Below are 195,198 nucleotides of genomic sequence, written 5' to 3' on the forward strand. Positions count from 1 at the left end.
GCCCGACCCTTGAGCTTCAGACCCCAGCCAACCGACTCAACGAGCTACTACTCGCCGCGTGAACCCCGGCGTTGCTCCCACCACTTGACATTGCCTGTGATTTGAGAGGCACTTTCCTCCTTCCACCGTTCAGCAGCCTGTCCGACAGCACATTCCAGCGACCTGGCGCCCCGCCGAGCGGACCATGGCCGGCGTAACCTGCGCCGCGCGGGCGCCGTTCCACGGGACAATGGGTGCATGGACTGGCAGAGCACCTCCGAGGACACCGTGCCATCGGCGCGCGTGACGGAGGCGGATACCCGGCTGCTGCGCGCACGTCCACCCGTCACCGGCGCGTGGCGCGACGGCGACCCGGCCGGACACCGCAAGTTCGCGGCATCCGGACCCTTCCAGACCGAAAGCGGCGTGGAGCTTCCCAGCATCCGCATCGCCTACGAGACCTGGGGCGAGCTCAACGCGGCGCGTGACAACGCGATCCTCGTGCTGCACGCCCTCACCGGTGACAGCCACCTGCGTGGCGAAGCCGGCGCCGGCCATCCGACCGCCGGTTGGTGGCAGGAGATCGTCGGCCCAGGTGCCGCTATCGACACCGATCGCTGGTTCGTGATCGCACCGAACATGCTCGGCGGCTGCCAGGGCACCACGGGCCCCGCCAGCGTCGCCCCGGACGGATACGAATGGGCCTCCCGCTTCCCGTACGTCACGGTGCGCGACCAGGTCGCAGCCCAGGTGCGCCTCGCCGATGCCGTGGGCATCGACCGCTGGGCGGGGGTCATCGGCGGATCGATGGGCGGGATGCACGCGCTGGAGTGGGCCGTCACGCACCCCGAACGCGTCGAGCGCCTCGCCGTGCTCTCGTCTCCCCCGGTCAACACCGCGGATCAGATCGCTCTGAACTCGGTGCAGCTCGAGGCGATCCGCATCGACCCTCGTTTCCAGGGCGGCGAGTACTACGACCTCAGCGACGGCGAGGGGCCCCACCGCGGTCTCGCGCTCGCGCGTCGCATGGCTCTGCTCAACTACCGCAGCCCGATCGAGCTCAACCAGCGCTTCCAGCGCTCCTGGCAGTCCGACGTCTCACCTCTCGGCCACGGCGGGCGCTTCGCCGTCGAGTCATACCTCGACTTCCACGGCAACAAATTCACCCGTCGCTTCGACGCGAACAGTTACCTCACACTCGTGGAGGCCATGAACTCGCACGATGTCGGCCGTGATCGCGGCGGCGTCGAAGAAGCACTGCGCACCGTCACCGCGACGACGCTCGTGCTCGGGATCGACACCGACCGGTTGTTCCCCGTCGACGGGCAGCACCGCATCGCACACGGCATCCCGAACACACTCGACGGGCCAGAGGCGGTCGTGCTGACCAGCGATTTCGGGCACGATGGCTTCCTCATCGAGACCGAAGCCGTCGGTGCGCACCTGCGGCGGCTGCTCGAGGCGTGAGTCAGTCGCGCTGGTAATTCCAGGGAAGCGCAGCCGTCGCCAGCCGGTGGTGTCCTTCGCCGCCCTCGGGATGCTCGGCGTCACCGCCCCACACGAGCACCCCACCCGCGATGATGTGCGTCGCGTAGAGCTCGGGGACGGATGCCGCGGCAAGAGCATCCGCAGCGCTCGTCGCCTGGACGAACGCCTGCAGTGTCACCCACGTCGGCGGGAACAGTCTCAGGTTGTCCGCCGCGTGCAGTTGGAGCGCCTTTGAGGGTGTCAACCATCGCGCTTCGACCACCTCATCCACTGCGAGAGTCAGGTCGCCGGACGGAGCCGGCGCGAGGAAGAACCATGTGCGCACTCTCTTGGGCGCCTCGGCCGGCGGCACCCAGCACGAGAGCGTGACAAGGTCCGCTGGCCGGATGCCGACCTCTTCCTCGCACTCACGCATGGCTGCGAGCGCGGCGATCTCCTGCTCATCAGAGCCGTCGAGCGCGAGCGCGGCGTCGGCGTCGTCCACCACACCGCCGGGGAACACCCATCCCCCGGCGAACGATCCGTGATCGGGGCGGCGGATGAGCAGCGTCTCGAACCCGCCCGCCTGCCGGTCGCGCAGCAGCACGACGGTTCCGCCCACGGGCATCATCGCATCCATGCCCTCACCCTACGTGGCACGCGGCCGGGCGCGGGGCGGCGACGGCGCCGACCACTCCAGCGACGAGCGCTCAGAGGGCGACGGCGACCCGCTCGACGCGGAGGGCGAAGGCGGTGATCGCCAGCCCGATAACCGCGAGCACCGCACCGACCCACGCGGGCGCGGTGAAACCCCAGCCGACAGCGATCACGGCGCCGCCGAGGAACGCACCGAGGCTGTTGCCGATGTTGAGCGCCGAGTGGTTCATCGCCGCAGCGATGGACTGGTTGTCTCCGGCGACGTCCATCAGCCTCGTCTGGATCGCCGGGCTCAGCACGGACGAGACCAACCCGACCGCGAACGCCAGCGCAGCGAGCAGCACGATCTGGAAGGACAGCAGCGCCAGCATCCCGAGCACGACCGCAAGGCCGGCCATTCCGAGGAGCAGGGTCAGCCGAAGGTCGCGGTCTGCCAGGTACCCGCCCAGCAGATTGCCGACCGTCATCCCGAGCCCGACGATCACGAGCACGATCGGCACCGCCCACTCGGGAGAGCCTGCGACCTCGGTGACGAGCGGGGCGACGTAACTGTACACCGCGAAGAATCCGCCGAAGCCGATCGCGCCGATACCGAGCGTGAGCCAGACCTGACCGACACGGAACACGCCGAGTTCCGACCGCAGGGTGCGGCCCGCATCCCCCGGATGCTTCGGCACGAACTTCGCGATGCAGACGGTGGCCAGAGCGAACACCACGGTGACCACCATGAATGCGCTACGCCACCCCCACTGCTGCCCGAGATAGGTGCCCAGCGGCACGCCGACCACGTTCGCGATGGTGAGGCCGGTGAGGATGAACGCGACGCCCTTGGCGCGCTTGCCCGGTCCGAGCACATCGGCCGCGACGAGCGCGCCGATGCCGAAGTACGCGCCGTGCGGGAGCCCGGCGAGCAGCCGTGAGGCGCCGACGAGTCCGAAGCTCGGCAGCACGACAGTGAGCGCGTTGAACACGGTCAATGCCAGCGCGAGCCCGATCATGACGCGGTGCCGTGGGAATCGAGCGACCAGGCCGGCGATCGTGGGCGCACCGATCACGACGCCGAGCGCGTAGAGCGAGATGAGCACGCCGGACTGTGCGATGGCGCCCTCGCGACTGGTCTGCCAGAGGTCGGGCAGCAGATCCTGTGCGATCTGCGGCAACAGGCCCATCATGACGAACTCGGTCATGCCGATTCCGAATGAGCCGATGGCGAGGGAGAGGAGCGCCCACTTCGCCGCACCCCTCGAATTCTTCGAGGGATTCACCTGTCCATGCTACTGGTCGGCAGACTCCTCGATCGCAGCCTCGAGTCGATCGATCTTCGCGTCGAGCTCACCGCTGTAGCCGGGGCGGATGTCGGCCTTCAGCACCAGCGAGACGCGGGAGCCGAACGGCATCACCGCTTCGGTGGCGCGCTTGACGACATCCATGACGGTGTCCCAGTCCGGGCCCTCGATCTCGGTGAACATGCTGGTCGTGCGGTGCGGCAGCCCGGATTCGCGGACGACCTTGACCGCGGCGGCGACCGCGTCGTGCACGAAGCCGTCGGTGTTCCCTGAGCCGCCTGGGGCGACGGAGAAGGCGATGAGCATGGGGTTTCCTCTCGTTGAACGGTCAGATTCGGGTTCGGGAACGGGAGGTGCGACGCGCGGTCGGCACCCTCACCAACGCGCGCACCCCGACGACGAGCAGGGCGATCAGCAGCAGATTGCGTGCGGTGAGCAGTAGCACGGGTACAAGCTCCGCGCGCAGAAGCCCGTCGTACGTCAACGGGTAGATCAGGCACGTCAGCGCGCACAGTACAAGCACCACGCCCGCCGGCAGTGCGGACCTCGTGCGGTCGAAGATGATCCAGAGGATCACCGGGGCGATCAGCCAGGTCTGGAACTGCGGCGAGCCGACCTTGTTCGTCACGATGAGCACGGCGACGAGCGTGAGAGCGAGCGGCGGGAAGAGCCGCGGAAACGACGCTCCGCGTGTCGCCTTGACCGCTCCGATCACGAACACGGCCGCGACGGTCACCGCCATGATGGGCGTCAGCAGAACGGCAAGGACATCCACGCCTGGCGCCCCGACCTGGAACGTGAGGATCTCGAAGCTGTAGTCGACGGATGCTGCGCCGAAATGCGCCAGCCACATGAACGGCGTCGCTGCGACGGATTCGATCTGCACCCCACGCCCGGTCTGCTGCGTGAGGAACCCGAGAAGATGCTGGTCTGCACCGAGCAGGAAGAGCAGAAGCACGATCGCCGCGCATGCGCCGACGGCTGCCAGGAGGATCCGGATGCGCCCCCGCGCGGCGACCATCGCGGCCAGCACGAGCGCGCCTGGCCAGATCTTGATCCATGCCGCGACCGTGAGCAGCGCCGTCGCGACGACAGGGCGCTTGATCAGCCAGAGCCCGCCGATCACCGCGAGCGCCACCGTCACGGCGTCGATCCGGTAGATGCCGATCGGTCCGAGCAGCAGCAGCGCCGCGGTCCAGAACCATCCGGCCGAACGCCGCGAGGCTGTACCGCTGCGCCCGACGAGTACGCCGAAGGCGACAGCATCCACTGCCGTCACCAGCACCGCCCAGCCGATCAGATATGCGCCCGAGGTGCCGACGAACCCGACCAGCGGCCACGCCAGCAGCTTCGCGAGCAGCATGGGCAGCAGCGCCAGCTGCGGGTACACCCACGGCTCCGTGATCCCCACGATCGCACCGCCTGACACCGCCGCGGTCGACCATGGCTCGTAGACGAGCACCACATCGCCCATCGGCTGGGTCGGATACACCCACCCCAGCCACGCGACCAGCACATGGACGGCGAGGAATGCGGCCCACAGGAGCGTCGTACGCGGCCTCACGACAGCAGGTCTTCGATGGCTGCCGGTAGCGCTTCGGCGACATCGAGCGCGACGATCGGATGGCCGTGAGCGCCCGTGGCCGATCCGGACGCGAGCGTTGCGGCGTGCCCGTGCAGCCATGCCGCCGCTGCCGCGGCCTCTGCCACCGAGGCGTCCGGCGCGGCCGCGAGGAGTGCGCCGATCACACCGGCGAGCACGTCACCGGCGCCGGCCGTCGCCAGCCAGGCGGGCGCGCACGCGACCGAGAGCACGCGGGCGCCGTCGGATGCCGCGACCAGGGTCGTCGACCCCTTCAGCAGGACAGTACGACCGAGGACGTGCGCTGTCTCGGCGACATCGACGACGCGATCACCGGTGCCATCCGGCGGCAGGTTCAGCAGTTCCCGCAGCCGCGCGAACTCACCGGCGTGCGGGGTGACGACGAGAGGCGCCGAGGCCGTCAGCGCGAGATCGAGCGCTCCTGCATCGACCACGACCGGGGCTGGACCGTTCAGGATGTCGCGCAGTGCCCGCTCCTCGTCCGGTGAACGGTCGCCGGCATCCGTGCCGGAGCCGATGACCCAGGCACCCACACGGGTGCGTCCGATGTCTGCTGCGGCGACCGTCTCGGGACGACGGGCGATCACGGCATCGGCAGCGCGCCCCTCGCCGACGAAGCGGACGTACCCGGCACCCGCGCGCCAGGCCGCTTCCACACCCAGCACGGCTGCACCCGGGTACGCGTTCGAACCGGTGCGCAGCGCGACGACACCGCGCGAGTACTTGTCATCGCCCTGACCAGGAATCCGCAGCAGACGCGCGGCGTCGGCGCTGGACCATTCGCGGACGTCGACCATGCTTCCACGCTAGCGCGCCTCGTGCTCGCCAGCGGCACTACGGTCGAAGAGTGAGTCACCTCTTCTCCCCTCTCAGCATCCGCTCCGTCACTTTCCCGAATCGCCTGTGGGTATCCCCCATGTGCATGTACAGCGCCGTCGACGGCGTCGTGCAGGAGTGGCACCACACGCACCTGACCCAGTTCGCCTCTGGAGGCGCCGGCCTCGTCGTCGCCGAGGCGACCAGCGTCGTCCCCGAGGGGCGCATCTCGCCGCGTGACACCGGCATCTGGAACGATGGGCAGCGCGACGCCTGGGCGCCGATCGTCGATGCGATCCACCACCGCGGTGGGCTCGCCGGCATCCAGCTCGCACACGCCGGACGCAAGGCGTCGACCTGGTGGCCGTGGGCCGAGCAGCGCGGGTCGGTGTCCGCAGCAGAGGGCGGCTGGACGAGCACGGCTCCGTCCGCAGTGGCGTTCGAAGGATTCGCGACGCCGGCCGCGCTGGACGGCGACGGCATCGAGCGGGTCGTCGACGGATTCCGTACCGCGGCGCGGCGTGCGCTGGATGCCGGGTTCGACGTCCTCGAGGTGCACGGCGCCCACGGCTACCTGCTGCACCAATTCCTCTCGCCGCTGTCGAACCAGCGCACGGACGAGTACGGCGGTTCGCTCGACAATCGCGCACGACTGCTGTTGCGCGTCGTGGATGCGGTGCGCGAGGCCGCGGGCGACGCGGTGCCGCTGTTCGTGCGGATATCCGCCACCGACCACGCCGAGGGCGGCTTCACTGCGGACGAAGCGGCAGTGGCCGCCGGCTGGGCGATCGAGCACGGGGCCGACCTCATCGACGTCTCCAGCGGCGGACTCGTCGCGCATCAGCGGATCGACGTGCACCCTGGCTACCAGGTGCCGCTGGCCGAGACTGTCCGCCAGGGCGGGCGGATCCCGGTCTCGGCCGTCGGACTCATCACCGCGGCGGAGCAGGCGGAGCGCGTACTCGCCGACGGCGCGGCCGACGCCATCTTCGCCGGTCGGGAATGGCTGCGCGACCCGCACTTCGGTCTGCGGGCCGCGCACGAGCTCGACGACACGGTCACATGGCAGCCGCAGTACCTGCGGGCGCGCTGGCGCTGAGCGCTCGGCGCGGGTCGCTACCTGCCGTGCACACGGCGGGTGGCGTCCTGCACCTCTCCGACGAGCTCCTCCAGGATGTCCTCGAGGAACAGCACCGCGGTGGTCTCGCCCTCCGCGTTGCGGACCTTCGCCAGGTGGCGCCCGGCGCGACGCATGACCGCGAGGGCGTCCTCCAGATCGGTGTCCTCCTGCACCGGCACCATGTGGTGGATGCGCTTGGACGGGATGGGCACCGCAGTCGTAGTCGCGGCATCCGCCCCCTCCGAGACCCGGAGGATGTCCTTGAGATGCACATATCCCACGGGTGCACGCCCCTGGTCGACGATCACGTATCGGGAGAATCCGTAGCGGGCGACCGCACGCTCGATGTCATCCGGAGTCGACGTCTCCGGCAGTGTGACCAGGTCGCCGAGCAGCACTGCGACGTCGCGCGCCTTCTTGTCGGTGAACTCGACCGCCTTCGAAACCGTGCCTGACGCGTCCGTGAGCACGCCTTCGCGACGCGATTGACTGACGATCGTGGCGACCTCATCGATCGTGAAGGTCGATGCCGCTTCGTTCTTGGGCTCCACGCGGAACAGGCGCAGCACACCGTTGGCGGCGGTGTTGAGCACCCAGATCACCGGGTGGAAGACCTTCGAGATCCACACCAACGGCGGCGCGAGGATCAGCACGGCACGGTCGGGCAGCGAGAACGCGAGGTTCTTCGGCACCATCTCGCCGAAGACCACGTGCAGGTACGACACGATCAGCAGCGCGCCGACGAACGCCACGACGTCGACGACGGCATCCGTCCAGCCGAAGGCGTACATCGGGATTCCGAGCAGGTGGTGGATCGTGGGCTCGGAGACGTTCAGGATCAGCAGCGAGGAGATCGTGATGCCGAGCTGCGATGTCGCGAGCATGAGGGTCGCGTGCTCCATGGCGTAGAGCGCGGTCTTCGCGGAGCGCGAGCCCCGTTCTGCGCGCGGTTCGATCTGCGAGCGGCGGGCCGAGATCACCGCGAACTCGGCGCCGACGAAGAAGGCGTTCGCGACGAGCAGGATCACGAGCCAGACGATTCCCATCCAGTCGCTCATCGCGTCACCTCCTCACTTGCGACGTCGACCGGCACCGGCGTGTACCGGATGCGGTCGACACGGCGGCCGTCCATGCGGACGACCTGCAGTACACCCGAGTCAAGGGTGACCTCGTCACCGTTGGCCGGCACGCGTTCCAGAACGCTCATGACATAACCGCCCACGGTGTCGTACACGTCTCCCTCCGGCACGAGCACGCCCGTGCGACTTCGCAGTTCATCCGGACGCAGCTCGCCGGGGAAGGTGATGGAGTCTCGGCCGCGGACGACGCCGGCGCGACTGCGATCGTGCTCGTCCGACACCTCGCCGACGATCTCCTCCACAAGATCCTCGAGCGTGACGATTCCGGCGGTTCCGCCGTACTCGTCGACGACGATCGCGAGCTGGTAGCCCTTCGCACGGAGCTCGGAGATCAGCACGTCGAGGTGGACGGTCTCCGGTACCCGCAGCGGCTCGGTCGCCAGCGCGCCGACGGGAACCTCGGTGCGACGCTCGCGTGGCACGGAGACTGCAGCCTTCAGGTGCACGACACCCGTGATGTCGTCGAGGTCGTCGTCGTAGACGGGAAAGCGACTGTGGCCGGTGCGGCGAGCGAGCTGGATGACATCCTCGGCTGAGTCGCCGGCTGCGATGGCGTGCATGCTCGGCCGGGGCGTCATCACATCGTCGGCGGAGAGCCGCGAGAACGTGAGAGTGCGATCGAGCAGGCTGGCGGTGTCCGCTTCGAGCACACCGGCGCTGGCGGATCGGCGCACGAGCGAGGAGAGCTCCTCAGCCGTGCGCGCGCCGGACAGTTCCTCCTTGGGCTCGACTCCCATCGAGCGCAGGATGCCGTTGGCGCTGCCGTTGAGCAGCACGATGGCGGGCTTGAAGACCGTCGTGAACGCCACCTGGAACGGCACGACGAGCTTCGCCGTAGCCCGAGGCAGCGCGAGGGCGAAGTTCTTCGGCACCAGTTCGCCGAGGATCATCGAGAGCACCGTCGCGATGAACATGGCGACCACTGTCGCGATGGGGTGAACCGCGCCTTCGGCGATCCCCCATCCGGTCAGTACCGGGCTCAGCAGGTTCGACAGCGCCGGTTCCATCGTGTAACCGGTCAGCAACGTGGTCAGCGTGATGCCGAGCTGCGCGGACGACAGGTGCGTCGAGGTGTGCCGCAGTGCACCGATCGTGATGGCGAGCCGTGATTCGCCTCTGGCCTGACGAGCCTCGAGTTCGGCGCGATCCAGATTCACGAGTGCGAACTCGCTCGCGACGAACAGTCCCGTTCCCACCGTGAGCAGAAGCCCCACGCCCAGCATGACGTAGTCCATCAGCAGTTCCCCTCCTCAAGAAGCAGGGGCCGGCAGTGGGGCGATGTACTACAACTGGGAGGGTCGTCCATGGTGCATCGATTCTACAGATTCTCGACGGTGTCGAAGCTGTGTCCCCGACTGTTCCTGACGGCGCAGCATCAGCTTCCGCGGCTACCAGCTGACCGGCAGGGCCTTGCCCTCTTCGTAGCCGGCGGCGGACTGGCGTCCGACCAGTGCGCGGTCGTGGAATTGCGGCACCGTCGCCGCGCCCGCGTACGTGAACGAGGACCGAACGCCCGACGTGATCATGTCGAGCAGGTCCTCCAGCCCCGGCCGCAGAGGGTCGAGGTAGATCTTCGACGACGAGATGCCCTCGGCGAACAGTTCCTTGCGCGCACGCTCGTACGCATCGAGCCGCCCGAACCGCGCCTGCACGGCCTTGGTCGACGCCATGCCCCACGACTCCTTGTAGATGCGACCGTCGGCGTCGGTCTGCAGCTGGCCAGGGGCCTCGATCGTTCCGGCGAACCAGGAGCCGATCATGACGGATGCCGCGCCGGCGGCGAGCGCGAGCGCGACGTCGCGCGGGTAGCGCACTCCCCCGTCCGCCCAGACGTGGGCGCCCAGTTCGTGCGCGGCCTGCGCCGTCTCGAGCACCGCGGAGAACTGCGGACGTCCGACCGCCGTCATCATGCGCGTGGTGCACATGGCGCCCGGCCCCACCCCGACTTTGAGGATCGACGCTCCGGCATCCACGAGGTCATTCGCGCCGTCGGCGGTGACGATGTTGCCCGCGACCAGCGGGATGCCGAGGTTCAGAGCCGCGACGGTCGCGAGTGCGCGCAGCATCCCCTCCTGGTGGCCGTGCGCTGTGTCGAGAACGAGCACATCGACGCCGGCGGCGGCGAGCGCCTTGGCCTTGGCCGCCACGTCGCCGTTGATTCCGATCGCGGCGCCCACCGCCAGCCGCCCGTCCGCATCGACCGCCGGTGTGTACAGCGTCGAGCGCAGCGCGCTGCGTGCGCTCAGCGTGCCGATCAGGTGGCCGTGCCGCTGGATCGTGACGAGTTCGGCGCCCGTCGCGGTGATGACGTCGAAGGCGGCGCGTCCGCTCGTGACGTCGTCGGCGTCCAGCGCCGGGGTGCCCACGTGCACGAGATCTCCCAGCTGCGCATCCGGAAGGGCCGTCGCGAGCCTGGTGGCCGGCAGGATGCCGCGCACTGCCGATGCCTCGACCACTGAGCCTGCGACGCCCTCGGCGACCACGATGCCGTGACCCGCCGTGGCGGGCATCAGATGGAGCGCTTCGGCGACGGTGGCCGAGGGCGGAAGCACGAGCGGCGTGTCCCATGCGACCGGTTGACGCTTCACATCGCGGATGGCGGCATCCAGATCCTGCAGCGGCATGTCCTGCGGGAGGATCCCCAGACCGCCGCGCCGGGCGAGCACTGCGGCGAGCCTTGGGCCAGTGACCGAGTTCATGTTCGACGCCACCAGCGGGATCGTCGCCGGCGTGCCGTCGCGCGGCGTCAGATCGACCTCGAGCCTGCTGGTGATGTCGGAGCGACGTGGCACCAGGAAGACGTCCGAATAGGTGAGATCCACGGCTGGTTGCTCGCTGACGAACTTCATACCCCCACGGTAGCTTCACCACGGCCGGATCGGGCAGCCGCACTCGCGTATCCGTGCACGAGAACACGTTAGGCTAGACGGTAGAGCGCGCTGACCCGGGGGCCTCCCGTTTCGCGCGTGGACAAAAGCTTCAGCGATGAAAGAGGGCGATAGCGCGTGGCGAACCAGGTGGCCGGCGTCGGGAGTTCAGACGACGGAGATTTCGGAGCCAACTCGTGGCTCGTCGACGAACTCTACGAACAGTTCAAGATCGATCGCAACTCCGTCGACAAAGAGTGGTGGCCGATCCTGGAGACCTACAAGCCGGATGCTTCGTCCTCGCCGGCCGCGTCGGCATCCGCACCGCCCTCCGGGGCTGCGTCCGCCGCAGCCGCCGAGCACCCGGTGACCGCGCCGATCCCGGTGATCGGCTCGCAGCCCGTCGCCCGCACCACGGCGAAGCCCGCTGCCCCGGCGCCGATCCCCGCCCAGGCCCCGAAGCCGGAGGCCAAGGCGGCCGAGGAATCGGCCGATGAGGACAAGGCCACTCCGCTTCGCGGAATGTCGAAGACCCTCGCGGCGAACATGGACCAGTCGCTGACGGTTCCGACCGCGACCAGCGTCCGCACCATCCCGGCGAAGCTGATGATCGACAACCGCATCGTCATCAACAACCACATGTCGCGCTCGCGCGGCGGCAAGATCAGCTTCACGCACCTCATCGGCTGGGCTCTGATCCAGACGCTGAAGGAGTTCCCGAGCCAGAACGTGTTCTACGCCGAGATCGACGGCAAGCCCTCCGTCGTCGCGCCGGCTCATGTGAACCTCGGCATCGCGATCGATCTGCCCAAGCCCGATGGCACCCGTGCCCTGATGGTGCCGAGCATCAAGCGCGCTGACACGCTGACCTTCACCGAGTACCTGTCCGCCTACGAAGACCTCGTCACCAGGGCGCGCGCCAACAAGCTGACCGCCGGTGACTTCGCCGGCACCACGGTGTCACTGACCAACCCCGGCGGCATCGGCACCGTGCACTCCGTGCCGCGGCTCATGAAGGGCCAGGGCTGCATCATCGGCGCCGGCGCCCTCGAGTACCCCGCCGAGTTCCAGGGCGCGAGCGGGAGGACGCTCGCCGAACTCGGCATCGGCAAGACCATCACCCTCACCAGCACCTACGACCACCGCGTCATCCAGGGTGCCGGCTCCGGCGAGTTCCTCAAGAAGGCGCATGAGCTGCTTCTCGGCGAACGCGGATTCTACGACGACATCTTCGCGGCGCTGCGCATCCCGTACGCGCCGATCCGCTGGAACGCCGACATCGCAGTCGACCTCGCCGAACGCGTCGACAAGCAGTCCCGCGTGCAGGAGCTGATCAACTCCTACCGCGTCCGCGGTCACCTGATGGCCGACATCGATCCGCTGCAGTACGTGCAGCGCTCGCACCACGACCTCGAGATCGAGAGCCACGGCCTCACCTTCTGGGATCTCGACCGGGAGTTCGTCACCGGCGGCTTCGGCGGCAGGCGCGTCATGAAGCTGCGCGACATCCTCGGTGTGCTGCGCGACTCGTACTGCCGCACACTCGGCATCGAGTACATGCACATCCAGGACCCTGAGCAGCGTCGCTGGTTCCATGAGCAGGTCGAGGTCAAATACCAGAAGCCCGGCCATGACGAGCAGCTGCGCGTGCTCCGCAAGCTCAACGAGGCCGAGGCGTTCGAGACGTTCCTGCAGACCAAGTTCGTCGGCCAGAAGCGCTTCTCGCTCGAGGGCGGCGAATCGCTGATCCCGCTGCTCGACGAGATCCTCCAGGGCGCCGCCGCAGGCGGACTCGAGGGCGCCGCGATCGGAATGGCCCACCGCGGTCGGCTGAACGTGCTCACCAACATCGCCGGCAAGACCTACGGACAGGTGTTCCGCGAGTTCGAGGGTCTTCAGGCCACCGGCAACAAGCGCGGCTCCGGCGACGTGAAGTACCACCTCGGAACCCAGGGCACGTTCATCGCCGACGACAAGTCCGAGCTGCCGGTCTACCTCGCGGCCAACCCCTCGCACCTGGAGACCGTCGACGGCGTGCTCGAGGGCATCGTGCGCGCCAAGCAGGACCGCAAGCCCATCGGCACGTTCTCCTGGCTGCCGATCCTCGTGCACGGCGACGCGGCCTTCGCCGGCCAGGGCGTCGTCGTCGAGACGCTGCAGATGGCGCAGCTGCGCGGTTACCGCACCGGTGGCACCATCCACGTCGTCGTCAACAACCAGGTCGGCTTCACCACGACGCCGACGGATGCGCGCACCTCGGTGTACGCGACCGACGTCGCCAAGACGACCCAGGCACCGATCTTCCACGTCAACGGCGATGACCCCGAATCGGTCATCCACGTCGCGCAGCTCGCCTTCGAATACCGTGAGCGCTTCCACCGCGACGTCGTGATCGACCTCGTCTGCTACCGCCGTCGCGGCCACAACGAGGGTGATGACCCCTCGATGACGCAGCCGCTCATGACCGACCTCATCCAGGAGAAGCGCTCGGTGCGCAAGCTCTACACCGAGGCCCTGGTCGGCCGCGGTGACATCACCGAAGAAGAGTACGACCAGGCCAAGGACGACTTCCAGCGCCGTCTCGAGGTCGCATTCGCCGAGACGCATGCGGCGGAGACCGGCGCGACGCCGATCGCTCCGGATCTCGTCCCCGTCGACGAGATCACCGGCGAGCCGGATGTGACCGGTGTCTCCACGGAGGTCGTGAATCTCATCGGAGAGGCGTTCGCCAACAAGCCGGAGGGCTTCACCGTGCACCCGAAGATCCAGCAGCTGCTGGACAAGCGGGTCGAGATGACGCGCAGCGGCAACATCGACTGGGGCTTCGGCGAACTGCTCGCGTTCGGCTCCCTGCTCGTCGAGGGCACCCCGGTGCGCCTCGCGGGTCAGGACTCCAGGCGCGGTACCTTCGTGCAGCGTCACGCCGTCATGCACGACCGCGCGAACGGCCAGGAGTGGCTGCCCCTTGCGAACCTCTCCGAGAACCAGGGGCGCTTCTTCGTCTACGACTCCCTGCTGAGCGAGTACGCCGCGATGGCATACGAGTACGGCTACTCCGTCGAGGCGCCGGAAGCACTGGTGCTGTGGGAGGCGCAGTTCGGCGACTTCGCGAACACCGCGCAGGCCGTCATCGACGAGTACATCTCGTCCGCTGAGCAGAAGTGGGGCCAGCAGTCCAGCGTCACGCTGCTGCTGCCGCACGGCTACGAGGGCCAGGGACCGGATCACTCGTCAGCACGCATCGAACGCTTCCTGCAGCTGTGCGCGCAGGACAACATGACCGTCGCCCGTCCGTCGACGCCCGCCTCGCACTTCCACCTGCTGCGGCGCCAGGCCTACGCCCGTCCTCGACGCCCGCTGATCGTGTTCACGCCGAAGGCGATGCTGCGTCTTCGCGGTGCGACCAGCAAGGTCGAGGACTTCACCCAGGGACGCTTCGAGCCGGTGATCGACGATCACCGCGAACTGAACCGCGAGAGCGTGAAGCGCGTGCTCGTGCACTCGGGCAAGGTGCACTGGGATCTTCGCAGCGAACTCGACAAGAACCCCAACCCCGAGATCGCCCTGGTCCGCCTCGAGCAGCTGTACCCGACGCCGATCGACGAGCTGAAGGCGATCACCGAGACGTACCCGAACGCCGAACTGGTGTGGGTTCAGGAAGAGCCGGAGAACCAGGGAGCGTGGCCGTTCCTCGCTCTCGCGTTCGACGCGGTGCGGGAGCGCGGTTTCCGCGTCGTCTCGCGTGCGGCCTCGGCATCGCCTGCGGCCGGTTCGTCCAAGGTGCACGCCACCGAGCAGGCAGACCTGCTCAAGCGCGCTCTCAGCCTCTGACCCGGAGGCCCGCTGCTCAGTACCAGATGCCGAGCAGCGGGACCTCTGCGGCGCGGAATGCGTCGTCGACGGATGCCGCGACCTCGGCGGTGACGTTCAGCCGGCCTGCGGCGCGCAACTGCACTGCGCTCACTCCCCCGGCATACAGGGCCGACAGCGTCGCCACGTCGAGGACCACGTCCGCCGCGGCATCCTCCACGGGGGTCACCGTCGCTGATCCGCCGTCGGCGGTGAGCCGCCAGGAACCGTCCGCGAAGCCGAGCGAGTCGGCCACGCGGAGCACCAGGTCGATCGGCGCGCGGTATGTGCGCGCGGAGAGCGCTGCGGGAACATCGAGGATGCGCAGCCAGCCGTGATCGTGCACGACGACATCCACACCGCGGCGGTCGGTGACGAGCCACGGCAGCGGATCATCGATCGGGCGGAGGTCGACGCGCACCTTGTCGACAAGGTCGTGCTGCAGCGCGAAGCCCCAGAGCGCGGTGAGCGCGTCCGATGTGACTGCAGCGAGGTGGAAGATCACCATCTCGAACCGGAATGCGCCGGGGATCTCGGCGAGTTTGTATGCCATCACACCCCGCACCGCCCCGCTCTCGTCGAGATAGCGGATGCCGCGCACCGCCGCCGCATCCGGGTGCTCCGGTGTGAGCCCCGCCACTCGTTCCCACCGCAGCTTCCAGCCGGCGATCTGCCCTGAGCGCTGTGTGCGTGCGACCTCGTGCATCGCCGACAGATGATCCCTCAGCGTCTCCTTGTCGATGTACTCGACTCGGCCGGGGAGCGCGGTCGCGGCCCATCCGGCGCGACGGGTGTCGACGGTGATACGGGCGACGGGGACGGCGGGCGCGAAACCGTAACGGCCGTAGATGGTGGCCTCGGATGCGGTGAGACCGGCGATAGGGGTGCCGGCGGAAGCCGCGGCTCGCAACTCCCCCTCCAGCAGCGCGCGTGCGATGCCGCGCCGGCGGTGCGTGCCGGAGACCGTCACGGAGCTGATCGCCCACATGTCGACCTCGCCGCCGGGGACTGTGAGCGGTGTGATCCAGGAGTTCACCGTCGCCACAGGCAGAGTGCTCTCCTCGGCGCCGCCCTCGAACACGCCGATGTTGCGCCGGTCCTTCAGCGCGGCGGTCGTCGACGCGACCGCCTCCGCGGTCGGCTCGGAGTCGAGGAAACCGCGTGCGTCGGCGCGGAAGAACGCCTCGGCCTCGGCCTGCGACGACATGTCGATGATCCGGTACGTGAGGCGCTGGCCTGCCAGCCGCTCGACGGACGTGGGGTCGGCTGGGATGCTGCGCGCGTCGGTCATCCCTCCACCCTAAAGGCAGCAGCCGCCGACGTCAGAGCGTCGGCTCAGTGCGCAGCGACCTGAGCAGCGCGCAGCTTGGCGAGCACCAGATCGCGCAGCTCCTCCGGAGCCGTCTCCTTGCACGCACGTGCCACGACCTCTGTGAGGGTGCTCGCGACGAGAGCCTCACCCTGGCAGGACGGGCAGTTCTCGATGTGCTCGCGGATCTGGGTGTGCTCGGTCTTGCACACTTCGTTGCGGAGGTACTCCTCCAGATCCTGACGGGCTTTGTCGCAACCGCAGTCGCTCATTTCTTGCTCCTCGTACCAGCCGCGGCGATTCCTCGCTCAGCGGCATAATCGGACAGCAACTCGCGCAGCATTCGCCTGCCACGGTGCAGGCGGCTCATCACGGTGCCGATGGGGGTCTTCATGATGTCGGCGATCTCCTGGTACGCGAATCCCTCCACGTCAGCCAGGTAGACCGCAAGTCGGAAGTCCTCCGGGACCTCCTGCAGGGCATCCTTCACGACGGATGCCGGCATGCGGTCGATCGCCTCGGCCTCAGCCGAGCGGCTGTGCGTCGCCGTGGTCGATTCCGCACCGCCCATCTGCCAGTCCTCGAGTTCGTCGATCGTGCCCTGGAACGGCTCGCGCTGCTTCTTTCGATAGATGTTGATGTAGGTGTTCGTGAGAATTCGGTACAGCCAGGCCTTCAGATTGGTGCCCTGGGTGAAAGAGGCCCACGATGCGAAAGCCTTCACGAAGGTCTCCTGCACGAGGTCAGCAGCATCGGCGGGGTTGCGCGTCATGCGCATAGCCGCCGCATACAGCTGATCCATGAAGGGGATCGCCTGTTCCTCGAACTCGCGCCGAGCGTCGCCGACCGTGTCGGCGGGTGCCATGTCATCCATCACGGGCCAGTCTAGGCCGGTGATGTCTGTGATCCCGCTTTCCAGCGTTGCGAGCATTCGTACTCCTTCTCGGCGCGTGCCCCGCCGTTCACTAAGGTGGAACCGATGAGCGACACTCGGTATTCCACCTCCCCTGCCAGGGGCGCCTACAGTGCGCCCGTAGCCGCCGGTGCTGTGCACTCGACGCTGACCATTCCCGGGTCGAAGTCGCTCACCAACCGCGAACTGATCATCGCCGCGATCGCAGACGGCCCCGGTCGGCTGACCGCGCCGCTGCACTCGGACGATTCTCGGCGCATGGTCGACGCGCTGCGCTCGCTGGGCGTCAGCATCGAGGAGATAGACGGTGAAGGCGAGTTCGGGCCTGATCTGCTCGTGACCCCAGGGCATCTGCGCGGCGGCGGCACGGTCGACTGCGGGCAGGCGGGCACGGTCATGCGCTTCATCGCGCCGATCGCCGGCCTCGCCGCCGAGGACGTCCATCTCACCGCGCATGAGACCGCGCTGCATCGCCCCATGGGCGCGATGATCACCGCACTTCGTGATCTCGGTGTCGACATCGATGACGAGGGCACTTGGTCTCTCCCGTTCACCATTCGCGGTCATGGCCGCATCCGCGGGGGGCGGATCGAGATCGACGCCTCCGCATCGAGTCAGTTCGTCTCCGGTCTGCTGCTGGCCGCTCCGCGATTCGATGTCGGCCTTCACCTCGTGCACACCGGCGAGCACCTGCCGAGTCTTCCGCACATCGACATGACCATCGAGTCGCTGAGTCGCCGCGGCATCCGAATCGAGCGACCCGCCGCCGGGGAATGGCTCGTCGAGGCCGGCGTCCCGCGGGCGAAGGAGATCGCGATCGAGCCCGATCTCTCCAATGCGGCCCCGTTCCTCGCCGCGGCGATGGTGACCGGCGGTGAGGTCTCGGTCACGGGCTGGCCGCTGCACTCGACTCAGCCCGGTGCGCTGCTGCCCGACATCCTGCAGGCGATGGGTGCGCACGTCGGCCGCCACAGCGGCACGATGACCGTGCGTGCCGGCGACGGCATCCGCGGGCTCGATCTCGACCTCTCAGCGGCCAGCGAGCTGTCCCCCACCATCGTCGGACTCGCCGCGTTCGCGGACAGTCCGACGACGATCCGCGGGATCGGTCACATCCGCATGCACGAGACCGACCGCATCGCGGCACTGATCGGCAATCTCACCGCACTCGGCGGCGAGGTGGAGGAACTGTCGGATGGTATGCGGATCATCCCGCGTCCGCTGCACGGCGGAACCTGGTCCTCTCACCACGACCACCGCATCGCGACCACCGGCGCTCTGGTCGGACTGCGCGTACCCGACGTCAGGATCGACGACATCGGCACGACGGCGAAGACCCTCCCGGAGTTCACGCAACTCTGGGAACGGATGCTGGGGGGCGCCTCCGCGTGAGCTGGCTCGACCCTGACGATGACCTCGACGGTGACTTCGAGGACTTCGACGAGAGCAGCATCCGGATGCGTCCCAACCCCAAGGCGAACCGTCCGCGCACGAAACGTCGCCCTGCCCACGAGGATGCGCAGATCGGCCGGGTGCTCGGTGTCGATCGTGGCCGCTACAGCGTGATGATCGACGAGGGCGCCGTGGATGAGCTCACGATCACGACCACGCGGGCGCGAGAGCTCCGCCGCATGCCCATCGTCACCGGCGATCAGGCCCGCGTTGTGGGTGACACTTCTGGCGATGAGGGCACCCTGGCGCGCATCGTCGGGATCGTCGAACGTTCGTCGCTGCTGCGACGCAGCGCGGACGACACCGACCAGGTGGAGCGCGTGATCGTCGCCAACGCCGATCAGATGCTCATCGTCGTCGCCGCCGCCGATCCTGAGCCGCGTGCACGACTGGTCGACAGATACCTGGTGGCGGCCCTGGATGCCGGCGTCCGTCCGCTCCTCGTCGTCACCAAGACCGACCTCGCCGACCCGGCGCAGTTCCTGTCGCACTTCGACGGACTCGACCTGCGTGTGTTCACGAGTGCGCAGGAGAAGATGCCGACCGATGAGATCGGCGCGGCGCTGATCGGGCACTCGACCGTGTTCGTCGGACACTCGGGCGTCGGCAAGTCGACGCTCGTGAACGCGCTCGTGCCGTCGGCAGGACGGGCGACCGGACATGTGAACCAGGTCACAGGGCGAGGCCGTCACACCTCCTCTTCGACCGTCTCGCTGCGCTACGTGAGCGCCGAGGGCACCGGATGGGTGATCGACACGCCGGGTGTGCGCTCGTTCGGGCTGGGGCACGTCGACACGGCGAACATCCTCGCCTCGTTCACCGAACTCGCCGAGATCGCCGAGAGATGCCCCCGCGGATGCACGCACCTCAGCGATGCCCCCGACTGCGCGTTGATCGAGGCGGCCGAGCGCGGCGAACTGAGTCCGGCCACCCTTTCGCGTCTGGATTCGCTGCAGCGCCTGCTGCAGACGTTCGCCGACAAGGCGGAGGCCAATCCGGGCTCACCCGGTCGATAGGCTGGAGAGCGTGACGAATCTGCGCCTCGAACCCGGTACCGCCGCCCCCGACTTCTCGCTGTCCGACCAGGACGGCAGCGAGGTCGCACTCTCCGACCTCCGCGGTCAGAAGACGATCCTCTACTTCTATCCGGCGGCGATGACACCCGGATGCACGACCCAGGCATGCGACTTCAGAGACAGCATCGCGTCCCTGCAGGGCGCCGGCTACCGCGTCGTCGGCATCTCGCGCGACGAGCCGTCGAAGCTGGCGGAGTTCCGCGATCGCGACGGCCTCACCTTCACGCTGCTGAGCGACCCCGACCATGCCGTGCACTCCGCCTACGGCGTGTGGGGCGAGAAGATGAACTACGGCAAGGTCATCGAGGGCGTGATCCGCTCGACCTTCGTGCTCGACGAGGACGGCACGATCGCGCAGGCGCTCTACAACGTCAAGGCCACCGGCCACGTGGCACGTCTGAGGAAGATGCTGGGCATCGACGCCTGAGCGTCAGTCCTCAGCCGGTTCTTGCATCGAGCCGACGCTCTCGCTGCGCGCGCTCGCGATGAGCAGCAGGAATCCGATGGTCCCCGGCAACCCGACCCCGAGCACGAACGCCCACAGCACCGGCTGAACGGTCAGCGACGCCAGTGCGAGCGCCACGGCGAGCACCTGGAGCACGACGCCGCCGGAACGGGCCCAGGTGCGTCCTCGGCGCGTGCCGAGCGCGAACGCGAACAGGGCGGCGGCGCCGATCAGGGTGAGCACGATGAGCGCGATCGCTGTGGGAAGCGATGCGGCCTCTCCGGCTCCGAGGCCGACGAGCTCGATCAGGGCGACGACGGTGAGCGCCACTCCCTCGAGCGCGAGCAGAGCCGCTGCGACGGTGGCCAGACGGGGTGAACGCAAGATGTCTCCTGAGAAATCAGATCTGTAGGCACAAAATCCTTGATTTCGCGCCCGTGCTGTAACACAATGTTAACAGTCATGTGCTCCCACAGCGGCGTGGGGCGAGCAACCGCTCGCGTCACTACGGTCGACGACACCCCGATTTCGCCGCCCATCACCGAGCCATCGCCCTGCGACCGCTCACGAGAATCCACACCGAGGAGCCCCCATGGACTGGCGCGACAAAGCCGCCTGCCTGACTGTCGACCCTGAGCTGTTCTTCCCCGTGGGGAACACCGGTCCGGCCGTCGATCAGATCGAGAAGGCGAAGACCGTCTGCGCCACCTGCACGGTGACCGAGGTCTGCCTGCAGTACGCACTGGAGACCAGCCAGGACTCCGGCGTATGGGGCGGCCTCTCCGAAGACGAGCGCCGCGCCCTCAAGCGTCGCGCAGCGCGCGCGCGCCGCGCTTCCTGAGCTTGTGCGTCCCCGACGGCCCGGGTTTCGACTCGGGCCGCTTCGCGGGCCTCGCTCAACCTTGAGTCGAGTCGCGTCAGATCCGCTTCGCGGACGAGACCCGACTCAACTCAATGCTTCAACCAGCGCATCGGGATGTCGATCAGCACATCCGTGCCCTCGCCGTCGGCGCCGCGCCACTCGATGCTGCCGCCCAGCTCTCCCTGGATGAGCGTGCGGATGATCTGCGTGCCGAGGCCCTGACCGATCCGCCCCTCCGGGAGGCCGTGGCCGGTGTCGTGAACCGACACGTGCAGCTTCTCGTCGGTGCGCACTGCGTCGATCGTCACCATGCCCTCCTTACCGGCCAGGCCGTGCTCGACGGCGTTCGTGACGACCTCCGTGAGCGCCAGCGCGAGAGGCGTGGCGTACTCGCTGGGCAGGACGCCGAAATGACCGGTCGACATCGTGCGCGCACGCGTGTTGGGCGCGGCGGCGACCTCGGCGACGAGCTTGAGCACCCGGTGGAAGACCTCATCGAAGTCGACGGTCTGCGTCAGCCCCTGCGCCAGCGTGTCGTGCACGACGGCGATGGCATCCACCCGCCTCATCGCCTGCGTGAGCGCATCACGCGCTTCATCCGAATGCGTGCGGCGTGCCTGGATGCGCAGCAGCGAGGCCACGGTCTGCAGATTGTTCTTGACGCGGTGATGGATCTCGCGGATCGTCGCGTCCTTGGTGATCAGCTCCTGCTCCTGGTGGCGCAGCTCACTCACATCACGGCACAGGATGATCGCGCCCACGCGGGTGCCGTGGTCCTTGAGCGGGATGGCACGCAGGGAGACGGTGACGCCGCGCGCCTCGATATCGGTGCGCCATGGCGCACGTCCGGTGACGACGACGGGAAGAGACTCATCGACCTGTCTGGTCGAGGGCAGGATGCGCGTGGTCACCTCGGCGAGCGACTCCCCCTCGAGCTCGTCGTCGAAGCCCATGCGGTTGAATGCCGAGAGCGCGTTGGGGCTCGCGAACGTCGTGATCCCGTCGACATCGAGGCGGATGAGGCCGTCCGACGCGCGGGGAGCGCCGCGCCGCGGCGACGTGGGAGCGGCTGGGTCGGGGAACTCGCTGGACGAGATCATGCGGAACAGATCGTTCGCGCATTCGTCGAACGTGATCTGCTGCCGTGACGGGGTGCGGGTCTCGCCCAGATTGCTGTGGCGTGTGAGCACGCCGATCACAGGAGCTGGATTGCCGTCCTTGCCGCGCTCGCGAACGATCGGCACGGCGCGAAGCCTCGTCGGTGTCTCCTCGAACCAGTCGGGTGAAGAGGAATCGACGATCTGGCCGGAGTCGAAAGCACCCCGCACCTGCGTGCGCCACTGCTGTCGGACTCCCTCCCCGACGATGTCGCGGTAGAACAGCGTCGCGGCTCCGCTCGGACGTGCGTGGGCGACGGCGACGAAGGAACCGTCGTTCGTCGCGACCCAGATCACGATGTCGGCGGAGGCGAGGTCGGCGAGCAGCTGCCCGTCGCTCGCGAGTCTGTGCAGCCATTCGACATCATTGTCGTTCAAGCAGCCCTGGGCATGGACGAGATCACTGAGGGTGGACACCACACAAGCCTAATGGCGCGCGCCCGGACGCTCAGATCACGGGGACAGGCAGTTCAGAGCACGGCGAACGATGTGGCGCGCCAGCGGCGGTCAAGACCTTCCAGCCGGATCGCCACAGCCCTCGTGCGCCCTGGTCCCGCAACGACGACGACGGCCTCCACCACCCCGTCGGCGGGCACGGTCTCTCGGATGGAGAGCACTTCGAACACGGGCCGGACAGGAGGGACTCCGCGTGCGCTGCGAGCCCGTGCGGAGAGGTTCGCCCTGGCACCGAGCTTTCGGAACGCCTCTTCACTGAACCATCGTGCGAGCTGATCGATCTCACGTACGCCGGCGAAGACCTCGAGCACGCCCTGAGTGAGACTCCGCAGCAGCTGCGTGGGATTCGGCAGATCTGCTGCCGGAGTCGGCTGCGGGGCGAAGTACTCGTGAAGCGTCATCGTATTCACTTTCGGTTTCGATGCGTGCCAGTAGACCACGTCCCGCAGTCCTCGCGCCAGACCCGAAGCCCAAGTTGTGGATAACTCCCGCGGCATCCGCATGCTCTCCCCTACGCTCGTTCGCGTGCACTGGGATCGTCTGTTCGAAGACCTCGAAGGTCAGCTCGCCGCCGAATGGGAGGCCGAGCGCGCTGTGCTCGATGCGGAGTCGGAGCGGCTGCGCATCGCGAGACTCGGGCTGCGCGCACGCCTGCGCAGATTCGAGCACGATGCTGCGCTGGTCGGTCTGCGACTTGTCGACGGCGAGCGTCGATCCGTGCGCGTGCGCGTCGTCGGGGCGGATTGGATCGCCGCACAGCCTCCCGAGGGCGGTGGCGCCCTGATCGTGCCGCTCTCGGCGCTCACCGGTGTCGAGAGCACGCATGGTGCGCTGCTGGCGACGCTGGAGGACGCCGTGCTTCCGACCGATGAGCTGCGGGTGCGGATGACGCTGGGTTTCCTGATGCGAGACCTCGCGCGACGGCGCACGCCGTTGCACGTCGCGTTGCGCGACGGCGAACGTCTGCATGGCACCGTGGACCGCGCGGGCGCCGATCATCTCGATCTCGCCGTCCACGACGCCGGCCAGGCGCGACGCGCCGACGCCGTGCGGGCGTTCCGCATCGTCCCGTTCGACGCGGTGGTGTCGGCGCGAATGGACGGCGCGGTGCTCTGAAGGCGGTGCACTGATTCTGAAGGCGGTGCACTGTCTCTGACGTCGGCGCGGTGTCGCGCCGAAGCGGCGCCGGTCAGCGCGTGGGGCGCTGCGTGCCCCAGACCTCTGGGAAACTCGCCGCATCTGCCTGACGCCACAGCGCCATGCGCCGTGCCTCTTCGGTCTGCTCCGCCAGGTACTCGGCGATGCTGTCCTCTGCCACCCGCCAGCGCGCGGGCGCGCCCAGCTGCGCGCCGCGCAGCGTGCCGCTGATCACGAGTGCGACGACCTCATCGACGTCGATCGCGAGGAGCTCGGCGACCTGCGCGGGCGCGAGGAAGCGAGGAGCTGATGCGGGCGAATCGGCCATGACCTCATTGTCGCGCTTCCTGGACGCTTATATGCCCACGTGACCGCCCTGTGGATAACTTTCGACTCGAGTCGGGCGATTCTGTGACGATGTGTGCATGACGACCCAACCACGCGCACGGCGTGCCTTCTGGGGTGACATCCGTTTCCTGATCGGCATCGCCCTGGTGATCCTCTCCGTCGCCGGTGTCTGGCTGATCGTGTCATCGGCACGCCAGACGACGCCGGTGCTGCAGGCGGATCGGACGATCGCGCAGGGCGAGGCTCTCGTATCCGACGACTTCCGCGTCGTGGAGGTGAGCCTCGGCACCGTCGTCGACGGATACCTCGCGCCTCAGGATCTCGAGCCGGGCATGATCGCGGCCCGAACTCTCGCGGCCGGGGAACTGCTGCCGGTGACCGCTGCCTCCGATGCCCAGTCCGGCCGCACGACGAGCATCGTCATCGAAAGCAGCGTCGGCATACCCGAGAGCGTCGTGGTCGGAACACCGGTCGAGCTCTGGTACGCACCGCTGGTGGCGGAGTCCGACGAGTTCGACGCTCCGCGCATTCTCGTCGCCGACGTCGTGGTCGCCTCGATTCCCGACACCGACGGCATGCTCGCACAGCGCACCGCGATGCTCGAGATCGTGATCGATCGATCCGATGTGGCCGACGTCCTCGCTGCGATCACCGGCGGTGGCGCGCTGTCCGTGGTGCCGCTGGGGTACGCCTCGTGACCTCGGTGCTGATCGCTCTCGACGAGCCGAAGGCAACAGCGATCGGCGCGGATCTCGAACGCGACGGCATCCGGGTCATCGGCATCCTTCCGCCTGCCGAGCTCACTGTCTCGCTGCTGAGCGAGTCGGATGCCGTGATCCTCCCCGCCACGCGATCAGCGCTGACCAGTGAGCTGGTGCAGGCCTGCGATCGGAGCGGGGTGCGCATCATCACTCTGGGAACGGGCGACTCGCGACTGCTCGGCCGCTACGGGCTTCCCGAGGCTCTTCCCGAGGATGCCGACGCGTGGCAGATCGCAGACGCCCTCGCCGACGAGACCCCGATCACCACGACGCCTCAGACGCCGTCGAACCGGCGAGTGATCGCTGTCTGGGGGCCGCACGGCGCACCGGGACGCTCCACCGTCGCGATCCAGTTGGCCGTGGAGATGATGCGATCCGGCGGGTCCTGTGCGCTCGTCGACGCGGATACGGTCGCACCGTCACTCGCCCTGCTGCTCGGACTCGGCGACGATGCACCGGGGATCGCAGCAGCCTGCCGACGCGCGGAACTCGGCGGCCTCGATGCCGCAGAGCTCGCTCGCCTCGCCACGCGAGTCGAGACGAGTGCAGGGGGCCTGGAGGTCCTCGGCGGACTCAATCGTCCCTCCCGCTGGCCGGAACTCGCTGCCGGACGGCTGCGGACGACCCTTCAGGTGTGCCGGGAGTGGGCGGACGTCACGATCGTCGACGTCTCGGCTGCCTTCGACGCCGACGAGGAGATCACCGACGATCTCGCCGGCCCGAGGCGCAATGCCGCCACCACGACCGTGCTGCGCGAAGCGGACGTCGTGGTGGCCGTCACTGCGGCCGACCCGCTTTCGGTGTCGCGGTTCCTTCGCGATCATGCCGAGCTGCGCAGACTCATCGGCCCGACCGCTCACGTCGCCGTCGTCGCGAATCAGGTGCGCCCCGGTCCGCTGGGGATCGACGCCCGTGGTCAGATCCGAGGCGCGCTGGAAAGGTTCGCCGGCATCACCGACGTCTCCTTCCTGCCCCTCGATCAGCGCGCGGCGGACGCCGCCCTGCTGCATGCGCGGCCGATGGCGGACATCACTCCGCGCTCCGCGCTGGTGGCAGCGATAAGGCGTCTCGTCGAGACGCTCGAGCCGGTCCGGCCGACCGGCTCGAAGGTCACTGCCGGTAGTCGGCGAGGAAGTTCCCGAGTCGCTCGATGGCTTCGCCCAGAACGCGGGGCTCTGGCAGCGTCACCACTCGGAAGTGGTCGGGAGTTGGCCAGTTGAACCCGGTCCCCTGCACGAGGAGGATGTGTTCGGCGACGAGCAGGTCGTAGACGAACTTGCTGTCGTCGCGGATCTCGTGCACGTTCGGGTCCAGCCGCGGGAAGGCGTACAGCGCACCGAGCGGCTTCACGCATGAGACCCCGGGGATCGATTCCAGACCCTCCCACGCGACGTCGCGCTGTTCATGCAGCCGGCCGCTGGATGAGATCAGAGCGTCGATGGACTGCACTCCGCTGAGCGCGGCCTGCACCGCGTGCTGCGCGGGGACATTCGGGCAGAGGCGGGTCGATGCGAGCAGCGTGATGCCCTCGAGGAAGCCCTTGGCGTGGTCCTGCGGCCCTGTGATGACCATCCAGCCGGAACGGAATCCCGCCACCCGGTACGTCTTGGACAGGCCGTTGAACGTCAGGCACAGCAGGTCGGGGGCGAGCGTGGCGGTGGGGATGTGCACGGCATCGTCGAACAGGATCCGGTCGTAGATCTCATCCGAGAGGATCAGCAGCTCGTGCTCTCGGGCGATCTGAACGAGGCCCTCGAGCACCGCTCGCGAATACACGGCGCCGGTCGGGTTGTTGGGGTTGATGATGACGATCGCCTTCGTGGCGGGCGTGACCTTGGAACGGATGTCTTCCAGATCCGGTTCCCAGCCGCTGAGCTCGTCGCAGATGTAGTGCACCGGCGTTCCGCCGGCGAGGCTCGTCATCGCGGTCCACAGCGGGTAGTCCGGGGCGGGGATCAGCACTTCGTCGCCCTGGTCGAGGAGCGCCTGCATCGTCATCGTGATGAGCTCGGAGACGCCGTTGCCGAGATAGACGTCGTCGGGACCGAACGACGGGAAGCCCTCGATCTGCTCGTACCGGCCCACCACGGCGCGACGTGCGGAGATGATGCCGCGGCTGTCGCTGTAGCCGTGCGCGGTCGGCAGCGCCGCGAGCATGTCATGCACGATCTGATGCGGCGCCTCGAATCCGAAGATCGCCGGATTGCCCGTGTTGAGCTTGAGGACGGTATGGCCCTCGGCCTCCAGCCGCGCCGCCTCTACGAGCGCTTTGCCGCGGATCTCGTACAGGACGTTCTTGAGCTTCGACGACTGGTCGAAGTGACGGGGAGGGGTCATTGCGAAAGCCTACCGGCTCTGGCCGGATGCTCAGCGCCGCTCAGGGCGCTGAGCTCAGCCGTCGATCACTTCTTCTTCTTGCCCTGCGCACGTCGCTGCTCGCGGTTGCCTGGGGCGGATGCCGGAGCATCCGTCCGCTGACCGAAAGCACCGCGCGCGCCCTGCGCGGGTGCGGCCGGCGCTTCGCCCTCGGATGCCGCGGCTGCGGCGGCGGCCTGCCGAAGGCGGTCCGTCGCCGACTGCTGCACCTGACCACGATCGTTGCGGACTTCCACTTCACCCGCGTCGTTGGGCGCGGAGTACTCCAGTCGCTGCTCTCCGCCGTCGGTCGCGAGACCCTTCGCCTCGACCTCTGTGGCGTCGGAGTCGCCGGCGCGGCGCACCTCGACCTCGAGGTTGTAGAGGTAGCCGACCGACTCCTCCTTGATCTGGCCCATCATCGACTGGAACATCGCGAATCCCTCGCGCTGGTACTCGATCAGCGGGTCGCGCTGCGCCATCGCCCGCAGGCCGATGCCGTCCTTGAGGTAGTCCATCTCGTAGAGATGATCGCGCCAGCGACGATCGAGCACCTGCAGAACGACTCGGCGTTCCAGCTCGCGTGTGGCGGCCTCTCCGAGCGTGCTCTCACGCGTCTCGTATGCGATCTTGGCGTCCGAGAGCAGTTCGCGGGTGAGTCCCTCAGCATCGATGCCGCCCTTGCGGCCGCTGGCCTCTGCAACGACCTCATCGATCGTGACGCTGACGGGGTACAGCGTCTTCAGCTCGGCCCACAGAGCGTCGAAGTCCCAGCTCTCGTTGTGGCCGGAGCCGGTGTGATCGGTGACGACGCCGGTGATGGCATCCTCGACGAAGTGCTGCACCCGGCCGGCGATGTCGTCGCCCTGCAGGATGTGGCGGCGGTCGGCGTAGATCGCCTCGCGCTGACGGTTGAGGACGTCGTCGTACTTGAGGACGTTCTTGCGCATCTCGGCGTTGCGCGACTCCACCTGCGACTGCGCGCTGCGGATGGCGCGGGAGACGAGTCCGGATTCGATCGGAACGTCATCGGGGAAATTGGTTCGCGCGAGGATCGCCTCGGCCGCACCCGACTGGAACAGCCGCATGAGGTCGTCGGTGAGGCTGAGGTAGAACCGGCTCTCGCCTGGGTCGCCCTGACGCCCGGAGCGTCCGCGCAACTGGTTGTCGATGCGCCGCGATTCGTGACGCTCGGTGCCGAGCACGTAGAGGCCGCCGGCGTCGGTGACCTTGGTGCTCTCCTCGGCGACGACACCCTTCATCGACTCGTATGTCTCGTCCCAGGCGGCTTCGTACTCCTCCGGAGTCTCCGCCGGGTCGAGGCCCTTGCTCTTGAGTTCCTGCACGGCGAGGAACTCGGCGTTGCCGCCGAGCATGATGTCGGTGCCGCGACCGGCCATGTTGGTGGCGACCGTGACGGCGCCGAGTCGGCCCGCCCGCGCGACGATCTCCGCTTCCCGTGCGTGGTTCTTCGCGTTCAGGACCTCGTGCTTGATGCCCTTCTTCGCCAGCAGCCGGGAGAGGTACTCGCTCTTCTCGACGCTGACAGTGCCGACCAGCACGGGCTGACCGGTCTCGTGGCGCTCGACGATGTCCTCCACGACCTGCGCGAACTTCGCCGTCTCGTTCTTGTAGACGAGATCGGCGTTGTCCTTGCGGATCATCGGGCGGTTCGTGGGGATCTGCACGACGCCGAGCTTGTACGTCGACATGAACTCCGCAGCCTCGGTCTCGGCCGTACCGGTCATGCCGGCGAGCTTGTCGTACAGGCGGAAGTAGTTCTGCAGTGTGATGGTCGCGAGAGTCTGGTTCTCGGCCTTGACCGGCACCGACTCCTTCGCCTCGATCGCCTGGTGGATGCCCTCGTTGTAGCGACGACCCACCAGGATGCGACCGGTGTGCTCGTCGACGATCATGACCTCGTCGTTCATCACGACGTAGTCGGTGTTCTTCTTGAACAGGGCGAGCGCCTTGATCGAGTTGTTCAGGAACGAGATGAGCGGTGTGTTCGCCGACTCGTAGAGGTTCTCGATGCCGAGGTAGTCCTCGACTTTCTCGATGCCGGGTTCGAGCACACCGATCGTCCGCTTCTTCTCGTCGACCTCGTAGTCCTCGCCGGGCTCCAGTGTGCGAGCGATCTTGGCGAATTCGGTGAACCAGCGGTTCGCCTCGCCGGAGGACGGGCCGGAGATGATGAGCGGCGTGCGCGCCTCGTCGATCAGGATCGAGTCGACCTCGTCGACGATCGCGAAGAAGTGCTCGCGCTGCACGAGATCTTCCTTGCGCCACGCCATGTTGTCGCGCAGGTAGTCGAAGCCGAACTCGTTGTTCGTTCCATAGGTGATGTCGGCGGCGTACTGCTCGCGTCGCACAGCGGGCGTCTGCCCCGAGACGATGATGCCGGTCTTCATGCCGAGAGCGCGGAACACGCGCCCCATGAGTTCGGCCTGGTAGGAGGCGAGGAAGTCGTTGACCGTGATGATGTGAACGCCCTTGCCGGCGATCGCATTCAGATAGGCCGGGAACGTCGCGACGAGCGTCTTTCCCTCACCGGTCTTCATCTCGGCGATGTTGCCCATGTGCAGGGCCGCGCCACCCATCAGCTGCACGTCGTACGCGCGCATGCCGAGCGTGCGCTTGGCGGCTTCGCGGACGGCGGCGAAGGCCTCCGGCATCAACTGATCGAGGGTCTCGCCCTTCTCGAACCGCTCCCGCAACTGGGTGGTCTCGTTCGAGAGCTCCTCATCCGTGAGTTTCTCGAAGTCCTCCTCCAGCGCGCCGACGGCCTTCACGACCTGATTCAGGCGTCGAAGGATGCGACCCTCGCCCGCGCGCAGCAGCTTCTCAAGAGGATTCGCCACTTAAGTCATCTCCCTTTTGTGGGTCAGAACCCCGGCCACCCAGATCGGGCTTCAGTACCGGGCATACCTCGCCATGTTACCGGCCGGTGACCTTTGCATCGTCTGGATGAGCCATTCCGGCGACATTGCCGCGTATGTATATATTGAGAAATCACTTCCGGAGGTCATATGTCGGTACGTCAGAGCCTGCTCGCCATCCTCGATCAGGGTCCCTGCTACGGCTATCAGCTGCGCAGCGAGTTCGATCGCCGCACCGGCTCGACGTGGCCGCTGAATGTCGGCCAGATCTACAACACCCTCGAACGCCTCGAGCGTGACGGCCTGGTCGAGCGCGGCGACGCCGACGAGAAGGGCCACGTGTACTGGCAGATCACGGATGCGGGATCCGCCGAGGTCGCATCGTGGCTCTCGTCCCCCGTCGTGCGCGGCAGTGCGACGCGAGACGAGCTCGCGATCAAGCTCGCGGTCGCTGCGACACTGCCCGGCGTCGACGTCGCAGCCGTCATCCAGGCGCAGCGGAGGGCGTCGCTGGAGCAGATGCAGTCCCTGCAGCGCGCGCAGTACACGGGCGCCGACCCTCACGGGCCACAGCAGCTCGCCTGGTCGCTCGTCGTGGATTCGATGATCTTCGCGGCCGAGGCCGAGGTGCGCTGGCTCGACCACACCGAACAACGGCTCACGCGGCACTCGCGCCATACCATGGGTCTCGAGCTCGCGACCGAGCATCCCAAGAAGGGGCGCCCGACGCTGTCACGGCGCGATGCCCCGGTCGCGACTGCGGAGAGGTGACGCCGGGTGGTCGGCCGATGCACAGCCCACGCATCGTGAACGGAAAGTAGGATCGATCCATGGCCGGATTCTGGGGTAAGCGCAAGCGCGAAGAAGAGGCTGCGCAAGCAGCACAGGACGCCGATCTCGCTCGCAAGGCGGAACAGGCGCTGGTCGCCGCGGACGAGCGCATCCGCACCGCCGGCGACGAGCTCGCCTTCGCCGAGGCGGAGCTGGGACTGTCGCTCACGAAGGATCTGACGGCAGCGCTGGATGCAGTGCGCACGCACCTGCGCGAGGCATTCCAGTTGCATCAGCTCAACCACGACGAGATCCCCGACACTGATGAGGAACTCCGAACGCGCGACGCGCGGATCGTGCAGTTGTGCGAGTGGGCCGAGGACCTGCTGGATGAGAAGACCTCAGCGTTGGCCGAGTCCATCGCGAAGGTGCGCCGCGCGCCGCAGGTGCGTGAGAAGGTGCGCTCGGACGCGGAGAGGCTTTCCGCACGCCTCCCGCAGGCCCGCGAGATCGTCGAACGTCTCGCAACGCGGTACGCGGACAGTGCGCTGAACCAGATCCACAACAGCGCTGACGAGGCCGAGCAGCTCATCGCCTTCGCCACGCACGGCGCCGACGTCGCAGAACGACGTCGCGCCGCGAAGCAGAATGAAGAGGCGAACCTCGCCTTGGAGACCGCGACCGAGGCCATCCGCCGTGTCGGCGCTCTGCTCGACGCGGTCGAGGACTTCGAGATCGAGGCGCTGCGTGCAGAATCCACCCTCGCCGAGGTCGTCGCCGATTCGCGCGGCGACATCATCGCCGCACGCAATGCGCCCAAGGTCCCCGCCGTCACCGAAGCGACCACTGAACTCGAGAAGGCCCTGGAGTCACTGGCGCCATCCGGATCGCGCAACGACCCGTTCGCCGAGTTGACACGGCTGCGAACGGCCAACACCGCACTCGACGATGCGATCGCCAAGGCGCAGTACCGCATCCAGAATCCGCTGCCGAGCATCGCCCAGGTGCAGCACTCCCTCGACGACGCCGATCGTCAGCTCGGCGTCGCACGCGGACTCATCTCCGGGCATCGCGGCTGGATCGGCGCGGATGCACGCACCCGCTTCGCGGAGGCGGAGCGGCTGCGCATCGACATCCCAGAACTCATGGCCGACGAAGACACGCGCGAGCAGGCACTCTCCGGCGCCCGTCGCGTCGCTCAGCTGGCAGCCGAGGCCCTGCAGCTCGCGCAACGCGACATCGACTCCGCCAGGCCGCAGCAGCAACAGCAGGACTGGGGTGGCGGCTGGGGAGGCGGACGCCGCGGCGGAGGCGGCGACGTCATGGGCGGCATCATGGGCGGCCTCGTCATCGGCAGCATCCTGGACGGCATCTTCGACTGACCGGCGGGTGGAGTGCGGCTTCGACTCGCTTCGCTCGCTCAACCCGTTTCGTCTCGCTGCGCTCGCTCAACGACCCGCGGAGTCGCTCGCTCAACGACCCGCGGAGTCGCTCGCTCAACGACCCGCGGAGTCGCTCGCTCAACGACCCGCGGAGGCGCTCGCTCAACGACCCGCGGAGGCGCTCGCTCAACGACCCGCGGAGTCGCTCGCTCAACGACCCGCGGAGTCGCTCGCTCAACGACCCGCGGAACAGACACGGAAATGGCCCGGCACCTCACGGTGCCGGGCCATTTCATGTCTCAGGAAGCGAGCGCCTCGCTGGGCGGAGCCTGGGCGGTCAGTGAGATCACTCCGTAATCCCAGCCCTTGCGCCGGTAGACCACGCTCGGGTGATCGGTGCGGACGTCGACGAACAGGAAGAAGTCGTGTCCGACGAGTTCCATGCGATCCACGGCCTCTTCGACCGTCATCCATTCCGCGTCGAAGTTCTTCGTGCGGATGACGACAGGCGAGTACGCTTCCTCATCATCATTCTGAATAGGAATGGCGCCCGTGGCGACGGCGTGCAGCACGTCGGCTGATGCGGGCTCGACATCGATCCCTTCGAGCGCGCCGCTGCCCTTCTCGAAGTGGGCCCCGCGAGGATGCTGGCGCCCGTCGACGCGCTTCTCCTTGGCGCGCCGCAACTGCTCCGACATCTTGTCGACAGCGAGATCGAGGGCCACGAACTTGTCGCCGTCGACGGCTTCCGCCCGAACGACCGGTCCCTTGCCGACCAGCGTGAGCTCCACGGTCTCGTCCGGAACACGCCCGCCTCGATAGGCGCGATGCGTGACTTTCACATCCAGGCGTTGCGCCTTCGCTGCGAGCGGCTGAACGCGGGCGATCTTCTCCTCGACAACGGTCCGGAAGCGATCGGTGATACCCACCCCGACGCCAACGATGCTTGTTTCCATTGCTGCCTCCTTGTCCCGGTCCTCCCGGCCAAGGGCGGACCGTGGTCGCCTTGTGACCCCCTACCGTAGTCCGCGCAGAGGTGGATGTCACCAATCATTCACGATGCGTTTGCCTGGAATCCGCTATGCCGCGGTGTCGCAGCGAGCGCGACCGCCCCGCGCACGCGGAATCCCGCCGTTGTCAGAGCGCGTGCGGCCTCGTCGAGAGTGGCGCCGGTGGTCACGACATCGTCGATCACGAGGACTTCGCGCGCATCCCGGGCGTGTCGCGCGCGCATGCTCCCTGACACGTTTCGCCCCCGCTCGAGCGCACCGAGTCCGCGCTGGTCCGCTGTCGAGCGGACGCTGGCGAGAAGCCGGCTCGACGCGAAGCCGGCGCGGCGGATCAGCAGCTCGGGCACCCGATACCCACGGCGGCGGAAGGCGGCCGTCGACGTCGGGACGGGCACCAGCAACGGCCGCTCCGCGCCGTAGGCCCCATCCGCGATGGCCGCTTCCAGGGCCGTGCCCAGTGCCGTTCCCAACGGTCGCGAAAGCAGAGTCTCGCCCTCTTCCTTCAGACGTCGGATGCACCGCGCCGTCACTGCGCGATACACGAGCGCTGCGGTGACCGGCAGTCCACCTGGCGTCTTCTGGCGCATCGGCGCTGCGACCAGCGCTCGCCCGCATTCGTCGCAGAGCAGGGTGCCGAGCAGATCGCAGCCAGCGCAGCATCCGGACAGCGCGAAGGCTGCGAGCTCATCGACGAGCGAGGACCACGACTCTGCGAACGGCATGCGAGCGACACTGACAGGCTCTGTCGCTGCACGCTCGGCGCAGATCCGCGATCGGTGAGGAACGTCGCCGGACGCGGATCTGTGCAGGGGCTATTGCCCGGTGTGCGTACCGAGCACCAGGACGTCTGACAGCCCCGTCTGCCACGTCGTCCCGCGCTGTGCGAACAGCACTCCACCGGCGTCGAGAATGCGCACGGCGGATGATGTGCTCCCGCCGGAGATCGAGATCGATGTGTCCGGTGCTGCGGCGAACAGCCCGGTGCCACCGACGGCCTGCGTCAGTACCACCCGGTTTCCGTCCGAATCCATCAGCACGCTGAGGTCGTCGGCGCCGACCCAACTCACGCCGAGCGCCTGCCCGTCCAGTCGCGCCACCGTGTGCACCGGTCCGAGCTCGGTCGGCACACGATCCTGATCCCTGATGATGGCCGCGACGACCAACCAGCGCTGCCCACCGATGGTGGCGACCGCTGCGAGGCGCACCCCGTCCGGGCCCACCCGCAGGTGGGAGATCGATGAGGCGTCGGGGAACGCGTTCGCGATCTCGAGCGGCACCACGTCGGACTGCCACGCGGTGAGCGCGCGCGGATCCGATGCCGGCACGGTCCACGTGTAGCCGTACGGATCCATCGTCGGCTCGATGAGCCCCGCTCTGGTGTCCAGTTGGTCGACGCGCCCGTCGGCCACGGTGTAGACGCCGCCGTTCTTCAACTGCACGGCCGCCCTGGCATCATCGGCTGCGATCTCGACCGAGGCGACGGATGCGGCGATCTCGACAAGCTCCTGGGAGATACCCGGATATGGCGCGATCTCATCGCCGAGGTAGAGACCGAACTCCGACTCGGTGAGCACGACGGTTCCGGTCTCCGTGCGCGGGGACTCGATCGTCGCGCGGCCGGCGTTCAGATCTCGCCCGTTGACCGTCATCCGAACCTCGGTGACGCCGGCGGATCGCAGCGTCTCCTCCAGCTGCGTGCGCATTCGTGACAGCGCGGTGGGATCCAACGACAATGCAGCGGGAGTCAATTCGACCGTGGCGACCTTGTCGGTGTCGACCGGAACCGAGTCGCGAGCGAGCGCCACATCGCTCGGGAACGCGCTGCGCACCGCGGGTGCCAGCCACGCGCTGGGAGCGCCGGAGAGCAACGCCTGCGTCAGAGTCGTGGCGATCTGCCCACGACGCGGGTACCAGCGGATGTCCGGCAGGAGGTAGGTCCAGCTCTGATCGAAGAAGTGCAGTGCATAGCTGCGGTACACCTGAGGGAACGCCTCGGCGTCGAGGATGATGCCGTCGGAGGCCACAGTGATCCGCCACTCCCCCTCGTCGTTCTTCGCGACCTCGAACGACACGAGAGAGGTGTCTCCCGACAGCTCGGTGTAAGCGCCGAACTCATCGACGCGCGCCGTCTGATCCAGCAGCACGCGGACATCGCCCTCCTGCGCTCCGTCGCCGACACCGGGGACATCGGCAGTGAACTCCCGCGCGGCCGCCCCTGAGTCGATCGTGACACCCGCACCCGGACGCCAGGTCTCGGCGAGATCCGGGCTCAGGAACTCGCGGGCGGTCTTCCATCCGTCCGCGGGTGTGAGCGCGGCATCCAGGAAGCCCTCCACGATCTCGTCGGGACTCGCGCCCTCCAGCGGACCGGCGGCGATCTGGCTGATGTCCGGCGGCAGATCGACGTCGCCCAGGGCGAGACCGGACTTCACCTCCCCCGTCGTCGGCAGTCCGGCGCATGCGGACAGAAGTACGGCGAAGACGGCCAGCACAGCGATCGGGAATGCTCGGCGCCTGCGTTTCATGGAGTGTCCTCCTCCGCGTTCGACATGGAATCGGTGAAGTAGAGCTCACGCAGTTCGGTGAGCTGCATCGGCTGCGTGGCGTGGCTGACTTCCGAGAGCACTTCCTCGGGCTCGAGCGAGACCGGTGAAGCGCCGGTCAGATCTCCCGGCTGACGCGGCAGCGTGAGCACGAAGTTGGTGCCGACGGCGAGTTCCGACCAGACGGCGAGCGTGCCGCCGTGCAACTTCGCATCGCCCAACGCGATCGAGAGGCCGAGGCCGGTGCCGCCGATCGTACGCTGACGTGACGGGTCGGCCCGCCAGAACCTGTCGAACACGCGCTGCGCGTCCTCCGGATCCATCCCCAGCCCGAAGTCGCGCACGCCCACTGCGACAGCGTGCTGATTGCTGTCCACCGTGACGACGATCGGGCGCCCCTCACCATGCTCGATCGCGTTGCCGACGAGGTTGCGCAGCACCCGTCGTACCCGGCGCGGGTCCATGTCGACCGGTGTGTAGCCGCCCGGCGCGACCAGACGCAGTTCTGAGCCGCGGCCCTGCGCGAGCGGCAGCATCTGCTCGATGATGTCTTCCGCAAGACTCGCGAGGCTCGTCGCCTCCAGCTCCAGCTGCACCGATCCCGCATCGTACCGGCTGATCTCCAGCAGGTCGGCGAGCAGGGTCTCGAAGCGCTGCACCTGGGTGTGCAGCAGTTCGGCCGTGCGGTTGGTCGTGGGGTCGAACTGGTCGCGCTGATCGTTGAGCATGTCGGCGGCGAGCCTGATGGTGGTGAGCGGCGTGCGCAGCTCGTGCGATACGTCCGAGACGAACCGCTGCTGCACGAGAGAGAGCTCGCCGAGTTCCTTGATCTGGGCCTCGATGCTGTCGGCCATGGCATTGAACGACCGCGCGAGCGTGGCGAGTTCGTCCTCGCCGTGCACGGGCAGCCGTACCTCCAGATCTCCCGAGGCGAGTCTCGCGCTGGTCTCGGCGGCCTCGATGATGGGCTTCGAGACGGTGCGCAGCACGGCCCAGGAGATGCCGATGATGATCGCGATGAGGATGAGGCCGGCCACCCACAGCGTGCTCTGCACGAACTGCAGAGTCTGCTGCGAGTCGGCGAGGTCGTACGCGATATATACCTCGAACGCACCCACCTCCGGCACGATCAGCTGCTGTCCGACGACGATCCCCGGAGCGGTCGATCCGTCCTCCATCGGAAGCGACACCGACTGCCACGCCTGGCGATCCGGGAAGGACACCACGCGCTCGCGCAGCCCGGGACTCAGCAGGTCGGCGCTCAACCCGGTCGTGAAGCCTCGCACGCCGGTGCCGACCGGAGGCTCGTCGATCGCGAAGGCCGCGATCAGCGACGAGGAGGACGCCCGAGGGATCTCGTCGCGCACATCGCCCCACAGCGCACGCAGAGCGGATGCGTCATCGGTCACCTCCGCGGAATCGAGTGTCTTCTGGCCGGAGCCCACCGCGCTCAGGGCATCGCTGAGCACCTCGTCGCGTCGAGACTCGAACAGATTGTTCTGGATGACGAGAGCCATCGTGAGGCTCGTCACGAAGATCGCGAAGGAAGTGAGCAGCAGGGTGATGGAGATGATGCGGAATCGCAGCGAGCGGCGCCACGCCGTCGCGATCGTCTCCGGCCAGCCCCGCCAGTCGCGCCACAGCGCGACCGTGGTCCCAGTCGCGCTCGTCGCGGTCACCCCGGTCTCCTAGCTGACGCTACCGGCCCGGTAGCCCACACCACGGACCGTCATGACGATCTTGGGCAGATCTGGGTCGAGTTCGACCTTCGCCCTCAGCCGCTGCACGTGCACATTCACCAGGCGGGTGTCGGCCTTGTAGTGGTAGCCCCAGACCTGCTCGAGCAGCATCTCGCGGGAGAACACCTGCTGCGGCTTGGACGCCAGAGCGACCAGCAGCTGGAACTCGAGGGGCGTCAACGGAATCGGCATCGTGCCACGGCGCACCTCGTGCGCGTCGACGTCGACGACGAGGTCGCCGATGCGCAGCACCTCACTGGTCGCTGCGGTCACCGGGCGCAATCGGGTACGGATGCGGGCGACGAGCTCTTTCGGGTTGAAGGGCTTGACCATGTAATCGTCCGCGCCGACTTCGAGCCCGCGAACGACGTCTGCTGTGTCGCTGCGTGCGGTCAGCATGATGATCGGGATGCCGGATTCGGCGCGGATCTGCGTGCAGATCTCGATCCCGTCCATTCCGGGCAGCATCAGGTCGAGCAGCACGAGGTCGGGGCGCTGGGTGCGCCACTCTTCCACGGCCTTCGCACCGTCAGCGCAGAACACCGGCTCGAAGCCTTCGGTGCGCAACACGATTCCGATCATCTCGGCGAGCGCGGTGTCATCGTCGACCACGAGGATCCGTGAGGTCATCTGATCCCAGCCTCATCTTTCTACGCATGTGCGCGGCGCCCGCGGGTCAGGGTGGAGCGCAGCACTTCTCAGACTACTTCATGACAACGTTTCGATCACGGTAGCGCCCCTGGCGTTCCGCTGGGGGAGGCCGGGGTATGACACGATGGTTTCGCACCGTCGGAGGGAGCGCCGTGAGCGCACAGGGTTGGACAGCTGGACCGAGTTGGACGCCTGCCATCAAACCTGGGCTCATCCCGCTGCATCCGCTCACTTTCGGCGTTCTGCTCGGAAAGCCCTTCGCCACGCTGCGTCACAACCCGAAGGTGCTGTTCGGCTTCGCGATCGTCATTCAGCTCGTCGTCGCGGTCGTCACCGCAGTGGTCGTCGGCGCCGTCGTGTTCGCGACATTCCTGCGGATGGAATCGCTCTCCCCCAGTTCGCCCGATTTCTTCCCCGTGATGTGGGGTGCGATCGCGATCAACGCACTGGTCGTGCTGGCGATGAGTCTTGTGAGCCTCGCGTTCACGGCGATCATGCAGGGGGTCGTGGCGGCGAACGTCGGCCACGCAGCCCTGGGCGAGAAGCCGTCGCTCGGCAGGCTGTGGCGCCAGATGCGACCGGCGTTCTGGCGCCTGGTGGGCTGGAGCGTCCTGCAGTCGCTGGCCGCACTCGTGCTCCTCGCAGTGATCGGCGGCATCATCGCCGTCGGTGTCATGGCCGGCGTGGGCGGCTCCGCGGAGGGCGTCGGGCTCACCGTCGTGATCGGCATCCTGCTCGTGCTCGCGATGATCCCGCTGTGGGTGTGGCTGAGCACGAAGGTGCTGCTCGTGCCGTCGATCCTCGTGCTGGAGCGCGCCGGGATCCGTGCCGCGATCGTGCGATCGTGGCGGCTGACCCGAGGGCGGTTCTGGACCGCGTTCGGCGTGATCCTCCTCGTGAACCTGATCATGGGCGTCGCGGTCAGCGTCGTGAGCTTGCCGCTGTCGCTGCTGGGTTCGCTGTTCGGCACCGTGATCGCACCGACCGGCCCCAACGACACCTCCGGCATCGCGCTCTACCTCATCACCGCGCTCGCGCCGCAGCTGCTGATCTACGTGCTTCAGGCGGTCACCGTGGTCGTGCAGTGCGCCGCAGGCGTCTTCATCTACCTGGACTGCAGGATGCGATACGAAGGCCTCGACCACAGCCTCATCAGCTATCTGGAGCGACGCGACCTCGGCGCGAGCGAAGACGAGCTCGGCGACCCGTTCGCTGTCGACCCCGCTCGCGCCGTGAGCAGCACTCCGCCGCCCAAGCCGGTGCCCGCCTATCAGTCGGCGCCGGTCGGCTGGGGGCAGTATCCGCCGCAGCCGTACCAGGGGCCTCAGCCGCAGCAGCCTTATCCCGCCCAGCAGCCATATCCCGCCCAGCCGACCGGCGCCGACTGATAGGCGGGCACGAACTCCCCCGCGCCCGCTCAGCCGATCCCGCCGCAGACCGAGAGCCCGTGGGCGCCGCCCGGATCAGGTGGCGCGTGATCCGACTCGACATCGACCCGTACGTGCCGGACGGCGATGACGCACGACGCTGGGCCGAGCAGGAGCTTCAGGATCCGCGCTACGCCGACGCCAAGCCGACGTGGTTCGACTACCTCGCCGAGGACGTCGCGGAGTTCATCAGCGGCCTGTTCTCGCCCGACACGGGCCAGCAGGTGGGAAATGTGGCATTGATCATCGTGACGGTGGTCATCGTTGCCGCGCTCATCACCGTGCTGATCCTCTGGGGGCGGCCACGCGGTTCACGCCGGGTGAGGCGGCCCGCGACCGATCTGCTCGGCGAACGCGATCGTCGCACGGCAGCGCAGCTGCGGGCGGATGCTGCGCGCAGCGCACGCGAGGGCGATTGGGACGCCGCGACCGTGCTGCGCTTCCGCGCCCTCGCCCGTGCGCTGCTCGAACGCGACATCATCGATCCTGCTCCCGGTGCGACCGCGCAGGCGATCGCCCGCGAAGCCGCGGTCGCGTTCGATGCACAGCGCGTCGAACTGACTGCGGCGGCGAGCGCCTTCGACGATGTGCGCTACCTGCGCAGACCGGCATCCGAGCAGAGCTACCGTGCCCTCGCCGAGACCGATGACCGGCTGGCGTCGCTGCACCCTGTGCTCTCCGGCTCCCCCCTCTCCAACCCCGACGCGCTCGAGGGGGCGCAGGCTTGACGATGACAGCAGATCCGGTCGCCGGCGAAGCGGAGCATGCGCCCAGCACGGCGGTGCGTGAAAAGGGACGTCTGCGCTCTGCGCTCGGATGGGTGGCCATCGCCGCTCTCGTCGTCGTGTTCGCGCTCTTCATCGGGAGCATCACCATCAGCGCGCCCGACTCACGAGGAGCCCTCGACCCGGAGAGCGCAGACGAGTCCGGTGCCCTCGCGCTGGCCGAACTGCTGCGCGATCAGGACGTGGACATCACGATCGCGCGCACCCGCTCCGAGGCTGCGGCCGCTCTCGATGCCGACGGCACGCTCGTCATGGCCGACCCGTTCGCGCTGTCCGATCAGGCGGTCGAAGACCTCGTCGCGCCGGCCGATCGAACGGTCATCCTCTCCAGCGCGAGCCGTCTGCTTCGGATCTTCGAGCTGGGCGAGAACGCGCCCGCGACCTCAGACGCCGACGTGACCGCGCGGTGCGACCTGCCGGAGCTCGCCCAGGTCGGCGCCGTGCGCCCCGACCGCTTCTTCACCCCCGCAGACGGCGTCACCGGGTGCTACACGGACTCCGCCGGCGCAGCGGCACTGCTCGTCGATGACAGTGGCGACCGCCGTGTCGCACTGATCGAGGGCAGCGCGTTGTTCGGCAACGAGCACCTCGCCGAGAACGGGAACGCCGCCCTCGGGCTCGCCCTGCTCGGGCAGAGCGAGCACGTCGTCTGGTACGTCCCCTCGTTCGAGGACAGTGACATCGAGGCGCAGAGCGTGGACACCCTCGCCGCGCTCACTCCGCAGTGGGTGACACCGGCGATCCTCCTGCTCCTGCTCGCGGGCATCGTCGCAGGAATCGCCCGAGGTCAGCGGTTCGGCCCCCTCGTCGCGGAGACGCTGCCGGTGACCGTCCGGGCATCCGAGACCATGCACGGTCGTGCGCGTCTCACCGCGAAGGCCGCTGACGCCGCACATGCAGCGCGGGCGCTGCGGGATGGATCGCTGCGCCGCCTCGCCGCACGACTCGGGCTGACGGCACGGTCGACGCCGTCAGAGGTCGCGGATGCCGCAAGCGACCGGCTGCGTATCCCGCGCGGCTCGCTGCACCAGCTCCTCGCCGGTGAGCTGCCCTCGAACGACTCCGAACTGATCGACACCGCACGGCGGCTCGCCGAACTCGAAACGGCGGTCTCCACCGCCGTGCACGTGGAAAGGAACACACCGTGACCGACCCCTCCCCTGCCACCACAGCGCCTGACGAGGCTGAGCTGCGCGCAGCGATGCACCGCGTGCGCGCCGAGGTCGACAAGGCCGTCATCGGGCAGGCCGGCACGATCACCGGACTGCTGGTCTGCCTGCTCTCCCGCGGACATGTGCTCCTGGAGGGCGTGCCAGGGGTTGCGAAGACGCTGGTCGTGCGCTCGTTCGCTCGGGCGCTGGGCCTCGACACCAAGCGCGTGCAGTTCACCCCCGACCTCATGCCCGGCGACGTGACCGGCTCGCTCGTGTACGACGCGCGCACCGGGGAGTTCGAATTCCGCCAGGGCCCCGTGTTCACCAACATCCTGCTGGCCGATGAGATCAACCGCACCCCGCCGAAGACGCAGGCCGCCCTGCTCGAGGCGATGGAGGAGCGGCAGGTCTCAGCCGACGGAGTCAGCCGCGACCTGCCCGATCCCTTCCTCGTGGCTGCGACGCAGAACCCCATCGAGCACGAGGGCACCTACTCCCTGCCGGAGGCGCAGCTCGACCGATTCCTCATGAAGCTCGTGGTGGGCATGCCGGAGCGAGACGCAGAGGTGACGGTGCTGCGACTGCACGCTGGTGGCTTCTCGCCCCGCGAGCTCACCGGTGTGGATGCGGTCGTGACGGCGGACGAGATCCGCGCGGCGCAGGACGCGGCATCCGGGGTCGAGGTGACCGACGAGGTGCTGGGCTATGTCGTCGACCTCGCCCGCGCCACTCGCCAGTCCCCTTCGGTACTGCTCGGCGCGAGTCCGCGTGCCTCCACCGGTCTGCTCGCCGCTGCGAAGGCGTGGGCGTGGCTGAACGGCTCCAGCGCCGTCACCCCCGACCATGTGCAGACCATGCTCGTACCCGTCTGGCGCCACCGCCTGCAGCTGCGGCCGGATGCCGAGATGGAAGGCGTGTCGGCGGATGCCGTGCTCGCCAGCGTGATCCAGCAGACGCGGGTGCCGATCTAAGGTGTTCGTCTCCATCCGACTCGCCGTCGCCGTAGGGCTCGGTGTCATCCCCCTCGTCGCATTCAGCGCGGCGGGGGTGCCGGTGTGGGCTGTGCTGTCCGGGTGGCTGCTGCTGTGCGGCATCCTGCTCGTCGTCGACGTCGTGTCTGCGGCATCCGCACACGCGGTGACGGTGACCAGGCGCGTGCCGGCGCGTGCCCGGATGGGCGAGCCGGTGACGGCGAGCGTCGCGCTCCACAACCACGGAGCACGAACCATGAACGCGCTGTTGCGCGACGCGTGGCAGCCGACAGCCGGTGCGGATCCTGCGCGACTGCGTGTGAGGATCCCAGCGGGCGAGCGACGCAGGGTGGAGGTTCCGCTGCTCCCCCGCCGCCGCGGCGAACTGGTCAGTGAGTTCGTGTTCATCCGCTCCCGCGGACCGCTCGGACTCGGCGGCCGTCAGGCACGGCACGAGGTACGAGGCGCCACCAGGGTGCTTCCCGCGTTCTCCTCCCGCAAGCACCTGCCATCGCGGCTCGCGCGGCTGCGGGAGCTCGACGGCAACACGAGCATCCAGGTGCGGGGCCAGGGCACCGAGTTCGACTCACTGCGCGAATACGTGCGCGGCGACGACGTGCGTTCGATCGACTGGCGGGCGACTGCGAGGGCAGGCACGACCATGCTGCGCACGTGGCGCCCGGAGCGCGACCGTCACGTGGTGATCCTGATCGACACGGGCCGGACCGCCGCGGCCCGCGTCGGCGACGGCACGCGACTGGATGCTGCGCTGGAGGCATCCCTCCTGCTCGCCGCCCTCGCGATGAGGGCAGGCGATCACGTGCACCTGCTGCTGTACGACCGTGTCGTGCGCGGCCGGGTCACCGGCATCGATGGAGCAGGGCTCCTGCCCGCCATGACGGATGCGATGGCGCCGGTGCATGCCCGACTGGTCGACACCGACTGGGCAGGCGCGTTCGCCGCGATCCGCACTCTCACGACGCGGCCGTCTCTGGTGGTCGTCCTCACCGCACAGGATGCCGCGGAGTCTGCTCGTGGATTCCTCGGCGCCTTCCCCGACCCGTCACGGGCGACGACCGTGCTGGTCGGATCCGTGACGGACGATGCGGTCGGGGAGCTGGCGAAGCAGCGCGGATCGCGTGAGGAGATCTACCTCGCCGCGGCCGCCGAGCGCACCCTGCGCGACGCCGAGAACGTCGCGGACGCCATCCGCCGTGCGGGCGGAGAGGCGATCGCCGCAGACCCGGAGTCGCTGCCTCCGAAGATCGCCGACCGTTACCTGGAGCTCAAGGCCGCCGGTCGCCTCTGATCCGGGGTGGGTCAGCGCCCCGGCATCCACCGCTCACTCGCCCGCGGGAGGTGGTTGTTCGTGCCGCCTCACAGCCCGAGAAGCGACACGAAGCGACACCTCCGAACGGGTGTCGTGCGCCTAACGTGAATGATTCTTTATTGCTAACGATTCAGAACAATGCCAGACTGGACGCATGGAGATGACGACGGCAGCACCCGAGCGCCTGCGGGCCGCCGGGCTGCGCGTCACGGTTCAGCGCGTCGCGGTCCTCGATGCACTGACTGCACGTCCGCACGCATCCGCCGAGACGGTGTACTCCCGGCTTCGGGGCGATCTCAGCGGCGTCGCGCTGCCGACCGTCCACGGCATCCTGAACGACCTCACCGGTGCAGGGATCGTCCGCCGGGTGAGCCTTCCGGATGCGGCGAGCGCGCTTTACGAGGTGCAGGACGACTTCGACAACCACCACCACCTGCAGTGCGTGGAGTGCGGCCGTGTCGAAGACGTCGCCTGCGCCGTGGGCGAAGCGCCGTGCCTGCACCCCTCCCATGACCACGGGATGCGAATCCTCGAAGCCTCAGTGACCTACCGAGCCATCTGCTCCGATTGCGAAAGGAAGAAGTGAATGACTGACAAGACTTTCACCACCACCCAGACCGGCACACCGGTAGCCAGCGACGCACACTCGCTGACCTCCGGTGCTGACGGCATCACCGCGCTGCACGACCGCTACCTGGTCGAGAAGCTCGCCTCGTTCAACCGCGAGCGCGTGCCGGAGCGCAACCCGCACGCCAAGGGCGGCGGAGCGTTCGGCGAGTTCGTCGTCACGGAAGACGTCTCGCAGTACACCCGTGCCGCGGCCTTCCAGCCCGGCGCCAAGAGCGAGACGCTGATCCGCTTCTCGTCCGTCGCCGGCGAGCAGGGTTCGCCCGACACGTGGCGCGACGTGCGCGGCTTCTCGCTGCGCTTCTACACGACCGAGGGCAACCTCGACATCGTCGGCAACAACACCCCGACGTTCTTCCTCCGCGACGGCATGAAGTTCCCCGACTTCATCCACTCGCAGAAGCGCCTGACCGGCTCGGCTCTGCGCGACGCCGACATGCAGTGGGACTTCTGGACCCTCTCGCCCGAGTCGGCCCACCAGGTCAGCTACGTCATGGGAGACCGCGGCCTGCCGCGTTCGTGGCGCCACATGAACGGCTACGGCTCGCACACGTACCAGTGGGTCAACGCCGCGGGCGAGCGCTTCTGGGTGCAGTACCACTTCCTCACGCAGCAGGGCGTCGAGCCGATGTTCGCCGACGAGGCAGAGCGCATCGCCGGTCAGGACGCCGACTACTATCGTCGCGACCTGTACGAGGCCATCGAGCGCGGTGAGAATCCCTCGTGGGATGTCTACGTGCAGGTCATGCCGTATGAAGAGGCCAAGACGTACCGCTTCAACCCGTTCGACCTCACCAAGATCTGGTCGAAGAAGGACTACCCCCGTATCAAGGTGGGTACGTTCACCCTGAACCGCAACCCGCGCAACTTCTTCGCCGAGATCGAGCAGGCCGCGTTCTCTCCAGGCAACCAGGTGCCGGGGACCGGCATCTCGCCCGACAAGATGCTCATGGCCCGGGTGTTCTCGTACCCCGACGCGCAGCGCCACCGCATCGGCACCAACTACAACCAGCTGCCGGTCAATCAGCCGCACGCCGCTGAGGTGAGCAACTACATGCATGAGGGCAACATGCAGTATCACTTCAACTCCGCAGAGCACCGGGTGTACACCCCGAACTCCTACGGTGCAGCCGGTGGCCCCGAGGCCGACCCGCAGCGCGGTGTGGAGGCGAGCTGGGAGTCGGACGGCGCTCTGATCCGCACCGCAGCGACCCTGCACTCGGAGGACGACGACTTCGGTCAGGCGCGCACGCTGATCACCGAGGTCTTCAACGACGAGGAGCGTCAGCGCTTCATCGAGACGCTCGCCGGGCAGTACCAGGCCCTCACTGTTCCCGCCATCCAGGAGCGCTTCTTCTGGTATTGGGGCCAGGTCGACCAGGAGACCGCCGACAAGGTGCGCGAACTCGCTCAGAGCACCGCAGACGCTTCGGCTGACCCGGTGGGCGTCGGCGAGTAGCACACACCATTGCGAGGGGTCGGATGCTTCGGCATCCGGCCCTTCGTCGTCTCCGGGCAATGCATCCGCTGTGAGAACGCTGGGTGCACTCCGGCGCGCCTCCCTCACCGCCACCGCGTCCGCGTGGAAGATGTGCCGTGAATTCGGTCAACTTCGACTCGAACCGATGAGAGGGAATCCCATGAGTGAATCACTCGCCGAAGCCGCGCCTCCGACACCGTCGGTGGGCGCCCGACTCACTGCCGAGGCGCTCGGCACCTTCCTGCTGGTGTTCGGCGGCGTCGGCACAGCGCTGTTCGCCTCCAACCACTTCACCGACCCCGGATCGGGCTCGGCCGTCTACGTGGCCGTTGCGTTCGCGTTCGGCCTCACGGTCGTCGTGGGCGTCTACGCCTTCGGCCCGATCTCCGGTGGGCATTTCAACCCGGCAGTCAGCCTCGGCCTCGCCGCCGCCGGCCGCCTTCCCTGGCGGGATGTCCCCGGCTACGTCATCGCCCAGATCGTCGGCGGACTCATCGCGAGCACCGCGCTCGTGCTGATCGGCCTGTTCGGTCCGGACGGCTGGCTGACCACCGCACAGGATGCCGGCTTCGCCAGCAACGGCTGGGGCGAGTACTCCCCCGGCGGGTTCGGGATGTGGGGCGCGATCATCATCGAGGTGATCCTGACCGCGATCTTCCTGTTCGTGATCCTCGGCACGACGCACAAGCTGCGCCCGACCCCGTTCGCCGGTCTCGCGATCGGTCTCACGCTCACGCTGATCCACCTCATCAGCATCCCGGTCGACAACACCTCGGTGAACCCGGCCCGCTCGATCGCTGCGGCAGTCTACGGCGGAGTCGGCCCGTTGTCGCAGTTGTGGGTCTTCCTGGTGTTCCCGATCGTGGGCGCAATGATCGCGGGCTTCGCGTACAAGACGCTGCTCGACGGCACGAAGAAGTTCTGACCGCCGAATCCGCAACGACGCACGAAGAAGATCCCGCCTCCGGTTCATCCGGGGGCGGGATCTTTCCGTCAGCCGGCGACGAGCTGCGGCGTTCCCGCCTCGTACTCGAGCAGATCGCCGCGTTCACCGCGGCGGTGGGCACGTCCGCCGACGAGCAGCATGTAGACGAGGAACACTGCGAGCGCGGCAGCGCCGATGCCGATCTTGATCGGCCAGGGCAGCGACCAGCCAGTGATGAAGCCTTCGACGAGCCCCGACAGGAACAGCGCGAACACGAGGCCGATCGCCACTGTCGCGAGAGCTCTTCCCTCCTGGGCGAGTGCGGTCGCGCGGCTGCGCCGCCCGGGTGCCACCCATGCCCAGAACAGGTGCAGGCCGCCGGCGGCCGCGACGAAGATGCTCGTCATCTCGAGCATCCCGTGCGGAAGGATGTAGAGCACCATCACGTCGAGGCGGTCATGCACTGCCATGACGGCCGCTGAGACGCCGAGTCCGAACGCGTTCTGCGCGAGCGCGTAGATCGGCCAGATCCCGGTGACGCCGAAGAGCACGCATTGCACGGCGATCCACGCGTTGTTCGTCCACACCATCCCGGCGAACACGGCGGCCGGGTTCTCGGTGTAGTACTCGGTGAAGCTCTCTTCGGCGTACTGCTCGAGGAAGTCCGCTGGTCCGAGTGCGGCGACGAGCGCGGGGTCGCTCGAGATCCAGGCTGCGACTCCCACGGTGATCGCGATGAATGCGAGCGCGATCACGAGAGTCGTCCATCGCAGTCGATAGAGGGCGGCCGGCAGTTGATCGGTGAAGAACCGCGCCGTCTGTGTGAGGATGCTGTCGGACGCACCCGTCAGTCGCAGCCGCGCCTTCGCGAGGATCGACGACACGTAGGCGCCCTGCGGAGTGTCCCCCACCGAGGTCTTCAGCTCGGCGAGGTCTGCCGATGCTGCGCGATACCGCACGATGAGCTCGTCCACGCCCTCGCCGTCGAGTCGCTGGCGGCTGAGTTCGTCCAGCCGCTCCCACTCGGTACGGCGGGCATCGCTGAGAGCATCGGCATCCACCTGATTTACTGTACTCATGTCCATGCCGATCGACACCGCCGACGAGGTGCTCTCCGGCGAAGCCGTCGCCATCGACGTGCAGCCGCTCAGCTTCTTCATGCGCGCCCTCGGCGCTCTGATCGACATGATCGTCAGCTGGATACTGTTCCTGCTGTTCCTCTGGCTGCGCACGTGGCTGCTGGGCAGCGGAATCGTCGATGCATCGATCGACGGCATCCTGAACGTGACGGCGATCGTCGTGTGCTTCGTGGTCGTGCCGATCGTGGTCGAACTCGCGACACGCGGGCGAAGCCTCGGGCGTCTGGCCGTCGGCGGTCGCATCGTGCGCCTGGACGGCGGTGCGGCCGGGTTCCGGCATGCATTCATCCGGGCCCTGGTCGGCGTGCTGGAGATCTACATGACGTTCGGCGCGATCGCGATCCTGGCCGGTGCGTTCACGGCCCGATCGCAGCGGCTCGGCGATCTGGTCGCCGGCGCGTACAGCCAGCGCGTGCGTACCCCGCAGCTCGTCGCGCTCGCTCCGGTGATGCCCCAGGCACTGGCCGACTGGGCGCAGATCGCCGATGTCGCGCGGATGCCGGATCGCCTGGCACGGCGCGTCTCGCAGTTCCTGCAGCACGCGGAGCGGATGTCACCGCCCGCCCGCGCCCGCATCGCCCAGGAGCTCGTGACGGAGACGGCCCGCTACGTGTCGCCGCAGCCGGTCGCCCACCCGGAGCAGCTTCTGATCGCCATCACGGTGCTTCGCCGGGAACGGGAGCGTCGAGCGCTCGCGATCGCCGACGCCAGGGCCGAGAAGCTCACCGGACGCCACGTCGGCGTCTGAGGCCCTTCGACAGGCTCAGGGATCGGCAGGCTCAGGCCCTTCGACAGGCTCAGGGATCGACAGGCTCAGGCCCTTCGACAGGCTCAGGGATCGGCAGGCTCAGGGAGCAGGCTCAGGCGCGCATCGCCTCGTGACGCACGACGATCCACCCGGTCGGCACGGACACCCGCTCCGCATGCTGGGAACACAGGTCATGCGCGTTGGGGTGGTTCGTGCCACCCAGCGGACCGAGCGCGGCCATCTGGTCGCCGTAATCGTAGGTGAGCGTCGCCACCGCCTCACGGGCGCAGGTGACCTTCGAGCAGAGCCGTCCGTCCATCTGTGCCAGCGTAGAACGCTCCGCAGTCTCCGCGCGGATGCCGCGCGGGACACCTTAGACTTTCGTCATGCCCCGTCGCCGGTCCGATCGCACCAGTGCCGCGCCCCGTCGTGGGGCGCGCCACGGCCGTCATGGGCGCCTCGGACGCAGTGAGGTCGTGCGTCCGCCACTGCCGCCGCTGGAGGGTCGCGTGGACCGGTTCGACGTCACGATCGGCACCGCGGTGGAGTTCCTGCGCGGCACGTGGCCCGAGCTGCAGGAAGTGCGCTTCGAGATCGGCGCGCTGCCGCTCACTGCCGACACGACAGGTATCCCCCGCTGGCACCTCGATCGTGAGGGGCGCCGGATCGTGCTGTTCCGCATCCCGATAGAGCGGCTGCTTCCACCAGGACATGACGACGCCATGCACCGCCGGATCGCGATCGAGAGCGCGGTCTTCCGTGCCGCCGCAGAGTACGTCGGCAAGGATCCGTGGGAGTTCGGCCCCGATCAGGGATAGACGGTGACGGGGTCGGCGGCGGCGGCCCCCGACCAGATCGGCCAGCCCGCGATCTGGTTCGTGCCCGCCATGGTGATCGCGGCGTGCACTGGAGCGTCCATCGTCAGCGAGTACGTGCTGCCCTGGGAGAGATCGATGGCAGCGGTGCCGCCGGCGGGAACGGCGATCTCCTGTGCAGCGCCGCCTGCGGTGGGTGCGAGAGTGGCCGAGACGGCTGAGTCACCGGAATTGACCAGGTGGATTTGCGGGCGCGGGCCGTTCGGCACGGCGATGAGCACCTCGCTGGAAAGCTGAGGGGCCGGTGTCATCCATGCGAAGTCGGCACCAGCGCCGATGCCGCTGACCTGACGGACGGCTCCGACCACCGGCACTTCGGCCGTGACGTCGACGGTGTACATGCCGGTCTCCAGCCCGTCGAGGTTCACTTCCGCCGGGATCCCCGCATCCAGGGGGACGGAGAGTTGCCGCACGACCTCATCGTCTGATCGGACGGTGATGCTCGCCTCTCCGCTTTGATCGGTCGCCATCAGCCTGAGCAGCGAGACAGGGTAGTCGGCGTTCTCGACCAGCACCTGAACACCCGCGAACGTGAGGTCGGTGCGCGGAGACCCCGCCGTGTCCTGCAGGTCGATTCCGGATGGGTCGAGCGTGCGGATGAGTGAGGACTGCAGCACCGCACGCAGCGGCGCGCCGGCGGCGGTGACTCGAACGACGGGCTGCTGCAGTCCCGCAGCGACGGACGCCAGTGGTACAGCGAGCTGAGTACCGGCAGGCACGAGCGTCGTGGTCGACGACTGCTCGCTTCCGAACACCGTGATCGTCGCCGTGGCGGTGACGTCACCGGGGTTGGACAGGATGATGAGGTCGCTCGTTCCGGTCTCGACGGTGCCGCCGACCAGCCACGACTCCGTGCTCGGCTCGCGGCATGCGCTGCCGGCCAGACCGGAGAGGTCGTCGGCTGCCAGCGAGATCGACTCCGCCGCCCCGATCAGCGCGGCAGAGCCCTGATCGGGGCTGCCGACGATCTTGCTCGGGCCGGTCGCCGGACCGCTGAAATCGGCGGTGGACAGATCGACGGCTGCGAGCTCGGAGCTCTCACTCGTGCCGACGCTGTCGCGTGTCAGCGCGAAGTCGCCTGCGGAAGACATCTGTCCGGCATTCTGCGTGTTGCGGCCGATCGCGCGGAAGTCGCCGGTGCACACGAGCGTCGAGTCTCCTGCGGTCGGCGTCACGGACACCTGAGCGGGTTCGTTCACCACGCCGGGCCACGGCAGAGCGACGGCGGCCGTCACGCCCACCACGCAGCCGACTGCGACGGCCGCTCCGACGAGCAGCCTGGCGCCCGTGGCGACGACACGGATCGCACGGTTCTGGGTCATCGCTCCTCCTCCCGGTCGGTGCTGTGTTCAGCTTCGACGCCCTGCTCCGGATCGGATTCCTCGAGCGCATCCTCAGCGGTCTCATCGTCTGCATCAGCGGTGTCGGCGGGGGCATCGGCAGTGTCGGCGTCTGCATCAGCGGTGTCGACGATGTCGTCTTCGCCGTGCGGATCGCGCTGATCCGGATGCTCTTCGTGCGCCTGATCGTCGTGGCGCCTGGGAAGCACGATCGGCTCTTCGGGCGATCGTCCGACGATGCGCGACTGCGCGCGCGCGGCGCGCCTGGAGGAGCGAGTGGGGATCGCGAGCAGGAGCGCCGCGAACAGGACGATCAGCTGCAGCGTCGTGACGGCGGTGGCCGTGCCTTCCTGCACGTTGCTGAGGGCTGCCCGCTCAGCGGGCGTGGCCTCGAGGCGCCAGAGCACGCCCTTCTCCGTCTCCCCGACCTTCACGAACCCGGCGCGCTGGTCGAGGGCGGTGATCGCTGCCACTCGGAAGGCGCGGGCGGCATCCGACTCATCGGTGTCGACCTGATCGAGAAGGACGAAGTGGATGCCATGAGCGCCGAGTTCGGACGGCGCGTCGAAGGTGCGCGTCGAGAGCAGATCCACCGACAGCGCGCTGATGTCCGTCCCCGGCGGCCTGGTGGCGGTGCTGAGCATCGTCGTCTGCGCCCCGAGCGTCTCACTCGCGCCCCACACGACCTCAGCCGCCAGTCCGCCGTCGTTCTGCGGAACGAGGACGAGAGTCGCGATATCGCGGTCACCCTTCGCCTCGGCCGCGACAAAGGCAGGAAGAGTGCTCTCCGGCCCTTCGGTGAGCACGGTGCGGTCGGTGTGCAGAGCGGTGAGGGCAGGCACCGCGCACAGCGCGAGCGCGAGGCCCGCGACGGTGACCGCGGACACGCGCAACTTGGGCAGTGTCACGGCGGTGTCGAGCGTGACCAGTGCCGCGCCGACGACGCCGGCCCAGGCGAGGCTCAAGCCGGTGCCTGGCCAGATCTCGACGGGCACGCCGTTCGCGAAGCTGACGACCACGCCGACTGCGACGAATGCCGTCGCGAGACCCGTCATCGCGACGGCCAGAAGGGTGATGCCCGCACCCCACCGAGGCGCGATCGCCGCGGCCAGAGCAAGCAGCGCGATCGGAACGATGAGCAGCGGCGCCCAGACGGCGACTGCCGGGTCGATCACTTCGGTCCAGCCGGCCAGATCGGAAGTGGGGAATCCTGTCGCCAGCAGCAATCGTCCTGCGCTGTCGCCTGCGACCTGCGGGCCGGCCCACGCCATCCCCGGATCGGCGAAGACCGCCCAGAGGTCGCCGTACCGAACCTGCCAGATCACCAGCGGCGCGAACAGCACCGCAGTGGGGGCCAGCATCCAGAGCAGACGGACCGCACCGTGGAACCAACCGCGGGTCAGCACGATCACGAGGGCCGTGGCCCAGAGCAGGCCGAGGGCCGGGGCGAGCACCGGCGCGCATGCGAGGACGGCGGCGAGAATGATGGATGCCGCACCGGCTGCACCCCATGAACGATGCGCGACGACTGCGGCGTGGAAGAGCCACGGCAGCAGCAGATGCAGCAGAACAGCAGCCGGTCGGCCTTCGACCAGGGCGGTGAGGAAGGTAGGCGCGAGCGCCCATGCGACGCCGCCGAAGATGCGCAGGCCGCCGCGGTCGGTGATCCGCGTCGCCGCGAACCAGCCCCCGAGCACGGCGAGAGGAAGGGCGAGCAGCCAGAGCAGCACGACCGAGAATGAAGGAGCGCCGGCCCACAGCGTACCGAGCACGGCGATGACTCCGGAGAAGGGATCTGCCGGGCCGACGACTCCGATGCCGAGGCCGTGCTGACCCCATGCCGCGTCTTCCCATAGCGCCGCTACGGTGTTGCGCAGGGGCAGCAGGGCTCCCCCGCCGATCGCCGGCCACGCCAGCAGCGTGAAGAACGATGCGACGCCGACGACGAGAGCACCGAGCACCGCCCAGGCACCGCCGCCCGAGAAGAAGTTCAGTTCGCTGAGCGCGCCGCCCTCGCTGCCATGGCCGTCGTCGAGGCGGCGATTCAGCTGCGCGCGCGTCATGCGCAGCGGGGCGATGCTCGACCAGGTCGCGGTGCGGGAGGAGCGGATGCCCTTCCGTGAATGCGCGACGGCGCCGACACGCACCATCGCCATGATGGCCGCGCCCCACTCGGGGAAGACCGATGCCGGACGTTTGCCGATCAGATGCACGATGGTGCGCCACAGCGCCAGAGGCAGCAGCGAGAGCCAGTGCAACGGGACCGCTGCCGCCGGAGCGTAGGAGAGGCGGCGGTGCAGCTGTGCGAGCCGCGTGACGTAGGCGCGTTGCGCTGCGTTGCGCGGAAGGGCTGCAGGCCCGTCCGGGTGCACGGACACGCGCGCGCCCGGTGCCAGCACGACGCGGGCGCCCGAGAGCCGTGCACGCACGCCGAGGTCGAGCCCCTCGTCCGCACCGGCAAGGGCGGGGTCGGGCCGAAGCCGATCACGTGCCTCGCTGCGGATCAGGATGCCGCGGACATCCGAGCCGAGCGCGTCTTCACCCCTGTCGTGCTGACCCTGGTCGAGCTCGCCTGCTGCCAGTTCGACCGAGCGACCCAGCGTGGTCATGGTGACACCGAGCGATACGAGCTCGCGTTCGTTGTCGACGTTCACGAGCTTGGGCGCCGCGAACGCCGCGGACGGCGAGCGCTCCAGTGCCCCCGCGAGTTGTGCGAGGGCCTGCGGGTGGGGTGCGGTGTCGTGGGCGAGCAGCCATACCGCGGCGCCTTCGGCCACGCGCGGCCTGGCGAGTTCCACTGCCTCGGCGTACGAGGTTCCGCCATGCGCTTCGATGATGCCTTCCACGACAGCCGCGACGGCGTCGCTGGCGCGCGCACCCGATCCATCGCCCGATACGACCAGTGTGACCGCATCGGGGCGGCGGGTCTGGAGAGTCAGCGCGTCGAGTGTCCGCAGCAGCTGTGCATGCGCGGATGAACCGGGGCGCGCGACGATGATGGCATGAACTGGGGTAGGCATGGCCTGGTCAGCCTATGCTCTGACTTCGCCGCCCGCGGTCACCCCGCCCGGCGTGCCCGGCAAGCTATGAGGGATCAGCCGGCGCTGCGCTTGAGCTTGCGGCGCTCGCGCTCGCTGAGCCCGCCCCAGATACCGAAGCGCTCGTCATTGTTCAGCGCGTATTCGAGGCATTCGCCACGCACGTCGCACGACGAGCAGATCTGCTTCGCGTCACGAGTCGAACCGCCCTTCTCGGGGAAGAACGCCTCAGGGTCGGTCTGCGAGCACAGTGCATCCGTCTGCCACGACAGCGTGCTTCCCTCGTCGGGCTCTGCTCGCCTGACCCCGGGTACCCCGAGATTGACCGGATCAACAAACCAGTTCTCGGGAACGTCGGAACGGTAACCCGTCATGTCGCTCTCCTTGCCCTTCAGAATGCCCCCCACCGGGCCTTGCTGAACTAATTACACCCGTGTCATTCGCTGCGGTCAAGTCGCAGATACTAAAGCCTCAATCGAGGATTGAAGGTTCACGGCGTGTCTACGGCGTGTCGCTTCAGGCGGGATTCAGTACCGGGCATCTCGGGCGTGTTCATCGGTTGGGATCGGCTACCGATCGTCGAGGAGAAGTGCGGTGATCGACAATCGAGCGGATCAGCTGCCGGGCTGCGCGATGAACGCCTCGCCGACGCCGCTCAGCAGCACCGATGTCTCATCGATCGCGAAGGCGGCCGTTCCGACCGGAACAGCGAGCGCGACACCGTCGGCACCCGTGACACTGACTTCTCCCCCGGTCGAGAGCACCATCGCGGGGCCGGAGACCTCCATCGACAACGGCGTGCCCTCGAGCACGACGCGCCGCAATGCGAAATCCGGCACCTCGATCGGGTAATCGGTCACCGCACCCGCCGCAGGTGCCAAGACCGGCACCGCGGCCGGGGTGGTGTCGAGCACCGACAGCAGTTCGGGCACATCGATGTGCTTCGGCGTCAGCCCGCCGCGCAGCACGTTGTCGCTCGCCGCCATGATCTCGACGCCGAGGCCGGAGATGTAGGCGTGCAGGAGCCCCGCGCGCAGGAAGATCGCCTCGCCACGGCCGAGGACGAGGTAGTTCATCAGCAGCGCGACGACCACACCGGGGTCGCCGGGGTATCGGCCGGCGATCGACCGCACCGCCTCGAGTTCTGCGTCGAATTCATCGGACGATGCACCGGCGAGTGCGGCGATGATCTCATCGACCTCGCGCTGCGCGTCGCCGGAGAGCAGCCAGCCGACAGCATCCCTCAACGCATCCTCATCGCTGCCGCCCTCGAGTCGCGAGCGCAGCGCGCGCACGCCGGACGACGCGCCCAGCGCATCCAGAAGTCGCAGCGTACCGGCGACGGGACGCAATCCTCCGAGCGCCTCGAAGCGGTCGCTGAGCGCGACGATGAGCTCGGGCTTGTGGTTGGCGTCGCGGTAATTGCGCGCGGGGTCGTCCGCGGCGAGGTCCCGCTCCTTGTCCCAACCGTCTCGCGCCTGGGTGATCGTGGGGTGCACCTGGATCGAAAGCGGATCAGCGGCGGCGAGCAGCTTCAGCAGATAGGGAAGAGTGCCCTCGGTGACCGCATCGAGCGTCGAGCCGCCTGCGATGTCCGCGGGGTCGCCGGCGTGGTCGCCGAACCAGACTTCGGCCTCCGCGACGCCGGTGGACTCGCGTCCCTCCAGGTCGGCGAGGAGGGATGTCGACCCCCAGGCGTAGTCACGGGGTTCGTTCGACAGGCTCAGCAGCATGGCACCAGCGTAGCGATCCGGACGTGGCACAGCAGGCGGCGGGCTTCGGCGCGGTAGCCTGAACCCGATGGCGCAGTACACGAAGCATCCAGTGACAGCCCCGCCCACCGCGCCGGAGCGCGAGTCGACGGGGCATCTGCTGTTGCGCGGCTACGTCATCCTCGTTTTCGTCGCAGGTTTCGCACACACCGCCCTGTACAACCTCCTCGGCATGTACGGAGCCGGCGCGGTGATGATCGTGCTCACACTCGCCGCCCTCGCGATCGGCATTCCGATGATCGCGCGCGCCAGGCCGCATCCGTTCCCCTGGCGGCGGCTGCCGTGGTCCGCGCTCGGGTACGTGGCGCTCGCGCTGGTGTCGGTGACGTGGTCCCAGTGGCGGCTCCCCACGGTCCTGACCTGGCTGCTGCTCGTCGCCATCACCGTGAACGCGCTCCTGATCGCCCACGTCCTCAGCTGGCACGGGATCGTGCGAGCGCTCGCATCTGCGTTCAAATGGATTCTCGGGCTGTCCCTCGCTCTGGAACTCTGGGTGTCGCTGGTCGTGCGCGGGCCCCTGCTGCCGAACTTCCTCACGCTTCCCGATGATGACATCAATCCGCACTGGTACTGGGTGCGCGACAACCTGTTCGACGGCGGGCGCATCCAGGGCATCGTCGGCAATTCCAACATGCTCGCGATCATCAGCCTGTTCGCGATCGTCACGTTCGGTGTGCGCTTCGCGCTGCGCGCACGGTGGCGCACGACACTCGTGATGTGGATGCTGGTCGCGGCGTACATGATGGTCCGCGCGTCGTCGGCGACGACGTACGTATGCGCACTCGCGGCGGGTGTCGTCCTCATGATCGCACTGCTCATCCGCCGGGCCCGCACACCGGGGGCGCGCGCACGGATCTACGCGATCAGCGGTGGGGCTGTCGTCATCGTCGTGGCCGCCCTGATCGTGTTCCGCCGACCGCTGTTCGAGATGCTCGGCCGCAGCGCAGACCTGACCGGACGCACCGACGTCATCTGGGCGAAGGTGCTGGAACGCGCAGCGACTCACCCCGTGATCGGCAACGGCTTCTCGAGCCCCTGGATCCCGACCGACCCGTCGTTCGACGGGTGGATCATCGATCAGGGCATCACCGTGTTCCACGCGCACAACATGTGGCTCGATGTGCTCATGCAGCTCGGCGCGGTGGGCGTGGTGCTCATGGCTGCGGCGTACTTCGGACTGCTCTGGCGCGCCTGGTTCTTCGCCGCCGATCGACCGCGATGGAATCTGCGCGCCGATCGACCGTACTCCCCTCTGACGCTGCTCCCTCTGCTGTTCACGGTCATCCTGCTCGTTCAGGGCCTCGCGGAGTCCACTCCGATCATGCTCTGGGGATGGCTGCTGCTGATCCTCTTCTCGTTCAAGATCAAGTCGGTTCCCCTGGTCGGCGTCGGGCTCAACGAGCAGTCCCGCGTGACCGAGCACGGCAGTACGGCGCGGCGGGTCCCGTGAGCTCAGCGGCGGATCGGGTGAGCCGTCTGCTCGGCTCCGTCGAGATGGCGCGGGCGTACACGCTCGCGGCGCTCACCGCGACGTTCGCTTCATTCGCGATCGAGCAGATGACGTCGTCGACGACGTACGCGACGATCATCGTCATACTGTGCGTGCTCGGCGTGGCGATCCTCTTCGTGCGACGGGAGGAGCTGTCGCTGCTGCGGCTCGCGCCCTCGTCGCTGCTCGCGTTCCTCGCACTAGCGCTCGCGAGCCTGATCTGGACGACGGATCGCTCCGACTCGCTCGTCGGATGGATCTGGACATTCGGATTCGCGGTGCTGGCGATCACGATCGGACATATCCGCGACACGCTGCAGACCGTGCGCGCGATCGGCGACACGCTGCGGGCGCTGCTGCTCGCCTCGCTCGCGGTGGAGATCCTCTCCGGCATCCTCCTCGACGTACCCATCTCGTTCCTCGCCGTCGAGGGGAATCTCGCGATCGGCGGGCCCATCCAGGGAATCTTCGGCACCCGCAACATGCTGGGCTTCATCGCGGTGATCGCGCTGATCACGTTCTTCATCGAATGGCGCACCCAATCGGTCATCGCGCCCATCGCGGTTCCGTCGATCGCGCTCGCCGGCTTCCTCGCGCTCGTGTCGGCGTCTCCGACGGTGCTGGTGCTGGCTGTCGCCGTCGGCGTCGTGACCGCGGCCCTGACGATCGTGCGGCACACGTCGGCGGCGCATCGCAATCTGGTGCAATGGATGCTGGGGGCACTGGCTGTCGCTTCGCTCGTCGTGGCTTTCGCGTTCCGGCATCCGATCATCGCCTGGATGGGCGCAGGGTCCGATTTCTCCATCCGGGCTGATCTGTGGAACAAGATCCTCGACTTCGTGGCGATCAGGCCGCTTCAGGGCTGGGGCTGGTTCGGCCCGTGGCAGCGCGGTGAGTATCCGTTCACCTACATCAACTATCTGCTCAACAACCAGCACCAGACCGCGTTGAACGCGTTCTTCGACGTATTGCTGCAGCTCGGCATCGCCGGGTTCCTGCTGTTCCTGATCCTGGGCGGTGTCGCGCTGATCAGATCGTGGCTGGTCGCCAGCGTGCGGCACTCTGTCGTGTACGCCTGGACTCCGCTCGTGCTCGTCACGCTCGCGGTCGACTCGATGTTCGAGAGCTTCACACTTGCCGGTGCGGGCTGGTTCATGCTCGTGCTGTGCGCACTGCGCGCCGGACAGTCGAGGTCATGGCGCGAGAACATCGATGCGGCGAACACCGGGGCGATACCGACGCTGCGGCCGCAGGTGTAGCGGCGACGCATGTCATAGCGTGCTGGGCGCGCTCTGCGAAGTTCTGCATGACCGGAAGGTAGGCTACTTCGTGCCCGCTGAACCAGCCGAGCGCCCACCCGGGCGGGGCGAAGCAATCCCGGAGATCTCGCCCGTGACCCACGTCCTGCAGAACGTCGTCTTCCCTCTCGACCGCGACCCCGACCTCCTACCGCTGTACGCCGATCCTGAGACATGGTCCGTGATCGATGAGGAGCCCGTCCGCGTCTCGAACCGCGCACATCTGGGCAACATCCTCGGCCGTAACAGCGCACGCATCGTCGCCGGCCGGCGAGTCTCGCTCGGCACGTACTTCAACGCATTCCCGGCGTCGTATTGGCAGCACTGGACGAGCGTGCGTCAGGTGCGGCTGACTGTTCGGACCAACGGCCCCGCGACGATCCTGGTCTACCGTTCGAACGGCTCCGGAGTGCGTCAGCGCGTGGACACGAGAGAAGTCACGGGCGACGCGGAGACCTCCTTCGACCTTGCGCTCACGCAGTACAGCGACGGCGGATGGATCTGGTTCGATATCGTCGCCGATGAGAAGTCCGCCGTTCTGGAAGGCGCGGAATGGACGACCGAGCAGGAGCCTGCACGCGTCGGAAAAGCCTCGCTCGGCATCACGACGTACAACAAGCCGGATTACTGCGTCGAGACCCTCCAGGCGCTGGCGGCCTCACCCGATGCACTCGAGTTCGTCGATCGCATCTTCCTCATCGATCAGGGCACACAGCTCGTCGCGGAGCAGGAGGGCTACGACGAGGTCGCGGCTGAGCTCGGCGACACGCTTCATGTCATCAGGCAACCCAATCTCGGTGGCTCGGGCGGTTTCGCCCGTGCGATGCACGAGACACTGCAGCGCCCGGAGAGCGACTTCGTGCAACTGCTCGATGATGACGTACGGCTCGAGCCCGAGTCCGTGCGGCGCTCGATCGTGTTCGGACAGTTCGCGACCAACCCCGTGCTCGTCGGCGGTCACATGTTCGACCTGCTCGACCGTCCCAAACTCCACGGCTGGGCGGAAGTGCTCGACAAGGTTCCGTTCATGTGGCGCAATCTCTATCAGGAGAAGATGCCGCATGACTTCGGTACATCGAACCTGCGCCAGTCGAAGCTACTGCACATGCGCATGGATGCCGACTACAACGGCTGGTGGATGTGCCTCATCCCTCTGGACGCGATCCGCAAGGTCGGGCTCTCATTGCCCGCCTTCATCAAATGGGATGATGCGGAGTTCTGCCTCCGTGCAGGCGAGGCCGGTTTCCCGACCGTCTCGATGCCCGGTGTCGCGCTCTGGCACGTGTCGTGGGTCAACAAGGACGACTCGATCGACTGGCAGGCGTACTTCCACGCCCGCAACCGCATCGTCGCGGGGCTGCTGCACTCGGAAGTTCCGCGTGGCGGCCGCCTGCTGAAGCACAGCCGCCGCGTCGACCTCAAGCACTTGATGATGATGCAGTACTACCCCGTCGCACTGCGTGCTCAAGCCTTACGTGACATTCTGTCCGGGCCGGCGCATATGCGCGAGAACCTGGCGACGGCCATGCCGCGCGCTCGCGCGCTCGCCGCCGAATATCCCGAGACCGTGGTGCATCGGGATCCATCGACCGTGTTGCATTCGAGACATGGCCGCCGGGTGTATAAGCAGCAGAAGCAGAACGACTTCGACAGCCCGACCGGATTGCAACTGCGGGTGTTCACCCTTTCGACACTCATCGCGCACTGGCTTCACAGGCCGAATCCAGAAAACGTAGAGAAGCCAGAAGTCGAGTTCGGCAAGGGCGATGCACATTGGTGGCGCTTGCCCAACTTCGACAGTGCTCTGGTGAGCGCCGCAGACGGATCCGGCAAGAACATCTACACAAGAGACCGCAAGAAGTATCGCCATATGCTGCGCGACACGATACGTCTGCACGCCGAGTTGAGGCGTCGGTGGCCCGAACTACAGAAGCAGTATCGGCAGGCACTTCCGGAGCTCGTCTCCCCCGATTCCTGGCAGCAGATCTTCGAGGAGAAGGCATGACCGCGGCGCCTGCTGCATTCGACCCCGCGTCGGCGACGATCGTCATCGTCACCTACAACCGCTCGCATCTGCTCACCCGGCTGCTCGAGAGCATCACGGGCATGGATCCGAAGCCCGGGCACGTGGTGATCATCGACAACGCATCGGCTGACGACACGACAGAGGTCGTCGACTCGTTCCGCGAACGCATCGGCGCGGAGATCGTGTACCGCAAGCTGGAGACCAACACGGGTGGGTCCGGTGGGTTCAGTGAGGGCATGCGCACCGCGTACGAACTGGGTTCCGAGTGGATCTGGATGATGGACGACGACGTCGAGGTGATCCCGGACGGCCTGGCGCGGATGGGTAAATGGACTCCGCGCTTCAAGAGCATCCAGGGACGACGCTACGACTACGACGGCAGCGAGTTCTACTGGCAGTACCGCATCGCCGAGCGGATGGGCATTCCGATCCCCTTCGCGCCGGCCGGATTCGACGCGTCAGGCTTCAAGGAGATGAACAGCGGATGCTTCGAGGGGATGTTCATCCACCGCTCGATCGTGACGCAGATCGGACTCCCCGATCATCGGTTCTTCATCTACTGGGATGACCAGATGTACGGCTGGCTCGCATCAAGGCTGACCACCGCCGTCATCGTGGACGAATTCGTGCTGCGCCGCACCCGCGAGATCAAGCAATGGGACATGGGCGTTCGACACATGAACGCCTCAAGCAACGCGTATCGCTACTACATCATGCGCAACCGGGCGTTCATCAAGAACTACTACCGCGTGCACGGCGTCTACAACCCTGTGCTGTTCGGACTCGGCACCACGGCGACGTTCTTCAAAGAGCTCATCCGGCTGCTCTTCGTCGAACGGACGGTGCGGGGCACGAGCAATCTTTTCCGAGGCATCCGCGATGGTGGGAAGATCGGTCGAGACCGCGCCTGGCAACCCATGCCCGCATTGGAGAAGTGATGAGCGACGAGCAGCAGCCCCGCGCCGAGTGGATCTTCCCTGAACAGAAGAAGAGCAACAAGGGACGCATCTGGCTGATCGTAGGCCTGTCCGTCCTGGCTGTGGCCATCGTCGCGGCTCTGCTGTTCTTTCTGCTGCCGCGAGGCGGTGAGCCCGAGCCGACGCCCACGCCCACGGATTCCGCGAGCTCCACGCCCACGCCGACTGCCACGCAGACGCCGACGGCCACCCCGACGCCGACCGCCGCTCCCACGCAAGAGCCGGGGGCCACTCCTCCGTCCGTTCCGGATCCCGACATCCCCACGTTCGCCGCGCAGGTTCAGCCGCGCCTTGACGATGCTTCGACAGGGCTCACGATCGCCGCCGATCTGGGCGGCCAGGAGGCCGCTCAGGTCGTCGAATCGCTGCAGCAGGATGCCGGGCGTCTGTCGGATGCTGCGGCTCCGAGTTCGATCTCGTCGGCGTGGTACGAGGGCGTCGGACAGTACAACGCGCGGCTCGGAGAGCTCCGAAGCGCGTTCGAGAGCGGTTCCGACACGCAGAGTGCTATGAACGCCGCCACCGCAGCTCTGAAGGACCTCCGGGCGCTCGTCGGACTCTGATTCGCTCGACGCGTTCGTCGGCTAAGCCGCCGGCATCGAGTCGGCGTTATACCGGTCGAGTACCTCGTTGATGCCGGCATCCAGCACCAACGCGCCCTTGTTGAGGTACAGGCCACGAGTGCAGAAGCGACGCAGGTCACGTTCGTTGTGGCTGACGAAGAACAGCGTGCGTCCATCGGCGAGAAGCTCGTCGATGCGCTTGTAGCACTTGTCGCGGAATGCCTTGTCGCCGACGGCGAGAACCTCATCGACGAGCAGGATCGGCTCGTCGAGCTGCGACACCACGGAGAACGCAAGACGAACCTTCATCCCGTTCGAGAGGTGCTTGTACGGCGTCTCCTGGAATTCCTCGAGCTCGGCGAACGCGATCATCTCGTCGTAGCGGCTTGCGATCTCCGACTTCGGCATGCCGTGCAAGCCCGCGGTGAGGCGCACATTCTCGCGGACGGTGAGATCGCCCACGAAGCCGCCAGTGAGTTCGATGAGCGGCGCGACTCCCCCGTTGACCGTGACAGACCCCTCGTCGGGAAGCAGCACTCCGGCGACGAGCCGGAGCAGCGTGGACTTACCCTGTCCGTTGCGACCGACAACACCGATGGACTCCCCGGGCTGCACATCGAATGAGACGTCGCGCAGTGCCCAGAACTCTCCTGGACGGCCACGACGTGAAGCTCCGGCGAACAGGTCCTTGAAGCTGCGTCTGCCCCGCCGGTTGCGGCGGAAATGCACGCCGAGTCCCTGCACTTCGATCGCTGCAGCCATCAGAGCTCCTTCAAGACCGGGCGCTCGAGGCTGCGGAACACCCACAAGCCCAGTACGAAGATCAATAGAGTCATCGCTGCCCCGATCAACACCGTGTTCAGGTGCCACTGATCGGGGAAGAACGCCATCCGGTAGAGCGTGAAGATGCCGGCCAGCGGGTTGAACGACCCGATCGTCTCGAAGGGGCCGGGAAGGTTCGAGACGCTGTAGATGATCGGCGTCGCGTAGAACAGAGCACGCAGGATGAGGCCCGTCGTCCGTTCCAGATCAGCGTAAAGCGCACACAGCGGGGCAACGAGCATACCGAGCCCCACAAGCAGGATCACTTGCAACGTCATGGCGACGGGGAACCAGAGGATACCCCAGCCGAACTCCGTTCCCGGCGAGAATATCGCGAAGAGAACGAGCACCGGGAGTGAGAACAGGAACTCCATACCCTTGCTCAGCACGATCCGGTTCACCCAGATCGATCGCGGGATGTTCGTCGAACGGACGAGTCGCGAGTCCTTCTTGAACGCCTTGGTGAAATCCGAGACCGACGAGTTGAACCAGACCCATGGCAGCAAAGCGCTGATGAGGAAGACGATGTAAGGGTCTTCGCCCACGTCACGCTCGAACACTTGGGTGAACACGAACCAGTAGATCGCGCTCATCACCAGCGGGTCCAGCACCGACCACAGGTAGCCGAGCCAACTGGTGGCGTAGCGGACCTTCAGGTCGCGCGCCGACAGCAGCCACAGCGAATGCAGATATCGCCGGGGCGTACCCGGCGCCCCGACAGCAGCGTGACTCACGGTTCCGAGTTTAGGCGAGTGTGTTGTTCCACATGGTCAGCGCCGAGCCGATCGCCATATGCATGTCGAGGTACTGGTAGGTACCCAGACGTCCGCCGAAGTGGACGTCCGTCTCACCCTTCTGCAGCTCTCGGTACGCGAGCAGGCCCTCGCGGTCTGCGGGGGTGTTGACCGGGTAGTACGGTTCGTCTGCCTTCTCCGCGAAGCGGGAGAACTCGCGCATGATGACCGTCTTGTCATCCGGATAGACGTCCTTGCGCTCCGGGTGGAAGTGCTTGAACTCGTGGATGCGCGTGAACGGGACGTCCATGTCCGGGTAGTTCATCACGGGCGTGCCCTGGAAGTCGCCGATGTTCAGGACCTCACGCTCGAAGTCGAGGGTTCGCCAGCTGAGCTCGCCCTCGGCGTAGTCGAAGTACCGGTCGACCGGACCGGTGTAGACGATCGGCACCTGCCCGACGAGCGCCTTGCGGTTCAGCGGCTGCGAATCGTCGAAGAAGTCCACATCCAGCTTGACTTCGATGTTCGGGTGATCCGCCATACGCTCCAGCCACGCGGTGTACCCGTCGGTGGGCAGTCCCTCCCACGTGTCGTTGAAGTAGCGGTTGTCGTAGTTGTAGCGCACAGGAAGGCGGGCGACGATGTCGCCGGAGAGCTTGTGCGGATCCGTCTGCCACTGCTTGGCCGTGTAGTCGCGGAAGAAGGCTTCGAACAGCGGGCGACCGACGAGCGCGATGCCCTTCTCCTCGAAGTTCTGCGCGGTCTTGACGTCGAACTCGCCTGCCTGCTCCTTGATGAGCGCACGAGCCTCGTCGGGGGAATACGCCGCCTGGAAGAACTGGTTGATGGTGCCGAGGTTCACCGGCATCGGGTACACGACGCTCTTGTGGTTCGTGTAGACCTTGTGCACGTAATTGGTGAACGTCGTGAAGCGGTTGACGTACTCCCAGACCGTCGCGTTGGAAGTGTGGAACAGGTGCGCACCGTAGCGGTGCACCTCGATCCCGGTCTCAGCGTCTGCCTCGCTGTAGGCGTTGCCGCCGATGTGCGGGCGGCGTTCGATGACGGTGACCTTGCGACCGGCATCCGCGGCACGCTCAGCGATGGTGAGGCCGAAGAAACCAGAGCCTACGACGAGAAGATCCATCAGGCGGCCGTTCCGACGACGATGCGGGGGGTGCCGACCCAGCGGGCCGCGTCGGTGGCGTTGCGGCCGTCGACAAGCAGTTTCACACCGGGCAGTCGGTCGGGGCCGAGGTCGCGGTAGTCGGCGTGGTCGGTCTGCAAGATCGCGAGATCAACGTCACCACCGAGCGCATAGGGCTCGAAGCCGAGTCCGCGCAGTTCCTCGTCGGTGTAGATGGGGTCGTGCACGACGACCTCAGCGCCGCGCTCCTTGAGGGCCTGTACGGTCGGGAAGACGCCGGAGAACGCGGTCTCCTTCACTCCCCCACGGTATGCAGCCCCCAGCACGACGGCCTTCTGCCCCTGGAGCGAGCCGAGGATGCCCTCCGCCTGCGCGACGAGGCGCTCAGGCATCGACGCGTTCAACTGACGGGCGACGCGCACGATGTCGGCATCGGGGTCGGTCGACAGATACAGACGCGGGTAAACCGGGATGCAGTGCCCACCCACCGCGATACCGGGGCGGTGGATATGGCTGTACGGCTGCGAGTTGCACGCCTCGATCACCTTGTAGACGTCGATACCGTTCGCCGCCGCGAACAACCCGAACTGGTTCGCCAGCCCGATGTTCACGTCGCGGTAGGTGGTCTCTGCCAGCTTCGCCATCTCCGACGCCTCGGTCGTCCCGAGATCCCATACGCCGTTCGGGCGGGGCAGGTCGGGACGCTCGTCGAACTGCAACACCGCCTCATAGAACTCCCGAGCCAGACGGTTGCCCTCATCAGACAACGCACCGATCAGCTTCGGGTACTTACGGAGATCCGCGAACACACGCCCGGTCAGCACACGCTCCGGCGAATACGCCAGGTGGAAGTCCTTACCCTCGACGAGACCAGAGCCCTCCTCGAGCATCGGCTTCCAACGATTGCGCGTGGTGCCGACGGGCAGGGTCGTCTCATACGACACGAGGGTGCCAGGAGTGAGATGCTCCGCCAGCGACCTCGTCGCGGCATCCATGTACTTGAAGTCCGGCTCCCACGTCTCGTCGTTCACGAAGACAGGAGCGACGAGCACAACGGCATCTGCGCCGGGGATCGCCTCGGCATAATCGGTCGTCGCACGAAGGCGTCCGGCGGGGATCAGATCAGCCAGACGCTCCTGCAGCTCCGCCTCACCAGGGAACGGCTCAACACCGGAGTTGATGGTGTCGACAGCCCTCTGATTGACATCGACGCCGATCACATCATGACCGGAGGAGGCGAACTGGACGGCGAGGGGAAGCCCGATCTTTCCGAGGGCGACGACAGCAATACGCATGGGTTCTAGTCTACGGGCGCCGTGGGCACTCTTCCTGACAGGCACCGTAAACTGATCTGCCTATGGTCAGCTCGTTACCGAATCCCACGCTACCCCGTCTCGACTCACTGACCGGGTTGCGCTGGTGGGCTGCATTCGCCGTCTTCTTCTTCCATCTGCGTAATTTCGTAGATTTGCCGGCACCAGTCGCAGAGTTCGCAAGATACGGGAACTTCGGCGTTGCATTCTTCTTCATCTTGTCGGGTTTCGTGCTCACGTGGTCGTGGCGTGAGCACACAGGAATCGGCACATTCTACTGGCGACGTTTTGCGCGTATCTACCCGCTTCATCTGGTGACGCTGCTCGTCGCGATCCCTGTGTTCTACAGTTTCAATCCCGACCCGGCGCAGACATGGGTGAAACCGGTCGACTGGGCGATCTTCATCCTGTGCCTTCTGATGCTCCAAGGTTGGTCCCGCGACGCCACCGTGACGTTCGCTGGCAACCCCGCTTCATGGACCCTGACTGTTGAAGCATTCTTCTACGCACTGCATCCGTTCATCACGAAAGTGCTGCGATTGCTCACTGGACGCGGCGCACTCGTCGTCGCAGCTGGAGTCGCGGTCCTGAGCATTGCTGGCCGTGTCACCATGATCGCGAATCCGACCGGCTGGTTCGCTCTACTGCCGTGGCCCGTGCTCCGACTCAATGAGTTTCTCGTCGGTATGTGCCTCGCCTGGGCGTTCCGCACCGGTTGGCGTCTTCGTCTCTCGGTATGGGTGCCAGTGTCTCTGACCCTGGCGTATCTCATCGGAGTCAGCGTTCTCGACCGCTTCGCCCTTACTCGACCCTTGCAGCATGTCATGGCCATGTTCACGAGTGAAGCGCTACTCGTTCTGTTCTCGCTCCTGATCTGCGCGGCGGCCTCCAGCGATCTCCGCGGCGCGAAATCGCTGGCCTTCCGCTCCCGCTTCATCGTGATACTTGGTGAATGGTCATACGCTTTCTACCTGATTCACGCGACCTTGATCTATCTGACGCTGGAGATCATCGGTCACCGCGTGAGCGGTCTGACGGGTCTCCTTTGGCTCGCAGTTCTCTTGGTCGCCTCGATCGCCGCGGCCGGCGCGCTGCACGTGTGGATCGAGCGACCCGTCGAGAGGATCCTGCGTGCATGGCAGAATCGCAAGGTCAATGCGCGCAAAGCCGTGCGCGATGCACGACCAGTTTGACCGTCGGGACTATTTGGCGACGTTGAGCAGGGTCTCGATGACGCGCTCAGCCGCATGCCCATCCCCGTATGGGGCGGCGACAGTGGGCTCAGGACGAGGCCGACTCGCTCCGGCGGCGATCTCCTCAGCAGTATTGGCGAGTACGTTCCAGCCGAGATCGACCGTCTCGACCCACTCGGTTTCAGCCCGCACCGTTGTGCAAGGGATGCCCATGAGGAAAGCTTCCTTCTGCAGTCCACCGGAATCGGTCACGATGCCGGCGGACTGGAGCGCAGCCGCGATCAATTCCGCATATGCCAGCGGTGCATGCGAGACGAGTGAGCCCTGCGTCAACTGCACACCGTGAGCCGCTGCCTTTGCGACGACACGCGGGTGTGCGAGGAGCACCACCGGTTTATCAAGCCCGGCCAGCCCTTCTGCGACCTCTGCTAGCCGGATGGGTTCGTCCGTGTTCTCAGCGCGGTGGATCGTCGCCACATAAAACTCGCGGGCCTTCAGGCCAAGCTCTTCCATGAGCGCTGAGGGCTTGCCCGCGATCTCGTCGCGCACCTCGAACAGAACATCTGTCATCACGTCGCCGACCAAAACGGTGCGCTCGGCGAGCCCTTCGGAAGCAAGATGGTCAACGGCCACCTGCGTGGGAGCGAGCAGTAGGTCGGCAGCGTGATCCGTCATCACGCGGTTGTGTTCCTCGGGCATCCGACGGTTGAAACTGCGTAAGCCCGCTTCAAGATGGGCGACCGGGATCTGCATCTTCACTGCGCTGAGCGCGGCTGCGATTGTGGAATTGGTGTCCCCGTACACCAGCACCCAATCTGGTCGGTGCTCATCGAAGACCGCATCCAGCGCCGCAAGCATGGCACCTGTCTGCACGCCGTGCGAACCGCTACCCACTCCGAGGTGAACAGCAGGCGCACCGATTCCGAGGCCGTCGAAGAACACATCCGAGAGCATGGGGTCGTAGTGCTGGCCGGTGTGCACGATGATGTGCTCGACGCCAGCAGCCAGAGCCGCCTTGTGGATGGGAGCTAGTTTGACGAACTGGGGGCGAGCGCCCACGACACTGGCGATCTTCACGCTGAGAAGTCTACCCGCGGGAGGCTCGAAGACCGTCCGGGTACGATCGAGGGGTGAATATCGAGGTTCCGAGTTCGAACGCTAACGGTGACGATCAGCCGCATCTGCTCTACGTCGCCTGGGGCTACCCGCCTTCGCGCGGCAGCGGCGTCTATCGCGCCTGGGCTACTGCCAATGCTTTCGCTGAGGCCGGCTGGCGGGTGACCGTACTCACAGTTCCGCGTGAGATCTTCGAGATGTCCACGGGCGTCGACCTAAGCCTGGAAGCGAAGATTCACCCGTCGATTCGCATCGTTCGCGTTCCGTTTCGATCCGGAGCGTTCGTGAATGACCTTCGCGATTGGTCACTGCTCCGGGCGCTGGCTCCGGAATTGTGGAACGGGTTTCATGCCCGACGCGGACAGAAGGCGTTCCCAGAACGCAATTATGGAGGGTGGCGCCCGATCTTGGAAGACGCAGCCCGCAAGATCCATGCCCAAACGCCGGTGAGTCTGACCATCGGGACAGCGAATCCGAACGTCGATTTCATTCCTGGGCATGTTCTGCACGACGAGCACAATGTCCCGTACGTCATGGATCACCGCGATGCCTGGTCATTGGACATCTACTCTGGTCGCCGCATCGTAGATCGGCAGAGCAAAGCTGGGAAGTGGGAACATGCGCTGATGCGCAACGCGACAGAGGTATGGTTCGTCAACCAACCGATCCGTGATTGGCATGCAGAGCAGTACCCCGAGTACGCGGATCGACTTCTCGTTGTCGAGAATGGCTACGATCAACCACTCGCACTCCCGCCATTATCCGATCGGGACCGCCCTTCGCTGGTCTTCGGTTATATCGGCACAATCTCCGCCGCGATCCCGATGGCAGAATTGGTCGATGGCTGGGCACTAGCGCGCGAACGGTCGTCGCTCGTTCGTGGCGCTCGCATGGACATACATGGATATCTCAACCATCTCGGTGTCCCCGGCGAGAACATGGTTACTGCGATGTCGCGCTTCGAGGAAAACGGCATCCGCTACCTCGGACCCGTAGGACGGGCAGATATTGCCGCAACTTATGCAACGTTCGATGCGCTCGTTCTGACATTCGGCGCTGGTCGCTACATCACCGGCGGCAAGGTTTATGAATACGCGTCAACTGGTCTCCCTATCGTTTCCGTGCATGATCCGATCAACGAGACCAGCCGGACGCTCTCACAGTATCCGGGGTGGCATGGGGCAGATGAAATGACTCCGGATGCGATCGCAGATGCTTTCGTGGCAACCGCAGAAGATGCCGCAGCTCAGACAGAGACCGAGCGCGAAGCAGCACGGACTTTCGCTACTCGATTCTCTCGCCACGCCCAGTTGGCGCCACGTATCAGCGGGTTGCGTGCTCAAATCAATGAACAGGGCGAGGGACAGACAGTATGAGGATTCTCCTTCTCGCCCCCAGCGGTGCTTTCGCAGAAGCTCTCGCAGCCCTCGCCCTCGGCGAGGATAACCGTCAGGACCAGACCGTCGTTGTCTTTGCAACGTCCACGGACGCTTCCGGTGCCACTCAGGAGATCCGTCTCGGACCGAAGGCCGCACCGTCGAGCGGCCAGCTGGCACGAGCGCTCAACAGCTCTGTCATCGGGCGCAATGCGAAACGACTCAGTCCGCTCGACGGCGGACACCGTTTCGCACGAGTCGCAAGTCGGAGCATGGCTTTCCGCAGTGCTGCCGAGACATCAGACGTGATCATTGGTTTGGAGCGCGATTCGATACTCGCAGCGTGGACCGCGCTGAATCGTTGGGCATCGCCCTACAGCCGAGCCGTGTACGGTCTTGCCCCCGGCGCGGCCGTGCTCGCTTCCATGCGCAGCGCCAGCAATTGACATCCGAAACAAGCTCGGTACGAGTTCACCGCGCGCCGAAAGTCGAACTGTCCGCGGAGGCTATCGAGTTCGCACCACCCGCTAGCACGCGGATAGCTGGGCGAGAATCTGTCGTTCGGTCTCTAGGTCTCTCGCCGACGACAGTTCATATGCCGCCGCGTCCGCGTTCTTCTTGAACCGGGTGATGTCATCTACGCCGATTGCCCGTATCGCCGCGGCGATGTCTGCGGCTGTGTACCCCTCTGTGACTACGCCCAACTGATGGTGTGCGATGAGGCGATCCGTCTCAACGGACGGGCCAAACACCAGTCCCAGTCTGGCCTGTACGAAGTCAAAGAACTTATTGGGAAGCATGTGCCGATGGTTCGGCGTCAACGGAGGCAAGACAAAAACCCCCAGGTCGTAAGCGTTCAGCACGTCAGGGAGTTCGTGCGGCGCGACTGGCGGATGCAAAGTCGTTCGAGGGCTCGCTTCGATCTGACGCATCAATCCTCGCCAATACGAATCGCCCTCACGAGAAGGTATGAGATATAGATCGAGCGTGTACCCATCCCCTAGGAGCTCCACAGCCTCCACGATCGCCTCGATGTTGCGGCCGGGAACCGCTCCCCCGCTGTGTGCGAGACGAACTATCTCAGGGTCGGTCTGAACCGGTTTCAGATCGCGTCGGTAAGCAATCGCATTTCGCACGATCGCCGGCTCAACTCCGAATGCTTCCGTGTACATCGCCGCGATCGAGTCATTAATCGTGGTCGAGACCTCGACTCTGGGTAGGTACACCTCACATATCCAGCGCATAAAAGGAGCCACCAGCAAGCGCCACGAAGAGACATGCGTCCTCTCCTCGGGCGCCCATTCGTGGAGGTCGCACCAGATATGTGGATCACCCTCTATTTTGAAAGCAAGTGGGAGCGCGCGTGCCTCATTGGCCACCACTATGTCAAAGGATCTTCCGGATACAGCCGCGAGCGCGGCTTTCATTGCCGGCGCTTCGAGCTTCACTGCGCGGTAACGACGCAAAACGAGCTTAAGGACTCCGACAGGAGTCTGCGGAAGTGACGGGAGGCTCCGCGGGACCGCGAGGTGATCGAGTGCGGCTGGCGCCTTCGGACCGTACGCGAGCGTGGTGACATCTCCGAACTCGGCAAGCACATCAAGTTGACGAAGAACTCGGGAGTCAGCTGTGATGTCCGAGAACGAAATGCACAGGATGCGCGGACGGGTCACAGTGGTGCTCCTTTGTCAGAACCTGAAATCGGCGCCGGTACACCGAGGAATCCTGCCAGCGCGCGCGCCGAGGCTGTGCCATCGTGAACCGATCGAACGAACTGCGGCCCCTCGGCGGCCTTACGCTGCGCACCGGACGGCTCCGCGATAAGCCGTCGGATCGTGTCACCGACGCCCCCATAGCGGGACTCCACCACAGGGAGTTCGCGCCCGGTGAGTGTGCGTACTCGTTCACGCACCTCGTCGTGCACGTGTCCTACGACAACGCGACCGGCAGCCATCGCTTCGCACGCGGCGACACCGTAATCGCCCAGTCGAAACTGGTCGAGGACGATGTCGGCGTGCTTGTAGGCTTCCAGCATCTGCGAGGACGCAAGGCCCTCCAGCCTCCGGTAGGTAATTAGACCCTCGGATTGCAGATCTTCGAGCTGCTGGTCGACGCTCCTATCACCCTTCATCGGCGAATTACTGGGCACGTACGCCACGACTGGTCGCTCTGAGCGCAACGGTACTTCATCTGTTTGCCAGGCGTCGGCATCGACGACCACAGGCAACCACTGTGCGCGCGGCACTGAAAGCAATCCCGGCGTTGAGACGAATACCGGTAGTTCCGTCTCAGTGATCGTCCGAAGCCGTTCCCGAGCGTTAGTCTCGAGGATCTTCGTCGAATCACGCGGATACTGACCGTTTTCCCCGAACGGCGAGTCAATCTCCCAACGCGCGTGCTCGCTCGGTATGCGTATGTCCGTTCCATGCCAGAGCAGAGCCACCGAGAGCCCCTCCGCCACAGTACTTTTGACAATATCGAGCGGGCTACGGCCCGGAATCGAGCCGTAGAGGTACCTACCGGATTCCAGAAGCACGTGAGTGAATCCTTCGACGATCGCAGCGTGTTGGCGTCGTTGCCATCCGTGCGCGAACACGTAGCCACTCTCGGGAATGCCGACGTTCGTGGGGAAACCAAAACGTGCCGTTTGCGCATTAGTGGTCATCAGGTTGACGGCCCCAACGCCGCTGAGATGATCTTCAGCCGCGCGCGCCCAGCGATACCCCTGCCCTGCAGAGTTGACGGGGCCAACGAAGAGTCGGACTAATCCCGCGGGCGCGTGAGCGACCACCATCGCGTCGGGATTCCACCCCAAGCTTCCAGGGAGGACGCGCCCAAGCAATCGGTCTGGAACGATGCCCAGAGCGCTCCGAGCGGACTGGATCAGGCGTTGTCTCGCAGACATCATGTCCCTATCATGCGAGCCCCGCAAGCCTCGCTTGCGCGGCGAACTCAGGACTCGCGTTCACGACTTCTTCGAACGTCCCATGTGCGGCAGTTGTCCCGTCCTGCATGAACAGGATCACGTCTGAATCTTTGATCGTGCTCAAGCGGTGAGCTACCGCGATCACTGTGACATCCCCACGAAGCTCGCGGATTGCCGCTGCGACGTCTGCTTCGGTCTTCGTGTCGAGGGCGCTCGTGGCCTCGTCGAGGACCAGCACGACGGGGTTGCTGTACAGCGCCCGAGCAATACCCAACCGTTGACGCTGTCCGCCAGAGAGCGAGAGGCCCCGTTCGCCGACACGAGCGTTCAACCCGTCCGCTCGTTGCTCGATCAGTTGCCAGAGCTGCGCCCGACGTGCGGCCTCTTCGACCCTGGCAAGATCAACGTCATCGCCCCAAGTCAGCGCTATGTTCTGTGCGATCGTGCCGTCGAAGAGGGTGACTTCCTGGGGAACGTAGCCGACGTGGCTGCGCCAGGCCCCCATCACCTCTTCAACGGGAAGTCCATCGATACGAATTGCACCGCTGGTCGGCGTCAGTAGGCCGAGAAGCAGATCGACCAACGTGGACTTACCCGCTCCGGATGAGCCCGCGATCCCGACCGTCGATCCCATCGGGATTCTGAGATTCATCCCATGCACGGCGGGCACATCACTACCAGGGAAGGTGAACGCTACCTCGTCCAGCTCCAGAAGACTGGGTTCTCCCGGGAGCGGCTTCTTACCCAGCACTTCTCGGTCGGCAAGGAATTTCTTAGACGCCTCGATATCGCTGATCACGAGGTCGACATAGGGGGCCGCCGTGACTGTCCGCGTGATCACCGATTGGAAACCGGTCAACGATGGCACCAGTCGGAATCCGGCTATGCCGAACATGGCGACCGCCGAGATCGTGCTGCTCATATCGCCACCAGAACTCAGCATCGCGGCTCCGCCGACGATGACGAAACCACCGATGATGGCTGCATCAAAGATGAAACGCGGCACTGCCGCTAGGAAGCTGGAGTTCGCCCGCGCTTGGGCGGTCTGCCTTCGGTTTCGTCTGATGACTTCGCTGACCTCGTCAGCCTTATCACGGAGCGTGATCTCTTTGAGAGACGCCACCATACCCGAAATGAGCGCAGCGACTCGCAGAGCCGAGTTCCGCGCGACGCGGGCCGCTTGGCGTGTCTTGCCGCTCAGCACGAAGTACTGCAGCAGCGCTATCCCGCCTAGGTAGACGATCGTCACAAGAGCCGTTACGGGTTGAGTTACAACGAGAACCCCTACGACTCCGACGCAAGTGACCAGAAGTCCCGGAAGAGTCGTGACTGGCAGGAGGAAGCCCGCAACGACATGCGCGATACCACTGTCAGACATTGCGACGATCTGCGCACTGTTACGCGATAGCCGGTCGGTCCAAGAAGCACGGATATACGCTCCGAACAACTCCTGCCCTACTTCAAGTTCGTAAGATGCAAAGCGACGCGTCGCGATCCACTGCAGCCATACATTCGCCGCGGACTTGAGGATGACGATCGCAGCGAGTATCAAGATGACCCAGAGGATCTGATCCGCGGCGAGGACGCCAAGTACCGGAAGGTTGACGTCATTTCCGGTGACGCTGGCCGCGAGTGTGAGTGCCATCAGCATCAGAGCGACGATATCGATGAGCGACAGTACGGACGAGATCAGTGCATAGACAAGCAGGAACCGCCGCCCGGATGCGGGCAGAAACGGCATCAGCCGTCGAAGTGTGCGAACGATTAGGTTCATAGGATCAGAGCGTGACGGACGCGCCGTCCCGCGCGGACTCCAGTGCAGCTTCGACAACGGTGAGGGTCCGCTGCCCCTGCTCCATGGTGACGACGTCCGTCTGCTCACCGAGCACGGCATCGCGGAACGCCTCGTGCTCGACGCGCAACGGCTCACGCTTGGCGATTGCGTATCGCGTAACATCTCCCTCGGACACGCCTCGGAACGCGGACACGGAATCCCACTCGAGTGCGATGGTTCCGTTCGCGTAGAAGGTCAGGTCGCCAGTGGCTGTGTCGGCGACGAACGCGCCCTTCTCGCCCGTGACGACAGTGACCCGCTCTTTCATCGGACTCAGCCAGTTGACGATGTTGTTCACGATCACGCCTGACTTGGTGCGCCCGGTGATCGTGATCATGTCTTCGTACTCGCGCCCGCTCTTGAACGCCGTCTGTGCGAAAACGCGCTCGTAGTCGCTCTGCACGACCCACGCCGTGAGGTCGACGTCGTGCGACGCGAGGTCTTTTGCAACACCCACGTCAGCGATGCGCGAGGGGAAGGTTCCCTGCCTGCGGGTGGCAACCTGGTAGATGGCGCCTAGTTCGCCCGCCTCGATGCGGCGCCGTGCTTCTTGCAGTGCAGGGTTGAAACGCTCGATATGCCCGACCGCACCGACGAGACCGGCCTGCCGGAATGCGTCGACCATCCGCTGTCCGGCCTCGACGCTGTGCGCGATCGGCTTCTCCACGAGAGTATGCACGCCCGCCGCCGCCAGCTTCAAAGCGGCGTCTTCATGGAAACGGGTCGGCACCGCGACCACAGCGGTGTCGATGCCTGCGGCGATAAGCGCCTCGATGTCGGGAAGGATCTCCAGGTCGCCCGCAACACCGTGTGGGTCGCCACCAGGATCAGCTATAGCGACAAGGTCAACGCCATCGAGTTCACGCAGCACACGTGCGTGGTGACGGCCCATCATTCCCACTCCAAGGAGACCAGCGCGCAACGTCATCACGCGCCCGCCTTCGTGACAGCGTTGACTGCGGTGACGATGCGATCGAGGTCGTCCTGGCTGAGAGACGGGTGCACGGGAAGCGAGGCCACTTCGCGGGCTGCACGCTCTGTCTCAGGAAGGTCCAGCCCCGGCGCATAGCGAGCGAGCGACGGCAGACGATGATTTGGAATCGGGTAGTAGACGCCCGCTCCGACGTTGTGCTCGCTCTTGAGGGCAGCGACGAATCCGTCGCGGTCCTCAGGCACACGGATCGTGTATTGGTGGTAGACGTGCACGGCGCCCTCGGCGACGGGCGGAACGACTACCCCCCGCAGGTTGGCATCAAGGAAAGCAGCGTTCTGCTGACGCTTCACGGTCCACGCATCGACCTTGGTCAGCTGCACGCGGCCGATAGCGGCGTGAATGTCAGTCATCCGAGCGTTGAAGCCGACGACCTCATTCTCGTACTGACGCTCCATACCCTGGTTACGCAGCAGCCTCACGCGACGAGCGATCTCATCTGTCGCCGTCGTCACCATCCCGCCCTCACCGCTGGTCATGTTCTTCGTCGGGTACAGACTGAACATCGCGAACTCACCGAACGAGCCGACCGGACGACCGTCGAGAGCGGCGCCGTGCGCCTGGGCTGCGTCCTCGTACAGCGCGACACCGCGGGCCGCCGCGAGAGCTGCCAGCTCGCGCATCCGCGCGGGGTGACCGTAAAGGTGCACGGGCAGGATGCCCTTGGTCTTAGGCGTGATTGCCGCCGCGACAGCCTCTGGATCGAGAGAGAACGTCTCGGGTTCAATGTCCACGAACACCGGCGTCGCACCGGCAAGTGCGACCGAGTTGCCCGTTGCCGCGAACGTGAACGAAGGCACGATGACCTCATCGCCGGCGCCGACACCTGCCGCCAGTAATCCGAGGTGCAGGCCGGCGGTGCCGGAATTCACCGCGACCGAGGGCCGCCCTGGCACGAAGTGCTCTGAGAACTCTTGCTCGAAGGCAGCAACCTCCGGTCCCTGCGCGACCATACCGCTTCGCATCACACGATCAACAGCCGCGCGCTCTTCATCTCCGATGATCGGCTTTGCGGGGGGAATGAAATCGCTCACACGGTCTCCTTGGTCAGTATTCCGTTGGTTTCTGTGTAGCGTGCGCCGCTGCTCGGACACACCCACACCCCATCGACGTCTCCGGCGGTCAGAGGCACACCGGATTCACCCACCCAGCCGATGCGCCGTGCCGGAACGCCGGCGACCAACGCAAAAGCAGGGACGTCCTTCACCACGACAGCGCCAGCCGCGACAGTCGCCCATGCGCCGATGGTGACGGGCGCGACACACGTAGCTCGTGCGCCGATTGCCGCCCCTCGTTCGATCGTCACGCCGACAGGCTCCCAGTCGTGCGCGCTCTTCTGCGAGCCATCCTCGTTGATCGCCCGCGGATATGTGTCATTGGTTAGCACAACAGCCGGGCCGATGAATACACCGTCTGCGAGCTTCGCCGGCTCGTATACGAGCGCATAGTTCTGCACCTTGCAGTTGTCGCCCATGATGACGCCTGTCCCGACATAAGCGCCGCGGCCAACGATGCAGTTCTCGCCGAGCTGCGCGCCCTCCCGCACCTGGGCCAGGTGCCAGATCGAGGAGCCATCCCCGATGGAGGCCTGAGGCGACACATCCGCGGAATCGACGATGCGCACTGAGGAGTTCGAAGTCAAGAAATCGGCCTTTCCGGATTCGCCGGAGTGCTCTCGGCAATGGGTCCAAGCTTACTCGCCCCCGCTGGCAGCACCTGAGAGATCGCCGCCGTCACGCGGTCCGCTACGGCGGCCAACGAGACATTGTCGTGCGCCCACTGCGCGCGTTTGGGGCGGAGCCGGTCGCGAGTGCCATCGGCTGCATCCGCCAGCAGTGACCGCATGCCCTCGGCAACATCGTCCGACGTAAAGTCGACTGTGCGCCCAAGATCTGCGTCCCGCACCAGATTTGCTCCAGGCTCCGGGCCCGCAAACAGTACCGGGGTGCCCGTGGCGGCAGCCGCATAGGTCTTCGTCGGCTTGGCAAAGTCGTAGCCGATGCCGGGAACGATACTCACGAGTGAGGCAACTGCGCCGCGGATCCACGATGCGGATTCGGCGGGGCTGATCACTCCCCCGAACGTGACCCGGCCTGGCACCAGATCCTCAGCGATACGACGGAGCTCAGCTTCCACAGAACCTTGCCCGAAGAATCGCAGCTGCACGTCCGGTTCGTCCGCCGCTATCTGCGCGAATGCGCGCACGAACACCTCCGGTTGCTGCCATTCCGACATGGTTCCGGTGTATACGAAGTAGCGCCCTTCGGAAGCAGGGGTGACATCGGGCGAAAAGACATCCGTGTCGATCCCGTTTCCCACTGTGGTGATCTTCAACGGATCAGCGTCAAGAGCTACGAGGCGCTCAGTGACCTCATCAGAGACCGAGATGATCGCCGCTGCATGCCGCAACACCGCACGCTCCATGAAACGCATGATCGACACCACGGCGTGCGGCGCGCCCATCGAGATCACGCCGTCCGTCCATACATCGCCCGCGTAGTACACGACTGGGCGACGCTTCAACCAGGAGACAACGCCGACCACGAGGCCCGTGGTCGGCGGCGACTCAGCCACGACCACGTCATAGCGCGTCGGAATCAATCGGAGCAGCAATGGCGCATCGTAGCTGGCGTACTGCACATAACCACGCACATTGTCGCCAGCATCACGCAGCACCGGCCAGCGACGCACATCGACCGCTCGCGCGTCTGGCGCCCTCGGAGCATGAACCGGCGGTGTCGTGGTGAGGATGCGCACGGCAGCGCGATGACGCACGAGCGACTTCGCGAGCGCGCCCAGGCGGAAAGCCCCCGCACTGACTTCCGGCGGAAAAAGTCGTGACGCAATCAGCACCCGCGTCGGACGACTCATTCCTCTCCCCCGTTGTTCGGGTCGTCGGGTGTCGCCAAGTTGGTGTGCACCAGTTGCTCCAGCTCTTCGATGCGGTGCTCATGGAAGGCTGCACGTTCCGCCAGCGCACGCATCTTCTCCTCGATACGAGTGAGTTCTGCTCCGTACTGCAGGCTGACGAGAAACAACAGCCCGATCGCAACGAAGAACACCAGGTTGACGGGTACCGCGATGCCCACGAGGCTGGCCGCCCACGCCAGTGTCTGAGGGAAGACAGCAATAACGAGGGCCAAGATACCGCCGATGAACCACCAGACCGCATGGCGTTCACGAAGCGTCCCTCTTCGCATCAATTCTATGATCGCCACGAGTGCCAGGACAGCTGCGACGATACCGAACGAATAGGTGATCGGAGTCAGCATTCGGCCTCCAGCGGAGTCCGCGGACGGAGCATCGCAAGCGAGAATGCCAAGCATGCACGGACCAGATACACGGCCGCTTTCAGCGGGTGGTGCGATGGCGCGCCGCCTTGGCGCACACGCATGGCCACTGGCGACTGCCGGATCCGGAGTCCGGCGCGCGCTCCGATGACCAAAGCCTCGACGGTGTCGCCGAGATACTCCGCCGGAAAATTGTCCGCGAACAGAGTGATAGCGCGCGGGCCCGCTGCTTTGAAGCCGCTGGTAACGTCGGTGAGCTGCGTCCTTGCAACTCTGCTCAATGCCCAGGCAAGCACGCGCATCGCCCACCGTCGAGGACCACGCACACCGTAGTCACCGACACCAGCGAAACGCGCACCGATCACGAGATCGGCATCTGCCAGCCCGTCCAGCAACTGACGAATCGCTGCGGGGTCGTGTTGTCCGTCGGCATCGACCTGGACCACGATGCCGAAACCATTCTCTTTGGCGAACCGGAATCCGGTCCTCATGGCACCGCCGACGCCGAGGTTGTATGGAAGCCGCAACACTTGGGCTCCCGCCTCTACGGCACGTTGCCCGGTGCGATCTCGTGATCCGTCGTCGATCACGACACACCGCGCAGAAGGCACAGCGGCGCGCACGTCACGGACAACGTCCGCGACGGAATCCTCTTCGTTCAGCGCCGGTATGACGACGAGAACGGACTGATCAACTGGACGCATCGTCTGTGATCTTACCGACGACGCGTGCGCCGCTACTGAGCGCACGCCGTGATCCGCCAGAGCGATACGTCACCTTCTTCGGCAACTAGCTCGAAACCATCTTGTCCGGCGAAACCAGTCATACCGGGCATCGTGTATCGTCCCGGGCCCTTTTCGCCAAGGCCGAAGTCAAGTACGTAGTCGGCATCGCCGTAAATAGCGAGCGCCTCGCATACCTCCGGCTGGGTCGCCGCATCGCGAAGGTCCGCCGACAGAACGTTCCATGGTTCGGTCTTCGGCGGTGACCACGTACGTGGGTAAACGTCGATGCCACTCAAGAAATACCCGAATCCTGTCCCCGTGGACGGATTCCCGAGGACTCGCGCATCCGCCGCAACCAGCTCGTCCAACGATTCGAGGAGGGCGCGCTCGTCCGGGTTCAAGTAGGCATCAGCGGCAGCGACATATCGCGACTCACGATCGAAGGACCCCTCGATCACTGCGGGCATGGCGACTGGCCGAATGAATACGAGCAGAACCATGAAGACGGTGACCGCTGCTAGTGACATAGCAACTGTTGGGCCATCGTCCACGGATCGTCGTGCCCAACGAGCTACGGAGCGCACTATCGCATCCGCTCCGATAGCTGCCAACGGAATCGCAACGATCGGCGCCAAGGATGCGATTCGATAGGGATCCGCATACCACGCCCCGAGAATGCCGTTGCGCACCAGCGGAGCGCCGATCGCGGCCACCATCAGATACAAAGCAGAGACACCGAGCCATGCCAACGCAAACCAGCGCAGCCGCCGTTGACGGATGGCGACGACGAGGCCGATGATCATCAACGCGCTGACTCCGAACGCGAATGGGACGAGAACCTGACCGTTGAGGATCACGTCCAGGAAGACCTCGAGTTTGCCGCGGAACGGTGGCCAATGCGATCCACTAGTCGAGCGTGCGAGATACAGCCACACCGCGATCAACGCCAGCCAAGTGGCGACGACCATCGTGATCACGCGAGCACGTCCGAATGCCGCAGTTCGCTCGAAAAGCCAGAACGTCAGCCAGACCGCGCTGATCGCAGCCCACGGCAGAAACGCTGCCGGCTGGGCGAGAAGCAACGCGGCCATCGCCACAAGGATCAGCAGGCCATCGCGCACACCGACGCGCCATGTCCATGAGGCACCGGCCCATCCCGGCAGCGACAGGACCAATGCGACAGCACTAGGCACCAGCGCGATGGAGAGAGCGTTTGGAAACAACACTCCCCACTGAAACATGAGCAAGGGGAAGGTTTGCAACGCGCTCGAAAGTATCGCCGCGTAGCACGCGACAGCATCACTGCTCGTCACCACGCGCGTGAGCCACGCGATGCCGAGCGGCCAGATGAAGGCACCGACGACCAGCGTGAAGATATTGGCCGCAATCGGAATGCTCGTACCAGTGACCAGGACGATCAGGGACACGACGCCGTGCCAGGCGGCCGGATAGAAGCTGTGCCCGCCGATGACCGCATTCACATGCAAGGACGATGCATCCGCGGTCTCGAGAATGTAACGCACAGCGTTCATATGGAACACGGCGTCGTTCGTCTGCGAGATACCTGTCGGTTCAGAAATATAACTGGCGAGTCGCCAGATGCCGATCAGAATGCCGATCAACAGCGCTGTGGGGAGTATCCACCGTCGCTCCGCCGATGCCGCTGCCGGAAGCTGATACCCCAGCAGTCGGCTGAGCACCCATGTGATCGCGACCAGGATGAGAGTCCCGATTCCCCATGTCAGGGGCGACCAGGCGATACCAACGGCACCGCAAGCAAGCGCGATGAGCGCTGTCGTCGAAACGCTGAACAAAGGCGCCGCGGCCACGAGAGGAAGACCGCGCAGTCCTACCGAAGCGAGCGCAAGAGAACCGGGGACGAATGTAACGAACAACGCCAGCAACAGCACCGGCGCCTGCATCAGCCAGTCGAGGATCACTTATCCACCAATGCGATCGCGCCTTCAATCTCGCCGTCGTAGATGACTTTGCCCTTGTTGATCACCACTCCCCTGACGGAGAGCTCGCGAACCATCTCCATGTCATGCGTCACGACCACAAGAGTCTTGCCCTGGTCAATGAGCTCCTCGAACTTGAGACGGCACTTCTCACGGAACGGGGCATCCCCTACGGAGAGGATCTCATCGACGAGCAGCACGTCGAGTTCGACGTGGATCGCCACAGAGAAAGCGAGACGCATGAACATTCCGGAGGAGTAGTGCTTGACCTCTTGGTCGATAAACTGCTCGATTTCGCTGAAGGCGACGATCTCGTCGTAGCGCGCCTCGATTTCGTGTTTCTTCATGCCGAGAATGGCAGCGTTCAGAAAGACGTTCTCACGACCGGTCAGTTCAGGGTGGAATCCAGCACCAACCTCGATTAGACCGGCGACTCGGCCGCGAGTGAGAACCTGGCCAATATCCGGCTCCATGACACCGGAAATAAGCTTGAGTAGAGTTGATTTTCCCGAGCCGTTCAGTCCCAGAATGGCAACGGATTCTCCCTCCCCGATGATGAGGTCGACACCCTTCAGAGCTTCAAATTCGCTCGTGAGCTTGCGGCGCTTGATCCATGACACCACCGTGTCCTTCAGCGAGAAGGCATGATTCAACGTGAAGCGTTTCTTCACGCCGTCGATGATGATGCTCGGTCTGGTGCTCGTCTGCTCGTTCATAGGTCTTGTGCGAATCTTCCTTCAAGGCGACGGAATACCAGCTGACCCAGCAGCAGAACGACCAGCGCGATGAGGAACGTCCACAGGGTGTTCCACGCGAGTCCGGGCGGAATAGCCATCATCTGGTATCCGTCGTAACCAGCGGCCGCGACCATCCCCTCGGTGGCAGGTCGCCAGAACGCATAGTGAAACAGCTCGACACCCTGCGTGAGCGGGTTGAGCATGTAGATCTCGACAATCCAGCTCGGCAGGTGCAGCTTGTCGACCACCGCTTCTTGCACCATCGTCCAGGAGTAGAGCACTGGCGAAGTCCACGTCGCGAGAAGCAAGAACAGTTCCACGATGTTCTCAGCGTCGCGATAGCGCACGTTGATCGCACCGAAGAACAGGCCCAGGCCGAGTGAGAAGATCAAGACGATCACCATAGCGGCGAAGATCGCCAGCACGGCAGCGATCGAGATATGCAGAATCCACCCCATGAAAAGGCAGACGAGCAACAGCAATCCCACCTGCGGTAGGAAATGCACGAAGGAGACAATCACCGCCGACACCGCGAACAACTGCCTTGGGAGGAAGACTTTCCGCACCAACGGCGCGTTGCCGACGATCGATGTCGTCGCGTTTTTGAAACCCTCGGAAAAGAGGTTGACCACGACAATGCCGGAAAAAAGATAGACCGCATAGTTCGGCACCTCGCGGTCGAGATTCATGAATATCCCGAGCACGACCCAGAACACGAGGAACTGGGCTGCGGGGCGCACGTAAGACCAGGTCCAGCCAAGCACGGAGTTTCGGTAACGCGTCGTCACCCCGGTGCGCACCAGGAGCGTCAGCAAGTACCGCCAGCGCACGACATCGACCATCCCATGGCTTTTGCCGGGAGTGTCGAAATCGGAACGCGGGACGTCGTTGAAAAGATCTCGGGTATCAGCCACGGGCCCACTCATTCGGTGCGCAGTGACCGAAGCCACCGCGGGAACATCCACATTCTATGGCAGGGAGCACGAGCGTCAGCTGATCGGAAGACAGCGCCGCAGCATTCATCATCTCAAGGCCTCCACCCCGAGTCGCTGGCTCAGCCAGTTCGAGAATGAATCGACTGACCCGGGCGCCCAGATGGTCGGATCCGCTGACGCGGCGACGGTCTCGTCACCGCGGAGCCGCTCCAGCCGCCGCACTGTCTCCGCCACATCGCGAACGCGATCGCCGAATACATCGCCGATGACGTTCTCAGCGAAGCTGCTGTCCCGCGCGATGACGCAGCATCCGAATGCGCGCGCTTCGAAGAGCACAGTGCTGGCCTCGCCGATCACCACCGCAGACTGCTTGAGCGATTCGTAGACATCGGGGGCACGGTCGATGAGCACGCCAGCGTCGGCGGCGAGCAGGGGGTAACGTTCCTCGGTCTCAGCTAACTCACCAGGATGCGGGCGAAATACGACCGACCACTCTGAGCCAACCGCCGCACGAAGCCCGACCACGAAGGCGTCTGTCCGTTGTGGTTCAGTTCGCGAGGAGACCACGAGCAACTGACGGGGTCGCATCGACGGCACGGAGGCCGCTTGCCGCTCCAGGTGAGGCTTCCCGATGACCGTTGTCTTCCCAGGATGCCGGATCGAGTTTGACCAATATGACCCGAAGGTCAGCAACTCATCAGGAAGCGCGCGCCTCAGAGACGGATCCGCGAAGATACGACCATAGTTATAGGCGGCATGCGACGGTCCGATCCAGCCATGCTGCGGTTCCACAACGTACGCGCCATGGTCTTTCATCAAACCGATGGACTCGCCGTTGTACGTGTACGAGCCGTTGTCGTAGACGACGATCTTCGGCTTCATTCGTTCGAGCATTCGCTGAAGTTCTTCAAGCAGGAACGGTCGAAGCGCCTCGTTGACGACCGCTCGCTTGCCGATCGCTGCGAATGCCTCAGGCGGCTGGTTCAGACGTCGCGCGAACGCAGCAAGCAATCGATCGGCCGAACGAGTGAACTCCGGCGCGGGGCCCTTTCCCCGAGCTCGCCAGCGAGAGCGCGCGACCGAGGCTTCCATACTCATCGTGGGTCGGAACATCGGTCGCCCCATCGAAGACGGAAGCGGGCGCAGCTGCACAACAATCCCATCTTCGGAGGCGTCGGCGAAGTCATCGACCAGCCAGTTTCGAACTCGTGCTCCGTCGCGCACGAGAGTGCCACCCGCGACGTAGAAACACAGTTCATGATGCCTCGCCCTGCGCACGGCATCCCATCGACTGGGCAGGTACCCGCGCGCGACACGCTTGGCTTCACTCCATCGGTTCCAGGTGCTCACCCTGGCGACCTCGACACTGCCGTTCTCCTCCGCTGACAGCGCCCACGAGATCTGGATACGAACCTGCGCCCAAAATGGCACAGTTCCTCCGGGTAGGACCTCGAGAAGCTCGTCGGGCGCGTCATCCTCGAGATCAAGGATCGCTCGCATGGCAGCCGAAGTTCTTCCATCGAGACCCTGCACGTCGAAACTCATAGGTCGCTCCGCTGGTTCATCTGCCATTCAACAATCCGAAAGTCGAACTCACTGTCGACGTCTGTCGATCGTTCGGCGGGCATCTCGTACAGGATCGTCGATGGGAAGAACACGACCTGATCTTCGATGAGAGCCCTGCGTCGCCATACGTAGATCGAACCATTCATATCGAAGCAGCGAGGTGCGTCCTGGCGGCGCAGTACCGCGTCCCCGGGCGTTTTGCTCACAGCAACTGTTCCGTCGGGCTGTTCTTCGACCAGATTGAAATAAGGATTACGACGTGCCTCGACCCCCGTGATCAATGATTCGACGTCGTGGCCCTCGAACATCGCGACAGCCTCGCGGATGTCTTGAACTGTGCGCAACGGGCTGGTGGCATCGAGATCAACGCATACGTCATATTGTTCGCCCGTACGAGCTTCTGTTGACCTGACAGCGTGAGCGATCGCGGGAACCTTGCCAGCGGTATCAGTCGCCATCTCCGGCGGACGGCGCACCACCCCCGTCGCGCCGAAGCCCGGGGCCAGCGAGAGGATCTCTTCAGAATCGCTCGATACAACGACTTCATCGAACAATCCGGTTGCGACGGCCTGCGCCACCGAGTGACCGAACAGCGGCCGGCCTGCGACGACCCGCAGGTTCTTTCCCGGCACACCCTTCGAACCGGCTCGCACCGTGATCGTGCAGATCCTCATCGCCGACTCCGTTCCCACGCCTGACGAGCGCGCTCGAGATCCTCCGGGCGTCCCACGTCGATCCACTCCTCGTGAATCTCGAACGCCCCCACTTTTCGGCCGTCATCCATGAGCCGCGCCAGCAGGGTCGGCATATCGCAGTACTCGTCTGGCGCGAGCAGATCAAGCGCGCGCGGGTCCAGGACGTAGATGCCCGCGCTCACCAGCTCGCTGTGATACGGCTTCTCAGCGAGTGCGGTCACGATGTCACCCTCCCGCCGGATCACCCCGTAGGGGATCTCGAATCCGTACTCCCGTGCACCGATGGTCGCGGACGCGGCGGCCTCTGTGTGGAATGCGAGCATTCTTCGAAGATCCACCATTGTGAGCAGATCCGAGTTCATCACCACGAAGGGTTCAGCTATCGCGTCAAGAAGCTGCGCCAGTGCACCGGCTGTACCCAGCGGTGCGGGCTCATGGAGGTACGTGATCTCCAGGCCGCGCGAACTCCCGTCACCGAGGTGCTCCTCGATGAGGTGACCGAGGTGATTCACAGACACGTGGATCCGACGGAACCCCTGATCGTGCAGCCGGCCGAGAATGATATCGATCATCGGCACGTCACCGAGGGGCACAAGCGGCTTGGGGATGTCCTTGGTGATCGGATAGAGCCTCTGCCCCCGTCCTCCGGCCATCAGCACCACAGGAGTGTTCAGTGGGGTGGCGATGTGCGCCAGCTCGCCGACCACGTCGACCATTCGGCCGTCGCCGTCCACGACCGCGACCACGCGGATGCCGCGGATCGCCTTCAGAGCGTCCACATCCTCCTGGCTCGCTGTCGGAGAAACCGAAGCGGGGTGGCGATTCATCACTGTATCCACGCGCGCATCCAAAGATTTCCCCGCCAGCAATCCTCGCCGGATGTCGCCATCGCTGACAGCGCCCACGAGCCGCCCGTCAGCGTCCTCGACGAAGACCACCTGAACAGCACCGCGATCGAGTTGCATGAGTGCGGCGCGAATACTCGTCTCCGGCGCGACGACGAGAATGTCTCTGTCAATCATGCTCTCTCGCCCTCAACTCCTGGAACGGCCGTGCGGGTACTCCCACGACGGTGGCGTCTGCGGGCACCGAGTGGGTGACGACCGCGCCCGCGCCGACGACACTCCCCGACCCTACCGTCAGTCCTTGGAGGACCATTGCTCCCATTCCGATGTGGGCGCTCGCCTCGATCACGACGTCGCCGGCCAGGAGGGCGCCGGGAGCGACATGGGCGTGCTCGCCTATCACCGTGTCGTGTTCGACGATCGCGCCCGAATTGATCAGCGCACCCGTTCCGATCTGCGCACCCGCGTTGATGACTGCGCCCGCCATCACCTGCACACCGGCAGGCACGGACACAGAAGGATCGACGAATGCACGCGGGTGCACGATCGTTACGACAGTGAACCCTCGTGAGGTCGCTGCCAAGTGCAGTCGACGGCGCGCCGCCGTGGATGAGACGGATCCCATGGCGTTGACGATGTCGACCTCGCGCGGGTCGAGTGCGTCGAGAAACTCATCACCACCAAGATGAGCAAGCCCAGTGAGTCGCGCCGAAGGTTCGGGGGCGAGGTAACCGTACGCGCTTCTGCCTGACATCGCGAGCGCCGCGAGCACCGAACGCGCGTGCCCTCCTGCGCCGAGAAGTACGAGATCAGCCATCGATGAGCTCACCACGGCGGTAGTCACGGGACGCAGGCGCACCCACCACATCCCAGTAGTCGAACGAGGTACGCCCACTTGCCGGGCGGAAGCACGCGACGTCGACGTCAGCGATGATCGCACCCTCTTTGATATCGGTGGCCGCCACCAGGCTACGTCGGACAACCGCACGGTTGCCTTCCTCCACCGGCTGACATCTCTTCTCGGTTGACCCCAGCATCACCGGCACGCGACGGAGGTCGGCGACGTAGTCTCGCAAGCCATCGGGGTCGAGGGACGCCGCATGATCGGGGCCCTCCGCCCGCACGTCGAAGGTGAAGTGCTTCTCGACGACCGTGGCACCAAGCCCGACGGCAAGCACCGACGCGAGCGACCCGAGCGAATGGTCGGAGTAGCCGACCTGATGCCCGAAGGTCGTGGCGATCGTCTGCATCGCGCGTAGGTTCAGATGCTCGTCGGCAGCGGGATACTCGGTCGTGCAATGAAGGATCGTGACATGCTGCGCGAACGCGACTTCGTCATTGCGGCGCTGCCATGCGTTCTCCAGAACGTCATCCGTGAGCCGTACGGCGTCAAGCTGCCCCCGCGATTGCAACAGCCCAGCAGCGATGAAGCGCAGCGCACGCTCGATCTCGGCCATCTCAGCCATCCCAGTGGACAAGATGACAGGCAGCCCGGTCCGACCGGCTGCGACCAGAAGCGGCGCGAAGGTCAGGTCGCCGGATGCAATCTTGACCTTGGGGATCCCCAGCTCTGTGACGAGGAAGTCGAGGCCCGCGATGTCGAATGCGGTCGAGAGGAACTCGATCCCGCGAGACTCACAGCGATCTCGAAGGCGTCGGAATTCTGCATGGCTCAGCTCGAGTTGGCGGAGCAGGTCATGCTGCGAACGACGATCATCATCGGACGTGCGCTGGTAGGCGGCCAGCTCGGCGCTCTCAAGCGCGAGGCTGTCTGCCGAGAACGTCTGAAACTTCACCGCATCAGCACCGGCAGACGCCGCGAGGTCTACGAGCTCCTCTGCCGTGGTGACGGAGCCGTTGTGGTTCACTCCGGCTTCAGCGATCACGAAAACGTGTTCGGTCATGATCCCGATCCCTCCTCGAGGTCGTGGAATTTCTTGCGCGGCGGCGTAGGAATCGTCGCGTCGCGTAGCGTCGCAGCAGTGCGGGCAGCGAATCCGGGATGACCAAAGATGTCGATGTCCGACTGATCCTGCACCCCCCGGATCGCATCTCTCAGGGCGGACGCGATGGCAGTGCGGTTTGCGTCCGGCGTGGCGACGCTGGACGCGAGCGGCCGCCCCTTCTGCCGATCTCCGACCAGTACGGACGGAGTACCGAGTACTGGCGCCTCCAGCACGGTACTGGATGAGTTCCCGGCCACGACGGTCGCCGCTGACATGGCACTCAGATACCCGAGTTGACCGAATGATTCGACGAAGTCCACACGGTCCGTGTTGGACTCCACGAACGCCGCGATGCGCTGACGGACATCCGCGGTGCCGATGTCGGAGTTCGATCCCGTGACGACCACATGCAGTCCGTCCACCTCGAGGAGAGCGACGAGGAGCTCCTCCAGCACGACCTCAGGAGCATCGACGTCCATCACAGCAGGGTGGAACGTCACGAGCGCGGTCGGCTGCGAAAGCCGTACGCCGAAGCGCCGCTCCACCTCCTCCCGAGGAAGAAGTTCAAGCGCGCTGAGCGCGTCGACGATCGGTGCCCCGTGAAAATACACCCGGTCCGGCTGCTCCCCCATTTGGATCACGCGTCGACGATGGTCTTCGGTCGACGTGAAATGGAGGTACGCCATCTTGGTGATCGAGTGGCGCAGCGCGTCATCCATCGCGCCCTCGGTGAGCTCTCCACCGTGGATGTGCGCCAGCGGAACCGAAACGACCGTCGCGGCAGTTGCCGCCGCGAATGCCTCGAGACGGTCACCCAGGACGACGAGGATGTCCGGCGCAAGGTCGGTCAGCACACGCGCGTAACGCGGCAGTGCGCTGCCGACATCTTCGGCCGCGCCCAACCGGCTGTCGTCTGCTGACCAGATCGGCACGGATGCAGCGACCCTGAGTCCGTCATCTTCAATCTCCGACTCAGTGCGCCCGAAAGCGTCGCTGAGGTGTGTGCCGGTGACGATGAGTTGCAGCTCGAGCGCTTCGTCCGCCTCGATCTCCTGCAGCAACCCTCTCAGGAGACCGTAATCAGCGCGGGTACCGGTGAGAACAGCGATCTTCCTCATGCCGCCGCCAGGGCCGGCGAGCTCGGAATGCACACCACGCTGGCTTGAAGAGCGTCAGCCACCGGAGTGGGGGCATGCGGCAGATGGCGATATGGCGCCTGCCGATGGAGAAGATTCCAGAACGGGCGACATTGCAGTCCCGCATCGTTCGTGGCCTCGAGCAGCTCATCGCGCCTTTCGACTCCGCCGGTCACGCGCACTGCACAGAGCCAATAGTTGCTTTCGGTGCCGTCCGGCTCGGAGAGAAAATGCACCCCGGACAAGTCCTCAAAAGCATCCCGATAGCGATCGGCGAGCCGTCGCTTGGCTGCAAGGAACTCGGGAAGTCGTTCCAACTGCGCAACTCCGAGTGCGGCGTTGAGATTCGGCATTCGGTAGTTGTAGGCCACCTCATCATGCTCGAACTCCCACCGGTGCGGCAGCTTGGCTGTCGTGGTGACATGCCGCGCGCGGCGCGCGAGTTCCTCATCACTCGTGAGGATCATTCCCCCGCCACCGGTGGTGAGGATCTTGTTGCCGTTGAAACTGAGGATTCCGAGGGTTCCGAATGTTCCCGTGTGTGAAGTGCCGGCACGGCTGCCGAGCGACTCGGCGGCGTCCTCGACCACTGGAACTCCGTAGGCCTCAGCAAGCGCGACCAGTTCGACGATGCGCATCGGGTGGCCAAGCGTGTGCATCGGGACGATTGCGCCGATTCGACGTCCAGTGACGCTGTTGACGAGACCGTCCGACGTAGATCGCGCGGCGACGAGCACCGCTTCCACAGCCTCGACAGAGAGACCGAGCGTCTCCTCATCACTGTCCACGAAATACGGGTGGGCACCGACGTGCGACACCGCGTTCGCAGTGGCGACGAACGACAGCGTAGGCACGATCACGTCGTCGCCCGCTCCGACTCCGGCAAGTTCCAGGGCCACCTGGAGTGCTGAAGTCCCGTTGGACACGGCGACACCGTATCCGGCACCGGTGAGCTCAGCGATTGATTGCTCGAACTCTCCGACGAAACTTCCCACGCTCGACACGAAGGTGGAATCGAGGCACTCCCGCACCTTCTGCTTCTCGACATCGGTGATATCTGGGATATGCAGGCCGACGAACGAGTCCTCGCCGACCACCCCACGAATCGTACGGACGAAGTCCTTGGCGTCACTCATACGACGTAGGCGTCGGTGCGGTAACGAGCCAGATTCGCCGGGTCAGTGAACCACTCGGCGGTCGCGCGCAGACCCTCGCGGAATCCGTCGACACCGTCGTACCGCGGGCTCCAGCCGAGAACCTGCTGCGCCTTCGTGTTGTCCGAGTACAGTCGCTCTACCTCGGAGTTGGCGGGGCGCAATCGGGCCGGGTCTTCGGTCGCGGTGGCGTCGATGCCCATCGCTTCCGCGATGAGATCGAACGTCTGACCGATCGAGACTTCGAACCCAACGCCGAGGTTGATGACTTCGCCCACCCCTGCCTTGCTCGTGAGCGCGGCTGTGAACCCGGACACTGTGTCGGGAACGTAAGTGAAATCGCGTGTGGGGGTGATCGCGCCGAGCTGGATCTCCCGCTTCCCGGCAGCGAGCTGGCTGATGATCGTCGGGATCACAGCGCGGGCGGACTGACGCGGCCCAAACGTATTGAAGGGACGAATCGTCACCGTGGGGAGCCCGAATGACGCATGATACGAGTTGACCATCTGATCGGCGGCGATCTTCGAGGCGGAGTACGGCGACTGGCCCTGGAGTGGGTGCCCCTCATCCATCGGCACATAACGCGCCGTCCCATACACCTCGCTGGTGGAGGTGTGGATGAAGCGGCGGACGTCCGCAGCACGAGCGGCGTTGAGCAGGTTGAGCGTGCCCTGGATGTTCGTCTGCACGTACAGATCCGGAGCGGCGTAGGAGTACGGAATCGCGATCAACGCTGCCAGATGGAGCACCGCGTCGCGGTCTCGGACTGCCGACATCATGAGCGCCGGGTCCCGCACGTCGCCTGGAAGGAACTCGATCTGAGCCGCGACCTCGGGATCGATGCCGTCGAGCCAACCGCGCGAATCGAAAGAGTTATAGAGGACGAGTGCTCGGACTTCGTGTCCATCCCGGACGAGCTGCTCCGCGAGGTGCGATCCGATGAATCCGTCAGCTCCTGTGAGCAGTACCTTCATGTCTCCAGTCTATGCGCCACAGTTGAGTGTTCACTTGAACGTGGTCACTGCCGGCTTGCCCGGGGAGTAGGCGATCGTTCCTCCAGTGAAAGTCTGCGAGCACGCTCCACCAGAGCATGTCTCAGCACTGGTCGGCCAGCCGAGTTTGCCACGTAACCAACCCGCAGCGCTGTACGCCGTCATCACTGTGGACGAAGATGCGAACGTGCCTTTCGCGGACGAATGGACCCAACCGCCTTGGAACTGCTGCGCGACGCCGTTGCCGTTTCGATCGGTAACAACCTGCTCCGCCTTCACCGGCCAACCCAGATCGCCACGGACCCATCCCGCGGCGCTGTACCCAGCCATGATCTTCGATGACGACGAGAACGTACCCGTCGCAGATGAATGGACCCAGCCGCCTTCGAATTCCTGCGCGACGCCGTTGCCCTTCGCATCAGTCACCACCTGCTCAGCCTTCACCGGCCAGCCCAGGAACCCTCGGAGCCATCCCGCTGCACTGTAGCCGTTCATGATCTTCGTCGAAGACGAGAACGTGCCCCGATCCGACGCATGCATCCAACCCGCCGCGTACTTGCGAGCGAGCCCGTTCCCGTTGGTATCAGCAACGACTTGGACCCCCGCGCCAGCCGCGCCGAGAGCGCCTGCCTGCGCTGACCTCATCGTCGTCACCGTTGCCGAAGTGATTCCAAGCATCGCGACAGCCGCTTTACCCGGGGTGTACGAGATCGTTCCTCCTTCGAACGGCTGCGAGCATACCGTTCCCGAGCACGTCTCCATCCCCGTCGGCCAGCCGAGCTTGCCCCGTAGCCATCCGGCGGCGCTGTATGCCGACATGATGGGGGCCGAAGACACGAACGTTCCTGCGTCAGACGAGTGAACCCATCCGTTTGTGAACTTCTGTGCGAGGCCACTTCCGTTGGGATCGGCCACGGTCTGAACCGTCTGCCCGACGCCTAGCGACTTCGTCACACTCGTCTGCGCGGCTGCGGCTGCGTTGATCGCGGCAGCCGTCACGCCCAACGTCATGACGGCAGCCTGACCCTTGATATAGCTGATCATCCCCCCGTTGAAGCCCTGAGCACACACCTGACCAGTGCACGTCTCCGCTCCGGTGGGCCAGCCGAGCTTGCCGCGAATCCAGCCCGCGGCGCTGTACGCCTTCATCACCGTCGCCGACGACGAGAACGTCCCCTTCGCCGATGAATGGATCCAGCCGCCCTCGAATTCCTGTGCGACTCCGTTGCCGTTCGGATCAGTCACAACCTGCTCCGCTTTGGCCGGCCAACCCAGATCGCCACGCAGCCATCCTGCTGCGCTGTATCCGGCCATGATCTTCGACGACGACGAGAACGTCCCCTTCGCTGACGAGTGGATCCACCCACCCGTGTACTTCCGTGCCAAACCGCTGCCGTTCGGGTCTGACACCAGCTGCACGGCGGCAAGCGGTTTGCCTAGTGCACCGGTCGCTCCCCCACGCGCGGCGTATTCCTTATCGATCGCCCCGGGCGATACGCCGAAAGTGGTCGTTGCAGCCTTGCCGGTCGCGTAGGAGATGATCCCACCTTCGAATGCCTGCGAGCAGATGCCACTCGTGCACCACCCCTGCGTCACGGGCCAGCCGAGGTCCCCGCGTAGCCATCCCGCTGCGCTATAGGCAGTCATCACCTGGGGTCGCGATGAGAAAGTGCCCTTGGCGGACGAGTGAATCCAACCACCAGCAAACTGCTGCGCTTGCCCGTTGCCGTTCGGGTCCGTCACGATCTGCACGGGCGCGGCCGGGTTGCCGAGAGCGCCGGCGGCACCGCCCATTCGCTTCCACTCGGTAGCGATGGCTCCTGTCGGTGTGTAAGCCGGCTTCTGCGTCGACCCGAACCAGTCCGTGAAGTAGTTGTAGAAGTTGCGGTTGCCGTAGCTCGAGCAGCCATCGCCCTCACCGTATCCGGCACGAAGGGCAGCCGCGTTCGGCTGGTACGGCGTGTAGTAGTAGAGCGCCGCAGTCGCCTTGTTCGCGACGTAGACGTTTCCTCGTCCGCACGACGCGTTCGGGTGGTACAGAATGCCCCAGGTCTTACCCGGCGCATACCACTGGAACCACTTGCCCTCCATGTATATCTGCATCTGGCGCGCTGCGCCGTAGATCTGGTGGAAGAAGCCGACGAAGTTCGGGTCGCACGGAGCAGTGTCCGGGCAACCCTGCCCCAACGCGCTGTCGTAGCGCCACGAGCTCGGCCACGTGTGGCTGATGAGCCCCTGCTCCTTCTGGAGCATCACGATGAGCACCTGCGGATTGATGTTGCACGACTGCGCCACCCGATAGATGATGCGCGCGGCGGACTCGTTAGCCGCGCCGGTGTACCCGCTGCAGTACGCGTCGGCGGGACGATTCACCGAGCTGATCTTGAAGTCTTTCAGACAGACATAACCCGATTGGCATCGCGAGACCTTGCCGTTGAAGAAGCTCTGGATCTGCGCCTCGGTCATGGTGCTCTTGTTGGTGAACACCGCATCGCTGATGATGTTTCCCGCACTAAAGCCGGCGAGCGAAGTCTTGACGATTCCCGTCTGCGCGGGGTCGCCTGCGGTGCGCGCGAGGCTGGCGGTCGTGCTCTGCGAGGCGGATGCCGTGGCCACCGCCACCGGCGCGACAGTGCCGACCACGACAGCCGTCACAGCAACGAGAACGGTGAGGAATCGCGCGATGTTGAGCGCGTTTCGAGAGCGTGGGGCAGGTCGAGACATGTGACTAGTGTGGCGGAAGTTACGGGATGATGCCACTGCGACCAGAGAAACTGGAGAGAAACGCCGCGTGTCGCGCGGATTCACCGTCTCTCACCAGCTTCACGACTCGCGCGATCCATGTGCCACGATGGACTCGTGAAGGGCATTATTCTCGCGGGCGGCTCGGGTACTCGGCTGCACCCGATTACTCTCGGCGTATCGAAGCAGTTGATCCCGGTGTACGACAAGCCGATGGTCTATTACCCGTTGTCGACGTTGATGCTCGCGGGTATCAGGGACATCATGGTGATCACGACGCCGCACGACGCGGAGCATTTCGAACGTCTGCTGGGCGACGGTTCGCAGTTCGGAATCAATCTCACTTTCGCGCAGCAGGCGTCTCCGGATGGACTGGCACAGGCGTTCACGATCGGCGCGGACTTCATCGGCGATGACAATGTGGCCCTCGTGCTCGGTGACAATCTGCTCTACGGACCGGGCCTGGGCACGCAGCTCAAGAGGTTCTCCGATATCGAGGGAGGTGCGATCTTCGCATACTGGGTCGCTGAGCCTCAGGCGTACGGTGTGGTCGAGTTCGACGGTGAGGGCAAGGCGATCTCTCTGGAAGAGAAGCCCGCGTCCCCGAAGAGCAACTACGCGGTGCCCGGCCTGTACTTCTACGACAACGACGTCGTCGAGATCGCACGGAATCTTGAGCCGAGTGCGCGCGGCGAGTATGAGATCACTGATATCAACCGTGCCTATCTGGAGCGGGACAAGCTGCAGGTGGAGGTCCTGCCGCGCGGCACCGCGTGGTTGGACACCGGGACATTCGATCAGATGACGGACGCCGCGGACTACGTGCGCACGATGGAGCGTCGTACGGCGTTGAAGATCGGTGTGCCCGAGGAGGTGGCGTGGCGTCAGGGGTATCTCACAGATGACGAGCTGCGCGCGCGTGCGGACAAGCTGGTGAAGTCGGGCTACGGCACCTACCTGCTGGACTTGCTCAGGAGAGGACACGTATGAGCCGTCTGCTCGTGACCGGCGGGGCCGGCTTCATCGGCTCCAACTTCGTGCACCATGCCGTCGAGAACACCGACCACCACGTGACCGTCCTCGACGCCCTGACGTATGCCGGTAACCGGGCATCGCTGGCGGGGCTGCCAGAGCACCGGGTCGCGTTCGTGCACGGCGACATCACGGATGCGCCACTGGTTGACGAGTTGTTCTCACAGGCAGATGCGGTGGTGCATTACGCGGCGGAGTCCCACAACGACAACTCGCTGGACGACCCGCGCCCGTTCCTGGACACGAACATCGTCGGCACCTACACGCTGCTCGAGGCCGCACGCCGCCACGACAGCCGCCTGCATCACATCTCCACCGATGAGGTGTACGGCGATCTTGAACTGGATGACCCGGAGCGGTTCACCGAGACCACGCCGTACAACCCGTCATCTCCGTACTCCTCGACGAAGGCGGGCAGTGACCTGCTGGTGCGCGCGTGGGTGCGCTCGTTCGGAGTGCGGGCGACGATCTCGAACTGTTCGAACAACTACGGCCCCTACCAGCATGTGGAGAAGTTCATCCCGCGTCAGATCACGAACGTGATCCGCGGCATCCGCCCCAAGCTCTACGGCGCCGGCGAGAACGTGCGGGACTGGATCCACGCCGACGACCACTCCTCCGCCGTGCTGACCATCCTCGACAAGGGCGTCAACGGCGAGACGTACCTGATCGGCGCCGACGGGGAGAAGAACAACAAGGACGTCGTCGAGTTGATCCTCACCACCATGGGTGAGCCTGCAGACGCGTACGACCACGTCACCGACCGTGCCGGCCACGACCTGCGCTACGCGATCGATTCGACCAAACTGCGCACGGAACTCGGCTGGAACCCTGCATACGGCGACTTCGAGTCGGGCCTTGCCGCGACGATCGACTGGTACCGCGCGAACGAGGACTGGTGGGCGCCCAGCAAGGACGCGACCGAGGCGTTCTACGCGGGGAAAGGCCAGTGAACGACATCTTCGGCAAGCAGCTGCAGCGCATCGAGACGCCGATCCCCGGACTGGTGCTGTTCGAGCTGCCCGTGCACGGCGACTCGCGCGGCTGGTTCAAGGAGAACTGGCAGCGCGAGAAGATGACCGCGCTGGGGCTGGACGACTTCGGTCCGGTGCAGAACAACATCTCCTTCAACGACGAGGTCGGCACGACCCGCGGCGTCCACGCCGAACCGTGGGACAAGTGGGTCTCGGTCGCAACCGGACGCATCTTCGGTGCGTGGGTGGACCTCCGCGAGGGCCCCAGCTTCGGCGCCGTCTTCACGACCGAGATCGACCCCTCGAGAGCGATCTTCGTGCCCCGCGGAGTCGGCAACTCGTACCAGACGCTCGCACCCGATACGGCATACGCGTACCTCGTGAACGACCACTGGTCGCCCGCCGCCGAATACGCGTTCCTCAACCTCGCAGACGAGACGGCCGCCATCGAGTGGCCGATCCCGCTCAGCGAAGTCGAGATCTCCGAGAAGGACAAAGCCCACCCGCGGCTCGCCGACGTCGCACCGATCCCCCCGCGCAAGACGCTGGTGCTCGGTGCAGGCGGACAGCTCGGTCTCGCACTGCGTGCTCGTCTCGGAGATGCCGCACACATCGAGTACACCACCCGTGCCGAGCTCGACGTCACAGCCCCCGACATCGCGCGGGCGCGACGCTGGCGCGACTACGGCACGATCATCAACGCCGCCGCGTACACAGCCGTCGATGCCGCAGAGACGCCCGAAGGGCGTGCTGCCGCATGGCAGGCGAATGCTGTGGCCGTCGCGGCCCTCGCACGCATCGCCAATGAGAACGGCATCACACTCGTGCACGTCTCGAGCGACTACGTGTTCGACGGCACTGAGGACGGCGCCTACACCGAGGACGCCGCGTTCTCACCGCTCGGCGTATACGGGCAGTCCAAAGCCGCCGGCGACCTGGCCGCCCAGACCGCGTCACGGCACTACATCGTCCGCACGTCCTGGGTGATCGGCGAAGGCAAGAACTTCGTGCGCACCATGGCCTCGCTCGCCGACCGCGGCATCGATCCGAGCGTCGTCAGCGACCAGATCGGACGGCTGACGTTCACGACCGACATCGCGGACGCGATCGTGCACCTGCTCGAGGTCGGTGCCGACTACGGCACCTACAACGTCACCAGCGGCGGCGCCGAACTCTCGTGGGCTGACATCGCCCGCGATGTCTTCCGTCTGACCGGGAACGACCTCGCACGCGTGAGCGATGTGACCACCGCCGCGTACTTCGCGAACGCAACCCCGCCGGTCTCCCCCCGTCCGCTGAACAGCGTGCTGGATCTGACCAAGATCACTGCGACCGGATTCACACCGCGTGACGGTGGCGATGCCCTCGCGGCGTACCTCGGGGCCTGATCGGTACAGCGGGCATGGCACCGACATGACCCGAGCGAGCGACCTGCGTCAGAGATCCGCGTGCAGCGCCCAGACCCGTTCGGCGGAACTCGCCCACGAGAAGGCCCGTGCCCTGTCCCCCGCGAGCACTCCGAGCCGCTTTCCGCCGGCACCGACGGCATCCGTCAGCGCATCGGAAAGCTCATCGGGCGGGACCAGCGAGCCGCCCTCCGCGATGACGTCGCGGTGCACTCCGCTGTCGACCGCGATGAGTGGCACACTCAGTGACATCGCCTCCATCGCGCGCCACGGCCATGCCGACAGAGCGCTGGTCGCGACGAACGCTGCGGCGCCGGCCAACACGGCGGCACGGTCTTCGGCAGGAAGTGTGCCGCGCACGTGCGCGCGACGCTCCGGCAGCCCGACGGCAGACGCGATCTCCACCAGTCGCGGCTCCGCACCGTCCGCGGCATCCAGAACGACGGCATCGACGTCAGCGGCAGCCGCAGCCCGGAAGCCGGATTCCAGGCTCTCGGCCGAACCGGTGAGCACTACGTAGCGCTCCGGCAGTGCCATCGCGGTCCGCCGCTGCGCTGCGTCGACCGGAACCTCGAACCCTTCCGGGGCCGCGCCAGAGATCACCCGCACCCGATCACCGAGTTTCGCGAACGAACCGATCCTTTCCGCCATGGAGTGAGAGGGAACGACCACGACGTCGGCGTGCCTGGACGCGCGACGCAGCATCCCGCGCTGCCACGCGACAGCGCCTTTCGATTTCAGTTCCGGTGCTTCCCACGCCTGCAGGTCCCAGACCGTCACAGCGACCTGGTCGTCGTGGTGCAGACGATCGTGTTTGACGAGCGGCGCCATGAGCGTCGGGGCGTGGATGAGCCCGCCGCCCACGCCCGGCACGATCCCGAGCTGCCAGGAGCCTGCGAGCTCGCGCCGCCCCAGCGGAAGCACACGCGTGCCTGCGAGTCCGACCAGATCGGCCGCTCCCCCGGCGGGCACGATGGCCTCCACCGTGCATCCCGACGGCGCCGTGGCGACCAGGCCCGCCGTAAGGTCCAGCGCGGCGGTCGCCTGATCCGGGTCGATGACCTGTGTGATCTGGTCGAGAACGACACGCAACTGGGCACCCATAACCACAGAGTATCCGCGACGTCCAGGAAAACCCGCGAGTGACGCCGGTCCATGCTTGAATGCAGGGGTGAGTGACGGCCGACTTCCCGTGCAGCGCCGATGGATCCGATGGGTCATCGGCGCTGTTGTGACGCTGCTCGTGCTCGCGACCGGCTGGGTCGTCATCCGAGGATTCAGTGCCGCCAGCGAGCTGCAAGGCGTCGCGACCTCGACCTCGCAGCTGCGCACCTCGATCGCAGAGCAGAATCTCGCGAGGGCAGAGCTGGTGGCACCTCGCATCGCGCAGCACGCAGCGTCCGCACGCGATCTCACCTCCGATCCCATCTGGCGCGGATTCGAGTTCGTCCCCTGGGTGGGCCAGAATTTCACGGCGATGCGAGAGATCGCAGAGATCGCGGACAGCATAGCCACGGATGCGGTGACCCCATTGCTGGGGATCGCCGGCGACGTCGATCTCGCCGGTCTCGGCGTCAGCGGAGCATCGATCGACTACTCCCCCCTCGCCGCTGCCGAGGAGCCTCTCGCTGCCGCAAGCGCGACGCTCGCCGCCGCAGAGATCAGGGCGCAGCAGATCGATGCCGGTGCCGCGCTCACGCCGTTCGCGGACGCCGTCCGCGACATGCGCGACGTCGTGACGAAGACCGCCACCGCCGTCGGTGCGATCCACGGCGCCTCCGTCGTGCTGCCGACGATGCTCGGCGGAGACACCCCGCGCAATTACCTCGTCGTGATGCAGGACAACGCGGAACTGCGCTCGAGCGGCGGCATCGTCAGGTCGCTGACGCTGCTGCACGCCGAGGGCGGCAAGATCACGATCGTGCAGCAGGCCTCCACCCGGGACTTCCCCGGGCTCGAGTCGCCCCTGCCGTTGAGTGAATCCACGATCGCGCTGTTCGGGGATCGTCCCGGCGTCGCCGTGCAGGACATCACCAGCATCCCCGACTTCACCGAGGCCGGGCCGATTCTCGCACTGCGCTGGCAACAGCGCTTCGGGCAGAGCATCGACGGAGTGATCGCGATCGACGCCGTCGTCGCGAAGTACCTGACCGATGCAACAGGCGAGGTCTCCTTCGGCCCGTTCACCGCCGATGCCGACAGCATCCTGCCCATCCTCCTCTCCGAGATGTACACGAGCGTCACCGATCCGAATCAGTCGAACGACGTCTTCGTGCAGGCGGCGAATGCGGTGCTGGTCGCCTCGCTGAGCAGCACGCAGCCGCAGAAGATCATCGGAGCGCTCTCCGCCTCGGCGGACGAAGACCGCATCCGTGTCTGGAGTGCGCACCCAGAGGAACAGCGACTTCTCGCCGCGTCGTCTCTCGGCGGCGCACTTCCTGTCGACGGCGAACGCGGCGCCAACGTCGGCGTGCTCTTCAACGACGCGACCGGCGGGAAGATGGACTTCCACACCGCCGCCGCGATCAGCACCGCCGTCGGAGAATGCCGAGGAGAGCGGGCGACCCAGGTGCAGGTGACCTGGACCAATGATGCGCCCCAGGATGCTGCGGAGACACTGCCGGAATCCGTGACGGGCGGCGGAGGGGAGATCGATCCGGGCGATGTCCGGACGCTCGTCGCCGTGTACGGCCCCGAGGGTGCGACGCTGCGATCGACCGATCGTGACGGCGACGAAGCCGAAGACGCGCAGACGACGACGCTCGGTACCCGCGAGATCGTTCAGCTCGACGTGCTGCTGGCACCCGGCGAGTCGACCACGATCACCGTCTCATTCGCCGGCACCGCCGAACGCGTCACCAGGGTGCAGCACACCCCCATGATCGAGGAACCGGAGACGACGACAGGCGACCTCGACTGCTCGTAGCAGCAGACTCTGAACGTCGGATCACGGTGTCGGGGTCGGCGTCTCGGTCGGCGGGTGCAGCGTCTGCTGCGCGAGGTCGCGGACGAAGGCGTAGTCCGGCTCGAACTCGTCGATGCCGTTCTCGGGCACCAGCTCGATCGGCGTGACCGGCAGCTCCTTCGCCTTCATCATCAGGTCGAAGAACTCCGGCAGCTTGTCCCTTGGCAGATCCGTGTCGACGAGCACAGTGCCGGCGGACGCGATCTCGTTGAAGCGGGTCAGCACATTCTCGGGCGTGAACTGGTCGAGGATCGCGATCTGCAGCTCACGCTGGCGCTGCATGCGATCCCAGTCGCTGGTCGTGTACCGCGATCGCGCGTACCACTGGGCGGTATCGCCGTCCATGCGCTGCTGCCCAGGCTCGATCCAGCCGATCGCCCACTCGTTGACGTCTGTGCCGGTCCAGCCCTCCGGCGGACCGCCCTTCGGCAGACGCTCGGTGACGTTGATGTCGACGCCTCCGAGGGCGTCGATCATGGCTGCGAAGCCGTTCATGTCGATGAAGATGTAGTACGGGATCTCGATCCCGAGGATGCCCTCCGCGGCATCCTTCGTCGCCTCGATACCGGGCGCTGACCCCTGGGCTGCGGCATCCGGGTAGAGCTCGGCGCCTTGATCGTCCCGACAGACCTCGGCCGCGTAGCGGATGTGGTTCATCCACCCGTCCCACCCGCAGGTCGGCGACGCGTGCCCTTCGAAGCCGCCAGGATACAGCGCCTGCATCGGGCTTCCCTCGCTGAACGGCGCATTCGGCAGTTCGCGCGGGATGCCGAAGATCGTCGTCGCACCTGTCGTGGCGTTGACGGACACCACCGAGATGCTGTCGAAGCGCATGGAGTCGCGGCCGTCGCCGCTGTCCGCGCCGAGCAGCAGGATGTTGTAATAGCCTTCGCTGGGTTCGACGCTCGGTCCGCTCTGACCGAAGATGTCATCGATCGCGCCCTTGCTGGCACCGGCGACGCTCGCCGCGTAGCCCGCGCCCCCGCCGAGAAGGCCCACGATGATCAGCGCCACGACCGGAATCGCGAAACGCGAAGCCTGCGGCATCTTGACGAGGCGCACGAGGCGCAGTGTGTCGAAGGTCAGCACGACCCACAGCACCGCGTAGGCGACGAACAGCACCTGGAGCGGCGTCAGAACGAACCAGTTCGTGACCACCGAGATGAGCACCGAACGCCAGAAAAGCGCCGAGACGACAGCGAGCACGATGAGGAACCAGCTCAGCAGCGTGGCCACCAGGCCGAAACGGCCGAGTCTGCGGTTGCCTCCGGCGAGCACCTGCGCGGAACCGGGGATCAGCACGTTCATCACGACCAGCCACCAGCCACGGCGACCCATGAAGGCCGGATCGGCCGCATCGGGATGGCGCAGCGGTCGGGGCTCGATCAGACGGCGCCCGCTCCGTATCGCCGCGCCGGGAGCGGCAACCGTCACAGGGAGTCCTTCAGCCGTTCGTTCTTCTCCGCGACCTGCGACTCGAGAGTGCGAGCGTACTCCTCGAGCCGATCCGCCAGCGCGGCATCCGATGCGCCGAGGATGCGTGCCGCGAGGATGCCGGCGTTGCGAGCACCGCCGATCGACACGGTGGCGACGGGGATGCCGGCGGGCATCTGCACGATCGAGAGCAGCGAGTCCATCCCGTCGAGATATGCGAGCGGCACAGGAACCCCGACGACCGGCAGCGGAGTCATCGATGCGAGCATGCCGGGCAGGTGCGCTGCTCCCCCGGCGCCGGCGATGATGACGCGGATCCCTCTGCCCCGCGCCTCGCGCGCGTACTGCATCAGCCTGTCCGGCGTGCGGTGCGCCGAGACGACCTCGACCTCGTGCGCGATGCCGAACTCGGTGAGGGCCTGGGAAGCGTCGCTCATCACGCGCCAGTCGGAGTCGGATCCCATCACGACGCCGACGACGGGCGCGGCAGAAGAGTGCAGTGGCTCAGTCACCTCCCCAGGGTACTTTCCGCTCCCCTGGTTCGGCTGAACGGCGCGCCCTTCGCCGGCCCCTGAGCCTGTCGAGCCGGTCCCTGAGCCTGTCGAAGGGCCCCTGAGCCTGTCGAAGGGCCCCTGAGCCTGTCGAAGGGTCCCTGAGCCTGTCGAAAGGGCCCCTGAGCCTGTCGAAAGGGCCCCTGAGCCTGCCGAAAGGGCCCCTGAGCCTGTCGAGCCGGTCCCTGAGCCTGTCGAAGGGTCAGGCGAAATGGGCGGCTGCGGCCCGCGCGGTGTAGACGACGTCGTCGAGGTCATCGCCCACGACGTTCACGTGACCGACCTTGCGCCCGGGTCGCGCCGCCTTGCCGTACGTGTGGATCTTCGCCGAAGGATGCTCGGACATCGCGGCATCGAAGCGGTCCTCGAACGCGCCTTCTGCCGGGCCGCCGAGGATGTTGACCATCGCCGCCCACCGTGCGCGAGGCGACGTATCGCCCAATGGAAGATCGGCGACCGCGCGCAGGTGCTGCTCGAACTGGCCGGTGACGGCTCCGTCCTGGCTCCAGTGGCCGCTGTTGTGCGGGCGCATCGCCAGCTCGTTGACCAGGATGCGCTCATCGTCGGTCTCGAAGAGCTCGACCGCCAGCATCCCGGTGACGCCCAGTCCGTCTGCGATCTGCCGCCCGATCGCCTCGGCGACCACGGCCAGCCGCTCACTCGCGCCCGGTGCCGGTGCGAAGACCTCTGCACACACCCCGTCGCGCTGCACGGTCTCCACGACGGGATATGCGACCACCTGTCCGCTCGGCCGGCGCGCGACCTGCTGAGCGAGCTCGCGAGTGAACGACACCAGCTCTTCCACGAGCAGTGCATCGCCTGCGCCGGTCGCCGCGTCGGCCGTCAGGGCGTCCAACCAGTCGGCAGCGTCCTCAGCAGCGCGCACGACGCGCACTCCCTTGCCGTCGTAGCCGCCACGCGGGGTCTTCACGACGGCCTTGCCGCCGTGGTCGTCGAGGAACGTCTGCAGCTCGGCGGTGTCGCGCACGGCGGACCAATCCGGCTGCGGCACACCGAGCTCGGCGAGGCGCGCACGCATGACGAGCTTGTCCTGCGCGTACTGCAGGGCATCAGGACCCGGATGCACCGCGACGCCTTCCGCGACGAGCGCTTTCAGCACGTCCTGAGGGACGTGCTCGTGATCGAACGTGACGACGTCGACGTCGTTGACGAACGCTCGCACGGTGTCGAGGTCACGGTAATCGCCCACAGCGGTCGCCGCCAGCTGCGCCGACATCCCTTCGGACTCGGCCAGCACCCGGATGTCGAGCCCCAGCTCCACCGCCGGAGCGATCATCATCCTGGCCAGCTGTCCGCCGCCGATCACTCCTACACGCAACGCCATCGAGATCTCCGTTCGTCGTGGCCATTCTCTCGCATATGGGGAGGACGTTTCGACTCGCTGACGCTCGCTCAACACGTTTCGTCTCGGCTTCGCCTCGCTCAACGACCCGCAAAGGAGGGGTGCGCTCAGTGGTCGGAGTCGGGATCGGACATCGACTGCGCGTCGCGGTGAGCGAGGATCTGGTTCACCTCGATCTGATCCGCCAGCGCCTCGTGCACCAGCGTGACGTTCGGCACGTTCGCGAGACGCAGCGGGGTGTCGACCCCGTTGGACAGTGTGATGGTTCCCGCACCCCACATGCGCTGCACGATGCCCCGCCGCACGCCGATCGAGTATCCGCGCACGTGCGACATCTCACGACTCCGCCGCGCGCCCATCCCCTCGCGCACGACCACGCGCCTCGTGGTGACCACGTAGCTGCGCGAGGCCCAGACGAGGAACGGCATCAGCACGCCGAACAGGACCAGAGCGGCGGCTGCGGCGATCAGCATCCAGTTCTCGAAACCGGCGGGAAGGTTCCCGTAGAAGAACCCGGTGGCGCCTGCCACCGCGATGAGCAGCAGGGCCGACCAGAACAGTCGCCGCGCGTGACTGCGGAACCGCGCGATGAGAAGCTCTTCGGCGGGTGCGCCTGGCGGCGGCATCATCGGCCGCCCTCCGAGTGTCACGGGCTGGGTCACCCCTCCATTGTGCCTGGCGTGTCGGACATCGCCCGCCAGCGGTCGGCGTGTCCTGCCCGGCCCGCCGGATGCCCACTCACTTCAGGCGCGCGTGCACGACGTCGCCGGCCGCGATCAGGTGCTCGATGCCGTCGCTGCGGACGCAGAGTCGGCCGTCCGACTCGAGACGCAGCGCGGTGCCGTGCAGAACCGTGCCGTCGGGAAGCGAGACGTCGACCTCTCGGCCGAGGCTGGCGCACCGGGCGGACACCGCGGCATGCACGCCGCTGCGCACGGCGTCTCCCCACGTGACGAGCGACGCGACGAGATCGCCCAGCCCTCCGACGTATGCGGCGACGAGCAGATCGGCGTCGGCACTCTCGCCCAGGACGGCGAACGACGTCGCAGTGGGAACCGGGAGCTGCTTCTCGGTCATCGCAGTGTTGACACCGGCGCCGACGACGACGGCGCCGCCGGTCGATTCGGCCAGGATGCCGCAGATCTTGCCCCCATCGACCAGGAGGTCGTTCGGCCACTTCACGCCGACGTCGTGACCAGGGAGCTGGGCGGAGACGGCCTGTGCCATCGCCACTCCGGCGATGAGAGGGATCCATCCCATCGCCTCGGGCGAGGAGGGCAGTTCTCGCAACAGAACCGAGATCGCCAGAGCCGAACCGGCCGGCGACACCCACGATCGATCGAGCCTCCCCCGTCCGGCCGTCTGATTGTCGGTGAGGAGCACCGACAGGTGCGGCCACGCCTCGGCGTCCGACGAGAGCACGCGCAATGCCGCATTCGTCGATGCGGATTCGTCGATCGCCTCGAAACGGGATGCGACGGCTTCAGCCTCTGGGTACTGCATAGTGGTCAGTCTACGGAGCGGGAGCGTCCGCCATCAGAGTCGCGCATCCTTGATCCAGTCTTCGTCCAACCCGAGCAGGGTCGCGTCGCTGGTCAAGAAGGTGAACCGTTCCTGCTTCGCCTGAGCGAGCAGAAGCCGATCGAACGGGTCATGCCGGACGAGAGATTCGAATCCCAATAGGGCACCGGCGTGTGAAGCGAGGAGCGGTAGCTCGGTCAATCCCGACGACCGGAAGATCTCAGGGAACGTCTCGCCTCCTGGCAACGACGTGCGACCCAGCATGTGATTGATCGTGATCTCGGTGACGGACACCGAGGAGTAGTACACCTGAGTCGCGACATCTATGAGCCCGCGGCTCGCCAGCCCGAGCCGAGGGCTGTCGTGCACCAACCAGATCAGCGCGTTGGTGTCGAGCAGCATCAGCTGCGTCGCCCGTAGAACAGATCGTTGATCTCTTCGTCCACCCCGTCGAACAACGACGGATCGTGCTCGGGTTCGTCTGCCGCGAGTCCGTATACGACAGTGAATTCACGGTGGGGAACGATGTCCACAAGCGGTCGACCCGCGCGTGCGATCGTGACCTTCTCGCCTTCGAGAACGCGTGCGATCAGCGAAGAGAGCTGGCTCTTCGCCTCGTGCATGTTCATCTGGGCCATCACCCTAGCTTAGCTAAGTCGGGCCCGTTCCAAAAGAGGTTCCCCGGCTCAGCCGTGGAGCTGCTCGTCCTTGTCCTCTTCATCATCGTCGTCCTCACCGGACTTGATCGCGCCCATCTCGCGTATCTGCCACTCGTCCCATTCGCCCATCAACTGCGCGATGGCGGCGTGGAACTTCGCGGTGGCGACGCCGGGCGTCGTGTCGCCGAAGTAGCGCTGCACCCACATGCGCAGCCGCATGATGGCGTCCTCGTCGCCACGGACGCGTTCGACCTCGCGCACGACGTCGGCCACGGCATCCGCACTCAGCCACTCGCAGTCGGAGAGATACCCGCCGGTGTCCACCGACGCGCGCTCGTCGACCGGACGCGTGATCATGAGCGGCTTGCCCGCCGCGAGGCGGTCGTACACCATCGCGGAGATGTCGACGATCGCGACGTCGGCGGAGGCGAGCTGCCAGCCGAGCTCCGGGCCGTCGTCGTAGACGTGCTGCGCGCGGGGGTCCGCGCTGTTCGCCGCGGCGATCGCCGCGATGATCCGTCTGTGCGCGGCGCCGTACTCGTCGTCGACCACACCACTGCGCGGGTGAGGTCGGTAGATGACACGATGCGATCCGGACGCCAGCAGGGCACCCACGAGCGTCTCGCCGTGAGTGGCGATCGATCCGTAGTGCGCGCTGGGGCGATCGCCCTCCCACGTCGGGGCGTACAGCACGACGGTGCGCTCGTCAGGGGTGTACGGCAGCGTGCCGGAGAAGTGATCGGCCTGTGGACGGCCGATCTCGATGGTCCGGTGGTCGACGTCGTAGTCCCAGAGCGTGCGGGACAGACGATCACGCGCGGCCTGGCCGGCGACCAGTGCGTAGTCGTAGGCCTTGTACTGGTTCGTCGTCATGTACATCTTGTCGGACTCGCCGTGATTGATGAACACGTGCCAGCGTCGGCCGTAGCGGAACATCTGGAAGTTTCGCGTGTTCTGGTTCACGTACAGCACGATGCGGATGTCCTGGTCGCGGATGAAGCGCTCGAGATCGCGCACGGTCGGCACGAACGCCACCGGCGGCGCGTCCTCCGCGATGAGCTTCTCCGCTCCGATCGGGTTGCGCGCGAGAACGACCACCGGCCAGAGCTTGTCGAGTTCGGCGAGCGGGCGGTACCACTGGCGCATCTGGTACATGTTCACCGCACCGTCGGCGAAGTACACCGCGATCTTGTAGTGCTGCTCCGGGTGCGGAGGCATCGCCTCGAGGGTGCGTCTGACGCGCTGCACCGCCATGCGCGAGCGCACCGCCTTGCGCAGCAGGCGATACGCCTTCTTGACATCTTTTACAGCACCCACATGACAAGACTACGCAGGCAGCGCCACCTCGCCATGACATGATCGGGGGGTGGCAGAGAACGATTCGGCAACGCCTTCGAACGGCGCGTCGTTCGTCATGCCCGTACTGAACGAACGCGCCTACCTCGAGCACGCCGTCGCCTCGGTGCTCGAGCAGGAGCTGGAGGGGCCCGCGGAGCTCGTCCTCGCACTCGGGCCTTCGACCGATGGGACGACCGAACTCGCGCAGCGCCTCGCCGCAGACGACGACCGCATCCGTCTGGTCGACAACCCCGATGCGCACATCCCCGTCGGCCTCAACGCCGCGATACGCGCCAGCCGCTACCCGACGATCGTCAGGGTCGACGCGCACTCGGAGCTCTCCCCGGGCTACGCGCATCGTGCGCTCGCGACCCTTCACCGCACCGGTGCCGCGAACGTCGGCGGTGTGATGCGGGCCGACGGACGAACCCCGTTCCAGACGGCTGTGGCCCGCGCCTACAACTCTCCCATCGGACTCGGCGGCGGCGCCTACCACGGCACCGCTCACGAGGGCGAAGCCGAATCCGCGTACCTCGGGGTCATGCGCCGCGACGTCCTCGAGGAGGTCGGGCTCTTCGACGAATCGATCCGTCGCGGTGAGGACTGGGAACTGAACCTGCGCATCAGACAGGCCGGGCACAGGGTGTGGCTCGATCCGCAACTGTCAGTGACCTACTGGCCTCGCGAGAGCTGGTGGCGTCTGGCGCGTCAGTTCCGTGCCACCGGCGCCTGGCGAGGCGAACTCGTCCGGCGCTACGGGCGCAGCAACGGCCTGCGGTTCTTCGCGCCGCCGGCGCTGGTGCTCAACGTCGCACTCGCCCTGATCGTGGCGGTGCTGCAGCTGACCGGCGTTCTGAGCGGCGTCTGGTCGATCGTGGCGTCCGTCGTCTATCTGCCCCTGGTCGCCTACCTCCTGCTCGTCATCGCGATGGCACTGCGCCCGGGAGGCGGCAGAACCCCGCGCGAGCGCATCTGGACGCTCGCGGTGCTTCCGACCATGCATCTGGCGTGGGGTGCGGGCTTCCTCGTCGGTGTGCTCCGCGGCGCCCGCGGCACCGTCGACGCCTCGCGCCTCGGTACGCAGAACACGCCGCTGCCATAGGCGCGGCGTGTCACGCGTCGACGAAACCGAGATCCAGCAGCCGCGAGACCACACGCTCCGCAGCATGCCCGTCGTCGAGCGAATTGAACTGCCTGCGCCACGCGGCGTACCGCTCGGCGAAGAATCCGGGCAGCGATTCGTCCATGAGGGCGTCGGAGAGCTCGTCCTGCGTCGTGACCAACGGCCCAGGCGCGCGTTCGGCGAGATCGAAGTAGAAACCGCGCAGCTCACCGCGATAGTGGTCCAGGTCGGGAACCATGAAGTACATCGGCTTGCCGGTCACGCTGTAGTCGAACATGACCGAGGAGTAGTCGGTGATGAGTGCGTCGGCGACCAGCAGCAGCCGGGCCGTGTCCGGATAGCCGGTCACGTCGATCACCCGAGCCCCGGACTGGTCGCGCCCAGGGCGCAGGGTACGCGAGTGTCCGCGCACCAGCACCACAGCATCCGTCTGCTCTGCGAGCAGCTGCGGGTCGACGAAATCGACGATCTCGCTGCGGTCGTCGCGCCAGGTCGGCGCGTACAGCAGCACCCGCTCGTCGGGACCGACGCCCAGCGCCCTTCGCGTCGCCGATCCGTCGTCCGTCGTGAGCACGTCGTTGCGCGGGTAGCCGTCGGTCCAGATCGGCTTGCCGAAGAACGCGTACGCCTTCTTCAGGATCCGTTCGGAGTAGGTGTTCTGCGCGAGCAGCACATCCCAACGGCGCGATTCCTTCACGACTGCGGCCATGCGCCTGGGGTCGAACCCGCGCCGGTGCAGCGCGAGACGCTTCAGCGGAGTGCCGTGCCACGTCTGCAGCACCTTCTGGCCCGCCTTGCGCGCGAAGCGGCGCCGCATCCAGTCGTTCACGATGAGCAGCCGTGCTGCTCCCCGCGCGCGCCACCACTCGGGACTTCCCTCGACCACGGCGATCGCGCCCTCCGGGACGGCGATCGACATGTCGACGACGCTCCAGTACCTGGTGACGTTCGGGGCGCGTGCCGCGAGCTCGCGGTCGATCGCCCGCGGGTTGCAGCCGACGCTCTGCCCGTAGAAGCTCTCGAAGAACACGGCGTTCTCGTCGCCGCCGGACTGAGCGACGTAGCGCTCCTCCAGGGTCGACTGCCCCTCGCTCGTCTCATGGATCAACGCGAGCGGAGCGGCGATCTCGACATGGGCGCCGTGCAGTGCTATCCGGATGCTCGCGAGCAGCGAAGGGCCGATCCCGACGTCATCGAGATCGACGCCGGCGACGCTCAGCGCGTACGACCCCGATGGCAGCGGCAGCTCTTCACTCCCCCAGCGGATGCTGCGAAGCGGAATGATCGCCTTCCAGGTCTTGCCCCCACCGGTGATCCTGCCCACCGCACGCGCCCGCGGCCCTTCGAGCGTCGCCGTGGCCGGCTTCGGCCCCGTGCCTGCGATGACCAGCGTCTCCGCCTGCTCATCGATCCGGGCCGTCGTCATCGTGCTCCCTTCGGCGCGGGGATTCCCCGCTGGCGGATCGCCTGGTACACCCGGCGGCTGTTGCGTCCGTCGCGGTATGCGTGCATCTGTGCGCTGAGCGTAGTGGATCGCGTGGAACGCGCGGCGAACGCATCGGGGTCCGCGAGCAGGGCGCCGAGCTGCTCGAGCAACTCGGTCCAGTCCGTCGCCGCGTCAACACCGGCGACGTCTTCGTACCGCCCGTAGAAACCGCGCGTGCGGGCGTAGTCCGCGGCATCCGGTGCGAGATACAGCACCGGCATCGCCAGAAGCCCCACGTCGTAGGCCAGCGACGAGTAGTCGGTGATGAGCGTGTCGAACCCCGCCAGCGCGGGAGTGATGTCGGAGACGAGGTCGGATCCCAGCATCCGCACTCGGGCGCTCGGCAGCGGCGGCTGATACGCGCCGGCTCCCAGCGGATGGGAGCGGATGAAGAGCACGGCGTTCTGCGACTCGAGCAGCGCGATGATGCGTACCCACTCCGAGGCGGTCGGCACGGCGACGTCATCGCCGCCGTCGCGCCAGGTCGGTGCGTACAGGAGTGCGCGGGCGCCCTCGGGTAGCGGGCCGGATGCGGCGTCGAGCAGAGCGGATGCCGTCTGCCGCCGCTCTTCGTCGGTGCCGGTCGACAGCACGTCCACGCGCGGCTCGCCGGTGACGACGACGCGCGCATCGCCCAGTGCGAACGCGGATTCGAGCCGGCCCCGCGAGCGATCGGATGCCGCAGGCAGCACGCGGATGCGCTGTGCGGTGCGGCGGTACAGCAGGCCGACCAGACGGCGAAGGAGGCCGGCGCCTGGAACGTTCGGAACCTGCGTGGTCGCGGGCGAGTCGAGCCCGATGCGCTTGAGCGGGATGCCGTGCCACAGCTGTACGACGAAGCCGCCTGAGACGGCGTACCGGTTCACGTCACCGAGACCATGTGTCACGACGAGGACGCCGGCTCGTGCGGTGGCCCACCAGCCCCGCAGCGACGACTTCGAGATCGTGGGGATGCCGAGGGCCGCGGCATCCGCTCGTTCGCGAGGAGAGGAGACGAGCCAGACGGCGTCATGCCCCTCGGCCGTCGCGAGCGTCCACAGCGCCAGCGCGCCGTCGCCGATGCCCGCGCCGCAGCCGAACACCCAGCGCTGCCCGCGGGGCACGAAGGCAGCGCCTATTCCGCCGACGGCATACAACGGGATGCGAAGAAGCTTGGCCGCATTGCCGGAGCCGAAGGAGAAGGACGCCACCCCGCGAGCCTATCGCGGGGTGGCGTCCTTCTCTGGGAAACGGGTGGCGTCAGAGGCTGAGCTCTCCCAGTTTCACGTCGATGTCGTACGACTTGCCGTCGCGGACATATGTGAGCTTCGCATCACTGCCGGCCGCTGCTGCACGCACCTGGGCGGTGAGGTCGGTGGCACTCGCGATCGGTGCGCCGTTGAAGGTGGTGACGATGTCCCCCTCGCTCAGACCCGCGGACTCGGCCGCACCGCCGCTCACCGGAGTGTCGGCGATGTACGCGCCGGCCACCTCGGATCCTTCCACGGAGGAGGCGTCTCTGACAGAGGCGCCGAGCAGACCGTGCGTCGCGGCGCCATCCTCGATGATCTCCTCGGAGATGCGCTTGGCGACGTTCGACGGAATCGCGAAGCCCACCCCGATCGAACCGGACTCCTCGGAACTGCCGGCTGTCGCGATGGCGACGTTGATGCCGATGAGCTTGCCCTCGCTGTCGACGAGCGCACCACCCGAGTTCCCGGGGTTGATCGCGGCATCCGTCTGGATCACCGCGATCGAGATCGACTCGGTCGCGTTCTGGGGCTTGGTGCCCGGAAGGTCGAACTGGAACGGACCGCCCTCCTGACCGGAGTCGCCGCCGTCGTCCTGGCTGTCCTGATCCGCCGAGTCCGGAAGGGCGGACGATGCGATCTGGATGCTGCGGTTCAGCGCACTGACGATGCCGGTGGTGACCGAGTTCGAAAGGCCGAGCGGCGCACCGACGGCGACCGCCGTGGAGCCGACGTTGAGCTCGGACGAATCTGCGAACTCGATCGGTGTCAGGTCTTCCGCGCCCTCGAGTTTGATGACCGCGAGGTCGTAGATCGGGTCGGTGCCGACGATCGTGGCGTCGTAGATCTGACCGTCGGAGCCCGTCACCCTGATGGCGGGATCCGCGGCCGCGCCGCCGAGGGTGACGACGTGCGTGTTCGTGAGCACGTAGCCGTCCTTGCTGAGCACGACGCCTGAGCCGCTGCCCGATCCTTCCTGGCCAGCGACCTCGAGCGTGACGACGGAGGGCAGCACGGTGGTCGCGATCGCGGTGGTCTCGTTCACGGAGCCGGGGTTGTTCACGGTGATCGTGCCGGTCCCGGTCGCAGTGGAGCCGACCGGTTGCGACCAGAGGTTGTTGCCGAGGTAGCTGCCGCCGAGTCCGGCTGCGCCTCCGACGAGCGAGGCTGCGACGATGAGTGCGGCCACCTTGCCTGCGCCGAACGGCTTCTTCTCCTTGGTCTTCGTCACGGTCTGCACCGCAGCGCCCTCCGCGGCGGCCGGAACGCCCGTGGCCGGTGTGGAGATGCCGAACGCGGCACCGGGCGCCTGGGGTCCCTGAGAGGTCGGCGCGTGGTACGACGCGAACGCCGCCGGCATGTCATGGCCGGCACCACTGCCGCCCCGCTCCTGCGGCGCAGGCTGCTCGGGTGACGCGGACTCGTTGGTGTTCTTGTCTTCGTTCATGGTCTGCTCCTTCAACAAGTTCAGACTGCCGCTCGTAGCTGTGCGTTCGATATGGCCGCGGTGAGTGTCGGCTATGGCCTTAGCCTGGTTTGCATGAGTGGTATTCCCGGCGCCTGGCGGCGCACCGCGGCAGGGGCCGGCCTGCTGTCTCCCGACGGCGCCGTCGCGCCCACCATCTTCGCAGAGATGTCTGCGTCCGCGATGAGAACGGGCGCGATCAACCTCGGGCAGGGATTCCCCGATGAGGACGGCCCTGCCGAAGTTCTCGAAGCCGCCCGTGCCGCCATCTCGCAGGGCGTGAACCAGTATCCGCCCGGGCGTGGATTCGCAGATCTTCTGGAGGCGATCAGCGAGCACCAGCGCCGCTTCTACGGGCTCTCGGTGGGCCCCGCGACAGAGGTGATCGTGACCGCCGGTGCGACAGAAGCACTGACGGCGACACTGCTGGCGTTGATCGACTCCCCGGACGACGAGGTCGTCGTGTTCGAGCCGTATTACGACTCGTACGCGGCAGCGGTGGCTCTCGCCGGTGCGCGGCTGCGCACCGTTCCCCTGCGCCTGCCGGATTTCCAGCCGGACCTCGAGGTGCTCGCAGCATCCGTCACCGACCGCACGCGGCTCATCCTCGTGAACGACCCGCACAATCCGACCGGGGTGGTGTTCTCGCCGGAGGTGAAGGCCGAGATCATCCGCCTCGCGCACCTGCACGATGCGGTCATCGTCACCGACGAGGTGTACGAGCACCTCACGTTCACCGCGCCCCACGTGCCGATCGCCACGCTGCCGGGGGCCGCGGAGCGCACGCTGACGATCTCGTCCGGAGGCAAGACGTTCTCGGCGACCGGATGGAAGATCGGCTGGATCCACGGTCCCGCCGATCTGATCACCGCCGTGCTGACCGTCAAGCAGTACCTCACGTACGTGAACGGATCGGCATTCCAGCCGGCGATCGCCGTCGGCCTGCGCTTGCCGGACACCTTCTTCGCGGATGCCGCTGCCACCCTTGCGCGCAAGCACGAGATTCTCGGGGCGGGCCTTCGTGATGCCGGATTCGAAGTGATCGCACCGCAGGGCGGATACTTCACGGTCGCAGATGCGTCAGCACTAGGCGGGGCGGATTCGATGGCCTTCTGTCGGGCGCTGCCGGACACGGCCGGCGTGGTCGCGATCCCATTGGAGGCGTTCGTGAGCGAGGAGCACCGCGGCGACTACGCCGGGCTCGTGCGATTCGCCGCCTGCAAGCGCGTCGAGGTGCTCGAGGAAGCTGCGCAGCGGTTGGCTGCCGCGACGTTCTGACGGCCCGGGTGAGGTTTCGACTCGCCTGCGGCTCGCTCAACCCGTTTCGTCGCGGTCGCTGCGCTCCCTTGCTCAACGCCCCGCAGACGCGAGCTGGGCGTTGACGAACATCTGCGGTGCGTTGAGCGAGCGAAGCGAGACGAAACGGATTGAGCGAGCGCAGCGCGTCGAAATCGACTCAGCGCGGGACGACGCCGTAGCGGCGCAGCCGCAGAACCGGGTTAACCTCACGGACACGGGTGACGGCATCCTTCGTGAGCTCTGCCACGGCGATGCCCTCGGCGGTGCCCACTCCTGCGATCACCACACCCTGCGGATCGACGATCTGCGAGTGCCCCACTCCGATGGGCGTCGGGTGATCGGCGGAGACGACGTAGACCGTGTTCTCGATCGCGCGCGCTGCGAGCAGCGTGGTCCAGTGATGCTCCTTGAGCGGGCCGCGCACCCATTCCGCCGGAACGACGATGACGTCGGCTCCGACATCGACGAGCGTGCGAGCGACCTCGGGGAAGCGCAGGTCGTAACAGGTCATCATCGCGATGCGCAGTCCGCCGACGTCGAGCGTCTCCGGGGCGCCGAGCTCCCCGGCCTCGATCCAGTCCGACTCGGTCTGCCCGAAGGCGTCGTACAGATGCTGTTTGCGGTACGTCGCACGCAGGCCGGCGGCATCCATGGCGACGAGCGTGTTGCGCACCCGATCCCCCGCCGATTCCACCAGGCCGGCGATGATCGTCACGTCGTGAGCGGATGCCGTCGCCTGCAGCGCACCGACGAAATCGCCGTCGAGAGATTCGGAATTCGCGGCCAGGGTCGCATCCATCGGGTCGACGAAGTAACTGGAGTATTCGGGGAACACCACCAGGCGCGCTCCCCTGACCGCGGCATCCGCCGTCAACTCCGCGATGCGGGCGCGGTTGTCCGCCCGTGAGGCTGTCGGGCTGAACTGGCAGACGGCGACGGTGAGTGCGGCGGTCTCGGACATGTCTCCATCCTCGCGCAGTTTGCCCGTGGTTAACCAGCTCCGAAACCCGTGTTAGGCTAGTAGACGTGCCGCGGGGTGGAGCAGTTCGGTAGCTCGCCGGGCTCATAACCCGGAGGTCGCAGGTTCAAATCCTGTCCCCGCAACGAGAAGCGACACAAGAAAGGCCCCTGATCTGGAGAAATCCCGATCAGGGGCCTTTCGCATTCCCCTGCGCGAGCGCCCAGGGCTGATGCGAGAAGAGTTTCCGGGGTTCAGATCGAGTTTTACCCCGGCATCGCTCGCGGGATGCGCCGGTCGAGGTAGACGCCCGGAGCGGTGTGAGAGAACGGGCCCCGTATGTACGAGAACGGGCGCCCCTCGCGGGACGCCCGTTCTGCTGTACGCGGTTCTTACTCGGCGGACTCCAGAGCCAGCAGATCGGTGATCGCGGCGGTGAGGCGCTTGTCGGCCTCGGCGAACGCCGTGAGGTCGCCCGACTTCAGCGCCGCGTCGCGGTCGGTCAGCGCCTGCTGTGCGGCGGCAAGAGCCGTCTCACGTGCATCCGCGTCGGCCGGCGGCGTCGTCGTGCCCTCATCAGGATCGGTCGTGCCCTCGTCCGGAGGGTTCGTGCCGTCACCGGGGTCGACGGGCTCGACCTCTTCGTCTCCGCCGCTCGCGCCGGAGTCGCCGCCGAAGATGACGTCAAGCGCCGCAGTGAGCGTGTCTTCGAAGGCGATGCTGTCACCGAACGTGACCAGCACCTTCTGCAGCAGCGGCAGCTGAGTTCCCTCGGACGACTGCACGTACACCGGCTGCACATAGAGCAGACCGCCGCCGACGGGCAGCGTCAGCAGGTTGCCGTACTTGACCTCGGACTTGCCCAGGGTCAGCACGTTGAGCTTGTCGGCGATGGTCGTGTCGGAGTCGAACGTGTTCTGCACCTGACCTGGACCGGGCACAGTCGTGTCCGCATCGATCTCCAGCATCCGCAACTGACCGTAGCCGTCTGCCTTCTCGCCGGCAGTCGCGCCAGCATCCGAATCGACCGCGAGATAGCCCATCAGGACGTTACGACTCGTCGTCCCCTGAGAGGACGCCGGGATGAACGTCGAGAACATCGAGAAGCGCGGCGAATCCTGCCCAGGCATCTGCATCGACAGGTAGTACGGCGGCTGCAGCTGGTTGTCGTTGCGCGGGTCGTTCGGCGTCTGCCAGCGGTTGTCCTGCTGCGCGAAGGATCCGGCGGTGTCGACGTGGTAGACACCGAGGATCTCGCGCTGCACCTTGAACAGATCGGTCGGGTAGCGCACGTGGCTCATGAGGTCGGCCGACATCTCGCTGATCGGCTCGACGGTCGCGGGGTAGACCTTCTGCCAAGCCTTGAGGATCGGGTCCTCGTCGTCCCATGCGTACAGGGTCACCGAGCCGTCGTACGCGTCGACGGTGGCCTTGACCGAGTTGCGGATGTAGTTGATGTCGTCGATCGCGAAGTTCGGCGCTGCCGTGTTCGAATCGGCGATCGCATCCGACAGGCTCACGCTCGTCGAGTACGGGTACGTCGAGCTGGTCGTGTAGCCGTCGACGATCCAGACGACTCGACCGTCGACGACGCTCGGGTACGGGTCGCTGTCGAGTTCGAGGTACGGAGCGACCTTCTGCACGCGGGAGATCGGGTCCCGGTCGTACAGGATCTGGGATTCATCATTCACGAGGTCGGAGAACAGGATCTCCGCCTCCTGGAACTTCAGCGCGTACAGCAGCTTGTTCAGCGTGTTGCCGACGCTCGGGCCTCCGTCGCCATCGAAGGTGTTCTTCGTCTCGTTCGCGCCGTCCTTGCCACGCGGATAGTCGATCTCGACCGGGTCGGTGCCCTCCGGCGCGCCCACGATCGAGTACAGCGGTGAGTTCTCACCGAAGTACACGCGCGGCTCGTACTCCTCGCCTTCGGTCAGGAATCCGGAGGACGGGATGCCGCGCTCGAGGAACACCGGCTCACCCTCGCTCGTGCGCTGGTTTCCGGCAGCGGCCACGAGGCCATAGCCGTGAGTGTAGACCGCGGTGCGGTTGTTCCAGCTGTTGCTGTCGCCGAGCTTGTCGACGTTGAGCTCGCGCACCGCCACTACGGTGTCCTGCATCTCGCCGTCGATGTTGTAGCGGTCGACGTCGAGCGTCTCCTGGAACTGGTAGTAGTTGCGGAACTGCTCGAGCTGCTGCACCGTCGGGCTGATGATGCTCGGGTCGAGGATGCGGATGGATGCCGTGGTCTCGGCGTCATTGCGCAGCTGCCCCGCCTCGGCGGTGGTCTCCGCCTTGAACGGAGTCACCTCGAGGTCGGCGATGTCGTAGGCGTCCTTGGTGCCGTCGATGTTGCGCTGGTAGAACTCGGCCTGGAAGCTGTTCTGGTTCGGCTTCACCTGGAAGGTCTCGACCACCCAGGGGTAGCCGATGCCGACGACGAGCGATGCGACGATCAGCAGACCGGTCGCCACCAGCGGGAAGCGCCAGCGGCCGATGACCGCCGTGACGAAGAACAGGATCGCGACGAGCGCAGCGAGGATGGCGAGGATCGCCATGCCGGGGATCGTCGCGTTGACGCTCGTGTACGCCGCGCCGGTGATGCGATCTTCTTCGGTGACGAGCGTCTTGTAGCGGTCGAGCCAGAGGCTCGCTGCCTGGACGAGCAGGTAGAGCCCCGCGAGCACGGCCAGCTGGATGCGAGCCGGCTTCGAGATACGCAGCTCGCCCTGGCCGATGCGCACCGAGCCGTAGAGATACGACACGAGGGCTGTGACGATCAGCGACAAAAGGATCACCGCTGACACGAACGCCAGCAGGATCGAGTAGAAGGGCATCGCGAACAGGTAGAACCCGGTGTCCATGCCGAACTGCGGGTCGACCTCACCGGTCGCACCTCCGTTGAACCAGAGCCAGACCGTCTCCCAGTTGCCTGCGGCGGCGAAGCCGGCGAACAGGCCGAAGAAGATGGGCATGCCCCACATCGCCAGGCGGCGCAGCGGCTCGATGACCTCCTGGTAGCGGTCGAGCTGCGAGCTCAGTCGCACGTAGACCGGGCGCAGCCGGTATGCCAGTTGGATCACGATGAACAGCGGCACCGCCATCGCGAGGAACCCCACCACGAACATCACCGCGGTGGCGAGCCACTGCGTGGTGAGGACGTTCGCGAACTGCAACTGGTCGAACCAGAGGAAGTCCGTGTAGAGCGCGGCGAAGACGAAGAACGCAGCGATTATCGCTGCGATGATCACCAGCGAGATCGTGATGATTCGTCGGGAGGTACGGGGCGTGGCCGGATTCGGCGCCGAGGTCGTGGTCACCCTTCCATCCTATGCACGCTCTCGGTGAGCGGGCTGTGCCTGTGATGACGGTGAGGTCACGGTCCGCTCTCAGCGCAATCCCTTCGACAGGCTCAGGGAGCGGATGCCGGCAGGGTCAGGGAGCGGATGCCGGCAGGGTCAGGACGCGGATGCCGTGCATGTGGGCAGCGCGTCGACGTCGCCCCCGTTCGCGATCACCTCGAGCGCGTCGAGCGACTCCTCGAGCGTCGAGGTGCTGATCACCTGCAGCCCGTCGGGGACGTGCCCGACGACCTCGTCGCAGTTCGACGCAGGGGCGAGGAAGTAGTCGGCACCGGCGTCGACGGCGCCGTACAGCTTCTGGCGGATGCCGCCGATCGGGCCGACCGCGCCCGCGGCGTCGATCGTCCCGGTGCCCGCGATGTCGTTGCCGCCGGTCATCTCCCCCGGGGTGAGCTCATCGACGATGCCGAGCGCGAACATCATGCCGGCGCTGGGACCGCCCACGTTGTCGAGCTGGATCGTCACGTCGATCGGGAAGTCGTACTGAGTCGTGAGCGTCACGCCGATGAACCAGGTGTCGACGCCGTCGGTGGTGTCGAGCTCCGGAGTGATCTCGACCCCGATCTGCTGGTCTCCGCCACGGAGCACGGTGAGTTCGACCGCGTCGCCTTCAGCATCCTGGATGGCGGCTCGCAGCTCGGCTGCGCCGGTGACCTTCGTACCGTCGATCTCCGTGATGACGTCGTTCTCTTCGAGAACGCCGGCTGCGGGCGAGTCCTCGATCGCTTCCACCACCGTGACCTCGGCGCCGGTGTCGTAGCCGAGTTCGTTCAGCGCGGCTGCGGTCGCCTCGTGCTGCGAGTCGACCATCAGCGCGGCGTTTCGCTCGTCGCGATCCTCACTCGTGACTCCCTCGGGGAACACCGCGTCGATCGGGACGACTGCGCGCGACGAGTCCATCCAGGCGAGCGCCAGCTCGAACCATGAGGGCGTGCGCTCCCGGTTTCCGACGACCTGCACGGTCAGCAGGTTGAGGCTGCCACCGGTCTCGAACGTCTCTGCGCCGTCGATCGCGATGAGCGGCACCTCCTCGCCGTCCTCGCCCTTGGCAGTGCCGAGCGTGTCGTAGACCGGCCCTGGGCGCTGGATCACATACGGCGTCGGCAGGAAGGTCAGCACGACCAGTGCGACGAGCGCGACGATCAGTGCCCAGACGCCCAGGCCGACCCTGGGTGTGCGCGCGTGAGCCAAGTGGATCCTCCGTCGTTCGCGACCGGCGTACAGCGATCTGCCCGCGTCGGGGTCGCGTGCAGAATCCTGCAACTAGCGTAGATGTCACGGCTAGCGACGTGCTGAGAGGCGACCGACATGGCAGACAACGACCCCAACCCCGAGGACTTCCAGGAGTTCCTCCGGAAGATGATGTCCGGCGCGGGCGTCGGAGACTTCGACCTGAGCGCGCTGCAGAACGCCCTCGGCGGCGCGGACGGCCTCGAGATCGATCCCGCGATGATGGCGGGCCTCATGCGCCAGCTGCAGGGCGCGTTCGGCGGCGACCCGTGGGAGAACACCCTGCGCCAGGCGCTGCACATCGCGAACCGCGAAGGGCAGGGCATCACCGACGGCTCGCGCCACTCCCTCGTGGACTCGTTCGCACTGGCGAATCTCTGGCTGGGCGAGGCGACCACGATCTCGGAGCTCGCCGAGAATCCGCAGGCGATGACGCGCGGCGAATGGGTCGAGAAGACCCTTCCGGTGTGGAAGGAGATCGCCGGCCCCGTCTCCACCAGCATCGCGGATGCCCTCACCAGCGCGCTCGACACCCAGGTGCCCGACGACATGCGCGAGGCCATCCAAGGCGCCGGCCAGCTCATGCGAGGGCTCGGCTCCTCGGTGTTCGCGGCGCAGTTCGGGCAGGTGCTCGGCAATCTCTCGCTCGAGGTGGTCTCCGGCGGTGATGTCGGCATCCCGGTGCTTCCGGCCGGCACGGCCGCTCTGATCCCCCAGAACATCACGGCGTTCGGTGAGGGTCTCGAGATCCCAGAGGATCAGATCCTTCTGTATCTCGCGACCCGCGAGCTGGCGTACGCGCGTGTGTACCGGCACGCGAAGTGGCTGCACCTGCATGTCATGTCGCAGATCACCGACTTCGCCCGCGGCGTGACCGTCGACGTCGAGGCGCTCGAAGACGTCGCGAGTCGCCTCGATCCCTCGAACCCCGAAGAGCTGCGTGCGGCGATCGAGGGCGGCGCTCTGCTGCCCGCGCAGACCGAGGCGCAGCGCGAGGCCCTCGCGCGTCTGGAGAACATCATCGCCATGATCGACGGCTGGGTGGATGTCGTCACCGCCGAGGCCACTTCGCGACTGCCCGACAGCGTGCGGCTGGCCGAGGCCGCCCGACGCCGTCGCGCGGTCGGCGGGCCGGCCGAAGACGCGCTCGGTGCGCTGGTGGGGCTCAAGCTGCGCCCGCGCCGCATGCGCGAAGCATCCGCGATGTGGCAGAAGGTGACGGATGCCGTCGGCATCGCCGCCCGCGATTCGCTCTGGGACTACCCGGATCTTCAGCCGACCGCTGCCGACATCGACGCCCCGACCGCGCTGATCGAGCGACTGCAGGCCCGAGCGCGCGGCGAGGAGCCCGTGGCGGATGAGTTCGATGAAGCACTGACCCGGCTGCTGGCCGGCGACGTTTTCTCTGAGGAGAAGAAGCCGGGCGACGCCGAAGCGGATGATGCCGAGCAGGGCGATGATGAGAAGAATCAGGGCGGAGAGACCCCGGTCTGAGCGCGCGCCCTGATTCTGGCGGCCCTGAGCAACTCTGGCGGCCAGACGGACGATCTGCGACCGCCAGAGTTACGGCTGGCCGCCAGACTTGCACGCGAGCACGGCAACGGTCGCGCCGACTCGCACTGCACATCGGCCGCAGGCACGGTTTTCTCCACTGATCAGCCTCCGCCGCCCCACGGGGAACGGCCGGTGGGCAGAATCGGTGCATGCCGCCCATCACACCACCCACGCTGACGCGCCTGGACCCTGCCTATCCTCTTCTGTGGCGTGACGCCGACACTGTGCAGTTCGGCATGGAGGGCGTGGTGCGCGTCGAGGTCTCCGAGCCATGGATCGACCGATTGCTGCAGTCGCTGCGTGATGGATTCCGCCTGAGCGCCTTCGACGTGATCGCACACAGCGCCGGCGCTCCGCGCGATGGAGCCCGCGAGCTTCTCGACGCCCTCAAGCCCGTGCTGCACAAGGATCCGCCTCCGCTGCCGCGCATCTGGATCGAGAGCCTCGACATGGCCGATTCACGGATCGCGGCCCGTACCGAGATCGCCATGGTCGACGAGGGCTTCCGCACGACCGAACGCGGCACTCCGGGCGCTGTGGCCGTCGTGCTGGTGGAGGGCGCAGCATCCGCCCGCCAGCTCGCGAATCACCTGCGCGATGATCTCACGCACCTGCCGATCGCGTTCGAAGCGGGCGGTACGACGATCGGCCCGCTCGTCGAGCCAGGTCGCACGCCGTGCCTGTCCTGCCGCGACGGCCATGAGCGTGAGCGCGATGCAGCATGGCCTACGCTGCACGCGCAGCTGGTGGGGACGGCATCAGGTCCTATCACCGCCGCGCGCACGGCCGAGGCCGCAGCCCTCGCCGCACGCATCCTCGCCGAGCCCGGCCGCACGAGCAAGTGCGTACGGGTCAGCCCCGACGGCCGCCGCGTCTGGCGTTCGGTACGGTTTCACGCAGAATGCCGGTGCCGCGAGCAGTCGTTCCGATCTCCTGGAGGAATCTCGACGGCTGTCGCTCCCGTCGCCCAGCGGAATGAGACCACGACAGTGCGAGAGTTCGAGCGGCGCGCGTGATACCGACATAGGCGAGTCGCCGTTCCTCATCGATCGCGTCGAATCCGGTCGCGTATGAGATGGGCAGCGCGCCCTCCGTCCACCCCGCCAAGTGCACGTGCGGCCACTCCAGACCCTTGGCGGCATGCAGGGTCGACAGCGTCACGTTCTCGACGGTCGGCTCGTGCTGGTCTTTCGCCCTCGCCATCAACATCTCGCTGAACGACCGGAGCGTGGTCTCGCTCGGCGCCTCCTCCGCGAGACGCAGGATAGCGCGCCGTGCCTCCCAGCCGTCGCGCTGGGCTCCTCCTGCGGCCGGCGGTTCGTCGCTGAGGCCGAGTTCGCGCAGCACCTTCTGCACGTTGGAGAGGAAGCCCCGCTCGGTCGGTGCCACGGAGGCGCCGCGCAGTGCGAGCACGGCCTGGCGCACCTCCGGCATGTCGAAGAATCGTTTGCCGCCGAGCACACGCGATGCGATGCCCGCCTCGCCGAGAGCCTGTTGGATCGCGCCGGATTGCGAGTGCGCGCGGTAGAGCACCGCGATCTCGGACGGCGAGGCGCCGGCAGCGATCCTGGCGGCGATCGAGGCGGCGATGCCGGCGGCCTCGTCCGTCTCGGTCTCGTACGTCGTGACGGTCGGCGTCTCCGCGGTGAGCGACTCGCGGGCCGCGACGAGTTCGAGGGCGCCGGCGCGGCCGTTCATCAGCGCGTTGGCCGCGGCGAGGATCGGCGGCTGAGAGCGGTAGTTCGTCTCCAGCCGCACGACCGTGGCGTTCGGGTAGCGGCGTCCGAACTCGAGCAGGTACTTCTGATCGGCCCCCGCGAACGAGTAGATCGTCTGACTGGCGTCGCCGACGACGCAGATGTCGCTGCGGTCGCCGAGCCACCTCTCCAGCAGGCGGTTCTGGAGTGGCGAGACGTCCTGATACTCGTCGACCGTGAAGTGCCGATACTGCTCGTGGACGGACGCGGCCACCCGCGGCTCGGCCTCCAGCATCCCGGCGCATGCGAGCAGCACGTCTTCGAAGTCGAGCTGACGACGGTCGTCCTTGAGAGCTTCGTAGCCCTGCTGCAGCGCGGCGAGCTGCTCGGTGCTGATCCGCCCGACAGAGCGTCCGAGCGCGGCGTGCTGCTCGATCGAGAGCATCGAGACCTTGCGCCATTCGATCTCGCTCGCGACGTCGCGGAGCGTGGCGGTGTCCGGACGCAGCCGCAACTGCTCTGCGGCCTGCCCGAGCACACGCACCTTGTTGTCGATGATGCTCGGCGCGGGGGATCCGGCGAGGGTCGGCCAGAAGAAGTTCAACTGCGCGAGGGCGGCCGCGTGGAAGGTACGGGCCACGACGCCTTCGATACCGAGGCCGCGCAGGCGTCCGCGGAGCTCACCCGCTGCCTTCGCCGTGAAGGTGACGGCCATCACACGACTCGGCGAATACGCTCCCGTGTCCACCCCGTGCGCGATGCGATGCGTGATGACACGGGTCTTACCGGTACCCGCACCTGCGAGCACGGCGACGGGGCCGCGCAGCACGGATGCCGCTTCCCGCTGCCGTTCGTCGAGGGCGTCGAGCGCGCTCACTTCGACTCTGCGTTCCGACGAGCCGCGCTCACTCGGGGGCCCGTTCGTTCAGTGCACCCGGCGCCCGATCCTCGTACCAGCCCTGGATGAGCGATCTCGCGATGGACGCCGGCCCGGGCAGGCCCACCGGGCCGTCGCCGTCGAGCGCGCTGCCGATCTCTTCGCGCGTGAACCAGCGCACGTCGATGATCTCCTCGCCGTCGGGGCGTGCGCGGCGCTCGTCGGATGCTGTCGCGCGGAATCCGACCATGAGGGAACGCGGGTACGGCCACGGCTGAGAACCGATGTAGCGGACGGAGTCGAGCCGTACTCCGGCCTCCTCCTCGATCTCGCGGTGCACCGTCAGCTCGAGCGATTCGCCGGCCTCCACGAAGCCGGCGAAGCAGGAGTACATCCGACCATGCCAGTTCGCGTTCGCACCGAGCAGCAGCCTCTCGCCGTCCTCGCTCTCGACCGCGACGATCACCGCAGGGTCCGTGCGCGGGAAGATGTCGTGCTGGCAGGCGCTGCACCTGCGCGACCATCCGCCCTGACGCAGCTCGGTGTCGGATCCACACTTCGCGCAGAAGCGCGCGTCGGTCAGCCACCCGGCGAGTGCGATCGATTCGACGAGGAGCTCTGTGCTCTCGGGGTCGAGAAGGCCACCGGCATCGCGCAGTCCGAGCCAGGTCTCCGCCGGTGCCGCATCGATCGAGTCGGAGGACACGGCCTCCACAGCGAGGAGAAGAGGACCCGTGTCGCTGTGCCTGCCGAGCAGAGCCCATTGCGCCTCTGCCACCTCGTCTGCCGCGACTGCGACCAGCACGCCGTCATCGATCCGGACGCGGCCGTCGCGCACGACGATCACGCGGACATCACCGGATGCGCGCAGCGCCTCGAGGATCCCCGGCTCGTCGCGCAGATGCGCGGCCCGGTCGAACAAGGCACGGCGGACAGTCATCGACTCCCTCTCTCGCAGGCGTGGCGTAGGCGCAACCGCACCCGAGCGGACCTAACCTGGGGGCATGGCACGGTCTCCCTTTACTCTAGCGGCGGCGGTCACAGCCGCACTGTCCGGGGCGGAGGTCGTCGGGGCGCGAACTCTGACAGCCGACGGCGACGGTCGGTTCGACTCAGCGGTCGTCACACTCGCCGATGGGCGCGAACTCGCGATCCGCGTCGGCGACGACGACGAGACGGCGCGCGAACTCGCCTCCGAGTCGCTCGCGCTGCGCGCGCTGACCGCGGGTGCACGCGCCATGCTGCCCTTCCGAGCACCGGAATACGTCGGCGAGACACGCCTCGCGGACGGTCGTGCGCTCGTGACCGAGTTGCTGCCCGGATTCCAGATCGAAGCGGCTCACGTGCCCGCGGGTCGCGGAGCGGCGGAGTCAATGGGCGCGTCGATCGCTGCAGTGCACGCGCTCCCGGCATCCGTCGTGCGCAGCGCCGGACTCACCGCCCGCAGTGCGGAGGAAGCCAGGGAAGAGGTCCGCCAACTCGTCGATCGCGCCGCGGCGACCGGGCGCGTCCCGGCACGACTGACTGTGCGCTGGCGCGAGGCCGTGGAAGACGACGACCTGTGGCGTTTCGAGTCCGCCGTGACGCTCGGCGGCGTGCAGGCGACATCGTTCCTGTTCGAAGACGATCCAGAGGCCGGTCCGTCCGTGATCGGCCTCGTGCACTGGCACGGACTCGCGCTCGGGGATCCCGCAGTCGACCTCGCCTGGCTCTCGTCCGCATCGGATGCCGCCGGCGATGTGCACGCGTCATACGCACAGGCCTCGGACCGAGCGCCGGATGGCGCGCTGACACTGCGGGCACGACTGCTGGCCGAGCTCGAGTTCGCGCGCTGGCTGGTGCACGGCGATGCGCTGCACCGCAGCGACATCGTGGACGACGCGGCAGGGCTGCTCGAAGCCCTGTCGGAAGGACTCCGCGAGAACGATCTGTCTGTCATCGCTCAGCGCAGCGAGGGCGTCGACTCCGCCATGGACGCGCTGGGGCGAGTGCCCGAGACAGCGTCGACGCACGTGAACACCGCCATGGAGACCGACGCGTACAACCCGCGGGATCTGCTCCCCGGCGAGGATGACGCGGTCGCCGACGCACCTGTCGGTGGTCGTGCCGAAGATGGTCGCGTCGCAGGGGGTGACGTCTACGTGGGCGATTCCACCGAGGATCTCAGCGATCTCGCTGATTCCGACCTGCTGCCTCACCCGGTCGCTGACCCTGTCGAAGCGCCCCCGCGAACCGAGCCGCACCCTTCGACAGGCTCAGGGAGCGACTCCCGTCCAGGGAGCGACTCCCGTCCAAGGAACGGCTCCCGTCCAGGGAGCGGCTCCCGTTCAGGGAACGACTCCCGTCCAGGGAGCGACGACGACGACCCGGCGGATGAGGCTCAGCGCGCCGCGCGTGCCGCGCTCCAGCGCTGGACCAACTCCTCCTCCGAATAGACCCGATCGCCTCGGATGACGAGATCGTCCGCGACGTAGTAGAGCGCGACGTCGATCTCGTCGAGAGGCACCCCGAAGCGGCGGTGATAGGCGAGGCGATACAGCGCGAGCTGCAGCATCCGCTCTTCGCGTTCCGCAGCGTTGCGCGGAGCCTTGCCGGTCTTCCAGTCGACGATCTCGATGCGTCCGCCGCGATCCTCGCGGCGGTACACGGCATCCAGCTTGCAGATGACGATGTGGCCCTCGCCCACCGCCCCTGCGACGGGCTCAGGGGTCGAAAGGTCGGTAGAGCCGGAACCCAGAGCGAAGTCGATCTCGATCTCGACGGCGATCGGCTGGCGCGTCGCCCATTCGCTCCCCTCGAAGATCTCGCGCAGACGCGCGAGGTCGGCCTCATCGGCGGCCGACACGCTCCACTGGTCGGGCTGCTCCTCGTCGGAGTCCCATAAGGCGCTCTCGGGACCGGCACCGGCTCCGACCAGCCCCGACCGATGCTCCACCCAGGCGTGGAACAGCGTGCCGAGGCGCGTCTGCCGGTACGGCCGCTCCGGCATGGGTCTGCTCAGGGCACGCACCGTGCCGTCGAAGTCGGTCACGTAGTCCTTGAACTTCGATGCAGGCACGCGCGCAGGCGGTTCCGCGCGGATGCCGCGCTGACGTTCGGCGCGCTCGGCGAGCAGTCGTCCCAGCTGCACGGAGGCAACCGGCTCTCCCTCGACGGCGCGCACGCGCGCGGCAGCGGACTCGACCACCGCACGGCGGCCGCCCAGAGGATCCAGCGGCCAGACACTGGTCTTTCCCTCCCCCGCGTACGGGTTCTCGTCATCGTCGACCGCTGCGATCGCATCGAGCCCCAGCACGTCGATGGCCTCGCACAGATACGGACTCGCCTCACGAGGGCTCTTCTGCCCCGCCCAGTGCGCTCCGGTCAGGAGCAGATCGGTGCGCGCACGGGTGATCGCCACGTATGCGAGCCGGCGCTCCTCCTGCTGCTGGTACTCGCGGTAGGCGTCCTTGAACACCGTGAGTGCACCAGGTGCGGCCTTGCTCCTGCTCGTCAGAGACGCCACGCCCGCCTTGAGCCGCTTCTGCGGATCGAGGTCGGGATCCGCCGGCGGATCCCACTGGAAGTGCGGCAGCGCGGCGCTGTCGCCACGCAGTGCGAAGGGCAGCACACCGAATCCGAACCAGCCCGACGTGTCGGTGGGACGAGAGGGAAGCTCTCCTTCGACGAGCCGCACCACGGCGACGGCATCCCACTCGAGTCCCTTGGAGCCGTGGATCGTGAGCAGCTGGACGACGCCCGGCTCGGGGGGTTCCGGCCGGGGCATCAGCTCATCCGTGCTCTCGGCCTTGTCGAGCCACGCCAGCAGCGACCCGATCGTGCCGCGGTCGTCGGCGGTGAGGAACGCACGCACCTCGTCCGCGAAGGCGCGCAGCTGCGTCGCCGCGACGCGGGCGGGTCCGCGGGTCTCGTTGGAGGCGAGTTCGATGTCGAGTCGGAGTTCGATCTCGATCAGGCGGATGAGCTCTGGAATCGGTTGCGCCGACGCACGACGCAGGCGCTCGAGCATCTCACCGGCCGCGCGTATCCGCGCCCGCCCCTCTTCGGTGATGCGTTCGATGAGTCGATAGTCGTCGCGGAGCCCGCGCACGACGTCGACCGCGTCGACGATCGACACTGCCTCGTCTGCGCCCCGTGAGGAGCGGATGCGCGCGCGCAACTCGTCGGGCAGCGGCAGCAGACCGCTGTCACGTCTGGACAGTTCGGAGGCGAGGTCGTACAGCGCGCCCATGTCGGCCAGGCCGACGCCGAACCTGGGCCCCACGAGCAGTCGGATGAGAGCGGAGCCCGCGTTCGGATCGTGGATCACGCGCAGCGCTGACACCACATCGACCACCTCCGGCGTGGTCAGCAGACCGCCGAGCCCGAGGATGCGATGCGGGATGCCTCGCGCCGCCAGTGCCTCGGCGAAGGTCTGCATGTGACGCTTGGATCGGAACAGGACCGCCCCCGTGTGCGGTGAAACCCCCTGGCGCGCCGCTGCCATATGCTCCGCTCGCCGCTCGGCGAACCACTCCGCCACCTCCGCCGCCTCATCGTGCACGGTGAACGGGTATCGGATGCCGACCGCGCCGGTCCCTGCGCCTGGTCGCGGCTCGAGCGGCGGAACGTCGAGGCCTGGGCGTCGAAGCGGCTCGAGCACCCGATTGGCCACGTCGAGCACAGTGCTGTCGTTGCGCCAGCTCGTCATGAGGCTGAAGTCCGCAGGCGCCGCATCGCGGGCGAAAGTGCGCGCGAATGCGTAGAGGTTGTCGGCGCTCGCACCGCGCCAGCCGTAGATCGACTGGTGCGGGTCGCCGACGGCCATGACGGCCGAGTCCCGGAACACTTCGGCGAGGAACTGCGTCTGGATCACCGAGGTGTCCTGATACTCGTCCAACAGCACCACCCGATGCTGCTCGCGCAGGTCGGCGCGCACATCGGGTGATGCTTCCACGATGTCGTAGGCACCGCTCACCTGGTCTGCGAAGTCGAGCACTCCCCTGCGCTGCTTCTCGGCGATGTACGACCGCACGAGTGCGGTGAGCGTCGGCAATGCGAGCAGATTGTCGGCGACCTTGGCGACGTCGGCGTTGCTGCGATACGGCGCGAAGGCGACCGCGTGCTCGAGCGCGATCCGCTCCGCCTGCTCCAGATCGGCGCGGTGGTCGAGCGCGTCGCCGGCGAGCCGCTGCACCGCGTCGACGACCGTACCGACGGCGTACTCGATGCCCTCCAACTCCGGCAGGTCGGCGCGCAGCACGACCTCGCGCGCCAGCATCCAGGACCCCGCCTGGCTCAGCATCGCGACGTCGGGATCACGGCCGATCCGCGCGGCATGCTCCCGCACGATCGAGTCGGCGAACGCGTTGTACGTCGAGACGCGGGGACGGATCATCAGATCCTCCGCCGTCCTCGGCGAGGTCGGATCCCACCCGGTGTCGAAGTGCTCGGCGAGCTCACCGAGAACCTGCGAGCGCACCAGCGCACGCTGCGCGCCGGGAGATGCATCGTCGACGCGTCTCAGCATCCCGGCGGCGATGATCTCCGGGACATGCGGAAGCAGACCGCGCTGGCCGTATTCGTCGATCACCGCGAGCCGTGCCGCGATGCGTTCGGCCAGCTCACCTGCGGCCTTGCGAGTGAAGGTGAGGCCGAGGATCTCGTCACGGCGCACATGCCCGTTCGCGACGAGCCAGACGACACGGCCGGACATGGTCTCGGTCTTCCCGCTGCCGGCGCCGGCGACGACGAGCGCCGGCGTGGGCGGTGCTTCGATGACGCGCTGCTGGGCCGTCGTGGGCGGCGGTTGACCGAGCGCTGCGGCCACCTCGAGCGCGGAGAGCCCCGGGCCCTGTTCATTCCACGACGTCATGCACTGACCGCCGGCACGGTGTGGATGCGGCACGGGTGCACACGCCACTGCACGTCGGCGCAGTGCGCCTCGACGTGCGCGGTGAAGCTGTCTCCCGACATCCCCCTGGCCGCCGACGCGAGCCGGTTCAGGAATCGGGTGCGCGCATCGCCGATCAGCGTGTGCTGATGAGCCACACGGTAGTCGCTGCCGGACAGCGTGTTGGCGACGAGCAGCAGCCGGGCCCCTGCCAGAGCACCGGCATCGGCGCCGTCGATCAACCCCTGGTCGACCGCGACCTGATAGGCCGCGAGCTGCGCGTGCTCCTCGACTTTGGCATCGGTGGTCGGCTCGTTCTTGCCGGTCTTCAGATCCACGACGACGACCCGTTCTCCGTTCGTTCCCTCAGCCATGTCTGTCCAGCCGCGACCTCGTGCGGCAGCATGCTCTCCCGCGCCGGTCGGGTACGCCTCGACCCGATCGATGAACCCGTGCACGACCGCGCGGTTCGGGCCGTCGGCTTTGTCGCCCACATGCACGGCCGGTGCCTCGACGAGGTCGTCGTCCGTGCGCGGCCCCTCGACGGCTGCGACGTCAACGGCGAAACGGAACTCCACCTCGCTCGCGAGCACGCGTCCGCGATCACCGGTCACCTCACCGAGGTAGGCGTGCAGGCGTTCGATGTACAGGTCAGCGCGGCGGCGCTCCTTGCGCCCGATCCATTCCGTCTCGAAGTCGAGCTCGGGCCAGTGCTCCTCGACAACAGCCCGCAGTTTCTCGAGATCGCCGTCGGTCACCGTCTCCATCGCCTCATGGATGATCGTGCCCATTCCGGCCGACGGTGGCAGCACCGTATCACCGCCGAGCGCCGAGATCGCCCAATTCAGTTCGCACTCCTCGAACGATTCCATCTTCGACGGTGAGACGCGCGCGGCCCTGATCGACAGATCGTGCAAAGGCGCCGACGTCGACGACGGGGCGATCCCGTACCACTCCCGAGGGTCTGCACCAGGCACACCCTCGCGTGCCAGCACCGAGAGCTGACCCGCCGCATCCGCTCGGGTGTCGGCGTCGGGGGAGCTCGTGAGTGTGCGCCGATGCCGGGCGACGACGCCCCGCAGGGTGAGCGGGTGCTCGGCCGCCGGATGCGCGGATGCGGGCGGCGGTTCCGGCAGGAACCCGAAGAACGGGCTGGGACCTGTGGCATCGTCATCCACCGCGGTGACGACGATGCGGGAGCGCGCACGCGAGAGCGCCCGGACGAACAGTCGCAGTTCGTCGTGCAGCGCATCGCGGCGCCGATCAAGGACGCCGGGCGCCGTCTCCGGCTGACCGGAGCGCGCGGCACCGACGGCATCGGCGAGGCGCCACGTCTCGAGCAGGCCTCCGCGCAGCCGGACGTTCGGCCACACCCCGTCCTGCACTCCCGCGACGATGACGGCATCGAACTGCGTGCCCAGCGCCGTTGCCGGTGTCAGCAGCGTCACGAGCCCCGGCCGTTCGGGCGTGGAGAGCGTGTCTTCCGGCACTTCGCTGTCGAGGATGTCTCGCACGAACGCATCAGCCCGCTCATTCGGCGTGCGCTCGACGAAGCGCTTGGCCGCGTCGAACAGGGCGACGAGTGCATCGAGCGCCCTGGCCGTCTCTCCGCCGCCCGGCTGCTCCGCCGCCGCCCGCCAGTACTGCTGCAGCTTGGAGCCGTCGAGGGCCCGAGCGTCGTCCCAGATGCGCCAGAGCAGCTCGTGGATCGTCTCCCCCGCCTCAGCCGCGGCGGCCGTCTCGGCGAGCGTAGTGGCGAAACGTGCAGCGACTCTCGCCTCCGGCGCGTCGACGAATGTGAAATGCGCGGGAAACGCCATGGCCTGACGCAGCAGCTCGGAAGCCGGCGTCGATCCCCCGTCGGCGAGTTCGACGTGGCGCAGGCGCGCGCGCAGGCGGCGGAGGCCGACGGCATCCATCCCTCCGAACGGCGAACGCAGCGCATCGATGAGCATCTCGGGTTCACGTGCCTCGACCGGGGTGAGCGCCAAGCGCACGATGCCGACGATGTCGCGCACGACACCCTCGCTTCCGAGTGGCCGCTGCACGCCGGCTGCCCGTGTCGGCACCTCGCGTGCGGCGAGCTCGGTCTCGAGCGACGTCACCTGCCTGGTGTCGTGGGCGATCACTGCCATGTCGCTCCATGCGATCCCATGCGTGAGATGCCAGTCGCGCAACGTGCCCGCGATGCGGTCGGCCTCTTCATACGGTGACGGGGCGAGGAAGGCCTGCACCGGCGCGTCGGCGGATGCCGGCGTGTCGAGGACCTCGGATGCAGGGCCAGGTGCGCGACGGTGCTCGACGCGCCCGGCCACACCGATCGCCTGAGTGACGGTACGCGTCAGATCGGTGAGCGACGGCTTCTGACGATGCGGCGTCTCCAGGACGAAGACGCGCTCGAGCACACCGGACAACTCCTGGAACAGCTGCGGACTCGCCCCGCGGAACGCACCGGAGGAGATGTCAGGATCGCCGAACGCGAGGACAGCGATGCCACGCGCCTTCAACGCGCGCACCATCGTGATGCCGCCTCTGGTGATCTCCTGCGCATCATCGATCAGCACGACCCGCAACGGCGCGAGCGGGCCGAGGACTGCGGGCTCCGCATCGCGAAGGATCGCCGCGGCCTCGCTGACCAGATCGGCCGCATCGCGGTAGGCGGTGCGCATGCCCGCGAGCACCGTGCGGTACTCGTCGATGAACGCGCCGACCGCACGCCAGACCGGTCGATCCGAAGCCTGCAGTTCCTGGGGCTGCACGCCCAGTTCCGTGCATTCCGCCAGGAAGGCGCGCAGTTCGGAGCGGAATCCCTTCGAGGCGCGCACGCCCGCGCTCAGAGCCTCCGGCCATCGCGACGGGTGCCCTGCCGTCTCATCGTCGAGGTCGCCGGCGAGCAGATCGGCGATGATGCGGTCCTGGTCGGCGCCGGTGAGCAGCGCCGGAGGCTCTTCTCCGGCGTGGACCATCGCACCGCGCACGAGCTGGAAGGCGAATGATCCGAGCGAGCGAGCCAGCGGCCCAGGCGTCGCCTGCCCGATGCGCACGCCGATGCGGTCGCGCAGCACCGTCGCCGCCTGACGGTTCGGGGTCAGCACCAGCACCTCTTCGGGCGCGAGCGCATGCCTGCCGAGAAGAGCAGCGACCCGGTCGATCAGGGTCTGCGTCTTGCCTGTTCCCGGAGCACCGATGATGACTCCGGATGCTTCGGCAGCCGCCTCGACGACGGCTCGCTGCCCGGCATCCTCTGTCATGGCATCCACGCTAGTCCGAGCTCCGGACACTGCCTGACCGCGTCGCGGAGGAACCCGACCTCGCTTGTGCGCCCAGGGCGAAACCGGGCCCCGCGCCCGATCCGGCTCGACATCACCGGGGTAGAGTTGGGCGCAGTCCCCGAATCTTCAAGGAGCACGCGTGGAAATCCGCATCGGCATCATCAACACCGGCCGCGAACTGAACTTCGAGACGTCCACCAGCCCGGATGATGTCCGCGCCCAGGTGACCGCGGCACTCGAGCAGAACGCCGCGCAGGTGAGCTTCACCGATGTGAAGGGCAACTCGTACATCGTGCCGACCGCGAACCTGGCATTCATCGAACTCGGCACCGAAGAATCGCGTCGCGTCGGCTTCGTCGCCTGACCGGCGATGTACATCCTTCTCGCGCTCATCGCGGCGTGCGCTCTGGGTATCGCCGTGCACTTCGTGCTTCCGCACCGCTCACTGCGGGGCGTCGCCGTCGTGCCTGCCATCGCCGCTGCAGTCGCGGCCGTCGTCTACACGCTGATGCAGTGGTCCGGCATCGGTGAGGACAACGGCTGGCTCTGGCTGGCGAGCATCGGCGGCGCGGTCGTCATCTCCGCCGTGGTCGGATTCGCGGTCACAGCGACGCGTCACCGTGCGGATGCCGAGAAGAAGGTCGCGCTCGGAATCTGAGCCGGCGCGGTCTCGTGAGCGACGCGGATGCTACGCGGCGAGGCCCATCGCATCCATGCGGCGCGCGTGCGCGCCCATGAGTTCGGTGTAGACCGGCTCGACCCTGTCGTCGTCCTTGGCCAGGCGCTCCGGCCGCAGTGCCTGGCGCGCCACGAGCACGGTGTCGCCGACGAGTCTGCGTGCCCACATCGACAGCAGTGAGCGCCACTCCTGGTCCGACTCGATGGTGCGCTTGAGGATCTCGACGATCTCTCCGGTGTCGTCGTCCTCGCGGAGGATGTCGGCGATCCGGCGTCCCGTCTCGCCGTAGCTCGATGCGAGCGCGAGATAGAAGTCGTCCAGCATCCCGGCCGTGATGTAGACCGCGAGCAGCGTCTCGCGCGGCCGCGCGCCGATCGTCTTGCGGCGGAACGCGTCGAGGTGCTCGCGGAACGGCAGCATCAGCTCGGTCGCGTCCTCACCCTGCTGGCGGATCACATCGACGATGCCGCGGTGCTTGCTGAGCGCGGCGCCGGCCGCACGCGTGATCGCGGCCTTCTCCTCGAGTTCGGGCGTCGCCCTGATCAGGCGGGTGAGCGTCTCGAAGTATCCGAGCTGCAGGTAGGCGGCCTGGCCGAGGAACCTGTTCAGCTCCGGCGCGAGTTCCGCGAAGTCGACACGCATCGCCCCTCCGACGTCTCCACGAGCGCGGAGGGTCAGAGTACGCCTGGGGGCATCACGTTGCCAGAACCACTTCACCACGGGTTCAGACTACCGGCGTCGCGACGGGGAAAACGGGTCTTCCGGCCGATTCGCTCTGCTCGGGTAGTCTGGAAGGAGCCCTGCCGTAGGAGCAGGGGCCCGCGCCTGTGGCACAAGAGACGGCGTGGATCCGTAACGTGGCGCTCTCTTCCTTCCCGAAGGCCCGCCGGACAGGCAATAGAACAAGTGACAACATTCGCTGATCTCGGTATCGATCAGGACATCGTCGACGCAATCGCGGCCAAGGGCATCATCGACGCGTTCCCCATCCAGGAGCAGACCATCCCCCTCGGCCTCCCCGGCCAGGACATCATCGGCCAGGCGAAGACGGGTACGGGCAAGACCTTCGGTTTCGGTGTCCCCGTCGTGCAGCGCCTCGGCAAGAACCCGGAACCCGGTGTCAAGGCGCTCATCGTCGTTCCGACCCGTGAGCTCGCGGTGCAGGTGTACGAGGACATCGACCTCCTCACCAGCAACCGTTCCACCAGCGTCGTCGCCATCTACGGCGGCAAGGCGTACGAGGGCCAGATCGACCAGCTGAAAGCCGGCGCGCAGATCGTCGTCGGCACGCCGGGTCGCCTCATCGACCTCGCAGGCCAGCGCCTGCTCGACCTGTCGAACGCGACCGAGGTCGTCCTCGACGAGGCGGACAAGATGCTCGACCTCGGCTTCCTCGCCGACATCGAGAAGATCTTCCAGAAGGTGCCCGCAGTCCGGCACACGCAGCTCTTCTCGGCGACGATGCCCGGCCCGATCGTGGCCCTGGCCCGACGGTTCATGTCGAACCCGATCCACATCCGCGCCAACGACCCCGACGAGGGCCTGACGCAGGCGAACATCAAGCACCTCGTCTACCGCGCGCACTCGCTCGACAAGGACGAGGTCATCGCCCGCATCCTGCAGGCCGAAGGCCGCGGCAAGACCGTGATCTTCACCCGCACCAAGCGTGCAGCCCAGCGGTTGGTCGACGAGCTCGGCGACCGCGGCTTCAACGTCGGTGGTGTGCACGGCGACATGGGCCAGGAGCAGCGCGAGCGTTCGATGGCCGCGTTCAAGGCCGGCAAGCGCGACGTGCTCGTCGCGACCGACGTGGCCGCTCGAGGCATCGATGTCGACGACGTCACGCACGTGATCAACCACACGATCCCCGACGAGGACAAGACGTACCTGCACCGTGCCGGCCGCACGGGCCGCGCTGGCAAGACCGGCATCGCCGTCACGTTCGTCGACTGGGAGGACCTGCACAAGTGGGCTCTCATCAACCGCGCCCTCGAGTTCGGTCAGCCGGAGCCCGTCGAGACGTACTCGTCGAGCCCGCACCTGTTCGAGGACCTGAACATCCCCGCAGGCACGAAGGGCCGCTTGACGACGGCTCCCAAGACGCAGTCCGTGAAGACGCAGCGCGCTCCGCGCCCTGAGCGCGCGGCCGACGCTGCCGCCGAGCAGGGTTCGGGCGACGGCACCACGCGCCGTCGCCGTCGCCGTCGTGGCGGCTCGGGTGACAAGGTCGGCTCGACCTTCACCGAAGGCACCACGGCGAACGAGTCGGCATCGTCGGATGCGGCACCCACCGTCGAGCGCGACGCCGAAGGTGCCGGTACGCACGACGGCAAGGGCGGCGAGCACCACGACGGCAAGTCCGCCCCGCAGCGTCGCCGTCGCCGCCGCCGCTCGGGTGGCGCTGCGCCGGCAGGCGCGTAAGTTCACACGAAAGCGGGGCGGATGCTGCGGCATCCGCCCCGCTTTCGTATGCAGAACGCCCCCTCAGGCGTAGCGGGGCTCGGAGCCTGTCGCACGCTCGATGATGCGCGCGACCATTTCGTCCGAGGTGGTGTTCTCACCGGGAAGGTTGGGCTTTCCCGCACCGTGGTAGTCGCTGGATCCGGTCACGATGAGGTCGTGCTTCGCCGCGAGCTCGCGCAGGATCTTCTTGCCCTGCTCGGTGTTCTCGCGATGATCGATCTCGAATCCGCCGAGTCCGGCATCTATGAGTCGCTCGATGAAGGGGATCGGCATCATCCGGTCGCGCCCTGACGTGACGGGATGCGCGATCACGGCCACTCCCCCTGCACCGGTGATGAGGTTCACCGCTGTGAGCGGATCTGGCGCGTAGTGCGGCTCGTAGTACCCCTCGCGCGGATGCAGGATGCCGTCGAACGCGGCGCTGCGATCGCTGACGATGCCTCGGGCGACGAGAGCATCGGCGATGTGCGGGCGCCCGACCGTGGCATCCCCTGCAGTCTGAGCGACCACGTCGGCCCACACGAGGTCGTAATCGCGGCCGATGTTGCGCACGATCCGTTCGGCCCGGCCGATGCGGTCGCCTCGGATGCGATCGGTCTCGGCGCGCAGCGCACCGTCGTCCGGGTCGAACAGGTATCCGAGGACGTGCACGCTGCGCCACTCGTACTTCGCGGACAGTTCCATTCCGGGGAGGAATGTCATGCCGAGGGATGCCGCGGCATTGCCAGCCTCGTCCCACCCCGTGCTGCGGTCGTGGTCAGTGAGGGCGAGCGTGCGGATGCCGTGGGCGTGCGCCTGTCGCACCACCTCTGCAGGTGTCTCGGTGCCGTCGGAGTGATTGGAATGCAGATGCAGGTCATTCGGTCCCGAGAACCTGTTCGCACCGGCGCCCGGCACCGCGTCATCCGTCATCCTCTGAGCGTATCGCGGCGCCATGCGCAGGGCGGTGCCGCTGCCGCGCCTGGCCGCGACGCGCAGGTCGTCGGACCAGACGATTCACAGTGTGCGGCCGTAGGCTCTGGGGGATGTTTCGACTCCTGGGGATCCTGCTGACGGTACTGTTCGCGATCGCGACCGCGATCGTCGTCTGGCCGCAGTTCTTCCAGCTCGAGCAGACCTTCCCGTTCGCACAGCTCGTCGCCGTGCGCGGTGCGGTGCTGGCTGGTCTGCTCGCGATCGCCGTGCTGTCTCTCCTGCTGCTGTTCGCCAGGCCGCTGCGAGGATTCGCGGCGTCCATCCTCATCGTCGCCCTGCTCGGGTCTGCGGCTATCGCCGGGATCGGCGCGCTGCGGGGCTTCGGGACCGGTGAACTTCCGGCGAAGAGCGAGGCGAGCGTCCGCGTGCTCACTTGGAACACCGCGGGAGAGGCCGTTTCGGCCGAGACCATCGCCGATGCGATCCTGACTCAGGAGGTCGACGTCGTCACGCTCCCTGAGACCGCGGAATCCGTGGGCGAGCGCATAGCGGTCATGCTGCGTGAGCAGGGGCGCCCGATGTGGGTCCACCACGTGCAGTTCGGCGAGGTCCCGAACGGTCCGCAGGCCTGGGAGACCACGATCCTCGTCTCCCCTGAGCTGGGCGACTACTCGGTGATCGGGTCGTCGGCGGACGGCAGCAGCAACACCAGCTCCGTGCCGAGCGCGGTCGTGATGCCGGTCAACGGCACGGGACCGACCATCGTGGCCGTGCACGCGGTCGCGCCGCGCGTCGACGCGATGGAGCGCTGGCAATCCGACCTGAGCTGGATCGCCGATCAGTGTCCGGCGGGCGATTTCATCCTCGCCGGTGACTTCAATGCGACGATCGACCACATGGCCTCGCTCGGAGTGGACGGCGGCGACATGGGCTACTGCCGCGATGCGGCGAGCCGAACGGGCACCGGAGCCACAGGCACGTGGCCGGCGTCGTTCCCCGCGCTGCTCGGCGCGCCGATCGACCGCATCATGGCGAGCCAGAACTGGGAGCCGACCGGGTCGCTCGTGCTGGACGCCGCCGGCAGCGATCACCGCGCGCTCGTCGTGCAGCTCGATCCCGCGGGCTGAGTCCGCCGGTGTCCGGCTGCATGACTCCGGAGAACTGCCCCGAATCCAGCCGTAGCTGCGTCAACCGAACCGGATCCGCCTAAAAGCTCCGGAGTTATGCAGAGCGATGACTCTGCATCCGGCGCGCAATGGCCACTACCGCCCGCCATCCGATCAGGAACAGCGCCAGCGTCAAGGTCGCGACGATCATGAAGGCGATCGCGGTCCCCTGCCCGCTCAGTGCACGCAGCACCAGCCCCACGACCACCGTGACGGCCCAGATGACGACGCCCGGCAGCATCCGATCCGCATGCGTGCGCCGGAGCAGCATCACCGCATGCGCGGCGAGCACGGCGACGAGGAACGGCCACATCGTGTTGAGGAGGCCTGGAACGTCGCTGAACACGCCCTCGGCATGCGAGAGCCGACCGATCACGCAGAACACCGCGACGAGGATCACGTCGATGACGATGGTGAGGGCGATGGGCATGCGAGGCGCAGTCATGTTCCCCAGCCTAGGTCGGAGTGAGAGACTGGATAGATGAACACCGGAGAGAGCGACACGATCGCCGAGGCCCCCGTCACGAACCGCAAGCAGCCCTTCCCCCGCGGATTCCTGGACACGATCTCGACCGGCTGGGCCGAGCGTCCTGAGTTGATGCCCGCTGCCCGCCCCCAGGCCGCGTACGCCGCCGTCCGGCGCGCGAAGGTGTCCGCAGCATTCCCCGGCAAGCGCCTCGTCATCGAAGCGGGCTCGCTCAAGCAGCGCAGCAACGACACCGATTACGTGTTCCGCGCGCACTCCGCATTCGCGCACCTGACCGGGTGGGCCGCCGACACCGAGCCGGACTCCGTGCTCGTGTTCGAGCCGCGTTCCTCAGAGGCAGCCGATGACGGTCACGACGTCACCCTGTACTTCCGCGAACGCGCGGACCGCACCACGACCGAGTTCTACGCGGACGCCACGGTAGGCGAGTTCTGGATCGGCCCTCGGCCGTCACTCGCCGGCGTCGCCGCAGATCTGGATGTCGCGACCGATCACCTCACCGCCTTCGAGGCCGGCGCAGACGATGTCGTCCTCGGTGATGCCGAGCTCGATCGGGTCGTGTCCGAGCTGCGTCTCGTGAAGGACGAGTACGAGGTCGCCGAGATGCGCCTGGCTGTGGACATCACCGCCCGCGGTTTCGACGACATCATCCACGCGCTGCCGGATGCCGCGAAGCACGCCCGCGGCGAGCGCGTCGTGGAGGGCGTCTTCCACCGTCGAGCGCGCGAGGACGGCAACGGCGAGGGATACGACACGATCTCCGCATCCGGTCCGCACGCCTGTTATCTGCACTGGACGCGCAACGACGGCGCCGTGGTGCCCGGCGACCTGATCCTCGTGGATGCCGGAGTCGAGGCCGACAGCCTCTACACCGCCGACATCACGCGCACGCTGCCCGTGAACGGAACCTTCGACGACGTGCAGCGCAAGGTGTACGAGACGGTGCTGGAGGCTGCGGATGCCGCGTTCACCGTGGCACGCGTCGGAGTGAAGTTCCGCGAGGTGCACGAGGCTGCGATGAAGGTCATCGCGACGCGCGTGGCCGAGTGGGGCGTGCTGCCGGTCAGCGCCGAAGAGGCGCTCGATGCGGATGCCGGCGGCCAGCACCGCCGCTACATGGTGCACGGCACTTCGCACCACCTGGGCATCGACGTGCACGACTGCGCGCAGGCGCGCCGCGAGATGTACTACGACGGGGTGCTCGAAGCAGGCATGGTCTTCACGATCGAGCCCGGCCTGTACTTCCAGATCGATGACCTCACTGTTCCGCAAGAGCTGCGAGGCATCGGCGTGCGGATCGAGGACGACATCCTCATGACCGAGGACGGACCGGTGAACCTGTCCGCCGGCATCCCGCGCACCGTGGATGACGTCGAGGCGTGGATCGCGCGGGTGCAGCAGGCTTGAGTGCACAGCGCGACCGCTTTCGTCGGCTGTTCCGGGCCGGGTTCACGACGTACACGGCGTTCGCGGTCTGGGCCGAGTTCGTGCACTGGCGCTCCAGCAGGCGAATGCTGGGCACCGCGCCTGGTGCGGCTGAGCTGAAGAGTCGGGCGGGTACGGAGGCCGTGGTCGTGCTCGGCTACGGCAACCGCGGCGCGCGTGCGAACTTCGTCAACCGCTACCGCGTGCGCGCCGGCATCCGCTCGATCGACCGCACTTCCGACAGCGTGCTCGTTCTCTGCGGCGGAACTGTGCACAGCAAGGTGGCCGAGGCTGAGCTGATGGAACGCTTCGCCCGCGACGAGCTCGACTACACCGGACGGATCCTGTTGGAATCGGACAGCCGTTCGACCTGGCAGAACGTCGAGAACGCGATCGGGCTCATCGAGCACGCCGACGTCATCAAGATCGTCTCGAACTCTCCGCACGCCGAGGTGGCTCGAGAGTATCTGTGGCAGCAGCGTCCGGATCTCGCCGAGCGGCTGGTCCGTGCCGACGAGCACCGTTTCGGCGAGATCGTGCCGATGAAGATCGGTGCTGCGCTGCGGTTGCTGCTGTTCCGCTTGAAGGAGCGGGCGGCACGCGTCCGGCTCAGTCCATGAGAACTCAGGCGTCGGCGAACGCCGCCACGATCGGTGCCAGAGACGCGGCCACGACCTCGGGCGGGCGCTTGTTGCCCATCACCTCGAACGAGTGACCGCCGCCGTCGATCCATTCCACCCGCGCGTCGCTGCAGCTCTCGACAGCCTCTTCGAACTGAGACAGGGGTTGGATGAACGGATCGTTCGAGCCCTCGATGAACAGCTGCGGCACGGTGATCGAAGGCAGATGCTCGGTGCGCGGCTTGTCGGGTCGACCAGGCGGATGCAGCGGATAGCCGAGGTAGATCAGCCCGTCGACGTCCATGCCCTCGGCGACCGCCATCGACGCCATCCGGCCGCCGTAAGACTTGCCTGCCGCCCATAGGGAGGCATCCGGGGCGAGCGAACGCGCGTGCGCCACCGCCGCCCGCCACGTCGCGATCGCGTGTGCTGCGGGTCCCGGCATCCGCCTGCCCTGCTCCCGGTACGGGAAGTTGAACCGCAGGGTCGAGAAGCCGGCCGCGTTCAGCGCGTCGGTGAAGCCGGTGAGGAACGGGTGCTCCATGCCGGCGCCGGCGCCGTGCGCCACGACGACTGTTCCGCGACCCGATGCCGGTGCCCACAGCGCCGAGACGGTCGCCGCACCGTTCGGCAGCTCGACCTCGAAGTTCACGACCGGATGTACGCGATCGCGAACGGCTCCTGGAGCACTGCCTTCACCGTGGTGCTCCCGGGGCGCCGGTCAGGCCCTGTCACGGGGACCCTCGTCGTCGGACTTCGACTCAGAGGCCGGCTGGGTGTCTTCTGCGGCCTCCTGCGAATCGGCGGGCGCAACCGGCGTCGACGGCTCCACTCGCTCACCGTAACGCGGAGCAGAATCCGCTCGCGATGCGGCGGAGTGCCCATCCGGCGCCGGATCCGCCGGGCGCGGCGGAATCACGTGCCCGCCGATGCGCTCCCCTTCGGCACCGTCGCGCACTGCGGTCGTCTTCTCCGACCCCGCCTCGACGCGCTCCCCGTACCTGGGCGGCTCGTCGAGATTCACCGGGGGCTTGACCACGGTCGTGCGCTGATCGCCGACGACCTCGCGCGCCTTCGCCAGCGACGTCGGCAGCACCGTCACCTCGTAGTGGTCTGCGGCGAGCTGTGTGACGCTCGCGAAATCGCGGCGACGGCGCACGATCGCATACGTGATGAGGCTCATGATCATGCCGAGAGCGACGCCGATGAACACGAATCCGACGAAGAGCTGGATGGGTGCATCGGGGTTGCCGATCACGAGGATCGCCGAGAGCAGCAGACCGATGAGCACGCCGTTCACGGCGCCGGAGCGGGCGGCCGCTGCGTATCCGAGCCGGCCGGTGATGCGCTCGATCGTGCGCACGCCCTGTCCCACGATCGCGATGTCGCGTGCGGGTACCTCACCGGCGATCAGTTTCGACACCGTCTTCTGCGCTGCCTCGTAGTCGCGGACGGACGCGACGGTCTCCCCCACGGCTTTACCGGCGGCTGGGCGGTTCAACATGCTCATGTGCCCATTGTTCCACGCGGTGCCCTGACAAGCCCGCGATCCGCAGGTCGGAGGCTACGCTGGGAGCGTGAGCACACAACGGGTTTTCGTCGCGCGCCTGGCCGGGTGCGCAGTCTTCGACCCCGTCGGCGACCGGCTCGGCAAGGTCCGGGATGTCGTCATCGTGTACCGAAGTACGGCCTCCCCGCGCGTGATCGGCCTCGTCGTCGAGATCCCGGGCCGCAGACACGTGTTCATGTCGATCGGACGGGTCACCTCGATCCGGTCGGGACAAGTACTCACCACCGGTCTCATCAACGTGCGCCGTTTCCAACCCCGCCCCGGCGAAGTCCGCGTGCTCGCCGAGTTGCTCGGTCGCCGTGTCGAGCTCGCCGACGGCACCGGCAGTGCGGTCATCGAAGACGTCGCGATCGAGCCCAACCGCCTGGGCGAGTGGAACGTCAGCCAGCTGTTCCTGCGCAAGCCGAAGACCAGCGCCTCACCGTTCGCCAAGGGACCGACGACCTTCGCCGCATGGAACGAGGTCGCAGAGAAGCGCGCGCCTGGCGAGTCGCAGTCCGCCGAGCAGCTCGTCGCCTCGTACTCCGAACTGCACGCCGCCGACCTCGCGACGACTCTGCTCGATCTGCCGCAGCAGCGCATGATCGAGGTGGCCGGCGAGCTGCCGGACGACCGTCTCGCTGACGCGCTGGAGGAGATGCCCGAAGACGAGCAGGTGCACATCCTCGACGGCCTCGGCGACGAACGCGCCGCAGACATCCTCGACCAGATGGAGCCGGACGACGCGGCCGACCTGCTCGCGCAGCTGCCGAAGACGCGCCTCGAGCAGCTGCTCGGACTCATGGAGCCGGAGGAGGCCGAAGACGTCCGCACGCTGCTGCGCTACGGACCCGACACTGCCGGTGGTCTGATGACGACCGAGCCCATCATCCTCTCCGCGGACGCCACCGTCGCCGAAGCCCTCGCCCTGATCCGCCGCCATGAACTGCACCCGGCACTGGCCGCAGCGGTGTTCGTCACTCTTCCGCCGTTCGAGACGCCGACCGGTCGGCTGCTGGGCGTCGTGCACTTCCAGCGGATGCTGCGCTACCCGCCGCACGAGCGTCTCGGCGCGATCGTGGACGAGACGATGGAGCCGATCTCGGTGACGGCATCCGCCATCGACACGGCCCGTCTGCTGGCGAGCTACGACCTCGTCTCCCTCCCCGTCGTGGACGCCGCCAACCGCCTCGTCGGCGTCGTCAGCATCGACGACGTGCTCGACTATCTGCTGCCGGATGACTGGCGCACCCAGGACGCCGACGAAGACGCAGTGGCAGAAGGAGGCGCGCGATGATGGCCAGGGCCGACCGCTCCGCGCTCGACGCTCCGCTCGGACGCGGATCCACGCGCCAGCGACCCACCTCCCGAGACCGCTTCGGCCGGTTCACCGAATGGGTCGCCCGTGCCATGGGCACACCGGCGTTCCTGCTGATGCTCACGCTGTTCTGCGTTGCATGGATCCTCTGGAACACGCTGATGCCGGATCCGTTGCGCTTCGATGCCGCCGCGCTGGGCTTCACCGCTCTGACTCTGATGCTCTCGCTTCAGGCGTCGTACGCCGCTCCCCTCATCCTTCTCGCACAGAACCGTCAGGACGATCGCGACCGGGTGCAGATCGAGCAGGACCGCCAGCGCGCCGAGCGCAATCTCGCAGACACCGAGTACCTCGCCCGCGAGATCGTCGCGCTGCGCATGGCGCTCGAAGAACGCAACAATCAGGCCGTGACGCGGGATGTCCTGCGCGCGGAGCTCAAGTCGCTCCTGGCCGATCTCGACGACGAGCGTGAGGACGATTCCGCCGCGGGCAATGGTGCCGCCCCCACCCGGAACAGTCCGCGCACATGAGCCTCGCAGAACGCGTGCGTCAGGCGGTCGCCGCAGTGACCGATCCCGAACTGCGGCGGCCGATCGGTGATCTCGACATGCTGCGCGAGATCACCGTCGTCGACGAGCATGCCCAGGTCGGCATCGCATTGACGATCGTGGGATGCCCGGCCTCGGACCGAATCGAGAGCGACGTGCGCCGTGCCGCAGCATCCGTCGTGGGCATCTCCGACGTGACCGTCGAGCTCGGGGTGATGACGCCCGACGAGCGCAAAGCGCTCACCGAGAAGCTCCGGGCGGGCAGGCCGGCGCGGCAGATGCCGTTCGGCCCCGACTCGCTGACACGCGTCATCCTCGTCTCCAGCGGCAAGGGCGGCGTCGGCAAATCGACCGTCACCGCGAATCTCGCAGTGGCACTGGCCGCACAGGGTCTCGCCGTAGGTCTGGTCGACGCCGACGTGCACGGGTTCTCGATCCCCGGGCTGCTCGGCATCCCAGCCGGCACGCAGCCGACCCGTATCGACGATCTGATGCTGCCGCCGGTCGCGCACGGCGTGAAGACCATCTCGATCGGGATGTTCCTGCGCGACGGCGAAGCGGTCGTCGCCTGGCGCGGCCCGATGCTGCACCGCACAGTGCAGCAGTTCCTGACCGACGTGCACTTCGGCGACCTCGACGTGCTGCTCATCGACATGCCACCCGGCACCGGCGACATCGCGATCTCGATCGGCCAGATCCTCCCGCACGCCGAGGTCCTCGTCGTCACGACGCCGCAGGCGGCGGCATCCGATGTCGCGATCCGCAGCGGGCTGGTGGCCAGGCAGACCGGTCAGCGCGTGATCGGCGTGGTCGAGAACATGGCGGCCTTCACGCTGCCAGACGGAACCGTCGTCGATCTGTTCGGCTCCGGCGGGGGCGTCGAGGTGGCCGCCGCGCTCTCGGTCCCCACGTCCGGCGCCGACCAGAGCGCCGAGGTTCCGCTGCTCGCGTCGATCCCGCTCAGCCCCGCTCTGCGCACCGGCGGCGACAGGGGTATTCCGGTCGTTCTCGGGGACCCGGCGGACGCTGCGGCGCAGGCGATCCAGTCCCTGGCCGATACGATCGCACACCGGGGCCGTGGGCTCGCAGGCAGATCGCTGCCGATGTCGCTGTCGTGAAGAGATGTCGCTGTCGTGAAGAGATGTCGCTGTCGTGAAAGACTCGTGACGTGACCAGCGCCCCCTCTCCCCGCTCCATGCGCGTCGATCCGGAGCTGCTCCGGGGCATGTCCGCCGACGCGACCGTCTACTCGCTGACCCGTCCGCTCGCACTCATCGCGTACACCGCGCTGATCGCCGCCTTCGTCCTCAACGCCATCGTGCTCTCGATCGTCAGCGGAGTCGACGAGGAGCAGACGACCACGCTGACCTGGACGCTCGTGGCGATCGCGGCCTTCGCCATCGCGTCGATCCTGTTCACACGCGCTCAGGTGCGCAGGGCCATCATGACGGCGATGCCGTCCGGCTCGACGGTGGGGGTGAGTCTGGGTGATGAGACGATCACGCTGTTCGCGAAGAACGGCGTCTCCGACATGGCCTATTCCACATTCCGCGCGGTGCGCGTGGGCAGGCACGCGGTGATCCTGCTGCTTCGCGGCGCCTCCATCGTCACAGCCGTGCCACGAGCCCTGCTGAGCGACGCGGACATCGCGCAGCTCAAGGCGAAGATCTGAGTCAGGTCGCCTCGAGGTCGAACGGCGGAGGCGCCTCGCTCGTGAACGCCGGGCGCACCATCGGCGAACGCGGCGGGTCGAGCAGAGGCGTCGCGGCACTCGCCGCCACCGCGGCGGTGCCTGATGCCACCGCGGCGGTGCCTGCTGCCGCCGAAGCGGTGGCTGCTGCTCCGGAGGGCGCATCGTCCATCAGCGCGTCGCGGATGATCCTGCGGGGGTCGTACTGACGCGGGTCGAGCTTGCGCCAGTCGACGTCGTCGATCTCCGGACCGATCTCGTCGCGCATCTTGCTCTTGGTGTCGCGGAGGTACTCACCAGCTCTGCGGACGAATCCCGCGAACGTCTCTGCCGCCTTCGGCAGGCGCTCAGGACCGATGATGACCGCAGCGATCACACCGATGAGCAGAAGCTTCTCGAAGGTGAGACCGAAATCCATGTACACAGGCTACTACTCGCCGCGCCTGCCTCGCTCTGGTAGCGCTTGCGAATACTCTGGGCAGAGCAGCAAATCCATTGGGAGCAGGGTCATGAGCGAGAACGACGCGAACGCACGCTACATCCGCGAGGCCATCATCGAGCCCGCCGCGATCGCGCGTGCTCGATCGCACGCGCTCGAGCTGGGCGCGGCGCCGGTGAGCCCGGCCATCGGCGCTCAGCTGGCATTGCTCGCCGCTGCCTCCAACGCCCGCTCGATCGTCGAGATCGGCACCGGCGCAGGTGTCTCCGGGCTCTGGCTGCTGCGTGGCGCACCGCAAGCCGTGCTCACGTCGATCGACAATGAGCCGGAACATCTGGCCGCTGCACGTCGCAGCTTCAGCGAGGCCAAGATCGCACCGACCAAGGCACGCTTCATCACCGGCCGCGCCTCCGATGTGCTGCCGCGCATGAACGAGGCCTCGTACGACATCGTCCTGGTCGACGCCGACGCGGAGAACGTCATCGAGTACGTGGAACACGGATTGCGACTTGTGCGTACCGGCGGCATCGTGCTCGTCCCCCGCGTTCTCGCCGGCGGCAAGGCAGCCGACCCGGTTCAGCGCGACGCCGTCACGAGCGCGTACCGCTCGCTTGTGCAGGAGACCCAGGAGTCCCCCGCAGTGCTCGCCGCGATCTCGACCGTCGGCGAGGGCCTGCTGCAGCTCGTCAGCATCCACAGGGACTGACTCCGACAACCACGAAGGGGCGACGGATCGATGATCCGCCGCCCCTTCGAAGTGAAATCGGAAGTCAGCTCACGACGCCTGCCAGCACGTCGTGCAGCTCCTTCGCTTCGGCATCGTTCACGGAGACGACCAGACGGCCGCCACCTTCGAGGGGAACGCGCACGATGATGAGTCGCCCCTCCTTCACGGCCTCCATGGGTCCGTCTCCGGTCCTCGGCTTCATCGCTGCCATCGTGACTCCTTTTCCTCCGGTGGTATGCATCAAGTTTATCGGTATGCTTCCGCCTCGGTGCGCACGGCGGAAGAATACGTCATGAACGCGAGGTCACGGGACCTGCCAGTACGTGTTCCCGAGCGCATACATGTGGTAGATCCACACCCACTGGCCGAGAAGACACAACGCCAGCACGCTCAGCCGATACAGCCGTGACCGAGGCACCGCGACGGCTGCCCACAGCGGTGTGAGCGGCATCAGCAGCCGGAACGTGCTCGACTGCGGGAAGAAGACCGCGAGCAGGTAGAGCAGATAGCTCGCGCTCCACAGTCGCAGGTCGACCCCGATCCTGCGTACCTGCGGCGCGAACAGCAACGCGGCAGCACTCCCGCCGACGAACATCAGCAGCACGACCGGCCCCCACCACGCGGGCATCCCCCACTGGGCGAACCAGAACTGCGCGGCCTGCCACCAGCCCTCGAACGGGATGAAGCCTTCGGCGTCGATCCCCCAGTTGCGACGCCAGCTGAGCTCGGTCGCGAGGTATGCGCCGGGATCTCCTGTGACGAGGCCGGCGATCGTCTGCCATGCGAACCCGGTCGCCGTCGCCAGCGCACCGAGCGCGATGATGTGGACGACCTCGCGTGGCGGCAGCGGGTCCGCGCGGCGGCGCACCCACCTCAGGATGCCGTAGAGCCCGAGATACAGTGCGAAGGCGAGCACGCCAGGACGGGTGAACGCCATGAGCACGACGACGAGGTAGAGCCAGCCGAATCTGCGCCGCGCGAGAAGATCGAGCGCGATCAGCAGCAGCAGCACGAACAGCACCTCGGCGTAGCCCACCTGGAACAGCGCCGCCAACGGCCCCCATGCGAAGAATGTCGCAGCCCACAGCGCCGCCGAGTCGCCGATGCGGCGATGCAGCAGCCGGTAGAGCATCACGCACGCGAAGAAACCCGCGACGAGCGAGATCAGCAGCGCACCGGCACCCCAGGATCCGAACGGCATGCCGATGATCTGCGCCGCGTATGCGTAGAGCGGCATGAACGCCCAGGCGTTCTCGGCGACCTGACCGGACTCCGTCAGCGGCAGGACGGACGGATACCCCTCCCACGCGACCAGCCAGTACCACTGCGCGTCCCAGCCGAGGATGAAGCTCCCGATGGTGGCGTCAGCGCCGAAGCGCGAGCCCGGACCGGACAGCTCGGCGGCGATGGCCAGGAATCCCGTGGTCACCAGACGTCCGAGAACGTAGATGACCGCGATGCGCAGGATGACCGGGATGTTCGCCCACCGCCGCGCGGCCGTGATCACGGCGCGGTGAGCCACGCCCGCAGTCCGTGCTCCACCGCGTCGATCTGGGCGAGCGGCACTCGTTCCTCGTCGTGGTGCGCGAGGTGCGGATCGCCGGGCCCGTAGTTGACAGCGGGGATGCCCATGGCGGAGAAGCGCGCGACATCCGTCCATCCGTACTTGGGTCGCGGCTCGGCTCCGACGGCAGCGACGAACTGCTGGGCGATCGGGGCATCGAGGCCGGGCCTGGCGCCCTCGGCGGAGTCGGTGATCTCCACCTCGAACCCCTCGAGCACGCCGCGCACGTGCGCCGCGGCGTCCGCGGCGGTCTTGCTCGGCGCGAACCGGTAATTGATCTCGACCTCGCAGAGATCCGGGATCACGTTGCCGGCGACGCCGCCGACGATGCGGACCGCGCTGAGGCTCTCGCGGTAGGCGAGCCCCTCCACCGTGACCTCCTTGGCACGGTACTCGGAGAGGCGGGAGAGGATGGGCGCTGCGCGGTGGATCGCGTTCTCGCCGATCCACGCGCGCGCGCTGTGCGCGCGGACGCCGTGGGTGCGCACGATCGCGCGGAGGGTGCCGTTGCATCCGCCCTCGACCTGGCCGTTGGACGGCTCACCGAGAATCGCGAAGTCGGCCGCGAAGAGGTCGGGACGATCGGCTGCGAGCAGGTTCAGTCCGTTGAGGGATGCGGCGACCTCTTCGTTGTCGTACCACATCCAGGTGATGTCGACCACGGGAGCGGTGAGTTCGGCGGCGAGCTTGAGCTGCACCGCCACGCCGCCCTTCATGTCCACGGTGCCGCGTCCCCAGAGGTACGGAGCACCGTCGATGTCGACCTCGCGCGTAGGCACGTTGTCGTTGATGGGGACCGTGTCGATGTGACCTGCGATCACGACGCGCTGCGCGCGGCCCAGGTTCGTACGCGCGACGATCGTGTTCCCGTGCCGGATCACCTCGAGGTGATCGTACGGTGCGATGGAGGCCTCGATCATGTCGGCCAGCGCAGCCTCATCGCCGGAGACGCTGGGGACGTCGCAGATCGCGCGGGTGAGATCGACGGATGAGGCGGTCAGATCGAACAGCATGCCCTCCAGCGTAGCCTTCGCGCCGATGTGCATTCGGAAGTTCGGTAGCGTTGGTGCCATGAGCAACGCGCGCACCGTCTGGGGTATCGGCCTGACCACGATCGCCGGCGACGGCACTGTCCTGGATGCCTGGTTCCCCGAGGTCTCCGCCGGCGACCTCGACGCTGCGGATGCCGCGGCAGCCGCCATGACCTGGGAGGCGCTGGCAGGGGCCGACGACCGGCGCAACGTGCGCACCGAACTCGTGCAGCTGCAGGTCGATCTCGACCAGGCTCCGGCTTCCACTGCCGACGCGTATCTCCGGCTGCACGCGCTGTCGCACCTCGTGGTGCGCCCGAACGAGCTCAATCTGGACGGCATCTTCGCGCATCTGCCGAACGTCGCGTGGACCACGGCCGGCCCGATGCTCCCGGCCGATGCCGCGCGGCTGCGTCCGCTGCTGCAGCGCCACGGCATCCAGGTGCAGGGCCTGGACAAGTTCCCGCGGCTCACCGACTACGTTCTGCCCGCCGGCGTCCGCATCGCCGACGCCTCCCGCGTGCGCCTCGGCGCATACCTCTCGCCCGGGACCACCGTGATGCACGAGGGCTTCGTCAATTTCAACGCCGGCACTCTCGGCGCCTCGATGGTCGAAGGCCGCATCTCACAGGGCGTCGTGGTCGGCGAAGGCAGCGACATCGGCGGCGGCGCATCCATCATGGGCACGCTCTCCGGCGGCGGCAGCGTACGTGTCTCGATCGGTGAGCGCACCCTGCTGGGCGCGAACGCGGGCCTCGGCATCGCTCTCGGCGACGACTGCATCCTCGAAGCCGGGGTGTACCTCACCGCCGGATCCAAGGTCGTGCTGGTCGACGGTCCGAACACGGCCGACGGCGGCAAGCGCGTCGTCAAGGCCGCAGAACTGTCCGGGGGGAACGGCCTGCTGTTCTGGCGCAACTCGGTCTCAGGTGCTATCGAGGCGAAGCAGCGGACGGGTGTCGGCGTCACGCTGAACGAGGCACTGCACGCCTGACAGACGCGCCAGAACGGCGTGCATGCAGCTTCGGGCATGCATCCCTGGTAAGGTGGAAGAGTTGTCCAGATCGACTTGAGGCAACTGCGTCGTCGTCACGGGGTCTTCCCAGACCGTAGCGAGCTCAACAGCTCCTCCACCAGTTGGCGTTTCGAACGGCGAACCTCTGCGCACTTCCTGTGCGCGGTCGCCCATCACACGAATCAGACGCGATCACACGCGTCATGGAGTACTTCTATGCCTACCTTCCTCGAACTCGGCGTGCCAGCGCCCCTCGCTTCGGTCCTCGCCGCTGAAGGCAAGACCGAGGCGTTCGCCATTCAGCGCGACACGCTTCCCGACTCGCTCGCCGGACGCGACCTCCTCGGTCGCGGCCGCACCGGCAGCGGAAAGACCATCGCCTTCGCGATCCCGCTGGTGGCGAGCCTGATCTCCTCCGGCCGCAAGAGCCGTCCCGGCCACCCCCGCGGCCTGGTGCTCGCACCGACCCGCGAGCTCGCCACACAGATCGCCGCCGTCGTCGCGCCGCTCGCCGAGGCCGTCGGCCTCCGCGTCACCACCGTGTTCGGCGGTGTCAGCCAGCGTCCGCAGGAGCAGGCGCTGCGCAGCGGCGTCGACATCGTCGTGGCCTGCCCCGGCCGCCTCGAAGACCTCATGAAGCAGAAGGTCGTCTCGCTCGATTCGGTCGAGGTGGCGGTGCTCGACGAGGCCGACCACATGGCCGACCTCGGCTTCCTGCCCGGCGTGACCCGCATCCTCACCGCGACCCCGGCCGGCGGCCAGCGTCTGCTCTTCAGCGCGACGCTCGACCGCGGCATCGATTCGCTCGCCAAGCGCTTCCTCTCCAACCCGGTCAGCCACGAGGTCGACGAGTCCAGCGTTCCCGTCGGCGAGATGACCCACCGTGTGCTCGTCACCACTTCGACCGAGCACAAGACGGGCCTCGTCCGCGATCTCGCCTCCGGCACCGGTCGTCGCATCCTCTTCACCCGTACCAAGCACCAGGCGAAGAAGCTGGCCAAGCAGCTCACGGCCGCCGGCATCCCCGCTGTCGACCTGCACGGCAACCTGTCGCAGAACGCACGTGAGCGCAACCTCAGCGCGTTCTCGGCCGATCCGGCCGACGGTGGCGTGCGCGTGCTCGTCGCGACCGATGTCGCCGCGCGTGGAGTGCACGTCGACAACGTCGACCTGGTCGTCCACGTCGACCCGCCCATGGAGCACAAGGCGTACCTGCACCGCTCAGGCCGTACCGCACGCGCGGGTGCCGCAGGCACCGTCGTCACCGTCGTGCTGCCCGAGCAGCGCCGCGATGTGAAGGATCTCCTCCGCAAGGCCCAGATCACTGCAGCGTTGGAAGACGTCAACGCGGGCATCGTGACCGAGCTGGTCGGAGAGCGCGCCGCACACGTGCGTCCTGCTCCCCCGCAGCCGGTGCAGCAGCAGCAGCCGAAGAAGGCCAGGCAGCCGCAGCAGAGCGGCGGACCTGCCTCCGGTTCGCCGGCGCGCCGTCGCCGGCGTCCGCAGGGCCAGGGCAGCCAGGGCCAGTCCGCGGCTCAGGGCGACAGCCAGCGCTCCGGGCAGCAGGGTCAGCGCTCGCGCGGCCTGCAGGTCGGCCAGCGCGTCGACACGCGAGGCTCGCGCCGCGCACAGGGCGGCGGATTCCAGGGCCGCTGAGCCCCGCCAGCACCTGCCTCACCGCACATGCGAAAGGCCCCGAACTCCTCTGGAGAGGATTCGGGGCCTTTCGCGTACGCGCCTCAGCGGATCGGGAACTGACGCTCCGGAGACCCGGTGTACAGCTGCTGCGGGCGGCCGATCTTGGTCTGCGTGTCGAGGTTCAACTCGCGCCACTGCGCCAGCCACCCCGGAAGGCGGCCGATCGCGAACAGCACGGTGAACATGCGCGTCGGGAAGCCCATGGCCTTGTAGATCACGCCGGTGTAGAAGTCGACGTTCGGGTACAGACGACGTTCCTTGAAGTAGTCGTCCGCGAGGGCGAGCTCTTCCAGTTCCTTGGCGACGTCGAGCAGCGGGTCGGTGACGCCGAGCTCGCGGAGGACCTCGTCGGCGGCTTCCTTGACGAGCTTGGCGCGAGGGTCGTAGTTCTTGTAGACGCGGTGCCCGAAGCCCATCAGCTTCACGCCGTCTTCCTTGTTCTTCACGCTCTCCACGAAGCGCGAGACGCTCTGACCGGAGTCGCGGATCTGTCCGAGCATCGTGAGGACGGCCTCGTTCGCGCCGCCGTGCAGCGGGCCGGAGAGCGCCTGGATGCCGGCGGAGATCGACGCGAACTGGTTCGCTCCGGTCGAGCCGACCATGCGCACGGTCGAGGTGGAGGCGTTCTGCTCGTGATCTTCGTGCAGGATCAGCAGCAGCTCGAGCGCCTTCGACATGACCGGATTGATCTCGTAGGGCTCCGAGTGCACGCCGAAGTTGAGCTTGAGGAAGTTGTCGACGAAGCTCAGCGAGTTGTCCGGGTAGAGGAACGCCTGCCCGACGCTCTTCTTGTGCGCGTACGCCGCGATAACGGGCAGCTTGGCGAGCATGCGCACCATGTTGAGCTCGACATGCTCGGGATTGTTCGGGTCGGTCTGGCCCTCGTAGTAGGTCGAGAGCGCGGCGACAGCCGACGACAGCACCGACATCGGGTGAGCCGTGTGCGGCAGCGCCGAGAAGAAGTGCTTCAGATCCTCATGCAGGAGAGTGTGGCGACGGATGCGGTCATCGAAGTTCGCCAACTCGTCAGCGGAGGGCAACTCGCCGTAGATGAGCAGCCAGGCGACCTCGAGATAGCTGCAGTTCTTCGCGATCTGCTCGATCGGGTAACCGCGGTAGCGCAGGATGCCCTTGTCGCCGTCGATGAACGTGATCTCCGACTTGGTGGATGCCGTGTTCACGAAGCCGTAGTCGAGGCCGGTGTATCCGGTCTGCTTCGTCAGCGTCGAGAAGTCGATGCTGTCGTTGCCCGCCGTGCCACGAAGTACTGGGAATTCCGCTGTGGTTCCACCGATCGTGAGAGTCGCCTTCGCCTGCTGATCTCCCGCTGCACTCACGCGGTCCTCCTTGTACGTTGACTCGACCTGTCGATCTGATTCGCCGTTGGTCGAACTATCGAGCGGCGATGCATGGCGCTGCGCGCCTGGCCGGATCTCGACCGAATCGCCTTTACAGCCTAGTCGTCGTATCGGCCTACTGTGACATCCGCCAAGAGATGGCGAGCGGTTACCGTGGGAACCTACAGAGAAGCTCCGCGCAACCGCGCTGCCCCTGCTGCGACCCGCTCGAGCGGCGCCGTCAGAGACAGCCGCACGTGCTGACCGGAATCGGCGCCGTAGAACGGACCCGGTCCCGCCAGGATGCCGAGGTCGGCGAGGCGCCCCATCGACTCCCAGGCATCCTGGCCCTCGGTCGCCCACAGATACAGTCCTGCTTCCGAGCCGTCGATCCGGAACCCGGCCGCCTGCAGCGCGGGGCGCAGCAGGTCGCGCCGTGCGCGATAGAGCTGCTTCTGCGCGGCGACGTGCGCGTCGTCCCGCAGTGCCACCGTCATGGCCTGCTGCACCGGCGCCGGCGGCATGAGTCCGAGGTGCTTGCGAGCGGTGAGCAGATCGCCGACGACGCGCGCGCATCCGGCGACGAAGGCGGCACGGTAGCCGGCGAGGTTCGACTGCTTGCTGAGCGAGTAGACGCTGAGCAGGTTCTTGCGCGAACCGTCCGTCACACGGGGATCGAGCACCGAGGGCACCGGCTCTTCGGCCCACTGGCCGTCCCACCCGAGCTCGGCGTAGCACTCGTCGCTCGCGAGCACAGCACCCAGCTCACGGGCGCGACGCACGGCGACCGCGAGCTCTTCGACCGTCCAGGTGCGTCCGTCCGGATTCCCGGGGGTGTTGATCCAGATGAGCCGCGCACCCTCGGGCCAAAGAGCAGGATCGTCCTCGGCGACCGGCGTCGCGCCCGCGACGCGCGCTCCCACCTCGTATGTCGGGTACGCCACGCGTGGGAACACGACGATGTCCCCCTCGCCGAGTCCGAGCAGGGTGGGAAGCAGCGCGACCAGTTCCTTCGAGCCGATCGTGGGCATGACGTTGTCGACCCTCAGGTCCGGCACACCGCGGCGCCGTGCGTACCAGTCGACGATCGCCTCGCGCAGTGCAGGAGTGCCGACGGTCTGCGGGTATGCGTGCGCGTCGGTCGCGTCGGCGAGCGCCTTGCGGATGATCTCGGGCGTCGGGTCGACCGGAGAGCCGATCGAGAGGTCGACGAGACCATCCGGATGCTGTGCTGCGCGCTCTCGGTAGGAGACGACCGCATCCCAGGGGTAATCGGCCAGGTCGTGGACGCCCACGCTCCGCTACTCGCCCTGCGGGGGAAGAGCGGCGATGATCGGGTGGTCGTACTTGATGACGCCGATCTTGGCCGCGCCTCCAGGAGATCCGACCTCGTCGAAGAACTCGACGTTCGCCTTGTAGTAGTCGGCCCATTCCTCAGGCAGGTCGTCCTCGTAGTAGATCGCCTCGACGGGGCACACCGGCTCGCACGCGCCGCAGTCCACGCATTCGTCGGGGTGGATGTACAGCGATCGCTCGCCCTCGTAGATGCAGTCAACGGGGCACTCGTCGATGCAGGCACGATCCTTGACATCGACACAGGGAAGAGCGATCACATACGTCACGCCTTCAGTCTACGGCCCGTCGGCTGTGGTCCGCCTCGGCAAGCGCTTGAGGTCCGGCCACGCGATCACGAGCAGCGCGATGCCGGCGACGAGATAGATCCAGATCTGCCCTATCGGCGTGTTCGGCACGATGACGGAGCCCCCGGGACCCGGACCGGAGATGATCATCACCATCCCCAGCATCCCGAGCGCCGTTACGACAGTCGCTCCACGATCGTGCGTCAGTGCTCGCACCGCGATGAGCAGCGCCGCGCATGCGATGGCCGCCACGATCATCCCGACCGGGATCACTCCCCACATGAGGCTGTGGGCGATGGTTCCCGCGGTCCCGTACACGACGCCGACGAGCGCGGCGGCGAGCCAGGCGAGTCCTCGGGAGATCCAGTTCGGCACTCCCCCACTTTACGCGTTCGCACCGTCGGGCCGAACACGCCTCAGGCGGCCCAGCCGACCAGACGCAGCAGCGCCGCGACGGCCGCCGCCGCGATCACCACCACCAGGAATGATTGGCGCAGGTACAGCAGCCCCGCGGCGACCAGAACGGCGGGGATCCGGGCGTCGACCACGACCGCCTGCCCGCTCCCCAGCGTCTGCACCGCGACGAGTGCGGCAAGCAGCGCGACCGTCAGCAGGTCGGAGATCCGCGCGGGACGCGGTGCCTCGAGATAGTGGGCGGGGATCAGATAGCCGAACGTCTTCAACGCGACGCAGATGCAGGCCGCGAGCAGCACGGCGCTCCAGACGCTCACGTACTCACCTCCGTCGCCGTACCGGATGATCGGACGTCGTCACGCCCCAGCCAGTTGAACCAGCCGACCACGATCGCGACGACAGCCGCCACCAGCACCGGCAGTCCTGGCATCATGACGGGCGTGAGGGATGCTGCGATCACCGCTGCGGCCACACCGACGGCGATCGCCTGCCGCTGCTTCAGCCGCGGCCACAGCAGCGCGAGGAAGGCGGCAGCGGCCGCGGCATCCAGTCCCCAGGACTTGGGGTCACCCAACACATCGCCGAGGAGTGCACCGAGGAGCGTCGTGATGTTCCAGCCGATGAAGACGCCGAGTCCCGTGACCCAGAAACCCAGCCGGCTCAGCGCGGGGGTCGCCTGCGAGATCGCGACCGCCGTGGATTCGTCGATCGTCACCTGCGCCGCGGCGGTGCGGCGCCAGAAGCCGCTTCCGATGATCGGCGACATGCGCATGCCGTAGGCGAGGTTGCGCACGCCCAGCAGGGCGGCAGAGGCGATCGCCGATGGCAGAGCCGCCATGCCGCCCGCACCGAACACGCCGATGAACGCGAACTGCGACCCGCCCGTGAACATGAGAAGGCTCAGCACACTGGTCTGCCAGATGTCGAGTCCTGATGCCACCGCGAGGGCACCGAACGAGATGCCGTAGGCGCTCGTGGCGACGGCGACGCCGAGCCCCTCGCGCCAGACCTCGCGCCGCTGTGACATGGATGAATCCCGTTCGCTTCAGTGAACACCTGACGACCATTCTGAACACTTCGGCCCCGCTAGTCAAAGCGAACGATCGTTTGGCATACTGAACGCATGGAAGATCTGGGATCGCGCATCGGACGAGCGCTTCGCCGCGAGCGCGAATCCGCCGGCATCAGCATCTCCGAGCTGGCGCGGCGCGCAGGCATCTCGAAGGCGACGGTCTCGCAGCTGGAGAACGGCACAGGCAACCCCAGCGTCGAGACCCTGTGGGCCCTCGGCGATGCGCTCAGCATCCCGTTCGCCGTCCTCGTCGACCAGCAGGCGCACGCGCCGACGCTGATCCGCGCAGACGAACTCGACGCAGTGCCGTCTGCCGCGGCGCCGTACAGCGCGACGCTTCTCTCCGCGAGCCCGCCAGGGGCCAGGCGCGACCTCTACGTGATCCGGGCCGAGCCGGGCGAACCGCGACGCTCGATGCCGCACCACAACGGCACTACCGAGCACGTCATCCTCATGACCGGTGCTGCCCGGATCGGCCCTGCTGACGCTCCGGTCGATCTCTCCCCGGGTGACTACCTGTCGTATGCGGGCGATTCACCACACGTGTTCGAGGCGCTCGAGCCCGGCACGAGCGCTGTGCTGATCTCGGAGCTCCGCTGAGCAGCATCCGTCTCGCCGTCATCCCGCGCGCCCGCCTGTCTACGGCGACGCCCCCTCTGCGCATCGACGCCCCCTCGGTCAGACGTGGCTGAGAGGGGGCGTCGGCGGCCGAAGGGGGCGTCAGCGCGAAGGGTTACGCGTTGGCGTCCTGACGCTTCAGGCGCGACGTCTCACGACCGCGCACGGTCGCGTCGAGGTTGACCTTGCGGATGCGAACGACCTCGGGAGTCACCTCGACGCATTCGTCGTCACGGGCGAACTCGAGGCTCTCCTCGAGGGTCAGCTGGCGCGGAGGCGTCATCGACTCGAACGTGTCGGAGCTGGCTGCACGCATGTTGGTGAGCTTCTTCTCCTTGGTGATGTTCACGTCCATGTCGTCGGCGCGCGAGTTCTCGCCGATGACCATGCCCTCGTAGACCTCCTGCGTGGGCTGGACGAAGAACGACATACGCTCCTGCAGGGCGATCATCGCGAACGGGGTGACGACACCCTGACGGTCGGCGACGATCGAGCCGTTCTGGCGCGTGGAGATGTGTCCTGCCCAGGCGTCGTAGCCGTGCGAGATCGCGTTGGCGATTCCCGTGCCGCGCGTCGTGGTGAGGAACTCGGTGCGGAACCCGATCAGACCGCGCGAGGGCACGATGAACTCCATGCGCACCCAGCCGGTGCCGTGGTTGATCATGTTGTCCATGCGGCCCTTGCGGGCCGCCAGCAGCTGCGTGATCGCGCCGAGGTACTCCTCGGGAGCATCGATCGTGAGGTGCTCGAACGGCTCGTGCGTCTTGCCGTCGACCTTCTTGGTGACCACCTGCGGCTTGCCGACCGTGAGTTCGAAGCCCTCACGGCGCATGTTCTCGACCAGGATGGCGAGGGCGAGCTCACCGCGGCCCTGCACCTCCCAGGCATCGGGGCGTCCGATGTCGACGACCTTGAGCGAGACGTTGCCGATGAGCTCACGGTCGAGGCGGTCCTTCACCATGCGGGCGGTGAGCTTGTGTCCCTTGACCTTGCCCATCAGCGGCGAGGTGTTGGTACCGATCGTCATCGAGATCGCAGGATCGTCGACGTGGATCTGCGGCAGCGGGCGCACATCTTCGGGGTCGGCGATGGTCTCACCGATCGTGATGTCCTCGAAGCCTGCGATGGCGACGATGTCGCCGGGAGCGGCGGACTCGGCCGGGTAGCGCTCGAGCGCACGGGTCTTGAGCAGCTCGGTGATGCGGGCGTTGCTGGTCGTGCCGTCTGCACGGACCCAGGCGACGGTCTGGCCCTTCTTCAGCGTTCCGTTGAAGACGCGAAGCAGTGCGAGGCGGCCGAGGAACGGGCTGGAGTCGAGGTTCGTGACCCAGGCCTGCAGCGGGGCTTCGTCGTCGTAGGACGGTGCCGGGATGTGCTCGAGGATCGCGCCGAAGAGCGGCTCGAGGTCGTCGTTGTCCGGGAGCGAGCCGTTCTCGGGACGGTTGCGCGAGGCTGCACCGGCACGACCGGAGGCGTAGACGACCGGCACGTCGAGCAGTGCGTCGACATCGAGGTCGGGCACGTCATCGACCATGTCCGAGGCGAGCCCCAGCAGCAGGTCGTGCGCCTCCTCCTCGACCTCGGCGATGCGAGCGTCAGGACGGTCGGTCTTGTTCACCAGAAGGATGACCGGCAGCTTCGCCTCGAGCGCCTTGCGCAGCACGAAGCGGGTCTGCGGCAGCGGACCCTCGGAGGCGTCGACGAGCAGCACGACACCGTCGACCATGGAAAGGCCGCGCTCGACCTCGCCGCCGAAATCGGCGTGACCCGGGGTGTCGATCACGTTGATCGTGATGTCCTGCCCGTTCGCGTGCACACCCTTGTAGGTGATCGCGGTGTTCTTCGCGAGGATCGTGATGCCCTTTTCACGCTCGAGGTCGTTCGAGTCCATGGCGCGTTCGTCCACGTGCGCGTGCTCGCCGAACGAGCCCGTCTGGCGCAGCATGGCGTCGACGAGCGTGGTCTTGCCGTGGTCGACGTGCGCGACGATAGCGACATTGCGGAGGTCAGAGCGAAGGGCGTGCGCCATGCAAGTTTCCTAAAAGGGAGGGGAAATGCCGGGATGCCGACGGTCCAGGATATCGCACGATCGCTGATCACTCTCTGAGCGTGCATACGAACGCTCCCGTAGCATCAGACTGTGACCCTTCGACGAGCTCAGGGATCGACGGATTCCTTCTCCGCTGCACCTTCGCGTGCGCGCATCTGGTGGGAGATCGCCATCGTCCTCGCGCTCGGCCTCGGCGAATCCGCCGTCTACTCGATCGTGCAGCTCGCATACCGGCTCACCGACTCCACACCGCTCGCGGATCAGACCACGGCGCTCAACCCCTCGCGCAGCGATCGCGAGATCTTCGACCTCATCTACCAGGTGCTCGGGATCGCCTTCTCGATCGTGCCGGTGCTGCTGGTCTGCTTCCTGCTGTGGCAGGCCTCGCGCCCGCACCTCGGCAGGCTCGGACTGGATGGCACACGGATCGGCCGCGACATCGGCCGCGGCATCCTGCTCGTGCTGGCCATCGGCATCCCGGGACTTGCGCTCTACGTCGGCGGACGGATGCTGGGACTCTTCGTCGCCGTGAACGCCGGCAGCCTCGACAACTACTGGTGGACGGTGCCCGTCCTGCTCCTCTCCGCGGCGCGCGCGTCACTCATGGAGGAGTTCGTCGTGCTCGGGTATCTGTTCTTCCGCCTGAAGCAGCTGGGCTGGAGCATCTGGCCGATCATCATCGCGACCTCTGTGCTGCGAGCGAGCTACCACCTGTACCAAGGGCCGGGAGCGTTCATCGGGAACCTCGCGATGGGTCTGCTGTTCGGCTGGCTCTTCGCCCGAACCGGTCGGCTGCTGCCGTTCCTGGTGGCGCATTTCCTGATCAACGCCGCCGCGTTCGTCGGCTACCCGTGGGCCGCGGCGACGTTCCCCGCCGTGTTCGGTCTGCCCGGCTGAGGTCAGTCGAACAGGTCGCTGAGCCAGCTCTCGCGCTTGCGGGGTCGACCGTGACCATCCCGGTCATCGCGGCGATGACCGTCGTAGCGCGGCTGCTCGTACGCCGGCGGGGCGTTACGCTGCTCACGGTCTCGGCGCTCCGACGTCGGCGGAGCGTAGGACTGCGGCTGCGGAGGCGTGACTGAGCGCTCGATGATCTTGTCGAGCTCACCACGGTCGAGCCAGACACCGCGGCACTGCGGACAGTAATCGATCTCAATACCGCTGCGATCGGTCATGACGAGGGTGGAACCATCAGTAGGACATTGCATGAGCCGACACAACCAGACTTCGCTATGAGAACCGTGTGACAATGATCGCGATGACGGCCCACACCGCGAGCACCGCGAAAGCGATGATCGCCGGCCGGTCCCAACTGCGCAAGACAACAGCCTCCGGCGACACATCAGCCTCGAGGCGCAGACGCTGCAGCTTCGCGATACCGTCGTGCGCCCCGTCGTCGGCGTCCTCACGGGTTCGTCCGGGTCCGAGCCTTCGAGGTCGTGAGCGCGACGGCCCGCCGAAGCACCTCACGACCTGACCGTCATCGAGGGTCAGTTCGAGCTGCCACCGCATCGCGACGCGTTTCATTCTGCTCCACGGCACCCACGTTCGCCTGACGAGGTTCTGGACGCCGACGCCAGTGGTGTCCGCGCGGACGTCTGAGGCGATCCCCGCGACGTGGATGACCCAGAGCAGCAGCAGCAGCCAGGGCGCAAGCAGGAGTGCTTCACCGATGCCGGATCGGACGGTCGCCTCGACCAGCAGCGCTGCGGCGATCACCGCGGTGATGCCGAACAGCCAGACGGCACCGGTGACCCGAAAGACCCGCGGCGGCCTGGCCGCCGACATCAGCCGACGCCACCCAGCGGCAGCGAAGCACCGGGGATGGCCTCCAGCAGCCGGCGGGTGTACTCCTGCTGCGGGTTGCTGAAGATGTCGTCGACCCTCCCCTGCTCGACGATGCGGCCCTTCTCCATGACGCATACGAGATCCGCCGCGACCCGGACCACCGCGAGGTCGTGCGTGATGAACAGATATGTCAACCCGAGATCGCGCTGGAGGTCGGAGAGCAGATTCAGGATCTGGTCCTGCACCAGCACGTCCAGGGCGGAGACTGCTTCGTCCAACACGACGATGTCAGGCTTCAGTGCGATCGCACGTGCGATCGCCACCCGCTGCCGCTGACCTCCGGACAGCTCATTCGGGTAGCGCCACGCGAGCTCCTGCGGCAGAGCGACCTGCTCCAGCAGCTCGAGCGAACGCTGATGCTGCTCTTCCCTGGTGCCGATGCCGTGCACGTGCAGGGGTTCTGCGATGAGGCTCCCGATGCTGCGCAGCGGGTCGAGCGAGCCGTACGGATCCTGGAACACCGGCTGCATTCGCCGACGCAGCCGGAAGACGTCGGCGCGCGACATCGTGCTGGTGGCTTCACCGTCGATGAAGATCTCACCGTCAGTCGGCTTCTCCAACTGCAGCAGCATCTTCGCGACCGTGGATTTTCCCGATCCCGACTCTCCCACGAGCGCCAGCGTCTTGCCGCGAGGAATCGAGAACGACACCTCGTCGACGGCGCGGAAGCGTTCGTGCTTGAGACCGCCCGTGCGGATCGAGTAGTCCTTGACGAGATCGCGCACCTCGACCACGGGAGCCGCCGTGCCGGCCGGCTCGTCGCTCGCGTGCACGGTGGTGCCGATGCGCTTCGAGGCAAGGCTCGGAGCCGCGGCGACGAGGCGCTGGGTGTACGGATGCTGCGGGTTGGTGAGGATCTCGGCGCTGGGTCCCGCTTCGACGATCTCACCCTGATTCATCACCAGGATGCGGTCAGCACGCTCTGCGGCAAGACCGAGATCGTGCGTGATCAGCAGCACCGAGGTGCCCCGATCACTGGTGAGCGAGGCGAGGTGATCCAGGATCACGCGCTGCACCGTGACGTCGAGCGCGCTGGTGGGCTCGTCGGCGATCAGCAGCTTCGGGTCGGCCGCCAAGCCGATTCCGATGAGCGCGCGCTGGCGCATTCCCCCGGAGAACTGATGCGGGAACTGGTGCATGCGGCGGGCCGCGTCGCTGAGGCCGGCTTGGACCAGCACCTCCACGGCACGGTCGTGCACCTCTCGTCGACCTTGCGCCAGACCGTTGGCGCGGACCGCCTCCTTGACCTGGAATCCGATCGACCAGACGGGGTTGAGGTTCGACATCGGGTCCTGCGGCACGTAGCCGATCTCGCGACCGCGGATCCGCTCCATCTCCCCACGACTCGCCTTCGTGAGGTCCCTGCCCGTGAGCACGATACTGCCGCTGGTCACCGTACCGGTGCCGGGCAGCAGATCGATGATCGCCGCCGCGGTGGTCGACTTGCCCGAACCCGACTCCCCCACGATGGCGAGCGTCTCGCCCTCGAGGATGTCGAAGCTCACGCCGTGCAGCACCTCTCGGGACTGCCGGCCGCTGCGGAATGCGACCTTCAGATCGCGGATGCTGAGCAGTGGCTGGTTCATCGCTGTGCCCTTGCCTTCGGGTCGACGGCGTCGCGCAGCAGCTCGCCGAGTGTGATGAACGCCAGCACCGTGAGCGTCAGCGCGAGCGACGGCCAGAACAGTGCCATCGGCGCGGTGCGGATGCTCGTCTGCGCCTGGCTGATGTCATTGCCCCACGACATGGTGCCGCCGCCGAGGCCGACGCCGAGGAACGACAGCGTCGCCTCCGCGACGATCGCCGCACCGAGGCTCAACGTGGCGACGACGATGACCGGGGCCATCGCGTTCGGCAGCACGTGCGAGATGAGCGTGCGGAATCGGGAGAGCCCGACGGCTTCCGCGCCCATCACGAAGTCCGCCTGTTTCACGCGCAGCACCTCGGCGCGCATGATCCTCGCCGTCGATGCCCACGCGAAGCCGCCGATCGCGAACGCGAGCACGATCTCGTTTCGCACCGGCATCACCGACATCACGACGATCGCGGCGATGATGTACGGGATGGTGAAGAAGATGTCACCGACGCGGGACAGCAGCGAATCGAGCCATCCGCCGTAGAAGCCGGCGAAGGCCCCCATCGCCATTCCGACGATCGTGCTGATGAGAGTCGCCAGAACGCCCACGATGACAGACGTACGCGTGCCCCAGATGATTCGCGAGTACACATCGCAGCCCTGACGTGTGAATCCGAAGGGATGTCCTTCTTCTGGACCGCCGTTACTGCTCGCGAGCGAACAGCCGTTGTTCGGCGCCACGCTCGTGAAGAGTCCTGGCCAGAGCGAGACGATGACCACGAGCAGCACGAATGCGGAGGAGATCCAGAACAGGGGGCGCCTGCGCAGGTCTCGCCACGCATCGATCCAGAGGTTGCTGCGCTTGGCGCTGATACGGACGACGTCGACTGGGACCGACGTCGTGTCGACGGGAGCGACGAAGTGCTCTGCGTGCGCGTCAGGACGGGACATAGCGGATCCTCGGATCGAGCAGGCCGTAGACGAGGTCCACGACGATATTGATGAGCACATAGACGACGACGAACACCGTGACGAACGACACGACGGTCGGATTCTCGCCGCGGATGATCGCCTGATACAGGGTGTTGCCCACACCGGGGACGTTGAAGATGCCCTCCGTCACGGTGGCGCCGACCATGAGGATGCCGAACACGGTGCCGAGGTCGGTGACCATCGGGATCAGTGAGTTGCGCAGCACGTGCACGGGGATCACGCGTCCTCGTGACAGACCCTTGCTGTACGCGGTGCGCACCCAGTCCTGGTTGAGGGTCTCGATCGTCGACGTCCTGGTGAGGCGCATGCTCGTCGCGTACACACTCAATCCGAGCACGATGGCCGGCAGCCACAGATCACCCCAGTCGTTGCGTGCCCCGACTGTGGGTCTGAACCAGCCGAGCTGTACGGCGAGGAAGTACTGTGCGAGAAAGGCCAGCACGAAGATCGGCACGGCCACGAAGACGAGCGCGACCACCAGCATCGAGTTGTCGAAGATGCCGCCCTTGCCGAGCGCGGAGAACAGCCCGATCACGATGGCCAGGACGAATGCGATCACGACCGCCATCACCGCGAGACGCAGCGTGACCGGGAACGTCCTTGCGAGGATGTCGATCACCGGCTGGCCGGAGAAGCTGATGCCGAAGTCGAGCCGGAAGATGCCGGCGATGTAGTAGAAGTACTGCACGATGAACGGCTGATCGAGATGGTACTGCGCGCGCAGCCTCTCAAGCAGAGCCGGGTTCGGCTGACGGTCTCCGAACAGCGCGGCGATGGGATCGCCGGGCATCGCGAAGACCATGAAGTAGATCAGCAGGGTGGCGCCGAAGAACACCGGAATCGCCTGCAGGATCCGTTTGAGGATGTAAAGAGCCACCCTCGACCTCCCTTCGAGTGCGCGGACGCACGTACGACGAGGCGATGGTCGTGTTCACCACCGCCTCGTCGTGTGTCGGTGTCAGCTGACCTTGGTGATCTGCTCGTAGAGCGGCACCGAGTTCCAGCCGAACTCAACGTTGTCCACGGTCTCGCCGTAGCCGCCGACCACGTTCGAGTACCACAGCGGCGTCGCGGGGAGGTCCTGCAGAAGCACTTCCTGCGCCTTCTGGAACAGGCCGTTCGCCTCTTCGGCGTCCGTGGCCGAGATGCCCTCCGACAGCAGCTTGTCGAACTCGGGGTTCGAGTAGTCACCGTCGTTGGAGCCGGCGTTGGTCGCGTAGAGCGGGCCGAGGAAGTTGTACAGACCGGGGTAATCGGCCTGCCATCCGGTACGGAAAGCGGTCTGGATGGTGCGCTCGGTGACCTCACCGCGCAGCTCGGCGAACGTCGGGTACGGTGCGCCCGATGCCTCGATGCCGAGCGTGTTCTTGATGGAGTTCGCTGTCGCGTCGACCCAGGCCTGGTGGCCGCCGTCCGCGTTGTACGCGATCTGGAACTCACCGCTCCACGGGCTGATCGCGTCGGCCTCGGCCCACAGCTCCTTGGCCTTCTCGGGGTCGTACGCCAGAACCTCGGCGCCCATGAGCGAGTCGGACCAGCCGTCGATGACCGGCGAGGTGAAGTCGCTGGCCGGGGTGCGGGTGCCCTGGAAGATCACGTCGGTGATCTCCTGGCGGTTGATCGACATCGAGATCGCCTGACGACGCAGCACGCCTTCTTCGCCACCGAAGTGCTCGAGGCGCTCCGGGATCGTGAACGACTGGAAGATCGCTGCCGGCTGGTTCACCGCGCGGTCGCCCAAGTCGGACTCGAAGGTCTCGAATGCCGAGTCCGGGATCGCGTCGAGGACGTCGAGCTCACCGGCGAGCAGGTCCGCGTATGCGGAATCCTGAGACGCGTAGAACTTGATGTCCAGTCCGCCGTTGGCCGGGGTGCGGGGTCCGTCGTAGTCCGGGTTGGACACGAGGTTGATGCCGACGTCATGCTGCCACGCGCCTTCGCCCTCGAGCATGTACGGGCCGTTGCCGATCGGGTTCTCGCCGAACGACTCGATGTCGTCGAAGGCCGCGTCGGGCAGTGGGTAGTAGGCCGAGTACCCCAGGCGCTGTGCGAAGTCGGAGGCCGGCTTGTTCAGCGCGATCGTGAAGGTGTAATCGTCGACCTGCTCCAGGCCTGTCAGCTCGGAGTCCGCGTCGTAGCTGAAGCCCTCGATGTCCTCGAAGAAGTAGCTGGAGAGCTGCTCGTTCGACGCGAGTGCGCCGTAGTTCCACGCCTTGATGAAGTTGTCAGCGGTGACCTCTTCGCCATCGGTGAACGTGAGCCCCTCGCGGATCTTGACCGTCAGGTTCTGCGGGTCATCGACCGTGATCTCCTCGGCGACGTCGTTGAACACCGAACCGTCAGCCGCGTAGCCGATGAGTCCTGCGAACATCGCGTCGAGGATCTTGCCGCCCCCGACCTCGTTGGTGTTGGTCGGGATCAGCGGGTTCTGCGGCTCGGAGCCGTTGACCGTGATGATCGCCGTGGCGTCGCCCCCGGCGCCTTCGCCATCGTCGCCGGCGCCGTTGTTCGAGCCCGCGCAACCGACCAGCACAAGAGCGCTGGCGGAGAGCAGACCGACCCCGGCCAGGGTGATCTTGTTTCGCTTCATGTCTATGTCCTCCTGTGGACAGGTGCAAATGCGTCCCGTGTTCGGGTCGCAGATGTGTTGAGACTAACCTCGCGCGCGCGATTTGAGGCCCTGCGTTAATCAACCGTTACTGAGTGGTGACCTTCATGAAACATCGATTTCTGCTACGCGAACGCCTCGATCGGCGGGCATGCGCAGACGAGGTTGCGGTCGCCGTATGCCTGGTCGATCCGTCGCACGGGTGGCCAGTACTTGCCCGCGACCAGGGAATGCACCGGATATGCCGCATCCTCGCGCGTGTAAGCGTGCGTCCATTCCCCCGCGATCAGCGAGACCGCGGTGTGTGGTGCGTTCACGAGCGGATTATCGTCTGCAGGCCAGCGACCGGATGCCACGGCATCCGCCTCGCCCTTGATCATGATCATCGCCTCGATGAACCGATCGATCTCGCCGAGGTCTTCCGACTCGGTCGGCTCGACCATCAGCGTGCCTGGTACGGGGAACGACATGGTCGGGGCGTGGAAGCCGTAGTCGATGAGACGCTTTGCGACATCGTCGACGGTGATGCCGGTGGCCTCCTTGAGCGGGCGGAGGTCGAGGATGCATTCGTGCGCCACCCGGTCGTCCTCACCCGTGTAGAGCACGGGGAAGTGATCGCGCAGGCGCGCGGCGATGTAGTTCGCCGACAGGACGGCTGCTGCAGTCGCGTCGCGCAGTCCTTCGGCTCCCATCATCCGCACGTACGACCACGAGATCGGCAGGATGCCGGCCGATCCATACGGCGCGGCGGAGACCGCTCCCCCGGCGAACTCGTAGCCGCCAGAGTGCGTCGCACGCTGCGCGAGGGGGTGAGAGGGCAGGTGCGGCGCCAGGTGCGCTTTCGCCGCCACCGGACCGATTCCGGGGCCGCCGCCGCCGTGCGGGATCGCGAACGTCTTGTGCAGGTTCAGGTGCGAGACGTCGCCGCCGAGATCACCGAAACGAGCGTAGCCGAGCAGTGCGTTGAGGTTCGCGCCGTCGACGTAAACCTGGCCGCCGGCGTCGTGCACCGCGGAGGTGATCTCCACGACGTCGTGCTCGTACACGCCGTGCGTCGAGGGGTACGTGATCATGAGCGCAGCGATCTCTTCGGCGTTCGACGCGATCTTCGCGCGCAGATCGTCGAGATCGACGTTGCCCAGCTCGTCGCACGCGACGACGACGACCTTCATGCCGGCGAGCACCGCGGATGCCGCGTTCGTACCGTGCGCCGACGACGGGATCAGGCACACCGTGCGGTGCGTGTCGCCGTTCGCGAGGTGGTAACCGCGGATCGCGAGGAGTCCGGCGAGCTCGCCCTGCGAGCCGGCGTTCGGCTGCAGCGAGACGGCGTCGTATCCGGTGACCTCTGCGAGCCAGCTCTCGAGCTGGTCGATCATCTCGAGGTAGCCCTCGACGTCGGATGCCGGGGCGAACGGGTGGATCCCGGCGAACTCCGGCCATGTGATCGATGCCATCTCGGTCGCCGCGTTGAGCTTCATGGTGCACGAACCCAGCGGGATCATGCCGCGATCGAGCGCGTAGTCGCGATCGGCCAGGCTCTTCAGGTACCGCATCATCGCCGTCTCGCTGTGATGCACGTGGAAGACGGGGTGGGTGAGGTATTCGTCCTGGCGGGTCAGCGAGGTCGGGAGTGCAGTGGCTTCGACTCGCTGCGCTCGCTCAGCCCGTTTCGTCTCGCTCCGCTCGCTCAACGACCCGCGAAGGCTCGCCCGCAGCAGCGAGCCGAAGGCGGACGACTTCGCGCCGAAGAGCGAAGCGACGGCATCCAGTTCAGCACGCGTGGTCGTCTCGTCCACCGAGATCGCGATCGTGTCGTCGTCCACGAGGCGGAGCAGGATGCCGAGCTCGTCGTGCGCACGCCCGACCAGCGCTGCGGCACCGGCCGCGTGCACCGTGAGTGTGTCGAAGAACGCCTCGTGCACGACCTCGGTGCCGGCTTCGGCCAGTCGATCGCCCAGAGCAGCGGCCTTGGACGCGACGCCCGTCGCGATCCCGCGCAGTCCGTCAGGCCCGTGGTAGACCGCATACATCGCCGCCATGACGGCGAGCAGCACCTGTGCCGTGCAGATGTTGCTCGTGGCCTTCTCGCGGCGGATGTGCTGCTCCCGCGTCTGCAGGGACAGCCGGTACGCGGGCTTGCCGTCGGCATCCACCGATACGCCGACGAGGCGCCCTGGCAGCTGTCGCTCGAGTCCCTGACGCACGGCCATGTAGCCGGCGTGCGGACCGCCGAAGCCCATCGGCACGCCGAAGCGCTGGGTGGTGCCGACCGCGACGTCGGCGCCGAGCGATCCGGGAGAGCTGATCAGGGTGAGGGCGAGCAGATCGGCCGCGACGACCGCGAGGCCGCCCGCGACGTGCGCGGCGTCGATCACGGCACTCGGATCCCAGACGAGACCGGATGCCGCGGGGTACTGCACGAACACGCCGAAGAGCTCATCGGGCAGAGCCTCGCCTCCGGCGAGATCGCGTTCGACGAGTTCGATGTCGAGCGCTGCCGCACGGGTGGAGAGCAGCGCCTTGGTCTGCGGGAACGCACCGGCATCCACCACGAACACGTTCGTCTTCGCCTTCGAGGCTCGCCTGGCCAGCAGCATCCCCTCGGCCACGGCCGTGGACTCATCCAGCATCGAGGCGTTCGCCGTCGACAGGCCGGTGAGGTCGGCGACCATCGTCTGGAAGTTGATCAGCGCCTCCAGGCGACCCTGCGAGATCTCCGGCTGGTACGGCGTGTACGCCGTGTACCAGGACGGATTCTCCAGAACGTTGCGCTGGATCACGCTCGGGGTCAGCGTGCCGTAGTAGCCCAGACCGATCATCGAACGGTTCACCCGGTTGCGCGAGGCGAACGCGCGCAACTCGGCGAGCGCCTCGGCCTCGGAGGCAGCGGGCGGGATGACACCATCCCCGGTCGCTGAGCCTGTCGAAGCGTCGGTGTAGATCGATGCCGGCACAGCGCCGCGCATCAGCGCCTCGAGCGAGGTGGAGGGGTCGGAGGTGTCGATGCCGAGGGCGTCCAGCATGATGCGCTGGGTCTCGGCTGTCGTCCCGATGTGACGATCGGCGAAATTGGTCACGAGCTCGATCAACCCTCCGTCAGCGCGACGTAGGCGGCACGGTCGAGAAGGCCGTCGGCCGCGTCGTCGGCGATCAAGATCTTGATGAGCCATCCGCCTTCGAAGGGCGCCGCATTGACGAGTGACGGGTCATCGACGACTGCGTCGTTGATCTCGACCACGGTTCCGGTGACGGGAGCGTAGAGCTCGCCCACCGACTTCGTCGATTCGATCTCGCCGACGACCGTACCCGCTGCGATCTCTGTGCCGGCCTCTGGGAGTTCGACGAACACGACGTCACCGAGTTTCTCGGCGGCGAAGTCGGTGATGCCGATGGTCGCGACGCTGGTCCCTGAGCCTGTCGAAGGGGCGATGTCGAGCCACTCGTGCTCTTCGGTGTACGAGAGTGCGTTCAGATCAGTCATTTCTTCCTCCGGTAGAAAGGCAGTGCGGTCACGGTCGCGGGGATCTTCGTGCCCCGCACATCAAGGAATACGGCGGTCCCTGTCTCGGCAGAAGCAGGGTCGATATAGGCCATCGCGATCGGATGGCCGAGCGTCGGGCTGAGCGCACCGCTGGTGATCTCACCCAGCACTGTGCCGTCGCCGGCGACGACTGCGTACCCGGCGCGTCCGGCACGCTTGCCCTCGGCTGCGAGTCCGACGAGCACCGGTGCGTCCTCGGCGAGCGCCACGGCATCCTTGCCGATGAAATCGATCTTGTCGGATGCGACGACCCGGCCGAGTCCGGCCTGCGCGGGCTTGATCTCCCGCGACAGCTCGTGCCCGTACAGGGGCATTCCTGCCTCGAGGCGGAGCGTGTCTCGTGCGGCGAGACCAGCGGGAACGATGCCGTGAGTCTCACCTGCCGCGAGCACCGCGTCCCAGAGCGCGACGGCGTCTTCGCTGCGCACGAGCAGCTCGAAACCGTCCTCCCCCGTGTAGCCGGTGCGTGCGATCAGCAGCGGTGCTCCGAGGAAGAAGGCGTCGGCCCACGCGTAGTACTTCTGATCCGCCCACGGGATGCTGACATCGGTGATGCCGGCGGTCGCGGCCGCTATCGCCTCGGATGCCGGGCCCTGAACGGCGAGCAGGGCGTAGGTGTCGGAGACGTCTTCGACGTCGACGCCGCGGTCGCCGAGGAAGCCGGCGAAGCTGCGGTCCTCGCCCTCGGCGCGCGGGGGAAGGTCCCGCTCGATCCGCGAAGGGAACGACCGCACGCGCGAGGCGAAGGCCGCATCCACGAAGCCTCGGTTGCCGGCGTTCGCGATCACCAGGAATCGGTCATCCGCGAGCCGGTACACGATGACGTCATCGATGATGCCGCCGTCCTCGGCGAGCACGAGCGAGTACTTCGCCTTGCCGATCGCCATCGTGGACAGGCGCCCTGCGAGCGAGTAGTCGAGGAACTCGGCGGCGAAATCGCCGGCCACGAGGAACTCCGCCATGTGCGAGATGTCGAAGAGTCCAGCGGCCTGGCGCACGGCGTGATGCTCGGCGAGGTCAGAGGTGTAGCGCACCGGCATCTGCCAGCCGCCGAAGTCGGTGAACGACGCACCGAGCGACTCGTGTCGCTCGCGCAGCGGGGTGAAGCGGGCCTCGATCATGGAGTTCTCCCGGATGGATCGGAAGGATGCCGTACGGAATGCACGGTATCCGAGAACTCCCCCTCTGTCATGGGCCTGAGAGTTTCGCCCGTGCGCGTGGCGCAGGGCTTTCACCGTCGGCGGAAATCAAACGTGAGACTCGCGGAGCTTGTCTCGCCAGGTTTCGACTCGGCGCCGGGGCGCCTCGCTCAACCCGAAATCTTGCTTCGCTCGATTTCGCTTTTCAGAGTGGCCTGACCGGCGCGGTACGCGGTACCTGAGAGATTGGCAGGGAGGCTTGCTCCTTCGGTGCCCGGCTGTGATCACCGGGGCTCTCCCGCACGGGTCGTGGGGCCTGTCTTCAGTTATGGGGACAGCTTAGCGTGCAAGCTCCGCGCCCGCCGTCACACGAGCGTCATGATGTTGATCTTCAAGTCACCATGACACTAAGATCGTTCGCGGAGGTTAAAGTCATGGTGACCAGAACCAGTGAACCCGAGATCCGCGTCGCGGTCTCGACGGTGATCCTGACGCTGCGGCGCGCGCCCGGCCCCGATCAGCCGTCGCTCGCGCTGCCGCTGGTGCTGCGCACGCGCGATCCCCACCAGGGCGATTGGGCGCTGCCGGGTGGCTGGCTCGAGCCGGACGAGAGCCTTGAGGATGCGGCGGCGCGCACCCTGCACGAGACCACGGGCCTCTCCCCCAGCTACCTGGAGCAGCTCTATGCCTTCGGCGCCGTGGATCGCTCACCGAGCCGCGTCGTCTCGATCGTGTACTGGGCGCTGCTCCGCTCGGACGAGGTCGACGCGCAGAGCGCCGCGCACGTGGCATCCGGTCTAGCGCCCGAGAATGTGGAGTGGTTCGACGCCGGCGGGCTCCCCTCGCTGGCGTTCGACCACAACCAGATCATCGACTACGCCCTCTGGCGGCTGCGCAACAAGGTCGGCTACAGCAGGGTCGCGCACGGGTTCCTGCCCCCGACGTTCACACTCGCCGACCTGCGGGAGGCCTATGAGGCGATCCTCGGCAGACGCCTGGATCCGGCGAACTTCCGCCGTCAGGTCGAGACCTCAGCCGCACTGCTGCCGACCGATGAGTTCCGCACTGGCAGCCACCGGCCTGCCCGCCTGTACCGATACGACGATGCCGTCGAGCTGGCCGACCGCGGCCCGCTCGCCCCCGAGAAAGCTGTCAAGGAGAAGAGGACCCGATGACCCTCCTGCCGTTCCCCGAACTCACCGACCCCGGCAACACCGACCCCTCCGTCGATCACGCCATCCAGGCGATCGTCGGCGGCGCCTCGACCGATGCCACCTGCAGCACCGACCTCGCCGAGGGGCCGTGGACATTCGACAGTCGGCCGGGCTACGGCCCTGGATCCTCGATGGGCGATGTCATCCCCACCGGCTCCCCGCGTCAGGGCGAGCTGCCGGTCGAGTACCGCGAGGCCGGCGAGGACGAGCTCGATGCGCGCATCCGTGCCGCGAAGGCGACGCTCGGTGACCGCGTCGTCGTGCTCGGACACTTCTATCAGCGCGAAGAGGTCGTGCAGCACACCGACTACGTGGGCGACTCCTTCCAGCTCGCGAACGCCGCGCTCGATCGCCCGGAGGCCGAGGCGATCGTGTTCTGCGGCGTGCACTTCATGGCCGAGACCGCTGACCTGCTCTCTCGTCCGGAGCAGTCGGTGATCCTCCCGAACCTCGCCGCCGGATGCTCGATGGCCGACATGGCCGACATCGACCAGGTCGAGGACTGCTGGGAGCAGCTCGCCGACGTGCTCGGACCGCTCGACGTCGCCGACGATACCGGGCGCGTGCCGGTGATCCCGGTGACGTACATGAACTCCTCCGCCGCGATCAAGGGCTTCGTCGGACGCCACGGCGGGATCGTCTGCACCTCGTCGAACGCCGAGACCGTGCTCGAGTGGGCGTTCGAGCGCGGACACCGCGTGCTCTTCTTCCCCGACCAGCACCTCGGCCGCAACACCGCCAAGGCCATGGGCGTCGCGCTCGAGCAGATGCCGATGTGGAACCCTCGTCGGCCGCTCGGCGGGTCTTCCGCAGAGCAGATCGTCGACTCGCGCGTCATCCTGTGGCACGGATTCTGCTCGGTGCACCGCCGGTTCACCGTCGGGCAGATCGAGCAGGCTCGTGCAGAGCACCCCGGCGTGCGGGTGATCGTGCACCCCGAATGCCCGATGGAGGTGGTGGATGCCGCGGATGAGGCCGGTTCCACCGACTACATCCGCCGCGCGATCGACGCCGCCACCGAGCCGACGACGTTCGCGATCGGCACCGAGATCAACCTGGTCAGGCGGCTCGCCGCCCAGTATCCGCAGCACGAGATCTTCTGCCTGGATCCCGTCGTCTGCCCGTGTTCGACGATGTACCGCATCCACCCGGGCTATCTCGCCTGGGTGCTCGAGGAACTCGTCGCCGGACGCGTCGTGAATCAGATCTCCGTGGCGGCCGGCGTGGCGACTCCCGCACGCGTCGCACTGGAGCGGATGCTGGCAGCGAAGCCGCGCGCATGAACATCGTCGTCGTCGGCTCCGGCATCGCCGGTCTTACGGCAGCCCTCCACGCCTCCGAGGTCGGGCATGCGGTGACGCTCGTGACCAAAGGGTCGCTCGGCGACGGATGCACGCCGCTGGCGCAGGGCGGCGTGGCCGGTGTCTACGGCGCGGGTGACTCCCCCGCGGTGCACGCCGCCGACACTCTCAGCGCGGGCGCTGGGCTGTCAGACGCCGACGCTGTCAACGTGCTGGTGGGCGATGGTGCGGCCCGCATCGCCGAGCTGATCGCACGCGGCGTCGCGTTCGACCGTGCCCCCGACGACACCCTGCAGCTCGGCCGCGAGGCGGCCCACAGTCACGCCCGCATCGTGCATGCGGGCGGCGATGCGACCGGTTCCGAGATCTCCCGTGCGTTGATCGATCAGGTGCGACGGGGTGCGGTCGACATCGTCGAGCACGCCTTCCTGGTCGACCTCCTTGTCGATGACGGCGCGGTCCGCGGCATCCGGATGCTGCGCCACGACGCTCTCGTCGATATCGAATCGGATGCCGTGATCCTCGCGACCGGCGGCGCCGGGCAGCTGTACGCCCGCACGACGAACCCGATCGGTGCGACCGGCGACGGGATCGCCGCGGCACTGCGGGCGGGCGCCGAGGTCGCGGACCTGGAGTTCATGCAGTTCCATCCGACCGTGCTCGCGGCGGGGCCGGCGTTCCTCATCTCCGAAGCCGTGCGCGGCGAAGGGGCGACGCTGCTCGACGACGAGGGCAGGCGGTTCGTGTTCGACGCGCACCCCGACGGTGAACTCGCTCCTCGCGACGTCGTGTCGCGCGCGATCGCGAGGCAGGCCGTCATGCAGCAGGGTCCGGTGCTGCTCGATGCGACGATGCTCGGTGCCGAACGCCTGGCAGAGCGCTTCCCGACCATCGACCGGGTCACCCGCGAGCGAGGATTCGACTGGGCGCGCGGGCCGATCCCGGTGACGCCGGCCGCGCACTACCTGATGGGCGGCATCGTCACCGACCTCGACGGCCGCGCTTCGCTGCCAGGGCTGTTCGCGGTCGGCGAGGTCGCACGCACCGGGGTGCACGGTGCGAACCGCCTCGCGTCGAACTCGCTGCTAGAGGGGGCCGTGTTCGGCGCTCGCGCGGCTGCGGCTGCGGTGGGGGCTGCCGGTTCTGTCGTCTCTGCCAGGCTTCGACTCGCTCCGCTCGCTCAACGCGTTTCGTCTCGCTCGGCTGCGCCTCGCTCGCTCAACGACCCGCAACAGAACCCCCAAGGGTCGTTGAGCGAGCACAGCACCCCCCACGGGTCATTGAGCGAGCGCAGCGAGACGAAACGCGTTGAGCGAGCCGAAGGCGAGACGAAACGACGCAAGCAGCTCCAGCAACTCATGTGGGATCACGCCGGGCTCCTGCGCACCGACGAAGGTCTGACCGAAGCCCTCGGCACGCTCCGCGCCTGGCGCGCCATTGCCCCTGCCCCAACCACCCTCGCAGAGCACGAAGACGCCAATCTCCTGCTGCTCGCGGAGGCCACGGCATCCGCCGCTCTCGCCCGTACCGAATCCGTCGGCGCGCACCATATCGACCACGAACCAGCCCTGATCGGAGCCTGATGCTCACCGCAGCCACCCTCACCCGCATCGTCGGGGCCGCCCTCGAAGAGGATGCCCCGTGGGGCGACCTCACCAGCACGACGCTGCTGCCGGCCGATGCCACCGCGACCGCCGACCTCACGGCCCGCGAGCACGGCATCTTCAGCGGCGGCGACGTCTTCACCGCGGCATTCACGTTGACCGATCCGACCCTAACGATCGACCTGCACGTCGGCGAGGGCGACGAGTTCGCGCCTGGCGACGTGCTCGCGACCGTGTCAGGCTCGGCGCGCAGCGTCCTCACCGCCGAGCGCGTGGCGCTCAACTTCACGCAGCGGATGAGCGGCATCGCGACGTTGACCGCCCAGTATGTGAAGGCCGTCGAGGGAACAGCTGCGCGCATCGCCGACACCCGCAAGACGACGCCGGGGCTGCGTGCCTTCGAGCGGCACGCGGTCGTGTCCGGCGGCGGCAGCAATCACCGCTACTCGCTGTCGGATGCCGTGATGGCCAAGGACAACCATCTGGCCGTGCTGCAGCGATCAGGAGCCGATCTCGCAACGGCGCTGCGCGCAGCCCTGTCGCGCCTGCCGCACACAGCGCACGTCGTCGTCGAGGTCGACCGGCTCGACCAGATCGAGGCCGTGCTCTCCGGCGGCGCCCACACCGTGCTGCTCGACAACTTCTCGCTCGACGACCTGCGCTCAGGCGTCGCTCTGATCGGCGATCGAGCCACGGTCGAGGCATCCGGCGGCGTGGATCTCGACACCGTCCGGGCCATCGCCGAGACGGGCGTCGACGTCATCTCCGTCGGCGCGCTGACCCACTCCGCACGGGCTCTCGATCTCGGGCTGGATGTGCGGATCGCCTGATGCAGGACCTCGACTGATGCTCTATCTCGACCACGCCGCCACATCTCCGGTTCGTCCGGAGGTGCTCGACGCCATGCACCCGTACCTGACGGGGGTCTTCGGCAATCCGTCGAGTCACCATACGGCGGGCGAAGCCGCGGCGAGCGCGCTGGACGACGCGAGGGCGCGGGTCGCCCGCGTACTGGGCATGCGGACGGGCGATGTGATCTTCACCGCCGGCGGAACCGAGGCGAACAACCTCGCGGTGAAGGGCATCGTGCTCGCCGCGCTCTCCCGCGGTCGGCGCCACCTCGTCACCACACCGATCGAGCACGAGTCGATACTCGAGTCCGCGGACTTCCTGGGTCGGTTCCACGACGTCGAAGTGACGCACGTGGCTGTCACGTCCGCCGGGCGTGTGACGCCGGATGCCGTGGCCGAGGCTCTCCGCGACGACACCGCGCTGGTCTCACTCGGGCACGCGAACAACGAGATCGGCACGGTGCAGGATGCCGCAGCCATCGCGACGCTGACCGCAGCCGCCGGGGTGCCGCTGCACCTCGATGCCGTGCAGTCGGCCGGGTGGCTGCCGGTCACCGGCCTCGGAGCGGATGCGATCTCGATCGCCGGGCACAAGCTCGGCGCCCCGAAGGGCATCGGTGCTCTGGCCGTGCGCGGACGCGTTCCGCTGGAGCCGCTGCTGCACGGCGGCGGGCAGGAGCGCGGGCGGCGCTCGGGAACCGAGAATGTCGCAGGAGCAGTCGCCTTGGCCGTGGCACTCGAGCTGGCCGAGGCGGAACGCGAATCGGTCGCCGCTCGTGTCGGCGCGCAGACGCAGCGGTTCATCGGCGGGGTACTCGCCGCGGTACCGCAGGCCGCGCTGACCGGGGACCGCGAGAACCGGCTGTCAGGCGCCGCGAGCTTCACCTTCGCCGGTACGAGCGGCGAGGCGGTGCTGTTGGAGTTGGAGCGGCGCGGCGTGATCTCGTCCAGCGGTTCGGCGTGCGCCGCGGGGAGCGATGAGCCTTCGCATGTGCTTCTCGCCTGCGGTGTGGCGCCCGAGGTCGCGCAGACCTCGGTGCGGTTCACGTTCGGGCGAGACTCCCTGCCGGATGACGCGCCGGAGCAGCTCGCGGCGCTCGTCGCTGCGGCGGTGTCGGCCGTCTGACGTCCGGTGGCGCGGCTTCGACTCGCGCTGCTCGCTCAACCCGTTTCGTCTCGCTCCGCTCGCTCAACGACCCGAAAGCGCTGCTCGCTCAGCCCGTTTCGTCTCGCGCTGCTCGCTCAACCCGTTTCGTCTCGCTCCGCTCGCTCAACGACCCGCAAGCGCTGCTCGCTCAGCCCGTTTCGTCTCGCGCTGCTCGCTCAACCCGTTTCGTCTCGCTCCGCTCGCTCAACGACCCGCAAGCGCTGCTCGCTCAACGACCCGCGAAGGCTGTACCCGCGGCTTCTGCGGTCCCTCGGCCATAGACTCGAGACGTGCCAGACCCGATCGTGACGCTGATCGTCCCCGGTCGGGACGTCGAGTCATTCGCCCCCGCCGCGATCGCCTCGCTGCTCGTGCAGACCGAGCCGCGTTGGCGGGCCATCCTCATCGACGACGGTTCGAAAGACGCCACCGGCGACGTATTCGCGGATGCCGCGGCATCCGACTCTCGATTCACATACCTGCGCCACGAGGCATCCCGCGGGTTGGGCGCCGCCAGGAACGTCGGGCTCGAACTCGTCGACACCGAATACCTCGGCTTCCTCGATGGCGACGACGAACTCACCCCGACCGCCCTTGAGCGCCTCACGAGCACTCTCGCCGAGACGGGCAGTGACTTCATCGCCGGCGCCTACGTGCGCACACGCCCCCACGGTGACGGATACATCCCCGGACGCGTGCAGCCCTGGACATCCGCGGCTACCGACCCCGCACGCCGCCGCACGAACATCTTCGATCACCCCGCGGCGTCGGCGAACATCGTCGCTTGGTCGAAGATCAGTCGCACCGACTTCTCGCGCGATCTGCGATTCCCCGAAGGCGTTGCCTACGAGGATCAGATCGTCGCCCAGCAGATGTATGCCCGCGCTCGTTCCTTCGACGTCATCCCCGATGTCGTCGTGCACTGGCGCGTGCGACCCGACGGAACCTCGATCACCCAGACCAGGGACCAGCTGCCCGTGCTGCGCGACTACCTCGCGGCTCTCCGCGGCGGCATCCGCGTGCTGCGGGACGCCGGGGCTCACGCCGCGGTGATCGCGCGCCTCGACCTGATCCTCGCGATGGATATGGCGCCGCTCCAGGAGATCGCCGCCGCCCACCCCGATCCCGCCTATGCAGCCGAGGTCACGGCGTTCCTCGATGAACTCCGCGCGCTTCCTGAGTTCGCCGCCGCACATCCCGACCCCGACCTTGCCACAGCGCTGTCCTGGTGACGCACACGTCGTCACCGAGCACCGATGAACGCCGACCTGGATTCCTTGTTCGTCATCGTCGCCCGAGGCGGCGAGCGCATCGTGCCTTCGTCGACGGCGGCATGTCTGCGCACTGAGCGCGCCGCTACCCCTCGGCCGGATACACGCGCTGATCAGTGCCTGCGCCGTCGAGCAGCGGCACCGGCGACGTGAGCGCGTCCACGGCATCCGCGCCTGCGGAGTCATCCGGCGCCCGATCCGCGCGCCGGTTCGCGAAAGCGGCCGCCACGCCGCCACCGATCACGTTCTCCACGACAGTCTCCGTCTCGAGCACACGGGATGCTGCGACCTGCTGCGCGGCGAGCTCTGCATAGAGCCCGCCCTGAGCGAGCAGTTCCCCGTGCGTACCGGACTCCACGATCTGCCCCGCCTCAAGCACGTGGATGACATCGGCGCCCATGACGGTCGAGAGACGATGCGCGATGGAGATCGTCGTCCTGCCGCGGGCGGCCTCGTCAAGGGCCTCCTGCACGACGCGCTCGGACACCGTGTCGAGTGCTGAGGTCGCCTCGTCGAGGAGCAGCACCGGCGGGTCCTTCAGCAGCACCCTGGCGATCGCGATGCGCTGCTTCTCGCCGCCGGAGAGCCGGTAGCCGCGCTCCCCGACGATCGTGTCGTAGCCGTGCTCGAACCCGGCGATGATGTGGTGGATGTTCGCCGCCGTGCAGGCCGCGATGACCTCGTTCTCGGTGGCATCCGGCCTGGCGTACATGAGGTTCTCGCGGATCGTCGCGTGGAACAGATAGGTCTCCTGCGAGACGATGCCGACGTTGTCGATGATCGACTCCTGCGTGAGCGTGCGCACATCGGCTCCGGCGAACAGCACCGCTCCCCCGTGCGCCTCGTACAACCGCGGAGCGAGGTACAGGATCGTCGTCTTGCCCGCCCCGGACGGCCCGACGAAAGCGATATGCTGGCCCGGCTCCGCCACGAACGAGACGCCCTGCAGAGTCGGACGGGCGTCGGGCGCAGCATCCGGATACCTGAACACGACCTCGTCGAACTCGACCCGACCGAGGGGCCCAGGCGCCGCATCCACCGGGATCGCATCCGAGGAATCCTCGATCTCCGGCACCAGATCGAGGTACTCGAAGATGCGCGCGAACAGCGCCTGCGAGGTCTGCAGATCGAGCGATACCCGCATGAGCCCCATCAGCGGCTGCAGCAGCCGCGCCTGCACGGTGGTGAACGCGACCACTGTGCCCGCGGTGATCGCCCCAGCGCCTCCGGCGATCAGGTAGCCCGATACGAGGTAGATGACGGCGGGAACCGACGCCATCAGCACCTGGACGACGGCGAAGAAGCCCTGGCCGCTCATCGCCCGGCGGACCTGCAGCTTCACCTGATTGCGATTCTCGCCCTGATACCGCTGCGATTCGGCCCGCTGGCGGTTGAACGACTTCGACAGCAGCATGCCCGAGACGCTCAGGGTCTCCTGAGTGATGGACGTCAACTCCGAGAGCGATTCCTGCGTCTCCCCCGCGATACGCGCGCGGACCTGACCGACACGGCGCTGCACGATGATCAGGAACGGCATCAGCACGACAGCGATGAGGGTGAGGCGCCAGTCGATCAGGATCATCGCCACCAGCGACGCGATCACCGTCACGACATTGCCCAGGATGCTGGTGACCGTGTTCGTGAGCACGCCGGAGACACCGCCGACATCGTTCTGCAGTCGCGACTGGATGACACCGGTCTTGGTGCGCGTGAAGAAGCCGAGTTCCATCGCCTGAAGGTGTTCGAACAGCCGAACGCGCAGATCACCCGTGACGCTGTTGCCCACCGTCGAGGTCAACCAGGTCTGGCCGACGCCGAGCACGGCGGAGAGCAGGAAGAGCCCGACCATGATCAGCACGAGACGGATGAGCAGTGCGATCTCGGGACTGCCGCCGTCGACCGGGAAGAGCGCGTCGTCGAATATGCGCTGGACGATCAGCGGCGGGATGACCGCGATGCCGGCCCCGACCACCACGAGGATGCCGGTGAGGATGATGCGGCCGAGATAAGGACGGAACAAACCCACGACCCGCTGTCCGAGTCCGGAGATCCGCGGCGCCTCGGCGTTCAACCGCTTCTGCGCCGCCTCGTCGACACCGCGGAAGCCACCTCCACCTCCACCACCGCGCCCGCCGCCCATGCTCATCCGGTCAGCCTAGCCCCGAGAAAATCTCGCCGGAGAGGGAATGCCCGCAGGCAGGACTGCGTTACCATGATTCGTTGTCCACGAGTGGGTTCCGCTTCTTCGGCTCCGTCGTCGGCCTTCCGCCACCCCCATCCACTGAGGAGACGCTTTGGCCACCACATCCACCGGTTCGGTACCCGCCGTCAAGACGGAACCGACCATCGCACCATCCGACATGCGAGTCATCTGGCTGCTGCTCGTGGCAGCCTTCGTCGCGATCCTGAACGAGACGACGATGGGGATAGCGATCCCCCATCTGAACGCCGACCTGGGCATCCCACCGGAACTCGGCCAGTGGCTCACCAGCGCGTTCATGCTCACGATGGCGATCGTGATCCCCACGACCGGTTTCCTGCTTCAGCGCTTCACCACGCGCCAGGTCTTCATCGCCGCGATGTCGGCGTTCTCCCTCGGCACGATCGTGGCCCTCATCGCACCAGGCTTCGAGGTGCTGCTGGTCGGACGCGTGATCCAGGCCGGCGGTACCGGCATCATGATGCCGCTGCTGATGACCACGATGATGAATGTTGTCCCGCCGCAGTCCCGCGGCCGGATGATGGGTCGTGTCGGCCTCGTCATCTCGCTCGCTCCGGCGATCGGTCCGACACTCGCGGGTGCCGTGCTCGAGACGCTGAGCTGGCGCTGGCTGTTCGCGATCGTCCTGCCGATCGCCCTCGTCTCCCTCGCCATGGGCGCGAAGTGGATGACGAACCTCGGCGAGACGAAGAACGCTCCGGTCGACGTACTGTCGATCGTCCTCTCCGCCTTCGGCTTCGGCGGCGTCGTGTACGGTCTCAGCCAGTTCGGCGGCGCAGGCGAGTCGAACGGCACGACGATCGGCGTCGTCTCACTGGTTGTCGGCGGTGTGTCGCTCGCACTGTTCGTGTGGCGGCAGCTCGTGCTGCAGCGCGTCGACGACGCGCTGCTCGACCTGCGCGTGTTCCGCTCCGGCAACTACACGATCGCCGTCATCGTCATGGGCATCCTCGCCCTGTCGATGTTCGGAACGCTCACGCTGCTGCCGCAGTACCTGCAGAACGTCGCGGGACTCGATGCGCTGCAGTCCGGCCTGATCCTGCTTCCCGGGTCGATCCTGATGGGACTCCTCGGCCCGATCATGGGTCGCATCTACGACGCCCGTGGCACCCGCACGCTGCTCATCCCCGGCACGATCATGGTGTCGGCAGCGCTGTTCTTCTACTCCACGGTCGGCGAGCACACGCAGTGGTGGATGCTCGTGATCTCGCAGACCTTCATGTCGGTGGGTCTCGCGATGTCGTTCACACCGCTGTTCTCCGCATCGCTCGGATCGCTGCAGCGTCACCTGTACTCGCACGGTTCCGCCGTGCTCAACACGATCCAGCAGGTCGCCGGTGCGGCCGGCGTCGCTGTACTGACGGTCACCTACTCGTCGATCCTGCACGCCGGCGAGAGCGAAGGACTGTCGACGGCGGTCGCCGGCGCTCCGGGAGCGCGCATGGCATTCCTGATCGCGGCCATCATCTCGCTGGGATCAGTGGCCTTGAGCGCGTTCATCCGCAAGCCGGCGGATGACGTGGGCGGGGAGTTCCACAGCGGTCACTGACCGCCGGCGGAGATGCCCTACCCGGGCAGGGAGCAGGAACCGCCGCAGCAGCTGCCGGCGTTGTCGTCACCCAGCAGATTCAAGCCTGCGGGGATGACAGGGACGTCGACCGCAGCGGTCGATTCCGAGGTCTCACGAATGGTCATTGTTCCATGCTACGCCCGAGCACGGACTGCGGCGTCAGGCTCGCATCGGGCGCGGCTCTGGACAGTTCGACAGTCGTGCCCAAAACTCGGAGTATGAACGACTCCCCTGACGCGAGCAAGGACGCGCGGCTCGACGCGGAAACCGATGGGCGTGCCGGCGCGAAGCGTGACGGACGCGACGAGACGCGCGATGAACGCGCGGATCGCAATTGGGAAGAGCTCATGCAGGAACTGCGCGTGATGCAGACCGGCACGCAGGTGCTTTCCGGTTTTCTGCTCGCGGTGGCGTTCCAGCCGCGATTCACCGAGCTCGACGACCTGCAGCGCACGCTCTACATCGTGCTCGTCGGCCTGGCGGCCCTTGCGACCGTGCTCGCGCTGGCACCGGTGGGGATGCATCGGTCGCTGTTCGGCCGGCACCGCAAGCCCGACCTCGTCAGGTTCGCCTCGCGCATGGTGCAGGCCGATCTGGTCGTGATCGGCCTGTTGAGTGTCGGTGTCACGACGCTCATCGTCGACTTCACTGTGGATCGGACGACGGCGACCGTCGTACTGATCGTGGCCGCTGTGGTGGTCCTGGCGCTCTGGGTGCTCCTGCCGCGACTCATCGACAGAAGGTGAATGGCCTACGGTTATGTGGTGAAACGAATCCTCGCGCGTGCATTCTGGACGCTCAGTCGTTGGACGCTCAAGGGCGACGAGGTGCCGGCCCGACCGACGATCCTCATCGGGGCGCCGCACACTTCGAACTGGGACTTCGTGTTCATGCTGGCGATCGCCTGGCAGCTCGGCATCGACGTGCACTGGCTCGGCAAGAAGAGCCTGTTCGCCGGTTGGCGCGGACCGATCATGCGTCGCATCGGCGGCGTGCCGGTGGATCGGGACGACCCGAGCCGGGTCGTCAAGGATGTGATCGCACAGGTGCATTCCGGTGAGGTGTTCGCACTCGTCGTCACGCCGGACGGCACGCGCGGCGGCAACGAATACTGGAAGTCGGGCTTCTACCGGATCGCCACGGAGACCGGTATGCCGGTGACTCTCGGCTACGTCGATCGCACAACCATGACGACCGGTCTCGGACCGACGTTCGAGCTGACCGGAGACGTCGCCGCCGACATGGACCGCATCCGAGCGTTCTACGCCGACAAGGCCGGCGCCCGGCCGAACAGGCGCACCGAGCCGCGGTTGCGGGAAGAGCGCGGCTCCGACGACTAGGGTCGCGATCGCCCAGGGTATCGGTGGCATCGCGCGAAGTTGTGAGGAACCTCCGAATACCCGGGCGCAGGTTGATCCTCTCCCCCGATGTGCGGAATCGTGGCCCGGACATGTTCTGACCGGAGCATGTCCGCAACCGGAAGGAGAGCGCTGTGCTCACCCTGACCGAAAATGCAGATGCCGTCGTCACCACGATCGTCGGCCGCGAGGATGCCAGCGCAGACGCGGGGCTTCGCATCCAGACCGCGGAAGGACAGGGCCCGAATGGCGAATCGCGTTTCGCCGTTCACGTCGTTCCCTCCCCGGAACCCGCCGACGTCGTGATCGACGGGGTCGGCAGCCGCGTGTTCCTCGAGGAGAACGCCGCCGAGGCGCTCTCCGACAAGGTGCTCGATGCCGGTGTCGATGAAGAGGGAGCGGTCAGCTTCACGATTCTGCCGCAACCGGCCTGACGCGCGGGCAGAAGATTTTCGGGGGTGGGATGCGTGCCGCATCCCACCCCCGATGCGTTCGCCCTTCTCTGTTCGACGACAACGGAGTAGCGTGCGTCCATCCGACCGACACGGCCGAATGGAGAGGAATGCATCATGATCATCACTCCACCGTCTGCCGAGGAGGTCACCGGACACGCGGCGTCGATGTACGACAGCGACACCCAGGACGACGGTTTCGTGTTCGCCCATACCCAGGTCATGGCGATCAACCCCGAGGCGCACGAGGCCTTCGAACGTCTGATCAAGGCGGTCGTCCCGTCGATCGGCATCGAGGTCTATGAGGCCGCGACGCTCGGCGCGGCTCGCGCCATCGGCTCGTCGCACTGCCTCCTCGCACACGGGCGCAAATCGCTGCGCGCGGGGGTTCTCGATGACGCGGGACTGCGCGCGTTCGCCAACCGTGACGACTCCGGTTTCAGCGCCGCGGAACAGGCGGTGATCCGATATGCGGAGCAACTGTCGACGAGTGCTTCCGCGATGACGGATGCCGATGCTCAGGCCCTGCGCGACGTCGGGTTCTCGGACCGTCAGATCGTCGACATCACGTTGGCGGCCGCCGCCCGCAATCTCTTCAGCCGTGCTCTGCTCGCCCTCGATGTTCCCGTCGACGTCGTGCCAGGTCTCGATCCCGCGACCGCCGCAGCGCTGACGACTCGCTGAGCCTGTCCGCGCGATCGTGGACGACGCGTACGCTGAGTAGCGGCCGCACGACCGATGCGGACAGGAAGGCATCCCGTGAACATCACGCTGCTGCGACGTTTCGTCGCCGTCGCCGAGGAGCTGCACTTCCCGCGTGCCGCTCAGAAGCTCGGCATCCCCTTGCCCTCCCTGTACTCGTCGATCGACAAGCTCGAGGAGGAGGTCGGCCAGCCCCTCGTCGCCCGCGAAGGCGAGACGAGGCTGACATCCGTTGGCCTGCTCCTGCTGCCCGAGGCGCAGCGCGAAGTCGCCGCGGCACCGCCCGAGGCGAAGAAGCCGGTGAAGGCCGGCGGCAAGGCGAAGGCGTCCAAGGGCAAGGGCCGCGCACCCGTCGTGAAGGGTCAGCCGAAGCCGTACAAGAAGCGTCAGGGCCGCTGAATGTCCTAGTGCTCGCCCGGCGAAGGAACCGTGTCACGGTCGAGAACGACCTCTACGACGAGCGGTCCGTCCAAGTTCGCGACCGCAGAGCGCACTTCGTCGAAATCGCTCCAGTGAGTGACCCTGATCCCCTTCGCGCCGAGCGAACTCGCGATGGCTGCGAAGCTGGGCCACTCGAACGTCGTGAGCGAAGCATCGGTCTCACGCTCGATGAAGCGATAGTACTCGGCACCGTATGCGCTGTCATTCAACAGGCAGACGACAACGTTCAGCCCATATCGCACAGCTGTATTCAGCTCCGTCAGACCACCGAGCATGAACCCGCCATCGCCGACGATCACCAGGCACGGTGCATGAGGCCTCGCGACCGCCGCGCCGATACCTGAACTGACACCGAGACCGATGTGGCCGATGTTCAGGCAGTGCGCATAGAAGCGAGGGTCTTGCACAGTCATGTTCCGTAGTGCCTCGTGCGAGAACCTTCCACCATCGATTGTGAGCGAGCGATCTGGCTCGACGATCTCATCCATCAACTGCAACACGCCGGTGATGTCGAGATCAGTGTCCGGCCCCCGTTCGGTGCGGTCTTGCGCATGCCACTGCGCAAGCCTCTCGCGTAGTGAGTCGGAGCGCCCCTGGAGCGGTGGAACTTCTGCTTCATCGAGCAGTTCGGTCAGGGCGATCGCCGTCGCCCCGGCATCGGCGACGACCGCGATCGTCGCCGGCCAGAAGCGACCGATCTTCTCCGCGCTGATGTCGATCTGGATGATGCTCTTACCTCGCACGAGGTCGCCTTTGAGCGTCGTCAGCGCGCTGAGCCCAGCGCCGAATGCAATGATGCAGTCAGCGGCACCGATCACCTCGGACGCGATGGGATGAGATAGCGTCCCACAGATGCCGAGGTTGAAGGGATCGTCGTCGAATAGTCCCTTTCCTCTCAAAGTGGTCGCTACAGGTGCTCCCAATCGCTCAGCGAACGCAGAGACATGGTGGAGTGCGTCCGTCGCACTCACCCCGCGACCAGCGATGACGACCGGTCGTTTCGCCCCGAGAACCATCGACGCGACTTCTTCGAGATCTTCACGCATCGGCGTCGTGACGCCAGGGTAGATCGCGCCAGGGGCGTCAACCCGTGCAGCGGATTCGGCGAGCTGAAAATCGGAAGGAATGGCGAGCACGACGGGACCACGACGCGCACGGGCCTCGGCAAGAGCAGCCGCAACGTCAACGGAGATGGTGTCTGGCGAACGGACCTCGCGATACACAGCGCCGGTGGGAACGACGATGTCACGCTGTGGCAGGTTCTGGAGATGAAACGCTTCTTCGCGGGCGGTGTCTCCGGAGATCACCAGTACGGGGTTCCCGCCACGCGCTGCCTCGAAGAGACCCGTCACACAGTTCAGAATGGCGCCGTGCGTCACGGTCGCCACACCGACGTCGTCAGCGACGGAAGCGTAGGCGGCCGCCATCAGCACAGCACCGCCCTCGTTCGCCGCGGCGATGAACTGACCGCCTTCGAGGCGGTGGAAGCTATCGGCGATATACATGTTGGCATCGCCCATGAGGCCGAACATCACCTCGACGGAGTGGGCGCGCAGTGTCTGTGCGACGACATCGTTAAGCAGCATGCTGTACCTCTCTGTGCAGCGGGCCCGGCGCAAGCGCCGCGCATATCAAAGGGCGGCGGTGTGGCCGAGCGAACCCTCCCGGCCACACCGTGTGAATCCAGTCAGATCCTGCTCAGGAACCAGTCACCCAGTCGGGCTCCCGCGACCGACATGTAGTCGTAACTGCAGTGCAGCGAACCGGCACCATCGTAGATGTCGACCGTGACGTCATCCGAAGTCAACGCCGCGACGAAACGGTCAGCTCCCTTGATGTCCATGATGATGTCGGCGGTGCCGTGCATCACGTACACGGGGATCTTGAGCTTGTCCGCAACGCCGTCGAGAGTGAACTCCGCGAGCTTCTCCCGCGCCTCGGCGTCGTCCTTGGAGCCGCTGAGCCACTGCAACTGCTTCTGCAGCGGCGGGTAGAACTCGTAGAAGTCGGTGAGGATGCTCCACGTGCCGCACCAGGCGGCAACTGCCTTCACCCGTGGCTCGAAGGCCGCAGCACGGGGCGCGTAGTATCCGCCGAAGCTCACACCGGCAAGTCCGATGCGGTCTGCATCGACGTCGTCGCGCTTCTCGAGAACGTCGAGGATCGCCGCAACGGGGACTTCGTAGTCCGGCCGGCTGTACATCTCCTTGAATCGCAATGAGCTGCCGCGACCCGGGGTGTCGATCATCACGACGTTCATTCCGCGCGCGGGGAACTCGGTGCCGCCCAGGAAGTACAGCTCCTCCGCCCAGGAATCGGCGCCGCCCAGGAACAGAACGGTCGGACGTGCCGCACCCGAGTTGTCCGGACGCACGACATAGCCGTCCATCGTCTTGCCCTCGAACGGGATCGAGATGCGCTCGATCACGCCGTCGGACAGTTCCACTGCCTTCTGGAAGTTCTTGGTGCCTTCGACGTAGGCCTCTGTGCGACGTTCGTCGAAAGAGTCGAGGAAGAACTCCGAATGGCGCCAGTAGCTCATCGAACGGAAGAAGGCACGGCGGGCGGTCGTGATGTTACCCGCGTCAAGCGCTGCCTGCGCGGATGCGGCGACGTCCTTGGCCGTCCGGCTCCATTCCTGCTGCCAAAGATCCTCGTCAGTGCTCTCGGTTCCGATCCGCGCCGCGGTGCGGGCGCACTCGAAGAGATCTGAGCCGCCGACGGCGACCTGCGAGAGCAGACGCATGGTCTGCAACGACCAGTCCTCGTCCTGCGGGAAGAGCTCGATCAGTGAAAGTGCGTCGCCGTTGCCATCTGTAGTCATGCGGTTCTCCTTTGATATTCGTATGAGGGGTTATGAGTGCGAGATTGAGCTTTCTGACGGATGGGCGAAGCGCCCGCTCCTGCCGGCTTCTCCTCCCAGGGCGTGCGCGAGTGGATGGCCACTTTGTACTTCGCCATGTCGCGGGGGGATCCGACGCAGACGGCTCCGATCAGCAGACCATCGCGGCCATAGGTCACGACGAGCTTGTCTTCATCGAGCCTCTCGACGCGGCTGTCGGTCGCACCCTTCGTGCGTCCGACGAAGCGCATCTTCGTGTCGTGCTGGTCAGTCCAGAAGTACGGCACCGAAGCGAAATCCTGTCCGGCGCCGAGCAGGGTCGCCGCAGCGTGGCGTCCTTGATCCACGGCGTTGGACCAGTGCTCGATGCGCATCCGCTCCTCGAAGATCGGGTTGCGCCACGAAGCGATATCGCCGGCGGCCACGATGTTCGGCACGGATGTGCGCAGATCAGGGCCGCAGACGACGCCGTCGTCGACCTCGATACCGCTGCTTGCAAGCCATTCGACGGCCGGAACAGAACCGACACCGGCCACGACGACATCTCCCCTGACGATTCGACCGTCGCTGAGCGTGATGGATGCCGCGCCGGCTGAGACATCCACTGACGCGAGTGTCGAGCCGCATAAGACGCGTACGCCGTTGCGCTCGTGCAGTTCGCGATACCAGTGGCCGACGTCGTCGCCGAATCGCCGAGACAGCGGAGTCATCGACGCCTCGATGACAGTGACATCGAGGCCGAGCTTTGCGGCAGCGCCGGCGACCTCCAGCCCGATGAAGCCCCCGCCGACCATCACAAGGTGTCGTCCGGCAACAAGTTCGGGCCTCAGCGCCGCTGCGTCCTCGACAGACCTCAGCACGTGTACGCCTGCCGCGCCGCCGGCGACGTTCAACGCACGGGGACGCGATCCTGTTGCCAGCACCAGACCGTCGTATTCGAGCTCGGTTCCATCGGCAAGTGAGAGCTTCCCCGTTCTGGCGTCGATCCCTCTCACTGCTGTACCGAGCCTCAGATCGATTCCCTGCTCGTCATACCAGGAAGCCGGACGCAGAGCGATCTCTGCCGGATCGAGCTCGCCGAGCAGCACCTGCTTCGACAGCGGTGGGCGGTCGTACGGGCGGGAGTCTTCTGCAGAGACCAGCGTCACATCTCCGTCGAAGCCGTGCTCGCGCAGCGCCTCGGCAGCGTGCACGCCCGCGAGGGATCCACCGACCACCGTGATGCGTCGCATCAGAGATCCTCGATGTGGATCGCCTGTGCGGGGCAGCCCCGCTTGGCGCCTTCAGCCTGCGAACGCAATGCCTCGTCGAACTCGTCCCCCAGGACGATGGCCTTGTTGGTGTCGTCATCGATGTCGAAGAGTGCTGGCCCTTCGATGAGACAGTTGGCGTATCCCTGGCACTGGATCAGGTCGACGGTGACTTTGAACGTCATTTCTTCACTCCTTCGGGTGTGGCGATTCGCTTAGTGGCCCGAGGCTTCGAGGTGCTCGATTCGCGGCGAGACCTCGGCGGCCCGTGCAGCCTGCGGGGTGTTGCGGCTGCGCAGTGCGCGGATCACACCTCCGGTGATGACCGCAGAGATGCCGGGAATATCGCCGACGGACAGGGCCCCGAGCGCGTCGTCCTTCGTAGAACCCCATGGCGCGTCCATCACGATGATGTCGGCTGCGCGTCCCGGCGCGATGAATCCGGCGGGAAGATCCCAGACGTTGGCGTTGTTGCCCGTGGCGGCTGCCCAGACCATACCGGGAGCGACGTCCGAGAGCGACGAGAGCTCGGCAACGGTCTTCATGACCCCCAACGGCATCACTCCCGTCCCGGTCGGTGTGTCAGAGCCGATCACGACCCGCTCGAACACGTCAGTGTCCGTTGCCCGATTGATGATGCGCACAGCCGAGCGGATGTTTCCTGCCTGCACCAGTTGCAGGGCCATCGTCGTCTCGTCCATGATGCGGTCGACGCCTTCTTCCGCGAGCGAAGTCGGTCCGCCGTTGACATGGCCGCACACGTCCGGAGCCAGCAGCATCAGGTGCTCGGGGGTGATGGGCTTGCTGCCGGGGATGCTGGCGCCGCCGGAATGACTCATCACCGTGATGCCGTATTGCTTGGCCCACGTCACCTGCGGAAGGCCGTCAGCGGGGTCTGCGAACTTGCCGAAGCCGAACTTCGCCAGATGCACACCGGCCGCCTGCAGGTCGGCGAAGTCCTGCTTCTGCAGGGTCGGCTCGAGCACGACAGCACCGGCATGCACGGTCATCCCGTTCGGGTGGAAGTTGTCGAAGCACTCCTTTGCCGCGATCGCGAGCGCTTTCACTCCGGACGCTGTGCTCGGGCGCCCCGGTGCGTGGATCTCACCCGGAGATACAACGCTGGTGATACCGCCGTGCACGTAGCTGGCGAGAAAATCCACAGTCTTCTGCCGTGGCGTGTAGTCGCCGAGCACGACGTGACAATGCGAGTCGATCAGACCGGGCGCCACCGTTGTGCCGACGGCGTCGACGACGAACTTTGAGGCCTCGACGTCGCGCTGCAGATCGGACTGCGAACCGACAGCGGTGATCACGCCGTCACGGATGATGATGGTGTCCGCATCGTCGATGATCGGCGCACGCCAGTCTCCGGAGAGGATGGTGCCCGCGCCGATGACGGCAAGCGAGCCCTTCAACGGCTCTTCTCTTCCACCTCGGCGATCGACATACCGCCGACACGCGCGTTGATGCGGCCCCGGTTGGTCACCGCAGCGATGAGAACAAGCTCGTCGGCGTGCGGGGCGTCAGGAACGCGCACCTCCATGGAATCGTAGTGCGAGCGAACCCAGACGTCGTCCTTATAAGCCGTCGGCACGTCGATGATGGCACCGGCGACACCGGGTTTCGTGGCCGAGGTGATCCAGGCCGCACCGCCACCGATCGCCTCTCTGAACGCATTTCCGAACACCGAGGTCAGACAGGCATTGATGTGCTCCTGCTCGCCGGCGGCACCGACCAGCCCTGCCTTGCCATAGCTCTCGACCGTGCTGCCGAGAAGACGCGCTGCCTCTTCGCCCAGATGGGTTCCGATCTCGGCAGAGGCGTCGATGAGCACGGCGAGATCTTCGACGTATCCCCGTCCCGCGAATGGATTCTTCACGACGACGCAGACCGCGACCTTGCGAAGCGGACCGCCGGCATCATCCCTTCCTGCGGAGGAGCGGACCTCTTCGATCTGCGCGAATGTCTTGCGTACCTGAAGCGAGTTCTCAGCCATTTTCTTCCTTAATCTTGTTGGTTCACGGTGTCGCGCATACTCATCAGAGTCGGCGACCGCCGTCTGTGCGGATCACGACCCCGGTCACGACACGAGCGTCGACCGGATCAGCGAGGAATCGATACGCGCCGCTGTGGTCCTGCGGCATCGCTGTGGTTCCCAGCAGCGTGCCCGCAGCAATGCGTTCGTCGCGTCCGGAGACCTTGTCTGCTGTCGTCGTCTGGCCTAGCGAGGTCAGCCCGCCGAACCTCGTCCCGCCTGTGCCTCCGGGAGCCACGCCGTTGACGCGGATGTCCGGTGCGAGCTCGGCGGCAAGGTGATCGACCATGCCGCGCAGAGCCCATTTCGACGTGCCGTAGAGCACTCCCCCGCCGATGGCGTTGAAAGCGGATTCGGAGAGCGTGAGGGTCAGCGAGCCACCGGCCGACCGCAGTGCGGGTGCCGCGAGATTCGCTGCGAGCAGAGACGCACGCACGTTCACTCGCCAGACCTCATCAGCCGCCGCCATCAGTTCGTCCACAGACAACTCGCTCACCCGCGAGTAGTTGTCGAACACTCCGACACCGCTGGTGAAGTGGTGCAGTCCGCCGTGCTCATCGGATGCTGCGTCAATCGCCGACCTGAGGACATCGGGGTCAGTCGCGTCGCCGACGATGACCTGAATGCGGCCGCCAGATGTCTGATGAACCGAGTCAGCGCCCGCGGCAGAGCGGTTGAGAACAGTGACCTTGGCGCCGTCGCGGTCGTACCTCTCGGCCGCTGCCCTTGCGATGCCGGACCCTCCGCCCGTGACGAGGATGTGCAGTCCGGCGAGCGACCCGGTCATGCGCCAGGGGTCCTGGTCAGGAGTTTCGTGATGAACTCGGGCTCCTGATAACTGAGAGCATCGAGAGCCACCGCGTCGAACCGCACGCATGTGCCTCGCCGCGGAGACCAGAGTTCGAGCCTCACGCCGTTGCGGGTCGAAACCTTGCGCACGACCACGTCGGCGAACTCGTTGGCGATGACGATGGGGCCGGAGTTCCCACCATCCTGGGGGAACTCGAACTCCTCTCCCTCGTCAGGGTTCTCTGCCTGTGGCGCAGACGTCGTATCAGCCATGATTCGCTCCACTCAGATGAAGATGGACAGATTGTGCGCGTTGATGACGGCCTGGTCGATTGCGGCATAGCGGCGCGCGATCTCGAAGCTGGCATCGACGCGGCGTATGAGGTCCTTGCGGAACACCGACACGAAGTTCGGCTCGATGCTGTCGCCACGGCTGCGATAGATCAGGCAGTAGGAGCTGACCTCGTACTCGTCATCCTTCTCGCCCTGTTCTACGAGCACGTTCGTCACGTAGTGGCGCGTGCGAGATGGCGGCTGTTCCGCCCACGCGAAATCCGTTTCCAGCCGGCGCACTCGCACCTCGAGTGTCTGCTTGTTGTCTTGGAAGATGCGTCCGGTGGGCGAGAGTTCCCATTCGGCGAGTCCCTCGCGTACGACGCGCAGCGGCACGTCGTAGGTGATGTCTTCGGCAAGAAACTCCAGCCAGTCGCGAAACCGGCGCTCATCGACGGCCAGCGCTTCACGAGCGATGAACTCCTTGATTTCCTCCTGAGTCGCGCGATCAACGGTGCTCAGCGCGGTAGCACTCATCACGCCTCCCCCAGAAGATAGTCAGCCCACCGGCCCCAGAGATTTCGGAAGTTCGAGTCGTTCACATAGGGCTTGACCACGTGACCGGGCCCGGGGAAATCCTCATCGCGCTCGGTCTGCATGCCCATGAGGTATGGGAAGTCCAGGTCCTTGGCGACCGATGACTTCGCCATGCGAGTCAAACGCGCCCAGTTCTCCAGGTCGTCCTGCTCGAATGTGCCCGCCTGGGCGAAAGCCAATGTGTAAGCCTGATAGGCCGCTTCCTTGTACTCGTCCGACGCGTCCTTGGGCACAAGGCACCACGAGTACATCTCGCACTTGCCCGGGCCGATCGGGTGATACAGGCGCATCGTGACGAAGCGCACGCCATCCTCGCCTGGGATCAGGCTGAAAGGCTGCATCAAGAACGACAGATTCGGAAAGACGGTGCCGACGGCCGTACGTGTGTTGCTGAAGACCTCGATCTGTTCGGGGCTGAAGCTGCGCTTCATCTCTTCGGTCAGCTCGTCGGGGAACCCCGCGAACGGAGTGAACCCTGGCGTATGCCCGAGACCGATACCGTGTCCCTTCCCCTGAATGCTCGCCGCCCAGCCCTGGCTGTGCGTCGCCCCAGTGGAGGGGAAGTATCCGAGGTTGAACCCGAACTGGTGCGCGACCGGTGTGTGATATCCGTCACCGGCGAAATTCTCCGCTGCGATCTTCCAGTCGGTCTCGGTGATCCAGTGATCAGGCGGGCCATGCACCTCGCTGCCGGCGATGCCCTGTTTCAGATAGAGGTCGAGGTAGAACTGGAACCCGCCAAGGTATTCTTCGAGCGTCGACGCATCCTGATTGAATGTGCCGAAGATCAAACCCGCATACGTATCGATGCGCGCCTTGACGAGGCCCCAGTCCTTCCTCTTCAGTTGTCCTTCATAACCCTCAGCCATGTACGGAACGCCGATGAGTTCACCGGAGTTCTTGTACACCCAGCCGTGGTAGGAGCAGCGGAAATGTGACGCATTGCCGATCTCCGACTTGCACATCATGTTTCCGCGGTGGCGACACATGTTGAGACTCGCGTGAATCTCTCCATGCTCATCCCGCGCCACGATCAGGTTGTTGTTCCCGATGTAGCGCGTGACGTAGTCGCCCGGATTCGGAATCTCGGACTCGTGCGCGAGAAAGCTCCATGCCTGCCCGAAGAGCTTCTCCTGCTCGAGGTCGAAGATCTCCTGGTCGTTGAAGACATGCGCAGGAAAGCGGCCCTGCGTGATGCCTTCGCGAATCTCGCGCAGACGCGCATCCGTGTGCTTGCTACCCGACTCCATTGTCATGATGACCTTCTGATCCCGTATCGGTTACTTGTTAGTTGGTGCTACGAGCACCCAGGCGGGCTTCGATCTCCGCACTGATCTGCTTGTAGCGCTCGACGTGCTCGAAAGTGGTGTCCCAATGCTTCTGAGGGACGAGGTCCTCGGTGTACGGGACGCGGCTCTTGCCGGTCTGGATGTACCCGGCCTTGTTGACGCGGATCTTCTCGAGCGGAATGTTGTACTTCGCGAACTCGAAGAAGTCCTGTCCGACGATGAACGGCTCGTGCGCCCAGCGCAGGCGCTCGGTGAGCCAGCGTGCGTCTTCGGTGCGCCCCTGTTGCAGCGCATCGCGCAGGTGCAGTACCGGGTCCGGTCCCATCGCCGTCGTTGAAGACCACGCCATACCGACGAGCTCTTCGCCGTACATCTCCCAAGCCGGGAACCAGTCGGTCTCGATCGGCATCAGCGGGAAGCGCGTCCCTGTGTGCGCCATGTCGTTGTGATAGCGGAAGCCGACCGACGCGCCACCGGCGTACTTCACCGCCACGACCTGGGGCAACTCGATGAGCGTGCGATACACCGACCGGGGAATGATGCCACCGAAAGCGGCTGTGTTGTCATAGACGACCATCGCCATCTCGGGGACGGCCTCGGCGACGTCACGGTAGAACTTCTCCATGACCGGGGCGACCATCTCGCCCCACATCGGGCGGCCCAACAGCGTGCCGGTGGCGCCGAGCTCGGACAGGAAGCGCGTACGGGCAATCGTCTCTCGAGTACTGAGGGTGGTGGCGCCGACGAAGATCGGGAAGTCCGCATTCACCGAATGAGCCGTCTGCACTGCGCACTCTGCGAAGGCCTTCCACTCATCGAGCGTCAAGGTCGCCATCTCGCCCAGGGTGCCGTTGAGGGCGATCGCATCGACGCCGTCGGCGATCAGCTGCTTGACCATGCGCTCGGTTTCGACGAGGTCGACGGTGTCCTGGGCCTCCACCTCATCGGCACCGGGAAGGGCCGGGGTGGGCGGGTACGACATGAC

176 protein-coding genes, 1 tRNA gene and 1 riboswitch are annotated in these 195,198 nt (G+C 66.6%); of the genes, 66 read left to right on the top strand and 111 right to left on the bottom strand.

What is annotated here, in order from left to right:
* The first annotated feature begins 237 nt into the window (after window positions 1-237).
* Window positions 238-1,446 carry a homoserine O-acetyltransferase gene (locus J1M43_RS10545; protein ID WP_206476634.1) on the top strand — a complete coding sequence of 403 codons (1,209 nt, stop codon included), beginning with the start codon at window positions 238-240 and terminating at the stop codon, window positions 1,444-1,446.
* 1 nt (window position 1,447) lies between these two features.
* Here J1M43_RS10545 and J1M43_RS10550 read toward each other — a convergent pair whose 3' ends face one another.
* The 5 genes from J1M43_RS10550 to J1M43_RS10570 all read right to left on the bottom strand — a co-directional run bounded on the left by J1M43_RS10550 (window position 1,448) and on the right by J1M43_RS10570 (window position 5,789).
* Window positions 1,448-2,086 carry an NUDIX hydrolase gene (locus tag J1M43_RS10550; protein ID WP_206476635.1) on the bottom strand — a complete coding sequence of 213 codons (639 nt, stop codon included), beginning with the start codon at window positions 2,084-2,086 and terminating at the stop codon, window positions 1,448-1,450.
* Window positions 2,087-2,156: 70 nt separating this feature from the next.
* On the bottom strand, window positions 2,157-3,368 hold the full coding sequence (locus J1M43_RS10555) for an MFS transporter (protein WP_206476636.1): 1,212 nt from the start codon (window positions 3,366-3,368) through the stop codon (window positions 2,157-2,159).
* A 9-nt stretch (window positions 3,369-3,377) separates the two neighbouring features.
* Window positions 3,378-3,695, bottom strand: a complete 318-nt coding sequence (locus J1M43_RS10560) for a thiamine-binding protein (RefSeq protein WP_033104698.1) — start codon at window positions 3,693-3,695, stop codon at window positions 3,378-3,380.
* A 22-nt stretch (window positions 3,696-3,717) separates the two neighbouring features.
* On the bottom strand, window positions 3,718-4,953 hold the full coding sequence (locus tag J1M43_RS10565; RefSeq protein ID WP_206477426.1) for a glycosyltransferase 87 family protein: 1,236 nt from the start codon (window positions 4,951-4,953) through the stop codon (window positions 3,718-3,720).
* On the bottom strand, window positions 4,950-5,789 hold the full coding sequence (locus tag J1M43_RS10570) for an ADP/ATP-dependent (S)-NAD(P)H-hydrate dehydratase (protein ID WP_033104700.1): 840 nt from the start codon (window positions 5,787-5,789) through the stop codon (window positions 4,950-4,952). The genes J1M43_RS10565 and J1M43_RS10570 overlap by 4 nt, the downstream gene beginning before the upstream one ends.
* Before the next feature lie 50 nt (window positions 5,790-5,839).
* On the opposite strand from J1M43_RS10570, the gene J1M43_RS10575 reads away from it, so the two are divergent.
* Window positions 5,840-6,907: an NADH:flavin oxidoreductase/NADH oxidase gene (locus J1M43_RS10575; protein WP_206476637.1), complete on the top strand. Its 1,068-nt coding sequence runs from the start codon at window positions 5,840-5,842 to the stop codon at window positions 6,905-6,907.
* A 17-nt stretch (window positions 6,908-6,924) separates the two neighbouring features.
* Here J1M43_RS10575 and J1M43_RS10580 read toward each other — a convergent pair whose 3' ends face one another.
* The 3 genes from J1M43_RS10580 to J1M43_RS10590 form a co-directional block, all read right to left on the bottom strand.
* Window positions 6,925-7,986 (bottom strand): hemolysin family protein, encoded by a 1,062-nt coding sequence (locus tag J1M43_RS10580; RefSeq protein ID WP_033104702.1) that lies wholly within the window; start codon window positions 7,984-7,986, stop codon window positions 6,925-6,927.
* On the bottom strand, window positions 7,983-9,302 hold the full coding sequence (locus J1M43_RS10585) for a hemolysin family protein (RefSeq protein WP_033104703.1): 1,320 nt from the start codon (window positions 9,300-9,302) through the stop codon (window positions 7,983-7,985). The genes J1M43_RS10580 and J1M43_RS10585 overlap by 4 nt, the downstream gene beginning before the upstream one ends.
* 153 nt (window positions 9,303-9,455) lie before the next feature.
* Window positions 9,456-10,916 (bottom strand): GuaB1 family IMP dehydrogenase-related protein, encoded by a 1,461-nt coding sequence (locus tag J1M43_RS10590; protein WP_033104704.1) that lies wholly within the window; start codon window positions 10,914-10,916, stop codon window positions 9,456-9,458.
* A 156-nt stretch (window positions 10,917-11,072) separates the two neighbouring features.
* On the opposite strand from J1M43_RS10590, the gene J1M43_RS10595 reads away from it, so the two are divergent.
* On the top strand, window positions 11,073-14,765 hold the full coding sequence (locus J1M43_RS10595; RefSeq protein WP_206476638.1) for a multifunctional oxoglutarate decarboxylase/oxoglutarate dehydrogenase thiamine pyrophosphate-binding subunit/dihydrolipoyllysine-residue succinyltransferase subunit: 3,693 nt from the start codon (window positions 11,073-11,075) through the stop codon (window positions 14,763-14,765).
* A gap of 16 nt (window positions 14,766-14,781) precedes the next feature.
* Here J1M43_RS10595 and J1M43_RS10600 read toward each other — a convergent pair whose 3' ends face one another.
* From J1M43_RS10600 to J1M43_RS10610, 3 genes are read right to left on the bottom strand one after another with little or no spacing between them, the layout of a single operon-like run.
* Window positions 14,782-16,074, bottom strand: a complete 1,293-nt coding sequence (locus J1M43_RS10600; RefSeq protein ID WP_206476639.1) for a GNAT family N-acetyltransferase — start codon at window positions 16,072-16,074, stop codon at window positions 14,782-14,784.
* Between the two features lie 44 nt (window positions 16,075-16,118).
* Entirely contained in the window at window positions 16,119-16,364 is a 246-nt protein-coding gene (locus tag J1M43_RS10605; RefSeq protein WP_033104707.1) for a zf-HC2 domain-containing protein, read from the bottom strand.
* Window positions 16,361-17,023, bottom strand: a complete 663-nt coding sequence (locus J1M43_RS10610) for a sigma-70 family RNA polymerase sigma factor (RefSeq protein ID WP_033104708.1) — start codon at window positions 17,021-17,023, stop codon at window positions 16,361-16,363. The genes J1M43_RS10605 and J1M43_RS10610 overlap by 4 nt, the downstream gene beginning before the upstream one ends.
* Window positions 17,024-17,071: 48 nt before the next feature.
* Here J1M43_RS10610 and aroA point away from each other — a divergent pair, with 48 nt between their 5' ends.
* Genes aroA through bcp form a run of 3 tightly spaced genes read left to right on the top strand, consistent with a single transcriptional unit; the run spans window position 17,072 to window position 19,960 of the window.
* Complete coding sequence (aroA, locus tag J1M43_RS10615; protein WP_033104709.1) at window positions 17,072-18,397, top strand: 3-phosphoshikimate 1-carboxyvinyltransferase; 1,326 nt, start codon at window positions 17,072-17,074, stop codon at window positions 18,395-18,397.
* Window positions 18,394-19,473 (top strand): ribosome small subunit-dependent GTPase A, encoded by a 1,080-nt coding sequence (gene rsgA / locus J1M43_RS10620; RefSeq protein WP_206476640.1) that lies wholly within the window; start codon window positions 18,394-18,396, stop codon window positions 19,471-19,473. Before aroA ends, rsgA begins: the two co-directional genes overlap by 4 nt.
* 10 nt (window positions 19,474-19,483) lie before the next feature.
* Complete coding sequence (gene bcp / locus J1M43_RS10625; RefSeq protein ID WP_033104711.1) at window positions 19,484-19,960, top strand: thioredoxin-dependent thiol peroxidase; 477 nt, start codon at window positions 19,484-19,486, stop codon at window positions 19,958-19,960.
* A 3-nt stretch (window positions 19,961-19,963) separates the two neighbouring features.
* On the opposite strand, the gene J1M43_RS10630 is transcribed toward bcp, so the two are convergent.
* Window positions 19,964-20,362 carry a hypothetical protein gene (locus tag J1M43_RS10630; RefSeq protein WP_206476641.1) on the bottom strand — a complete coding sequence of 133 codons (399 nt, stop codon included), beginning with the start codon at window positions 20,360-20,362 and terminating at the stop codon, window positions 19,964-19,966.
* Window positions 20,363-20,570: 208 nt separating this feature from the next.
* Between J1M43_RS10630 and J1M43_RS10635 the strand changes: the two genes are divergently transcribed.
* A complete protein-coding gene (locus tag J1M43_RS10635; RefSeq protein ID WP_033104713.1) occupies window positions 20,571-20,819 on the top strand; it encodes a WhiB family transcriptional regulator in 249 nt (82 codons plus the stop codon).
* 110 nt (window positions 20,820-20,929) lie between these two features.
* Here J1M43_RS10635 and J1M43_RS10640 read toward each other — a convergent pair whose 3' ends face one another.
* The gene (locus J1M43_RS10640; RefSeq protein WP_206476642.1) at window positions 20,930-22,414 is read right to left on the bottom strand and encodes a sensor histidine kinase; all 1,485 of its coding nucleotides are present in this window, start codon (window positions 22,412-22,414) and stop codon (window positions 20,930-20,932) included.
* A 53-nt stretch (window positions 22,415-22,467) separates the two neighbouring features.
* Window positions 22,468-22,854, bottom strand: a complete 387-nt coding sequence (locus J1M43_RS10645; RefSeq protein ID WP_052166660.1) for an Rv3235 family protein — start codon at window positions 22,852-22,854, stop codon at window positions 22,468-22,470.
* A 76-nt stretch (window positions 22,855-22,930) separates the two neighbouring features.
* Between J1M43_RS10645 and J1M43_RS10650 the strand changes: the two genes are divergently transcribed.
* Window positions 22,931-23,569, top strand: coding sequence for a hypothetical protein (locus tag J1M43_RS10650; protein WP_307823399.1), 639 nt, complete (start codon window positions 22,931-22,933; stop codon window positions 23,567-23,569).
* 73 nt (window positions 23,570-23,642) lie between these two features.
* Here J1M43_RS10650 and J1M43_RS10655 read toward each other — a convergent pair whose 3' ends face one another.
* Window positions 23,643-23,918, bottom strand: coding sequence for a helix-turn-helix domain-containing protein (locus J1M43_RS10655; protein WP_206476643.1), 276 nt, complete (start codon window positions 23,916-23,918; stop codon window positions 23,643-23,645).
* 97 nt (window positions 23,919-24,015) lie between these two features.
* On the opposite strand from J1M43_RS10655, the gene J1M43_RS10660 reads away from it, so the two are divergent.
* Entirely contained in the window at window positions 24,016-24,636 is a 621-nt protein-coding gene (locus J1M43_RS10660; protein WP_033104716.1) for an SAF domain-containing protein, read from the top strand.
* Window positions 24,633-25,919, top strand: coding sequence for a P-loop NTPase (locus J1M43_RS10665; RefSeq protein ID WP_033104717.1), 1,287 nt, complete (start codon window positions 24,633-24,635; stop codon window positions 25,917-25,919). The genes J1M43_RS10660 and J1M43_RS10665 overlap by 4 nt, the downstream gene beginning before the upstream one ends.
* Here the strand turns inward: J1M43_RS10665 and J1M43_RS10670 are convergent.
* Window positions 25,810-27,036, bottom strand: coding sequence for a pyridoxal phosphate-dependent aminotransferase (locus tag J1M43_RS10670; protein ID WP_206476644.1), 1,227 nt, complete (start codon window positions 27,034-27,036; stop codon window positions 25,810-25,812). The two genes, J1M43_RS10665 and J1M43_RS10670, sit on opposite strands and share 110 nt — an antisense overlap.
* 65 nt (window positions 27,037-27,101) lie before the next feature.
* A complete protein-coding gene (gene secA / locus J1M43_RS10675; RefSeq protein WP_206476645.1) occupies window positions 27,102-29,915 on the bottom strand; it encodes a preprotein translocase subunit SecA in 2,814 nt (937 codons plus the stop codon).
* A gap of 168 nt (window positions 29,916-30,083) precedes the next feature.
* On the opposite strand from secA, the gene J1M43_RS10680 reads away from it, so the two are divergent.
* Together J1M43_RS10680 and J1M43_RS10685 are read left to right on the top strand one after the other, a co-directional pair.
* Entirely contained in the window at window positions 30,084-30,704 is a 621-nt protein-coding gene (locus tag J1M43_RS10680) for a PadR family transcriptional regulator (protein ID WP_206476646.1), read from the top strand.
* Between the two features lie 59 nt (window positions 30,705-30,763).
* Complete coding sequence (locus J1M43_RS10685) at window positions 30,764-32,086, top strand: hypothetical protein (protein ID WP_206476647.1); 1,323 nt, start codon at window positions 30,764-30,766, stop codon at window positions 32,084-32,086.
* Between the two features lie 299 nt (window positions 32,087-32,385).
* On the opposite strand, the gene hpf is transcribed toward J1M43_RS10685, so the two are convergent.
* The 5 genes from hpf to mtrA form a co-directional block, all read right to left on the bottom strand.
* Window positions 32,386-33,042, bottom strand: a complete 657-nt coding sequence (gene hpf / locus J1M43_RS10690; protein ID WP_206476648.1) for a ribosome hibernation-promoting factor, HPF/YfiA family — start codon at window positions 33,040-33,042, stop codon at window positions 32,386-32,388.
* A 98-nt stretch (window positions 33,043-33,140) separates the two neighbouring features.
* On the bottom strand, window positions 33,141-33,818 hold the full coding sequence (locus J1M43_RS10695) for a ComF family protein (RefSeq protein WP_033104723.1): 678 nt from the start codon (window positions 33,816-33,818) through the stop codon (window positions 33,141-33,143).
* 90 nt (window positions 33,819-33,908) lie between these two features.
* On the bottom strand, window positions 33,909-35,621 hold the full coding sequence (locus J1M43_RS10700) for an LpqB family beta-propeller domain-containing protein (RefSeq protein WP_033104724.1): 1,713 nt from the start codon (window positions 35,619-35,621) through the stop codon (window positions 33,909-33,911).
* Window positions 35,618-37,318 carry an MtrAB system histidine kinase MtrB gene (gene mtrB, locus J1M43_RS10705; protein WP_052166661.1) on the bottom strand — a complete coding sequence of 567 codons (1,701 nt, stop codon included), beginning with the start codon at window positions 37,316-37,318 and terminating at the stop codon, window positions 35,618-35,620. Before mtrB ends, J1M43_RS10700 begins: the two co-directional genes overlap by 4 nt.
* A gap of 9 nt (window positions 37,319-37,327) precedes the next feature.
* The gene (gene mtrA / locus J1M43_RS10710; RefSeq protein ID WP_033104725.1) at window positions 37,328-38,008 is read right to left on the bottom strand and encodes an MtrAB system response regulator MtrA; all 681 of its coding nucleotides are present in this window, start codon (window positions 38,006-38,008) and stop codon (window positions 37,328-37,330) included.
* A gap of 173 nt (window positions 38,009-38,181) precedes the next feature.
* On the opposite strand from mtrA, the gene J1M43_RS10715 reads away from it, so the two are divergent.
* The 8 genes from J1M43_RS10715 to aqpZ all read left to right on the top strand — a co-directional run bounded on the left by J1M43_RS10715 (window position 38,182) and on the right by aqpZ (window position 46,728).
* The gene (locus tag J1M43_RS10715; protein ID WP_206476649.1) at window positions 38,182-39,417 is read left to right on the top strand and encodes a hypothetical protein; all 1,236 of its coding nucleotides are present in this window, start codon (window positions 38,182-38,184) and stop codon (window positions 39,415-39,417) included.
* An 86-nt stretch (window positions 39,418-39,503) separates the two neighbouring features.
* Window positions 39,504-40,184: a DUF4129 domain-containing protein gene (locus tag J1M43_RS10720; protein ID WP_206476650.1), complete on the top strand. Its 681-nt coding sequence runs from the start codon at window positions 39,504-39,506 to the stop codon at window positions 40,182-40,184.
* A 2-nt stretch (window positions 40,185-40,186) separates the two neighbouring features.
* Window positions 40,187-41,389, top strand: coding sequence for a DUF4350 domain-containing protein (locus J1M43_RS10725; RefSeq protein WP_206476651.1), 1,203 nt, complete (start codon window positions 40,187-40,189; stop codon window positions 41,387-41,389).
* Between the two features lie 53 nt (window positions 41,390-41,442).
* Window positions 41,443-42,366 carry a MoxR family ATPase gene (locus tag J1M43_RS10730; RefSeq protein ID WP_052166890.1) on the top strand — a complete coding sequence of 308 codons (924 nt, stop codon included), beginning with the start codon at window positions 41,443-41,445 and terminating at the stop codon, window positions 42,364-42,366.
* Window position 42,367: 1 nt separating this feature from the next.
* The gene (locus J1M43_RS10735; RefSeq protein WP_206476652.1) at window positions 42,368-43,675 is read left to right on the top strand and encodes a DUF58 domain-containing protein; all 1,308 of its coding nucleotides are present in this window, start codon (window positions 42,368-42,370) and stop codon (window positions 43,673-43,675) included.
* 175 nt (window positions 43,676-43,850) lie between these two features.
* A complete protein-coding gene (locus tag J1M43_RS10740; RefSeq protein WP_274607439.1) occupies window positions 43,851-44,282 on the top strand; it encodes a Fur family transcriptional regulator in 432 nt (143 codons plus the stop codon).
* On the top strand, window positions 44,283-45,782 hold the full coding sequence (locus tag J1M43_RS10745) for a catalase (protein WP_206476653.1): 1,500 nt from the start codon (window positions 44,283-44,285) through the stop codon (window positions 45,780-45,782).
* Between the two features lie 181 nt (window positions 45,783-45,963).
* Window positions 45,964-46,728: an aquaporin Z gene (aqpZ, locus tag J1M43_RS10750; RefSeq protein ID WP_206476654.1), complete on the top strand. Its 765-nt coding sequence runs from the start codon at window positions 45,964-45,966 to the stop codon at window positions 46,726-46,728.
* A 68-nt stretch (window positions 46,729-46,796) separates the two neighbouring features.
* Here the strand turns inward: aqpZ and J1M43_RS10755 are convergent, their stop codons facing one another.
* Entirely contained in the window at window positions 46,797-47,789 is a 993-nt protein-coding gene (locus J1M43_RS10755; protein WP_206477367.1) for a stage II sporulation protein M, read from the bottom strand.
* Window positions 47,790-47,805: 16 nt separating this feature from the next.
* On the opposite strand from J1M43_RS10755, the gene J1M43_RS10760 reads away from it, so the two are divergent.
* Window positions 47,806-48,615 (top strand): RDD family protein, encoded by an 810-nt coding sequence (locus tag J1M43_RS10760; protein ID WP_206476655.1) that lies wholly within the window; start codon window positions 47,806-47,808, stop codon window positions 48,613-48,615.
* Between the two features lie 112 nt (window positions 48,616-48,727).
* On the opposite strand, the gene J1M43_RS10765 is transcribed toward J1M43_RS10760, so the two are convergent.
* Entirely contained in the window at window positions 48,728-48,934 is a 207-nt protein-coding gene (locus J1M43_RS10765) for a DUF3499 family protein (RefSeq protein ID WP_033104731.1), read from the bottom strand.
* Between the two features lie 67 nt (window positions 48,935-49,001).
* On the opposite strand from J1M43_RS10765, the gene J1M43_RS10770 reads away from it, so the two are divergent.
* Window positions 49,002-49,433, top strand: a complete 432-nt coding sequence (locus J1M43_RS10770; protein WP_234000105.1) for a hypothetical protein — start codon at window positions 49,002-49,004, stop codon at window positions 49,431-49,433.
* Here the strand turns inward: J1M43_RS10770 and J1M43_RS10775 are convergent.
* The 4 genes from J1M43_RS10775 to manA form a co-directional block, all read right to left on the bottom strand.
* Window positions 49,424-50,812: a DUF5719 family protein gene (locus J1M43_RS10775; RefSeq protein WP_206476656.1), complete on the bottom strand. Its 1,389-nt coding sequence runs from the start codon at window positions 50,810-50,812 to the stop codon at window positions 49,424-49,426. The genes J1M43_RS10770 and J1M43_RS10775 overlap by 10 nt on opposite strands.
* Window positions 50,809-53,850, bottom strand: coding sequence for a glycosyltransferase (locus J1M43_RS10780; RefSeq protein ID WP_206476657.1), 3,042 nt, complete (start codon window positions 53,848-53,850; stop codon window positions 50,809-50,811). The genes J1M43_RS10775 and J1M43_RS10780 overlap by 4 nt, the downstream gene beginning before the upstream one ends.
* 74 nt (window positions 53,851-53,924) lie before the next feature.
* On the bottom strand, window positions 53,925-54,242 hold the full coding sequence (locus J1M43_RS10785; protein WP_084595453.1) for a WhiB family transcriptional regulator: 318 nt from the start codon (window positions 54,240-54,242) through the stop codon (window positions 53,925-53,927).
* A gap of 240 nt (window positions 54,243-54,482) precedes the next feature.
* Window positions 54,483-55,601: a mannose-6-phosphate isomerase, class I gene (gene manA / locus J1M43_RS10790; RefSeq protein WP_206476658.1), complete on the bottom strand. Its 1,119-nt coding sequence runs from the start codon at window positions 55,599-55,601 to the stop codon at window positions 54,483-54,485.
* Between the two features lie 67 nt (window positions 55,602-55,668).
* On the opposite strand from manA, the gene J1M43_RS10795 reads away from it, so the two are divergent.
* The 5 genes from J1M43_RS10795 (at window position 55,669) to J1M43_RS10815 (ending at window position 61,993) form a co-directional block, all read left to right on the top strand.
* Window positions 55,669-57,090, top strand: coding sequence for an O-antigen ligase (locus J1M43_RS10795; protein WP_206476659.1), 1,422 nt, complete (start codon window positions 55,669-55,671; stop codon window positions 57,088-57,090).
* A gap of 17 nt (window positions 57,091-57,107) precedes the next feature.
* Window positions 57,108-58,388 (top strand): O-antigen ligase family protein, encoded by a 1,281-nt coding sequence (locus J1M43_RS10800; protein ID WP_307823402.1) that lies wholly within the window; start codon window positions 57,108-57,110, stop codon window positions 58,386-58,388.
* A gap of 70 nt (window positions 58,389-58,458) precedes the next feature.
* The gene (locus J1M43_RS10805; RefSeq protein ID WP_307823403.1) at window positions 58,459-60,432 is read left to right on the top strand and encodes a glycosyltransferase; all 1,974 of its coding nucleotides are present in this window, start codon (window positions 58,459-58,461) and stop codon (window positions 60,430-60,432) included.
* A complete protein-coding gene (locus J1M43_RS10810) occupies window positions 60,429-61,391 on the top strand; it encodes a glycosyltransferase (RefSeq protein ID WP_206476660.1) in 963 nt (320 codons plus the stop codon). The genes J1M43_RS10805 and J1M43_RS10810 overlap by 4 nt, the downstream gene beginning before the upstream one ends.
* Complete coding sequence (locus J1M43_RS10815; protein ID WP_206476661.1) at window positions 61,391-61,993, top strand: hypothetical protein; 603 nt, start codon at window positions 61,391-61,393, stop codon at window positions 61,991-61,993. Before J1M43_RS10810 ends, J1M43_RS10815 begins: the two co-directional genes overlap by 1 nt.
* 21 nt (window positions 61,994-62,014) lie before the next feature.
* Here the strand turns inward: J1M43_RS10815 and J1M43_RS10820 are convergent, their stop codons facing one another.
* Genes J1M43_RS10820 through J1M43_RS10835 form a run of 4 tightly spaced genes read right to left on the bottom strand, consistent with a single transcriptional unit; the run spans window position 62,015 to window position 65,991 of the window.
* On the bottom strand, window positions 62,015-62,755 hold the full coding sequence (locus tag J1M43_RS10820; RefSeq protein ID WP_206476662.1) for an ABC transporter ATP-binding protein: 741 nt from the start codon (window positions 62,753-62,755) through the stop codon (window positions 62,015-62,017).
* A complete protein-coding gene (locus J1M43_RS10825; protein ID WP_206476663.1) occupies window positions 62,755-63,549 on the bottom strand; it encodes an ABC transporter permease in 795 nt (264 codons plus the stop codon). Before J1M43_RS10825 ends, J1M43_RS10820 begins: the two co-directional genes overlap by 1 nt.
* A gap of 10 nt (window positions 63,550-63,559) precedes the next feature.
* The gene (gene glf, locus J1M43_RS10830; RefSeq protein ID WP_206476664.1) at window positions 63,560-64,696 is read right to left on the bottom strand and encodes a UDP-galactopyranose mutase; all 1,137 of its coding nucleotides are present in this window, start codon (window positions 64,694-64,696) and stop codon (window positions 63,560-63,562) included.
* Window positions 64,696-65,991, bottom strand: coding sequence for a nucleotide sugar dehydrogenase (locus J1M43_RS10835; protein WP_206476665.1), 1,296 nt, complete (start codon window positions 65,989-65,991; stop codon window positions 64,696-64,698). The genes glf and J1M43_RS10835 overlap by 1 nt, the downstream gene beginning before the upstream one ends.
* Before the next feature lie 62 nt (window positions 65,992-66,053).
* Between J1M43_RS10835 and J1M43_RS10840 the strand changes: the two genes are divergently transcribed.
* Window positions 66,054-67,202, top strand: a complete 1,149-nt coding sequence (locus tag J1M43_RS10840) for an acyltransferase (RefSeq protein WP_206493425.1) — start codon at window positions 66,054-66,056, stop codon at window positions 67,200-67,202.
* A gap of 9 nt (window positions 67,203-67,211) precedes the next feature.
* Here J1M43_RS10840 and wecB read toward each other — a convergent pair whose 3' ends face one another.
* Window positions 67,212-68,279, bottom strand: coding sequence for a non-hydrolyzing UDP-N-acetylglucosamine 2-epimerase (gene wecB / locus J1M43_RS10845; protein ID WP_206476667.1), 1,068 nt, complete (start codon window positions 68,277-68,279; stop codon window positions 67,212-67,214).
* A gap of 53 nt (window positions 68,280-68,332) precedes the next feature.
* Here wecB and J1M43_RS10850 point away from each other — a divergent pair, with 53 nt between their 5' ends.
* On the top strand, window positions 68,333-69,694 hold the full coding sequence (locus J1M43_RS10850) for a glycosyl transferase (protein ID WP_307823405.1): 1,362 nt from the start codon (window positions 68,333-68,335) through the stop codon (window positions 69,692-69,694).
* Window positions 69,691-70,140 (top strand): hypothetical protein, encoded by a 450-nt coding sequence (locus tag J1M43_RS10855; RefSeq protein ID WP_206476668.1) that lies wholly within the window; start codon window positions 69,691-69,693, stop codon window positions 70,138-70,140. The genes J1M43_RS10850 and J1M43_RS10855 overlap by 4 nt, the downstream gene beginning before the upstream one ends.
* A gap of 81 nt (window positions 70,141-70,221) precedes the next feature.
* Here the strand turns inward: J1M43_RS10855 and J1M43_RS10860 are convergent, their stop codons facing one another.
* The 21 genes from J1M43_RS10860 to J1M43_RS10960 all read right to left on the bottom strand — a co-directional run bounded on the left by J1M43_RS10860 (window position 70,222) and on the right by J1M43_RS10960 (window position 94,148).
* A complete protein-coding gene (locus J1M43_RS10860; protein WP_206476669.1) occupies window positions 70,222-71,367 on the bottom strand; it encodes a hypothetical protein in 1,146 nt (381 codons plus the stop codon).
* Complete coding sequence (locus J1M43_RS10865; protein WP_206476670.1) at window positions 71,364-72,488, bottom strand: glycosyltransferase; 1,125 nt, start codon at window positions 72,486-72,488, stop codon at window positions 71,364-71,366. Before J1M43_RS10865 ends, J1M43_RS10860 begins: the two co-directional genes overlap by 4 nt.
* A 121-nt stretch (window positions 72,489-72,609) precedes the next feature.
* Complete coding sequence (locus tag J1M43_RS10870) at window positions 72,610-74,394, bottom strand: ABC transporter ATP-binding protein (protein WP_206476671.1); 1,785 nt, start codon at window positions 74,392-74,394, stop codon at window positions 72,610-72,612.
* Window positions 74,395-74,398: 4 nt separating this feature from the next.
* Window positions 74,399-75,385: a Gfo/Idh/MocA family protein gene (locus J1M43_RS10875; protein WP_206476672.1), complete on the bottom strand. Its 987-nt coding sequence runs from the start codon at window positions 75,383-75,385 to the stop codon at window positions 74,399-74,401.
* On the bottom strand, window positions 75,382-76,479 hold the full coding sequence (locus J1M43_RS10880) for a DegT/DnrJ/EryC1/StrS aminotransferase family protein (RefSeq protein ID WP_206476673.1): 1,098 nt from the start codon (window positions 76,477-76,479) through the stop codon (window positions 75,382-75,384). Before J1M43_RS10880 ends, J1M43_RS10875 begins: the two co-directional genes overlap by 4 nt.
* Window positions 76,476-77,069, bottom strand: a complete 594-nt coding sequence (locus J1M43_RS10885) for an acyltransferase (RefSeq protein WP_206476674.1) — start codon at window positions 77,067-77,069, stop codon at window positions 76,476-76,478. Before J1M43_RS10885 ends, J1M43_RS10880 begins: the two co-directional genes overlap by 4 nt.
* 14 nt (window positions 77,070-77,083) lie before the next feature.
* Window positions 77,084-78,316, bottom strand: a complete 1,233-nt coding sequence (locus J1M43_RS10890; protein WP_206476675.1) for a glycosyltransferase family 4 protein — start codon at window positions 78,314-78,316, stop codon at window positions 77,084-77,086.
* The gene (locus J1M43_RS10895) at window positions 78,313-78,717 is read right to left on the bottom strand and encodes a DUF2304 domain-containing protein (protein ID WP_206476676.1); all 405 of its coding nucleotides are present in this window, start codon (window positions 78,715-78,717) and stop codon (window positions 78,313-78,315) included. The genes J1M43_RS10890 and J1M43_RS10895 overlap by 4 nt, the downstream gene beginning before the upstream one ends.
* Window positions 78,711-79,439 (bottom strand): glycosyltransferase family 2 protein, encoded by a 729-nt coding sequence (locus J1M43_RS10900; protein WP_206476677.1) that lies wholly within the window; start codon window positions 79,437-79,439, stop codon window positions 78,711-78,713. The genes J1M43_RS10895 and J1M43_RS10900 overlap by 7 nt, the downstream gene beginning before the upstream one ends.
* Window positions 79,440-79,471: 32 nt before the next feature.
* Window positions 79,472-81,400: a DUF6541 family protein gene (locus J1M43_RS10905; RefSeq protein ID WP_206476678.1), complete on the bottom strand. Its 1,929-nt coding sequence runs from the start codon at window positions 81,398-81,400 to the stop codon at window positions 79,472-79,474.
* On the bottom strand, window positions 81,397-82,134 hold the full coding sequence (locus J1M43_RS10910) for an ABC transporter ATP-binding protein (RefSeq protein ID WP_206476679.1): 738 nt from the start codon (window positions 82,132-82,134) through the stop codon (window positions 81,397-81,399). Before J1M43_RS10910 ends, J1M43_RS10905 begins: the two co-directional genes overlap by 4 nt.
* Window positions 82,131-82,997 carry an ABC transporter permease gene (locus J1M43_RS10915; protein WP_241245417.1) on the bottom strand — a complete coding sequence of 289 codons (867 nt, stop codon included), beginning with the start codon at window positions 82,995-82,997 and terminating at the stop codon, window positions 82,131-82,133. Before J1M43_RS10915 ends, J1M43_RS10910 begins: the two co-directional genes overlap by 4 nt.
* 180 nt (window positions 82,998-83,177) lie before the next feature.
* The gene (locus J1M43_RS10920; RefSeq protein WP_206476680.1) at window positions 83,178-83,972 is read right to left on the bottom strand and encodes a hypothetical protein; all 795 of its coding nucleotides are present in this window, start codon (window positions 83,970-83,972) and stop codon (window positions 83,178-83,180) included.
* A 659-nt stretch (window positions 83,973-84,631) separates the two neighbouring features.
* Complete coding sequence (locus tag J1M43_RS10925; RefSeq protein WP_206476681.1) at window positions 84,632-85,330, bottom strand: cytidylyltransferase domain-containing protein; 699 nt, start codon at window positions 85,328-85,330, stop codon at window positions 84,632-84,634.
* Complete coding sequence (locus J1M43_RS10930; protein ID WP_206476682.1) at window positions 85,327-86,373, bottom strand: nucleotidyltransferase family protein; 1,047 nt, start codon at window positions 86,371-86,373, stop codon at window positions 85,327-85,329. The genes J1M43_RS10925 and J1M43_RS10930 overlap by 4 nt, the downstream gene beginning before the upstream one ends.
* Window positions 86,366-87,013 carry an acetyltransferase gene (locus J1M43_RS10935; RefSeq protein ID WP_206476683.1) on the bottom strand — a complete coding sequence of 216 codons (648 nt, stop codon included), beginning with the start codon at window positions 87,011-87,013 and terminating at the stop codon, window positions 86,366-86,368. The genes J1M43_RS10930 and J1M43_RS10935 overlap by 8 nt, the downstream gene beginning before the upstream one ends.
* Entirely contained in the window at window positions 87,006-88,100 is a 1,095-nt protein-coding gene (neuB, locus tag J1M43_RS10940) for an N-acetylneuraminate synthase (protein ID WP_206476684.1), read from the bottom strand. Before neuB ends, J1M43_RS10935 begins: the two co-directional genes overlap by 8 nt.
* Window positions 88,097-89,260 (bottom strand): UDP-N-acetylglucosamine 2-epimerase, encoded by a 1,164-nt coding sequence (gene neuC, locus J1M43_RS10945; protein ID WP_206476685.1) that lies wholly within the window; start codon window positions 89,258-89,260, stop codon window positions 88,097-88,099. Before neuC ends, neuB begins: the two co-directional genes overlap by 4 nt.
* On the bottom strand, window positions 89,257-90,414 hold the full coding sequence (locus J1M43_RS10950) for a LegC family aminotransferase (protein ID WP_206476686.1): 1,158 nt from the start codon (window positions 90,412-90,414) through the stop codon (window positions 89,257-89,259). Before J1M43_RS10950 ends, neuC begins: the two co-directional genes overlap by 4 nt.
* Entirely contained in the window at window positions 90,411-91,406 is a 996-nt protein-coding gene (locus J1M43_RS10955; protein WP_206476687.1) for a GDP-mannose 4,6-dehydratase, read from the bottom strand. The genes J1M43_RS10950 and J1M43_RS10955 overlap by 4 nt, the downstream gene beginning before the upstream one ends.
* Before the next feature lie 30 nt (window positions 91,407-91,436).
* Window positions 91,437-94,148 (bottom strand): LGFP repeat-containing protein, encoded by a 2,712-nt coding sequence (locus J1M43_RS10960; protein WP_206476688.1) that lies wholly within the window; start codon window positions 94,146-94,148, stop codon window positions 91,437-91,439.
* A gap of 135 nt (window positions 94,149-94,283) precedes the next feature.
* On the opposite strand from J1M43_RS10960, the gene rfbA reads away from it, so the two are divergent.
* From rfbA to J1M43_RS10975, 3 genes are read left to right on the top strand one after another with little or no spacing between them, the layout of a single operon-like run.
* Window positions 94,284-95,156, top strand: a complete 873-nt coding sequence (gene rfbA / locus J1M43_RS10965) for a glucose-1-phosphate thymidylyltransferase RfbA (RefSeq protein ID WP_206476689.1) — start codon at window positions 94,284-94,286, stop codon at window positions 95,154-95,156.
* Window positions 95,153-96,151, top strand: a complete 999-nt coding sequence (gene rfbB, locus J1M43_RS10970) for a dTDP-glucose 4,6-dehydratase (RefSeq protein ID WP_206476690.1) — start codon at window positions 95,153-95,155, stop codon at window positions 96,149-96,151. Before rfbA ends, rfbB begins: the two co-directional genes overlap by 4 nt.
* On the top strand, window positions 96,148-97,560 hold the full coding sequence (locus J1M43_RS10975) for a bifunctional dTDP-4-dehydrorhamnose 3,5-epimerase family protein/NAD(P)-dependent oxidoreductase (RefSeq protein WP_206476691.1): 1,413 nt from the start codon (window positions 96,148-96,150) through the stop codon (window positions 97,558-97,560). The genes rfbB and J1M43_RS10975 overlap by 4 nt, the downstream gene beginning before the upstream one ends.
* Before the next feature lie 48 nt (window positions 97,561-97,608).
* On the opposite strand, the gene J1M43_RS10980 is transcribed toward J1M43_RS10975, so the two are convergent.
* Complete coding sequence (locus tag J1M43_RS10980; protein WP_206476692.1) at window positions 97,609-98,682, bottom strand: glycosyltransferase; 1,074 nt, start codon at window positions 98,680-98,682, stop codon at window positions 97,609-97,611.
* Between the two features lie 67 nt (window positions 98,683-98,749).
* Here J1M43_RS10980 and J1M43_RS17095 point away from each other — a divergent pair, with 67 nt between their 5' ends.
* Window positions 98,750-100,504 (top strand): DUF4012 domain-containing protein, encoded by a 1,755-nt coding sequence (locus J1M43_RS17095; RefSeq protein ID WP_206476693.1) that lies wholly within the window; start codon window positions 98,750-98,752, stop codon window positions 100,502-100,504.
* Between the two features lie 21 nt (window positions 100,505-100,525).
* Here the strand turns inward: J1M43_RS17095 and J1M43_RS10990 are convergent, their stop codons facing one another.
* The 8 genes from J1M43_RS10990 to J1M43_RS11025 form a co-directional block, all read right to left on the bottom strand.
* The gene (locus J1M43_RS10990; RefSeq protein WP_307823406.1) at window positions 100,526-101,977 is read right to left on the bottom strand and encodes an LCP family protein; all 1,452 of its coding nucleotides are present in this window, start codon (window positions 101,975-101,977) and stop codon (window positions 100,526-100,528) included.
* Entirely contained in the window at window positions 101,974-102,441 is a 468-nt protein-coding gene (gene purE, locus J1M43_RS10995) for a 5-(carboxyamino)imidazole ribonucleotide mutase (RefSeq protein ID WP_206477373.1), read from the bottom strand. Before purE ends, J1M43_RS10990 begins: the two co-directional genes overlap by 4 nt.
* A 289-nt stretch (window positions 102,442-102,730) precedes the next feature.
* Complete coding sequence (locus J1M43_RS11000) at window positions 102,731-103,873, bottom strand: 5-(carboxyamino)imidazole ribonucleotide synthase (RefSeq protein ID WP_206476694.1); 1,143 nt, start codon at window positions 103,871-103,873, stop codon at window positions 102,731-102,733.
* Window positions 103,874-103,998: 125 nt separating this feature from the next.
* Complete coding sequence (locus J1M43_RS11005) at window positions 103,999-104,553, bottom strand: PH domain-containing protein (protein WP_234001404.1); 555 nt, start codon at window positions 104,551-104,553, stop codon at window positions 103,999-104,001.
* 76 nt (window positions 104,554-104,629) lie between these two features.
* Window positions 104,630-105,394: a biotin--[acetyl-CoA-carboxylase] ligase gene (locus J1M43_RS11010; RefSeq protein WP_206476695.1), complete on the bottom strand. Its 765-nt coding sequence runs from the start codon at window positions 105,392-105,394 to the stop codon at window positions 104,630-104,632.
* Between the two features lie 33 nt (window positions 105,395-105,427).
* Entirely contained in the window at window positions 105,428-105,814 is a 387-nt protein-coding gene (locus J1M43_RS11015; RefSeq protein WP_206476696.1) for a type II toxin-antitoxin system VapC family toxin, read from the bottom strand.
* On the bottom strand, window positions 105,814-106,050 hold the full coding sequence (locus J1M43_RS11020) for a type II toxin-antitoxin system Phd/YefM family antitoxin (RefSeq protein ID WP_206476697.1): 237 nt from the start codon (window positions 106,048-106,050) through the stop codon (window positions 105,814-105,816). The genes J1M43_RS11015 and J1M43_RS11020 overlap by 1 nt, the downstream gene beginning before the upstream one ends.
* Before the next feature lie 48 nt (window positions 106,051-106,098).
* Window positions 106,099-107,388, bottom strand: a complete 1,290-nt coding sequence (locus tag J1M43_RS11025; RefSeq protein WP_206476698.1) for a CDP-glycerol glycerophosphotransferase family protein — start codon at window positions 107,386-107,388, stop codon at window positions 106,099-106,101.
* Window positions 107,389-107,485: 97 nt separating this feature from the next.
* On the opposite strand from J1M43_RS11025, the gene J1M43_RS11030 reads away from it, so the two are divergent.
* Window positions 107,486-108,511: a glycosyltransferase family 2 protein gene (locus tag J1M43_RS11030; protein WP_206477375.1), complete on the top strand. Its 1,026-nt coding sequence runs from the start codon at window positions 107,486-107,488 to the stop codon at window positions 108,509-108,511.
* 10 nt (window positions 108,512-108,521) lie between these two features.
* Here the strand turns inward: J1M43_RS11030 and J1M43_RS11035 are convergent, their stop codons facing one another.
* From J1M43_RS11035 to J1M43_RS11045, 3 genes are read right to left on the bottom strand one after another with little or no spacing between them, the layout of a single operon-like run.
* Window positions 108,522-109,958: a CDP-glycerol glycerophosphotransferase family protein gene (locus J1M43_RS11035; RefSeq protein ID WP_206476699.1), complete on the bottom strand. Its 1,437-nt coding sequence runs from the start codon at window positions 109,956-109,958 to the stop codon at window positions 108,522-108,524.
* Complete coding sequence (locus J1M43_RS11040; protein ID WP_206476700.1) at window positions 109,955-111,208, bottom strand: CDP-glycerol glycerophosphotransferase family protein; 1,254 nt, start codon at window positions 111,206-111,208, stop codon at window positions 109,955-109,957. The genes J1M43_RS11035 and J1M43_RS11040 overlap by 4 nt, the downstream gene beginning before the upstream one ends.
* A 49-nt stretch (window positions 111,209-111,257) precedes the next feature.
* Window positions 111,258-112,694 carry a S1C family serine protease gene (locus tag J1M43_RS11045; RefSeq protein WP_274607440.1) on the bottom strand — a complete coding sequence of 479 codons (1,437 nt, stop codon included), beginning with the start codon at window positions 112,692-112,694 and terminating at the stop codon, window positions 111,258-111,260.
* A gap of 93 nt (window positions 112,695-112,787) precedes the next feature.
* On the opposite strand from J1M43_RS11045, the gene J1M43_RS11050 reads away from it, so the two are divergent.
* Window positions 112,788-113,990 carry an aminotransferase class I/II-fold pyridoxal phosphate-dependent enzyme gene (locus J1M43_RS11050; RefSeq protein WP_206476701.1) on the top strand — a complete coding sequence of 401 codons (1,203 nt, stop codon included), beginning with the start codon at window positions 112,788-112,790 and terminating at the stop codon, window positions 113,988-113,990.
* A gap of 178 nt (window positions 113,991-114,168) precedes the next feature.
* On the opposite strand, the gene J1M43_RS11055 is transcribed toward J1M43_RS11050, so the two are convergent.
* Window positions 114,169-114,972 (bottom strand): carbon-nitrogen hydrolase family protein, encoded by an 804-nt coding sequence (locus J1M43_RS11055; protein ID WP_033104776.1) that lies wholly within the window; start codon window positions 114,970-114,972, stop codon window positions 114,169-114,171.
* 69 nt (window positions 114,973-115,041) lie between these two features.
* Between J1M43_RS11055 and J1M43_RS11060 the strand changes: the two genes are divergently transcribed.
* A tRNA-Met gene (locus J1M43_RS11060) sits at window positions 115,042-115,115 on the top strand.
* 246 nt (window positions 115,116-115,361) lie between these two features.
* Here the strand turns inward: J1M43_RS11060 and J1M43_RS11065 are convergent.
* Together J1M43_RS11065 and J1M43_RS11070 are read right to left on the bottom strand one after the other, a co-directional pair.
* Entirely contained in the window at window positions 115,362-118,286 is a 2,925-nt protein-coding gene (locus J1M43_RS11065) for a UPF0182 family protein (protein WP_206476702.1), read from the bottom strand.
* Window positions 118,287-118,424: 138 nt separating this feature from the next.
* Window positions 118,425-119,519, bottom strand: coding sequence for a PDZ domain-containing protein (locus J1M43_RS11070; protein ID WP_152594793.1), 1,095 nt, complete (start codon window positions 119,517-119,519; stop codon window positions 118,425-118,427).
* Window positions 119,520-119,636: 117 nt separating this feature from the next.
* Here J1M43_RS11070 and J1M43_RS11075 point away from each other — a divergent pair, with 117 nt between their 5' ends.
* Window positions 119,637-121,052, top strand: a complete 1,416-nt coding sequence (locus J1M43_RS11075; protein WP_206476703.1) for a zinc-dependent metalloprotease — start codon at window positions 119,637-119,639, stop codon at window positions 121,050-121,052.
* A 912-nt stretch (window positions 121,053-121,964) separates the two neighbouring features.
* Here J1M43_RS11075 and J1M43_RS11080 read toward each other — a convergent pair.
* Together J1M43_RS11080 and nudC are read right to left on the bottom strand one after the other, a co-directional pair.
* A complete protein-coding gene (locus J1M43_RS11080) occupies window positions 121,965-123,686 on the bottom strand; it encodes an ATP-dependent helicase (RefSeq protein ID WP_206476704.1) in 1,722 nt (573 codons plus the stop codon).
* 28 nt (window positions 123,687-123,714) lie between these two features.
* Window positions 123,715-124,626, bottom strand: a complete 912-nt coding sequence (nudC, locus tag J1M43_RS11085) for an NAD(+) diphosphatase (protein WP_033104780.1) — start codon at window positions 124,624-124,626, stop codon at window positions 123,715-123,717.
* 64 nt (window positions 124,627-124,690) lie between these two features.
* Here nudC and J1M43_RS11090 point away from each other — a divergent pair, with 64 nt between their 5' ends.
* Complete coding sequence (locus J1M43_RS11090; RefSeq protein WP_206476705.1) at window positions 124,691-126,121, top strand: phosphotransferase; 1,431 nt, start codon at window positions 124,691-124,693, stop codon at window positions 126,119-126,121.
* On the opposite strand, the gene J1M43_RS11095 is transcribed toward J1M43_RS11090, so the two are convergent.
* Entirely contained in the window at window positions 126,067-129,540 is a 3,474-nt protein-coding gene (locus tag J1M43_RS11095; RefSeq protein WP_206476706.1) for an ATP-dependent DNA helicase, read from the bottom strand. The two genes, J1M43_RS11090 and J1M43_RS11095, sit on opposite strands and share 55 nt — an antisense overlap.
* Complete coding sequence (locus tag J1M43_RS11100; RefSeq protein ID WP_206476707.1) at window positions 129,537-132,809, bottom strand: ATP-dependent DNA helicase; 3,273 nt, start codon at window positions 132,807-132,809, stop codon at window positions 129,537-129,539. Before J1M43_RS11100 ends, J1M43_RS11095 begins: the two co-directional genes overlap by 4 nt.
* A 160-nt stretch (window positions 132,810-132,969) precedes the next feature.
* Between J1M43_RS11100 and J1M43_RS11105 the strand changes: the two genes are divergently transcribed.
* Together J1M43_RS11105 and J1M43_RS11110 are read left to right on the top strand one after the other, a co-directional pair.
* Window positions 132,970-133,194 (top strand): DUF3107 domain-containing protein, encoded by a 225-nt coding sequence (locus tag J1M43_RS11105; RefSeq protein WP_033104783.1) that lies wholly within the window; start codon window positions 132,970-132,972, stop codon window positions 133,192-133,194.
* 6 nt (window positions 133,195-133,200) lie between these two features.
* A complete protein-coding gene (locus J1M43_RS11110) occupies window positions 133,201-133,488 on the top strand; it encodes a hypothetical protein (RefSeq protein ID WP_033104784.1) in 288 nt (95 codons plus the stop codon).
* A gap of 30 nt (window positions 133,489-133,518) precedes the next feature.
* Here J1M43_RS11110 and J1M43_RS11115 read toward each other — a convergent pair whose 3' ends face one another.
* Window positions 133,519-134,229: a ferritin-like fold-containing protein gene (locus tag J1M43_RS11115; protein ID WP_206476708.1), complete on the bottom strand. Its 711-nt coding sequence runs from the start codon at window positions 134,227-134,229 to the stop codon at window positions 133,519-133,521.
* A gap of 186 nt (window positions 134,230-134,415) precedes the next feature.
* On the opposite strand from J1M43_RS11115, the gene J1M43_RS11120 reads away from it, so the two are divergent.
* On the top strand, window positions 134,416-135,930 hold the full coding sequence (locus J1M43_RS11120; protein ID WP_206476709.1) for a DEAD/DEAH box helicase: 1,515 nt from the start codon (window positions 134,416-134,418) through the stop codon (window positions 135,928-135,930).
* 63 nt (window positions 135,931-135,993) lie between these two features.
* Here J1M43_RS11120 and J1M43_RS11125 read toward each other — a convergent pair whose 3' ends face one another.
* Window positions 135,994-136,884: a PHP domain-containing protein gene (locus tag J1M43_RS11125; RefSeq protein ID WP_206476710.1), complete on the bottom strand. Its 891-nt coding sequence runs from the start codon at window positions 136,882-136,884 to the stop codon at window positions 135,994-135,996.
* A 113-nt stretch (window positions 136,885-136,997) separates the two neighbouring features.
* On the opposite strand from J1M43_RS11125, the gene J1M43_RS11130 reads away from it, so the two are divergent.
* Window positions 136,998-138,014: an endonuclease/exonuclease/phosphatase family protein gene (locus J1M43_RS11130; RefSeq protein WP_206476711.1), complete on the top strand. Its 1,017-nt coding sequence runs from the start codon at window positions 136,998-137,000 to the stop codon at window positions 138,012-138,014.
* A 94-nt stretch (window positions 138,015-138,108) separates the two neighbouring features.
* Here J1M43_RS11130 and J1M43_RS11135 read toward each other — a convergent pair whose 3' ends face one another.
* Complete coding sequence (locus tag J1M43_RS11135) at window positions 138,109-138,498, bottom strand: DUF3054 domain-containing protein (RefSeq protein WP_206476712.1); 390 nt, start codon at window positions 138,496-138,498, stop codon at window positions 138,109-138,111.
* Window positions 138,499-138,534: 36 nt separating this feature from the next.
* On the opposite strand from J1M43_RS11135, the gene J1M43_RS11140 reads away from it, so the two are divergent.
* Both J1M43_RS11140 and J1M43_RS11145 read left to right on the top strand, forming a co-directional pair.
* Window positions 138,535-139,947, top strand: a complete 1,413-nt coding sequence (locus tag J1M43_RS11140) for an aminopeptidase P family protein (protein WP_206476713.1) — start codon at window positions 138,535-138,537, stop codon at window positions 139,945-139,947.
* A complete protein-coding gene (locus tag J1M43_RS11145) occupies window positions 139,944-140,585 on the top strand; it encodes a YdcF family protein (RefSeq protein WP_234001393.1) in 642 nt (213 codons plus the stop codon). The genes J1M43_RS11140 and J1M43_RS11145 overlap by 4 nt, the downstream gene beginning before the upstream one ends.
* A 4-nt stretch (window positions 140,586-140,589) precedes the next feature.
* Here the strand turns inward: J1M43_RS11145 and J1M43_RS11150 are convergent, their stop codons facing one another.
* Together J1M43_RS11150 and J1M43_RS11155 are read right to left on the bottom strand one after the other, a co-directional pair.
* Window positions 140,590-141,237 (bottom strand): alpha/beta family hydrolase, encoded by a 648-nt coding sequence (locus J1M43_RS11150; protein WP_206476714.1) that lies wholly within the window; start codon window positions 141,235-141,237, stop codon window positions 140,590-140,592.
* 69 nt (window positions 141,238-141,306) lie between these two features.
* A complete protein-coding gene (locus J1M43_RS11155; protein WP_234001392.1) occupies window positions 141,307-142,095 on the bottom strand; it encodes a general stress protein in 789 nt (262 codons plus the stop codon).
* Window positions 142,096-142,162: 67 nt separating this feature from the next.
* Between J1M43_RS11155 and J1M43_RS11160 the strand changes: the two genes are divergently transcribed.
* Genes J1M43_RS11160 through J1M43_RS11175 form a run of 4 tightly spaced genes read left to right on the top strand, consistent with a single transcriptional unit; the run spans window position 142,163 to window position 145,672 of the window.
* On the top strand, window positions 142,163-143,431 hold the full coding sequence (locus J1M43_RS11160; RefSeq protein ID WP_033104790.1) for a magnesium transporter MgtE N-terminal domain-containing protein: 1,269 nt from the start codon (window positions 142,163-142,165) through the stop codon (window positions 143,429-143,431).
* Window positions 143,431-143,982 (top strand): DUF1003 domain-containing protein, encoded by a 552-nt coding sequence (locus J1M43_RS11165; RefSeq protein WP_033104791.1) that lies wholly within the window; start codon window positions 143,431-143,433, stop codon window positions 143,980-143,982. The genes J1M43_RS11160 and J1M43_RS11165 overlap by 1 nt, the downstream gene beginning before the upstream one ends.
* Window positions 143,979-145,118, top strand: coding sequence for an Mrp/NBP35 family ATP-binding protein (locus J1M43_RS11170; protein WP_033104792.1), 1,140 nt, complete (start codon window positions 143,979-143,981; stop codon window positions 145,116-145,118). Before J1M43_RS11165 ends, J1M43_RS11170 begins: the two co-directional genes overlap by 4 nt.
* A gap of 50 nt (window positions 145,119-145,168) precedes the next feature.
* Entirely contained in the window at window positions 145,169-145,672 is a 504-nt protein-coding gene (locus J1M43_RS11175) for a YcxB family protein (protein WP_206476715.1), read from the top strand.
* Between the two features lies 1 nt (window position 145,673).
* Here the strand turns inward: J1M43_RS11175 and J1M43_RS11180 are convergent, their stop codons facing one another.
* Window positions 145,674-146,108: a Sec-independent protein translocase TatB gene (locus J1M43_RS11180; RefSeq protein WP_206476716.1), complete on the bottom strand. Its 435-nt coding sequence runs from the start codon at window positions 146,106-146,108 to the stop codon at window positions 145,674-145,676.
* 91 nt (window positions 146,109-146,199) lie between these two features.
* Between J1M43_RS11180 and J1M43_RS11185 the strand changes: the two genes are divergently transcribed.
* Window positions 146,200-146,835, top strand: coding sequence for an O-methyltransferase (locus tag J1M43_RS11185; RefSeq protein ID WP_033104795.1), 636 nt, complete (start codon window positions 146,200-146,202; stop codon window positions 146,833-146,835).
* A 64-nt stretch (window positions 146,836-146,899) separates the two neighbouring features.
* Here J1M43_RS11185 and J1M43_RS11190 read toward each other — a convergent pair whose 3' ends face one another.
* The 3 genes from J1M43_RS11190 to dapE form a co-directional block, all read right to left on the bottom strand.
* The gene (locus J1M43_RS11190) at window positions 146,900-147,067 is read right to left on the bottom strand and encodes a DUF3117 domain-containing protein (protein ID WP_084595462.1); all 168 of its coding nucleotides are present in this window, start codon (window positions 147,065-147,067) and stop codon (window positions 146,900-146,902) included.
* A 93-nt stretch (window positions 147,068-147,160) separates the two neighbouring features.
* Complete coding sequence (locus J1M43_RS11195) at window positions 147,161-148,378, bottom strand: hypothetical protein (RefSeq protein WP_033104796.1); 1,218 nt, start codon at window positions 148,376-148,378, stop codon at window positions 147,161-147,163.
* The gene (dapE, locus tag J1M43_RS11200) at window positions 148,360-149,433 is read right to left on the bottom strand and encodes a succinyl-diaminopimelate desuccinylase (protein ID WP_206476717.1); all 1,074 of its coding nucleotides are present in this window, start codon (window positions 149,431-149,433) and stop codon (window positions 148,360-148,362) included. The genes J1M43_RS11195 and dapE overlap by 19 nt, the downstream gene beginning before the upstream one ends.
* Window positions 149,434-149,491: 58 nt before the next feature.
* On the opposite strand from dapE, the gene dapD reads away from it, so the two are divergent.
* Both dapD and J1M43_RS11210 read left to right on the top strand, forming a co-directional pair.
* Window positions 149,492-150,445, top strand: coding sequence for a 2,3,4,5-tetrahydropyridine-2,6-dicarboxylate N-succinyltransferase (gene dapD / locus J1M43_RS11205; protein ID WP_206476718.1), 954 nt, complete (start codon window positions 149,492-149,494; stop codon window positions 150,443-150,445).
* A 237-nt stretch (window positions 150,446-150,682) separates the two neighbouring features.
* Entirely contained in the window at window positions 150,683-152,122 is a 1,440-nt protein-coding gene (locus J1M43_RS11210) for a DEAD/DEAH box helicase (protein WP_084595464.1), read from the top strand.
* A gap of 83 nt (window positions 152,123-152,205) precedes the next feature.
* Here J1M43_RS11210 and J1M43_RS11215 read toward each other — a convergent pair whose 3' ends face one another.
* From J1M43_RS11215 to J1M43_RS11240, 6 genes are all read right to left on the bottom strand, one after another.
* Window positions 152,206-153,501, bottom strand: a complete 1,296-nt coding sequence (locus tag J1M43_RS11215) for a citrate synthase (RefSeq protein WP_084595466.1) — start codon at window positions 153,499-153,501, stop codon at window positions 152,206-152,208.
* Window positions 153,502-153,683: 182 nt separating this feature from the next.
* Complete coding sequence (gene dapC / locus J1M43_RS11220) at window positions 153,684-154,796, bottom strand: succinyldiaminopimelate transaminase (RefSeq protein ID WP_033104798.1); 1,113 nt, start codon at window positions 154,794-154,796, stop codon at window positions 153,684-153,686.
* A gap of 6 nt (window positions 154,797-154,802) precedes the next feature.
* Complete coding sequence (gene fdxA, locus J1M43_RS11225) at window positions 154,803-155,123, bottom strand: ferredoxin (RefSeq protein WP_033104799.1); 321 nt, start codon at window positions 155,121-155,123, stop codon at window positions 154,803-154,805.
* 9 nt (window positions 155,124-155,132) lie between these two features.
* Window positions 155,133-155,516, bottom strand: coding sequence for a histidinol dehydrogenase (locus J1M43_RS11230; protein WP_206476719.1), 384 nt, complete (start codon window positions 155,514-155,516; stop codon window positions 155,133-155,135).
* A 41-nt stretch (window positions 155,517-155,557) separates the two neighbouring features.
* Window positions 155,558-155,872, bottom strand: coding sequence for an AzlD domain-containing protein (locus J1M43_RS11235; protein ID WP_033104800.1), 315 nt, complete (start codon window positions 155,870-155,872; stop codon window positions 155,558-155,560).
* Window positions 155,869-156,582, bottom strand: coding sequence for an AzlC family ABC transporter permease (locus tag J1M43_RS11240; RefSeq protein ID WP_052166678.1), 714 nt, complete (start codon window positions 156,580-156,582; stop codon window positions 155,869-155,871). Before J1M43_RS11240 ends, J1M43_RS11235 begins: the two co-directional genes overlap by 4 nt.
* A gap of 96 nt (window positions 156,583-156,678) precedes the next feature.
* Between J1M43_RS11240 and J1M43_RS11245 the strand changes: the two genes are divergently transcribed.
* Window positions 156,679-157,227 (top strand): helix-turn-helix domain-containing protein, encoded by a 549-nt coding sequence (locus J1M43_RS11245; RefSeq protein ID WP_033104801.1) that lies wholly within the window; start codon window positions 156,679-156,681, stop codon window positions 157,225-157,227.
* 133 nt (window positions 157,228-157,360) lie between these two features.
* Here the strand turns inward: J1M43_RS11245 and typA are convergent, their stop codons facing one another.
* On the bottom strand, window positions 157,361-159,274 hold the full coding sequence (gene typA / locus J1M43_RS11250) for a translational GTPase TypA (protein WP_033104802.1): 1,914 nt from the start codon (window positions 159,272-159,274) through the stop codon (window positions 157,361-157,363).
* A gap of 111 nt (window positions 159,275-159,385) precedes the next feature.
* On the opposite strand from typA, the gene J1M43_RS11255 reads away from it, so the two are divergent.
* The gene (locus tag J1M43_RS11255; RefSeq protein ID WP_033104803.1) at window positions 159,386-160,192 is read left to right on the top strand and encodes a CPBP family intramembrane glutamic endopeptidase; all 807 of its coding nucleotides are present in this window, start codon (window positions 159,386-159,388) and stop codon (window positions 160,190-160,192) included.
* Window positions 160,193-160,194: 2 nt separating this feature from the next.
* Here the strand turns inward: J1M43_RS11255 and J1M43_RS11260 are convergent, their stop codons facing one another.
* The 9 genes from J1M43_RS11260 to J1M43_RS11300 form a co-directional block, all read right to left on the bottom strand.
* A complete protein-coding gene (locus tag J1M43_RS11260; RefSeq protein WP_033104804.1) occupies window positions 160,195-160,503 on the bottom strand; it encodes a zf-TFIIB domain-containing protein in 309 nt (102 codons plus the stop codon).
* 22 nt (window positions 160,504-160,525) lie between these two features.
* Complete coding sequence (locus J1M43_RS11265; RefSeq protein ID WP_206476720.1) at window positions 160,526-161,083, bottom strand: PH domain-containing protein; 558 nt, start codon at window positions 161,081-161,083, stop codon at window positions 160,526-160,528.
* A complete protein-coding gene (locus tag J1M43_RS11270; protein WP_033104805.1) occupies window positions 161,083-162,729 on the bottom strand; it encodes an ABC transporter ATP-binding protein in 1,647 nt (548 codons plus the stop codon). Before J1M43_RS11270 ends, J1M43_RS11265 begins: the two co-directional genes overlap by 1 nt.
* A complete protein-coding gene (locus tag J1M43_RS11275; protein ID WP_033104806.1) occupies window positions 162,726-163,670 on the bottom strand; it encodes an ABC transporter permease in 945 nt (314 codons plus the stop codon). The genes J1M43_RS11270 and J1M43_RS11275 overlap by 4 nt, the downstream gene beginning before the upstream one ends.
* Window positions 163,657-164,589 carry an ABC transporter permease gene (locus J1M43_RS11280; protein ID WP_033104807.1) on the bottom strand — a complete coding sequence of 311 codons (933 nt, stop codon included), beginning with the start codon at window positions 164,587-164,589 and terminating at the stop codon, window positions 163,657-163,659. Before J1M43_RS11280 ends, J1M43_RS11275 begins: the two co-directional genes overlap by 14 nt.
* A gap of 81 nt (window positions 164,590-164,670) precedes the next feature.
* A complete protein-coding gene (locus J1M43_RS11285) occupies window positions 164,671-166,302 on the bottom strand; it encodes an ABC transporter substrate-binding protein (RefSeq protein WP_206476721.1) in 1,632 nt (543 codons plus the stop codon).
* A gap of 143 nt (window positions 166,303-166,445) precedes the next feature.
* The gene (gcvP, locus tag J1M43_RS11290) at window positions 166,446-169,346 is read right to left on the bottom strand and encodes an aminomethyl-transferring glycine dehydrogenase (RefSeq protein WP_241245427.1); all 2,901 of its coding nucleotides are present in this window, start codon (window positions 169,344-169,346) and stop codon (window positions 166,446-166,448) included.
* 62 nt (window positions 169,347-169,408) lie between these two features.
* Window positions 169,409-169,804 (bottom strand): glycine cleavage system protein GcvH, encoded by a 396-nt coding sequence (gcvH, locus tag J1M43_RS11295; protein ID WP_206476723.1) that lies wholly within the window; start codon window positions 169,802-169,804, stop codon window positions 169,409-169,411.
* Window positions 169,801-170,985: a glycine cleavage system aminomethyltransferase GcvT gene (locus tag J1M43_RS11300; protein WP_206476724.1), complete on the bottom strand. Its 1,185-nt coding sequence runs from the start codon at window positions 170,983-170,985 to the stop codon at window positions 169,801-169,803. The genes gcvH and J1M43_RS11300 overlap by 4 nt, the downstream gene beginning before the upstream one ends.
* A 233-nt stretch (window positions 170,986-171,218) precedes the next feature.
* Window positions 171,219-171,314, bottom strand: a riboswitch (glycine riboswitch).
* A 123-nt stretch (window positions 171,315-171,437) separates the two neighbouring features.
* Between J1M43_RS11300 and J1M43_RS11305 the strand changes: the two genes are divergently transcribed.
* The 6 genes from J1M43_RS11305 (at window position 171,438) to J1M43_RS11330 (ending at window position 178,352) form a co-directional block, all read left to right on the top strand.
* Window positions 171,438-172,178 carry an NUDIX domain-containing protein gene (locus J1M43_RS11305; protein ID WP_052166681.1) on the top strand — a complete coding sequence of 247 codons (741 nt, stop codon included), beginning with the start codon at window positions 171,438-171,440 and terminating at the stop codon, window positions 172,176-172,178.
* Window positions 172,175-173,500, top strand: coding sequence for a quinolinate synthase NadA (gene nadA / locus J1M43_RS11310; protein WP_206476725.1), 1,326 nt, complete (start codon window positions 172,175-172,177; stop codon window positions 173,498-173,500). Before J1M43_RS11305 ends, nadA begins: the two co-directional genes overlap by 4 nt.
* On the top strand, window positions 173,497-175,101 hold the full coding sequence (gene nadB, locus J1M43_RS11315) for an L-aspartate oxidase (protein ID WP_206476726.1): 1,605 nt from the start codon (window positions 173,497-173,499) through the stop codon (window positions 175,099-175,101). Before nadA ends, nadB begins: the two co-directional genes overlap by 4 nt.
* Complete coding sequence (nadC, locus tag J1M43_RS11320; protein ID WP_033104812.1) at window positions 175,101-175,952, top strand: carboxylating nicotinate-nucleotide diphosphorylase; 852 nt, start codon at window positions 175,101-175,103, stop codon at window positions 175,950-175,952. Before nadB ends, nadC begins: the two co-directional genes overlap by 1 nt.
* Window positions 175,953-175,968: 16 nt before the next feature.
* The gene (locus J1M43_RS11325) at window positions 175,969-177,099 is read left to right on the top strand and encodes a cysteine desulfurase family protein (RefSeq protein WP_033104813.1); all 1,131 of its coding nucleotides are present in this window, start codon (window positions 175,969-175,971) and stop codon (window positions 177,097-177,099) included.
* A gap of 311 nt (window positions 177,100-177,410) precedes the next feature.
* Window positions 177,411-178,352 (top strand): glycosyltransferase family 2 protein, encoded by a 942-nt coding sequence (locus J1M43_RS11330; protein ID WP_033104814.1) that lies wholly within the window; start codon window positions 177,411-177,413, stop codon window positions 178,350-178,352.
* Between the two features lie 124 nt (window positions 178,353-178,476).
* Here the strand turns inward: J1M43_RS11330 and J1M43_RS11335 are convergent, their stop codons facing one another.
* Window positions 178,477-180,531, bottom strand: coding sequence for an ABC transporter ATP-binding protein (locus J1M43_RS11335; RefSeq protein ID WP_033104815.1), 2,055 nt, complete (start codon window positions 180,529-180,531; stop codon window positions 178,477-178,479).
* A 220-nt stretch (window positions 180,532-180,751) separates the two neighbouring features.
* On the opposite strand from J1M43_RS11335, the gene J1M43_RS11340 reads away from it, so the two are divergent.
* Window positions 180,752-182,161, top strand: a complete 1,410-nt coding sequence (locus tag J1M43_RS11340; RefSeq protein WP_084595753.1) for an MDR family MFS transporter — start codon at window positions 180,752-180,754, stop codon at window positions 182,159-182,161.
* Between the two features lie 17 nt (window positions 182,162-182,178).
* On the opposite strand, the gene J1M43_RS16985 is transcribed toward J1M43_RS11340, so the two are convergent.
* Window positions 182,179-182,307 carry a hypothetical protein gene (locus J1M43_RS16985; protein ID WP_268746239.1) on the bottom strand — a complete coding sequence of 43 codons (129 nt, stop codon included), beginning with the start codon at window positions 182,305-182,307 and terminating at the stop codon, window positions 182,179-182,181.
* Between the two features lie 93 nt (window positions 182,308-182,400).
* Here J1M43_RS16985 and J1M43_RS11345 point away from each other — a divergent pair, with 93 nt between their 5' ends.
* The 5 genes from J1M43_RS11345 (at window position 182,401) to J1M43_RS11365 (ending at window position 185,093) form a co-directional block, all read left to right on the top strand.
* Window positions 182,401-182,928 carry a DUF6328 family protein gene (locus J1M43_RS11345; protein WP_033104817.1) on the top strand — a complete coding sequence of 176 codons (528 nt, stop codon included), beginning with the start codon at window positions 182,401-182,403 and terminating at the stop codon, window positions 182,926-182,928.
* Window positions 182,929-182,943: 15 nt separating this feature from the next.
* Window positions 182,944-183,522: a 1-acyl-sn-glycerol-3-phosphate acyltransferase gene (locus J1M43_RS11350; protein ID WP_033106184.1), complete on the top strand. Its 579-nt coding sequence runs from the start codon at window positions 182,944-182,946 to the stop codon at window positions 183,520-183,522.
* 152 nt (window positions 183,523-183,674) lie between these two features.
* Complete coding sequence (locus J1M43_RS11355; protein WP_206476727.1) at window positions 183,675-183,974, top strand: Fe-S cluster assembly protein HesB; 300 nt, start codon at window positions 183,675-183,677, stop codon at window positions 183,972-183,974.
* Window positions 183,975-184,109: 135 nt separating this feature from the next.
* Window positions 184,110-184,676 (top strand): carboxymuconolactone decarboxylase family protein, encoded by a 567-nt coding sequence (locus tag J1M43_RS11360; RefSeq protein WP_206476728.1) that lies wholly within the window; start codon window positions 184,110-184,112, stop codon window positions 184,674-184,676.
* Window positions 184,677-184,751: 75 nt separating this feature from the next.
* The gene (locus tag J1M43_RS11365) at window positions 184,752-185,093 is read left to right on the top strand and encodes a LysR family transcriptional regulator (RefSeq protein ID WP_206476729.1); all 342 of its coding nucleotides are present in this window, start codon (window positions 184,752-184,754) and stop codon (window positions 185,091-185,093) included.
* A 5-nt stretch (window positions 185,094-185,098) separates the two neighbouring features.
* On the opposite strand, the gene J1M43_RS11370 is transcribed toward J1M43_RS11365, so the two are convergent.
* From J1M43_RS11370 to J1M43_RS11420, 11 genes are all read right to left on the bottom strand, one after another.
* Window positions 185,099-186,721, bottom strand: coding sequence for a thiamine pyrophosphate-binding protein (locus J1M43_RS11370; protein ID WP_206476730.1), 1,623 nt, complete (start codon window positions 186,719-186,721; stop codon window positions 185,099-185,101).
* A gap of 101 nt (window positions 186,722-186,822) precedes the next feature.
* Window positions 186,823-187,959: a S9 family peptidase gene (locus J1M43_RS11375; protein WP_206476731.1), complete on the bottom strand. Its 1,137-nt coding sequence runs from the start codon at window positions 187,957-187,959 to the stop codon at window positions 186,823-186,825.
* Entirely contained in the window at window positions 187,956-189,209 is a 1,254-nt protein-coding gene (locus J1M43_RS11380) for an NAD(P)/FAD-dependent oxidoreductase (protein ID WP_206476732.1), read from the bottom strand. The genes J1M43_RS11375 and J1M43_RS11380 overlap by 4 nt, the downstream gene beginning before the upstream one ends.
* Window positions 189,209-189,412 (bottom strand): ferredoxin, encoded by a 204-nt coding sequence (locus tag J1M43_RS11385; protein ID WP_206476733.1) that lies wholly within the window; start codon window positions 189,410-189,412, stop codon window positions 189,209-189,211. Before J1M43_RS11385 ends, J1M43_RS11380 begins: the two co-directional genes overlap by 1 nt.
* Window positions 189,413-189,442: 30 nt before the next feature.
* Entirely contained in the window at window positions 189,443-190,645 is a 1,203-nt protein-coding gene (locus J1M43_RS11390; RefSeq protein ID WP_206476734.1) for an amidohydrolase, read from the bottom strand.
* Entirely contained in the window at window positions 190,642-191,226 is a 585-nt protein-coding gene (locus J1M43_RS11395) for an amino acid synthesis family protein (protein ID WP_206476735.1), read from the bottom strand. Before J1M43_RS11395 ends, J1M43_RS11390 begins: the two co-directional genes overlap by 4 nt.
* Before the next feature lie 43 nt (window positions 191,227-191,269).
* Window positions 191,270-192,052, bottom strand: a complete 783-nt coding sequence (locus J1M43_RS11400; RefSeq protein ID WP_206476736.1) for an SDR family NAD(P)-dependent oxidoreductase — start codon at window positions 192,050-192,052, stop codon at window positions 191,270-191,272.
* A complete protein-coding gene (locus tag J1M43_RS11405) occupies window positions 192,049-192,327 on the bottom strand; it encodes a hypothetical protein (protein ID WP_206476737.1) in 279 nt (92 codons plus the stop codon). Before J1M43_RS11405 ends, J1M43_RS11400 begins: the two co-directional genes overlap by 4 nt.
* 12 nt (window positions 192,328-192,339) lie before the next feature.
* The gene (locus tag J1M43_RS11410) at window positions 192,340-192,864 is read right to left on the bottom strand and encodes a 3-phenylpropionate/cinnamic acid dioxygenase subunit beta (protein WP_206476738.1); all 525 of its coding nucleotides are present in this window, start codon (window positions 192,862-192,864) and stop codon (window positions 192,340-192,342) included.
* Window positions 192,864-194,180, bottom strand: a complete 1,317-nt coding sequence (locus J1M43_RS11415) for an aromatic ring-hydroxylating dioxygenase subunit alpha (RefSeq protein ID WP_206476739.1) — start codon at window positions 194,178-194,180, stop codon at window positions 192,864-192,866. Before J1M43_RS11415 ends, J1M43_RS11410 begins: the two co-directional genes overlap by 1 nt.
* Before the next feature lie 31 nt (window positions 194,181-194,211).
* Window positions 194,212-195,198: dihydrodipicolinate synthase family protein (locus J1M43_RS11420; RefSeq protein WP_206476740.1), on the bottom strand; the 987-nt coding region annotated here is incomplete at its 5' end.

It is taken from the genome of Microbacterium sp. KRD172 (genome assembly GCF_017168295.1).
Taxonomy (GTDB): domain Bacteria; phylum Actinomycetota; class Actinomycetes; order Actinomycetales; family Microbacteriaceae; genus Microbacterium; species Microbacterium profundi.

Excerpts from the sequence above, each read along its gene's own strand:
- J1M43_RS10545 (WP_206476634.1), top strand. The coding sequence starts at position 238 with ATGGACTGGCAGAGCACCTCCGAGGACACCGTGCCATCGGCGCGCGTG.
- J1M43_RS10550 (WP_206476635.1), bottom strand. The coding sequence starts at position 2,086 with ATGGATGCGATGATGCCCGTGGGCGGAACCGTCGTGCTGCTGCGCGAC.
- J1M43_RS10560 (WP_033104698.1), bottom strand. The coding sequence starts at position 3,695 with ATGCTCATCGCCTTCTCCGTCGCCCCAGGCGGCTCAGGGAACACCGAC.
- J1M43_RS10570 (WP_033104700.1), bottom strand. The coding sequence starts at position 5,789 with ATGGTCGACGTCCGCGAATGGTCCAGCGCCGACGCCGCGCGTCTGCTG.
- J1M43_RS10580 (WP_033104702.1), bottom strand. The coding sequence starts at position 7,986 with ATGAGCGACTGGATGGGAATCGTCTGGCTCGTGATCCTGCTCGTCGCG.
- J1M43_RS10585 (WP_033104703.1), bottom strand. The coding sequence starts at position 9,302 with ATGGACTACGTCATGCTGGGCGTGGGGCTTCTGCTCACGGTGGGAACG.
- J1M43_RS10590 (WP_033104704.1), bottom strand. The coding sequence starts at position 10,916 with ATGAAGTTCGTCAGCGAGCAACCAGCCGTGGATCTCACCTATTCGGAC.
- J1M43_RS10600 (WP_206476639.1), bottom strand. The coding sequence starts at position 16,074 with ATGACCGACGCGCGCAGCATCCCAGCCGACCCCACGTCCGTCGAGCGG.
- J1M43_RS10605 (WP_033104707.1), bottom strand. The coding sequence starts at position 16,364 with ATGAGCGACTGCGGTTGCGACAAAGCCCGTCAGGATCTGGAGGAGTAC.
- J1M43_RS10610 (WP_033104708.1), bottom strand. The coding sequence starts at position 17,023 with ATGCTCGCAACGCTGGAAAGCGGGATCACAGACATCACCGGCCTAGAC.
- aroA (WP_033104709.1), top strand. The coding sequence starts at position 17,072 with ATGAGCGACACTCGGTATTCCACCTCCCCTGCCAGGGGCGCCTACAGT.
- J1M43_RS10635 (WP_033104713.1), top strand. The coding sequence starts at position 20,571 with ATGGACTGGCGCGACAAAGCCGCCTGCCTGACTGTCGACCCTGAGCTG.
- J1M43_RS10645 (WP_052166660.1), bottom strand. The coding sequence starts at position 22,854 with ATGACGCTTCACGAGTACTTCGCCCCGCAGCCGACTCCGGCAGCAGAT.
- J1M43_RS10655 (WP_206476643.1), bottom strand. The coding sequence starts at position 23,918 with ATGGCCGATTCGCCCGCATCAGCTCCTCGCTTCCTCGCGCCCGCGCAG.
- J1M43_RS10660 (WP_033104716.1), top strand. The coding sequence starts at position 24,016 with ATGACGACCCAACCACGCGCACGGCGTGCCTTCTGGGGTGACATCCGT.
- J1M43_RS10670 (WP_206476644.1), bottom strand. The coding sequence starts at position 27,036 with ATGACCCCTCCCCGTCACTTCGACCAGTCGTCGAAGCTCAAGAACGTC.
- J1M43_RS10680 (WP_206476646.1), top strand. The coding sequence starts at position 30,084 with ATGTCGGTACGTCAGAGCCTGCTCGCCATCCTCGATCAGGGTCCCTGC.
- J1M43_RS10685 (WP_206476647.1), top strand. The coding sequence starts at position 30,764 with ATGGCCGGATTCTGGGGTAAGCGCAAGCGCGAAGAAGAGGCTGCGCAA.
- hpf (WP_206476648.1), bottom strand. The coding sequence starts at position 33,042 with ATGGAAACAAGCATCGTTGGCGTCGGGGTGGGTATCACCGATCGCTTC.
- J1M43_RS10695 (WP_033104723.1), bottom strand. The coding sequence starts at position 33,818 with ATGCCGTTCGCAGAGTCGTGGTCCTCGCTCGTCGATGAGCTCGCAGCC.
- J1M43_RS10700 (WP_033104724.1), bottom strand. The coding sequence starts at position 35,621 with ATGAAACGCAGGCGCCGAGCATTCCCGATCGCTGTGCTGGCCGTCTTC.
- mtrA (WP_033104725.1), bottom strand. The coding sequence starts at position 38,008 with ATGACCTCACGGATCCTCGTGGTCGACGATGACACCGCGCTCGCCGAG.
- J1M43_RS10725 (WP_206476651.1), top strand. The coding sequence starts at position 40,187 with ATGACAGCAGATCCGGTCGCCGGCGAAGCGGAGCATGCGCCCAGCACG.
- J1M43_RS10730 (WP_052166890.1), top strand. The coding sequence starts at position 41,443 with ATGCACCGCGTGCGCGCCGAGGTCGACAAGGCCGTCATCGGGCAGGCC.
- J1M43_RS10740 (WP_274607439.1), top strand. The coding sequence starts at position 43,851 with ATGGAGATGACGACGGCAGCACCCGAGCGCCTGCGGGCCGCCGGGCTG.
- J1M43_RS10745 (WP_206476653.1), top strand. The coding sequence starts at position 44,283 with ATGACTGACAAGACTTTCACCACCACCCAGACCGGCACACCGGTAGCC.
- aqpZ (WP_206476654.1), top strand. The coding sequence starts at position 45,964 with ATGAGTGAATCACTCGCCGAAGCCGCGCCTCCGACACCGTCGGTGGGC.
- J1M43_RS10760 (WP_206476655.1), top strand. The coding sequence starts at position 47,806 with ATGTCCATGCCGATCGACACCGCCGACGAGGTGCTCTCCGGCGAAGCC.
- J1M43_RS10765 (WP_033104731.1), bottom strand. The coding sequence starts at position 48,934 with ATGGACGGACGGCTCTGCTCGAAGGTCACCTGCGCCCGTGAGGCGGTG.
- J1M43_RS10770 (WP_234000105.1), top strand. The coding sequence starts at position 49,002 with ATGCCCCGTCGCCGGTCCGATCGCACCAGTGCCGCGCCCCGTCGTGGG.
- J1M43_RS10775 (WP_206476656.1), bottom strand. The coding sequence starts at position 50,812 with ATGACCCAGAACCGTGCGATCCGTGTCGTCGCCACGGGCGCCAGGCTG.
- J1M43_RS10780 (WP_206476657.1), bottom strand. The coding sequence starts at position 53,850 with ATGCCTACCCCAGTTCATGCCATCATCGTCGCGCGCCCCGGTTCATCC.
- J1M43_RS10785 (WP_084595453.1), bottom strand. The coding sequence starts at position 54,242 with ATGACGGGTTACCGTTCCGACGTTCCCGAGAACTGGTTTGTTGATCCG.
- manA (WP_206476658.1), bottom strand. The coding sequence starts at position 55,601 with ATGCTGCTGAGCCTGTCGAACGAACCCCGTGACTACGCCTGGGGGTCG.
- J1M43_RS10795 (WP_206476659.1), top strand. The coding sequence starts at position 55,669 with ATGGCGCAGTACACGAAGCATCCAGTGACAGCCCCGCCCACCGCGCCG.
- J1M43_RS10810 (WP_206476660.1), top strand. The coding sequence starts at position 60,429 with ATGACCGCGGCGCCTGCTGCATTCGACCCCGCGTCGGCGACGATCGTC.
- J1M43_RS10815 (WP_206476661.1), top strand. The coding sequence starts at position 61,391 with ATGAGCGACGAGCAGCAGCCCCGCGCCGAGTGGATCTTCCCTGAACAG.
- J1M43_RS10820 (WP_206476662.1), bottom strand. The coding sequence starts at position 62,755 with ATGGCTGCAGCGATCGAAGTGCAGGGACTCGGCGTGCATTTCCGCCGC.
- glf (WP_206476664.1), bottom strand. The coding sequence starts at position 64,696 with ATGGATCTTCTCGTCGTAGGCTCTGGTTTCTTCGGCCTCACCATCGCT.
- J1M43_RS10835 (WP_206476665.1), bottom strand. The coding sequence starts at position 65,991 with ATGCGTATTGCTGTCGTCGCCCTCGGAAAGATCGGGCTTCCCCTCGCC.
- J1M43_RS10840 (WP_206493425.1), top strand. The coding sequence starts at position 66,054 with ATGGTCAGCTCGTTACCGAATCCCACGCTACCCCGTCTCGACTCACTG.
- J1M43_RS10855 (WP_206476668.1), top strand. The coding sequence starts at position 69,691 with ATGAGGATTCTCCTTCTCGCCCCCAGCGGTGCTTTCGCAGAAGCTCTC.
- J1M43_RS10865 (WP_206476670.1), bottom strand. The coding sequence starts at position 72,488 with ATGGTGGTCGCTCACGCGCCCGCGGGATTAGTCCGACTCTTCGTTGGC.
- J1M43_RS10870 (WP_206476671.1), bottom strand. The coding sequence starts at position 74,394 with ATGAACCTAATCGTTCGCACACTTCGACGGCTGATGCCGTTTCTGCCC.
- J1M43_RS10890 (WP_206476675.1), bottom strand. The coding sequence starts at position 78,316 with ATGAGTCGTCCGACGCGGGTGCTGATTGCGTCACGACTTTTTCCGCCG.
- J1M43_RS10895 (WP_206476676.1), bottom strand. The coding sequence starts at position 78,717 with ATGCTGACTCCGATCACCTATTCGTTCGGTATCGTCGCAGCTGTCCTG.
- J1M43_RS10900 (WP_206476677.1), bottom strand. The coding sequence starts at position 79,439 with ATGCGTCCAGTTGATCAGTCCGTTCTCGTCGTCATACCGGCGCTGAAC.
- J1M43_RS10910 (WP_206476679.1), bottom strand. The coding sequence starts at position 82,134 with ATGAACGAGCAGACGAGCACCAGACCGAGCATCATCATCGACGGCGTG.
- J1M43_RS10915 (WP_241245417.1), bottom strand. The coding sequence starts at position 82,997 with ATGGTCGATGTCGTGCGCTGGCGGTACTTGCTGACGCTCCTGGTGCGC.
- J1M43_RS10920 (WP_206476680.1), bottom strand. The coding sequence starts at position 83,972 with ATGAAGCCGAAGATCGTCGTCTACGACAACGGCTCGTACACGTACAAC.
- J1M43_RS10925 (WP_206476681.1), bottom strand. The coding sequence starts at position 85,330 with ATGAGGATCTGCACGATCACGGTGCGAGCCGGTTCGAAGGGTGTGCCG.
- J1M43_RS10930 (WP_206476682.1), bottom strand. The coding sequence starts at position 86,373 with ATGATTGACAGAGACATTCTCGTCGTCGCGCCGGAGACGAGTATTCGC.
- J1M43_RS10935 (WP_206476683.1), bottom strand. The coding sequence starts at position 87,013 with ATGGCTGATCTCGTACTTCTCGGCGCAGGAGGGCACGCGCGTTCGGTG.
- neuB (WP_206476684.1), bottom strand. The coding sequence starts at position 88,100 with ATGACCGAACACGTTTTCGTGATCGCTGAAGCCGGAGTGAACCACAAC.
- neuC (WP_206476685.1), bottom strand. The coding sequence starts at position 89,260 with ATGAGGAAGATCGCTGTTCTCACCGGTACCCGCGCTGATTACGGTCTC.
- J1M43_RS10950 (WP_206476686.1), bottom strand. The coding sequence starts at position 90,414 with ATGAGTGACGCCAAGGACTTCGTCCGTACGATTCGTGGGGTGGTCGGC.
- J1M43_RS10955 (WP_206476687.1), bottom strand. The coding sequence starts at position 91,406 with ATGAAGGTACTGCTCACAGGAGCTGACGGATTCATCGGATCGCACCTC.
- J1M43_RS10960 (WP_206476688.1), bottom strand. The coding sequence starts at position 94,148 with ATGTCTCGACCTGCCCCACGCTCTCGAAACGCGCTCAACATCGCGCGA.
- rfbB (WP_206476690.1), top strand. The coding sequence starts at position 95,153 with ATGAGCCGTCTGCTCGTGACCGGCGGGGCCGGCTTCATCGGCTCCAAC.
- J1M43_RS10980 (WP_206476692.1), bottom strand. The coding sequence starts at position 98,682 with ATGGGTGCCCAGTTGCGTGTCGTTCTCGACCAGATCACACAGGTCATC.
- purE (WP_206477373.1), bottom strand. The coding sequence starts at position 102,441 with ATGGGATCCGACTCCGACTGGCGCGTGATGAGCGACGCTTCCCAGGCC.
- J1M43_RS11000 (WP_206476694.1), bottom strand. The coding sequence starts at position 103,873 with ATGGCGTTGCGTGTAGGAGTGATCGGCGGCGGACAGCTGGCCAGGATG.
- J1M43_RS11010 (WP_206476695.1), bottom strand. The coding sequence starts at position 105,394 with ATGCAGTACCCAGAGGCTGAAGCCGTCGCATCCCGTTTCGAGGCGATC.
- J1M43_RS11015 (WP_206476696.1), bottom strand. The coding sequence starts at position 105,814 with ATGCTGCTCGACACCAACGCGCTGATCTGGTTGGTGCACGACAGCCCT.
- J1M43_RS11020 (WP_206476697.1), bottom strand. The coding sequence starts at position 106,050 with ATGGCCCAGATGAACATGCACGAGGCGAAGAGCCAGCTCTCTTCGCTG.
- J1M43_RS11030 (WP_206477375.1), top strand. The coding sequence starts at position 107,486 with ATGCCCGTACTGAACGAACGCGCCTACCTCGAGCACGCCGTCGCCTCG.
- J1M43_RS11035 (WP_206476699.1), bottom strand. The coding sequence starts at position 109,958 with ATGACGACGGCCCGGATCGATGAGCAGGCGGAGACGCTGGTCATCGCA.
- J1M43_RS11045 (WP_274607440.1), bottom strand. The coding sequence starts at position 112,694 with ATGAACGAAGACAAGAACACCAACGAGTCCGCGTCACCCGAGCAGCCT.
- J1M43_RS11050 (WP_206476701.1), top strand. The coding sequence starts at position 112,788 with ATGAGTGGTATTCCCGGCGCCTGGCGGCGCACCGCGGCAGGGGCCGGC.
- J1M43_RS11055 (WP_033104776.1), bottom strand. The coding sequence starts at position 114,972 with ATGTCCGAGACCGCCGCACTCACCGTCGCCGTCTGCCAGTTCAGCCCG.
- J1M43_RS11075 (WP_206476703.1), top strand. The coding sequence starts at position 119,637 with ATGGCAGACAACGACCCCAACCCCGAGGACTTCCAGGAGTTCCTCCGG.
- nudC (WP_033104780.1), bottom strand. The coding sequence starts at position 124,626 with ATGACTGTCCGCCGTGCCTTGTTCGACCGGGCCGCGCATCTGCGCGAC.
- J1M43_RS11090 (WP_206476705.1), top strand. The coding sequence starts at position 124,691 with ATGGCACGGTCTCCCTTTACTCTAGCGGCGGCGGTCACAGCCGCACTG.
- J1M43_RS11095 (WP_206476706.1), bottom strand. The coding sequence starts at position 129,540 with ATGACGTCGTGGAATGAACAGGGCCCGGGGCTCTCCGCGCTCGAGGTG.
- J1M43_RS11100 (WP_206476707.1), bottom strand. The coding sequence starts at position 132,809 with ATGACAGAGGATGCCGGGCAGCGAGCCGTCGTCGAGGCGGCTGCCGAA.
- J1M43_RS11110 (WP_033104784.1), top strand. The coding sequence starts at position 133,201 with ATGTACATCCTTCTCGCGCTCATCGCGGCGTGCGCTCTGGGTATCGCC.
- J1M43_RS11125 (WP_206476710.1), bottom strand. The coding sequence starts at position 136,884 with ATGACGGATGACGCGGTGCCGGGCGCCGGTGCGAACAGGTTCTCGGGA.
- J1M43_RS11130 (WP_206476711.1), top strand. The coding sequence starts at position 136,998 with ATGTTTCGACTCCTGGGGATCCTGCTGACGGTACTGTTCGCGATCGCG.
- J1M43_RS11135 (WP_206476712.1), bottom strand. The coding sequence starts at position 138,498 with ATGACTGCGCCTCGCATGCCCATCGCCCTCACCATCGTCATCGACGTG.
- J1M43_RS11140 (WP_206476713.1), top strand. The coding sequence starts at position 138,535 with ATGAACACCGGAGAGAGCGACACGATCGCCGAGGCCCCCGTCACGAAC.
- J1M43_RS11155 (WP_234001392.1), bottom strand. The coding sequence starts at position 142,095 with ATGAGCATGTTGAACCGCCCAGCCGCCGGTAAAGCCGTGGGGGAGACC.
- J1M43_RS11165 (WP_033104791.1), top strand. The coding sequence starts at position 143,431 with ATGGCCAGGGCCGACCGCTCCGCGCTCGACGCTCCGCTCGGACGCGGA.
- J1M43_RS11170 (WP_033104792.1), top strand. The coding sequence starts at position 143,979 with ATGAGCCTCGCAGAACGCGTGCGTCAGGCGGTCGCCGCAGTGACCGAT.
- J1M43_RS11180 (WP_206476716.1), bottom strand. The coding sequence starts at position 146,108 with ATGGATTTCGGTCTCACCTTCGAGAAGCTTCTGCTCATCGGTGTGATC.
- J1M43_RS11185 (WP_033104795.1), top strand. The coding sequence starts at position 146,200 with ATGAGCGAGAACGACGCGAACGCACGCTACATCCGCGAGGCCATCATC.
- J1M43_RS11190 (WP_084595462.1), bottom strand. The coding sequence starts at position 147,067 with ATGGCAGCGATGAAGCCGAGGACCGGAGACGGACCCATGGAGGCCGTG.
- dapE (WP_206476717.1), bottom strand. The coding sequence starts at position 149,433 with ATGCTGTTCGATCTGACCGCCTCATCCGTCGATCTCACCCGCGCGATC.
- dapD (WP_206476718.1), top strand. The coding sequence starts at position 149,492 with ATGAGCAACGCGCGCACCGTCTGGGGTATCGGCCTGACCACGATCGCC.
- J1M43_RS11210 (WP_084595464.1), top strand. The coding sequence starts at position 150,683 with ATGCCTACCTTCCTCGAACTCGGCGTGCCAGCGCCCCTCGCTTCGGTC.
- J1M43_RS11240 (WP_052166678.1), bottom strand. The coding sequence starts at position 156,582 with ATGTCACAGCGGCGCGAGGTCTGGCGCGAGGGGCTCGGCGTCGCCGTC.
- J1M43_RS11245 (WP_033104801.1), top strand. The coding sequence starts at position 156,679 with ATGGAAGATCTGGGATCGCGCATCGGACGAGCGCTTCGCCGCGAGCGC.
- typA (WP_033104802.1), bottom strand. The coding sequence starts at position 159,274 with ATGGCGCACGCCCTTCGCTCTGACCTCCGCAATGTCGCTATCGTCGCG.
- J1M43_RS11260 (WP_033104804.1), bottom strand. The coding sequence starts at position 160,503 with ATGCAATGTCCTACTGATGGTTCCACCCTCGTCATGACCGATCGCAGC.
- J1M43_RS11265 (WP_206476720.1), bottom strand. The coding sequence starts at position 161,083 with ATGTCGGCGGCCAGGCCGCCGCGGGTCTTTCGGGTCACCGGTGCCGTC.
- J1M43_RS11270 (WP_033104805.1), bottom strand. The coding sequence starts at position 162,729 with ATGAACCAGCCACTGCTCAGCATCCGCGATCTGAAGGTCGCATTCCGC.
- J1M43_RS11275 (WP_033104806.1), bottom strand. The coding sequence starts at position 163,670 with ATGTCCCGTCCTGACGCGCACGCAGAGCACTTCGTCGCTCCCGTCGAC.
- J1M43_RS11285 (WP_206476721.1), bottom strand. The coding sequence starts at position 166,302 with ATGAAGCGAAACAAGATCACCCTGGCCGGGGTCGGTCTGCTCTCCGCC.
- gcvP (WP_241245427.1), bottom strand. The coding sequence starts at position 169,346 with ATGCTGGACGCCCTCGGCATCGACACCTCCGACCCCTCCACCTCGCTC.
- gcvH (WP_206476723.1), bottom strand. The coding sequence starts at position 169,804 with ATGACTGATCTGAACGCACTCTCGTACACCGAAGAGCACGAGTGGCTC.
- J1M43_RS11300 (WP_206476724.1), bottom strand. The coding sequence starts at position 170,985 with ATGATCGAGGCCCGCTTCACCCCGCTGCGCGAGCGACACGAGTCGCTC.
- J1M43_RS11305 (WP_052166681.1), top strand. The coding sequence starts at position 171,438 with ATGGTGACCAGAACCAGTGAACCCGAGATCCGCGTCGCGGTCTCGACG.
- nadA (WP_206476725.1), top strand. The coding sequence starts at position 172,175 with ATGACCCTCCTGCCGTTCCCCGAACTCACCGACCCCGGCAACACCGAC.
- nadB (WP_206476726.1), top strand. The coding sequence starts at position 173,497 with ATGAACATCGTCGTCGTCGGCTCCGGCATCGCCGGTCTTACGGCAGCC.
- nadC (WP_033104812.1), top strand. The coding sequence starts at position 175,101 with ATGCTCACCGCAGCCACCCTCACCCGCATCGTCGGGGCCGCCCTCGAA.
- J1M43_RS11325 (WP_033104813.1), top strand. The coding sequence starts at position 175,969 with ATGCTCTATCTCGACCACGCCGCCACATCTCCGGTTCGTCCGGAGGTG.
- J1M43_RS11335 (WP_033104815.1), bottom strand. The coding sequence starts at position 180,531 with ATGGGCGGCGGGCGCGGTGGTGGAGGTGGAGGTGGCTTCCGCGGTGTC.
- J1M43_RS11340 (WP_084595753.1), top strand. The coding sequence starts at position 180,752 with ATGCGAGTCATCTGGCTGCTGCTCGTGGCAGCCTTCGTCGCGATCCTG.
- J1M43_RS16985 (WP_268746239.1), bottom strand. The coding sequence starts at position 182,307 with ATGACCATTCGTGAGACCTCGGAATCGACCGCTGCGGTCGACGTCCCT.
- J1M43_RS11345 (WP_033104817.1), top strand. The coding sequence starts at position 182,401 with ATGAACGACTCCCCTGACGCGAGCAAGGACGCGCGGCTCGACGCGGAA.
- J1M43_RS11360 (WP_206476728.1), top strand. The coding sequence starts at position 184,110 with ATGATCATCACTCCACCGTCTGCCGAGGAGGTCACCGGACACGCGGCG.
- J1M43_RS11370 (WP_206476730.1), bottom strand. The coding sequence starts at position 186,721 with ATGCTGCTTAACGATGTCGTCGCACAGACACTGCGCGCCCACTCCGTC.
- J1M43_RS11375 (WP_206476731.1), bottom strand. The coding sequence starts at position 187,959 with ATGACTACAGATGGCAACGGCGACGCACTTTCACTGATCGAGCTCTTC.
- J1M43_RS11380 (WP_206476732.1), bottom strand. The coding sequence starts at position 189,209 with ATGCGACGCATCACGGTGGTCGGTGGATCCCTCGCGGGCGTGCACGCT.
- J1M43_RS11385 (WP_206476733.1), bottom strand. The coding sequence starts at position 189,412 with ATGACGTTCAAAGTCACCGTCGACCTGATCCAGTGCCAGGGATACGCC.
- J1M43_RS11395 (WP_206476735.1), bottom strand. The coding sequence starts at position 191,226 with ATGGCTGAGAACTCGCTTCAGGTACGCAAGACATTCGCGCAGATCGAA.
- J1M43_RS11400 (WP_206476736.1), bottom strand. The coding sequence starts at position 192,052 with ATGACCGGGTCGCTCGCCGGACTGCACATCCTCGTCACGGGCGGAGGG.
- J1M43_RS11405 (WP_206476737.1), bottom strand. The coding sequence starts at position 192,327 with ATGGCTGATACGACGTCTGCGCCACAGGCAGAGAACCCTGACGAGGGA.
- J1M43_RS11410 (WP_206476738.1), bottom strand. The coding sequence starts at position 192,864 with ATGAGTGCTACCGCGCTGAGCACCGTTGATCGCGCGACTCAGGAGGAA.
- J1M43_RS11415 (WP_206476739.1), bottom strand. The coding sequence starts at position 194,180 with ATGACAATGGAGTCGGGTAGCAAGCACACGGATGCGCGTCTGCGCGAG.